Source organism: Chryseolinea sp. T2 (assembly GCF_037203685.1).
Classification (GTDB): Bacteria; Bacteroidota; Bacteroidia; order Cytophagales; family Cyclobacteriaceae; genus Chryseolinea.
In genome coordinates, this window is record NZ_JBBCAU010000005.1 from 288,358 (window position 1) to 519,043 (window position 230,686).

Below are 230,686 nucleotides of genomic sequence, written 5' to 3' on the forward strand. Positions count from 1 at the left end.
CGATAACTAAGAGTCCAGCCAAGACAAATGATAGTATAGAGGCCGCTTTTAGGTAAAAGAGATTCTGATCTGAAATGCCAAAGTACATCGCAGCCTGATAACCTTTTACGATCTCAATAGAGTTTGCCAAGTAGCCAACCAGATCTACTTTAAGCAAATAGAGGCTGGCTATGAAAGCACCGACATAAGCCACGAGCAAGAGCAACATGTAATTCCTCCAATGTTGAAAAAACGCGAGCACGTAAGCGGCGTAAAGTGAAAACATCAATATTGAGAAAAGCCCGAAATTTAACTTTACGAAAAAGATAACAAGTGACAAAAAAGCTGCTATTGCAATTTCCAGGGAATTCTGTTTCTCAAGATTGTTTATCAGGTAATACCCTAAAATCATATATACCGTGGGTGTCCAGTCGATTACGAAAAAATCAAGGAGGAATAGAGCACAGAAGACAATGAATATTTCAAGGGCACTTGCTTTCTTGAGTGGGCCAAGGAGTATATAAACGATGTTAGCCATCACAAACAAATCGCAACAGACCACAATAAGCCTCGGCATGTTGATCGGACAACGTGTCGAAAAGAATGCCAAAGGTCCGTAGGTAAAAACAATGTCGTCACCGAACACCATCCCTTTCTGAGTGGCCATCTGAAGCGCCATTTGCCACGAGTTATCAAGTCCACCGTTTAAATTGAAGAACAAAACGTCGGGGTGAATTGCATAGACAATGCAAATCATAAGGGCGAATGAGCCAAAGTATGATTTTATATTGCTAAAATACAACGGTGAAAGTGTCATAGGATCAGGTTAAGCATCACGAGTTGATGTGGCTTCTCAAAGTTTACAAAGAAAGGAATTAATTGTACGATTCAAAAGCCCCAATTGTAGCAGGGCGGAGCGGCAGTGACTTATGATTGAAGCATCAATTAATGAGTAGCGGGATGAGCAATATCCCAATCAAATGAATTGATTATTGCTATCTGGCAACGTGAAATTTAGAGCTGAGAATCTGGCCAGCCGAGGTATCGATCACGGGACAACTGGGGCTTTGTTTAGTGCACTACCCGGGCCGGGAAAATGCGAAATGAGGGAAGTGGTAAATTAGTGGGCCCAGCAGGGCACGATCCTGCGACCCCCTGATTATGAGTCAGGTGCTCTAACCAGCTGAGCTATGGGCCCAAAAAAGGGAGTGCAAGTTTAGCAAAATCATGTCACAATTTTTACCTGCCTCAAAGAATTTATGAATTCATTGAGGAAACGACCATCTTTGGCGCCTTGATTTATCTAAAGGAATTCGTGATGCCGGACTCAAGCATAAAAAATCTCATTTTCGACCTGGGCGGTGTAATCCTCGATCTCTCAATTGAGGATACGCTAAAGACCTTTACTGCACTCGCAGGTGTGGAACGGAGCATAATAGATAAGCTGTATGCCAGCGCTCCAGAGTTTCTTTCATACGAAACCGGCCACCTCAGCGACGTGGAATTCCGTTCCTTCATTAGCCGGCAGTGCACTGTGCCTGGAACGGATGAATCAATCGACAAATGCTGGAACGCCATGTTACGGGGTCTTCCAAAACAGAAACTTGATTTGATCCTGGCGCTCAAAGAGAAGTACAACGTATTTCTTCTTAGCAATACGAACGCGATACATTTGAAACATATTAACGAGGTGATGCTTCCGGCGGTACCCGGTGCGTTGTCATCTTTAGACGACTACTTTCATCGTGCGTATTACTCTCACATTATGGGGAAGCGTAAACCACATGCCGAAATATTCGAAGAGGTACTCGGTGAAAGCAGATTGAATGCGGCCGAAACATTATTTCTCGACGACAACTATGACAACATCGTAGGCGCCTCAAAAGTTGGAATCAATACAGCATTTGTAAATACGCCTGATTACATCCTTACTTATTTTAATGACGCGCGAAACTAGAACGCTGCTGATCCAGGCGGTGCTTTTTATAATGACCGTAGCCACAACTACGATCGCAGGCGCCGAATGGACTTACGGAAAATCAGTCTTCATGCCCGGTTACGGATGGTCGGACTTTGTTAGTGGGTTTTCTTTTTCTATCCCCTTCCTACTGATCCTGACAACACATGAGCTGGGTCACTACTTCACCGCACGCCATCACTCGGTAAGTGCCTCATTACCGTACTATATACCACTACCTCCCCTGCCCTTTTCTATTGGCACAATGGGCGCTCTTATACGATTGCGTCAGCGGGTTTACTCAAAGAAACAAAACTTCGATATCGGCATTTCCGGACCTTTGGCTGGTTTTGCTATGGCATTTGCTATCCTCATCTATGGATTTATTAATCTGCCAGAGCCGGAATACATATTTGAGATTCATCCAGAATACGAAGAATATGGAATGAATTATAAAGACCATGTCTACAATTCATCCTCAGACAAAATCATCGACGTCGTCGTTGGGCAAAACCTGTTGTTCCTGTTTTTTGAAAAGTATGTGGCTGATCCGGAGCGGATGCCAAATCCTCACGAGCTCATGCACTATCCACTTCTCTTCGCAGGCTTCCTTTCACTTGTATTTACGAGTATCAATCTATTCCCTATAGGTCAATTGGACGGTGGACACGTAGTGTATGGGTTGTTCGGATTTAAGGTGCATCGCATAATAGCGACCATCGCATTTATTGCTCTCATCTACTACGCAGGAATTGGACTTATTGATACCCATCAACCCACGGAGGATCTGATTCAATGGATTGCCGGTGGAGTATTGTTCCTGTACATGACGCTGCAGGGACTTGGGCTATCGCGAAGAGATACCCTGATGTACGCAGTTCTGATACTTGCTTCATTACTTTTGCTGGGCACGTTCTTTCCTCATGCACAGGGTGCACCTATTTTGATCTTGTTTCTCTTTGTACTGGGGCGCTTTATTGGAATTCAACATCCACCGTCTGAAATAGAGGAACCGCTGGATACGAAGCGCATTATTCTTGGATGGCTTGCACTGATCATATTAGTTATATGTTTCAGCCCGTCGCCACTGGAAATTGGAAGTTAACGGTTACTTGATCACATGAAGCCAGCTTTTGCAGGTTGCATGATCCTGAACAGTGATCTCGTAATAGTAAACCCCTCCCTCAATACCATCGCCGTCCCAATCGTTTTGGTAGTCGTCGGAATGGTACACTTTTACGCCCCATCTATTGTAAATGGTGACGCTGGTTTTGAAACCGTATTGAGCCGGTGAAACGCCAGCCACTGGGCCATATTGAATGACGAAGTTGTCGTTGGCCGCATCCTTTTTGCCGGGGGTGATCACATTTGGAATCTTCAACTGAAAGACCGGCACCGGAAGGATTTTTTCAGTTACACACTCATTCCGCACGAGCACCAGCTTGAAGTTGAACAGGCCATCCTTCTCGTAATTGTGCGTAACCTCGCCGTTGTCGGATGTTGTGCCATCTCCGAAATCGAAATAGATACGATCATCAGTCCATAAGCTGTCGGTAGTACTGACTGCATGTAAAGTCGGACGATTAAAACATTCAGCGGACTGATCCATATCGAACGTGGGAACAATTGTGGGTATTACTTTGAGTTGAACAGAATCCTCTTTAATGCATCCGCTGCGCTCTGTGACACGCACGATGTAAAGTGTAGTGTCATTGGGAAGTACTGTAGGGTTTTGTTCGTTCGATTGAAATGTGTTGTCCTGTGAGCGCCAGAAGTACGAAACGCCACCGCTTGCGTGCAATGTGTACGGTACGTTGAGACACATGTTGTCGTCCTCCTGAATCCTGATGTCGGCTATGTATACATTGAGCTTCACCGATGCGGAATCCTTAACCTTACACGTGCCTTTGTCGATCGCCTTTAACCATACTGTGTATAGTCCTGTAGTCTTGTATTGATGGACTACCATTGAAGTATCGGGCTTCACAAGTTTGGTTCCATCGCCGAGGTCCCATTCGAAAGTTTCACCACCTGTGCTGAAGTTTTGAAACACTATTGGATCTGGAATGCAGACCTTGCTCAGTCCGGGTTGATTCAGCTGAATAGAATTTGACTGAAGACGGGCTTTGAGAGAAGAAAGATCGAACTTGAAGGCTGCGTTGTTGCAGTTTCCGCTGCGGTTAACATTGGACCAGGCCCCCTGGGTGGTTGGGAAATCAGACGTAGCGTGACCTGAAGCATTGTATGCCTCACAACCTGCACAGACCGCCTGATATACAACGCCAGACTTATCAAACCGACTCGTGCCACCGTCAACATGGGTACGGGAAAGATTCCCCCCAAGGTAGGTACCGTATAGGAACTCCGTTGCATCGTCGGTGAGCACCATAAAGTAAAAATCAGAGCCACTGGTATGAGATTGATAGGCGTCTGATGTTGTTGGCATCCCAATTGTATTGTTTTTCCATGCGTATGGTTGTTGCATGTTCACAACACCGCCCCAGCCGGCGATATAAATATTGTTACAGTCATTGACGAGAAAGGCGGTTGGCGAAATGTCAGGGATGCCGCGACCTGAACCAATAACAGTTGAGAACGTTAGCTGTGTCAGGTTGTGATTGAACTTCTGAATAAACTGCCCGCTGTTTGGGTTGTTATATACGCCCGCCGTAACGGGAAACGCACCCGATGTTTGTCCAAAAACATAAACTTCATCGTCGGCGTTAAGGTCCACGAAAAACACTTCATCAAAAGATGCCGTGCCTGTAAAAGTTGACCTTTGCCATGTCGTTCCATCCGAAGTAAGGCTCGCAATCCAGCCATCAGCCACACCGTTGAATACAGATTGATAACTCCCTGCGGTGACCGGGAAGTTCGGGCTGGACGTTCCTCCTGCGACAAACAGGTCGCCATTCTTATCAAATTTTATCGTGTGACAAGCGTCTGCACCTGATCCGCCAATAAATGTAGACCAAATGATGCTGCTCAGGTCAGGATTCAATTTTACCAGGACTGCATCAGTAACACCGCCGCCGAAGGTATTGTGTAAACCATTAACTATGGGAAACTCGTCAGATTGCGTAACAGTTGCTACATAGACGTTACCGGCCGGGTCTGTAATAATATCACCGCGTTGCTGATCTCCGTAGTTTTTTACAAGAATGCCCTCATTGAGGCCGTCGTTGTCTGGCCCTCCTAACAACGTACTAGCTAGTAGCTGTCGACCGTCACTCGATAACTTACTGATCAAGATATCAGTCCCGTTGACATATTCAACAACACCGTCAGCCTCAGTTCCTCCGCTGAACTCACGATCATAAGCTGTCTCCGTTGTAGGATAGTCCAACGAGCTCGTTGTTCCGAGCACGAGAAGCTCATTACTACTATTAACGACAAGACTATGCGGCGAGTCCGTATCCTGCCCACCCAGGTAAGTTGCATAAAGTAACCGTGTGCCTGTCGAGTCATATTTAAGAATACCTATGTCAAAAACACCTCCCAAAGCAACCTGAAATGCTCCGGGCGTTGCAGGAAACACTCCTGCATTTTGAAGCCTTGGATTTTTCCATGTCACCCCTGCCGAGTATAAGGTTCCATGCTCACCCGGAGTAGCAGTGCTCCCCCAGTTGTCGGCGGTTGATCCCGAATAGGTCGAAAAGATTAGCAACGGATCTATCGTAAGCGGATGGCAGGCATCGTACCCCTCAGGAAATTGAAATGAAACCACTCCGTCCAGCAATTCATAATGGCAAGGAACAAGGACTCGCTTCCCATTGACATATTGATATGCCACAGGCTTCTTCTCGATAAATAGCGGCCATCCTGCGGAGACTTCAAGGTCTCCCAACGCATTCATTGAAACGTCGTCAATGCCCTTGTAGGAGAATCTTATTACCGATGGATCAGCCCCGGCTTCAACGACAAAATCATATTTAAGATTGTGATCTTCGGAATAGACCTTCATGTCAATTCCCGGATAAAGAGACTGATACAAAAGAGCCTGGTAGTTCCGAACATTACTTGCCCAGGTCTTTTCGTCAGCACCAATGAAGTAGTTCGCGTAATCACTATTCTGACTGATGGGCTTCACAGAGGCCGCATTGTTGGCGCCAAGGAAGTGAGTCATGATGCGCACGCCATCAACGAGATCACATCCTTCATTCGCTGCGTTTGAGTGATGGATTCTCTCGTGTCCTTGCTCGATCTGCTCTGCATTCAGGAACACAAACGTAAATGCACCAGGCTGTACAAAGAAAGATCCTCCGGGGATGGTAGCACCATAGTCATAGCTGACGTTCCATTGAGATTTGTTCTCAATGAATTTCAGACCCTTTCCGGGGTCCGCCACAGCAGCATGCCGTAATAGTGAAAAGCCAAACAGCAGGACAATTGCCATGCAATTCCTGAACACCAGATTCATACGCTACGAAAAAATAAAAGACAGGCTCCAGTGAGCAAGATAGGCAATTATGTGCTGAAAGGTCTAGTAACGAGTAGATTGCGCGGCCAGATGGGCTTAGCCGGCGATGAAACCAGCATAAGCATCTTATTTTCGGTTAGCCATTGCTCTCATTCTAATGGTTTTTCCTGGTGGATGCAGGTGTGCTCTCCTTCAAAAGTCTTTTAAGGACTTTCGTTGCCCTCGACCGAAATGCAGGACCCGAGTATGGAAGCTGATCCTCAATAACAATCCGTAATTCGCGGCAGAGCTCGTCACTGTACCGGACCAGGCACTCCGCGACGGACATGGAAAATACTTTTACGGCAATTGTTTCCCTTTTATCTAACAGGAAGCGAAAGCAAATATCCAACAATTTGCCATGGCTATTCTTTGGAATTGGTACGAATTGAAACATCCGGATCGTGCTTCTTTTCAGTGCCAGAGGTGCAGCGTTATCATTCAACGCTTTAAGCAGTAAAGCGAAGTAAGGCTTTAGCAGGAAGGGATGTCGGATACAGATTGACGTAACGGGACCTGAGAGCCGTTGGGTGATTCGATAGGGACCACCTATATACATGCTAATCAGCGCCTTAAAGTACTTTTCATTATCCCCCACATAATCAACAAGTTGAGCATGTCTACCTTCGTTGCTCAATATGTGGATTCTTTCAACAACCGTCATTCAAAGTCGTATTTGGGCAGTTATCGGTGTGAGCCGCAGGTAATCAAAAACCAAAGCATCGACCAGCAGGGATTGCGTTAGATTTGACAATACTTCAAAACGACACGCTATGGAAATCTTCATCACCATCTTCTGCACGGCCTTTGTTCAGCTGGGCTTGTGTGTGTTTTGTTTTGTAAAGAAGCGTTCAGAATTGTCCATTGGACGTTAACGCGAAGGCTACACCAAATGCGAGTATAGCAACCACAAATCCGTACATGAAAATACTGTACGCGATTCGCAGGTAATGATATTTTTTACCTAGCACTTTTCCCAGGTAGTAGACATCCTTGATCATACTACCATACAGGTATTCTGCGTCTTTCATCATCTCATTCATGCCCCAGTAGTAGTCGTCGAAATCCATCGCATGGAAGTTGCCGAAGAACAATAGGTTTGTCTTCTTGTTACGGATATCTTCCTTTGTAAACTTACCAGAGCTGACATTCGGGCGACTGGCAAGTATTGAGAAGACCATGGTAGCCAGGCAAACACTCACCAGCATCACCGTTGGAGCTACCAGTGCAGGATTTTGTTCCAGTTTCCTGATTAGTACTGACACTACCAGCGACAATATGATTGAATTGATGGTGATGAGAATGCTGGCCTTATTGTCCACCATCTGACTGAGCATAACATGGTTGTGAGAGGTCGTTCGAAACATTGTTTCAATTCCCCTATCAGGCCGCGTTCCCTTTGCCTTATCAAGCTTCCCTTTTAGCTTCTCATTCTCCTCCCGAAGCTTTTTATATTTCTTGTGCGATATGATCTCCGACTCCTCACCTTCCATTTTGTCGATACCTGATTTCTTGATTCGTTTTATATTTTTTCTCTTGCCTTCTTCCAATACGGTCTGGCCATACGGCGTATGGTAATGATGTTGCTGCATGAAGGTCAGATTGTAGGCCTTCCATTCATCGTCACCAAACGACTTGCCTTTTCCTTCGAGTTCCTCGCGAAGCAATATCGATTTAGGTTCGCACAACGGTCCGGCGAGATGAGCCAGATCGGCATCACACAGGACCTTGTCAACAATCGAACGTGGTTGCTGTGGCATGTGCGTCGAGAGAATTGCATTGTTCACCATGCTGATCATGCCGACGGGCGTCCCGAGACGTTGAAACAACTCAGTAGCCACTGCCACAGACTGCTTTTCATGATCCTTCATTCCCGAACGGTAACCGACGTCATGCAGCCATGCCGCAGCGATACATGCCTCCATCTCTTCCTCTGTTAACTCGGAATGCATGCCAATTTCTTTGACTGCGTCCACTACATCTTTCGTGTGATTGAGATTATGAAAGGGCAGATGAGCAAATTCAGGAGCTGAGAACACCTGCTCTGCCAGCAATCTTGACTCACGTACTAACTTGGTCTCCATCTTAAGAAGTATGCGCTATAAGTTAGTATAAATGCAGCGATATGCTGCAAATCCTTTTGTCCGGAGTTATTGCCTGTTTTACTTCGCAGAGGAAAGTTTAAGAATAAGATCTTCCGCGAGCTGGTGGTCTGCCGGGGCGGCGAGGTCGCGGTATTGAATAAGGCACTTAACGGCTTCATCGAATTCCTTATTCATGGCAAACGTCATGGCCAGGTTAAAGTGGCTGTTTGGAAATGAGGGCTCTATCTCAATCGAAATGCGGTAATGGGCCTTGGCCAAGGGGAAGTTTCCCAGTTCCCCATACAGGTTTGCCAGGTTGTAATGCGCCTCAAAGTGACGTGGGTCATTCTGGAGCGCCAGAGTAAAGTAGTCGATAGCTTTTGTTGAATCACCTTTCTGCCATTCGATGATTCCGAGATTACAGTAGGCGTCGCCCAGGGCATCACCATTCTTCACAGCTTTTAAGTAAAGTTTTACTGCGGCCTGCTTATCTCCCTGATCATCAAGAACTAATGCCTCTTCAAAATCAGATAATTTATGAAGTCGAATTATTCTGGCACCGGTGAACAGATTTAACTGGCCGTGCTTTTCCACCTCGCCCTCCTTCTTCTTGCGGACGCGTTCAGGCCCGAACTTTTCAGGTGTTTGAATTGGAAACTTGACGACCTTACCCATGAGCGTGCAAATTTAACAAGTTACAACGAACAGCCGCGAACAAAATCAACTCGCCTTCCGACGAGTAGTTTTCTGTTTTTCTGTCTTCTCGTTCTCTTTCTCCTTCTTCGCCTCTGTTCCCTTCGCTTTCTCCATTGGCTTCTTGGCAGCGTCGATGCTGGCTTTGAGGGCCGTCATGATATCGACAACCTTGGGTGCTTCTTCTTCAATAACAACCACTTCCTTGCCTTCGATCTTTGCATCGATGATGCCGCGAAGTTTTTCCGTGTAGTGGTCCTTCATTTCAATCTCACTAAACTTCCTGGTCATTGAGTCAACCAGCGTCTTAGCGAGCTTTAGCTGTTCCTTGTCTGCCTTAACTTCGAGCAATTGAGGAACCTCGGCCATGGCTCTCACTTCTTCAGGATAGCGCAGACGGTACATCACAATGCCACGATCCATCGGCGCCAGCAACAATGGTGTCTCGCGATCCCGAAGCACCACTTTTCCGACAGCAATGCGACCGGACTGTTTCAGAGTTTCACTCAGTAATCCATAGGTCTTTGCTGCAACATCACCGTCAGGTCCAATGTAATAGGGTGTTTCAAATAGCGTGGGATGAACTTCCGAGGAATCAACAAATCCTTCGATCTCGATGACCCGCTCACTTTTGAGCTTCACTTTAGCAAAGTCCTCGCTGTCGATGATGACGTATTGACCTGGCTCATACTGATAGCCCTTGACGATATCCTCCTGCCTTAGGGTTTCACCCGTAACCTTGTCCTTTTTTTCATAACTGACAGGATTATGTCCTTCTTTGGACAACAGGTTGAAACTGATTGATTGCCCCGTATCGATGGCGTTGTAGATCCGAACAGGGATCGTAACCAATGAAAATTGTATATGACCTTTCCAGATTGCTCTCATAACATCAAGTTAGATAAAAAATGAATCAGGATAGGTAAAGATAAAGAAAATACAGCACTGCAATGTTAAGAGCAGCAAAAAATGATTTATCCACCTTGCGAAGTTCTAGTGGGGACCGGTGACGATCTTCGCTTTCATATCATGCAGGATGGTATAAAGACCGAAGTAGGTCCTGTTGAGGTATACGGCATCACGCACTCCCCTCGCCTTCTTGCTGTCGCGTAACTCTTTCATAGTCGATAACTTCTCACCAAATGCATAGAGTTCGTCAAAGTATGAGCTATTGGCAAAGTCAAATTCACCATCACGAAAAGGACGGTTTAACATCTCGATGAGCTTCACGAACGTAGATGTAAAGAACTCCTTTTGCTTCGGCGTGTCGTCGGGATAAATGAAGCGCAGTTTTTGAAATAATTCTGTCTGATGTTCTTTATCTGTCAGCAGTCGACGATCCATCAATTGAAAATATGGATCATAGAAATCTGTTGGGATTTCCTTAACGCAGCCAAAGTCGATAATTCCAACCTTGTTGTCCGGCGTAATGATAAAGTTGCCAGGATGAGGATCGGCATGAACAGCCTTAAGCGTGTGCATCTGAAAGTGATAAAAGTCCCACATGGCCTGCCCCAGGAGGTTTGCCGTTGCGCGCGGCATTGGCGACTTCAACACTTCACCAAGGGGCCGCCCTTCAATCCAATCCATTGTCAGCACGCGCGGACAGGAATACTCAGGATAGTAGGTTGGGAAGACAACGTTCTTCAGATGTTTAGTACGCTGTGACAAATCCATCGAACGCTTTAATTCCAGCTCGTAGTCAGTTTCTTCCAGCATTCTGGATTCGACTTCCTGTATGAACTCGTCATACTCGCTCGGACTAAGCTTGAACATCGCGAGAGCAATTGGCTTTACCATGGCCAGATCTGACTTAATGCTGTCGCCGACACCCGGATATTGAATTTTGACGGCAAATTTCTTTTTGCCAATCGTCGCCTGGTGCACCTGCCCCATAGATGCCGCGTTCACGGCGCTCGTCGTAAAAGTGTCGAAAACCTGATCAGGCTTCTTGCCGAAATATTTCTGAAACGTACGAACGACCAAAGGATACGAAAGCGGAGGCGCGCTGTACTGCGCCATGACGAACTTCTGCTGGTAAGCCGTCGGCAAAAGATTCTTATCCATGCTCAGCATCTGAGCCACCTTCAACGCTCCACCTTTCAACTCACTCAGTGAGTTGTAAATGTCATTGGCATTATCTTCGTGTAGCCCTGCCGTAGTCGTATCAGGGTTGATCAATTTCTTTCCGTAATGCTTTAGATAATTGGCACCAATCTTTGCGCCAGTCGTAATGAACTTTGACGCACGTTGTACTTTCGTAACCGGAATGCTGTCCTGCTCTTTCACTTAACTTATGGGGTATGTGTACAATTGGTCTATCGCGCTGTCTGATACAAAAACTTGCCAAAGTCTATCGCTGAATCAACGGCCCCCTTCCCAAGAAGGTCGAAAGCGAGATTGACGGACTTCTCAACGGCGGCATCAGTTTTCTCAAAATCTGCACTGTTGTCGTTCTTCCAGAAAGTCAGAATAAATCCCATGTGCAGCCAGAATAGTTTAGGATATCGTTTGTCGATCAACGGACGTGTGGCAACTTCTCCACGGTCCTTTCCCAGGCTTAGCGTGTTATCAATAAAACGCTCAAACGATGCCTTAAAGCCCTTAAGATAAGAAGGAACCAACGTTGGCCTTTGCATATTACCAGCGTGAAGAAGTACGAAACTTCGATTCCGCTTCAATTCCTCAAGGAGTGCATAGTAGAATGTCAGGATTTTGTCCCTCGATGAAAAGCCTGAAAATTCAGCGTCCCCCTGCAAGCGGCCAATAACATGGTCCATGAAGCCTGTCCAGATGTGCTGCTCAAGGCCGTCGAAGGATCCTGCGTAAGAGTAAAATGCCTCTTCAGCGATACCCAGATCCTGACAGAACTTGTAAACTGAAGCGGGTCGCGCACCATGGGTGAGCAGATATTCAATGTAAGCCGTCCGCAGTGTTGCATCGGTCGCACCGGCAGCTTTTCTGGTTGTTTTCTTGGCGGTCTTCATAGTGTTTTAAACATTATTTACGGGAAAGAGTTTACACTTTGACGGAGAATATTTCGTTAATTTCAAGCCATATGAAAGTCGCATGGACTTTAACGATCTTACTTTGCTCAATGTATGCAGGTGCCCAGCAAAAACGATCGGATACGCGAAAAATTTGCGAGCAGGCCCGCACGGCATATGAAAGTGCTTCCTACGAAGAGGCACTTGCGCTGGCCAATAAATGCCTGGAGGAAGATCCGGGCAACATGGAAACCTACATCACTCGCGGATCAACCCGCGAGCAATTAAAAGATCTGCAGGGGGCTCTTACTGACTACGGCATCTACAACGACCGTTTTCCGGATCAGCCGGACGTTCTATACAGCCTTGCCACGCTGCGCTATACGCTGGGCTTTTATGAGCAGTCGAAGATGGATTTCATTAAGTTGCTTGGCCTCCAATCAGCGGAAACTAACACTGTTTTCTTCAGGATCGGTGCCTCCGGGTCAGGATCAAACCAGGTGACAAGCAAAGCCACAGGTATGGAGGCGATAATCTTCAACTACCTTGGACTTGTCGATACAAAATTAAAGCATTATCCGGAAGCGATAAAGTGGCTGGACTCTGCGATAGCGCTGCAAAAGAAAGAACCAGATTACTACGTTAACCGTGGCATTGCCCGACAGGCGATGGGCGATACAACGGCCATCGCCGATTTTAAGCAAGCGTTGGTCATAAACCCGCAGCATGTTGCCGCGAGAGCGAACATAGCAAATCTCCAGCATAGCAAAGGAGCTACTCAGGATTCAATGGATGAGATTGAAAAGGCGATTGAAAGTGACTCGAGCATGCTACACCCATATTTGGCACGGGCATTTCAGCGCATGGAGGGAGGGTATTATAAAGGGGCCCTCGAGGACTACGATCATGCCATAGAAATTGAGGCCCGTGACCCTGACATTTGGTTTAACCGCGGGTTGGTTAAAGAAAAACTAAACGATTACAAAGGGGCATTCACAGATTACACACAAGCGATAGAACTGAATGAAAAACATGACAAGGCCTGGTTGAACAGAGGCAATGTACTTCTAAAACTTGGGAGGTATAAGGAAGCAACAGAAGATTATACAGTCGCTTTGACTTTTCATCCGGACTACGCGGTTGCCTACTACAATCGCGCTGTTGCGTTTCAACGTTTGAAGCAACCCTCCCTGGCATGTACTGACTTAAAAAAGTCCGAGGAGCTTGGTTATAAGGTTGGTGAAAAAGTCAAAAAGGAAATTTGCAAATAGGTACTGCTTATCTCATATCGAGGTCCGGGCGCAATCTCATAAAGACCGGCTCACGGAAAATCTTATCGGGAGTCAGCTTGGCATAGCTGCACTCAACTACGAAAGGATGTGCAACCCACTTCGATTTGGGATCATCCAGTAGCTTCGGGACAAAGGATGGTTTCTTGATAAAATCGTGTTTCTTGATTATGGCATCAATCTCTTTCATTAATGCATCGTCGAAGCCGGTACCTACCTTTCCACGATATGCCCACGTATCGCCTATGCGTTCAGCAATATGTAACGCACCAAACAACGATCCCCGTGTACCTCGGCCAACAGTATAGCCAATAACAAAACATTCAGCCGTTTGCCTGAGTTTCACTTTGATCCAAAGATCACTACGACGGCCAGGCAGATAGCGGCCATCGCGTTTCTTTGCCATTATTCCTTCCAGATCATGCTCCTTTGCAGCTGTGTAGAGGGAAACACCGTCATCCACATGATCACTGACACGATAAGGCGTATCCGCTTTAATGGCATCGCGCACAAACTCCTTACGCTTGAGTAATGGTTCATTTATCAGCGTACGGCCGTCGAGATACAGACAATCAAACACATAACAATGAACTGGATTTTGTTTGGTTAGCTTTTGAATGTTCGACGCGCCGGTTGACATAAGCCGATTGATGACACGTTTGAAAACCGGTTTACCGGCCTCATCGAGACACACGATCTCAGCATCAAATAGCCCATTGGTCGCGCGAAACGACTTGGCTGCATTTAGCAGCTCTGGAAACTGAGCCGTTACAATGTTTTGGTTGCGTGTTTTGATAACCACGTTCTCGTCCTCAACAGATATCAGTGCACGAATACCATCCCATTTGAGTTCATAGATGTAGTCTTCATTCTTCTTTGGCATGTCGCCGGTCTCCGATAACATTGGAAGAACTTCCTGGTGCAAATAGTTTATCTGTGGACTATCGACACGCTCCAACAACCATTCCTTGTCCTTCATTTTGTGAATACGATATTCACCGGTCACTTCCTTGCTGTTAAGGCGAAAATAGAATCCGTCTTTTTTATCTTTAGTTATCTGGTATCTGCCAAGAGCGTAAATCCACATTTCGCCGGCACCATATTGACCTTTTGGAATTTTACCATCGAACTTCAGATATTCAATCGGGTGGTCTTCGGTTTGCACCGCCAACCGTTTCACACCGGGAAATGGAGGAATACCCTTGGGTACGGCCCACGATCTGAGAACGCCGTCCTGCTCCAAGCGGAGGTCATAGTGCAGGCGGGATGCATGATGACGATGAATTACGAACCGGTTTCCGCTTTCCTCAATATTAACCCCAACTGGTTCTGGCGTTCTTTCAAAGTCCCGTTTTTTAGCATAGGCCTCCAGTTGCTCAGGCGACTTATGTTTATTCCCTTTAGGATTGATATTCGGTTTAGGCGCATCCTTTGATCGTTTGGTATGAATAGCCACAGCATACGCATCAAACCCCTCCCACGCATCTCCATCCTCCATTACCTTTTCGACAGCGTTTTCAATATTGAAGACAGATGGATCACTAACGTTCTTGAGTTCATCCCATGTCAGTGGCATGGAGACAGGTGCCTTGTTTCTCCCGCGCAAGCTGTATGGAGAAACGATACTTTGTCCTGAACGAATACGAAAAATATCGACCAGCACTCTGCCCTTTCGTGCGTCCTTCTTAATGTGCAGCGTAACCTGGTCCGGTCTATTGTCGACAAAAGGTCTGGCGATGTCCTGTGCAGCTTCAAATACGGTATGAAAGTCCCATTTGGCTTCGATGGGACAGCAGATGTGAAGTCCCTTGCCACCAGTAGTTTTAACAAAGGGCGTATAGCCGTATTCCTCAAGAACGCTTTTCAATTCCAGAGCAATGGGCACCAGCTGACTGAAGTTATACCCTTCCGGAGGATCGAGGTCAAAGACCATGTAATCCGGGAAATCAAAATCAGGTTTACGGCTGTGCAGTTGATGGAGTTCCAACGAAGCAAGATTTGCCAGCCATACCAGTAAAGCCGGTTCCGTTGCCAGTATATAGTCCTTCTTTTCTTTTCCGAGAACCACGAATTCTATCCAGCTCGGCGCCCATTCGGGACGGTTCTTCTGATAGAAACTTTCACCTGTTATGCCATCGGGGAAGCGAATTAGAGTCAGTGCTCTGCCCTTCACATAATTCAGCAACGTAGGGGCTATTGCAAGGTAGTAGGCAATTACCTGGGCCTTGATAATATCATCCTCCGGAAACAGTACTTTGTCGAGGTTCGATAATTCTATCTCTCGCTTTCCTACCTGTGCCCACTGCGTTTTTTTCTTGGCCATCCCTATCGCTCCGCCCTCTTGACGGCATTGCTAAAATTAATCATTCCCGCTCCAATGGCTCCACAGCACAGGCCCGAGATAGCACTGACAATCACATTGCCCTCTTTTAGATCGGCGGGCCATAAGTAAAATCGTAAGGCAATAACGATCGTGGCAATAGCTGCCAGGACAAGCCAATAGAACATCGAAGGTCTGGTAACACTACCGGGCTCGGCGGGCAAACGAATCACGTAGACAGACAGGATTGTCAATCCAATGCCTGTGCTGATATGCTGAAGAGCATACCACAATGGATACTTCACGCCTTGATAGGGAACATAGGCCCCATGGTAGAATGACAAATTTCTGACAAAGAACGTATTGTTGTGTGTAAATCCATCCCAGAGCAAGTGGGACAAAGAACCCAACACTGCACTGCCGGCGAAGATGAACCAATGTTTAAGTATTGTATCGGTACTGAGAGCTGCCATTGGTCTTAGCCGACGCTGCAGGAAGGGAGGCAGATTCGCCACCAGATTTGATTTAACAAATGTTACAAACAACCATCCAAGCAGAAAGGTCACTGGTAAATCGAAATAGAATACACCCCCCAGGGTATGGCTGTGCACACTGCTAACCTTCATTTTAAAGAAATATTCAAAATCAGGTGCCATGCTTCCTATTACAAGGCCCAGAGCAGAGAGGCCACGCCTTTTAAGGAGCGGCAATACAAGTGCAGGATGCGCTGGAGTAAAAGGCATCCTTAAAATTAACAATTGAAAATGGATAATTGTTTATGCGCGGGGACATGACTGTCAAAAGACAAAGCAACTCTCGAAGTGTACTAATCATCGGATCCATGTTTCCGGAACATCTTCCGAAAGGCAAATGATCGAATGTTGCCACCTTAAAACTTACACAACGCTCACGCTGCACTTCAAGTCCAGGGCTTAAAGAGTTGTGTTAGACTCTGATTTGGAGACATCGTATCTCTTAGTATTGGGATGAAACGTTCGCCAGCTGTGCCAAAACTCCTGATACGCCTTGATAGCTGGCAGATGTCCCGTGAGACTAGACAGATCCCTGCCTGAGAAATCGTACTGTAATTTCTCAGCAGAAAGGGTGTCGCCGGAAACGGTAAACTGATGTCCGGAAGTCGGACGCTCGAATACCATAAAGCTCATATTATCAGAGGCGAGGGCCATCACAATCGGCACATTGCCAACGATGTCATTTATAATCCTTTGATCGCGAAGCTGGTTCCAGTCGTAAGCCTTGCTTTCCCCATTGATCGACACGCCCACTACCCAGGATTTGTCTTCCCACGAACTAGAATCGGTTCGTGTCAACGAGGACCTGCCCCTTCCCTTTTCGAAACGTCCGGTGGAATCGTAAACGCTCCTGAATGTAGGGTCGTATTGCATCACGACGCCACCAGGATTCAACTCAAACCACTTGCGTAAACTCATCTGTGCAGCGCCGACCTCAGGCAACGATTTGCCTTTTAACGGACCGGCTACAGCTTCGCCCGTCGCCTGTCGCCACCAGCTTTTTGTGGTTTCGTCTTCGAACATAGCGTTGAAATGGTCCATGCCAACCAGCCTGAAAGTTTCGCCCTTACCTTCTACCACAGGTTCGAAGACCCTGCCTGTCCTGCAGACATTACAGTAGGTAATGATCATCGCCTTCCCTCCAACGGTATCACGGACCTGATGATGATAACTCATATAACGTATGGGATACGCCTTCGCTTCTCCATTAAGTGATACTCCTATCACAATGCTGCTGTCTGTTAAGATATTTCCGGTCCTGTCTTTGAAGCTTAGATTCTTTGGCTGCTCGAACATTTTATCAGCCATCATTTTAAAATTGAAAGTATAAGCAACAAACAGCAGAGCAACGATAGGCAATACTGGTAACCATTTATGCTTTATCCGAAAAGCATCCTGGGCTCCAAAGACTATAAACGCGAGGAAGATCATCCTGAATACCCAACGATAACTGTGAAGAAAGTACGCAACATCCAGGGTATCGTGCTGCTGACTTCCTGGCATCGGCATGATGAAATATACTTTCAATATCTCAAAGAGGATGAGGAATACAACTCCGGAGTAGAACAGTGTTCTTTTCATAGTTAGAATAAACGATCAATGCGCTGGATTATAATTGGCGTATCCTTCGTGTGCACGCTGTTTTCCACGCTGAATATAGAAATTTCTGTCCTGCGGTGCCCATGTACCCAATCCATCAACATACCTATTGAACATACAAAAAGCCGCAGCGATCAGAACCGTATCGTGGATTTCCCTTTCGACTGCACCCGCAGAAACTGCGGCGTCGACCTGTTCCTGAGTGACTGCCTTGCCGCTTTGTTGCACGCTTGCTGCAATGGAAAGCAATGCTTTCATTTTCCCCGAAAGGTCTGTATGCTGGAAATCACTTTTCACACGATCGATAAATTCTGTATCACAGGAAAGCAGGTATTGAGCAATTCCGCCATGTGCTTGCTGACAAAAGTAGCAGTCATTCAGATACGAAACGTATGTTGCAATTAGTTCGCGCTCGCCCCTTGAAAGCGTGCCGTCTGCACACAACAGTACTTCTGCTAATTCATTTAGCGGTTGTGCGCACTCTGGACGGTATGCCATCAGCCCACGGATTCCCGGAAATTCGTTATTGAGAGTGATGTAAGCCATAAAACTGAATAAATATTGAACTAATTATTTAAACAGGCTTAGGGGGAACGTAGCCAACGCGTGCCATGCGTTGCCCCATCTCTGCGTAGGCCTGAGTATCCGTCGGCGTGAGTGTATCCAATCCATCGACATATCTGTTGAACATGCTAAAGCTCGCTGCTATCAGCACGGTATCATGGATATCGCGATCCGTAGCGCCTGCTTCGCGGGCAGCGAGAACATGCTCTGGCAAGACCAGATTACCACGTTCGCGCGTCTTGTCAGCGATTACCAGTAATGCTTTTAACTTTGCGCTTATCTGGGCCGTTGCAGGATCACTGAGAACCGCATTGACAATATGCTCCTGATCGCCATAATGTACCCGGGAGGCTGCAGCATGACTGCACGAACAGAACACACAATCATTGCGACGAGACACGTATGCTGCAATCAGTTCCCGCTCTGCGGATAGCAGCGGTGACTCTCCGCGAAGAAGGATCTCGGCCAATTCATAAAGCGGTTTACCAGTTTCGGGTCTGAACATTACCAAACTTCTTATTCCCGGAATATTGTCTGCAACATGTATGTGTGCCATAAGAAGAAACTTTATTTACGGTTGAAAAGTACGAACACAAGGCCTACCAGAAACACGAACGAGAAAGCGAAGAGTGAACCACCGTATCCACCAAATGTGCTAACAAGAGCACCAACGAAGAACACACTTGTGGCCGTAAAGAAACGACCTATGTTGAAACAGAAACCTGTAGCCATAGCGCGTATAGCAACAGGAAAAAGCTGCGGAATATAAACAGCCATAAGTCCCTGGCTGATTCCGAATGTAAACGACAGTAAACCTATTTCGACGAGTGTCAGAATGCTGAAAGATGAGTTGCCCAGAAAGAGCAGTGCTGAAATAGTAAAGCACAGACTAAAGCACATAATCATTGCCCGACGGACTCCCAGAAGGTTAGAAACCCATCCCGATAAGAATCCACCGCTTAGCCCTCCGATTCCGAGCAGCATCATACTCAATCCGCGCTCTCGCTGACCGTCTGACGTTGTAAGGAGACTTTGAACCCATGTAGGTACCCAGGAGAAGATCGCCCACAAACCAATAAGCATGGCGCTGAAGATAACTGCTCCTTCAAGAAGTTGTCTCCGATGCCGTCCAAGTTCTTCACGGGTGTGTCGATGATTACCTGAAGTTTTGGACTCTTTCCATCGTTCTGATTCATTTATCGAAACCCATATAGCCAATCCAAGCAAGAGTGGAACAACTCCCAGCACGACGCCATCCCGCCATCCGCTAACGAAGAAGTTCATGGCACCGGATGAAAAGATGCCAACTGGAAATCCTACGGAAAGTACTCCCAGAAATACAGCTTTTGATTTTTCTGGCCATACTTCAGAGAGCAGAGTTGTGTTTAAAACAAGCATCGCGCCGACACCGAATCCGGCAAGAAAGCGCAGAGCAATGATTACCGACCAGGAATGTGCGTACCTCATTAGAAGCGTGGCCGTACCGAATGTTATGATGGCAATGGCCAGTGATCGTACTCTGCCGATGCGATCGCCAACCACTCCCATGGTCAACCCTCCTATTGCCCAGCCTACAAAAAACAGCGCGCTCAAAAGAGCACTCAACTGTTCCATCTCTACCGAGCGATCGGAAGCAATATCACTTACGACGACGGGCAGATAAACCGACATTAAAGTGGAAACCGTTCCGCCCATCACATTGCCCACAAAACACAGGGCAAACAAGCCCCACAAATAGGGAGTTACGGCGCTGCGCACTGAAGGCGTTTCGGATACTGAAGACACTGTGCTCATAACATCGACTGATCGAATGTAATAGAAACGTAATACATCGCTCCAATTGAAGGAGAGCCATACGCCTGGTATACCTGCTTATTGAAGATGTTGTTTGCTCCAAGCTTAAAGATCGACTTGATCTTAGGCACTTTGTAGCTGAACTGAGCGTCCACGATGGAGTATGCGTCAATCGTACCGGGACGCATTTGATTGAACGTGCCGTACCAATCAAATGTATCCTGCCAACGCCATGCAACCTGGAATCCAGCGTTCTTTGTAATGGAACTGTTACCAAACGTCATGGTTGTTCTCCACTTCGGCGTGTTGAAACGGGGAATCTCGTTAGGATCAGCATTGCGCAGATTGAAGTCAGCCCACGTAGCATTTCCGCCGATGGTAAAGTCTCCGGGAAGAAGGTAGCTTAGCCCAAGCGTTGCACCTTGTGATGATACCCGATCCGTGGAGTTTGTGTAGAGTTGATACAGATGACTGGTTTGCTCACTCAACAGGTCGGCAGCCGCATCCGGATTGATCGAACCGTCAGAAAGCAGAATGTTGTGCTGCGGCTGCATTACCACCTGATTAAGGATGAAATTATTGTAAGAGCTGTAATAGTAATTCACGTCTACAAACAATGCATTGGCGAACAAACCTTTGTATCCTACCTCAAATGTCTGCACCTGCTCTGGCTTAATATATGGCACGTCAGATTTCACCAAAAGGTCTTTTGCCTGGTTTATTGCTGCTGCACTGGCTGCGTCGGGTGTTGCTCCGCCGGCAAGAGCACCGTAATACGCTGGATAATAGGCTTTGAAGAATGGGTCAAGAGAAGCTGCCGTGAAGGAATTTTCATAGACATTCATGCCCTTGCTGTTGTCGGGAACGCCACCCAGAATAGTGATCGGTCCGGCGTTCAATTTGATGTACTGATCTCCAGGTGTAGGATTTCTGAATCCCGTCTGATAGGACGTCCTGAAGTGATGCATACCATTGATAGCGTACACGCCGGAAATACGAGGAGTCAGACGTCCGTCAAAGTTCTGGTTTTTATCGTAGCGCAGAGAACCGGTAAGCTTCAGCTTTTCAGCCAGCAGCTTCTTCGATACCTGAACAAAAGCACCGCCTTCTTTGATCGTCACTTTGTTATTCACATCATCGTAAAGCGTACCGTTTGTAAACATGTCGTACATTCTAAAATTACCGCCAACCAGAATATCAACGGGCTTGAACATTCCGGTGAAATCATACTGGCCTTCAGCATGGTAGAACTTGCTCTGGCTCAAAATACCAGCGCCGCCCATTCCCTGTGTGGCGATCAGCTGCGACTTCGCTGCTTCAAACTCTGGTGATCCAGGGAGGAACCGGCCTTCATCGGCAAAGTTTCTTGCCGCATCGTGACTGTTGGCAGTTACGCCATTAATGTCACCGAGGAAGGCAGCCTGATAGCGTTGATACCACATAGCATCTGCATTCTGCGGACTCACGATGTTGCCATTAAAGTCCTGAACCCACGTACGATTGATCAATTGGCCAAGACCTTTACCGTTGTAAGAATCATTTGAATCTTCAAGATTGGCATAGGCACGAACAAAGTAGTTTGCACCCTTCATTTCGATCCGATGTTGCTGGAAGTTGAAGTTGTTTAACTGAAAGCGGTTGCTGCCGGTGTACGCAGCGCGACCCTGATTGTAGTTGTATTGATAAAGAACTTCGATGTTGTCGGTGATTCGATAGTGCAATGCGCCGTTAAGTTTTACGCTGTAAACATCGTAGTCCATGAGGAAGCGCTCCTCATAACCTGTTCTGGAAACTCTTCCGACACCAAGAAGCTCGGTAGCCGCATCATCACCATAAATGTTCAAGGCGTTTCGGGCAGGATTATTGTCCCCACGTTGATCAGCCGGAGTGCCTGGGTCTACATCTTCATAATTTGTTGCATACCAGTCGAGGCCCGTGAAATAAGATGCGTTAAGTTTGAACGCAAATTTATTGTTGATGACCTTTGCATAGCGAATTGACAGATCATACAATGGATGTGGATCCGCATAATCCTCATTGATGTGATTGACGCCAACACGAGTCTGAGCACTGAGTCCCTGATATAGCCATGGGTCCTTTGTCCTGAGCATCAGTACCCCATTGAATGCAACGGGACCGTACAGCGCTGATGCAGAACCAGGAATGAGTTCGGCACTTTCCATGTCGAGGTCAGATGATCCGAACAAATTGCCAACTGCAAAATTCAATCCTGGAGTCTGATTATCGACGCCATCCACGAGCTGGAGAAAACGCGCATTACCAGTATCGTTAAAGCCTCTGGTGTTGACTTGCTTATAGGTAAGGCCGCTGGTAACCATCTCGAGTCCTTTGAGATTCTGGAGGCCATCATAGAAATTCACCGATGGTGTTTCCCGAATGGTTCGAATGTCCATTTTCTCAATGCTGACGGGCGATTCAAGGATACTCTCCTCGACACGAGAAGCGGAGAATACCATTTCATCCATCAGAACTGCACTGGGAGTAAGCGCAATCTGGATCTCCGTAGCTGTTGTGATTTCGACCTCCTGTTTTTGGTAACCGATAACAGATACGACAAGCGTAAAGGGTGCTGTGGTATTCGTGTGCAGTTCGAAATTTCCCGAGCGATCGGTCATAGTGCCAGTGAGCTTACCTTTGATAACTATGGAAGCTCCCTCTATGCCGGATTTTGTATCGGCATCTGTCACGCTGCCCTTAACAGTGATCTGCTGGGCATAGATATTGTTGGCGATGATCAATATAAGAAGCAGTAAAAGTTTATTCATAGAGTGAGGGAAGGTTTTACAATTTGAATGTTTGATTTATCAGGCGACCAAAGTCTCGTCAGTGTGTATTCGTGTCCATTTCTTTTTTGAGCTGCTCATAAACTTGTGGCATGCGTTGATAGCCATGGTTTACGAGGCGATCTCCCAGTTGCTCATAATATGCAGGGTCAGCCGGCGCGACAGTTGCCAGACCATCAACATATCGGTTGTAGAGGCAAAACAAGGCGGCAATCAGAACTGTATCATGAATTTCCAGATCGGTTGCTCCAGCGTCGCGAGCACGCGAAACGGCATCACTGGTGACATGCTTTCCTCCCTGCTGAACAAGGGAAGCAATGGTTAGTAGGGCTTTCATTTTTTCCGATACGGGAGTCGCTTCGATGTCCAGCTTCGCTACGGAAGAGGTCTCGCATTCACCGTATAGGCGGTCGGCTGCTGCCGAGTGTGCAGTTGTACAGAAACGACATTGATTGCGATATGAAACTACAGTGGCGATCAATTCGCGTTCCCCCTCAGACATCGTTGAGGGTCCCCTTAATAACAACTGAGTTAAATCACGGATTGGTGCCGCGGTTTCTTTTCGGTATTCAAGCAGTCCGGTAATTCCGGGCAGATGCTTTTCAACAGTAATGTAAGGCATAAGAAGTTTAGTAGTTGGAAGGAAAATGCTCGGGGGTCCTGCCCATAAACCCAAAATATGGGCAGGATTGCCCCGGCATTGCCAGAGAGGGTCTAGTGATGACTGATGCGTATAACCCTTACGCTAGCCATCCCTGAACCAAAGTTTTGCCTTGTATGTGGATGGCCGCCAGCGAACCCAAAACGCCGACGGCCCTATCCAGGCATAGTTGGCGAATGAAGCAGTAGCAAGATGATGACAGGCATCTTGCAAGCCCATTCAATTTCTTTATTGCAGAATAATGGAAAGAAGAACTGACGGTATATAATGATCGTCCGAAGTCTACAGCTGACAGGAAGAGAATTCAGACAAAATTTTCCCCAGGATACCTGGGTTAATAAAAAGAACCGTCAGCGATTACGCTTCGGGAGGTGGAGAAATGACGAATGTCAATGGAGATGCGAAAAGCGAGAAATCATCGCGTGCAAAATCATTGGTAATAGACCAACCGCCACAGTGTGTGAGAGCAGTCAATTCATTGGGAATATAGTCTTTAACAATAGACCCCCAAATCTTCAAGGCCTGCTTGGAAGTTGCCGGCTGATCACTGGAGAATTTGATGTATTCAGTAAGCGAGTCAAACAGCTGCTTCTTGTCCTGGTTCTTTATGCACACCACATAAAGTGTATCGTTCTCTAATTTTTGCTTAACGAGTTTATAGAACTGACCTTGATATTCGAAATCTCCATCCACTCGTTCGAATTGTTCTTTGTCCGTCCAGTACGGCAGTGTGAAGGGGATCTTCAGTGTTAACGTCTGATCTACAGAGTAATCATGAGCGTCAATACGGGAAATCAGCGACTTATTTGCCTGAATTGATAGGCCGAAATACACAAAGTAGTACCCTACCAGTTGAAACAGGAAGACGGCTAGGAGCGTTATGGCAAGCGTTCGTCTCAAGGGGAGCTACTTGTTGAATTGCATATATAAAAAGAAAATTCTAAAGATTCAATACCTGCAAACGTTGTTGCCGGTGAATCAATCGGTTACGTCAGCTATTTTTCTATTTCTTAAGGTTATCATACCGATCAGAAAGCAGATTGCCGCCACCGCAATTGGATAGATCAGGCCCGCAAACGGATCACCCCCTGGATTTGCTGGCGTCTTGCTGCCTTCGTACAGAAAGGTTGCAATGAAAGGTACGAGTCCTCCAAAAATCCCATTGCCAATATGGTAAGGTAATGACATCGAAGTGTACCTTATCTTTGTCGGAAACAGTTCTACTAAAAACGCAGCTATCGGACCGTACACCATAGTCACCAATACAACCTGAACAAGCACGAGCCCCACCATTGTCCAAAAAGCCTCATTTCCCAGAGTTATATTTCGCTTGGTCTCTGCTTTATCCGCATGTTCAGCCGAAGTTGATCTCGTTTCAGTAATGGTGACGCGCGTATCATTGACGTAACCACGAGTTGTATTGACAGTTACAATAGTGTCGCCAGCGGCGGTCACATCTCTTGTTTTTTCGATGCGTTTGGATGCCTCGACCTCAGTCAGCGTAGAGACATCTGAAAGCGCGTACATCTGTTTATAAATCGGAACATAGAGTATGACAGCAGCGAGCATGCCGATCATCATGATCATCTTCCGTCCTATCCTGTCAGAAAGCCAGCCAAAGTAGATGAACAACGGTGTGCCTAATAGCAAGGCAACGGCGATGATGTTTCTGGTCTGTACAAATTCTACGTTACATGTCTTTTCGATAAAAGTCATAGCGTAGAATTGTCCAGTATACCATACGACACCCTGTCCGGCAGTTGCACCAAACAGCGCGATAAGGACGTACTTTAGGTTCTCCCAATTTCCAAAGCTTTCCTTAAGTGGATTCCTGGAGACCTTGCCTTCTGTTTTCAGCTTGGCAAAAAGCGGTGACTCATGCATTCTCATTCGGATAAAGACTGACACCGCCACGAGTAGTGCAGACAGGATGAAAGGAATTCGCCACCCCCAATCATTAAACGCAGCTACACCAACCGATTGCCTCACAGCCAGTATCACCCCAATGGAGACGAATAGCCCAAGCGTTGCAGTAGTTTGTATGAAGCTGGTATAAAAACCTCTCTTGGCAGCAGGAGCATGCTCGGCTACATAGGTTGCAGCTCCACCATATTCCCCACCTAATGCGAGCCCTTGTACCAGTCGGAGTGTGACCACGAGCCCTGGAGCAAGAATGCCTATCGTTTCATAACCTGGAACAAGACCGATTGCAAATGTTGATCCACCCATCAGAACCAGCGTGACGAGGAATGTGTATTTTCGACCAATCAGGTCCCCCAGTCTACCGAACACTATCGCACCAAACGGACGCACGATGAATCCGGCTGCAAATGTGGCGAGAGTCGAAAGAAACGCTGCCGTTGGATTTGATTGGGGAAAGAACTGCTCCGACAGTATTACCGCGAGGCTGCCAAATATGTAGAAGTCATACCATTCTATAAGTGTGCCCAGCGAAGAAGCAATGATAACAAACCACAGGGAAGATCTCTCCTGACTGGTTACAGAATGTGTTTGCATGAGTGTTGTCTATACCGATGTGAAATATAGGGAGAATTAGCACGCCTGCAAACGGTAGAGATCAATAGAGGACACATACTAAAGAGATCGGCGCAGCTTAGCGTTCAGTTCTGTCATTTCTCCTTAACGCGATACTTTCTCGAACCTTCAAGTCTTCTAACAATGCGTTTCAAAACATCGAGGTAAAGCGTTACGAGACATAGAGCAGTCATGCACCAGATTACTGTAAGATTGAACTGCAATGTTTTGAATCTTCCGCCAGCAAAGATTTTACTGGGCTCATAGAAGTTCGCTGGGAAGTCGAGCAGATGACGCGGTCTTCGACCTTCGGCATAAATCGGATAAATCTTTTGCACCAGTTCTCCATCATATTCGATGATGCGATCAGGTGATGATATATTCTCAACCGCATCGGCGACGGCTTTATTGACAAGGCGACTGCGATCTGCGTCAAATTTCGCCTGCAACGCGGGAGTTCGTGTCATTGATAACACCAGCTTCTCTTTGTCCGATGCTGCATTCTTCATTTGATCGGCGTAATAGCGGCGTAGGCGATTGAGGAAATTCTGCGCCTTTTCAAGTACCAGAGAATCCACTTTGCCAGTTTCAAGTCTGTTAATTTCTGGAAAAAAGCGATCATCAAACCGGTCAAGCTCGGCCCTTGTTCCATTTTGAAGGATCGAGAGGGCGCTTACTGTGCGGGTGGCATCGGGGTTTTGCCATTCATTACGGTGCTGTCGAATAAAGGCAAGCTTTGACTCCAGGGCCGGTATCAGATAGATCTTTTTATACTCTGACTCGCGGATGGTTTTATCAAGCTCGTAGAACTGCTCCTGAAAGGGATTGTCCTTGAATTGCGTGACCATAAAAGCCTCGAAGGCCCATCTTGAGGGCATTAGGTTCCCCATCAAAGGCACGCCTACCGGCTTGCCTACACGCGGATTAAACTTATCGAAACTGATCACCACGCCGCTTAGCAGGAGCTGTGGTATGATCAACAAAGGAATCAAAATATAGATAGTTACCGCAGAGTCAAATGACGCTGAGATATTCAGACCAACCATGTTTGCAGAACATGAACACGTGTAGAGAATGAGCCAATAGCGCATCTCGGTAAGCGGAATCTCGAGAATTGAGTTTCCAACTATAATGAACAGGAGCGTTTGGATTGCCGAGATAGTAAACATCACAAATACCTTAGATATCAGGTAACTGCTGCGACTCAGGTTTAGAAACTCTTCACGCTTCAAAATCTTCCGATCGCGGAAAATTTCTTCAGCACTCATGATCAGACCAAAGAACAACGCTACCACTACGCTCATGAAAAAGTAAGCAGGTATGTTGCTATTGTTAAAGAACGAATACTCCGCATCAGCGTTGTCTCCAGTCTTATAGTACTTCACCATGAACGCAATAAAGAATGCAAGAAGTGGGGCCGCTAATAAGTTTATGTAGAGGTATTGCTTGTTTGCAAGCTTTGCCAGAACATCACGCCTAACGAAAACATTGAACTGGCTTAGCCAATTTGGAATCTCCTGGGTAACAGGCAGTGATTCCTGAACATGATCTATTTTTGGAACTTTTATTTTCTGCTTAAAGTACTGGTACCATTGCCCCGGCGAGATTTTTCTGGTGTTTGTGAGGCGACCATACTCATTTACGACCCTTGTTTCAATGATACTGAAGATCTGCTCGGGATTTATATTTCCGCATTCAGGACAAGCCCCCTGGGTTTTATTCGCTGCGTTAATGATGTCTCTGAAATAGATCACAGCCTCAATGGGGTTACCGTAGTATATCTGAAAGCCCCCAACATCCATAATAATCAGTGTATCGAACATTTTATAAATGTCCGACGAAGGCTGGTGAATGACGACAAACACCATTTTGCCGCGGAGCGACAATTCTTTCAGGAGGTCCATGATGTTTTCGGAGTCTCTGGACGACAATCCTGATGTAGGTTCGTCGACGAACAGGATAGCAGGCTCCCTTAGCAATTCCAGGGCAATATTCAGTCGCTTTCTCTGCCCGCCGCTGATTGTCTTTTGCAACGGGGATCCTACCTTCAGATCTCTGATTTCTGTGAGCCCCAGGTTAACGAGCACGCGAATTACCAGTTCAATAATGTCCTTTTCACTATAGTGCGCAAAGCAAAGTTTAGCGGCATAATATAGGTTTTGAAATACACTCAGCTCCTCTATCAGAAGATCATCTTGTGGTACATATCCAATAACTCCCTGTACCTTTTCAGGATGTACATGGATATCTATTCCGTTCACGATCACTCTCCCACTGGAAGGCCGCTCCGATCCATTCAACACATTCAATAACGTTGACTTTCCGGAACCACTCGCTCCCATGAGTCCAATGAGCTTTCCTCCTTTTTCCGAAATGTTGATATTCTGCAAGCCCGCCCGTCCGGTGCGAAAATGGTAGAACAGGTGGTCCGCGGTAAAGGTGATTTTAGACTGGCTTTCGTCAGTGAGAAATTTGCTGACGATATCGCTGTAGTATATAGGTCCGACCTTGTCACCCCGTATCGTGCTTCCTGTTGGAAACACATCGATTTTCCGGCTTTTGAGAATGATGCTGTTAAGGTACAGGGTTGTAATGCCAAGGTATTTGATCAAATAAAGATCAGAGTGAGGCAGGTGAAGGATGGCTATCAAACCCGTGAGGTCCTTCTCTATTATCCGAGGGCCGGAATATTCACCAGAACCTTCGTCGATAACCAACACATTCTTCGAGGCAATCTCATCGATATCATACCCGGTAACGAATCTTTGAATTGTATGAACATCGTCCTTCTCGAGTTTCAACGCCTGCCCTATGTAAAATATCAGATTCCCCTGGCGCTCGGACATCTCGTCATCAGTATTAACGAGTTCGATAATTTTTGCAATCAATACGACCTTTTGCTGCATGGTGAGGGCCTGATTCACCTGCTTTACGATCTTCATGATCTTAGCCCAGTCGTCAACAAATTGCTGGGTGTCGACGTCGAGGTTTACCAACTCCTGACGAGAGTCGATCTCATGTGATTGGGAAAACTCGTCAAAAAGCTTCAGATAATAGTTTGTAGCCTCTCGGTTGAGATGGATACTTAAGAAGTCTTTAATATTGTTGCGCTCTACATCTGTTATTCGATCGCGGGATACGATAGCAAACAGCTGCAATATGGCTTTAAGCAGTTCTTCACTCATGGTTCAAGGCTGCCCTAAAATAGCGCTTAAATGAGGAATTATAAAAATGAAACTATATCACATATAAACGAAAAAAGCCACCGTGACGAATCAGGGTGGCTTTTAAATTTTCATGGCCGTTTAACCGAGTTTTGTTGCCAGCATATCGCCCAGGACAAAGAGTCCTTCTCTTAAGTATTCGTCGTCTACATCCAGCAGGTCAGTAGGCTCTCCTGATTCCTTTCGAACGATCTTAGTATCCAGCTTATCGTTAGCAGCTTTGCGTTTCTCGGCCTCCTCTATTTCTTTCTTGCGAGTGCCTTCATTAAGGGATATTTTTGTTTCCTGATAACTCTTTTTTGTTTCCGCTGTCTCAGTGACGAAGCGCTTCAACTGTGCGTCATCCTGCAAGCGCTGCTGATAAAGCTTATTGAGGTTTGCCAATGTACGGTCGTTGACCATAGGTGTTTTTTGATACAGCGTTCCTTTGATTTCATCCCATGGTAAGGCACTTTGGCTCGAACTTTCACCAAACTGCTCAGGGTTGAGCGCGGTCGGAAGGTTGATGTCCGGAGTAACACCCTTATGCTGGGTACTGCTTCCGGTTACACGATAGAATTTTTGAAAAGTGATTTTCAGTTCCCCAACCTCGTCGTCGGGAGCATTTATAAACCGCTTCAAATCAACAACAGTCTGTACCGTACCTTTACCATATGTTGATTCGCCGATGATCACCCCACGGTGATAGTCCTGAATAGCACCGGCAAAAATTTCTGATGCCGAAGCACTGAATCTGTTCGTAAGAACAACCAGGGGGCCGTTGTAAGCCACTGAAGGATCATCGTCTTTTCCAACTTCGATCTTGTTAGCTGAGTTTTTTACCTGAACCACAGGCCCGTCTTTTATAAAGAGTCCCGTTAACTCAATCGCTTCCGCTAGCGCTCCACCTCCATTATTACGAAGGTCAATCGCGAGACCATCGATTTTTTCCGCTTGCAGCTCAGAAATCAATCGCTGCACATCGCGTGTTGTGCTTGTATAGTTTGGATCACCTTTTTGATAGGCATCGAAATCCATATAAAAGCTAGGAAGAGTAATAACGCCAAGCTTTAACAGCTTGCCATTCTTCTCATAGTTGATGACACTTTTCTTCGCTTGCTGGTCCTCGAGTTTAATCTTGTCCCTTACAAGGCTAATAACTTTTGAAGCGCCGGTAACTCCTGTTTCCGCCGGAAGGATCTGAAGCTTTACAGTTGTTCCTTTTGGACCTTTTATGAGCTTTACCACGTCGTCTATACGCCAGCCGATCACGTCCACCATTTCGCCATCTGCACCCTGCGCTACACCTATGATGCGATCATTGACTCCAACCAGCTTCGACTTATCCGCAGGACCACCCGTAATTATTTCCGACACCTTTGTATAGTCATTATCGGTCTGCAGTCTGGCACCAATGCCTTCAAGAGATAGGCTCATCTGTTGCTTGAACACGTCAGCACTTTTTGGCGACATGTAGTTTGTATGCGGGTCGTATGATTCAGTTATCGTATTCATATACATGCTGAACACGTCCTCGCTATTGAACTGATGGATAGATTTTGAAAACCGCTGGTATCTATCGGTCAATGATTTCTCAATATCTGCCTGATTCTTACCCGCCAGCTTGAGGCTCAGCGCCTGACTCTTAATAATTTTTCGCCATACTTCGTTTAACGCTGCCTCATCCTTACACCAGGGCTCCTTGTCTCTGTCTGTCTCGTAGTATTCATCAACTGAATAGTCAAAGGTTTTCTTAACCAGATTATTCAGGATATAATCCATGCGCTGGTCGAAACGCTTTCTGAACACTGCATAGATTTCAAATGCTGCATCGACATTCTCGGCGCGGGTAAGGTCATCCAGTGTGCTACGATACTTATCGAACGCCGCACGATCCGATGCCAAAAAATAAGTCTTGTTGTTATCGAGGCTTTTGATGTATTCATCAAGAACCGCGCTCGATAACGAATCATTAAAGTGAACTTTGCGATAGTGATTATTATCTAATATGTAGGCTATGACCTTGGCCTCTCTGCCATATATGGGTTTGGCTTTAAGCCTGGTCGTATCTGCCGGAACAACATTCGCCAGCGCACTTATGGAGATGAGACTGATCGACAAAAAGCCTGCAACAAATAGTCTTCTCATGGAACTCAATTTAATTGTGGAATGGGCAAATCTTGTGCCTCATCTGATTCAAACGCAAATAGCCTATTGCAGGGTACCTCCAACGACGAAATAATTCACTGCGTGGATACCCTGATATAAAATAACGTCAAGCCGACTTCTCCGAGTCGTATTCATCGAGGAACTTCTGCGCCTGACCGATGTTTTGAAATTCAAAAAATTTCTTTCCGCCGGTGCTGGAATGTAGCTCAAGGCGAACCATGTCGATGTTCTTATTCTTCTTTATCGCCACACGTTGCAGATTCTTATAGTCGTCCCCCTGACGCGTGGAGATATTGAAGGCAGTCGCCCTCACCGACTTGCAGTAGTAACATTGGTAATGTTTAATTAATTCACCAGGCGCATCACTTGTAGCGGGTCTGATGATTTCTTCGCGGACCACCTTCATTGTGTAAAAGCCGCAGCTGTTACATTTCAGTGCCTGGAGATGTCCAGGATATTTTTCAATCTGAAGTTCACCGGTTTTCTCATCGATCCAAACGTCGTAATCGACTGAGAATACATTTTCTTCAGCGCGCATTCCTTCCTCCAAATGCACATCCTCCTCTTCCTCGCCCAGGAGACGAAGCTCGTTCCCTGACTTTCCGCGACGAGGCGTATAGCGCCACTTTTTGAGCTTCCGGTTAAGAATTGTAGGATAGTAATACTCCAGGATCAGAAATGCGACATAGGCGACAAGCGTGCCTCCTGCGATTGAAATAAACAGTCGCACAAAAAACCAAACGCCTATCTGCGTCAGCTTACCCATGCCGTACAAATTTATCACCAGCATTGCGGCGATACCCAGGCACAAGAAAACACGCTTGTAGTTTTTAATCTCTTGCGTATTGATGTAATCGTATTTTCCCTTGTAGGTGCCGATTGCTGAGATCCTGATGTTGTGTATGATGTAAACAGCAGCAGCAGCGACTACCATTACGCTTGCGCCTACGATCATCGCGTAGTGCCAATAATCCAGAAAAATTGAAGGAGCCTGTTGTTCCATAGGAGATATAAGTGCCAATAAAAAAGTTGTTAAAGATAGAATTTTCTATTGAATCTGGGCAGCCATTGCAAGACGGTATGCAAGTTCTTGCCGATGATTTACCGGTTACAACAGTTACAAGGCTGATTCAGCCAAATTTCCTATCGGCGGAATGCCGACTGCCTGAGCTTCGCTTTTGCACCCGAGAGCAGGGTAACAGAACAGTACCTAACAAAGCTTAAAACGTTCTTATTCAGCACATTATGTGTAAATATATGAAGCATTTGTAAAGATATGCAAGATGAAAATAATGTGCAATAATACACATAATAAGGTTGCATGTGATCATAATTTGAAATATAATTGTGTAACAATACACATGACCAAGTATGACTACAGCAACTAAGAAGCAAATTGAATCAGATGTAAAGTCTTTCGCATCAAGGAATTTTGTGCGTCCCGGAGAATGCCGGAATTTGGAACAGATTAGATTTTATGTAAAGGAGCTGTGCCTGTTGATAGAAGACCTTGAAGAGAAGTTCGACTACGTACCTGCGGATGCGTATACCCTTCTGGCTCAATACAATATGCGCCAAAACGACATTATTAACACGGATTTCCGGGACAGCTATTGCCGCTGATGACTGTATGCGCTACATCCCCTCCCCTATCCCACTGCAATTCAGCTACCTGTTCAGTGCGACGGCAAATGCATCAGGAAGGATGCAGTATCATAAGATTAAGCCGGGGCATAGCAAACTTAGAATAAGCCGCCAGGAATTTATTAAAGCCTACAATGACTCACAAATCCTGGCTATAAACCCTCTCCAATTGAAAGGCCAGGACGCCATATTTCAGTTTGAATTCTATTTATGATTGAATTCTGATTTCTATAATGAAAACGGGAAGAATTATCTCAGGCTAACTCCGGTCAATCTTTTCGGCTAACAATTGTATCAAGATCTGCTGGGCTATATCTGATAGATTTCAAAGTCTTATTGTCGCTTTTTCTATAGATCAGGAATTTCCCACCTTCCTCTTTATAGTAGCATTCTGTTCCATCCTTCCTCGCATAATGGGCCATTGTTTCTAACGCTTCAGCCTCTGAGTTGCAAGCCTTGCTCATGTTAGAGCGCTGAACTTCTTCAAACAGTTCCTTGAATTTTTCACCCAGTCCAAATTCGAGAATAGCTCCGCACAACACATACTGAATATCACACAACGCATCCGCTACTGCTACTATATCGTTTTCCAGAATTGCTACCTCGAACTCCTTCAACTCTTCAGCTATAAGGGCTACGCGCAGTTTGCATCGCTTTTCATCAGGGATAGCAGGTTGATCCAGTATCGGGTGTTTAAACGTTTGATGAAATTGCGCGACAAGGTTGAGAGTTTCCGGTTGTTTCATGTGAATTCTGTTCAGAATCTTTTTTTACAAAATTATTTCGAAGGGTTAAATCGGTTGACAATAAGCTAAAACCGACGTTTCGTCAGCATAACGGACCGCCGCCCGTCACAAACGTAAAACAATTACGAAAATTTGCCGTACTTTTATACCATGCAATTGGTAAGGTCCAATATTGTCAGCCGTCTCTTTGCCCTTGTCACGAGCATCGTGTTCTTCAATATGAGCATGATTCTCGTAGAAGTGAGCGCACTAAAGCTAGACAAGGATCGCGCTATGATCGAAAATATTGCTAAGCAGATTGCAGGATGCTCTTCTGAAGAAGAGACCGGGCACTCCGACGAAGACACTTCTGTCAAAGAAGTTGACTTAATAACCGCCAATCTGTTTTCTGTTAGTTTAAGTGAGCTACCCGCCAGCAATCGGATTGCTGAGCTGGAAAATCATGGTTCACCACGTTACGGCAACTACGAAATTTTCTGTCCCCCTCCCGAAGCCTAGCTTCGCAGATCATCCGTTCGGTGCCTTATGTCGCACCGGCATCAATTATTTATTTCTGTAGCCATTGTATTTGAACTGATCAAAAAGATCAGGCATCAATAGGCATTTCATTTATTCAACGCATTTGAAAACTGAAGAATCATTCTATGGATCTGTATAATTCATTATTGGAGGGTAACAAAGTATGGGTAAGGGAGAAGCTGGAGCAGGATCCTCAATTTTTTGAGCGGCTTTCGAAGGGTCAAAGCCCGCAATTTCTGTGGATCGGTTGCTCAGACAGTCGTGTTCCTGCAAATGAAATTACGAATACACAACCGGGCGACATATTCGTTCATCGCAATATTGCCAATATGGTTGTTCACTCAGACATGAACATGTTGAGTGTTCTTGATTACGCAGTTAATATTTTAAAAGTACGTCATGTGATTGTCTGCGGACATTACGGATGCGGCGGCGTGAAGGCAGCAATGACGAACGACCAATACGGACTTGTCGACAACTGGCTTCGATTTATAAAAGACGTATACAGAACGCACAGGCAAGAGCTTGACTCGATACGCGACGAGGAGCAGCGCTTCAACAGATTCGCCGAACTTAATGTGATTGAGCAGGTTTTTGACTTGGTTAAAACAACAATAATCCAGAATGCCTGGAAAGATCGCCGTGCGCCAATGGTACATGGCTGGATCTACGATATAAGAACCGGTCTCATCAAAGATCTCGGTGTGACATTTGACTCTACGTCGATACTGCCACCGATTTATAGGGTAATTGAGACCGAAACAGTCGAAACAAACGAACTAACAGAAAAGTAGCGGCAGGCCATGACAAAACGGGACGAAGAATTCAATCCTTTGAAGAATCTCCGCCATGATCTTCCGGCCAGTATAGTGGTTTTCCTGGTTGCTTTGCCACTTTGCCTAGGGGTGGCACTAGCATCCGGGGCACCACTTTTTTCCGGCATCATTGCTGGAATGGTTGGTGGAATTGTTGTGGGATTATTTACTGGTTCTGCTTTGAGTGTGAGCGGTCCGGCAGCAGGGTTGACTACAATCGTATTGGCTTCGATAGGTACTATGGGTGGGTTTGAATCATTTCTGGTTACAGTTGTGCTTGCAGGAATGATACAACTCACGCTCGGATTTCTACGGGCTGGAAGTATTGGCAACTACTTTCCATCGGCAGTGATCAAAGGGATGCTCGCGGCTATTGGTATTATACTTATACTCAAGCAGGTTCCTCATGCGGTCGGATATGATCATGATTTTGAAGGCGATGAAAGCTTCACTCAAAGCGATGGTGAAAACACCTTTAGTGAATTGCTGCACGCTACGGACTTCATACATCCTGGCGCTCTGATCATCTGTGCGCTTTCGCTCTTCATTCTTGTGATGTGGGACAAGCCCATAATGAAGCGCTTAAAATTTAGCGGATTCCTGCCGGCGCCCTTGATTGTTGTATTGTCTGGTCTCGGACTGAATGCAATCTTCAGGTCCAGTTTTCCCAATTGGGAAATTAAGCCTGAACACCTTGTTACACTTCCTGTGTCCAATGACATTGGAAGTTTCCTGGGGCAATTCACGCTTCCTGACTTCAGTGCAGTTACCAGACCAGAAACGTGGATGGTTGCGTTTACAATCGCCATCGTTGCAAGCCTTGAAAGTCTGTTAAGTATTGATGCTGTCGATAAGCTTGATCCTTTCAAGCGGACGTCACCATTGAATCGTGAACTTAAAGCGCAGGGACTGGCAAACATGATTAGCGGTCTTATTGGCGGACTTCCCGTCACTGCTGTCATTGTGAGAAGTACAGCCAATTTGTCTGCAGGAGCGAGGACAAAAACGTCGTCCATCGTCCACGGTGTGTTACTGCTTCTGACCGTTTTCTTTATTCCTTCTTTTCTAAACTTAATACCTCTGGCATCGCTCGCTGCGATCCTACTTGTTGTTGGATTCAAGCTTGCAAGCCCTTCGCTGATTAAGGGAATGTATAAAAAGGGATGGGATCAATTCATTCCGTTCGCAGTAACTATCATAGCCATTCTTCTAACGGATCTGCTGAAGGGTATTAGCATCGGCATTATGGTTGGGTTGTTGTTTGTTCTTAAGACAAATTTCAGACGTTCAATTATCAGTGCTAACGAGAAAGACAATTACCTGATACGTCTAACAGGAGACGTGACATTCTTGAACAAGGCCCTCCTGCGTCAGACGCTTCGTGACATTCCGAATGGAAGCAAAGTCGTTATTGATGGCACCCGTCCTTCATTCATTGATCAGGATATCGCCGAGACAATCTCAGATTTCTGTGATGCCGCATCAAACCGTCAGATAAAGGTGGAATTAAAACAATCGACGACAGCTCTAAATCCAATTTTCAAGGCATGAACATGCGCGAACGAATATTATTGGAGTCCCGACTCTGGAAGATTCAAAAAGAAAGCCTGGACAAGGACTACTTCAAAAGCCTTTCTGGTAACCATTTACCAAAACTTCTCTGGATTGAGTCATTTGGTAACGCTGCTTCGGTTTCCGAAATAACAAACACAGAGCCACACGAGGTTGTCGTTTATAGAAATCATGGCGGGCTATGCCGTGCCGATGATGCTAATTTCATGGCAGTTCTCGAATCGTTTATTGATAGCAGTGATGCACAGAACATAGTTGTCTGTGGTCACAGCAACTGCAATGCGGTTAGAAATACTGTCTCTGGCAAGGCCACCGGCGCCTATACGTCGCGTTGGCTGGAAGAAATTCATGAGATGCACGACCAGTATTCAATGGAGATGTCACCACTATCGCCACGGCAAAGGGAACGAAAGCTCACAGAATTGAACATACGCCGTCAACTTGACAACGTCCGTTCAATAGACGTTATCCAACGAGCCTGGGCGAACGGTCGTAGCGTACAACTTCTCGGTTGGTATCTGGACCTTAATCGGGGAGAAATTCAGGAAATTGACGCTGTATCATTGCGGGACTTTCATAAGGAAGTACCGGCACGTCATTGAACTCTTAAAGGTATTTTTCGCGCCCACTCATGTTGCCGAGCCCACACCGACAACAGAGTGGACCGCGAAAATATCATTCTATTTATATCTTTCGCCGCCCGCCCCACTCTACCTTGTACGCGAGTATGTGATCCTCACTTCTTTTCTATATTTGCGTGCAACTTGATCACGTAAATGAAGAATTTTGTAGAAGAAATGCGTTGGCGCGGCATGCTTCACGACCTGATGCCCGGCACGGAGGAGCAACTGTTAAAAGAGTCGACTTCCGGCTATATCGGTTTTGACCCTACAGCCGATTCGCTCCATATAGGCCATTTAACGCAAATCATGACGCTACTGAATTTTCAGCGAGCTGGCCATAAGCCGTTTGCGTTAGTCGGTGGTGCGACTGGAATGGTTGGAGATCCTTCGGGCAAATCAGCCGAACGAAATCTGTTGTCCGAAGAAATACTTCAGCACAACGTTGAGTGCGTCAGGGGACAATTAGAAAAGTTCTTGGACTTCTCCGGCAGCAACGCTGCTGAGATGGTGAACAACTACGATTGGTTCAAGGAATTTAGATTTCTCGATTTCATTCGCGACGTAGGAAAACATATCACGGTAAATTATATGATGGCCAAAGACTCGGTTCAAAAGCGGCTGGAGTCTGGCCTGTCCTTTACGGAGTTCACTTATCAACTTGTGCAGGGATACGACTTTTATTGGCTATATCAGAACAAAGGCTGCAAACTTCAGATGGGAGGCTCTGACCAGTGGGGAAACATTGTGACGGGAACCGAGCTCATCAGAAGAAAGGCTGACGGCAACGCGTTTGCTTTGACAACCAGGCTAATCACGAAGGCCGATGGCACAAAATTCGGAAAGACAGAAGGCGGAAACGTGTGGCTGGATCCGAAGCGCACTTCACCTTACAGCTTCTATCAGTACTGGATGAATACCTCAGACGAAGATGCTGCAAATTTCATTCGCATCTTCACGCAAAGGTCACGAGAGGAAATTGAAGCTCTGATAGCGGAGCATTCGAAAGCTGAACATGAGAGGAAACTGCAGCGTGCCCTTGCCGAAGACATAACGGTACGTGTTCACTCCAGACAAGATTACGATGGCGCAGTTAAGGCATCGACTATTCTTTTTGGGAACTCGACAGCAGATGATTTGCAGACCCTCGATGAATCCATCTTGTTGTCTGCTTTTGAAGGTGTTCCACAAAAGCGTATTTCCCGCTCCTCACTGGAATCATGCGCTTCGGTAATCGATCTTTTGTCAGTTACAACGGATGGTCTAGTATTTCCCTCCAAAGGTGAAGCACGCAAAATGATACAGGGCGGCGGCGTAAGCATTAACAAAACAAAGATATCAGATGGCAATGCAAAGCCAGAATACAGCCTGTTGCGTAACAAATACCTGATAGCACAAAAAGGTAAAACGAAATATTACCTCATCGTTGTGGAATAAGGCCGCAATGCGGCAGGTTCCAAAGCGATGCGGCTGACCATAATGGCCAGCCGCATCTGTGTGTAGTAAATACTTAGACTGATAATAATGCAGGTATCGTGTGGTCCAGTCGTTTATTTCGTATTACCAAATTTAAAGAGCTTAAACCCGGCAGACACCTGAAAAACCTGATTCTTAATGTCTGTTACTTTGGCTCCGCTTGCGGTGGTTAAACCATCGCTGTTGTCGCTGAGACCCAGGTTATACCTTGCGTCAATGGAGAGGCCAAATGGCAAATCCCATCCCACACCAAGTCCAAGACTGAAGTCTGTACTCTTGAGCTGACTCTTAACATCCTCGGTTGTATTGGGCTGCTCAAGCTTGGCAGAAGTTAGGAAACCTATTTGAGGGCCAACTTGCAAGTTTAGTCCTGCAATAGTATAGAGTTTGAAAATCAGTGGGACGTTTACGTAATTGAAATTGCTTTTTACATCGGGAGAGCCACTATAGTTGAACTTTGTACCCTGTTGTGAAAAGATTATTTCTGGCTGAAAGCCAACACGTTCTCCTCTGAACAAAACAAACGCACCTCCATGCCAACCGGTGCGATTAGAATAGTTTGCAGCAATTGACGAGTTAGCATCCAGCTTCGCAAAATTAGGACCTGCCTTGATACCAATAGCTATTTCCTGAGCCATCGCTCCAGACGTTAGCAGTGCAAAAGACAGGGCCACAAATAAGGTTGATTTCTTCATATGGTTTCTTACGTTAATATTGGTTCCGTGGTTGGCACCAATTCAAATTTCATTCCAAAATAACGTTGGAAAACACAAACAAGTATGCCCTATTTGCCGAAATGATACCGCACACCAAGCGATGGCGAAAACGTGTTTAATCCAAAAGTGATAGTACTTTCTTTATCATCATCACCGTCCTTGTCTGGATCATATGATGTGTACGTGAAAAGGTTTACTTTAAGATCTATTCCCCAGTGGCTGGTCGGGAACCAGGTGAAACCAGGTGTGATATAGAGGTTAAACCTGCTCGATTTTGAAGGATCGTTATCGTTATATCTTGATTTTGCCGCACCATAATTAACACCAAAATCTCCGACAAACGCAAACTGACTGTTCTTTGTAAACCGATAATATCGTAGAAAGGGTCCCACTCCAAATACGTTTTGCCGGTACTCATTGTTACCATTGTATTCGTCTTTAAGCACGGCCACGACAAGTTCTCCGCCCACTAATAAACCATCAGTAACAAAGTATCCAAGGGAGGGCATAAATGTAAAATTGGTCGATCGCTGCGGGTCCCCTGCTCCCGATCCCTGATCATGTGTGCCCGTATATGTAACATTTCCTCCAAGGGCAAAAGTACCCGCCGAGGTCTGCGCCATAGAAACTGAAATCGAACTGCATACCATCATGCAAACTGTGGCAATCTTCACTAAATTCTTCACGCTTATATTAGTTTGGTTAATAGTTACTCAACGGTCACCAAACTTGATTGCCGGGCGCGTTTACAACAATGCGTCGTCGACTGTAAAAGGGATTGTTACCCTTAGTTTATCGTTTGCGGAAAGCTCCTCTTTGACTGTCCACAATGCATTCTCATTACGCGCCCAGGCGCGCCTGGCAATGCCGTTGTTGACGTCAAAGTAAAGCATACTTTGAAGCCTTCTGTCGGCGTCCGCAGAGCCATCCAGTAACATACCGAATCCTCCGTTGATTACCTCTCCCCAACCCACACCGCCGCCATTGTGAATCGATACCCATGTGGCCCCACGAAAGCCATCACCAATTACATTGTGGATTGCCATATCAGCAGTAAAACGCGAGCCGTCATATATATTGGACGTTTCCCGATATGGGCTATCAGTGCCCGAAACATCGTGATGATCTCGTCCCAGCACAACAGGTGAAATCCTACCTGATCGGATAGCGTCATTGAAGGCCAGAGCAATTTTAATTCTTCCCTTGGCGTCAGCGTAGAGAATCCTAGCCTGTGATCCGACGACTAGTTGATTATTTCGTGCCTGAATTATCCAATCAAGGTTGTCCTGCAGCTGGGCCTTAATTTGTGCTGGAGCGGTTGTCAGTATTTCCTTTAACACTTCCGATGCAATTCTGTCAGTCTCTTCCAGATCAGATGTTTTTCCGGATGTACAAACCCACCTAAAAGGACCCAATCCGAAGTCAAAGCATAGAGGGCCCATAATATCCTGCACGTAAGACGGATATCTGAAGCTTTCACCATCCGAAGCCAAAATATCAGCTCCTGCCCTGCTGGCCTCAAGAAGAAATGCATTTCCGTAGTCGAAAAAATAGGTGCCTCTATCCGTATGCCGGTTAATAGCCGCAGCATGTCGCCGCAACGACTCCTGTACACGCACGCGGAATTGCCCAGGGTCATTTGACATCATCCGCTGAGCGTCGTCGAATGAAATTCCAACTGGATAATAGCCTCCTCCCCACGGATTGTGAAGGGACGTCTGATCAGAGCCAAGGTCTACTTTTATACCGGCGTCATAAAACGATTCCCAAACCTCAACAACGTTACCTGTATACGCAATCGAAACTACTTCGTTGTTCACAATTGCTTCCCGCACACGCAAAATCAATTTTGACATATCCGTAACAACCTCATCAACCCATCCTTGTGAATGTCGTTTTCTCGTTGCAAGATCATTAACTTCCGCAACGACGGTAACACATCCAGCGATATTCCCTGCTTTTGGTTGAGCGCCGCTCATGCCTCCGAGGCCCGAAGTGACAAACAATTTTCCTTTAAGTCCCTCCACTCCTGCTATCTTCCGCCCTGCGTTCAGAATTGTAATAGTAGTACCGTGGACAATTCCCTGTGGACCGATATACATGTAGGATCCGGCGGTCATTTGCCCGTATTGACTTACTCCCAGTGCGTTGAACCTTTCCCAGTCATCCTGAGTCGAATAGTTAGGAATCATCATCCCGTTGGTAACAACAACCCGTGGCGCATCTTTAGATGAGGGGAACAATCCCATGGGATGACCTGAATACATATGTAATGTCTGCTCATCTGTCATCATCGCCAGATACTGCATTGTAAGGAGATATTGCGCCCAGTTCTGAAACACCGCTCCATTGCCGCCATATGTTATGAGCTCGTGAGGGTGTTGAGCGAGTGCCGGATCAAGATTATTCTGAATCATCAACATAACCGCAGCCGCCTGCTGTGATTGATGCGGATACTCGTCCAATGGCCTTGCAAACATCGGATAGCGAGGACGAAACCGATGCATGTATATCCTTCCAAAGTCATGCAACTCCTTTGTGAATTCGGCAATCAAGACGGGATGATGCTTAGGATGAAAATAGCGAAGTGCATTTCGGAGGGCCAGCTTTCTCTCTACTTCGCTCAATATATTCTTCCTTCTGGGAGCATGACTCATACTTGTATCATATGGTTGCACCGCAGGCAAATCCACTGGAATACCCGCAAGAATTTGCTGGCGAAAGTCGTGATTGTCCATAGTTAGATGATGGCTGAAATATTTTGCTGCTCACGCGACTTTAGCCGGCCTGCGCATTTATCTATTAAGTCAGTTCGACGTCCGTGATATTTGGAAAGTTAGCGAATTGCAGAGGTAAACAAACAGGACGGTTCTCCTCTTTGAATTTATGATCGCAGCACGGAAACTCTTTCGTGGGTGAGAAATGCTTTTGTATACGCGTAGCCTATCTCTTCCAGTTCTCTTGCCCTTGTGACTTCAAAAGTGCTGAAGGCACCCAACTCTAAAGGCTCAACTATCAAATCACAATCAACCTTACTTCTCTCAGCATTGCAATTAATTGCAAGCAGCAACGTGCGTTCCAAAACATTCTTAAAATTGCGCGCAGGATTTGCCTGTATCACGGGATTACAATGCAGGCCCACAATATATTCGCAGTCTTTTCGAATTGCACGTACAGGGAAGTTGTCCGTTACGCCGCCATCAACATACGAGGTTCCATTAAGCACAACAGGGCTAAACATTCCCGGAACACAGCTGGAAGCCATCAGGGCCGGGATCAGTGGACCACTACGAAAGTAATATGGCTTACCTTTCTCGAGATCTGTAGCAGCAATTGTAAGGGGTAGCTTAAGCCCTTCAAATGTATTGTGAGGTACGAACTGCATCAGCAATGAATGAATACTTTCCATGCTGAGCAATCCGCGCAAAGTCCAGGCCGGACGCAGGTTCCTGAAAATTCTTGTTTGTATAATGGCATCCATTATTTCCGCCGGCCGCATGCCTTGCGCATACATGGCTCCGAGTATTGCACCAACACTGGTTCCGGAAATGCATGCAAACTTCACCTGGTGCTCTTCTAGTGCACGCAACATCCCGAGATGCGCGATACCTCTTGCACCTCCACCCGATAGAGCTAGTCCAATCCTCACAGTATGTTACTAAATTTCACTGAGCTTGAACGTACGGTCGAGACGGATGCCCTTCTCCGTATGCTTAACGGTGCAACATTCGTTATGGGGATCGTGCTCGAGAAACAGGACATATTCATTATCCGCAGCTTCCTTCAGAAACGAGGCCTTCTCCTCCATCGTTAACAATGGCCTGGTGTCGTAGGCCATTACGTATGGAAGCGGGATGTGCCCTACAGATGGAAGTAAATCAGCCATAAAACAAATGGTCCTCCCCTTATATCTTACCCTGGGAATCATCATCTTCTCTGTATGTCCCGATACGAAAAGAAAATCAATATCCTCGAAAGGTCTGGAATCATTTAAAAGAAATTGAAGATGGCCGCTATCCTGCATCGGCAGAATGTTCTCTGTCAGGAAACTCGCCCGCTCGCGAGGATTGGGTTTTGTTGCCCAAGCCCAATGGTCAGCATTTGACCAGTATTGAGCGTTTGGAAACGTCAGCTCAAATCCATCGCCCTTTCTTTCGACTCCACCCCCACAATGATCAAAATGCAAATGTGTTAGGAACATGTCCGTCACATCATTTGTGCTAAAGCCTGCACCATTCAACGATGATTTCAGACTTGCATCTCCGCTGAGAAAGTAGTGTCGAAGGAATTTTGAATCCTGCTTATCCCCGATCCCGTTATCTATCAGAATAAGCTTGTCACCGCACTCCACCAACAGACATCTCATCGCCCAGTTGCAGAGATTACGCTCGTCAGCTGGATTCGTTGTTTCCCAAATGGATTTTGGAACTACGCCAAACATGGCACCACCATCAAGCTTGAAAAAGCCGGTATCAATGACGTGGAGATTCACTTAAGTTGGAAAATTGTTTTTTTGATAAACAACGCCAGGGCTATTCGTTAACAACCCCCATGGCGCCGAATTTTTCAATTCGTTGATCGATACGTTTTTCTGCTTTGACTTTCTGCAGCTCTGCAGCGTGAGCGAGGATCGCCTTCTTAACTTCCTGCGACATCCACTTAACGTCGACATGAGCGCCGCCGAGAGGCTCCTTGATAATTCCGTCTATGAGCTTGTTAGCAAGCATATCTTTCGCGGTAAGTTTTAACACTTCTGCTGCCTGCTCCTTGTAGTCCCAGCTTCGCCACAAGATCGATGAACATGACTCCGGACTAATCACTGAATACCAGGTGTTCTCCAGCATGAGCACTCGGTCGCCAATGGCAATTCCCAATGCGCCGCCGGAAGCACCTTCTCCAATGATGATACATATCACAGGCACTTTCAGCATAAACATCTCCTTGATGTTTCGCGCAATGGCTTCACCTTGCCCTCGCTCTTCCGCTTCCAGTCCCGGAAAGGCACCTGGTGTATCAATGAACGTAACGATCGGTTTGTTGAATTTCTCCGCTATCTTCATCAGACGAAGAGCCTTCCGGTATCCTTCCGGATTAGCCATTCCAAAGTTTCTTAACTGACGCTGTTTGGTATTTCTTCCCTTTTGCTGACCAATCAGCATAAATGTCTGGCCTTCTATAGTACCGAATCCCCCGATCATTGCCTTGTCGTCGCCCACTGTTCTGTCGCCGTGTATCTCAATAAAATCGGTCGTAATCTCGTATATATAATCAAGTGTGTAAGGACGATCAGGATGACGTGACAACTGCACACGCTGCCATCCCGTGAGATTCTCAAAAGTCTCTTTCTTGAGATCCAGGATTTTCTTTTCAAGCGCCTTAACGGCAGCCTGTACCTCCTTGTCACTATCGCTGGCCAACTGATTCATATCAACAAGTTTCGCCTCCAGCTCTGCGATAGGTTTTTCAAAGTCCAATAGCATATGGTTGGTTTTGACGGCAAAGTTATAAGGATTAGGAACAATCGGTAATCAATGTGTCGGTTTGGAACCTTGTGGCAATGCCGGCCATTCACTGATTGGTGTGAGGTGTACCTTCCGGAATTCCACTTCAGATCCCTCGGCCTGAAGGGCTATTTGGCCACTTTTCGCTGTACAGTCGTATCCGAAGTTTACAAGGTCATTATTTAGCGTCACCTGAATGCTGTCTCCCCAGCACACGATTCTCATCACGTTCCAATCTCCCAATGGCTTTTCGGAGCCTTCAGTTAGATTCTGAACACGTCGCTCTTTACCTTCTGTTATGCCCCAGTTCTCCTTGAGCCCGCGACGCTTCTCCATGTCCGGCACCACTATATCTTCGACGATACACCAGAAGTCTCCGGCATTCTCGTGCATCATCTGCACCTCGATTGATTTAGGAAACATTTTATACAGAGCACGAGGGGTTGAGGCATGAACCAGCGCGCCACAGTTGCCAGGAGTTCCGGCGAAGCGATACTCTATATCAAGAATGTAGTTGGAATACGTTTTATCCGTAATAACATGTCCCTGAGGTGTGCCAAGGCTTACAAGCAGGCCATCACGGATTATGAATGGATTGACAGCAGAAGCATTACTGTCCATCTCAGGAACATCCACGTGCCATCCAGACAAGGACCTACCATCAAAAAGGTCAACCCCTATAGGTTCTTGGGTCTCCCCCGTCGAGCCGGGATTACGTGTTGTACAGGCCATCAAGACGATAAAAATAACTGATAAGTGGCGATAGCCTCCCAGAATGATGTGCTGATTCATTTAGTCGTGTTAAACAAGGTGTGCAACTTCTACCGGCTGGAATCTTTCGATAGCTTTCTAACCGAGCTCTTAGGCCTTGGTTTTGATTCTCGCAGCCGTCAGCACAATGAGCGAAGCTATGCAAAACGCACGCATTTGAGTTTGCAAGTCAATGATTTTTTTGGGATTGCAGCGATCCGATTTGGGAATTTTTAGATCGCAACAGGCTGGTAAACCACTACCAGAGTTCAAATTGGGCACTTCCCGGCAACGTGTGCAAAAATCTCCGACAATGATGACATTGGTCATCCACCTCATGCAGTTCAACGGCTATATTTGTTATGTTATCGTCAGCTGATGCTGTTGAAAGCTGGTAGCGGAAAGTCTACCGGTGCGGCAAAATGTCCACAAAGGGCGAAAGACGAAAGTCCCCGGACACCATTTTTTAGGCGGAATGCCACAGCTGGCACGTGTTTTCGATTCGAGGATGAAAAATGGATAAAACCACAAAGACTATGAAAGCTGTAATGTACAAAAGCCTGATCGCCGTGTGTTTGTTTGGTGCGTCGTTGACTGTGAAGGCCCAGGTACCTGCGGCATCTGCAGTGCTGGCCGGTCATGATGTCTCTATTAATTCTGTATCCGCATATCTTGAACTGGAACGTTCAATAAATACTTTAGGTACTTCACTTCACGATGCTTTTGTAGAACACCCTAACCTGCAATATCGCCCTGTCTATGGTGATGAAGGTCAAACACTTGGCTATATCGTTACAGGAGCCGGATCTGCTAAAGAAGCCAATGCGATATCCAGCCTGCTTATTGAGCTGGACGCTCTTTCCGCTATTGCATTATCTGTAGATCCACAGTTCTTGCCGTCAGCAAAAACAGATCGCGTCTCTAAGCGGGAAGCTCAAAACTAACTATTCACGCCGCTATTAAATAAGCTAAAAAGGCCACCCTACGGTGGCCTTTCTGCGTTATGTCCTGCCAGTCTCAGATCTTTATTTGAAGAATGGTTTGATAATTCGCGTTTCGATGAGGTAATTCATCCCCTCGACCAACCGCGCTTTGCTAATGAAGCACCTCTCCATTCTTCTATCCATTTTCGTTGCCTGTACTACCATGGCGCAACAGAAATCAAAATCAATGAATCTACTAGTCGGAACATATACCAAGCCGGGTAAAAGCGAGGGTATTTATGTCTACAGTTTTGATAGTTCTACTGGCGAATTGACTGAGAAGTCGAAAGTCACAGGAGTCAATAACCCATCGTTTCTGACAATTAGCAAAGATCGTAAACACGTCTATGCAGTAAACGAAACCTCAGAAGGAAACGTAAGTGCTTTTGGCTTTGACAGCCGCAGCGGTGTGCTCACGCCTGTTAACACGGCATCTTCTGGTGGAAATGGACCTTGCTATATTTCAACCGACAACCGTGGACGGTTTGTCTTTGTAGGAAATTATGGTGGCGGAAGTATCACAGCCATTCGGTTAAAGCCGGACGGCTCTTTGGATACCCAATCACAGACGATCCAACACGAAGGCAAAGGTGTTAAGAGTAATCAGGAAAAACCGCATGTACATGCAGCAGTGTTGTCGAAAGATGATAAGTTTCTTTTCGTTCCTGACCTTGGCACAGATAAGGTAAACATCTATCGCGTTGACTATGGGGCATCTCAACCTCTTACAAGCGGCACTTTTGCAACCGTTGAACCCGGCAATGGACCAAGGCATTTCACCTTCGACGCTTCTGGAAAAAATGCGTTCCTGATTCAGGAGATGACAGGTGTAGTTACGGCATATACTTACTCTGAAGGGAAACTAACATCCCGGCAATCACTATCACTTCCTCAATCAGGTTTCAGTGGAAAAATAGACGCAGCAGATATCCATCTCTCGCCCGATGGCAAGTTCCTCTATGCCTCTCTTCGAGGAGACCTTAACGAGATCGTGGTTCTTTCTATTGATTATACCGGCCTTATGAAATATGCTGGTCGAGTTTCTACAGAAGGAAAGACTCCCAGAAACTTCGCAATTGACCCGTCTGGAAAGTTTCTTTTGGTCGCTAATCAAAACAGCGACGAGATCGTCGTATTTTCTCGGGACCAAAAAACAGGGCTGCTCCATCCTACCGGTAAGAAATATTCTGTGGGCTCTCCTGTTTGCCTATTGTTCAGTCCTGAGTAAAAATGTAGCATTAATTCCACAGTTTCCCTCAGACCAAACTACTTTTTCGTCCAATTTTCGCAGAATACAATGCCGGGCACAAAACGTGTTGCCTGGAATTACTGTTAAGTATTAAATTCGGAGTCAAACTCAACGATCCGACGAGTGATTTTCTCTCTGCAGAGCAGTTCGTTACCGCATCGGACAACACCACCCCATCTGTTGACTCTTTTGTTTAGATGGGTATTGGCAGGACCAACCTGACGTCCGAAAGCAGTGTAAGAAACGTCTGAACGATTCATACGGAGTGATTGGATTTCAGCGTTGATATCCAACGTATTTTTTGTTGTATTAAAAATGGCCGTCAACAAATGAGGTTTGTATTATATGTACTGCTGATCACCGCGATTATCAACAATGCCTATTCACAAAAGGCTGATACGTTAAAGGAGGCTCCAACTGTGCCTCCCATCGCCGTTGAACCGCTGATTGCACCTATTGATACGGGCATACTCGAAACGCCTGCCTCTGTACCCGCCGGAAACATGCAGCTTTCCGCACCAGGTACTTATAACAAGCTTATCAAGCCGGGAGCCATAACACGCAACGGCATTTTTACTGTTCACAAGGTCGGCGACAAGTATTATTTCGAGATTCCGGACAGTCTTTTAGAACGAGACATTTTAATTGTGACAAGGATTGCCCAGGGTGCAGCAGGTATTCGTCCTGGGTATTCAGGATATGCAGGTGATCAGGTTGGTAATACCATTATCAGATTTGAAAAAGGTCCTGATCACAAATTGTTCCTTCGTCGCATCACGTTTGAAGAACAGCCGGGCGACAGCACTAATTCCATGTATAATTCGGTCGTACGATCAAACTTACAACCTCTTGTAGCTGCATTTGGCATTGGCGCCTATTCACTCAGCGGCAAGGGAAGTGTGATTGATGTTACGGACTATGTTAATGGCGATAATGACATTCTCTTTTTTAACACCACGACCAGAAAGTCGATGCAGGTTGGAAGTCTTGAGTCCAACATGAGTTACATCAAAGACATCAGCGCTTTTCCAATGAACCTCGAGGTGCGCACGATCAAGACTTATTCGCAAACCTCGTCAGACAATACATTTACTATTGAACTAAACACGTCGCTTGTATTGCTTCCAAAAGTGCCGATGAGAAAACGGTTTTCAGACCGGCGAGTGGGTTATTTCACGGAACGATATACAAGCTATGACGCCAATCCTCAAGGTGTAAAAGTTGTTAACTACATCAAGCGCTGGAGACTTGAACCTAAGCCTGAAGACGTCGAACGTTATAAAGCCGGCGAACTGGTAGAACCTCAGAAGCCTATTATATATTATATCGATCCGACGACTCCTAAAAAATGGGTGCCGTATCTTATGCAGGGTGTAATGGACTGGCAGGTGGCCTTTGAAAAGGCAGGGTTCAAGAATGCAATTATTGCCAAGGAAGCTCCCAGTGCTTCAGCCAACCCCAATTGGTCACTGCAGGACGCTCAACACTCAGCGATCGTCTATAAGCCATCGTCAATTGCAAATGCGGCAGGACCAATTATCACTGACCCCAGAAGTGGTGAGATTTTGGAGAGCCACATCAACTGGTATCATAACCTTATGTCAACACTTCATGACTGGTATATGATCCAGTGCGGAACAACTGATCCAAGAGCACGGAAGATGAAATTTGATGACGCGCTGATGGGTGAACTCATCCGTTCAGTATGTGCACACGAAGTTGGACATTCGTTAGGCCTGACTCACAATTTCGGAAGCAGTTCGAGCGTACCGGTAGATAAGCTTCGCGATAAAAAATGGGTGGAAGAACACGGCCATACACCATCGATAATGGATTATTCGCGCTTTAACTATGTGGCACAACCCGAAGACAGTATCTCTGAAAAAGGCCTGATCTCAAGAATTGGCGACTATGATCTCTGGGCCATTCAGTACGGATATCGATTGCTTCCTGAGATTACTTTGCCTGATAATGAAATTCCATTTCTGAATGGATGGATAATGGAGAAATCCAAAGATCGCAGGAATTGGTTTGGCTCAGAGTTCTCCAGTGAAGATCCGAGGATCCAAACAGAAGATCTCGGAGACAACGCAATGAAGGCAAGCGAGTACGGAATTAAGAATCTCCAGCGAATTGTGCCACAACTTGTACAGTGGACATACGAACCAAATGAGGGTTATAAGAATCTTCGTCAGGTTTACTCGGGGGTGATTACACAATTTCACTATTACCTCGGACATGTTGCAACATACATAGCAGGTACTTATGAGACTACCAAGTCTGCCGAGCAGATCGGCCCGGTGTTCTCACCCGTTCCGGCAAACCTTCAGCGGGATGCGTTGGGCTTTTTAAACCGACACGTCTTTCAGACTCCAAAGTGGTTACTTGATACAGCAGTTCTGTCTCGAACCGGGCAGTCGGCTGAGCAGATTGTAAACGATGCGCAACGGATGGTCATCAACGTCATCCTAAGCAATAGTAAGCTGAGCCGGCTCTCTGAGGCTGAAGCTATGTATGGAATAAAGGCCTACAGACTTGTGGAATACATGGATGAACTGGACAATATGATGTGGACAGAACTCGCTGACCACACTACTATAAACATATATCGCCGCTATCTTCAGCGTTTTTATGTGGAACGCTTAATGGAGCTAGGTAATCCTAAGTCGGGATGGGACAATCGCGACATTGGCCCAGTGACGAGAAACAAATTACTTGAGATCAGGGCACGCATTGAAAAGGCACTTCCTAAGACAAAGGATGCAATGACCGTGTATCACTTGCGCTACATCCTGGAGAAGCTTCCTGCCGCAAGCAAGATACCGGACTGAGCCTGGAGTACTCTACTACGAAAATTCGAAGTTTGATTTTGCTGCCTGTGCTTTGTCAGCCTCTGTTGGAGCGCGCCGTTGTGTTACAGTTTGCAGCACTGGCTTAAGCAAAGGATGGAAAACATAAAAAACTGCCCAGATCAGAAAGAATGAATAGTGTCTTCCAAATGACTTACGGCAATTCATAAAGTATTCACGCGGGAAATTTTTAGTTACAAGGAGAAGGATATAAACAAAGTGTTTGACCTTAAAAAGCTGATACAACGTTAATTCACGTAAAAGCTTCACCGGCTGTCCGGCGAACTCTTTCTTTCTATGCGTCCAACCCATGTCAAAAAGCATGACATTGAACCTCACGATATCATCTTCAAATTCCCAGGGCTGAAAACTCTTTACGGGGGTTTTGATTAAAGTATCGGCGCAATAATACGCATCATATGAATGCAATTGGTCCATCCAAAAATCCACGTCTGCATAGAAGCTGTATTCGGGCTTCAGGTAACCATACTTCTCAACCAGAGACTTTCTAACCATGGCCTCGCCGTACACAGGAGAATCAAAAGCGCTACGACGGAAATATTCGGCCAATAGTTGTTCCCTCTTAACTATGCCTTCTGGAAACTCCTGGCGGACATTAAAGATTTGATCCTCGCTGTCTGAATCGCCGAGAGCATTAAAAACCATGGCGACGTTTTCGTTGTTGACCATGGCATTGTACCATTGCTCAATCAGATCCTTTCGAAACCTGTCGCCATCATGCAAGATTGCTACATATTCAAATTGTGCCTGCTGAATTCCGAAGTTCAGATTCTCCGGCATTTGTTTGTTTTCAGCATGACGATAGTATTTAATGCGACTGTCCCGTAATTCAAAGTCGCGGCAAACGGATTCGGTGTTATCAGGGGAACAATCGTCGCATATAATCAACTCGAAATCCTGAAAAGTCTGTTTCAAAATATCGTCGATTGATAGCTTAAGTCTCTTTGCGCGGTTGTAGGTTACTAGGACAATACTGACCATGTCGTGGGCTTTTTCGGTGCTCAGTTAGAAACTAGCAGTCGTTTTCAAAAATCAAGCCGCGAAAATCTGCTTTTATGAGCAAAAGACCGTGTTTTTGAGGCAAATACTTTACTTAACCGGAGCTAACGGGATAGGCAGAAGTTAGTTGCGAAGTTCTTTTCGACTACTCCGAAGACACGAAACTTTTTTCTGTCCAAATCTCAATAAATTCCTCGATCGATTGCAGAATTTAGATGAGCAAAACCAGGCGTGTAAATTTTTCTACACATAGTAACTCTTGACCACACCCAGGGACAACCCAGATGGGAGCGAAATCACTCAGTGGCTATACGCAAGGAGAATGCGAGGGCAGGTGCCTGATATCATTTCTTCATTACCACGGTACCCATATACGAAATATAGTCTTTGTCAACCGGAGTAATTCTGATCGATGCTGAACCACTGGGCTGAAGGGTAATATTTATAACTGGATAGTTCCTTGTATCCTTAAGCTTTAGTTGAATCTCCCATGCACCCTTCTTTCCGGGTTTTGACTGATATTCGAAATCGCGTGACAGGAATTTGATACCGGCATCGTCTGTTCCCATCGGTGCCTGATAAGCACGGCCGGCGTATGGCAGGTCAGTAACTACTGTATCGGGAGTAACTGTAAACGTGTACAGCGTTGTCAACCTCCTGAAACCTCCACGGCGTGGACTCATAGATTCAACATTAATGGTGAATCGTTTATCCTTAACTGATTGATCAACACTGTCCTGCGCTTGTAAGTCAGTTCCTACAATTATTATAAACAGCATTGCTATGAGTGTTAACTTCATATAGGTGTCAGTTGGAGTGTAACCGAATATTGATGAACGACCAATATTTAGAATCCGAAAAATCACGCTTAAGCTACACATTAGCTGGCCTTGCCGCAAACGGCAGGAAAAATTGCAAGGTTATTTCTACATATGCGTTAGTACGGTGATTACTGAACACAATAATTAAGAACCCATGGAACGAAAACAATTTCTGAAAAGCCTCGGATGGTCAACTTTGGTTACCCCTGTACTTATGGGATGCAAGGATGAAAGTAACGATCCTTCACCGGTATCTGACACCGACAACTCAGATGAATCCTGCACGGTTACCCCTTCGGAAACAGCGGGACCATTTCCTACCAAGAGTCCATCAACTCTCATCATGGAAAATATAACCTCCGATCGTTCAGGAATTGCGATGAGTGTAAAGATAACTGTACAAAACTCGAATAATGGTTGCGAACCATTGAGCGGTGCCGTTGTCGATGTATGGCATTGCGACAAGGATGGTTACTACTCAGAATATGGTGGCACTGGAATGCAGCAGGCTAATTTCACTTCTTCACATTTTCTTCGGGGCAGGCAAACCACTAATGCCGATGGGCAAGTGGGGTTTACAACCATATTTCCAGGCTGGTATTCGGGAAGGGCACCGCACATCCACGTGCACATATACGATGCAAACGGAAAATCACTTTTGGTTACCCAGATTGCTTTCCCCACGTCGACTTGTGATACCGTTTATACATCAGCCGATCAGTTTTATACTAAGGGCAAACAGGACACTTCTAACATTAGTGACAATATCTTTGCTGATTCTCTCGATCAGGAAATGTCAACTGTCACAGGATCTGTCACTGATGGTTTCGAGCTGTCGCATCGCATAGTTGTAGCAGCATGATGCTTGAGTAAAAATTGTGCTTATCACTGCCAACATCGAACACCGGACCCCGTCAACCAATGTGATTTCAGCCATGACAATACGCGTTGCAACACTTGAACAAGGCTATTTGCATTTTTACTAGCGGTGTGTGTTTAAAGAGACGGCAGCCGTATATTTATCAATAAACACTGTCGTCCCATGCGCTCCTCTACCTTACTTGCCATAGCCTGTTTGCTGTTCGGTCAACTCAGCGCTCAATCCTTCAATGCTAGACCTGGTGGAACACAAAAGCCGGCACTTCATGGTCGTCACTGGATGGCAATTACCGGGAAGCCTTTGGCAGCCACAGCGGGAGCAACCGTATTTAACAAAGGTGGCAATGCCGTAGATGCCGCGTGCGCGATGCTGGCAGCCACCTGCACCATGTGGGACGTACTTAGCTGGGGCGGTGAAACACAAGCCCTTATTTATAATCCTAAGACTGGTAAAGTCATTGGAATCAACGCTCTTGGTGTAGCCCCCACCGGCGCAACTCCTGAATTTTTTAAGGGCAAGGGAATGAATTATCCTCCCGAGTATGGCCCGCTGGCAGCGGTAACCCCGGGCACGCCAGGTGGTCTCTGCACGATGCTGGCAGAGTACGGAACTCTTAGTCTTAAAGAAGTCCTGACGCCGGCAATGACACTTGCAGAAGGTTATCCTATTGAAGCACAAACGGCCAACGCAATGGAACGTGGAAAGGACAGAATAAAACAGTGGCCCTATTCCAAGGCAGTATTTCTTCCGCACTCTGGTGCACCTCGTGAAGCACCTGAGGCAGGAGAAATTTTTGTTCAAAAGGACTTGCTTGAGACGCTAAAGAAGATGGTTGAAACTGAACAGCAGGCGCTTAAGAAAGGAAAGAATCGCAAAGAGGCGATATACGCTGCAATGGATCGTTTCTACAAAGGAGACATTGCCCAGGAATTCGTTCGAGGTTCGCAAGAGCAGGGCGGCCTAATCACCACCAACGACCTGGCTACGTGGAAAGTAAAAATTGAAGAGCCCATGAAGGTGAACTACAAGGGAATTGATGTCTATAAACTCTCACAATGGACTCAGGGACCTGTAATGCTCCAGGCACTCAACCTGCTTGAGAACATCGATCTCAAGGCTATGGGTTATAACAGCGCAAGATATATACATACATTATACCAGGTGATGAATCTTAGCTTTGCTGATCGAGATTTCTACTATGGTGACCCTGCCGCTGCACCTGAAGAACCCATGAAGGGCTTACTATCAAAAGAATACGCGAAGGAACGGGTGAAATCTATCAATCCTGATCGGAATGATCCTGGCGTTGGCCCTGGAGATCCCTATCCTTACGAAGGTAAAGTGAATCCTTACATGGAGTACCTGAAACAATGGGGGCACGCTTCATTGCTGAAGCCCGGTACGCTCCCGCTCACGGAGGAAGCCTATCTTCATCAGTTCAGACTGGGAACCACTTCGGTTGAAGCGGCCGACAAAGAAGGATGGGTCGTTTCTATTACTCCAAGTGGAGGTTGGCTCCCTGCATGCATTGCAGGCAAGACAGGTGTGGGTATGAGTCAGCGTATGCAAAGCTTCGTGACTGATCCAAAGTTGAATCCGTTCAATGTAGTTGCTCCCGGAAAGCAACCTCGAGTAACCCTAACACCCACGCTGGCTCTTAAAGACGGCAAACCATATCTTGCGTTTGCAGTTCAGGGCGGTGACACACAGGATCAGAATCTTCTTCAATTCTTCTTAAATGTGGTAGAATTTGGAATGACGGTACAGGAGGCAACTGAAGCTGCAAACATTAACACCTATCAAATGTATTCCTCTCTTGGAGGCGAAGACAGGAAGCCAGTGCCTGGCGGAATATTGTTACAATCTTCCACGCCGGAATGGGTGAGAAAAGAGTTGTTCAATATGGGTTATAAATTGTCGTTTGATGATCGAACGTCCGGCCCGATCAACGCGATTTACTTTGACTGGCAGCACGGAAGCTTTTGGGGCGGATCGAGCAATCACGGTGAGGATTATGGTATCGGTTGGTAAGAATTCATCAGTAATAAAAAGAACCACCATGAAAATAAGCGACATCACAACGGCAGCACTATGCGCTTCGTTGCTGCTGGCAGAGGCAGCATTAGCTCAATCAACAACATACCCATCAAAAGAAGCGCAGATCAAAGCCGCAGTTTTAGCTGCACCAGAGGCAAAACGATCCGAAGCCAAGGTGTACGGCTACAGTGACAAGGGCGAATTTGTTGTGCTTAGGACGGGCACGAATGACATGGTTTGCCTAGCCGATGATCCGGCCCAGGCTGGTCTCAACGTGTCCTGTTATCACAAAGACCTTGAACCATTCATGCAGCGCGGACGAGACCTGAAGAAGGCTGGCAAGTCATTTCAGGAGATCTTCGATGCCCGCGAGGCCGAAGTTAAGTCCGGAAAGCTTTTGATGCCCAAACAGCCCTCAACGCTGTTCGTTTTTTCGGCTCCAGCTGAAGACTTTAACGCTGCCACCGGCGATGTAAAAGGCGGCAATCTTCGGTATGTGATATACATCCCGTACGCAACTGCGGAAAGTACGGGACTTCCATTAAAACCGGAAGCACCGGGCATGCCGTGGATTATGGATCCCGGGACACACCGGGCGCATATCATGATCACGCCGCCGGCGAAGAATTAAGAGTTGCGAGGTTGAAATTCAAGAATTTAGGAGGCTCCGGAACGGAGCCTTTTTTTGTCAACGCTAATGCTGCCTGACATTCATTACCTGCGGAACAATTGTCTACAAATCGGGAGTCGGCTATCCGGTATATATCCAACTCATATCCAATATGTATCCAATATGTATCCAATATATATCCAAGATGCACCCAGGACGTATCTGTATTAGATCATTATGATGTCCGTATGGAGATCTATGATTTCTGTATGAATGGACTGTGAAAGGATGGTTAATACGCTAGTTCTGAAAAAGCCGGGAAGCCACGGATGGAGATAGCGTCAATGAATAATACACAAAAAAACGGGCCCCAAAAGGCCCGTCTATTTCAATTTTCAAATATTTCAAATCTTACGTTGCCCATGTCTTGCCATTGCCAGCCTCAGACAGCGGTAAACAACCTTTGTAAGCACCGGGCACTGCCTCGTATTGAAGCACCTGTGTTGCGCCTGGCTGTGACGTAAAGAATCCCAGCATCGTGAGCTCCTTCATATTGAGAATGAACGGTCTTTCAGGCGCAGGCTTTGTTTCCTTCTGTTCCTTCACAGCAGCGTCGTGCTTTTCGGTCACAAACTCCAATTGCTTGGCGGCATCAAGCTCAGTGAATGGGTCACCATATTTCTTAGCAGCCTCATCGCTGAAAGCCTTCAAGCCATTGAGAAACTTGTCCTGATCCTCCTTTTTGTAAACTTCCTTGAGCATCTGGTCAATGAAACCTGGTACTCCAGCTTCTTTGGCACCAGGAGTATCAGTTTTAGGAATGATGATTTCCGAAACCTGGCTGATGAGCAGGCCCTGATCTTCAGAAAGAAATGTTGGCTTCCAGCCCTCGAGTGTGGGCTTTGCCTTGCAGCCCTTCATGATCCCTACGAGTACAGGTGCCGAAATGGCCCCTCCCATGATCAGTGCGGTACGTCTTAGTGCTTCTCTGCGATCCATATGTGTTGATCTTTGCGGATACTTAGATGTTATTCTTTTTCAATTCGTTCACAGCATGATCAGCTGCACGGGCAGTAAATGCCATGTAACCGAGTGAAGGGTTGTGGCAAGCTGCAGATGCCATAAATGATCCATCTGTAACAAACACGTTTTTGCAGGCATGCACCTGGTTGAACTTGTTCAATACAGAAGTCTTTGGATCCTTACCCATACGCGCAGTACCCATTTCGTGAATTCCAAGACCAACGCCAATCTCACGGTCAAATGTCGTTACGTTCTTATAGCCAGCCGCTTCCAGCATTTCTGCTGCATCGCTAGCCATATCCTTGCGCATTTTGAATTCGTTGTCACGTAACACTGCGTCAAACGTCAAAGTAGGCAGACCGTGTTTATCCTTCAGATCCTTGTTGATGACAACAAAGTTCTCGTGATAAGGAAGGATCTCTCCGAATCCACCCATGCCTATTGTCCACTTGCCGGGCTTCGTCACTGCATCTTTCAACGAAGCACCGATGTTAAGCTCGGCAACCATTGATCCCCATCCTTGGCGACTGGCGCCACCCTGATAACCGAATCCTCGCAAGTAATCGCGCTTATCGCTTCCCACATTACGATAACGTGGAATGTAGAAACCATTTGCACGACGTCCGCTATAGTACTTGTCTTCAAAACCTTCAACGTCGGCATTAGCACCCACGCTTAGATGATGGTCCATGATGTTGTGACCCAGCTCCCCGCTATCATTGCCAAACCCGTTGGGGAATCGTTTTGAGATCGAGTTCATCATGATGAAAGTAGAGCCAAATGTTGACGCGCAGAGGAAGATCACGCGAGCGTAGAACTCGAGTTGTTCTCCCGTCTCTGCATCAAGAACCTTGATACCAGTAGCCTTACCCTTTTGTTCATCATATATAAGCTCGTATGCGATAGAGTTGGGACGGAGCGTCATATTACCCGTCTTCTCCGCAGCAGGAAGCGTAGATGAAACGCTGCTGAAGTATCCTCCATAGGGACATCCCCGCATACACAAGTTTCTGAATTGACAAGTTCCACGCTGAGGACTGTGTGGCAGCGGCGCCGTAGCATGGGCCGTTCTACCAATAGTGAGCAGCCGGCTAAACTTATCTTTAACTGCTTTCTTTAAATCCTGCTCAACACAATTCAACTCCATTGGAGGAAGGAACTTTCCATCGGGAAGCATGGCGTAGTTCTCCGTCTGACCGCTAACTCCGATGTATTGTTCAACATAATCATACCAGGGAGCAATCTCCTTATAACGGACTGGCCAGTCGACGCCTATTCCGTCTTTTGCATTGGCTTCAAAGTCGTGATCACTGAGCCTGTAACTTTGACGTCCCCATGTAATCGAACGCCCGCCGACGTGATATCCACGCATCCAGTCAAATCGCTTGACTTCACTGTATGGGTTTTCAAGATCGTTAACAAACCAATGCTTGTGTCCCTGCTGTACAGTATAACCTGTCCTCGCCTGCTTGCCTTGTTGTTTCAGATCCTCTTGAGTTGGACGACCAGCATTTGGAAAATCCCATGGATCCTTGGTTGCAGTTGGATAGTCGGGATGCTTCACCATCCTGCCTCGCTCCAACACCAGGGTCTTCAGTCCTTTTTCCGTCAATTCCTTTGCTGCCCAACCACCACTGATGCCTGTGCCCACCACAATTGCATCGAAGGTGTTTTTCTTTTCAGCGTCGATATTAAGGTTCATGTTTAGAGAATAAAATTTGCTAAAAATAAGCTATTCAATCGATTTTGAATAGCGGCAGGAATGATACGAAAAATTAATTACTGTGTTTAGAAGGATTTTAAATACGGCCGAAACCAGTTATTGCGGCGATTGGAAATGGCTCAAATGGAAGAATAGGAACCTGCTGCGCTACTACCCTTCCAACTCTGACAACGTTATCCATCGCGCTGTCTTTTCATCGATCAATTGCGCGATCCGTTCGACCTCCTGCGCCCATTGCGTCAATTGCACGTGATCAGTAGCCGTATTCATATTTTTAGTCAGGCTCTCTTTGCTGGCCTCAAGAGTATCAATTTCACCCTGTAACTTTTCAAACTCAAGTTTCTCCTTGTAAGTCATCTTGCGTTTGCCGGAGGACTGATCTGCTGCAGGAACAACTTCAGTCTTTACAACGGTTGGCATAACATCCTTTGTATCAACCTCCTCCTGCTCGCTTAACCAGTCGCGGTAGTCTGTATAGTTTCCATTGAAAAGACGAATCGTTCCGTCGCCTTCAAACACAAACAACTGGTTCACGAGGTGATCCATAAAATATCGATCGTGCGATACAAGCATCAGACATCCCGTAAACTTGTCGAGGAAATCTTCAAGTACATTCAGCGTGTCAATATCAAAGTCGTTTGTTGGTTCATCGAGGATCAGAAAGTTGGGATTCGTGACCAGTAACTTTAGCAGTTGCAGTCGTTTCTTTTCCCCGCCGCTGAGCTTTTCAATAAACGTGTACTGCTTTTCGGGCGGGAATAGAAAATTATCCAGAAACTTAGATGCCGAAATCTGGGATCCATCGGAAAGTGTAATGAACTCGGCAATCTGCTTCACCTCTTCGATGAGCCGATTGGCAGGATTTAGCGAGATCGATTCCTGAGTGAAGTATCCGAATTTTGTCGTAACACCTGGTGTTATTTCTCCGGAATCCGGTTTCTCCTTTCCAACAAGCATGTCAAGGAAGGTAGATTTTCCAATGCCGTTCTTACCAACTACGCCAATCCTATCCTGCTTTTTAAAAACATAAGAGAAGTCATTTACGATTGGCAGCGATCCATACTTCTTCTTCAGGTGCTCCACCTCAAGTATCTTTCCGCCCTGACGAGCCTCCTTAATGTCAAGTTCAAGCTTGTCCTTCTTCAGATCCTGGGAGGCCTTCTTCTCCAACTCGTAATATGCCTCAACGCGGTACTTTGCCTTGGTGCCACGCGCTTTGGGTTGCCTGCGCATCCATTCCAACTCTTTCTTCAAGAGGTTGCGCGCCTTAGTCACTTCAATCTTTAACAACTCTTCACGAGCAGCTTTCTTCTCGAGGAAGTAAGCATAGTTACCTTTGTATCTAAAGAGCTGTCCTCTGTCGATCTCGAAGATTTCTGTAACAACATTGTCAAGAAAATATCGATCGTGGGTGACCATGATCAAAGTGATTTGCGTACCGCGCAAATAATTCTCCAGCCACTCAATTGCCTGGAGGTCTAAGTGGTTAGTAGGTTCATCGAGGATGATAAGATCAGCATCCTGAAGCAGAAGCTGTGCAAGGAAAATTCGCTTGCGCTGGCCACCGGAGAGCTCACCGAACTTCTTTTCCAAGCCAGGTACGCCAAGTTTTTCAATGACCTCGTGAACCTTGTTCTCATAATCCCATGCATTGAGTTCCTCCATCTTCTCCAACACCTTTTGCATGTGATCGGGGTCGACGTTCGGGTTCTGAAGGCAAGCTTCATACTCTCGTACCACGCGAGCGATTTCATTATCGTTGCTGAACAACACATCCTTTACCAGCCGCTCTCCATCAACACGAGGTTGCTGAGTAAGATAGGCGACGCGAATCCCGAGCTTGCGACTGACTTGCCCGGAATCAGGCTCGATCTCACCGGTAAGTATTCTCAACAATGTCGACTTGCCAACGCCATTGCTGCCCACAAGTGCATATTTCTCTCCCTGAGATATACCAATAGATATGTCTTTGAAAAGCCACCGGTCGTTGTAGGTTTTCGAAATCAGTTCCGCAGATAAGTAATTCAAAATATTTTGGTTTTGGCCCGCAAAAATAGGCTTATGAATTTCAAGCTACAAGCCCGGTTACCAATCACTGCTATGGGAGATTAATAATGTCCCCACTTTTCAGTCTCTACTTTGAATTGGTCAAAGCCCTGTCGTGCTGCAATCGCTAGCATAAGCAACGTCACATAAAGAATTAGAGTTACATGCATTGATAAAAGCGATCACTTAAACCAATACTTGAAGTACTACTTATACGAAATAAAAAAACGTTTGCGAATAATCTCTCTGAGACCACAATCGTGAAATAAATTTTTGTCAACTTTATGTTACTGTTTGATCTCATTGACATAACAAACACCATGTCCAGGCAACTTCGCATTGCATCCATCCTCTTACTCATACTCTCTCTCTCAGTTTCATATTCACACGCTCAAACTCCGCGCAGTGTAACCGTCACCGGATACTTCTTCGGTAAGGTTGCTGATGTTGATAGCATATCGATGACCAACGTGAATAAGTTCACGCATATCATTTTCAGTTTCTGTCACCTGAATGGAAACGTGCTACAAGTGGACAACGCTGATAATGCATCGACAATTAATGCTCTTGTAGGATTGAAGAAGAAGAATCCTTCGCTCAAGATTCTACTGTCATTGGGAGGCTGGGGCGGATGTGCTACGTGCTCAGATGTTTTCTCGACTCCTAAGGGCAGAAAAGATTTCGCAGCATCAGTACTTCAACTCAACCAATTCTTTAAGACTGATGGCATAGATATCGATTGGGAATATCCCGTTGTTGAAGGCTATCCTGGTCATAAGTTTTCGCCTGCCGATAAGAAGAATTTCACAGATCTGATCAGTGAGTTGAGAAGTACACTTGGTGCGAAATACGAGATCAGCTTTGCAGCAGGTGGTTTTCAGAAGTTCCTTGATGAAGCAGTTGACTGGAAAGCGGTGGCTCCGCTGGTTGACCGAATCAACCTCATGACGTATGATCTTGTAAATGGATATTCGACAACCACAGGGCATCACACTCCATTATATAGCAATCCTTCTCAAAAGGAGTCTACCGATAATGCGGTTAAGTATCTTATTAAGATTGGTGTACCGGCAAACAAACTCGTTATCGGCGCAGCCATGTACGGCAGGATGTGGGAAAACGTGGCGGCTGCACAGAATGGATTGTATCAGGCGGGCAAGTTTAAGCAGGGTCTCGACTACAACCGATTTGATCGCGAACTGACATCTGCGCAAGGATGGACTAAGTACTGGGATGATGTGTCGAAAGCTCCTTATGCATATAACGCTCAGAAGCAGCTTTACATTACCTATGACGACAGCAAATCAATGACACTGAAAACGCAATATGTCATTGATCAGAAACTTAACGGAATTATGTATTGGGAGATCACAAACGATAAGTATGTGGGAGGATTGCTGGATGCGATTGACCGTACAAGAAAAAGTTACCATCCTAAACCCTAGTCTACCTCAATTCTGCTTATGCATCGAATTTTAGTTACCGCTGCACTTCTTTTCGGGGTCTCGGTGGCCTCCTTTGGTCAAAGCGCAAAGGAATTTCTAAAAAAAGGAGAGACGCATTACGTAGCCAAGCAATACGCGCAGGCTCTTGAAGTTTATCAACAAGGACTTAAGAAACATCCAAAAGACGCGCGCCTGAATTTCAGGACCGGACTTACTTATTTATCATTGCCTGGCCGCTCTGAATCGTTAAGATATCTTCAGGCCGCCTATACCACTAACCCATCCGTTGACGAAAACATTTACTACTACCTGGGACTCTCCTATCAAAGCAATAAACAATTCCAAAAGGCGCTGGAGTTTTTCAACGAACACAAGAAACGCCACGCCAGCGCGAAAGACGATGTTGACAAGCGAATTAGTCAGGTGCTTTTTGCAGATTCGGCAATGCGCGCACCATCTGGCGCCGTTGTTGAGAATGTGGGCAAAGCTATCAACTCTTCATTTCACGAATACTCTCCGCTCGTTTCATCGGATGGAAATACCATGATCTTTACATCGAATCGTCCCAATGATGGAGTGCCGTCCGGTAAACTTTATGAAGACATCTATATTTCGAAGCGAGCAAATAATCAATGGTCCAAGCCACAAAAGATCAGTCCGAATATTAACATCAAGTTTAATGATGCTGCTGCCTCTCTTTCGCGGGATGGTAAGACACTTATCATATACTACGAGTACGGAGGTGGTGATATCTATATTTCTCAGCTGAAGGGAAATGAATGGTCGAAGCCGATTCCATTGAACCAAAATGTCAACTCTCCTGCTAGCTGGGAGACTTCGGCGTTTGTCACAGCGGATGGGCAAAAACTTTACTTTACCAGCAATCGCGCTGGTGGAATGGGAAGCCTTGATATCTATGTTAGCGAGATGGAGATCACAGGCGACTGGGGAAAGGCGAAGAATCTTGGCCCGACGATCAATACAGGTGGACGCGAAGACTCTCCGGCCGTTGACGCGGATGGAAAAACACTGTTCTTCTCATCAGATGGACATCGTGGTATGGGGGGAATGGATATCTTCAGAAGTGAATACAAGGATGGGAAGTGGCAAAAGCCGGTTAACCTGGGATATCCAATCAACTCAGTTGAGGATGACAGTTTTTTCGGGCTCACCGGCGATCGTCGACAGGCATTTTTTTCTTCTATGAGAGAGGAAGGAAATTCGGAGATCTATACGTTGACATTCAACGAGCCCTACATGGTTGTTGCCGAAGCACAGATCCCTCCGCCTGACGAGCTCCCTGCCAAGAATACCGGTTCACGTACTGTAAGGCAACCTACGTCTGAGGGACCTCAGCCAGTCGAAAAGCCAGCCCGGACCAGCAACAAGCCCGCTAGCGCAAACAATTATGGTCGTCCTGGACCAGTGCCTTCGGGACCTACACTTTCAAGGAAGCTGCTCTTCTTTGCTACCAACAGGGATGTACTTGACAAAGAGGGCGCACGTAAATTAGATGACATTGTTGCCTACCTTAAAGCCAATAAGGATGTAAGCAGTCTGATTGAAGGACACACTGATAATCAGGGCAACGCTGTGTTGAATAACGCATTGTCTATACGCAGGGCAAATTCCGTCGCCCGATATCTGACAGATAAAGGAGTTGATCCAAGAAGACTATCCGTGCGGGGTTATGGTGCCCGTCGTCCCCTCGTCTCCAACGATGATGAGATGGATGGCCGCCAGCTGAACCGGAGGATTGAAATCAGTCTGATTAAAGTAGTGTCTCCACGCGGCACCGTTGCAGAATAACTTATGATTCGCGCCGCAATACTTGTAGAGGTGGAGTTGTAATAACTTCCCGGGAATTAAACCATCCTATTACAACCGTGAGTGTTACCACTCCGGCTCCAATGATCATCAATTCGACTGCGTCAAACGCAAAAGTGATCTCGAAGAAGTAGGTCGTTAGCAGCCAGCCGCCAACGAGGGCCAAAAGCATTCCGGTAAGTGCTGAAAACAAGCCAAGCCAGGCATATTCAATTACTGTAATCTTAAAGATCTGACGGGTGCGGGCGCCAATGGTGCGCAATAGCACGTTCTCCTTCACTCGGGCAAACTTGCTGTTGATGACTGCACCGGCCAGCACGACCAGCCCCGTTATAATGCTGAATATTGCCAGGAAACGGATTACGAGTGCGAGCTTGTCGAACAATCCATTTACTGTGCTGAGTATGAGTCTTAAATCAATTAACGATACGTTCGGATATTGCATTACCAGCTGCTGTTGAAACGTGTTAGCACGGGACTGATCATCAATGCGTGTAGTCGTCACGTAGATCTGGGGAGCGTTTTCCAAAACTCCACGGGGAAAAACGAAGATAAAGTTAGGAGGATCTTTTGGCCAATCCACTTTTCTGATACCTGCAATCCGAACAGGTAAAGGCACTCCCTGAATATCGAAAACCAGTGAATCGCCAACAGTGACATCCAGTGATTCCTCCATTCCCTGTGAAATAGTTACCCACACCGAGTCGGGACCCGATTGCTTCCGTTGTAATTCCCCCTTTATGAGTTCTTCCGAGTGATGAAGACTGTCGCGATAGGTGACGCGGTATTCTCTTGACAATGCCCAATTGTGAATCTTCTTGGTCGTGTCTGCAAGAAGCTTTTCTACTGGCTTGCCTTTCAACTCACTTAGGCGACAGGTAATGATTGGAACAACCTGATTGACCTTAAGGTGGTTCGACTCCATAAGCTTGATCACGCCATCACGCTGCGATGGTTGGATGTCGAACAATATCGTATTGCTTTGGTTTTCCTGTCCGGTAAATTCAACCTGTCCAAGCATGCTTTCCTCGACTATGTTTAATGTCGAGATGATAAATGCGCCCAGCCCGATCGTTACGAGCAAGACTCTGGTTTGGTTATTTGGACGAAACAGACTGGAAAATGAGTGCCTGAGGATAAAACCAGCTCGCTCGGGAAAGAATCTGCGAACAAGAAAAAGCAACAACGACGCTACTACCGTAAGACAACCGAGGGCAGCTGCCAATCCAAGAAAGAAGAACGTCCCGGTCATCAGACTTTTTGTTTGCATTGCAGCAAACAAAAGAGGAAACAGAGCTATCAATATTACGGTTATCCACCGTGTTTTCGAACGGGGTGTTGCATTATCGTTTGTTGCCCGAAGTACGGTAAGCGGCGGAACAAATCGAACTGAGATCAATGGTAAAATCGAAAACAATACAGACACCAGTGCTCCTATCAGGACTCCCATGAGTAGTGAAGTCCATGAAATTGAAAACTCTACCCTAAAAGGAAGAATGCCCTTGAGAAAAATCGGAATCAATTGTTGAATACCAATTCCTAACACGGAGCCGATAACGCTCCCTGCCATGCCCAGGAAGAAGATCTGAATGAAATAAATATTGAATGCCTGCCACCCCGAGGAACCGATACATCTCAGTACGGCGACCTCTTCACGCTTCTCTCGGGCGTAAATATGGACGGAACTGGCAACTCCGATGCAGCCGAGTATCAACGCCACAAAGGCAAGAAGTGAAAAGAAACGGTAGATGGATAGGAAACCTTCCCCTAGTCCCTCCTTACGTTCCTGCACAGTATCATAACCATATCCATAACGCTTCAATTCTGGTTTGAGACGTTCGATCAGTTGTTGTGTTTGTTCATCTGAAGTGGTGCGGAAGAACCGTTTATAGTTAACGCGACTGCCGTATTGAACCAATCCAGTCTCGTTGAGCTCTTTCATTGAAATGTAAACCGACGGAGTGAACGACGCCATAATGCCGCCTCCGCCGGGAATGCTGGATACAACACCTGCCACTTTCAGTACGCGATTACCGATCCTGATAGAATCATCGGAGCTGACCTCAAACTGGCTGGCAAGCGTTTCATCAAGCATTGCATATCCCCCGCCTTTCATCTTCTGATAAGCATCAAGGGGAAGCGTTTCAATTTTTCCGTAAAAAGGAAATGGTCCTTCGAGGGCCACGAGCCGAATCAATCTTGACTGCTGACTGTGAAGAAATAAAACCATCGAAGCCATGTCTGCCTCACCTGCCTGCTCGGCACCAGTTGAATCAAAAACATTCTGGAGTGGTTTTCCAAATGGCTTGTCGCCGTTTGCTACAAAGTCGGCACCGATTAACTCCTTCGCATTTCGATCGATGTCGTTCTCCATCGAATGGCTGAAAGAGTCCAGAGCCACAACGGCTGCGATACCTGTAACGAGCGATGCCATGAACAGCAGCAACCGGGAGAAGTTCTTTCTCGCATCACGCCACGCCATTGACCAAACCCAGCGATCACGAAAAATTGATCTGGTGTTACGCTTTAACCTGATTACGTATTCGATCATTGTGGGTCAGGAGATATGTTGCAATTGGGCGATATCATCAACGAGCTTACCTCCACGCATTCTCAGGATCCGCTGTGTGCGCTGGGCCAATTCAAGATTGTGTGTTACGAGCACAAGCGTTGTGCCCTTTTCCTTATTCATTCCGAACAGAAGGTCCGTAATGTGTGTGGCATTCTCTTCATCAAGATTACCTGTCGGCTCATCTGCGAACAGAATGCGCGGACTGGTGATGAATGCCCTTGCCATGGCCACGCGCTGCTGTTCGCCTCCCGACAACTGCGAGGGATAATGATGTGAGCGACTGCCTAGTCCTACGCGTTCCAGGAGTTCCATCGCCGGGCCAGCGACATTCCGCTCGCCCCTCAGCTCCATTGGCACCATCACATTTTCAAGAGCAGTGAGCGTTGGTAGCAGCTGAAAGTTCTGAAATACGAAGCCGACGTACTGATTCCGCAAGTAGGCGCGATCGTCTTCACTCATCGCATTCAACTTGAATCCCATTAGTGACAGGACACCGGACGACGCCGTATCCAGGCCTGCGCATAACCCCAGCAAAGTAGTTTTTCCACTTCCCGACGGACCTATAATCGCCAGAGAATCACCCTGATTTACCGAAAATGAAACACTATCCAGCACCACGAGCTCTCTCCCTGCGGAGCGATAAATCTTAGTGAGGTTTTCTGCCTGCAGAACCGCCGTTGACATGATTTTTGCTTTTGTCTAGTGAGTTAAAGCGTTATTACGCTAAAATTGTTTCAGAATCCAAGAAAAGACAAATTTCCTGTATGCCCTTAGTCGCCAAATTGCTCCTGTTTATTTCAGTACTCGGTATATTTCAGACAACAAATAAGCCAAAGGTTATACTGTTCTATGGGGACAGTCTAACCGCCGGATACGGTTTGTCGACAGAGGAAGCATTCCCGGCTATAATCGACAAGACCCTGAACCAAAAGGGCAAGCCAGTTAAAGTGATAAACGCGGGCCTGAGCGGCGAAACGTCTGCCGGAGGGTTAAGCCGGCTGGATTGGGTGCTTCGGCAACCCGTTGATATTTTCGTACTTGAGCTTGGAGCCAACGATGGCCTGCGCGGCCTTCCGCTGGACGAAACGCGAAAGAATCTCCAGAGCATAATAGATGCGGTCAGGAAAAAATACCCCGGCGTCAACATTGTTATTGCAGGTATGATGGTTCCTCCGAACATGGGACCTGACTATACTGCGGCATTTCAAAAGATTTTTCCAGACCTGGCGAAAAAGAACAATGCACGTCTTATCCCCTTCCTGCTGCAGGGTGTCGCTGGTAACGAAAAACTGAACAATGCCGACGGCATTCACCCTAATGTTGAAGGACATAAGATCGTAGCCACCAACGTTCTTAAAGTGCTGGAGCCTTTGCTCTAGGCTGGTCGTTGCACGATGGGCCTGGCAGCATGGACCAGCAGGATAGTTCGTTCCTGATCACCCTCCATTTTTGAAACCGGTGACGGCGACTGCATTTGTCAGAATAGTTGCCGTTATTACGCATTCAATTAATACTTACCGCGCTACAGCGTGATTCACAGATGAAGGTTGCCCTGTTTGTACCGTGTTATGTCGATCAGTTTTATCCACAGGTTGGAATAGCGACGCTTCAGCTGTTAGAAAAGTTAGGCGTAACGGTATCTGTGCCGGAGAACCAAACATGTTGTGGCCAGCCTATGGCAAACTCGGGGTTCGCCTATCTTTCCCACGGTTGTGATGAAAACTTTGTTGATAGCTTCGCCAACTTTGACTATGTGGTGTGTCCTTCCGGGAGCTGCACGTTGCACATCAAAGACCATCTGCGTGCCGAGGGACGCGAGGATGAGTCCTCACAAATACGCGGGCACATCAAAGAGCTGACGGAGTTTATCACCGATGTTCTTCAGGTAAAAGAATTGAATGCAAAATTTCCTCATAAGGTAGGATTGCATCAAAGCTGTCACGGGCAACGCGGGCTCGGACTTTCTCAAATGTCTGAAGTCGTTGCTCCGCCATTTTCAAAACCTGAACAACTGCTGCGTATGGTAGAGGGAATTCAATTGATCGAATTGGATCGGCGTGATGAATGCTGCGGCTTTGGAGGAACTTTCTGTGTCACAGAAGAGGCCGTGTCTGTAAAGATGGGAATTGATCGTGTTGCCGATCATATCAAACACGGAGCTGAATACATCACTGCCGGAGATATGTCCTGCCTTATGCACCTCGAAGGAATACTCCGCCGGCAGAAGAGTAAGACGCAGGTTATACATATTGCTCAAATATTGAACGCTACAACGCGATGACGCAGCCGGGCTCACCACAAATTCCCCTCGACCACGCTTCACGTGCAGAGATGTTCAACAAGGACTCTTCGCGCGTGGACTGGCATGATGAAACGCTTTGGTTTGTCCGCGCCAAACGCGATCGCGCCGTCAAACAATTGCCCGAATGGGAATCATTGAGAGAGGCCGCGTCCACGATAAAGCTCAACGTCCTTGATAATCTGCATGACTATCTGCTTGAATTCGAACGTCAGGCGCAGGCCAACGGAGCCGTCGTACATTGGGCGGAAACTGCTGAGGACCACAATCGCATAGTCCATAAGATCATAGCCGATGCGGGAGTCACCAGAATTGTGAAAAGCAAATCTATGCTTACTGAAGAATGTCATCTTAATGACTTTCTGGAGCAGCAGGGAATTGACGTGGTCGATACGGATCTCGGTGAACGCATCGTACAACTGGCCGGCGAACCACCTTCCCATATTGTACTTCCATGTATTCATTGGAAAAAAGAAGAGATAGGAGAATTGTTTGCGAAACATTTAGGAACGACGCCTGGTTCAAGTGATCCCGGATACCTGACAGCATCGGCCCGTGTTCATCTCCGCACGCATTTCCTTACAAGTAAAGTTGCCTTGACGGGAGTGAATTTTGCAGTGGCCGAGACCGGAGAAGTCGTGGTATGTACTAACGAGGGCAACGCCGACCTGGGCGTTCAGCTGGCTGACGTGCACATCGCTTGCATGGGAATTGAAAAGATTATTCCCAAGCGCAGACATCTCGGAGTATTTCTAAGACTGCTGGCACGCAGTGCTACCGGACAACCTATTACTACCTACTCAAGCCATTTCCGGCGTCCGCGTCCAGGGCAACAGATGCATATAGTTTTGGTTGACAATGGCAGGACTAAAAGGTTGTCGCAACCAGATTTTCGCGGTGCGTTGAAGTGCATTCGGTGCGGCGCTTGTATGAATACCTGCCCTGTCTACCGACGAAGCGGAGGTCATAGTTATCATCATGCTGTGGCAGGTCCGATCGGGGCCATCCTTGCCCCTGGCCTCGACGCAAAAGAGTTTGGAGACCTTCCATTTGCCTCTACGCTGTGCGGGTCGTGTTCCTTTGTTTGTCCGGTGAAGATCGATATCCACAATCAGCTGTATAAGTGGCGTCAGGTGATTGTCAAGGAAGGGTATGTCACTAACTCCAAGAAGACTGGAATGAAGCTGATGGCAGGCGTGCTATCTCGGCCCTGGCTATACACCTCTGGTGGTAAAACAGGCAGATGGCTAATGCGCGTGTTTCCCTGGCTGGTCAACAACAAATTCAATCCCTGGTATAAGCAAAGAGAAATGCCGCCTCCGCCTTCAATCAGTTTTCAGAGGTGGTATAAAGAGAATAAGTCATGAACAGCCGCGATCGGATTCTGTCCAGGTTAAAGGAGGCGCGAGTTTCAAATAACAAGCTCCCTGAAATTGTGGAGTCAGTTTTACCTGATGATCTCAGGCAACAATTGACTTCTGTGCTACAGGGCATTGGGGGCACTGTTGTCACAACGTCATCACTCAAAGACATCACATCTTACCTGCTCGAGAAATTCAAACCGGCAGGCAGGTGGATAAGTATGGTCAAGGACCTGGACATTCCTGGGCCCTCTCTAAACGGGAATCCGCATGAACTGGAGAACGTACAGGTGTCAATCTTCCACGGGCATTTCGCTGTAGCTGAAAACGGCGCGGTATGGATTACCTCTGATCTGATGGGTGACCGAGCGCTACCATTTATTTGTGAGCATATTGCTGTCGTCGTCGGAAGCTCCGACATCGTCCCCACGATGCGACATGCTTACGACAGGATTGGAAATTCATCACAAGACTTCGGCACATTCATCGCGGGTCCGTCGAAGACGGCAGACATCGAACAGTCGCTTGTACTGGGAGCGCACGGTCCCAAAAGTCTGACTCTATTTCTCGTCTCTTAAAGTGTTAGTTTAAGCGGTCGCTTAAATTTCTTAAACGCTCCGATCTGCAAGACGTTTGAACAAGTGAAAGCATTTGTGATCACAACAACATTTTTTTTTAGAAATGTTGGCTTTGTGTTTACTAATTGCATTTCTTGAATGCTGGAAAATTTTAGCAGTGAAGTTGCTGCTATAATTCCTCCAAAGTCATCCTGCTAGTCAATGGAACTGCGCCTGTTCCGTTACAAAGCGGCGATAGCCCAGATCACCAGTTTTGTAATAACGTATGTGGAGTGCATTTAAGGATCCCGGTATCTACCTCGCTTTAGCGGCGGCATTGGCTGTTGTTGCCAGTGCTTTCTATCAGTTTAATGAGAAACAAAAGGCATCGGAACTTAATGATTCTACACGCAGTGCTTTGGCTAAGGCAAATGATAGGATTGAGACACTCACGCTTACACTCGACCAGGAGCGGCGGACTGTAAATAAGGCACGCGAAGATGCTGTTCAGGCAAGCAAGGAAGCAAGTTATGCCAATCGTCAGCTGCTGCAGCACACAACGGGCAGCCGTACACGCCCGATACTCAGCGCTTTCACCAATGAGCCTCATTACAATACGCTCTACGTTGTTATCGACAATCCCAGCGACTTCCCGATTTACGACGTGAAGGTGGAGCTGTCAGCGGGTCCGCATATTAGTAAACTCGGAGGCGACGATCATCGCTTCTTCAATGATAAGATGATTGAGACTTACCATCCTGGCACTCTTGTCCCGAATAGAAAAACTCAGGTGGCAAAACTCAAAATTGAGAATCCAATAGAAGGGTTGTCTTACAGCTATACTGTAATCTGGCGGTTCGGCTATTACAAGGGTCGGATTCAAAGCGTACGCAAAGTTGACGCGCAGGGTACGCAGTGGTTTGCTATTGACTACGCTCCCTATCCATCGACCACCGCTCCTTAGCCATATTTCTGGTTAACCGAAGGCAAGCATTCTGTAGCTTTCGCTGGTTCCGCAGACCGTCTGCACTCCATATAGTGCCATTCCACACACACACCAAAACGGCAGTGTATGCATTGCCTATCTTTCCTTCAAAGGAATCAATGATGTTCTCTGACGATTCATCATCGTAACACCACCATTTATGAAAGCAACGTACCCACAATTTATCACGCGCGCCCTAAGCGCAATTCTACTCATCACTTCTGCGCTATACGCCGAAGCACAAACCACATTAGACAGCAGCATTCCTGTACGCGGCTTCTGCGTGGCGGCGCCAAAGGCAAATAATGTTGATTCCTTTGTGAAGTTTATCAAAGAGGAACTTACAACCCGTGGCGTGAACACTCTCATTCTGCGAGTCGACTTCAACTATCAATACGAAAAGCATCCGGAGCTTCGTGACAGTATTGCTCTCTCGAAAGCGGACGTTAAAAAGATTGTGAGCGTTTGCAAGAGCAATAACATTCGTCTTATCCCGCAGATCAATTTGCTTGGCCATCAGTCGTGGGCACAAACTGTCTATGCACTGCTGCGTGTCTATCCTCAGTTCGACGAGACACCACATGTAAAGATGCCAGACAAATACGTGTGGCCTAATGCAGATGGTTTGTACTGCAAAAGCTATTGCCCATTGCATCCCGAAGTTCATGGTGTGGTTTTCGATCTGGTTGATGAGATCTGCGATGCATTTGAGTCGACTGCTTTCCATGCAGGAATGGATGAGGTATTCTATATAGGCGATGACAAGTGTCCGCGTTGCAGTGGCCGTGACAAGGCTGAGTTATTTGCAGGCGAAGTGACAACCATCAGAAATCACCTTGCGCAAAAGGGTCGCGAACTTTGGATATGGGGTGACCGTCTTATCGACGGAAAGACTACTGGTATCGGAACGTGGGAGGCGAGCATGAACAATACTTATCGCGCCGTTGATCTTATTCCTAAAGATGTGTTCATCTGCGACTGGCATTACGAACGCCCTGATAAGACTGCAGTTTACTTTGCCATGAAAGGTCTTCGCGTCGCCACTTGTCCCTGGAGAACTCCGCAGGTTGCAACACAACAGGTATCTGACATGTATAACTTCAGAAGCACAGCTACCGCGGCTATGCAACCATATTACCAGGGGATAATTCAGACCCATTGGTCAGGTGCTGAAAACTTCATGGATGGCTACTATGGAAAGATCAAGAATGATCAGGCCGGAAACAAAACGGCATGGGATACTTTCCGGGCAATATTTCCCAAGCAGTCAACGGCTGGCAAGAAGTAAAAACGAAGGAATAGCTCTGTGCTATTTCTGAGCAACCATTTGCGGGGTGGCCACGCATCTGAATCCGATGTGTGACATCCCGCTGTCATATGCTGAACCCTGTCGGGCACTGGGACGGAAATTCACACAATAATCGGAGGCGCAGAGAAAAGAACCACCGCGGGTAACATGTTTAATGCTGAACGGTTCCTGAGGATCGTTAGTTTTACCCGGCCCCTGAGGATTCACTGCCAGTCCGCTCTTGCTCAGGTCGGCGTAATAGTTAACATCGAAGAAATCAGAGGTCCATTCCCAGCAGTTGCCAATAATGTCATAGAGGCCGTAATCGTTCGGTGGGTATGACTTCACAGGAGATGCGCCTGCGAAACCATCTTCCGCTTCATTTTTGGAAGGAAACGTTCCCTGAAATGTGTTCGCCATGAACTTGCCGCCTGGCTTGAAATCGTCACCCCAGCTGTACCGTTGGTTATCTCGTCCGCCGCGTGAGGCAAATTCCCATTCCGCTTCTGTAGGAAGCCGCTTTCCTGCCCATTTGCTATAGGCGACGGCATCATCGAACGATACATGAACGACTGGAAAATTGTCTTTACCGTTGATGTTAGTTCCCGGGCCACCTGGATGCTTCCAGTCAGTACCCGTAGTCCAGGCCCACCACTGAGAATAATCGTCCAGAGAGACCGCATACGAAGGGGGCGAGAACGTAAGCGATCCTGCAGCCAGCATGGTTTCTGCGGGCTTGGGGGTACCGGGGGGTAGTGTTTTCTTTAACTCCTCCCAATCGGGCTTTTTCTCCGCCGTGGTAATGTATCCTGTTTCGTCGACAAACTTCTTGAATTGAGCGTTAGTGACCTCAGTAGCGTCCATCCAGAAGCCGTCTACTTTTACACGGTGAGCCGGACGCTCGGCGGCGTAGGATTCCGGATCATTTGTACCCATAGAAAATTCACCACCGGGAATCCACACCATTCCCTCCGGAGATGCTGCCTTCACAGAGGTTGTGCTCTCGGTCGCTTTTCCGGATTCGTTTGTTTTGCTGGTCGTGTCAGTTTTGTCTTTGCAGGCCGCAAAAACAATTACCACCATAGCTGCAATGCTTGCTCTCATATCTCTTGCTGTAAGAACTAAAATTAAGTGGACGTTGGTGGTCGCCCGTGAATTGAATCTTCAAAGCTACACACCTTTGTGAAAACGCCAAACTTCAATAATAACGATGAAAAGAGTACGCTCTCAATTATTCAACAGCTTTTGTATCTGTATGAAGTTCAATCCGCACCCTTTTTCCCAAAAGGCAGATAAGCGAAGAGCCAGTATTTTACACTGGCACCGTTGCGAATCCGCTAACGCATGAACCAGGTAAAATTCGCCTGCACCAATACATTCAACCTTGGCTGCCCGGCGATGTATTTAGAAATACGAAGAGACGCTGCTGTGCGATCTCCAAGCATTTTACCGAAGTCAGATCGGACAAAAAAGTAATCAGTCTTCTCAATAAGCGCATGGGAGTACATGAGATTAAGGGAAAACCAACCATTCCAGTCCTCAAGCTGTGCGACGAACGGCAGAGCTATAGAGAGATTCTGAAGTTTATCATCCTTTTCGGAATCATCAGGGTCAGGCGAACCATCTGAACCGCCCTGACTGTTGACATCCTCGGTGGAAAAAAGGTATCTCACTTCAGGATAAAAAGCCAGTGCCGGCCCGGGTCTATAGGTGAGTACAACCCCCGGCCTATACATCCAGGCGCCTGCTCCGCGTCCCAACTGATACTCCCCAGTTGGTGCACTCACATCTAATGTTGCCGTGACTCGTTCCAACCCTGAAAAGGTTTCCTTGAAATATGGAACGTAGTACGCTGTCATGCGCAGATCGCCCATTCCTGTCGTGTTTTCGAATCCCTGATAGTCTCCCTTGAAAACGTTGTGGACAACAGGGATGGACATCCCAATCAGAAAGCGTTCATTTTTGAGTCCATAGTAATACGCCGGTCTCAGCGCATAAAATTGAGACTCATCGAAATAGAAGTATGATTCGATGTCGGTCGTTATCCGCGATCGCATGCTTACCGGATCGGAAGCGTTCTTAAGGTAATCTACCTGCTGGCCCTGTGCGTTTAGCAGAGCAGCCATACAAAAACTGATTAAGATCCAGCATCTATTCATGTGATGTCTGTTTCAGCCACACTTAACTCCAACTTAATATAACCTAACAGCTACACGCTCATCTGACGGTAGCCCACGAGTGCAAACAGCAATATAACCACATAACAAATCACAGGTAACAGGTAGGCGGCAGCGACGTCGGAAGTTTCGGCAACCCATCCCATCAACGGTGGGAACAAAGCTCCTCCAACGACTCCCATTACTATGAACGACGAGGCCTGTTCGCGCAGGTCATCTAGATTCTTAAGCCCAAGTCCAAAAATTGTTGGAAACATGATTGAGAACGTGAACTGCAGGCCGATAAGAGCGGCGAAAGAAAGCCAACCCAACTTCAACCAAATGATAAAACAGAAAAAGATACTACCAGTAGTATAAATCGCCAGCAGTCTGTTAGGTGGCATATACTTCATGAGGAATGTTCCAAGCACTCTGCCTGCCAGCATCATTAACATGCTAAAGCTAAACCACTTTGCGGCCACGGCATCTGTCATTCCAGGCATGTATGCAACTGAATAGTTAATAAAGAACGCCCATGTTCCGCCCTGAGCAGCTACGTTAAAAAACTGGGCGACAACGGCCCATCGGAAATGGCTGTACCCAAACAATTCGCGGTACGAACGCTGATGAGCCTGATCGGGCTTCGACTCCTGCAATGGTGGTACTTTCAGAAAAGAAAATGCAATGCCTATAGCAAGCACTACTGCGCCAATTACCGCGTATAACACCTTTACCGACATCAAATCCGTTTGCGTATCGCCAGTCACCGCATGTCGCAAAATGAAATAACTACCGAGCAAAGGGCCAATGATAGTACCCACTGCGTTGAAGGTCTGTGAAAAGTTGATGCGTTGTTCCGACTTTCGTTCATCTCCGAGCGCAGCCGAGAATGGATGTGCTACTGCCTCAAGTGTGGAAAGGCCGCAGGCAAGTATAAACAACGCGATTCGAAAGAAGCCAAACGACTCCGCCCCTGCAGCCGGGATAAACAGGAAAGCACCTATGGCATACAAACCCAGTCCCAGCAAGACTCCATTCTTGTATCCAAAACGTTTCATGAACAGGCCTGCTGGAATCCCCATTACAGCATAAGCTCCAAAAATCGAAAACTGAACGAGACCCGACTGAGACAATGATACGTGTAGCACCTTCTGGAAATGCCGGTTCAATACATCACCCATGGAAATGGCTATTCCCCACAACATGAATAAGCTAGTGACAAATGTAAACGTAGGTATGTATCTTCGTTCTGTTAAGGATGCCTGCTGCATATTGGAAGTGTAGAATGTTAAAACGCAAACTGTGCTGCTTAAAGCTAAGATAAATTAGTGAATCAATAACGCGTCAGGGCGCCGCAGATGAATATTCATTCGGCCTCGTTTTATCCGATGTCGGAAGGGACTAAATTCGACGGGCCAGGCAGATCATCCGCTTCGTAAAAAAACTCCGCTGCTGGCGGTGATATTTTGGCCGGGCTCCGCACATAACAGAAAGGAATAACCAATGGAAACAATAAATGCCGTTTTACAACCAGTCCAGTTGGATGAGTCGCTGTATGCCGCTTTGTACGACGAGGTATTTCCGATCCTTGCCTCAATCATAAGCCGCCAGGGCGGCACCCGGACAGATGCTGAAGACATTTTTCAGGACGCCCTCATCGCTTATATAGAAATGCAGTCAAAGGCGAGTATAGATCATCCGGCGAAGTACATTGTGGGCATCGCGAAACACCTGTGGGTTCGAAAATCCAGAAGAAATGGCATGTTCCTGAAGCTGGACGATTACGAGCAGTCATTAACACTGCCGGAAGAAATTGCCTCCGAAATTCAGCCTTCAATTCTGCTGCGTTTTCTGCAACGCGCAGGATCAAAGTGCATGGACCTTTTGAGTGATTTCTATTTTGCCGGAATTACGGTCACTGAAATTGCTATTAACCATGGCTTCTCAGGTGCCCATTCGGCATCGGTTCAAAAGAACAAATGCCTTGAAAAAGTGCGCTCGATGGTGAAAGAAAAACAACTGCATCATGAAGACTTCATGGGATGAACTAGCTCTTATTGAAAGGTATCTTGACGGCGAGCTTAGCACGACTGAACTGACCGTCTTTGAGAATCGCCTGGACAAAGAGCCATTGCTGAAAGCTGATGTCAAGGTTCAAACGGCAGTTCGAACGCTTGTCAAAAGACATTACGTGCTCAAGATGAGAAGTCAGGCGAAGGAGTTGCACGCACATCTGTATAACGATCCCGCCAGGCGCAGTATGCGTCAGGCAATTGAAGCACTATTCAAATAATTAAACACTTATGACTTATTCTTCTCTGATCCCCATGGTTGTTGACAATCATGGAAGGGGCGAACGCGCCTATGATATTTATAGTCTCCTGCTGAAGGAGCGCATTGTCTTCCTGGGAACCGGCATCAACGACGAGGTGGCGAACGTTGTAGTAGCCCAGCTGCTCTACCTGAATAGTGCGGACCCGAAAGCAACGATCAGCCTGTACATCAACAGTCCGGGAGGAAGTGTATACGCGGGCCTGGCTATTTACGATGCCATGCAGATGATCTCTTCACCGGTATCAACGGTTGCGGTAGGCGTAACTGCCAGCATGGGAACTGCACTTCTTGCCGCTGGTGCAACGGGAAAGCGATACGCACTTCCACATGCAACCATTCATATGCATCCCACAGGAGGCGGCGCTAAAGGTTATACTGAAGACGTGCGCATAGCAATTCGCGAACAGGAACGAATTCAGGCCCAGCTCTTCCATCTGATTGGCAAGCACTCCGGTCACACGTGGAAAGAAATAGAAGAATTCTTCCTTCGTGACCGCTATATGTCAGCACTTGAGGCCAAGGACTTCGGATTAATTGACAGTGTTCTGGGCGATACCAGCAACATTGTTTCGCTCAGCAATCCTGAATCCACTCTTTCGTTCGCCGCTTCGTCGAAGCTTGTTGATCGGATAAGCTTGCCCGAATAGACTGGCGGTTATCTGAGCCAATCAGTTTACGGGAATAGACCAGTCGTCAGTTCGAAAACTTGATACAGGTAAGCCAGACTTGCCAAACAAATTCCCAATTGAAGCATTGGACCATGCATACCGTACAGCCACAGGCTCCTTCACCTCTTTTGAGGAAACAATAACGGTATTGCCATCAATCTTTGCCGTGGCCGGATAGAACTTATGATCGGCACCAGCAATGAGAAACTCTGTTGGAGAACCATTTTTGGCCAGTAACCCATCCGTTGCAAATTCAAACGTGAGGCGAACCTTTTGCTTCTCTACCTTCATTGAAGCATACTGGGGAGACTGATAAACAATTCCGCTCTTGCCATACGTCTTAACCAACGCTACATTGGCCAGGCGTTCTCCGACAGGCTTCTTAAATTTGGGATGAATATCAGTTACATCTTCGACGAGATCGGAGATCACAACCATGCCGGTCTTTGGTATGCTTTGCATCTGAACCTGTTGTTCCCTGATCAGAGTACCCTTTTCAACATCTCCATATCCTTTGTAGGGAGCAATTTGAACGTAGTAAAATGGAAAGTCCGTTGCAAACTCTTTTCTCCAGACTCCAATAAGAGTTTCCATCAGTTGCTTGTATGTCGCTGGTGCTGCGGTGTTCGTTTCTCCCTGATACCAAAGTGCTCCTGCCAATGTATACGGCAACAGTGGATTGATCATCGAATTAAAAGTAACTGCCGGCCTGGACGGACACCACGGACGGTCGTCCTTTTGTTTCATCGCAGCCTTCTTCAGCGCTTCATTACCATCGATAATTTCCGCAGGTACCCATGATTCAGCTGGCGTGCCACCCCAACTGGCATTGATCAATCCAACCGGAAGGTGAAGATTTTCATTAAGCTTCTTCCCGAAGAAATACCCTACTGCGCTGAATCCGGTTACGGAATTCCGATCGCAAATCTTCCATGTCCCCTCTCCTCTTGTTTGTCTTGAGTCGGCCGCAGAATTAGGAACGTCGAAGAGACGGATCTGCGGATCGTTGACCTGCTCCATGATTGTCTTTCCATCATTAGATGCCGCCATGCTCCATTCCATATTTGACTGGCCTGAGCATAACCAAACCTCTCCTGATAGAACATCCTGAATAACCTGCTTTTCATCGCCGGCCATCACCGTGATTGTATGAGGTCCGCCCGCCACTGGCGTCTTAACCGACGTCTTCCAGAACGCAGTATTTGCAGACTTCGTCCTGATCGTGACTGTGTCCCAGCTGACTTTTATGACCACATCCTGTGTCGGATTCGACCAGCCCCATATCGGCACCGTTGCATTCTGCTGTATCACCATATGATCAGAATACACACCTGGCAATCGAAGCTGGGCGTGGCCAACACCGAAGAGCGCACAGAAGGTGATCAACAGGCAATACCTAAATGCCTTTGGTATAGGAATATTTTGATTACCAGACCTCATAATATTAAAAGCAGATCTTAGAACTGTTACGATTTACTGAGTGGAAGTTATCAAACGGCCTTTAGCACCTCACCGTGTTTGGCAACAACGGCGTCCAGCTTTGCAACCAAACCTGAATACTCCTTCATGAGGCGTTTCCCTGTTGCAGTAATTTGTGTCCCCCCTCCTTTTGTTCCTCCCTTCTGTGTAATCACATACGGGCGCGACCCCCGGGTGTTCATCTCTTCTACCATTGCCCAGGCTTTCTTGTAAGACATACCCATTTCTTTGGCGGCACTGGCTATTGAACCTGTCTCTTCAATGTATTGCAATAGTTCGAGCCGACCCGGGCCAAAAAATTTGGTGCCATCGATATCGATCCAACACCGCATTCTGATTTGCTTCTTTGCCATATAAATAAATAATCCAGCTCTTAATATAAGATGCAAATAGAACTTAATGAAACCGATGGCAAAGTTCACTAACAAGGTTAACTTTAATGGTGTGATAGTCGTCGACTGCCAGCGATTTTACCGCCACTAACTTATTGACATGAGCAACCGAACATACTCTACCCTGCTTTTAGTTTTATTGGGAGCGTCACTAACGACTTTAGCTCAGCCTTCACTGCAATTTGAAAAACAATTTGTGGCTGCAGAGGCATTTGAAACAGTTGCAGTGCTTGATGTAGATGGTGATGGCAAGCCCGATCTGTTATCCGGCTCCTTTTGGTACAAAGGACCTGATTTTACGACGCGCAAGTTTATTGGCGCCATACCACGGCACAGTGAGTATTACGACGACTTCTCCGCGATCGTGCTGGACGTCAACGGAGACAAACGTCCTGATGTTGTAACCGGCGGTTGGTTCGGCGCTACATTGTTCTGGCGTGAAAACCCGGGAAACGAAGGTGAATGGAAACAACACGTGATCAGTCGGCCGGGAAACATCGAAACGACAAGGGCATGGGATATCAACGGAGATGGTACGGTCGAGATTGTACCTAATACACCAGGCAAACCTCTGCGGCTGTACCGGCTAACAAATGCAGCGGAAGCGCGCTTTGATTCAGTTCAAATTGTAAACGTACATGGCCATGGACTGGGTTTCGGGGACATCAACGGAGACGGTCGTGGAGACTTTGTAGTCGACAACGGCTGGATTGAGGCACCATCAAGCCCCTTCACTGAAAAGTGGAAAATGCACGAAGATTTTAAGTTTGAGCAGGCAAGCGTGCCATTAATTGTTGCAGATGTAAATGGCGACAAGTTATCGGATATTATTATTGGTCAGGGTCACAACTACGGCCTGCACTGGCTGGAGCAGGTTATGAGTAAAGACGGTAAGCGCACCTGGAAGCAACATGAGATTGATCCTAAGAACGCACAGTACCATACGATGGAATGGGTGGATCTCGACAAAGACGGTCGCCCCGAACTGATTACAGGAAAACGCTATCGCGCACACGACGACAAAGATCCCGGAGCTCATGACCCTCTGGGCCTTTACTACTTCCGCTGGAATGGAACCTCATTCGTAAAGAACGTGATCAGCTATGGCAAGCCGGGTGATGGAAAAGGGACGGGTCTTTACTTTCAGGTCGTAGATCTCAACAACGATGGATGGAAGGATATTGCAGTGGCGGGCAAGGATGGGTTATGTGTGTTCTTCAATAAAGGCGTGAAGAAGTAGGCCTCCGGAGAGAGTAACCAGAATAGTTCAATACGTCTGGCTAAAGCCGCTCAACCGTCATTCCGCCGCCAATGTCCAGCACTTGTCCGGTTGCGTAGCTCAGCCGTCCAGTTGCGAGCACAGCCACCGCATTGCCCACATCGGAAGCTTCACCCCATCGCGGTTCAAGGGTCAGACCATTCGAGATCAGCTGATCATATTTCTGCTGCACGCCGGAAGTCATATCAGTGTGAATAATTCCGGGACGTACTTCAAAAACGCTTATTCCATCGGAAGCCAGTCTTGCTGCGAATAACTTAGTCATCATTGCCAATCCGGCCTTCGAGATACAGTATTCTCCCCTGTTAATTGAAGCATGTGTAGCCGACACCGATGTTATTGTAATGATACGCCCGGGCTTTTGACGCGCTGCATTTGAATCTTTCATATGACGGGCTGCGGCCTGTGTAAGAAAGAACGTACCCTTGAGATTGATATCCAACAGCCGGTCAAAGTTGTCCTCATCCAACTCCAGCAGATCTTTGCGTACAAATGGAGCCACGCCGGCATTGTTCACCAGAACATCTATGTTGTTAAATCTGTCAAGCGCAGTCTTCAGTATGCGCGTACGATCATCGGCAGCACCAATGTTCCCCTGGCAGTAAACAACCTGGGCACCGAGCTTCCTTAATGATTCCAAGGCTGAGGCAGCATCGGCTTCAGGTCGCACGCCATTGATGGCAAGGTCGAAGCCCGCTGTGGCCAACGCCTGGGCTATGCCCAAACCAATTCCTCTGGTTCCACCGGTGATCAATGCAACTTCGCGCATCCTATTCTGCTTTTATTTCCTTCAACATTTTGGCTTCGGTCATCGATTTGTAATATGGATCCAGTGGGAAGCATCCCGATAGCATTCCATTGCGTGGTGCTGTCGTGCAATCTGAAAATGTTCTGCAAAGCTTTTCCCGTTTCAGCGGAAGGCGCTTCAGGATATCTTCAGGCATTTCCGGATATGATAATACCATCCGTCCCAGTCCTATGAAGTCAGCACCTCCGGTCCGTAACACGTTTTGACCCACATTCGGAAGCCACTCCTGCAGATAGGAATATGCTGAACCCACAACTGCAAGTTTGGGGAACTGCTTTTTAATCACGGCGGCTGCCTCCAACTGTCGGGCTACACCGACAAGCGGATCTTCAGGTGGCTGATAACCATCGGAAGGTGGAAACAGCGCGGGTCGCTGAATGTGCGGATTATAGTAAGGACTCCCTGCCGTGGTACACATGAGCTCGATATCAAGCGACTGAAGTAGTTCCAGGAACCTAAACGGCTCTTTATAATCGATACCCACTCCTGACTCGTCTCCTCCAAAAGCGTAGTGATAAGAACCAGTTTGTTCCGGTTCGCCCATTTGCTCGCTTCCGGGCTTGAATGGAACATAGTCAAAGGCGCTGAGTCGAACACCAATATCCAGACCTTGCGTGCTGGCGCGAATGCCCGCCACAATGTCTCTCAAAAAACGGGTACGATTCTCGAAGCTGCCGCCATACTTACCTTCCCTCCCGGTGGCACTAAGGAACTCATGCCCCAGGTATCCATGGCAATGCTTGATATCCACGAAATGATAGCCAGCATCAGCTGCAAGCTTTGATGCCTTAACAAAATCATCGATTAACCTGTCTATGTAATCATCCGTCATCAAAGGATAATCCGGAGCAAGACCAAACTTTCGATTCAAAACCGGATGGCGATAAAGTATCTGGGGCTCCATCCTCTTCTTGTCATTGGGTTTGCAGAATCGACCTGAATGAGTAAGTTGAAATCCAACTAACAGGTCATCGGCATTTCCAAACTTCCCGCGGTGATCTTCATAAACATTTTCGAACAGCGTTTTATAAACATCCGCATTCTTATCATTTATCAGCAACTGATTGGGATTGGCTCTGCCGTCGTGCCTGACGGCTACCGCCTCACAGCCCCACAATAACTTTGCACCTGAGATTGCGAAATGCTTCCACCTCCTTCTCGAATGATCGCTTGGAAGCCCCTCTGCAGTTCCGTCCCATCCCTCCATAGGGAGAATGCAAAATCTGTTGCCAATGACTTTTCCTGAGCGAAGAACATAGCGTTCTCCGAATGGAGACCCCGTGCTGTCATTCAGGTGCTCGTCTATCGGCAGCGTTGTATTAAGGCTCGAGAGATAAGATTGTAAATCGCCAAACGTCTTTAGTTGTGCGATGCGCTTATACTTTGGCTTGTGTTTGCCGCTCATGGGACAAAGAGATTTTTAAGTCGAATGTATCGTTCAAAGTCACTTCGCAGGATGCTTGCCGAGTGGAGTATAGAACGACAGATAAGGTTCTTTTTTAATTAGTCGTTGCAGATATAAAATCAATTCCCGTGCGTGGTAATCACCCCACATGCTTGATTCATCGCAAGGAACAGTGCGACCAGAAGGTATGTTATCCCAACCGTTGGGTCTGTGATAAACAGAGTGCAGCAGCAGCCCCTGGTGATTCTGCGTCAATGATAAATATGCGTCAGACAGCAAAGTTCGGGCGACTGTCAGCCCTGCCTGAACATAATGTTGGCCTTTCGCTGGATCGGCTATTTGCAGGAAACGTCCAAGCCTTAATAAACCCTGAGCCGCAATTGCTGCCGCTGAGCTATCCACAGGTTCAAAGTCATTATGGGGTTCAGCCGGTCGTTGTGTGTAGTCACCGAGTCTGTGCAATTGAGGAGCGCCAGTATCCCAATAAGGAATACCATCACTCGAAGAATGCTTTATGTAGAAGTCGCAGGTGGCGGTGGCTGCTTTTAAAAGCGCGAGTATCAGCTCATCGCCATCGGAAGCCAGCTCCGTCAGATAGTTTGTACTTCCAAGGAATTCGAGTTCCTCTGCAAATCCACACATGGCCCATGCCAGACCACGTGTCCACGTTGTGAACCCGCTAAATCCCTGTTGCGCATTAGGGCATCTGAAATTGCCATCATTAATATTAAATATACATTCATGAGCGGTGCGTCCCCAGGCGTCATAGCTATCCCGTCCCTCGCCATAATAAACAGAGAACCGTGCTGTCGCTCGCAAGTGTTGCACGGCGCGTTCAAGAAGATTTACCCTTACGTCGTTCTCACTATGAAGGTAATGACCCAATCCATGACTGACCATCAGGATGCGGCATGACCTGATCGTATCAACAAACAGTGATTGTGGACCGTTGAAAGAATAAAGATATCCACCTCCGGGAATAGGCGTCCAACGCATGGCCTGTACGGCGCCGCTTGCTTTCAGCGCCAGCTCATAGAAATCATTCTCCCAGGAAACGAATGGGATCTTTCCTTCGTGCATCATACGCCACAGGTTGCCGTATGTACTCAGGTTGTTAAAACCGTGGTCATGAACCCCTTCGTGAGTGAGGTGTGGCGCCATCTTGTTGCGGGTGTTATCCTTCCCTATCTGAAGAAATTGTTCGTCGCTAGTGGCGTCAAACTGCAACAGTGCAGAGCCAAATTGAAATCCCTGTGTCCATTCCGTCCATCCCCGAGTCGTATATCGCCCGTTAACGGTATAAACAGGAGTAGCGGAATCGCCGTTTTTTTCAATAGAAAGTATCTTGGTCGCAGACAATTTCCAGAATCGATCAATAGCGCTGGAAAGGTCGGACGGAGATAGTGTTTTATCAATAACCATAACAATCGGTTGCTCCGTGCCAATATAGCAGAAACCAGTCATCCCGCAATCTGATCAACAAAGCCTTCGCAAAGACCTTAGTCAATGTTGTTCATGACCCAGGCGTTGCTATACTGTGGTGATGTCCATTCCGAATTATTTTCCTTTCTTTGCAGCCTGAATTTTGTGAAGATCTCTGAAAAGTGAATTTTATGCGACATATCATTGCTCTCGTACTCCTCCTGTCAGCAACCGGCGCTATAGCCCAATCCAAGAAGGAATTGGCAGCCCAGGTTGAGTCTTTAAAAAAGGAAAACGAAAAGTTGAAATCTGACATCGTTGAATTGAAGAAACCTAAGGTACCTGCTTTGGCAGACACTGTTAGCAAGGTGAGTTATTCACTGGGAACTTTGATGGCGTCTAATCTGAAATCGCAAGGTGGAGATTCTCTCAAAGTTGATGCGCTGGCACTTGGGTTCAAGGATGTATATGCCGGCGATAGTCTTCGCATTCCACAACAGGCAGGTTACCAGCTTGTACAAGTCTATATGCAGAAAGTAGCGTACGAGAAAGCGGAACATGAGAAGGCTGCAAACGACGCGTTCCTGGCTGCCAACAAAAACGCCCAGGGAGTTGTAACAACGGCAAGCGGCCTTCAGTATAAAGTGGTTAGCGCAGGTAAAGGCAAAATGCCGAAGGCTTCAGATAATGTAACGGTGCACTATACTGGCCGATTGATCGATGGTACTGTCTTTGACAGCTCGCGTGACCGCGATCCTGCGACTTTCAAAGTTGACGGTGTTATCGAGGGTTGGACCGAGGCTCTTCAACTTATGCACGAAGGTGATAAATTTACAATCTTCATACCTTCAAGTCTTGGTTATGGAGAACAAGGTGCTGGTTCCCAGATTCCGCCATTTGCCACATTGATCTTCGACGTCGAGCTGATTAAAGTAAACTAACTGGAAGTTCATTCGTGGCAGGAGCGTGCCACGCCTAATATTGATACTTGGTATTACGACTGGTGATACCGTATCCGTATCGTGCATGTGAACGATTCTCCTCCATTAGTGTTAGCTTGTAACGGCAACCGATCAGATTGTAATTCGTTGTGAAGCGCATATTACTCATAGAGGACGATCCAACCATTAATCAAAACATCCGCGATGCGCTCGTCAGGGAAGGTTACGATGTGCACGTTGCATTCGATGGACTCCTGGGTGAACGTATCCTGCGCAAAGAACAACTAGACTGCGTTGTCATCGACCTCAATCTCCCGGGAAAGAACGGTTACGACATTTGCCGCGATTTCCGGAAGGTTAACACAACCACGCCTATACTTATCCTCACTGCATTCGATGAAATCGACGACAAAGTACAGGGATATGAAAGCGGGGCCGACGACTATCTCACCAAGCCATTCTACATGCAGGAGCTTGTCCTGCGCATACAGTCGCTCCTGCGACGAAATAACAATACAGCTGATTCCATTCAGGGGCCTGTGACGGCAGGCGACATAGTGGTGAATCCCATTACCAAGCGCGTCACCCGCGGAAACGTAGAGATCAGTCTTACACCAAGAGAATACCAAATACTTCTCAAGCTCATTTCGGCCCGCGGCGAGGTGGTTTCGAAGAAGGACTTGATCGAAGAAATCTGGGGGCGTAACTTTGACGCAAACACAAACACCGTGGAAGTTTACATTAACTTCCTTCGAAAGAAAGTCGACAAGCCCTTTGGCAAGGATTCCATACGCACGCGCGTCGGCTATGGATACTACCTGGAAGCGTAATGGACATTAAGAAAAAGATCGTTCTTTATTTCTCGTCGGGCACGATTATCCTGCTCGCCATTGCGCTCGTTTTTATCTACACTCTTTTCTCAAGATTCAGGGAGGAAGAATTTCAGCAACGACAGGTCGAAAAGATCAGAACAACGCTGAAGTTTCTTACTGAAATAAGGAACATCGATCAGGATCTTATCGAAGGAATGGACCGCATCACCATTCACGATATCTACGATGAAAAGCTTCTGATATTCGACAAATCAAAGAAGTTAGTCTACTCAAGCATTGACGACACCCCGGTGGCATTCTCATCGGATCTGCTTGAGGCCCTTTCCGCGGATAAACCGATCATCGAGCAAAAGGATGGTCTGTACGATGTTACTGGCATCTACCTTGAAAAAGATGACAAGGCATACTATGGCATCAGCAAGGCATATGATATCTCGGGATATTCAAAACTGAATTACCTCCGTTATGTGCTTTCATTTACACTCGCGGGCATTTGTCTCGCTGTAGTTCTTATCGCGTACTATTTGTCTTCAAAGATCACCCGGTCAATTGAAGACGTAACTCGACAGATAAATGATTTTGCGGTAGACGGGACCAACAACAAACTTGTAACCGCGGGCACAAGCGATGAAGTTTCTATTCTTGCACAGCGATTTAATGAACTCATGCAGCGAATGAACGAAGCCTTTGCTTTTCAGAAACACGCGGTTCATCACATCTCTCACGAACTCAAGACACCAATTGCTGTTCTGGTTTCTGATATCGAGCGTATGGAGCAGGAAAAGGATACGGAACGCCTGAAACAAATGATCAGCGTACAGAAGGAGAACACCAAGAGCCTGGGTGAGATTATCAATTCGCTGCTTGAAATTGCCAAGACAGAATCCGGAAATGCAGTCACGACTACGCAGGTGCGCGTAGATGAAATGATCTTCGATTTGATTGATTCATTCAGAGCGCTCTACCCTGAATTTCGCTTCTCAATTACATATTCGGATGCTCAGGTGAATGATGACAATCTATCGGTTCGTGTGAACGACCGGCTCTTCCGATCAGCTCTCAGCAATCTAATGCAGAACTGTATTAACTACAGCCAGGATGCCAAGGCAGGCATTTCAATTGCAACAACGGCGGAAAGTCTAAAGCTGGACTTTACTAATCGTGGAAAAGTAATCAGTGAATATGAGCAGGCATTTCTGTTCAGACATTTCTTTCGTGGTGCAAACAGTCGCGGAAAGCGCGGCTTTGGACTCGGACTCGTGTTCATCAGCAAAATCCTTTCACTCCACAAAGGCACAGTGACATACGCTGCTGGCGAAGGTGATCTCAATACGTTTTCCATATCGCTTCCCTTAAGCTAAAATTTATACGTTTTAAGGTCTTTTTAAGCCGGGCAGGATAACCTTTGCGAGCTAATTGAGAATTCATGGCTCGCCTACGCGGAACTTGTATCATACTTTTATTCTTTACACTATCAGCTTTTGCTCAGACTGACACGCTACGCGTAAATCTGCACGACGCTGATAGTTTGTTTGCTGTACGAAGCTTTTATCTTCTTGCTGCGGGGATGAATGTAGAAGCGAACAGGGCATTGATTGTGCAGGCAAGTCTGTTTCCAAACCCGATCGCCTCTGCAGACATCAACGCCTACGATCCTCAAAACGAAACGGCCTTCCATGTTGGAAGCACGGGTCAGAAAAGCTTCCAACTTGAACAGCTGATACTCCTGGGTGGCAAAAGGAAGAACGAAATCGAGCTTGCCAGGACAAACGCCAGAATAGCAGAGTTGGAGCTTCTCAATACTTCGCGAACCCTTAAGTTCAAACTACATACAGAGCTGGCAGAAATTGGTCAGCAACAGGTCTTGTTGCAGAAGTATAATTCCCAGCTGGCACTCCTCGATACGATTCTCCGGGCTTATGAGATGCCCGTGAAAAGAGGAAGCATAGCACTGAAAGACCTTGTTCGTCTTAAGGGTGTCTATTTGAATTTGAATAACGACCGCGCCGAACTAATGCAAAAATACTTCGAGGCGCAGGCTACAGTTCAGACATTGCTTCAGGCAAACGAACTGATCTACTTCCAGTTTTCCGACAATGACATCAACACCTACATCAAATCGATTCCTCTGGAGCAACTGAAAGATGAAGCGCTGCAAAGTCATCCCGAGTTGCTATTAATGCAGGAGAATCAACGTGGAGCCGAAGTGTTTCTCCGGTATCAAAAATCATTGTCAGTGCCGGACCTCAATCTGAATGCATCTTATGATCAGAGAGGCGGCGCCTTCCTTAATCAGATTAACACCGGACTTTCAATTCCATTGCCATTGTGGAATCGCAATCAGGGAAACATCAAGGCTTCAGCTTACAGGGCACGGGAAGCTCAGTACAACCTCCAGGCTACGCGACAAGAGAAGCTCGCAGCCCTACAGAATCATTATGCTTTATATACACAGACCGTAGCCGAATATCAAAAGGCAACAGCGCTGTATAACGACGACTTCGATCTGACCGTTCGCGGTATGGTGTTCAACTTTCAACGGCGCAATGTGTCACTGCTGGAGTTTGTAGATTTTTTTGAATCATATAATCAGGTTCTCGCCGAGATCGCCCGCATGAAGACCCAACTTGTGACTTCCGCAGAACTGCTCAATTTATCCATCGGCAAAGATGTTTTCTGATATGACAATCATTCGCTATATCCCCGCATTTGTTGTTTCGCTGATTCTTATAGCGTGCCACAAGGAAGAGCCGCATCAGGTTGAAACGGCATTCACTCTGAGTGATACGATGATGGCTCGCTCCGGATTTGAAAAGGTGACGATGATGCGGGTAAAAAATGAAGTGCGGCTGTTCGGAAAAATTGCTGCCGACAACAGCAAGACGGCGCAGGTATATCCGGTCGTGGGCGGCATTGTTACGTCTATTAACGTTGAACTCGGCGACTACCTCAAACAGGGCCAGGTAATGGCAACGATCCAGAGTTCAGAGGTCGCTCAGTTTCAGAAAGAGCGTCTTGATGCTTTAAGCGAAGTAGCCGTGGCCGAGAAAAATCTCGCCGTGGCCAATGATCTCTTTAAAGGAAAGCTGAATTCAGAGCGCGATGTTGCCGTTGCCGAAAAGGAGCTGGAAAATGCGAAAGCCGAACTGGCAAGAGTCAATGACATTCACAAGATCTACAACCTCAAAGGCGGTTCGGTTTACAGTGTTGTGGCGCCTATCAGTGGCTTCGTGATTTCAAAACGTATTAATCAAAACGAGCAGCTTCCCTCCGATCTGTCGGAGCCGTTGTTTTCCATCGCAGAGATCAATGAGGTTTGGGCCCTTGCAAACGTCAATGAAAGCGACATTGCCAACATCAAAGTCGGGGTAGATGCGTCGGTACGCACACTCGCCTTCCCCGACCGAATTTTCAATGGAAAAATAGACAAGGTCTTCAATGCAATAGATCCGGAAACAAGATCGATCAAAGCACGCGTTAAGTTACCCAATGCAGACTTTCAACTTAAGCCAGAGATGAATTGCACCGTTGCTGTTCACTACACTGAATCAGATTCACTGCCCGCAGTTAGTTCCTCGGCTGTGATTTTTGATAAGAGTAAGAACTGGGTGATGATTTTTAAGGACAAACACAACATAGAAACCAGGCAGGTAAGCGTATACCGTCAGCTTGGCGATGTTACCTACATCAAGTCAGGAATAGCACCTGGCGAGACCGTTGTTACAAAGAACAGTCTGCTCATTTACGACGCCATCAACGACTAAGGCATGAACAAGTTCGTTAAGAATATCATATCGTTCAGCCTTAAGAACAAGTTCTTCACCTTCTTTTGGGTGGGGCTTCTCATTATTGCGGGCACAGTCAGCTACATCAGAATACCGATCGAGGCATTCCCCGATGTAACGAACACTCAAATCATCATTGTTACAGAATGGAACGGCAGAAGTGCCGAAGAAGTTGAACGCTTTGTAACGACCCCTATCGAGATTGCCATGAACAGTGTGCAGCGCAAGACCAATGTGCGAAGCATCACTATGTTCGGTCTTTCTGTAATCAAAGTCATTTTTGAAGACGATGTTGAAGACTTCTTTGCGCGGCAACAGGTAAACAATCAATTGCGTACGGTACAGCTACCCGACGATGTTGATCCGGATGTTCAGCCTCCTTATGGCCCGACAGGTGAGATCTTCCGATACACGCTGAAAAGTGACAGTCGTGACTCCCGCGATCTTCTCACGATACAGAACTGGGTAATTGATCGTCAGTTACGCGCCGTGCCCGGAGTAGCAGACGTCGTAGCCTTTGGAGGACAGGAGAAGGTTTATGAGATCATGGTTGATCCATTGAAGCTTCAGCAATACAACCTTACGGCCCTTGAGTTATTTGACGCCGTCGGCAAATCGAACCTCAACGTTGGTGGCGATGTAATCGAAAAGAATGGCCAGGCATATGTGGTGCGGGGAATAGGTCTTATTGATTCCCGCGCAGATATAGAAAATACAATCGTCGATATTTTCAATGGCAATCCGCTGCTCGTTAAGAATGTTGCCAGTGTACAGGAAAGCAGCATGCCGAGAGTCGGTCAGGTCGGCCTCGATCATGAAGATGATGTTGTGGAAGGCATAGTTGTGATGAGGAAGGGCGAGAATCCCTCTGAAGTGCTTGCGCGCGTAAAAGAAAAGATCCAGGAACTGAACAGTGCTGTATTGCCTTCAGATGTCAAAATGGTAACATTTTACGACCGCGACAACCTGATGGCATATTGTACGCATACTGTACTGAGCAACCTGGCTGAGGGCATCGTGTTCGTGACGGTCATTGTATTTCTGTTCATGGCCGATTGGAGAACCACCCTGATCGTTGCCGTCATCATTCCGCTATCATTACTCTTTGCATTCTTCTGTCTTCGGATGAAGGGAATGAGTGCAAACTTATTGTCACTTGGCGCCATTGATTTTGGAATTATCATTGACGGTGCCGTCGTCATGGTTGAGGGAATATTTGTGGCTCTTGACCACCAGGCCCACCGGATGGGAATGGATCGCTTTAATCGCCTGGCCAAAGCGGGAATTATAAAGAACACGGGTGCGCAGTTAGGTATGGCCATCTTCTTTTCCAAGCTCATAATCATCTCTGCGCTGCTTCCCATCTTCTCCTTTGAAAAAGTTGAAGGGAAAATGTTCTCACCGCTGGCCTATACGCTCGGGTTTGCATTGTTGGGTGCACTGATATTTACTCTTACACTGGTACCCGTCTTATGTTCTCTTCTGCTGCGCAAGAACGTCGTTGAGAAAAACAATGCTTTCACACGGTTTGTGAATAAGGTAGTAGCGAACGGGTTCGACTGGACATTTTCTCGAAAGCGTCTTACCCTCGGACTTGCCACTCTTGCTTTCGTCCTCACGATACTTTCGGCGCGTTGGATCGGGACTGAATTCCTTCCAACATTGAATGAAGGTGCACTTTGGGTAGAAGCAAAGATGCCCATGAGCTATTCACTGAATAATACGGTTGACATGGTTGCCCGTCTTAGAGAAGAGATCCTTCCCTTTCCGGAAGTAAACGGCGTTCTCTCGCAGACCGGTAGAAGCAACGACGGTACGGATCCAAGCGGATTCTACTACGTTCAGATGCAGGTGAACCTGAAACCTAAAAAAGAATGGGGTCGCAAGATATCCCTCGACGAGCTGGTAGAAGAAATGGACACCAAGCTCAAAAAGTTTCAGGGTATCAACTACAATTACTCACAACCAATCATAGACAACGTTGCGGAAGCAGTGGCAGGAATGAACGCGAGCAACGCTGTAAAGATCTTTGGCCCTGACCTGGATGTGCTGAACGAATATGCTGATCAGGTTCTTGAACAAATTAAAGACGTACCAGGGATTAAAGATGTTGGCATACTGCGCAACATCGGCCAGCCTGAGATGAGTGTACTTCTTGACGAGGAAAAAATGGCCCTCTATGGAGTCACTAAAGCAGAGGCGCAGGCGGTGATTGAAATGGCAATAGGCGGAAAAACGGCCACCAACAAATATGAAGGTGACAGAAAGTTTGCTATTCGAATCCGCTACGATCGCGAATACAGGAAAAACGAGGATGACATCCTCATGCTGATGATCCCAACCATCAGCGGTACGCGGATTCCATTGAAAGAAATCGCAACTGTAAAAAAAATCACAGGTCCGGCATTCATCTATCGCAATGACACGAAGAGGTTCATCGGTGTTAAGTTTTCAGTAAGGGAACGAGATCTTGGAAGCACTATCGCTGATGCACAGGCACGTGTGAAAGCGCATGTTAAACTACCGCAGGGCTACTCGATTGGGTGGACAGGAGAATTTGAGAATCAGGTCAGGGCAACTTCCCGACTCGCACAGGTAGTACCTATTAGTCTCATCATGATCTTTACACTATTGTTCATCATGTTCGGCAATGTGCGTGATGCTGGCTACGTATTGATCAACGTACCATTCGCCTTAATTGGTGGAATACTGGCATTGCATATAACAGGTATCAACTTCGGAATTTCAGCCGGCGTAGGATTTATCGCACTGTTCGGAATATGCGTGCAAAACGGCGTGATCCTTATTTCAGAATTCCATAAACAAACGCTTCTTAATGGCAACCTCGACTCGGCCATAGCAAGTGCAGTGCGCATCCGTACGCGCCCGGTGGTTATGACGGCGATGATGGCGGCTATCGGATTGTTACCTGCAGCCATGAGTACAGGGATAGGTTCCGAGAGTCAAAAGCCGTTGGCCATAGTGATCATTGGCGGCCTTGTGACAGCTACCATCTTTACCCTGCTGGTCTTCCCGATAATTTATCACAAGGCCCTAAGACTTCGTGCAAAAGACAACTAAGGCCGGACTCAATCATGATGATGCAGGGGAACAATCTGCACTCGCTCTGAACATTGTCAGGAGAAGCGAACGACAAAGTTACTCGAGGATTGTAAACAGCCGGTTCCACCGGACTTTGTTAAGTAATCCCGCTTCGTCATCGAGTGACATCCAGATGAAAAGCGCTTTGCCTACAATGTGATCCTCGGGAACAAAACCCCAGTATCTTGAATCAAGGGAATTGTGCCGGTTATCACCCATCATGAAATAATAGTTTTGACCAAACGTGTACTGACTCAATTGTTTGCCATCAACGATCAGGCTACTCGCCGACACCTCGACTGACTCATGTCCTTCATATAGCTTAATCGTTTCGCCGTACAAAGCAAGCGTTGAATCATTCACCTCGAACGTCATTCCTTTGGCGGGAATTGTCAATGGTCCATAGTTATCACCGTTCCACGGCGCATAGGTAATTGATGGAAAAATATCCGCTTCTCCACTGCCCTGAACCTTAATCTGCTCTTTCAAATTCAACACAAATGGTGCTTCCTGCAATTCCTTTACCTGCGACCGTGTAAGGAACATATGGTAAGTCGAATGCCCTTGTTCATCTTTACCGAGATAATAGTAATCGTTAGTGCTCAACTCTAAGTGATTCAGCGTGCGATCGGTCATTTGGTTATCTGTGGTTACACGATAACTATATTTCATGTACTCCGGCCTGCCGAGCGGTTTACCGTTCACAAGTACCGTCTGATCATCAATCACCACTACGTCACCCGGCAAACCGATACAGCGCTTCACATAGTTGGTTTTCAATTGTACAGGATATTGGATTCCATCATTAAGACTCAACGGAGGTACGTTAAAAACGACGATATCCTCCCGCTTCACCTCGCTGAAACCAGGAAGCCGGTAAGAGGGCAATTCTATCCAGTCGAGATAAGATGGAATATTTGTTCCCCAGATTTTCTGATGTGTAAGCGGGATCTGCAGAGGAGTGGTCGTGGTACGCGTTCCGTAATGGAACTTGCTTACGAAGAGATAATCTCCCACAAGAATGGTGTTCTCCATCGACGGCGTGGGTACAACGTACGCTTCCACCGTGGACCAGCGAATTAGCGTAGCAGCCACAACGGCAAACACAACAGAGTTTAGCCATTCCCTGGCCGCAGACTTTGGGGCAATCATTTTCCCCGGTTGCTTCTTCCAGAATGCGAGTTTCATAGGATTCGAATTTTCCTAATCTGTCGCGGCCATTATGCGGGAATTACAAGGGACAAACTTTCGGCGCGAGAAACAGGGGCGTCGCATCTGGGGTAGAAGGCGGCGCAGGAAGGCTGGAGTCAGCAGCAAATATTACCCGTGAAGTCTGGGAAAGTCTGGTGACGTCTGAGAGAAGGCTGTGCGGGACTGGGAGATCACTGGGGCTCCACTGGGACTGCACTGGGGCTCCGCTGGGACTGCGCTATAACCAGGTTGGTAGAAGATTAAGTCCGTGGTGATGCGAATGCACAAAAAAAGGCAGGATGTGCTCCTGCCATTCTTTGTTACAATGTGCTGCCTCAATCAACCCACGGTACTTTCTTTGACCGGTAATAGTCGATTCCCAGGGCTTTCATTCTGGGACCGTGGTTAGCCAGCCGGTATTTATATTCGTCCCATCCTCTGTTCTCCTCAGGAGACCAGCCGATCTCTGCGAGACCAATAATACGGGGAAACATCATGTATTCGGCTTCATCCATATTGGTGATTGTCTCCGTCCACAAGGGTGCTTCAATACCAAGAATGTTCTCGCGCTTAATACCTTTTACGTATGTCGTAGGGTTCCACATGTACGAGCTATCTACTTCAATGTATGCGGCCCAATGCAGTCCTAACTTAGTAGTTGAATCGTACTGCATATCCAGATACATTTTTTTCGCTGGCGACATCACCAGTTTGGATCCGTTCGAAACAGCTTCGAGGGCGTGTGCCGGATTCGACCAGTATTGAGCGATTGCGCTTGCCGCACTTGCGCGCGTGGCAGCGTCGGTTTGAATGGTTTGCTCGGGGCGCTTCTCGTTCATGTTGATTTGCGCAGTTTCCTCCCAACCGATCACCTGCTTGTTGTGGTTTTTAACAATGTCACGAACCCGCGCCACAAACGGGATATAGTGCTCTCTTTTTGTTGCATGGCTCTCATCACCACCAATGTGCAGATAAGGACCAGGCGTCAGTGCCGCCATCTCTCGCACTACATCGTCAATAAACTTATAGGTAATCTCTTTGGTCGTGCACAAAGAGCTAAAGCCTACTTCCGTTCCGGTATATAGCTTTGTTGCTTTGCCATCGCAGTTCAATTCTGGGTAAGATGCAAGGGCTGCGTTGGTATGTCCAGGCATGTCGATTTCCGGAATGATTGTTACAAACCGGTCAGCAGCGTATTTCACCAGGTCTTTGTACTGCTCCTGTGTATAAAAGCCTCCCTCGCCACCGCCGACTTCTGTGCTTCCTCCAATTTCGGTAAGCTTCGGCCATGATTTGATTTCAATGCGCCATCCCTGATCATTTGACAAGGACAAATGCAAGACGTTCATCTTGTATAAAGTCATCAGGTCGATGTAGCGTTTTACATCCTCGACGCTGAAGAAATGGCGGGCAACGTCAAGCATCGATGCCCTGAAAGGGTAGGCAGGGAAATCGCGAATCGTACCAGTAGCAATCTCCCAGGGCCCCTGCTGAACGGAATCCTTTTCAATTCGGGCCGGCAGCAATTGTCTGATGGTTTGAACGCCATAAAAGAGTCCCGCCGGCTTGTTTGCCGAAACGTGCAACAAATCTTGTTGGATATCGATTGAATAGCCCTCGTCACCAAGTTCGTCATCGGTTACTATTTCAAGATAAACACCTTTGGCAGGTGCAGCAGAAGCTTCGCTAACGTCAAGCTTATAACCGGTAGCCGGCCGTAGCACGTCGGCCAGGTAGTTACCGACAAATTCGAGACCGTCTCCTTGCTTGAGAGCAATGGTCGTTGCGTCTGTGAGCTCGAAGACTTTTGTTGTTGCTGTTACAGTAACAGGTTTGGGGATAATGTTTTCCTTTGAAAGATCAGTGGGAGGATGCTGCTTGCATGCCGTCGCTACGATAGTGATCGCAGCGAATGTCAGGGCAATCCGTTGATGCATAGTTTATGAATTTGGTGCCGAAAGTATTATAAAATATTCACTTGGATTCTGGTTTTTATGTGAACCATTTAAACATCTTTCGGTTGTTCTAATTGTGTGCGATGCACACTTGGATGTGTACGAACGCACACCTGTTGACTAGTCGGTAATACGAAGCGAATATGAATTCAGGCACCTTACCTGGCCGCGATTTATACCGAAGACTGGGCGAGTTGGGAAAATGTTGGGAAACACTCTGGAAAAGACTGGGAAGACCTGGGAAAAAGTTGGGAAAAGGACTGGGAATGGTAGCCAACCAGCTGCGGAGCCGTAGCCTGGCAACAGGCAAAACGCTGCGGCCTTAGTGCCTGCTTAATGCCTACTACCCGCCGATTTGTCCTGCTTGAACCTACCGACCCAAAGCGGATCGACTAAGAGTTCGTTTGTATCGCGATCTGAAAGTTTTTATACTTTTCACATCGCCTTGAGGTTGCCGAAATTATTAAGACAAAAATATTGAACATGACGGACATAAAAGACAAAGTAATATTGATAACCGGCGGATCAAAGGGCATCGGTCTGGGCATAGCCACGAAGTTGCTGGAAGATGGCGCACGGGTTGCCATAACCGGGCGGGATGAAAAAGTGGTGCAACAAGCCACAAAAGACCTGAATTCAAAAAGACCTGACCATGCACTTGGCCTTGTAGCTGACGTGCGATCCCTGGAAGACCAGCAAAAGTCTGTAGCCACGATAACAGCAAAATGGGGACGACTGGATGTACTTGTTGCTAATGCCGGAGTCGGTCACTTTGGTCCCATTGAAACACTTACAGAAGAACAATGGCACGAAACCATTGACACAAATCTGACTGGTGTGTTCTTCGGTGTTAAAGCTGCCCTTGCTGAACTGAAGAAAACGAAAGGTTACGTTATAACAATCGCCAGTCTTGCCGGTACGAACTTCTTCGCCGGGGGTGCGGCGTACAATGCCAGCAAGTTTGGTCTGGTGGGCTTCTCGCAGGCGATGATGCTTGATGTGCGAAGCGCAGGAGTTAAAGTCACCACGATCATGCCTGGCTCTGTTGCCTCTTACTTTAACGGCCATGAGCCGTCGGAAGCTGATGGCTGGAAAATCCAGCCCGAAGACATTGGTCAAATCGTAGCAGACCTGCTTCGAATGAACCCCCGTACATTGCCGAGTAAAGTCGAAGTAAGGCCGACTATCCCGAAATGATTCAGCTTGGTCGAAAAGGTTATCCGCACTAATAGATTATCTGATTAAGTTTAAATAGTTGTTTTTCAAGACGTAATATCAATCTGATTAATTTAAATCAGAGGTGATTTTTGCTTTGAACGAACTGAATCATTGGCTACGTAATGATTGCTCCGATTCCGACACCCAGTATAAAAGGACGGTGGCAATTGAGATGGCAGCCACTCTAAATCAGCGCAACACACAATGAACTGAAAACCAGCGTTTGCAGTAGATTTTTTTGGCTGCCCGGTATTTTTTTAACCGACAGATTCAGCCCAATTCAGGAAAGTTGGAGGACAGAAAATCCCATTTAGGGAAATGGAGAGGCGCAAGATCATGTGCCTGGATTGCCTTTATCGCTCGAAATAAGTACAAAAGGGCATCCTTTCTTTTATGAAGATTGGATGGTATAACACTTGCCATCCAGAGGCAACTAGTTAGTGACCATGATCCTCTTTGCACCCCGGTTACATTGCATCGATTCTGGAAGACTTCGAAGCAATGGAAAGACGAAAAGAAGCCGCATAGGCTTAAAGACATTATTATTCAGTGTTGGCTATCTGTTCACCCTTGCCGGTATGGCAGACGTCCCAAACCTGGTTCTCGGGTCTGGGCCAGCTGCCTACCCCGAGGGCACTCCTTCGCTCGTGATTATTCCGACTATCACGGTGAACGATCTGGACAACTCTATCGCCAGCGCCACAGTTCAAATCTCGACAGGTTTTGTCGTTGGTGACATTCTCACTTTTACACCATCGGGTGGCATTACAGGTTCTTATGATAATGCTACGGGAATCCTGACGCTTACCGGCGTTGCTTCAAACACGAATTACAAAACAGTGCTTCAGACTGTGAGGTATGCAAATAGCTCGAGTCCCTTAAATGGCTCGAGGACGTTTAGCGGTACCGTTAATGATGGTACGACGTCGAGCAATACCATAACAAGAACAATAACGCTGAACGATGCACCCGTCCTTTCAGGCATTGAAGGAACGCCTGTTGCCTATACAGAAGATGATCCTGCAACCAACGTTACCAGTAGCCTGTCCGTGAACGATGTTGATAACCCAACCCTCGCCAGCGCAACGGTATCGATATCTGCGAATTTCAGCGCCGGCGATATCCTTGCCACGACAGACGCCTTTGGAATAACCAGTTCATTTGCCGGAGCAACACTAACGTTAACTGGTTCTGCTACGCTCGCTGAGTACCAGACTGTGCTACGATCAGTGACTTTCCGAAATTCGAACACACTCAATCCGCCCACCGCAACCAGGACTATAACTTTTCGGGTGCACGATGGTACGGTTCAGAGCAATGGTCCAACGCGACAAATTACTTTAACTCAAGTCAACGATGCGCCGGTTATATCAGCAGTTGCAGCAGCTATCCTACCCTATTCAGAAGGCAATGCTGCCACGACAATCAGCAGTGCACTTGCAATCACTGATGAAAGCATCGCCAGCGCAACGGTACAGATAACAGGAAACCCCGCACCCGACGACGTGCTCTCATTGAACGGCACGTACGGGCCAATTGTGAACAGCTATGACGCCGTTACCAATACGCTAACTCTTTCGGGTGTCACGACTGCTGCCAACTATCAGAATGCTCTGCGAAATGTCAAGTACAGGAATACCAACAACAACGATCCATCCAATCTTACCCGCACGGTGACATTTCTCGCAACAGACGCAAGCGGAGTGCAAAGTGCTGCAGTCACGACAAACATTCCTTTTACCGCTGTTAATGATGTGCCAGTCTTAAGTGGTCTTGAGGCGGCAGCAATCAGTTATACTGAAGAACAGCTGCCAGTCACCATAACTGATCTGATTAGCATCGCAGACGTTGATAACACGACATTGGCCTCTGCAAAGGTGGTAATATCAAGCGCCAATGCCAGCGATCGCCTGGCGTTCACCGACTTCGGAACGATCACGTCCACATACGCATCAGGAACTTTAACATTGACAGGCGTTGCCCCAATTTCCGATTATATCACTGCCCTCAGATCTGTTACTTATTATAATACCAATACACTAAATCCTGCGGCGGGTACACGAAACGTCACTTTCACTGTTAATGACGGTGCAGGAAACAGTGCTAATGCAGTCAGGGGCCTTACCATCGTTCCGGTGAACGATGCTCCTGTATTGGCCGGCATGCCATCGACCGATGTAGCGTTTACTGAAGGAGGAACTGCGCAGACCGTTCCGTCTGGCATTACTATAACTGACCTGGACGGCCCCAGCATTGCATCGGCACAGGTGGCCATTACCAAAAATTTCGTAGCCGGAGAAGACGTCCTTTCATTTGGATCGGTCACAGGTATCACCGCATCGTATGATGCAGCAACGGGCATAGCTACGTTCACAGGTGTTCGGATACGCACCGATTACGAGACAATGCTCCGCTCCATTAAATACTTTAATTCAAATACGGCAATGCCGTCGCCCCTGACGCGAACGTTATCCATAACAGTCAACGACGGCGCGTTAAACAGCAACACTTTAATGCGTAACGTCGTGGTTTCCACTAAAGAAACGGTGACGACAGTGGAGGAGACATCTTTCAATATCGCAGTGCAGGGATATGATCCTGCCGTTAACTCGGCGATAGATTTGTCGAGCATCGTTATCACGGCGGTGCCCGCTCACGGTACAGCTACTGTCGACAATTCTACCGGAATCATAACCTACACTCCCGATCCGGAATTCAGCTCAGGAGCCGGCAGTCCTGTAACGCCTGCCGACGTCGTTAAATTCACGATGAAGGATAACAGCGGAGTATTATCCGGTGTGGTCACCTATAATATCAACGTAAGTTTGATTAATGACGCGCCTTCGTTTGTCGCCGGACCTGATGTCGTTGTTCTTGAAGACGCCGCAACACAAACACTTGCATCATGGGCTACCAGCATAAGTGATGGCGATCCCTTCACTCCACAAACATTAACATTTAACATCACGACAGATAATCCGGGACTGTTTCAAAACCAACCCACAATCAATGCATCGGGGACGCTGTCTTTCAAACCTAAGAGCAACCTGTTCGGTACGGCTACGGTTACAGTAAGGCTGACAGACAACGGTCTGTCTACACTACCTCACGTAAATTCCAGCGATACAAAAACGTTTACAATCACCGTACAGTCGGTTAACGACACTCCGGTTGCTAATGGTGACACCTATAGCACAAGTTCGGTGGCCCCTCTAAGTGCCAGTGTGCGCACCAGTGATGTAGAGGGAGATGTTCGCATTCTTACAACTACTCCTGTTGTGGCACCTGCACACGGAACAGTTGTGTTGAATCCTTCGGGTACGTTCACCTACACCCCCGACGGAAGCTATACGGGTCCCGACAGCTTTACATATGAAGTTTGTGACAACGGTACAGACAACGGCACCCCGGCGCCAAGATGCGCTCAGGCGGTAATCAGCATAACGGTCAATCCAGTTAATGCAGACTGGAATATTGTGGGTAACAATTCTATCCAGCTTGCCTCTAACAGCTTTATCCTGACTCAGGATCTTGGCAATCAGCAGGGAGCGATCTGGAATAAAAATCCTCTGGATCTGCGCTACTCATTTGATCTGAATCTGAAAGCCATTTTCAGTGCCGAGGGTGTTGTGAAAGACACTGCAGGCGCAGATGGCATGGTGTTCGTCTTCCAGCGTGACTTCACTCCTCCCCCTCTTGATGTACCTGATCTTCCAATTTACGCGAGAGGAGTATACGGAGGAAATCTCGGCGTCGGCAATATTACGCCTTCATTCCACGTCGAAGTAGATACGTGGATGAATTCAGGTACTGGCGAAACCGATCCATGGTATGACCACATTTCCGTGAGCACGAATGGCAATGTATGGCAATATGTGGGAGCGCCGGTTCCCGCAGTTCTCGATGCGACCAATCATGCAGTCAATATTGAGGATGGTATATGGCATGATATAAGAATCAACTGGGATAATCCGACCAAGGTGCTTAAAGTTTACTTTGACGGAATTCAGAAACTCGTTGTTACCAACGACATCGCAAGCCAGGTATTCGGCAATGACCCAAGCAATGTGTTCTGGGGATTTACGGCCGCCACCGGAGGAAAAAGCAATTACCAGGCATTGAAAGACATCGTTATGACCGTTACCAACCTTCCTCCAACAGCAGTGACAGATCTTGTAAGCGTGGATGAAGACGCCGTATTGCAGGGCACATCTCTTCTTGTAAATGACAGTGATCCGGAGGGCGGCGTTTTAGCCATAACGCCAGAGACGAAAAACACTGCGCATGGCCAGGTCGTTATCAAGGCAGATGGCACTTTCACCTACACACCAAATCACAATTACAACGGCAGCGACACGTTCACCTACCAGGTTTGTGACAACTATTCCGCCTCCGCCTGCAGTACAGGCACAGTTACGATAACCATCAACCCGGTTCAGGACGCTCCTGTTGCTGGTCCAGATGTATTCTCGACCCTCGAAGATACCAAGCTGATTGTAACGTGTGACTGCGTGTTGATCAACGACTATGACGCAGACGGCGATCCCCTCACGGGAGCCGTCGTGGAAAATGTAAAGCATGGTACGATGGTGTTTCAACCCGATGGTACTTTCGAATACATGCCGGATCAGGACTTTTTCGGCACAGACACCTTTACCTATACAGCTACAGATGGAATTGACACGACCAGCCCTGTGTTGGTTACCATCAATGTGATTCCGGTAAATGATCCGCCGATTGCCGTGAATGACCAGGTAGAAGCCACTGAGGACATCCCTACGCCTCTTCCCATACTCGCAAACGATAAGGACGTTGACGACGTACTGTCTACGTCTATGGTTCAAATTACAACGCCCCCTCAGCATGGCACGTTGCAAATCACTCCCAATGAAGTAATCTACACGTCCAGTCCTGATTACTTTGGCCCTGATTCTTTTAACTACACGTTAAAAGATGCTGCGGGTGCCGTTTCAAATGTTGCCACTGTCACAATTAATGTAAAGCCTGTAAACGACGTTCCTATTGCTGTCAATGACGCGGCTGTCACTCCTGAAGACACTCCGGTATCAATCAACGTTCTGACTAACGACACGGATGTCGACAACGCTTTGGATCCGACGACCGTAACTACGACATCTCCGGCACATGGTTCGGTTACCATCAAAGCTGATGGCACCATCGAATATTCACCCGCGAAGGACTACTTCGGATCTGATTCATTTACCTACACCGTTAAAGATATCGCCGGAGGGCAATCGCTTCCCGCGACAGTTGCCATTACGGTCACTCCTGTCAACGACGCGCCCGTTGCTTCGAACGACGACGGAACAACTCTCGAGAATACACCGGTAGACATTCCGTTAACCAATAATGACACGGACGTTGACAATGATATCAACCCCGGGACAATTGTGATCACTACACCACCCGCCCACGGAACGGTTTCTGTTTCGCCCGACGGTGTTGCCACCTACGTTCCTGATACCGACTACCTGGGTGAAGATACGTTCTCCTATACAGTTGCAGATCCTGACGGTCTCATTAGCCAGCCTGCAACAGTTTCAATTACGATAACGCCACCGAATCGTGAACCGGTTGCAATGAACGACGGTCCAATAAAGCATCCGTTTCTGCTGGATTTACCTATCGATGTACTGGAAAATGACTACGATGTAGACAATGATCACAGCGACATTGTGATTCAATCCATAACACAACCCAATATGGGCTCTGTTACTATTGAAGACAACAAGGTCATTTACCATCCTCAAGGTTCAACGTCAGGGGTTGTAACATTTACCTATACAATATCAGATCCTGCAGGACTTACCGCTACTGCAACGGTAACCATAGAGTACGTTTACAATCCCCTTACTGTTTCTGAAGGTTTCTCTCCCAACAGCGACAACGCCAACGACACCTGGTATATTCTAAGCATTGAAAACTTCCCTGCTAACACGGTAAAAGTTTTTGACAGATGGGGATTATTGGTTTATCAGAAAGCCGGTTACGAGAACACACTCGCACCGTGGGACGGCCGGGCAAACGTTGGTCAGCAGTCAGGCAAGTTGCTTGACCAGGGCACGTACTACTACATGCTCGATGTGGGTACCGGCGAAATCAAGGTACTCAGTGGATTTGTGATGATCACCCGATAGTTAAAGCAAAGGAGTCAGACATGAAAACCTCTCGAAAACTGCTAATGATAATCTGTGCAACGGTTGCCATATCGGCAAACGCGCAACAGACCACTCTTTTTACGCAGTACATGTTCAATGGATTGGTGATCAATCCTGCCTACACGGGCAGTCATGGTAATATGACAACAACCGCGGCCTACCGCTCCCAATGGACCAAGCTCAAGGGTGCCCCACAGACCCAGGTGGCTTCATTTCATACGCCGATTAAATTCTCCCGTTCTGCGGCCGGAGCTCTGTTGCAACATGATCAGGCAGGTGTCACACATCAATACACGCTTTATGGAACGTATGCCTATCACATTCCCGTATCGAAGAACGGGCGAATCTCGGTGGGCGGCCAGGCGGGAATCAGTTACTATCAGGCAAATCGAACCGATGCAAACATTGTTACCAATGGCAATCAGCCAGACCCCACGTACATGACAAATGACAGCAGGTTCCTGCCCAACTTAGGTGTGGGTGCCTACTACTATTCGAAACGCACTTACGTGGGCTTTTCGTTGCCTACAATCATCAATAACAAGTGGAACCATGGCGACCTCAATGCTGCCCGTCAGACCCGTCACTACTACTTGTCAGCAGGCCACGTGATGGATCTTGGAGCTCATGTGAAATTTAAACCCAATGTTCTGCTTCGCTGGGAAGAAGGCGGTCCATTTCAATATGACATTAACGCCAATGTACTGTTCTCTGAAGTTGTTTGGATTGGCGTAAGCTATCGTATGAACGACTCTGTTGACGGGCTGCTTGAATTTGTGATCAACAACCAATTTAATATTGGCTATTCATACGGCTATCCAATCACTCCGCTGGCAAGCGCACAGTCAGGAACCCACGAGTTTGTATTGAACTACCGTATCAAGCGCAATAAGAACGTCGTCTTTTCACCACGATACTTCTGATAGAGAAATGCTCATCATGAAACACATCGCTATCTTCTTCGTGTTTGTGCTTTTAACAGGTACAATTGCTCTCGGACAACACAGCAGTAATGCATACCGTGACCTGGCCGACTCGTTGTATCGTCACCATCATTATCAGCACGCGGCAAACTATTACGAGAAGGCATTGAAGAAAGCAGGAAACCCCGGCTATCTTATGTTGCAACTCGGTAAGTGCTACGACAAAGTTAACAAGCCGCTTGACGCTGAGCAATGGTTCAGAATGGCATCACAAAAGCGTGCAAAGTTTACAGATGAAGACTATTATCTCTACGCAGAGTCACTCATTTCGCAACAAAAATACGAGCGGGCCGACTCGTTACTGGACCATATAACTACCGTTTACCCGGAAATGTTCATGGCCCAGATTGCACTGGACGATCTGCGGCATATGGATCGCTACTACGCTGATTCAGCATCGTACAAGGTACAGTATCTTCCTTTCAATACAGACGTTGCTGAATTCAGTCCGATACGGTATAAAACGGGAATCGTGTTTACCTCCGCCCGGCAGGAAGGTGCCATGAGAAAAAAGTATCATTGGGACAATTCACATTTTCTCAATCAATACCTGGCACGGAAGACAGAAAGTGGTTTTGCCGACATCGAACTCTTCGAGAAAGATCTGAACACAAAACATCACGACGGCCCTGCTGCTTTCTACAGCAACTACCAAAGGATGATTCTGAACAGAAACCAACGCGCTCCTGTCGCTGGTCGTGAAGACGTCTTCGAAATGTACCCAGGGTTGTACGATGCCCAGCTTGATACCAGAAAAGGTGATTGGGAGGTGACGGCACTTCCGTTCAATGATCCACGTTACAGCTATGCGCATCCTTCAATATCCGAGGACGGCAACACTCTTTACTTTGCTTCTGACATGCCCGGCGGCTATGGTGGAATGGACGTTTACAGGGTAACACGCAGAGATGGGACGTGGGGCGTACCTTTTAATCTTGGACCTGTGGTGAATTCGCCGGAAGACGACGTATTTCCCCACTTCATCGGTAATACACTATACTTTGCTTCCAACGGCCGCGGTGGTTTGGGTGGCCTTGACATCTTTAAAACTGATCAGACATCCAACGGATTTGCTCCTCCTGCGAACCTTGGATATCCAATCAACTCATTTGCCGATGACTTGTCGCTGCTGACAGACTCGTTACAACGGGACGGCTATTTCGCGTCGGCAAGAAAAGGGAATGATGACATCTATACTTATCACAAAGTTGACCCCCGGATCAGATTGCTGGCCCATATCTACGACGGAGAAACTCTTCAGCCACTTGGAGGTGCCAGTATTCAGATCATGACCAATGGAAGCGATGATCTGACGCTTGTTGCTGATCAGCAGGGCGATTTTACATTCGACGTGCCTAAAGACATGTCCTATATTATCATTGGCGCTAAAGGTGACCTTCTTGGAATGGTCGCAGATGTTGCAGACTCCAGCAAGACGCATCGCATACCCGCCTACCGCGATACTACGCGACTCGCGTGTATTGGCTTTATCAAGAACGAACTTGGTCTGCCTCAGGTCGCTGAGGTAATTAATATTGTCGACCAGACAACCGGGCAGGTGATCCCTCATCCAGGCGGGCAGACAATCATTTCCTTCAGAGGCGAAAAGGGACACCAATATCACATTGAAGCTGTCCACGCATTGGGTCACAAAGCGAGTCACGATCTCAACATTGCAAAAAGTGATCAGGGCACAAAAGAATTCACGATCATTCTGAATAACATCCCCGCGAGGCTGCCTATGGCCGCTCGTGTCTATAAAGCCGAAGACAACCAACCTGTGGGCAATGCAACTATCCGCATCCTTACATTTGGGGAAGACGATCAGGAACTGGTATCTAAAGACGATGGCATTGTCGATTTTCAGCTTACCCAGGGACAGGCTTACGTCGTTATCGCTTCCAAAGACGGCTTGTCAGGAATGCACTCAGGCATGGCGGAGATCAGCCAGCAAAAAGACTCGGTCATTCATCAAATACCAGTTCTTGGCGACAAACCAAACACCGTATTGGCTATGGGACTTGTAATAAACCGAAAAGGAGATGCTGTTGACAACTTCAGGGCTACTGTAACAAACAGCAAGACAGGCGAGACAGTCAAGCTACAGGCCAGCCGTGGATTGCTGACGTTCCTTGGTGATCGTGACGGTGCTTATGATATCAAGGTAGAGCATGACAATTTCGAGACAGCTGTTGCCAAAGTTGAAATTCCTTCTACCCAAACAGATGCGCATAAATTCTCAATCATCATGAAAGAGAAGAGCGGACAGAAATCCAACGCTAACCTGATTGCCCCGTTGATGATTGCCGCCAACATTCCTGCTTCACTCCTTTTCCTTGATACTGAAGATGGCCGATCAAAGGCTTTCATCTCATCCAATGACAAGGTTGATGAAATCAGGGAAAAGAATGGTGAACTAACGGTCAGACAGGGCACAAACAACAAGAGTCTCGGAAAGGGTACTATTGAAGAACTTAGAACCGATCCGGAGAAGGTCCTCGGCCGTCAGGGGCTGACGAGTGTGGAGCCCGTGTTATTGCGCACAGTCTATTTTGACTTTGACAAACATAACCTTGACGACGAAGATATCGCACGTCTGGGCGATGTGAAGAAAGTGCTGGATAACCAGCCCTCCTTCCTGATAACAGTATCAGGGCACGCGGACGACCGAGGAAAAGACAGTTACAATGAGCGACTGTCGCGTCGCCGGTCGAATGCCGTCGCCAAATACCTTATCGCTCAGGGAATAGACAAGGACCGAATCATTCTCAAGGCTTACGGTGAATCCCGTCCCGCTATTCCTTGTATGGGAGCTACCTGCACTGAAGATGATCATCGACTTAATCGCCGCGCTGAATTCCTGCTTGCCGGCTCAGGGGAAGCACCTGATCTGAATTCGACTCCTGATACACGTACCACGTCCGTGCCTAAATCTGTCCAGCAGCAAAACAATGAGCAGGCCGTTGAAGCCTTGCTTAAAGGCTATGGAAACAAGTCGGTAGACGGAGTATCCTTTACTGTAAACATAGGCGCTTACAGGAAGCGACATGACCTGAAGTTCCCGGAGCTTTCGGGTATTGGTATCGTAGAGTCTGTAACCAAGAAGGGAACAACATTCTATTACCTCACAGGTTTTAAAACCCTGGACGAAGCCAATAACGCGCGTCGTCAGGCTATCGCCAAAGGTATCCCGGATGCCACCATTTCGGTCTACAGAAACGGTGACAAAATCAGAATGGACGACTTCGCCGCGTTGGTACATTAAAGATCCGGGCCTTGGCTGGGTCTTTACCAAGCTGCCTTACCCACCCTTAGATTCACTGGCACCGAAAATGCAGGCCTGCTAATAACGCCTGGAATATTCCTGGAACGTTATGGTCGCATTCGTCGTGATTGAGCTTTCATTAGACCGGGTGCGCAATACCGCGAGAGTTGTGTGCAGCTTTCATTCCACAAAAATGAGGCGCCGTTACGCACCACCTCCAGGTGTTGGTTTCTGGTTAGTTTGTCTATATTCAAGGGAAGTATCCCTCTCTCGATCATGAAAGTCGCCAAGGTTCTGACAAAATGGATCGTCTATGCGCTATTGAGCCTCGTTGCCCTGCTGGGAGTTGGGGTCATAATGCTTAACGTATACAAACAGGAGATTCTGGCGAAAATCAACGCCAAACTTCAGGAAACAGTTGAAGGCGAAGTCAAGATCGGTGACTATCATGTCACCATGCTACACGCATTTCCTCACCTGTCCATTACCCTGAACGACATCTACCTTCACGGTCCCCAGTACGCACATTTTCATAAACCCTTCCTCACAGCAAAACGCCTGCATCTGAACATTGTGTCTCACAGGCTTTTCATCAAGGATATCGACATAAGTTCCGTTGATATCGAGGATGGTGAAATCTTCGTATTCCGGACCCGCGCAGGCTACACAAATACCGACGTATTTAAGGCGCGTAAGAACAGAACTTATGAAAGCCAGCGCGAACCCGCAGTTATCGACCTGCATAAGATTAATCTCAACAATATAAAGCTTGTATTCCACGACTCCCTCAAGTTGAAACATCTGGGTGTTGATTTCAGAAGAACGGAAAACGATATCAGCTCTGCCAATGGATCGACTCAACTTCATACCAGAGGTAACCTGACCTTTCATGGTCTGATGCTTAATGCAGAAAAGGGAAGCTTCTTAAGAGACATCGATGCACTCACCGAATTAAATATTGAAATAGACTCAACACTTTCCCACATCACAGTTCATCCGTCAAAGGTCATTTTTGACAAGGCTGCAGTTGATTTGAAAGGGAATTTTAATCTTCGCGAACAACGGAAATTTGATCTCTCGATAAGTTCAGACAACGTCGACCATCAGGAGGCTCTTCATATCGTGCATGACACACTGGCAAGCAAAATCAATCGCTTCAATATCAATGGACCGATCAGAATCAATGTGGAAGTGAAGGGCGTTATGCAGGCCGGCATCAAACCAGCTGTCGATGTCCTGTTCACTCTCCGGAATACCCAGGTCTCGTTCGGAAAGCTTAATGCGAACCATGTTGATCTTCATGGTACTTTCAATAATCACATCAATAAAGATGTTCCGAATGATGAGAACAACGCGCGCCTTCATTTCGAAAAGTTCAAGGGCATCGTTGACAATATTCCAGTAGAAGCTTCAGTCACTCTAACTGACATGAAAGATCCTCATCTTGACTTAAAGGCAGTGTTTGACACGCCACTACGGAACCTCAATGAGAATTTTGACTCCACTACCCTGCAATTCAGAAAGGGCCACTTCCGCTCTGCCTTTTCCTATTCGGGGAAACTAAGCGAATACATGGACGAAAACATTACAGAATATCATGGAAAGCTAACGGGTCAGGCAACGATAACCGATGGTGCTTTTAACTACCGGAAGAGGAACTATCGTGTAAGTAATGTTAATGCAGTATTTGACTTTACCGAAAACGTGTTTGCCATCAAGGCACTAAACCTGACGGTCAATAGTAATGATCTTTCGATTACCGGCGACATTTCCGACTTCATTCCATTCTTCATTCAACCCAAGGGAAATGCCAAATTGAAGCTGGCGATAGTCTCTCCAAAAATTGATATAACCGGTTTCTCAAAGCCCCGGATTGTTGTCAGCAAACAGCGGGCAAAGGCAAAAATTCAGAAGTCAAAAGAAAAGATGGTTGACATCGTGGATCGTCTCAACGAGCAACTGGATCTTGATGTCACTTTCAATATTGGCCAGTTCATCAACAGAAACTTTAAGGCATCACAACTAAAGGGACAACTGTTGCTTGCCAATAATCAATTTCTACTTAAGGATCTGTCAATGAATTTTGGAGGTGGTCACGTCGCGCTGAACACGCACATTCGGGAAGTCGATAAGAAGATCAGTCCGATTTCCATTCGTGCAAAGGCGAAAGACATCGCACTTAAGGATTTCTTCAATGGATTTAACAACTTCAATCAGAAAACATTCACACAGGAGAACATTGATGGGACGTTAACCCTTGATATAGATCTTAGCTCTGCAATTAATGAAAAACTTGATTTGCAAATGAGTATGCTTCAGGGAAAAGCGGACTTCAGCATCTATAAAATGCGGTTAACTGATTTTGAACCGATGCAACGTCTTAGTAATTTTTTGATGAAGGGGCGTGACTTTTCAGACGTGTCATTCAACGACATAAAGTCCAGCGTAGGGATGCAAAATACGAAGATGGTTGTGTCCCGCATGGAAGTTGAATCGACAGTGATCAGCATGTTTATAGAAGGCGTTTACGATCTTGGCGACAGTACGGATCTCGCCGTCCAGGTTCCGCTCAGTAATCTAAAGAAACGGGATCAGGACATTCCTCCTGAGAACATCGGTACCGACTCGCGCGTTGGGCCAAGTGTTTTCCTTCGGGTAAGGACAGGCAAGGATGGGAAAACGGCCATCTCTTATGATCCGTTTAAAAAATTCCGCAAGAACAAAAAGAACAAGAAGGACAATGCAGTGTGATGGCATGATAACGTAATACTTAATTTACGTTCGTATCATTTTGCTACATGGAATTTAAGGTTCATTTCGCGAGCTTTATGCCAAACATCGTCCATGGATACCAGAAGAGAATTCTTGAAGAAGGCAGCTATGCTCGGCGCCGGAGCAGGCCTTACCTCAGCACTGCCGGCGTCAATCGCCAAAGCGCTGTCCATTAACCCTGCCGTTGGCACAACCTTTCTGGATGCCGAACACGTGGTGATCTTAATGCAGGAGAACCGTTCGTTCGATCATTGCTATGGTACACTTCAGGGTGTCAGGGGTTTTAACGACCCACGGGCATTGAGGCTAGCCAATCAACTACCCGTGTGGTATCAAACAAACGAGGCCCACGAAACATTTGGTCCGTTCAGACTTAACATTAAAGATACTAATGCAACCTGGATGGGATCTCTCCCCCATTCATGGACTGATCAGGTTGATGCGTTGAACAAAGGACGAATGGATCAATGGCTTATTGCTAAGAAATCAGGAAACAAAGCCTATCGTCACATGCCCCTCACCATGGGACACTATACGCGTGAGGACATACCATTCTATTATTCGCTTGCGGATGCCTTTACTGTTTGTGATCAGCACTTCTGCTCATCGTTGACGGGCACAACTCCAAATCGCCTTTATCTCTGGAGCGGTACCATAAGGGAGAAACCCTCTTCAGATGCTTACGCTAACGTAAGGAATGAAAATGTTGACTATGACAAGCTTGCTCACTGGACAACTTTTCCTGAGCGTTTGGAAGCTGCCGGCGTTTCTTGGAAGATTTACCAGAACGAATTGAGCGTCGGTGTTGGCCTTGAAGGCGAAGAAGACGCATGGCTTTCAAACTTTACAGACAATCCGATTGAATGGTTTGAGCAGTATCACGTAAAGTTTCACAAGGCTTATCGCGATTCACTGCCTGCACAAATTGCCCGGCTTACAGAAGAAAGGAAGGCGCTCGAGTCAAAGCAAAATTCATCGGGGGCAAACGACTCCGACAAGAAGAAACTGCAATCTGTCATCGAAGAGCTTCAGACACTTGAAAGTGACCTTAAGAATTTTACAGAAGAGAACTACAAAAAGCTTTCAGCGCTCCATCGTTCAATTCATGAGAAGGCGTTTACTACAAATCGAAATGATCCTAAATATCACAAACTGGCAAGCATTCAGTATGATGATGCCGGTACATCACGGGAAGTTCAGGTTCCTGCTGGTGACACGCTCCATCAATTTCGCGACGATGTTAAGAACAATCGTCTGCCGGCCGTATCGTGGCTGGTAGCTCCTGAAAACTTTTCCGATCACCCGGGAGCTCCGTGGTATGGAGCCTGGTACGTGTCGGAAGTTATGGACATACTCACAAAGAATCCTGAAGTTTGGAGAAAGACCATCTTCATACTGACGTACGATGAGAACGATGGGTACTTTGATCATGTGCCACCGTTCACGCCTGTAAATCCTTTGCGCACTCATGGAGGAAAGATGTCGTCAAACATTGAGCGCGATACAGAATTTGTCACGCGCCAGCAGGACATGAAGAAAAAGGACGAGGCACACAGCAGAGAAAGTTCAATAGGTCTCGGATATCGGGTGCCTATGGTAATTGCGTCGCCCTGGAGCCGCGGGGGAAACGTATGCTCGCAGGTATTTGATCATACTTCGGTAGTTCAGTTCCTCGAAATTTTTACGAGTCATAAATCGAAGAAGGCGATCCGGGAAACTAACATCACCAACTGGCGACGTACAGTGTGTGGCAACCTGGTATCAGCATTTCAGCCTTATCAGGGAGAGGAAGTAAAGTTACCCATACGACTCGATCGCGATGAATTCGTGGAAGGAATTCACAGTGCTCAGTTCAAAAATGTACCGGGTGGATATCGTGCGTTGGGTGAAGAAGAGCTCAAGCGACTTGCTGCCAATGAAACGTCATCTTTATCGCTGCAGGAAAAAGGGACGCGCACATCCTGTCCGCTACCGTATGAGCTATACGCAACCGGCGCACTTTCCCGTGACCGGAAGACCTTTGAAATCTCTTTGCTGGCAGGAAAGAATCAGTTCGGAGCCAACTCTGCCGGAGCGCCCTTTCATGTATATGCCCCGGCACCTTATCAGGACGAAGGCTCAGCCCAGACTGGCAACGTGAACTGGCAATACGCCGTCTCGCCAGGTGACAAACTCATTGATCAGTGGCCACTTGCAAACTTTGAAGGACAGCGCTATGAACTGCAGGTGTACGGCCCAAATGGATTCTTCCGGCAATTTGCAGGCGACGCGACTGATCCAAAGATCAACGTTGCTTGCATGAATGAGTTGAAAAACAAGAAACCAACTGGTAACGTGGTTTTGCAAATAACAAATAGCGAGGCGAGCAAGGTATCAGTTGTGATCAGGGATCACTCTTATGGCCAGCAAGAGCAGAAGCAGGATATCGGCCCCGGTAAAACAGGCGAGGTGGTATTAAGCCTTGCGAGCAGCCATCACTGGTATGATTGCACCGTGACGGTCGACGGGCATGAGAAATTCTCCCAACGATTCAGTGGTAAAGTAGAAGACGGAATGCCAGGAAAGACGGATCCGGCCATGGCCGGATGACCATAGCGACCTCATTTTTACCGTTCTTCACAACCTTCTAACGTTTGCTACGTTAGAGCGAGCATTCCCTGCTCACATGAAATCAATTCCAGTCATTGACTTCAACGAGTTTGCCCAATTCGTTGTACAGAGAGAAACGATTGATGGTACTACCCAGGTGGTCTATGATCACCCTGATTTTGGTCGCTGGGAACAGCGCACATTTGATGTCGGAATGGGTCGCATCACTGAACAACGTGCAGAGCTGCAACGTCCTGTTGCGGTGAGAATAAAAGACGAAAGCTTGTCGAGGCATGTTCATCACTGCATGTCTATTGGCGGAACATTGGGCACGAGCTTCGAAGCTGGAGTAGATGCCGAACTGTCTCCTTCTACCTATCACTTTCTTCGGGTAAAAGGCAGTAACTACATGCTTTCACTCGGCGAGAGATTTCATAACATCCATATAGAAATATCAAACCAATACTACCTGGATCTTCTGAGCGACAGTGAACCCTGGTCTATGAAGTTAAAGGAACAGCTCGTTGGAGGAGACTTTTGCGTCGCTGGCGCTTATTCATTAACTCCGGCAATGATCAAAAACATCTATGAAATTTTTAACACGCCCATGAGCGGCCTGATAAAACGAATGATCATAGAGGCAAAGATCCTTGAACTGATCGCTCTTCAATGGGGAACGTCAATCAGCTCACCGGAGAAAAGCAAAAACTGCAAGTCCACGGTACTCTTTGAAGTTAAAACATTTCTTGATGAGACGTTCCTTCAGGAGCACTCTCTCCGAAAGATCTGTATGCGTTTTGGTATTAACGAATTTGCTTTGAAGAATGGTTTTAAGAACCAGTTCGGCACTACTGTTTTTGACTACCTTATCTCACGCCGTCTGGATCATGCACGTGAGTTATTGTCACAACCGAGCTACTCAATCCAGCAAGTGAGCGCGCTGGTCGGCTATAAGTACGCCAACCATTTTGCCACGGCCTTCAAGAATCGTTTTGGGAAAACACCACGCTCTTTCGCTAACCGTGTGGAGGCATAGGCCCGCCTAAACTTGTGCACAGGGATTCGTAACAAGTATTTATCTTTCGGGATATTACTGCGAACACTGTGAAGATTCTTATCATCGACGACGAACCTCTCGACTTGTTTATTGCCAGGACGGTTCTTCAAGGCGAATTTGAAGTAGAGGGATTTACCTCCCTGAAAGACTGTCTCATATGGGCACAAAACAATGACTTCGACGCCGTGTTAATTGATTACTACCTTGACACAGATCTGCACGCAACCGATGTTCTGGAGGCTTTACAGAAACTAAAATCCGGCACCATCAAGAATGCCTTTGTTCTCTCCAGTTTTGTAGACAGCACTCAACTGAAAAAGTTGAAAGACTTCGGCTTCGATGGCGTGATTAACAAACCGATATCACTTGCTGTTATTCGCGCGAGGCTCGGCGTTGTTCAGTAGTAAACACTTCTCAAGGGGAAATACGACCTCCGGTCGAGATAATTGCGACGGCTCTCTTGGATTGCCTGCATAATGTCTTAACTTTCGTTTACTTTTTAAGCTTAGTCGTTTTTTAACTTTTTCAACTGATGCATTTCAACTCCATCGCAGGGCGTATCAGCGCCGTAGTAGTTCTATCATTCATCGCCAGCTTCACATTCGCACAGGGACAATTTGCCGGCTCAATGAAAGCTATGGTTAATCAGAGCTATCGCAATACGCGGACTATTCCTGACCTTGAAGGCTTTGATTTTCAGGAAGGAAGTCTGGTGTCTACGGTAAATGATTCCAAAGCGATGCTTGTTGACGTCTTCAATAAAGGAAATACGTCGATTGTATTCTTCAGCGTAATGGAAGATACAACGGCGCATAAGTACACTATCATGGACGTTGTAGAAGTTAAAGACATTCAGCCAGGCTGGGAAGTACGCACTGGTTTCTGCCGTCAACGCGGTATTGGAAGCGCAGATATTGTGGCCGTTGTCAAGACCTCTAACCAGGCTTACCTCAAGACGGTGCGCGAAGCATGGCGCTTCAATCGTGATAAGCGCAAGTTTTATCCGGTAAATGCCAAGGAAGTAGATTGCCAGCAGGGCTGGTAGCCAGTTCTTCGGACTCTTGTTCCTTCTATAGCAGCCAACATCCCAAATTCACTGCTATATTTGACTGAGTAATTTTCTATGCTTGGCTTTATATCATGGGATGTTGATCCTGTCCTCATTGCTCTCCAAATCTCCGGTCACGATTGGTCGCTGCGGTACTACGGAGTTCTGTTCGCCATCGGATTTATCCTTTCTCAGCAAGTCTTGTATTACATCTTCACGAAAGATGGAATACAAAGACAATCTGTCGACACGCTGACAATTTATGTAGTTGCCGGGGCAATCGTCGGGGCACGACTCGGGCATTACCTGTTTTATGAATGGCCGTTGCTGGTTCAGTCTCCCGGCGACTGGGCACTTGAAATGATTACGCCGCCATTTGCCGGACTGGCCAGTCATGGAGGAACAATCATGATGCTCCTGGCAGTATACCTGTACACAAGAAAGTATCAGGAGCAATCCTATCTGTGGCTGCTGGACCGTTTGGCTATAGTGGTGGGTATTGGAGGCTGCATGATACGACTTGGCAATCTTTTCAATTCCGAGATCTACGGCACACCCACTGCGCTGCCCTGGGGTTTTATCTTTCTTCGGGAAACTGACCCGCGTTTACTGCCTCTGGTTCCACGTCATCCCACACAGCTGTACGAAGCATTCTTTTGCATAGCTCTTTTTCTGATCACATTTTATATGTGGAAGCAACGAAGGCACACTCTTCCTGACGGAGTGATCACAGGTACACTCATGATCCTGCTGTTCTCATTTCGCTTCCTCGTGGAGTTCTTTAAGAACAATCAGGTAGAATTTGAGAATGAGTATCTGATCAACATGGGGCAGTTGCTAAGTCTGCCCGTGGTGCTGGCTGGTGTGATCATACTGATCTACGCATTCCGACGGCGCGCCAATCCGCAAGTGCTTGGGTGATCTCTTGATTACTTTTTCAGCGCGTCCCACAGTATCTCTACCGGATGAAGGGCTTTCCTTCCTGTACCATCTTTGATCTGGTGGCGACAGCTGGTTCCTGGTGCGGCGATTAACACCTCGTCGGGTTGCTTCCTTACAAGAGGGAACAAAACCAATTCTCCGATCTTCATCGATATTTCGAAGTGTTCTCGTTCGTATCCAAATGAGCCAGCCATGCCGCAGCAGCCAGATTGGATCAGGTGAACCTCATGCTTGCCGAGGTGGGTAAGGATCTTTTTTGTTGGCGTAAGTGATGAAAGCGCCTTCTGCTGGCAGTGGCCATGGAGCTTGATAACTTGTTTCCTGCTCTCGAATCTGTTCGGTTCAATATTACCGGCATCTAATTCTGAAGCAAGAAACTCCTCTATCATAAACGTGTGACGGGCAATAGAACGCGCCTGTTCTTTTTCGCTTCCGCGAAGCAGATCCGGATACTCATCCCGAAAACTCAGGATCGCAGACGGCTCGACTCCGATGAGAGGCGTATCAGCGGAAACAAGCTCATAAAACGTCTTCACATTTCGTCTGGCAATTTCACGCGCCTCCTCCAGCAAACCCTTAGACAGGTAGCTTCTCCCCGACTCGTCATGGGCAACGACTTTGATGCCGTAGCCCAACTCATCCAATAGCCTTACCGTGGTAATACCGATCTCCGCCTCATTATAACTGAGCAACTCATCAACGAACAGGTAAACTGTTTTGACAGGCCGAGTGGTCTTAGGTTTAAACTTCTTATTGAACCAATCATGCCAGGTAATCTCCGATAATTTTGGCATGCTTCTGCCAGATGCAAAACCCACAACTCTTTTCACAAGGTTGCCAGTAATCTGATTACTGAACAACAGTTTATAACCCCAGGGCAAGGCGTGTGCAAGTTTCATCATCGCCGAAAAGCGACCTATCATCCGTGTTCTCAGCGGCACGCCCCTTGTTTTGTAGTACTGATATTGCCACTCCTGTTTCAGTTTGCCGACATCGACATTGGAGGGACACTCTGATTTACACCCCTTACAGCTTAAACAGAGATCCATTACTTCCTTGATCTCCTCTCTGGCAAATGGATTTGCTTCCGGATTCCTGCCAATCATTTCCCTCAACATATTGGCACGGGCACGCGTCGTTTCCTTCTCGTTGCGTGTAGCCATATAGCTGGGGCACATCGTGCCCCCACTCATCTCCGTCTTCCGGCAATCGCCCGACCCGTTGCATTGCTCTGCAGCGCGTACGATCCCCTGCGTATCTGAAAAGTCCAGTATAGTATCGTAGTGTGGCGTTGACTGATCGTGCTCATACCGAAGAAAGGTATCCATCGGCGGAGTCTGAACAATCTTTCCAGGATTAAACAAATTGTTCGGGTCCCACTCGCGCTTTAGTTCCTGAATAAGGCGATAGTTATGTTCGCCAATCATCTGAGGAATAAACTCACCGCGCAGGCGACCGTCGCCGTGTTCGCCCGAGAGCGAACCATTGTACTTCTTTACCAAAGTGGCAGTTTCTTCTGCCATCACACGGAACAACCTGACTCCATCCTTTTTCTTTAGATCGATAATTGGCCTGAGATGGAGTTCGCCGGAACCGGCATGAGCGTAGTGAACGCTATACAGGCTATTCTTTTTCAGGAGCTCATTCATGTCGGCGATATACGCCGGGAGGTCCGTCACATCGACCGCTGTGTCCTCTATAACGGGCACGGGCTTTTCATCACCAGGCACGTTTGACAATAGCCCCAGCCCTGCCTTACGAAGGTTCCAAACCTTCTTTATGTCGTCTCCTTTAACGATCGGATATGAGTAGCCAAGTCCCCCGGCCTTTAGTTCTTCGATCAATTTTTGAGTGTCCTGTTTGAGAGCATCCTCGGAGGAGCGCGTTAACTCCGCCACCAGAATAGCCATAGGATCGCCCTCGATGAAAAAGCGATTCTCCTGCTGGCCGCGATTACGCTTCGTAGCTTCAAACACATAGTGATCCATTAATTCGACCGCCGATGGATCGTGCTTTACAGCAACAAGATTAGCGTGCAACGACTCGTCTATGCTTTTGCAATGAATGCATACCAGCGCCTTATGTTGTGCCGGAAGCGGTGTGAGTCTGATTTTGGCACTGAGTATAAAGGCGAGCGTTCCCTCTGAACCAGCAATCAGGCTGCAGAAGTTGAAGTCCGGTCCTTCAGCATTGAATGGTCTCATGCGCGCAAGCATGTCGATTGCATAGCCCGTATTTCGACGAACTATGGTCGGCTTGGGGAACCCATCGCGAATCTGTTTCTGATTCTCTGAATCGCTGAGCATTTGTGCAATGTGCCGGTAAACCTGTCCTTCGAGTCCCGGAGATTGCTGATGATCATTGAACGCCTGCGTGTTTAACGTTCCAAACTTCACCCGACGACCATCCGCCATGAGCGCGTCTACCTCAAGCAAATGCTCACGAACGCTTCCGTAGACAATTGAATTGGATCCGCAGCTGTTGTTTCCAATCATGCCACCGATCATTGCCCGGTTAGCCGTAGACGTCTCAGGGGCAAAGAAGTGACCTGTTGGCTTCAGTATCTGATTGAGGTCGTCCCGAACGATTCCAGGTTCAACTATGGCCCATCCTTCGGCGGCGTTGACTTCTATTACCTTGTTAAAGTATTTGGACACATCGACGACGATACCAGCACCGACGACCTGTCCGGCCAGAGAAGTACCGGCAGTTCTTGGGATAAGTGATGTTTTATTTTGCTGAGCAAATCGTATCAGGGATTCTATGTCACGTGCAGACCGCGGCATGCATACAGCCACCGGCATCTCGCGATAGGCAGAGGCGTCAGTGGCATACAGCCGGCGGGTTGTTTCATCAGTGAAAAACTCACCTTCAAACTCTTTCAAAAGGGGGCCAAAATTCATGCGGCAAAACTAATTAAAAACCAGACGCTGCAGCAGGTACTGATGTCCTCCAAATTTGCCGTTTATGAAAAGGCTTCGTGCATTGTTTCCGAATACGATATTTTAGGGCCGAATTCACATTTTATGGCCCCGCTCAATCGTCGCTCAGCGTCCGGAAGTATCAAGGTTGTCATGCTGATATTGTTGGCATCGTGCACAAGACCTGCCAGCAAGGACCGGGTATGGTCGGTATATAAGGCTGACCCTCAAAGTAGTAGCTACGCCGATCTAAATTCAATCAACAAACAGAACGTTAAGAATCTTGAAGTGGCATGGACTTTTCATCCTGATGACGCCCGGAATAACAGAATCGGCAACAGCGAGTGCAATCCGATAGTTGTAGACGGAACGATGTATGTGACCTCAGCCCGCCACCGCTTATATGCTGTTAATGCAAATAGCGGAGAGCTGCTTTGGTCGCACGATGCCTTTGAAGGCGGTGAAGGCGGCGGTATCTACCGGGGCGTTACCTATTGGGAAGACGGAGACGAAAAGCGCATCCTTTATACCGCCGGAGATCAATTGTACGCTCTTGAGGCAGCAACCGGCAAACTGATATCAACCTTTGGTGCCCGTGGCAAGGTAAACCTGAATGTCGGGCTTCGCGGCGATTCTTCCATTATTTCAGTGAAGCCAACTTCGCCTGGTATCATCTACAAAGATCTGATCATAATGGGTGCAGAGGTATCTGAGCTTTATGGCGCAGAACCAGGATACATTCGGGCGTATGATGTGCGCAGCGGAAAGCTAGCATGGACGTTTCATACCATCCCCCACCCTGGTGAGCCAGGTTATGATACATGGCCAAAAGATGCCTGGAAATATGTAGGAGGAGTCAATGACTGGTCAGGTATGAGCATTGATCTGGACAGAGGCCTTGTGTTCCTGGCCCTGGGCTCGCCGTCGTACGACTTTTATGGGGCCGACCGGCATGGTCAAAATCTCTTTGGGAATTCCATCGTGGCTCTCGATGCCGCTTCAGGTCAATATCGCTGGCATTTTCAAACTGTTCATCACGACCTCTGGGACTATGACCTGCCCGCTCCTCCGAATCTCGTGACCATCGAGCGCGATGGAAAGAAGATTGATGCCGTGGCGCAAACTACAAAAACCGGGTTCCTGTTTGTTCTCGAGCGTGAGACGGGAAAACCTATTTTTCCTGTTGAAGAGCGACCAGTCCCTCCTTCCCACATTCCTGGTGAGAAGGCGTGGGCAACACAACCGTTTCCCCTGCAACCTCTGCCCTATGCGCGACAGAATATGACAGAGGAAGATCTCACAAACTATTCTCCTGCTGCGCATGATTCACTGGTGAAACGGTTTCGGTCTCTTCGTTACGAAGGCATGTTTACGCCCCCCGATACAAAGGGTACGTTAATGATTCCCGGCACCCGAGGCGGTTCTAACTGGGGAGGCGCCGCCTTTGACAAAGAAACCGGGCTGCTGTATATAAAATCTAATGACTCACCGGAGATTGATGTATTGCAGCGCGTGGAGAAATCGGAAAATGATAAAGCCGCCTCGCCATACTTCCGGGGCAAAGCAATCTTCAATACCTACTGTGCAACCTGTCATGGTAAAGACCGTCGTGGCGATCCGCCAAATTATCCTTCGCTTGTTGATCTAGCCTCCAGAATGCCTGCCGATGTTGCACGGACAATTGTTGAAAAAGGAAAAAGCAGAATGCCTGCCTTTGGAGGCATACTCAATGCGCGCGTTGAAGACGTGATCGCCTTCCTGTATGAAAACAAGGGAAGATCGTCACAAAAGGAGGCCGATATTTTTGAAATTCACACCAACATGGAAGGTCAGTCCGGCACTGTTAACGACACGGCTACTGTATATCTGAACATCACACCCTTTTCGCACTTCAACGACATCGATGGACATCCCGCTATCAAGCCACCGTGGGGCGCACTGAATGCAATCAACCTGAACACAGGTGAGTACGCCTGGAAGAAAGTGATCGGAAATATTCCCGAGTGGCAGCAGGATTCAACGACCATCACCGGTGCCGAAGGATATGGCGGTCCTATCGTTACATCGGGGGGATTGGTCTTCATAGCCGGGACACGCGATAAGATGTTCCGGGCTTTCGACAAAGACAATGGGGAGCTGTTGTGGGAAACCAGGCTTCCGGCTGTAGGCAATGCAACGCCCTGCACGTATTGGAGTGGTGGACGTCAGTTTGTCGCCCTTTCAGTAACCGGAACTGAGGATCACCCAGGTGGATATGTGATCAGTTACGCTTTGCCCGAAGCAAAATAAGTCAGGCCAGCGGAGTAGCCAGTTTTATCAGACTCCATATTACGATGACACCAAGTACTGCAAAAGCGGAGATTTTTAGTAGTACACGTCCATCGCGTTCACTCTTGCGCCATTGAACATCATCGATTTTTTGAGCGACATATCCGACTTTCTCTGCGTTGTTCATCATGAACCATCCCTTGTTGGTGAGGGAAACAATGTCCTCGTCCTCCTTTAGGGCCCTATCGCGTATCAAAAAGTCAATGTGTCGCTCTACCACTGTCCAATCTCCATCGATGTTTGAGTAGAAACTGTCAGAGCGCATTTTTTCCCTGGTGATGGACTTATGGCCATCAAACTTACGTAGAATATTATCGCAGATCAGGTTGTTGATACCGTCACGTGCCATCGATCAGTGTCTGGGGTTAAGAATCAATGGTAATAGCAATCTAATTTAACGATTAGGTGCAAGGCCGATGCTGCAGATGCGCCACTGAGGCGTTGTTATCGGTAACCGTCCGTATTGGACGTTATCCGGATGCCCGTATGAGAAATAAGTCCGATCAAAAAGTCCTTCCAAGGTTACCTTTTGTTGAAAAACGCATAGAGATAAAAAATCTGACCCCTATGGATTTCCGTGCCGTTAAAATCATCCTTGCGTTGTTCCTGCTGATTGCATTTGCAACACCCATATTCAGATTGTCGGCATCTATGCCCAGAAAAGCTAAAGATGCATTCCCTATGGCGTTGGCTGACTCAGAAGTCAGGACCGATAGCACTGCCTCAACGCCATTCAGGTTAATTGAAAACAGTGATCATTGAGCGGCCAGCCAACTTGCTGTGTCCTGAAAGTGTCCTGAAAAGCGATCACGTTGAGGTAGGTTACCTCAACGGGCGCCCTTCACCTTCATCTTTACCGTATAGACTGACTTTGAAGCAGTAACGAATAATGTCTTCAGGTCCTTTCCTCCAAAGCAGACATTCGCCGTCCAGGGCTCGTCGATATCAATGTGATCGATTTGTTTGCCCTGAGGATCAAATACCGTTACGCCCTTTCCCGTAAGATACAGGTTGCCATTCGAGTCGAGGGTCATTCCGTCTGAACCCATTTCTGTAAACAATTTGCGCTCTCCCAGTTTGCCATCTCCCTGAATCTCGAATACAAAAGTTTTCCTTCCACGGATGTCGGCCACGAACAACTTCTTTCCATCAGGAGAGCCGACAATTCCATTGGGCTGCATAAAGTCGGTGGCTGCAACGGTTACATTCTTACCGTCAGGACTCAAGTAGTATACATCCTGCTTTTCAATTTCCTGCTCCGTGCGTGTCCAGTAATCGCGCTTGTAGAAAGGATCCGTGAAGTACACGCCTCCTTTCGGATCAATCCAAAGATCGTTGGGGCCGTTAAACTTCTTACCCTGAAAATCCGACAGCACTACTGTATGCTGCTTGTCTTTGCTGATTTTCCAAAGCTCATTGTTTGCGTCAGCACAGCTCCAGATGTTTCCTGCTTTGTCGATATAAAGACCATTTGATCGCCCCGCCCCATCCATGAATGTTTCGATCTTTCCGTTGGTGGACCACTTAAGTATTTTGTCATTGGGCTGGTCGGTGAAGTAAACGTTTCCCTTTGAGTCAACGGCCGGCCCCTCGGTGAAAGCATAACCTGTTCCCGCTCTAACCGCTACCGCACCCTTTGCGACGACTGCACTCTCTGCCTTTACCTGTCCATAGGTTTGTCCATGAACTATAAATCCCAAAAGCATTGCCACTGCGTATTTTAAGTTCGAAGACAATTCAAATCGAAAAGGTAAAGTCAAAGTAGTCATATAAAGAGTTATAAAGTTTTACGCACCAATAAAACGAATATAGACCGCCGGACACTATCTACGCAACCATGCATGGAAAAGTCTACACACTTGGAGATCAAAAGCGGGTTGCGGTTAAAAAGAAGAACTATATTTATTGTCAAACATAAACGAACGATAATGAAAAAATTTCTTCTCACCGGTTTCCTGGCAATGGCACTTCTGTCGATGTCAAGCATGAAATCAAAGGACAATCCTGCCGAGGGGTGGGTAACCATTTTTGATGGCAAGTCACTTAACAACTGGAAAGTCGGCGAGCATGCGGAAACGTTCACCGTGAAGGACGGGTCTATCGCTGTCTTTGGCGAACGGGCACATCTGTTCTATGAGGGGCCTGTGGGAAATCACAACTTCAAGAACTTTGAGTTCAAGGCACAGGTCATGACTACACCAGGATCCAATTCCGGCATATTCGTACACACTGATTTTCAGGCTGACGGATGGCCTTCAAAGGGTTACGAGATTCAGGTCAATAACACACACACTGACTGGCGCAAGACAGGGAGTGTTTATGCATTGCAGGATGTGAAGGTTGCTCCCGCCAACGACAACGAATGGTTCACGGAGCATATCATTATAGTTGGTGATAAGGTTACCGTGAAAGTGAACGATAAGATCATCAACGAATACACTGAGAAAGATCCAGCCAGAATTCGCACCGGCACTGTTGCATTGCAGGGGCACGATCCCAAAAGCAAGGTGTTCTACAAGGACATTCAGGTGAAGATCCTTCCTGATTAATTCAGGTCCTCTGGCGAAACGGCAAACCCATCAACTTATAATCATCTAACGGTTACGTTGGTGAGACCCTTTCCAGTCAGCCAGTATCCACAAGGTTGAAAGCCCGCCCTGACAAGAGTGGCCTTTGAGATCAGGTTAGAAACACGACACCGGGCGACCGGCGTGCGACCTATCTCATAGGCCATTTTTTTTAGCTCCTGAACCACCATTGTCCCGTAGCCATTGCGCCGGTGGGCTTCCGGAACATCCATATAAACGTCGGCATATGGTGGGTTGTAGTTCAACATAAGCCCGCCGCTGGCAACAATCACACCTTGCTTTTGAAGTTCAAGCTTGTGTTCGCGCATTGAGTCAGTCGCCTCAGAACAATCAACCACTTTCAAGTCTTCGAGAGACCAATCAGTTTTGTTTGCGTCCTGATATACGATTGACTCGACGCTGATGTTAACAGCGTTCTCGAAAAATAGCCGGGATGTATTTGGATCGTTGGTCTGGCATTCAAGTGTAGTTGCTCCTGAGCTGCGGATCAATTCGCGCATAAAAAACGTGTCATGCCGGCGGTATTCGGGCAGCAGGTAGTATTCAAAAATAGTATCGCGATCTTTTCGTTCGTTGATTCCCCAGACACAGCCGTATCCGACCTTCTCGCCGTTGATGGCAAAAAAGTAATCGTCTGACCATCCGTACAAGTGGCACTTGTCGTGTATGAACTGTGCGTTCAATTCATTCAGAAACAACGCACGCATGCTCTGAATCTCGAACAGTTCGCATCTTGATACCGTCATTAACATGCGTATGAATCTAATTTCTTATCGGTAAATTTCAGAGATGTGGCTGTGACATTCTTAACCGCTCTACTCGTTCGCCACCTTACCCTCCTGTTCAAGTACCGAAACACCAAAGTGATCGACTATTCTGTTATAAGCTTCAGCGGCTGCACCATTGCCCCAGTCGTATATGGTGAATTCACCGATACCTAATCCTTCGGCATTTGTTTCTCCGCCATGGCCATAGTTCTCCATCATGAACCCATAGTCTTTTTCATTAAAAAAAGGATATACCTTTTCCCATTGTGCTTTTGTTTCGGGATTCTCAGGACAATACATCATTACAAAAGAAGCTTTCAATGCTGCAACACCGCGATCAACATATTCCCGGTTATGAAGTTCACGTCCGTAACGGATTAACAGCTCGGCAAAGAGGCACTGACGTGAATCATTCCATTCACCGTCGCCATTCATAACTCCAAAGCCGCCAAGCGCTCTGATCGGTATGAAAGGAGGTTGCCAGGTGGCCTGATACATCAGTAGCTCATCAAGCACTCGTTGCCCGACTTTTATATAAGATGAATCATTCGTCTCCTCATACATATTGAGCAGAGCTTCGGATGTCCAGTACATCGACAGCGTGTTTTGCTTAAAGGCATTGTTGCGTGCTATCTTTTTTCCGACGAGACTATCCAGCACGCGACTGCATGACCAGTATGTTTCAAAGTCTTCCCATTGATGTTCAGGAACTACGTGCTCAACTATTGCATCCATGCATTTCCTGGCGGCTGCCAGGTATCGGCCGTCGTCTGTGACCTGGTACATCTTCAACAGGAAGGTAACAGACATAGATGATTCCGGCGACTGCTCAAGAAATGGCAATACAGACAGGTCGCGTTGATCGAGCCATGCCGGAAAGAATCCGACGCTGTCCTGTAATGTGATCAGGCGGTCCGCATAACGCCTGGCATAGGCGACAAGGCGCGGGTCGTGCTCGAGCTCAGTATGCCACTGCAACATAAGCCAGGCCGTCCAGCTCATGTCGAGAATGTGATAAGGGGCGTCCTTTGCAGACCCCCAGCTTTTGGACGGATTGCGATTGGAATTCCCGAAGTACAACGTAGACCAACCCTTTGACCTGGACACCTTCTCACCGTTAACTTCAACCTGTTCCATTTCGGTTCCGGCTACCGAGGGAAACAGTCCTTTTGACTGAGGAAACGCTAATGCAAGTTCCTTTGTCATCAGGGCCTTCTTTCGCCATTCTTCGTTGTTTGTCCTGCGGGCATACCGGTAAAGGCCAGAGGCGGATCTCAACGAACTAAACCAGGCCTGGTTCCAGACCGATCGGAATTCTCTTTCATTCACAGTTCCCGGATAGTTCGGACTTTGAGTAATATTCACGATAAATACCGGGGCCCCTACACGCCGGCCCTTAACAGAGAACTCCTGCCAAACTTGTTTGTCCCAAGATTTAAATGCCCACTGATAGGCGTGTTCAACATAGGGCTTCAGATCGCCAGGCACAGGCTGCCCCTGTCGCGACAATGGACTGAACCATTTTGTGTACATAAATTCCAGAGGCGAACGCCATGGATCGGCAATCTCCTCTGTTTGATTCGATGTGATCAGATAGAAGCCAAAGTGAAAAGTTCCAGGTCCGATCTTCTGCCCTGAAGCCCTGCGAAATAGTACGTGTTCTTTTACCTGACTCAGACTAATGCCTAAAGTCAGCGTGTTCGCATTAGCATCGAGGTCCATGTACCATTGCGGTTGCCCGCTCTGCCCAACAATGTCGAGATCGGGAATAACACACAGATAGTGTGACGAATCGGTAACAATCATAGCAGGCGCACGGAACACATGCTGTGCTATTATGTGATCTGAAGTAGGTGTGAGATGAGGTGCCCAATAAAAAGACGGTTTGAAAGAGGGATGCAGAGTGATGTGCCAGTCATCAAGCGCCAGCGTGTCTTTGAGGTCAACTGTTACCGACACTTTACGGATACCGTTTTGAACGGGCTCTATCTTGAATTCAGGCTGCAGGGAGCCAAACTTTGTCATGTTGGTTTCGACAACGAATTCAGGAACAGTCAGGTCTGGGATTTCACTCTTCGCATTATCGGATGAGTGATTCCGACAACCGAGGATGCCGGCAAAAAGGAGGTAGAATAATGTTGTTGAAAGGAAGCGCACTGGCAGGATTTTTAGGAACAGTCAATTTTGGAATTTTTCAGCTACCCTGACAACAAAATTGGATAGTTTGTGAATACCGTTTCGTTGCCAGTAAACCGTTTTTCGTTGGTAGCACTACACAAAATTCAGCGTAGTTCGTTAACTTTAGTATATCGACTGTCGGTTCATAAGCCCCGCTCCTATGAAAAAATCGCTGATCGTTTTAGTTGCCTTCTGTGCCTGCGGAAGCTTATCGGCTCAAACTTCAGAAGAGTTCATGGTGCGCACCGGTCAAGAGGCGTCGGAAGTCATTCCTCGCGTGAAGCATTTTTATTACCCAACATTCCAGCAGGGCCAGGTGTTCTACCCACAGGGGAAGCGTTCAGACGTGATGCTGCTTAATTACAACACGCTGCTGGAGGTCATGCAGTACATTGATCAGAACGGGGACACGTTGTACATTCCTGAAGAGAGCAACATATTCCGGTATATCCGGATTGGCAAGGACCTCTTCTATCACCATTTCAGGGACGGATACTTCAATCTCCAGACACGCGAGGACAACTACAATCTGGCCACGCGCACCCGGTGGAAAATTGAGCGCCGTGACATCATGGTTTACAACGGATATGGCATGGCAACCGTGTCGCCTGGATCAACGGTTTCCACTCGACGTGTGGGAGAGAGTGTTGTCAACAATGAAGACATGGCGTATCGCACACAAACTGAATTTTACATCGTTGGGCCCCGGGATGCGGTTTTTCATGCAACACGCGCCGGAGTATTGAAAGCATTCAGCGAATATAAGAGCGAGATTCTTGAATATTTGCGCGATCACCAAACCAACTTCGAAGACCCTGAATCGTTGAGGGACCTTGTGCAATACAGCAACACTCTCGTCGCTGCACAAAACAGTTCAGCAACTTATAAGCCCAGCGGCAATTGATGGCCTTCGTCCATCGCCCCTTTTGCAGTATCAAGGTTTGACAAAGTAACACCAACAAGACGGACGCGTTTCTCGTCGAGATCCATCGTATTTACAATCTGACGAACTACTTCCTTTATCGTGTCTTCGTCATTGAATAATTCGTCCGAAGATTTTGCGCGTGTGATCACTTTGAAATCATTAAACTTGATTTTCACTGTGACCGTCTTGCCAGTTATGTTCTTCCTGCCCGCCCTGTCTGCCACCACTGCTGACATTCGGTTCAATTCCTCAATAATCTCATCAGTCGTTCTCAGGTCAACATCAAATGTATCTTCAGCGCCAATTGACTTCGCCTCGCGATAGGGAATTACAGGTCGTTCATCGATGCCCCTAACTATATTAAAAAAGAACGTACCTGACTTTCCAAAATGACGCTTGAGCTGATCGAGTGAAAGTTTCTTCAGATCGCTGCCTGTAAAAAGGCCGAGGCGTTTCATCTTCGAAGCCGTAACTTTTCCAACACCAAAGAATTTCTCGACCGGCAGCGATTCCATGAACGACTCTACCTTTGAAGGGCCGATAAAAGTGAGACCATCTGGCTTATTCATGTCGGAAGCAATCTTCGCTACAAATTTGCTCACGGAAACACCAGCAGATGCAGTGAGTTGCAGCTCGATCCGAATGGCGTCCTTGATGAGTCGCGCAATATCGAGGGCTGATCCGAGGCCGAGCTTATCTTCTGATACATCAAGATAGGCTTCATCAAGCGACAAGGGTTCCACGAGGTCTGTGAATCGGTGAAAGATCTCACGTACGTGAAGCGAAACACTTTTGTACACTTCGAATCGGGGACGAACAAAAATGAGATTCGGGCATCTTTCTTTTGCCTGTCTCGACGGCATCGCTGACCGAACGCCAAACTTTCGGGCCTCGTAACTTGCCGTAGCGACAACACCTCCCCTTCCAGTAGGCATGCCTCCAACGGCAATCGGTTTGTTCCTGTATTCAGGATTGTCGCGCTGTTCAACAGAGGCGTAAAAAGCATCCATGTCAATATGAATAATCTTGCGCCGTTTTGACATTTGACTTCTTTCTAAACCATCATCTGCCTCAAGCATAACTTTCCCCCTGGATGCACTGCCAATTTATTACCTTATCCATCAAATGCGAATCAATAGTTCAATCTAACCAACAATGATATGAAGCAGATGTTGCTCGGTCTCATGCTGTTGCCAATTGTCAGCCACGCGCAACTTCCCAGCCCTGACAAGGTTGAGGCCGGCAGTGGCCCTATTTCCATTCAGCCGATTACTCATGGAAGTCTAGTGCTCACCTGGAACAATGTGACAATCTATATTGACCCCTATGGCGGAGGGCAATTGTATAATGGCATTGCCCGGCCCGATCTGATATTGATTACTGACATTCATGGGGATCATCTTAATCCCGAGACTTTATCGGCAATTGATGTGGATCACGCGGCAATCGTCGCGCCTCAGGCCGTTGTCGACCAGCTCGCTCCGAACCTCAAAGACAAGGCGACGGTTCTTGCTAATGGCTCTTCAATCAGCAAGTCGGGAATCGACATTCAGGCAATTCCCATGTACAATATTCCTGACGACAAAGATGCCCGACATTCAAAGGGACGTGGCAATGGCTATGTTCTCACGCTGGGAGGAAAGCGTATTTATATTTCCGGCGACACAGAAGATATTCCCGAAATGCGAGGGCTCAAAAATATTGATGTGGCGTTTGTGTGCATGAATCTGCCTTACACAATGGATATCAATCAGGCGGCGAGTGCAGTTCTTGAATTCAAACCCAAAATAGTTTATCCATATCATTACCGGGGTCAGGGAGGACTGGCTGATGTAGAAGGATTCAAAAAGCTGGTGAACAAGGGAAGCAAGTCTATTGACGTGCGCCTGAGAAACTGGTATAGTGGCGGCTAAAAAGAGAACTACCCTTATATCCTTCTTCGAGAGGGCGCAAAGGGTAGTTCCTGGGTAAATGGTCACGGAAATCGTTTAGCGTTCCGTGGTGATGTATCCGCCTTTCGGCGGGAAGCATGCCGGGCTCGGTGCGAACGAGTATGCCCGGATGCTTTTAGTATACTTTCTTTTGTTCTATCGTAGTTCCGTTGATGATGCTGTGCATCATTCCAAACATGCCTATAATCATGATTAGAACTAGACCGACGGAGAAGGCGAGTGCGTTCTTTTCAACGAGGGGTTGGAAGTAGACATAGAGGCCTGCAAAAACTGTAGCCGATACAACCATGAGGAAGAAGAACATGAGGAAAGTTGGTTTCATAATCTCTTTTTTTGTTTTGGTTGTCAGGTGTATTGTAAATAGTGTGCCCTTCCATGAAAAGTGCGAAATCAGGGCAGTTTGGCGGTTTAGGGGATGCCAAAGTCCCGAAACGGGATGCCAGATTTGTGCATAATTCCCTTTTCCGGAGATTAAGGTAGAACATGAAGATTGCAGCAGGCCGTTCGACACCCGGTGCTTTCGCTGGCCTCTTTTAACGGAAGCCTGCGGCAAGCGATTAGGCAAGAGCTTTTAAGTTGGTATGTACTGCGGCCCCGGTATATGGGGACTCTAAAGGGACTATAGGCGGACTATAAACGGAGCCTACAGAAACATCTGTATAAGGACTCCATAATGTCCTTATATAGTCCTTATAAAGCCCGTATAAGGGATCAGTGTAGGTGATTAGTTCTTTTCAGTGCTGCCTGGCGGCGCACCCTGAATATAAAAAAATCCTGCCCTTTTCAGGGGGCAGGATTTTGCGACTAAGTTGAAAAAGTATGACTAATTAGTTGAAAAAATAAGGGGTTTCAGGTCGTCATTTAATTTGCCTTTATTTAGTTCCTTCCGCGTTAACGGGAGTCAGATGCTTAATCATTCCTCCAATTCCGACCATAACAGCTGACAGCATTCCAAGTGCAAGCAGAGTATGTTGCTCTATAGTTCTTTCGCCCAGCGCATAAAGCAGGGCACACAGCACTCCGGTGCATATCAGCATGCGGAAGTAGAATCCAAAATCAAATTTCATCTTGAGGGGTCTTTGATGGTGTATTAGTGAAGATTGTGCCAATGAAAGGAAACTCGCTATTTGGAGTAAAAACGAGGGTTACCATCACCAAATGGTCCCAATTCCGGAAGGTATTTTCCCGATGAGACTTTAGGCTCCCGGAGGCTTGATTGCAAAGAGACCCATTATCCCGGAAGCGGCGATCTGGAGTCCGACACAAAAGATGAGGAAGGCCATGATCCGATTGAATATCTGTTCCCCTGTGGAGCCCAGGTAACGTACAAACAACTTTGTGTTTGAATAAAAGATATAGATGAGGATGCACATCAGCAGCACTGCCAGCAATATCGCGCCGGAGTTGATCAGATAATGGGTGGCATCCTTCGTGGTGCTATGGGCACTTAAGGTGAATAAGACAGATATTGTCCCCGCGCCAGTCGTGATTGGGAAGGTTATAGGATAAAATAGTTTGTCGTCGATTTTGCCCGGAACGCTGGAGGCATTTGCCGCGTCGGAGGCAGCTTTTTGTTCGTCCTGTTTATCGGACAAAAACTCCCACCCCGTCTTGCAGATCATGATCCCTCCCGCGGTTCGTATCACGGGAATTGTTAGTCCGAAAAGCTCCAGGATCCAATGGCCTGCAAAGAGCGTAACTGTACAAAGGCAAAATGCATAAAGCGTGATTTTCTTGACAGCGCTTCTTCTCTCTGAATCGGTCAGATGATCGAAATAAGGCATTACTATGAATGCCGTACCGACCGGATTCACAACGGGAAACAGGGCGATGACGCCGATGAACAGAAGCTGAATGAATGTTTGAATATTATCTGGCATGCGCTGACAGGAGTGCTTGCAGCGGAGAGGGAGGGATTCGAACCCTCGGTACAGTTACCCGCACAACGGTTTTCGAGACCGTCCCATTCGACCGCTCTGGCACCTCTCCTGTAAAATGGCGGGCAAGCTAATCAACGAGTATGGAAGTTTCATTATGGTCACCCGAAATTCTGGACAAGGCAGGATTGCATCCTGACTACTGACATTCCCGGCGATCAGCGTTTTCGGATGAGGTGAACGAAGTATGTCGTTAACGTTTACCTGCTGATAGCAGATTATTCAAATCTAAGTGATTCTATAGGGTCTAGTTTTGACGCTTTGCGAGCGGGGTATGAACCGGCCAGTACACCGACCAATACGCATACCAGCAATCCGACAAACATCCACATCCAGGGCATTACGAAAATCTTGATATTCATTAGTCGTGACATGCCGTTGCCAATGGCTGTTCCCAGGAGGACACCGGCAATGCCACCGAGTAAACAAACTACGATTGCCTCAATCAGAAACTGCTGGCGTATTCGTTTAGGTGTAGCACCCAAAGCCTTTCTTACGCCAATTTCCCGGGTACGTTCCGTTACCGAAACCAGCATGATATTCATCAACGCAATGGAAGCTCCAAGCAAGGTGATGAATCCAATTCCAAAACCTCCGAACCGAAGGCCAGCTGTGATGGATTCCAGTTCCTGGGCAAGTGTTTCACTTTTCTCAAGCTCAAAGGAGTTTATTGCTCCCGGCCGGTCCCTGCGAATGGACCTCATTACTCCCGTGGCTTCTCCCATAGCATACTCCATCTGAGTAGGATCGCCTATGCCTACCGTTAGTTCATAATCAAGTCCCCTACCCTTAGCCATCTGGTTGCCTTTTATGATAGGAATAAATACCATGTTGTCGTAGTTGTTATCGGAGAGCTGTCCCTTTTCTTTGAGGACGCCGATTACGCGAAACTGCGCGCCAGAAAAGTTAATCTCTGTTCCTACCGGATTCTCCTTGTCACCATACAGTGTTGTGAATATTTTATAACCGATTACGGCCACCTGAGAGCCGTACTGAGTTTCAACCTGAGAAAAATTCCTGCCCTTTTCTACTTCAAGACCTTTAATGGCCATGTAGTCCTCATTGATACCTGCTACAAAAACATTCGGGTTTGTTTTCTTGGACAACCGCTTCACTTCTGCGATCTGGGTGATCTCCGCCGACAGGCTTATAGTGGATGGAATCTTGAACTGATCAATGAATCGAAACGCCTCATTCATTTTCAATGGAGGAAACACCTTCTCGGTGACGCCGCCACGATTCTGACCGCGATTCATCTTCGAACGGATATCGAAAGTATTTACGCCCAGAGACTGAAGACTTTCATTAACCGATGCCTCGATCCCGTCTATTGCCGTGAGAATCCCCACCAGAGACGTGATGCCGATAGCGACAATCAAGGCCGTCAATACCGATCGAAGCAGATTTGCCTGCACTGACCTCAGTCCTTCCCTAATGTTTTCGAGCAGATTCATCCTTTTAAATACAATTTACCGTTCATTATACGTTGAAACCGGGGGCGTTTTGTTACAGGAAATGCTGAAAATATTATCCTCAGGCGCGTTTTCTGCAATAATCCCGAAATTGCCTGATTTCTACGCGTGGGAGCATTAAATTTATACTACTTTTTAACGTAATGTGATGAAGCGTAACCTGTTAGTACTCTTCCTTTTGATCGCATCCGTGGTGGCAAGGGCCAATTCGATCCTCATCCCGATGGACGAAAAGCAGGCCAATCACCTGAAGGCTTATGGTATTGCCTATTGGATTCTCCGAAGTGAAATGGAGGTTGACTGGCTTCTCAATTATCGCGGGGGCAGTTTTATGTGCGATTTTCATCCTGCCATACAGAATGAACTTGTCGTGCGGGGTGTCAGCTATGAGATAATTTCATCAGCCCAGGCTAATCAGATCATTGCTGAAATTTCGAGTCCCAGCGCGAACTACGACATCATGAAGCTGGAGAAGTATCCTAAGATCGCGGTATATTCTCCGAAGTCAAAGCTGCCGTGGGACGATGCAGTAACTCTGGTCTTAACTTATGCCGAAATTCCGTACGATGTCATCTTCGACGATGAGGTAATGAATGGAGTGCTTCCGAAATACGACTGGTTGCATCTTCATCACGAGGATTTCACGGGCCAGTATGGCAAGTTCTATATACAGTATAATAACATGCCCTGGTATATCGAGCAGCAAAAAGAAGCTGAAGACCTTGCCCGAAAACATGGCTTTCATAAAGTGTCGCAGTTGAAGCTTGCTGTTGCCAAGAAAATGAAAGAGTTTGTAACGGGCGGAGGATTCATGTTTGCTATGTGCTCTGCGACGGACAGTTACGACATTGCTCTGGCCGCGGAAGGCATCGACATTTGCGAGCGTATGTATGACGGTGATCCTGCCGATCCCAACGCACAGTCTAAACTCAATTACAATAACACTCTTGCATTCACTGACTTTAAGCTGGTAACGGACCCGTTGCAGTACGAATTTTCCGACATTGATAATCAGCCCAATGAGCGGGGTCTAAGGCAGGACAATGACTATTTTACGCTATTTGAATTTTCGGCTAAATGGGACCCTATTCCGACCATGCTAACTCAGAACCACACGCGGGTTGTTAAGGGATTTTTCGGACAGACAACCGGTTTCAAAAGTCACCTGATTAAGCCCGACGTTCTGGTGATGGGAGAAAATAAGCAAATCAAGGAGACCAAGTATATTCATGGCATCATGGGAAAGGGATTCTGGACCTACTATGGTGGCCACGATCCCGAAGATTACCAGCATCAGGTTGGTGAAGAGCCAACGGATCTCAATCAACATCCAAACTCCCCCGGCTACAGGCTGATCTTAAACAACGTCCTGTTTCCGGCTGCCAAGAAGAAGAAGCAAAAGACCTGATCAGTGCATCCGGTCGCCGCGAACTGTAAGGTTCTTAACAATTTCCGCTTCGGCTGCCAGCCATTCTTTCCATCTCGCCATCACCTCTTCGGCCGGATGGTACGTCTTTGCCAGCTGCAAAAAGTTCTTGTAGTGGCCGGCTTCTGATACCATGAGCTCATAATAGAAATCCGAGAGATCCTTATCCTCAATACTTTTCCACAGTATTTTGAAACGCTCACAACTCCGCGCCTCAATCATGGCATTCATCAGTAGCTTTTCAACCAGATGCTGGCTGCGGCTTCCTCCCTTTCGCACAACACGTGAGAGCGCTTCAATGTATTCGTCCTTTCGCTGTGGCCCCAGACTAAACCCGCGCTTGCGCAACTCGGCGACTACACGCTCGAAGTGATTCCATTCTTCGGCCACAACGGGCGTAAGGACCTGGACCAGTTCATCAAGCTCGGGGTACTGCACTATGAGTGATATGCAGGATGTGGCTGCTTTCTGCTCACAGTAGGCGTGATCTACAAGAATGTCGCGAATGTTGTGCAGTGCGATGTCTACCCAGCGTGGATCCGTGGCCAACTCCAGGCCTAGTGTAAACTTGTCCTTGCCTTCTATGCGCTCTGCATCACTTAGTTCGGGCTCCATGGTATTAACTCTTTATCCGATTAACACTACTAGTCATAGAATGACCAATCGAATCCAAAATCCAGAATGTTACGCTGTCCGGGGTATCCGTAGGTGAGAAAATATCCTTCTTTCGTAAAGGCCTGCAGAATGTTATTGTACTTGAAAAACACCTTTCCTTTCTTAATCCGCGCGCTGACGAAGACATCAATAAGGGGAAACCCTTTTACAACATCTGTTTTTTGAACATAATACAATCCCATAGGCACGTCGTAGCCCAGGGCATTATAGTCTTTTTGATAGTGGAACTGAAGTCCCGTTTGAATGTCGAGGTTGCCGTTATAGTGCACGTTTTCATACGCCAGCTGGGCGTTGATGAAGACTTCGGGAATCTGAATGGCGTCGTCTTCACTGACGCGCGTTGTATAGATAACGTTGCCACGGAAATGAACATGCTTCAACATTTTAATTGCAAACTTCACCTCCGGTGAGGCGATGAATTGTTCATCGGTACTTTGTATTGGGTAAACCGTTTGAGTCGTAGTGTCGCTTCCCGCGCCGATATACTTCATAAAGACGTAGTTGCCGGCCCGCGTCAACGTTACTCCAGGCGACAATGAAAATATTCTTGATTTATAATGAATGAATCCACTTAGTTGTGTTGCATTAATCGCGTCGAAATCATTTTTCCAATTGTCATGCGCCCCTCTATATGATTGATATACCAGTGGAACGCTGTATTGCATCTGCTTCAATGAAGCCTCAAACCACTTACTTTTTAGCTCTCCCTCTATTCTGTAATTACGATTATCAGCCTGGAACTCGGCCCATGCAGATAATTCACCTAATGAATCAAGACGCAACGCCATACGTCCTCCGAGGTAATGCTCCAAACCCTTAACGTCTTCTGCTGCATACAAATTGTAATTTTTGTACCGTCGTACAGCATAGTATCCCTGATAAAACAGCTTTAACAAGTTGCCTTTGACACCTACTTCATCCCGAATCACTCTGAACTTTGACAACCCCTGAGTCGTGTCGGTAGGATTGATAAAAATTGATTTATCGGTGTAGTCATAATAATTCTCAGGCTCAGTCGATGGAATATCCCTGAATTCCGTACCCTGCCGGTAACGTTCGAAAATGTTGTAAAACTGTAACGGCCGGGCTATTTCATACTGCTGATAAATCCGAATGTTCATTCGCAGATCGTTACGCGCCGCATTCAGCAGAGTGGGCTGGGCGTTTGGAGAGAAGTAGCTGTCATAAGTCCAGGTGTCCGGGTTAACGATTCGTACTCCTCCATTTTCATCAACATCATAGTTGTTTCTTCTGAAGCTCGCGATGACCCGATAAGAACTATCTTTCGAGAGATAGCTTGTAAATAAGTCATAGTAAGTACTGCGCACGTTGCGATCACCTTTGCTCTGGCGCTGAATCTGTTTGTCGATCAGCAGGGCTCGATAAGTGAATCCGAAATTCCATCTAGGATTGATGTTACGACTAAATCTCACCCGCGTCATTGAACGGCCCTTACCACCCAGCATGACGTGCATGTTGGCATAGGGAGATTTGGTATCGTAGATTTTCATCTGCTCGACATCCCAGTACATGTCAAGCGAAGTAAATCCCGACGTCGCACCGATCTGTTCGGGCATCTGGAAAAAGATTGGCCTGATGGCAGTTCCAATATTACCCAGGTCCTGGTATTTGTATTCGCCACGCTGAACATAGGTGAACTGGTGAAAGTCGCGTATAGCCGTGTCGATAGCATGAAGATTGATCCGGTTCAGATATACATCCTTTTCGTAATAGTACTTTGATGTTTTGGGTCCGTATACCTGCTTGGTAGAATCGTCGATAATCTTCGAACCTCTCCTTCTGGGCTGATCCTGAGCAAGGACCATCTGAGAAAGCAGCAGCATACCCAGAACAGAAATCAGGGCAGCGATATTTACAAATGTACTTTTAGTTCTTCGAGAGCTCGGGGCCACGCTTCAGACTGTTTAGCACCAATTCATCAAAATCCTGACCATTTTTGTTAAACCGGACCTCAATGGGGATGTAAAATAACGACAAACGGTTCACCTGTTCTGCAAATTCCGGCGAAGCAAGCTTCACTTTGTCCTTTTCCGTTGTCAGAATGCTGGCTTGGGGATGCTGCTTGAGAAGGCGTTCAAGTTTATCGACATCTGCCTGCTGGTAATCATGATGATCGCCGAAGGTTAATTCGCGCACCACTGAAAAATTATTCCTGGCGAAGCCTAAAAATGGTTTTGGGTTAGAAATACCGCTCACAGCGATTACGTTGTCCCGCATAACTTTCTCCTGCCGGGAGTAAGGAACCGGGGGACCATACCTGATGTGCGTGAAGAACACAGGCTTGTCTACATACTTTCGGATTGAGTGCTCCATGTTCATCATCGCTTCGTCGGAGAGTTCTTCGGGGCACTTGGTGACGACCACTACATCGGCGCGGGCGGCACCGCTCCTGGACTCTCTCAATCGCCCTGCGGGCAACAGATAATCTTCGTAAAATGGCCTGTAACAATCGGTCAGCAGAATGCTTAGCGAAGGAGTTACCTGCCGATGCTGAAAGGCATCATCAAGGAGGATAACGTCTGTCTTTGGATGTTCTTCCAGTATCATTGGAATTGCCATGGCCCGCTCTTCTCCCACTGTGACGGTAACGCGATCGCCATACTTCGAAAAGAACTGAAATGGTTCATCTCCCACCGTTCGGGCACTATCTGTCGGGTTGGTGATTCTGAAACCCCTGGTGGTTCGTCCGTAGCCGCGGCTCAGGGTCGCCACGTTATGATCCCTGGTGCATAGCCGAATGAGGTATTCCGTAAGAGGTGTCTTACCGGTACCTCCGACGGCAAGATTTCCAATGCTTATGACCGGAAGGTCAAAGCGCGCGGAGGGCCTGGAACCTGTGTCGTACAGACGATTTCGGATCGAGGTAATTACGTGGTAAATAATTGAAAACGGGAAGAGCAGGAAGCGCAGAACACTCATGCAACGTAGAATAAATTTTTAAGCACTGCGCACATACCAGGCAAATAAGCGACAAATGTAATAGAGATGCGGCTAAGGCGGGTATAAAAACGGAAAATAAGCGCACCAGCTGTTTGCGTTTACGCTCCCGGCGTTTATATATTGACGCCTGCAACAACATGAGCGACCGCGCCAAGGTAAGAGACGTAATTCAGCATCTGGAATCAATTGCGCCGCCGGGCTATCAGGAATCATATGACAATTCCGGACTAATCGTCGGCGATTTTGGAGATCTGGTAAATGGCGTTCTGGTTACGCTTGACTGCACAGAGGCCGTCGTGGATGAAGCTATTGCTTCGGGCTGTAATCTGATAGTCGCACATCATCCGATCGTCTTCAAGGGACTGAAGCGTCTTAACGGGCATGGCTATGTTGAACGAGTGGTGATCAAAGCATTGCGCGCAAACGTGGCGATCTACGCCATTCATACCAACCTGGATAATGTGCTGGCCGGTGTTAATCGGAAAATCTGTGAGTTACTTGGCCTGACCAATCTTAAGGTATTACAGCCCCGTCGTGGTACGCTCAGCAAACTCGTCACCTTTGTGCCTTCCGAAAACAGCGATGTTGTCCTTAAGGCGCTGTATGCTGCCGGAGCCGGAAACATTGGAAACTATAGTGACTGCTCGTTCTCCAGTGTTGGCATCGGGTCGTTTACGCCAAATGAGCAGGCCAATCCGGCGCTGGGTTCGAAAGGGGTAAACGAAAAAGTTGAAGAAGTTAAGCTCGAAGTCATTTTCCCGTCACATCTTCAGGATCATATTGTGAGGGCCATGCGCAATGCGCATCCGTACGAGGAGGTTGCCCATTACATTACTTCACTATCTAACGAGAATCAGGAAGTTGGTGCTGGAATGGTGGGCGATTTACCGGTTCCACTGGAACCAATGGCCTTCCTGAAGGGTTTAAAAAATAGCCTCGACGTTCAAATAATCAGGGCGACACGAATTCTGGATAAGCCAGTTTCGCGTGTGGCAGTGTGCGGCGGTGCCGGCAGCTTCTTGTTGAAAAAAGCGATTCAATCGGGTGCGCAGGTGTTTGTATCTGCGGACTTCAAGTATCACGAATTTTTCGATGCTGACGACCGGATAATTATCGCTGATATTGGCCATTATGAAAGCGAAGTACATACCAAACAACTCCTACGGGATGTTTTAATGAAAAAATTTCCTACTTTTGCGATCATTTTTTCAAAAACCGTCACGAATCCAATAAGCTACATATAACTAATGGAAAATCAATCAGTTGCACAGAAGCTCGAAGCTCTCGTAAAACTTCAATCCATTGACACAAAACTCGACGAGCTCAAAAAGCTCAGAGGGGACCTCCCGGATGAGGTTCAGGATCTCGAAGACGAAATAGAAGGTTACCGGACCAGACAGAACAAGCACGAGGCAGCGCAAAAGGAGATTGAGGAAGGAATAAAGAAGCACAAGGAGGCGATCAAAGAGGCGGAAAAACTGATTAAGAAATATTCCGAGCAGCAAAAGAATGTGAGGAACAATCGCGAGTTCGACGCCATCACGAAGGAGATCGAACTTCAGGAACTGGAGATTCAGATTTGTGAGAAGAAGATAAAAGAGGGCAAGGAAAACATCCAGGAGAAAAAAGACGAGATAGAAAAAACTGAGGTATTTGTTAAGGAACGTGGGGACCACCTCGAAAATAAGAAGAAGGAGCTGGACGGAATCCTGGCAGAAAGCCATGAAGAAGAAAAGCGCCTGTTGGCCGAACGCGAAAAAGCATCTAAGAAGATCGAAGACAAGCTTTTAAAGTACTACGAGCGTCTTCGCGGAAGCTTAAGCAACGGACTTGCAGTGGTTCGCGTTGTGCGTGGTGCCGCGGAAGGTTGTAACATCGTGATACCTCCACAAAAAATTGCTGAGATCCGCGAAAAGAAAAAGATTGTAATCGACGAGCACTCCGGAAGAATCCTGGCAGATGTTGACATGGATTCACTCGATGAGGGAGACAAGCCGAAAACTGCAAAGGTGGCCACGCCGGCACCTGCACGCAGAAAGAAAGCCGAATAATCGAAATGAAGATATTGATAGGAAAGGCAGGCTTTGCAGTCTGCCTTTTTTTGTGCTTGTTGAAATTTGCTGATGCTGCTCCAGGGTCAACAGGACCCGGCATTAATGATCAATGGGCGTTTGGAGAGAAGTCCAGCCGGGCATACGATCTGATTTTCAATCTGGACCTTGATGCTGTTCACCGTCTTATACCCGAGCCAAAAACGGCCGATGAGATGTACGTAGTTTCTCTTGCCGAGTGTATTGAGCTAATGCTGGAGGAGGATGGTGAAAGATACACCGAATTCGAGAAGCGGTTTGACGAAAGGCGCGAACGAAAATCCAGGGGTAGCCAGGCGGCGGAAAGCTTCCTTCAGGCCGAAATGAATATCCAGTGGGCCTTTGTCCATTTTAAGTTCGGCCATGAGTTTGATGCCGCCCTGAATCTGAAAGATGCCTACACAATTACCTCGCAGGCGCGGAAACGTTTCCCTAACTATGACGCGCTAAAGAAAACAGCTGCGCTTCTTCAGGTAATCATTGGATCGGTTCCTGAAAAATATAATTGGGTGCTTTCTTTACTTGGGATAGAAGGCTCTGTCGACACGGGCCTGATGCTTTTCGACGAGCTGCACAATTCATCAAGTCCGTTGCGATTTGAGGCCGACATGCTGCAGGGCATGGCCAGGTGTTACGTTCTGCAACAAACATCGGAGGCGTCGGCAGTTTACGATGCGGTACTAAAAGATCGGCCGTCGCGGCTGGCAGCTTTTCTGGCTGCATCGGTGGCAATAAAAAATTCTGAATCAACCAAGGCTCTGAAACTGCTTGTGGAGCTCGACTCGCTGAAAACAATGCAATTGGATTACGCCAGTTATCTACTTGGTGAAGTCTACCTTTTCAAGGCAGAATATCTGAATTCGATTACAGCGTATCGGAAGTTTCTCAACCATTACAAGGGCCAGAACAATATTAAAGACGCACAGTATAAGATAGGGCTTTGCTATTGGCTTAACGGTAATTTGAATGATGCTAAAGAGTCGTTTCGTGCAGCGCGGAATGCCGGTCGTGAATTAACAGAGGCGGATAAATACGCCGCACGAAGTCTTGCTGAAGATGAACTCCCCCATCGGAAGCTCACGCAGGCAAGATACTTTACGGATGGCGGTTTCTACGAACAGGCCCAACAAACACTTGACAATGTTACTCAGGCAGAACTCATTACTGACAGAGACCGGATTGAGTTTCATTACAGGAAGGCGCGGCTTAACCATAAGACCAACAAGGTCGCTGCTGCCAAGGAAGATTATCAAAAGGTTATAGAACTAAACGGAAACGGCAACTGGTACTATGCACCTAACGCCTGCCTTCAGATGGGCTATCTGCTTGTTTATGAAAAGAACAATGAACTTGCAGAAGAATACTTTGAAATGGCATTGTCATACAAGAAGCACGAATACAAGAACAGCATCGACACCAAGGCTCGTTCTGCCCTTTCTCAGCTTAAGCGTAAATGAGTCGTGTCATTGTATCGGTCTAATGTGAAGAAGGATCCGTTGTGGTCCAGCAGATAGAGGCAAAGATTCTGATGCTCAAATGTATCCATGCAACGGAGAGGGTACTGTAGCAGCATACAAAGGAGAATTCTGATCGCCCGACCATGCATGCATACCAGTACTGTTTTTTCTTCAGGCCTCGACATAATGTGGTCGACGGCGGGCTGCATACGCTTCACAACGTCGTCGGGACTTTCTCCTCCTTCAATTCGCAGTGAGGTATCACCCGCTTGCCATTGTTTTAGCATGTAGTGATAATACTCGTCCTCATCGGGCGTAATCCTGTGCCCTTCCTTTGTACCCCAACTTATCTCATTCAATCCGGCCAGTGATTCAACCGGTACACCGTCGTCAATAAACATCTGGACCGATTGACGGGTGCGCCGCAATGCGGACGTGTAGACTTTATCGAATCTGACGTCTTTGTACACGTTGTAGAAAGCCGTTGCCTGTTCACGGCCCCGGGCATTCAAATCGCTATCTACCCCACTTCCCTGAACAATGTTCTGAAGGTTGTAATCGGTCTGCCCATGGCGAACGACGTAAATTTTTTTGCTGGTCAATTTTGAGCTAATTTTGGCTCGCAAAAATATGAAAATAGTTCTGTCAGAGTGTCTTCCGGTAATTAATGGGAATCTTTAACAGCACAGTCACCGTTGCCGATTTGAACGCTCTTTCGGCGAACACGATTGCTCAGCAGCTGGGCATTGTTTTTACCCTCATTGGCGACGACCGGCTTGAAGCCACAATGCCTGTAGATCACAGAACTCACCAGCCCATGGGAATGCTCCATGGTGGAGCATCCGTGACTCTTGCCGAAACATTGGGAAGTGTCGCTGCTATGCTGTGCATCGATACCAGTAAACAGTACTGTGTCGGGCTTGAGATTAACGCGAATCACGTCAAAGGTGTAACGAAGGGTTTGGTAAGGGGTGTAACGACATCAATCCACATAGGAAAGAAAACGCAGGTCTGGGACATCAGGATATATACAGAATCGAATGAACTCGTTTGTATTAGCCGGATCACCATGGCCGTCATTGATAAGAAGGTTTAGCTGTGCAGCAGGAAAAGGTATCTACATCAACGCTTTTTGATATATCTGAAGGCAAGTGTTTGTCGTTCTTGATTCAATGGGCATTCGACAATCAATATGCTGTTGCAGTCTGGAGACTGCCTTTCGCACCCACCCACCACGTGGTGCTCAGCAGAAAAGAAACATTGCTTCCGCCCGACGCATCGCTTGAAGACCTTGCAAAGGGATTTGTAATTGCTCCGTTCGATTCGTCACGCGACCGATTATATCTGAAAGCGGATCTGGCATTTTCATTTGCAAACGGGCTACTGGAACCTCCTAAAAGCAATCTCGAAACGACGTCGATTGCGTGGTTATCGAATCAACCTTTGGAGGCAGTTGTCGGGCGTCCTTCGTTCTATGCGAGGCCCGGATTCCGGAGCCGCACAAGCCGTGAATCTTATTTGAGCCTTGTAGAGCAGTCGGTTAGTGAGATCGCTAAAGGCACCTTTGAGAAGGTTGTTCCCTCCAGGACCGAAACGGTCGACCTGGATCCGTCGTTCGACATTGTTTCCGCCTTTCACAGGATATGCAGTCAAAATCCTGATGCGCTTATCAGTTTTGTGAGTTCGCCGACAACCGGATCATGGTTGGGTGCAACTCCTGAGATACTTGTTGAAGTTGAGAATCGCCGCGTATTTAAGACAGTCGCTCTTGCCGGCACTCAGCCCTACCGTGGTCAGCTTCTGAAGGATGTGGCCTGGACCCAGAAAGATATTGAAGAGCAGGCACTCGTTGAAAGGTATATCATCAGTTGCTTCAAGAAGATCCGACTGCGGGAATATGACGAACACGGACCCCGCACAGTTGTGGCCGGACACTTGCTACACCTTAAATCGGAGTTCAGGGTTGACATGCTGGAAACAAATTTTCCTCAGCTGGGAACCGTAATGCTGAGCCTGCTCCATCCAACGGCAGCGGTATGTGGTACACCACTGCAGGCCGCGCAGCACTTTCTCGCCTCTCATGAAGGCTATGACCGTCAGTATTACTCAGGCTACCTAGGCCCTGTGAACTTTGATGACAGCATTCACATTTTCGTGAATCTGCGTTGCGCGCAGTTGTCTGATCGTGAAGGCATACTTTATGCAGGTGCCGGGGTCACCATTGACTCTGTACCAGAGGAAGAGCTGGCCGAAACGGATATCAAGCTGAACACACTTCGAAATATACTTGTGGCTCCTGGCCTGAGTCCGCAGCAGCCATGACAAACAGATTGCAACCTATCTATGACATTGCTGCGTTGTGCTCATCCAGACAGCTAAGGCACGCCGTACTTTGCCCGGGATCGCGAAATGCGCCGCTGATTCTAGCTTTCTCAAGACATCCCGATATTCATTGCCTCTCGATCAGTGATGAACGCAGCGCTGCATTCATAGCACTCGGAATAAGTCAGCAAGTTGATGTTCCTGCAGTAATTGTGAGCACGTCGGGAAGTGCTGCTTTTAACTTCGCACCGGCTGTGGCGGAGGCGTACTTTGCGCAAATACCGTTGTTGGTGTTAACTGCAGATCGTCCGACTGAATGGGTTGGACAACAGGATGGGCAAACGATTCATCAGCAGGATATATTCGGAAAGCACGTGAAGCGGTCGTTTCAACTTCCTCAGGAGTATGATCATGCTGATAACTACTGGGCCATAAACAGAATGGTTAACGAAGCCATCAGTCTGACACAGCAGGAACCAAGAGGACCGGTGCACATAAACGTACCGTTGCGTGAGCCGCTGTATCCAGGCAATGAGAAAACAGAGTACAGCTCTTCAATCCGGGTAATGTCCGAAGTTTCCGGGAGCTCCGGAATCGACAGTAATGTTGCTGCGAAAGTATTTAAGAAATTGTCAGAGGCAAAATCGATACTTCTTGTATCGGGCCAACAAACCAGCGGCGAACTTAGAACGACGGTTTTCGAAGTTTCGCGAAGGTTCCACATCCCGCTTATCGGTGATGCACTTTCCAATCTTCATGGTGCGGATGCAACTATTCAGCACGCTGACCTTTTTCTGGGTGCTGCATCGCCTGACGTTCTCCGTTCACTGCAGCCCGACTTGCTGATCACTATTGGAGAAGGTACATTGTCCAAGAACCTTAAGTTATTTCTGCGCTCTCACAAAGCCGCGGAGCACTGGCACATTCAGGAAGCAGGTAATGTCGCAGATACCTTTCAGTCTGTCACCGACGTTTTGAGAGTAAGTGCAGGCTCATTCTTCCGGTTCCTCTCGGAAATGACACTGCCTCCCCTATTTGATCTCAACAGCCAGATAGCTTATGAAAAGCGCTGGACAAATGAAGAACAAAGAACTGTTCAGCTGTTGAATAGCTTTTTTCCACAGTCGGAACTCGGCGAGGCAGAAGTAGTATTGAACCTGCTCCGGGGACTTCCTCCATCCTGCAATGTACATCTGGCAAACAGCATGAGTGTGCGATACGCTGCACATGCGGGACTGATTTCATCGCAGCCTGGTGTTCGCGTGTACAGCAATCGTGGCACAAGCGGCATTGATGGCTGTACCAGCACAGCAGTGGGCCATGCGCTAACCAGCAATGTGCCGAACATTTTGATAACGGGTGACATGGCGTTCTTTTACGACCGCAATGCCTTCTGGCATAATTATCCTCTCCCCAACCTTCATATTCTGTTGCTTAACAATCATGGAGGGGGAATCTTCAAAATGATTGACGGTCCGGGAAACATTGCTGAGCTGGACGAATTTCTCGTAACCCGACAACCCCTTACAGCAAAAAAGCTCTGTGAAGAATTTGGATTCGAATATTCGGAACTTGATTCGAGACGCAAAATGTCCAACGCTATCAAAGACCTGTTGGAACCTTCAACGAAAACAAAGGTGCTGGAGTTTAGCTCCGGAATTGACACTAATAAAAGTATACTGCTATCGTTAAAACGACTTATCAAAGACAGCTATGAGCACTAAATTTTCCTGGCAATCCATCAAGACATACAGCGATATCCTCTTTCAAAAATATGAAGGCATTGCCCGAATAAGCATAAACCGCCCGCAGGTCCACAATGCGTTTACGCCGGTCACAGTAAGTGAAATGATTGATGCCATGAATTACTGCCGCGAAGATGCTGACATCCGTGTCATCATACTTACGGGTGAGGGAGGAAAAGCATTTTGCAGCGGTGGAGATCAAAGTGTCCGTGGACATGGTGGTTATGTTGGACCGGACGCAACGCCCAGGCTAAACGTCCTCGATCTTCAAAAAATCATAAGATCAATTCCGAAGCCGGTTATCGCTGCGGTCGCTGGCTGGGCCATTGGTGGTGGACACGTCTTACATGTAGTGTGTGATCTTACAATCGCGGCGGAGAATGCACGATTTGGTCAGACAGGCCCTAAGGTGGGAAGTTTCGATGGTGGCTTTGGGGCATCCTACCTTGCGCGAATTGTAGGTCAGAAGAAGGCCCGTGAAATATGGTACCTGTGCGATCAATACGACGCTCAGGAGGCACTGTCTATGGGGCTTGTCAACAAAGTTGTTCCCCTTGAAATGCTTGAGGCAACTGCCGTAGAATGGGCAAAAAAGATCATTTCGAAAAGTCCGCTCGCCATACGAATGCTAAAAAGCTCCTTCAATGCAGAACTCGACGGGCAGGCAGGTATACAGGAGCTCGCCGGCAATGCGACACTGCTTTACTATCTAAGTGAGGAAGCTAAAGAAGGGAAAAATGCCTTTCTGGAGAAGCGTGATCCAGACTGGTCTAAATATCCAAAGTTCCCTTAAACTTCGGCCGCGGGGTTTTATCTTTCCTGCACTTAACCTTTAGATATGAGCGGGGCAAATATTGAACGCAGGGAGATATTCCGGGCAATTGGAGAGCTGGCGTATGTGGTCGCAAAGTCTGACCGCGGCCTCACCCCTGCTGAACGGCAGGTATTCTTTCAAATCGCCCAGGAAGAGTTGGACTATGATTCATGGGCAGCTCAAAGCCGGTTTGAACTTCTTGATGAGGTAATTCAGCCTTCTATTGATCGTGCTTACAACGACGCGCTTCACGAATTAAGGAAATACAGTGCGTATCTGACAGAGGACATTAAGGAAAAGGTAATGACAGTGCTCCAGCGTGTCGCAGTTTGCTGCGAAGGTCTAAGCGCTAATGAAACTTTTGTTCTTGATAGGGTTAGAAAGGATCTTCAGTCACTGGGCTGATGTGATGCAAGAATATCCTTACAAAACCATTTCATGCAATGGTCGGATCGTACTGATCGACGACATCGTCCAGGCTAAAGTTCGAGGAGAAAGCAATTTTGAGAATTCACTGTTCACATTCATGCATCAGTGGATAAACAACAAGCAGCAATTTATTTTGAGTACCAGCGGGTCGACAGGCCCGCCAAAAAGCATCACAGTCACACGTGAGCAGATGCTCACCAGCGCTGATCTCACGGCGCAGGCGCTGAACCTTAGCAACGGTCAGACAGCATTGATATGTCTCAATGCGGAATACATTGCCGGGAAAATGATGATCGTGAGAAGTCTCAGATCGGGACTCAAAATAATTGCCGTCGACCCATCTTCAAATCCATTGGAACATGTTCATGAGCAAATCGACTTCACAGCGATGGTTCCACTGCAGGTTCATGAACTGATACGGACTCATCATCATACATTTCATAATATCAGGACTGTAATCGTGGGTGGCGGAAATATGGCAACTGAGGATATTGCCCATATCTCTGCTTTGCCGTGTAGGTTTTACGCAACCTATGGAATGACCGAAACAGTCTCCCACGTTGCGCTTCGCAGACTGAATGGTCCAGACGCTCCGGGTTACTACACAGCGCTGCCAGGAATTTCGTTTACATCAGATGGCCGCGGCTGCCTGGTGATTAATTGGCCTGCGTTCGAAAAGCCTGTCATAACAAACGATCTTGTAGAATTGTTGGACCGGCAGCGCTTCATTTGGATGGGTCGATGGGATAACATAATTAATTCGGGTGGCCACAAGATTATCCCTGAAAGGGTGGAGAACACAATTGCTGAATTGTTGGAAAGAAGGCACCTCAACATGCGGTTCTTCATTACAAGCATACCTGATCCAAGATTGGGAAATAAGGTTGTGCTCATCATGGAATGTGAACGTATTGATCAGATTAACAACGACCTGATTATTGCACTTAAATCATCGCTTCAAGCATTTGAGGTTCCTAAGGCAATACTGTCCTGCGCATGCTTTGTTGAGACCCAAACTGGGAAGATAAATAGAAACGCTACACTTGAGTTAGCAATTTCGAACAACCGCTCACCGGAATGAATCGACACTTTGTCGACTGTGCCATAAAATGCAAATCGCTTAATTCAGGTTCAAAATTGCAGTTTATGTCCCGATTCGAGCTTTACGAATATTTTTTTTCAAAAAGCACGGTTACATCACTCGCGATATTTTAATTAAATTTGGCTGTCTATTTGATTGTTGGCTTTAAAGATCCCATCCTAAGTTCACTGCAGATCTTTCTAGCTCATTTTGGGAGTTCATTAAACTAGGTAAATGAGGAAAGTATTACTCATAGAAGACGACACCTTACTGTCATGGCTCTTAGAAAAAATTCTTAAGAACACCTACGACGTAACAGTGATGACAGACGGACTGGAAGCATGGTCCTGGTTGACTTCGGCAAATCAACCGCCTGATCTTATTGTGTCTGATCTGAAGATGCCTTCACTTGGAGGCATTGAATTACTTCAATACATCAGTGAGCACGAAACGCTTCGAACAGTACCGGTGATCATTCACTCTGGTTATGAAGATACAGGCCGAAAGAAGCAATGCATGGATCTCGGTGCGTGGGCTTATCTTGTAAAACCTTTTGAGCCGGAGTATCTCGTCACTGAAGTAGGTCGCGCTATTGAAGCCCGTCATGTTGCACTGGCTAACAGACTGGGTTAAGTCTAAAGCTCCCTTATCAAATTTTTGTAACAACATAGCTGGGCTGGTTCAAAAAAAATGAACGCAACGCTCAGGTTATGCGCATTGCGTTCACTTTCGATCCTCGTCTCTGCTCCTTTATCTCTGCTGAGTTTCCGTTGTTAGCCTGTCGATGAACTGCACATAGCCTTCGACGTCTTTTAGCTCCACTCCAATCATGGCCTCAAGCTCGATACGTTGCTGATTGAACGCGGACCTGGCCTGAATGATTTCTTCTTCTTTCAGATAGTAAGCCTGTGATGTCGCGCGATAAGCTTCAAGCGTTACCTCACCAGCCTTGAACTTCTTTTCTGTGCTTTGAAACATCAGAAAATAATCCTCCTGAATGCGCTCGCGCAGCTTGACAATCTTGAATCGTTCCTTCAAACGCTCAACAGAAAGCATTACGTCCTGACGAACCTGCAGCTTCGTGGCATTCACATTATATTCGCTCATCAATACTTCATCATTGGCTGCACGCGCACTAAGAGGCGTTTGTACAAACGTGCCCAGAGGTAAGCGAATACCAACGTTATATTGCGGATAGATCGCACGAGCAACGGCGTCAACCTCTTCCTTGCCGGTGAACTCGTTGTAGTTGCCCTGAATGAAGATATCGTTTAACCACGACCATCGCGCTTTGGAGCGAAGTGTCTGGGCCTGTTCCACCTTCTGGGTCACAACCTTGTTGCTGGGATGATTACGCCAGGCCAGCTGCACCAGTTTCTCCTCAAAGGAAATCGCGGTAACCTGCTCCGTCACAATTATCTTGTTATAGTCGATACTTTGCGCGACAACACAAGCCGGTGCCAGAGCGGCGAAAAGTAAAAGTGTCTTTCTCATAAGTTGGGATTTATTTGCTCAGAATCATTCAGATAAAGTTATCGAATCAAAGAATGGCGGCAATGCCGGATCACACTCCAATTCAATCATGTTGAAAAAATAACAATTTCCGGATAAACAATGAACTCGGTTAGACTTGTATGCAGGTCGGGTTATACGATGTTCTCCCGATGCTTCGTCAACAGGCAGTTGTTTCTTTTTGACGTAATTTGTCCAAAAGTCAACTAATGAAGAGTGTAGAAATTCAGGACGCGATTGTGGGCGAAGAGGCAATAATCAAAGATCTCGCGTGGGGTACCTGGTGGACCGCGTACCGAAACATTGTAAGCGATGAACAAATTCGCTACATGCTTGACACTTTATACAGGGAGGAAATCCTACGACAGCAAATAACGAATAGCGAACAGCAGTTTATCATATTGAGGGAAGATGGGATTCCGCGCGGTTTCGCAGCCTACTCGGCCCGTGCTGACGATCCTTCCATTTTTAAGCTTCACAAATTGTACGTACTCCCTGATTGTCAGGGCAAAGGATTCGGGCGGCGTCTGCTGGAGGAAATAACTTCCAGGCTTAGGGCAAAGGCCATTCAAAAACTGGATCTGAATGTGAACCGCCAGAACCCGGCCTTTAACTTCTACCGGGGACTCGGGTTCGAAGTTCTTCGGCAGGAGGACGTCCCCATTGGTCCATACTGGATGAACGACTATGTAATGCGCCTTGACATACCGTCACATCCTGTTGCATAAGATCCCGCTGGATTGCAAATTGCCAGTTGATAAGGAAATAAACAGCTCGTATCGTGCTTTGGTATAGAGGAATCGGATTAACAGAGATTATTTTCATTGCTGGCTTCATCGCGCTGTACGCCTTTTACCTCGTGCGCGTAATCCGCATTGCTAAGACATTGCGGACACCCTACAGCAATGTGTTTGCAAAACTGCTATTCCGGACTTTGTACTTCGCGCTTTTCATTGTTGCTGTTCTCGGTCCCTCGTTTGGGGGATCCAAAAAAGAGGTCAAGTCGATGGGCAAGGACATTGTTATTTGTGTCGACCTGAGCAAATCGATGGATGCATTCGACATTCAGCCTTCGCGATTGGAAAAGGTGAAATTTGAACTAAAGAAGGTCGTTGCAGCGTTTAACTCTGACCGCATTGGTATTGTCATCTTTTCGTCGGAGGCTTTCATGCAATGCCCGCTGACTTATGATCAGAATGCGCTTAACCTTTTTATTGAAACCATGAATACAGGCCTGGTGCCAGCTTCTGGTACGGATTTTGGCCCACCTCTTAAGCTCGCACTGCAAAAGCTTGAGGACGGAAGTAAAGAGAACAGCACCGAACGTTCAAAGTCAAAAGTTATTATACTGATAAGCGACGGTGAAGACTTCGGAGAAGCTACCAAAGATGTGGCCCAGGAAATTGAAAAACAGGATATTAAACTTTTCACTCTTGGCGTTGGAACAGAAAAAGGCGGCAACATCTACAATGGCAATACACTGAAGACTAACCGGCAGGGGCTGATCGTTCTTACTAAACTTAACCCAGACGGCCTGATCTCCCTTGCAAACAATACAGGTGGCCAATATTTTGAAATCAATGAAAGCAAAAACGATATTTCACGCTTGATTAACACAATCGATAAGATCGAAGGAGAAATGCGCGATGCGCGTTTCGTGGATGTTACTGCCAACAAGTACTTCTATTTTTTGATGGCGGCCGCCTTCCTGTTTTTGCTGGATATCTTGATCAATATACCAACCGTTAGGATATGAAACTTGCCGCTATAGTCATTTTAACTGTTGCTGCGATTGTTGATCCGGTGACCATTGGAAAGATCAATTCACTGAAACGTGAAGCACGCGAGGCATATGTGGCCGGTGATTATAAAACAGCGATTTCCAAGTACCGTATCCTGATCGATTCACTTCATGCAAATGAGGATGAAATCAGGCTCAACCTGGCCAATGCCTATTTCAATGCCAGCGACACCACACAGGCTCTTTCAAGCTATCAGTCTGTTATGGGCAGCCCTAAAGCTGACATAAGGTCTAAGGCACAGCAGCAGTTGGGAGTAATGAATCATCGTGCCGGCAAATTGGAAGAGGCATTGGACAATTTTAAACAAGCGATAAAGGCCGACCCCAACAACCGCGACGCCAGGTACAACTACGAAATGCTGAAGAAGAAACTCGAAGAGGAGAAGAAGAAGCAAGAGCAGCAGCAAAACCGAGATAAGCAGAATAAGGAGAACCAGAAAGACGATCAGCAGAAAGATCAGAAGCAGGAAGACCAGAAAAAGAACGAGGAGCAAAAGAAGAAAGAGCAGGAACAAAAAGACCAGCAGCAGAAGGACCAGCAGAAAAAGGAGCAGGAGGAAAAAGAGAAGGAGAAAAAAGAGCAGGAACAAAAGGAGGATGCCGAGAAGAAGGATCAGAAGGATTCCGAAGAAAAGCAGGAGAAAAACGACAAGCAGCCTCCTCCAGATTGGTCTAAGAAATTGCAGGACATGAAAATGACAGAGGAAAAAGCTCGTATGATCCTGGAGGCAATGAAGAATCAGGAGAAACAGTATTTGCAACAAAACCAGCGCAAGGCGACCAAACCACGAGACAAGGGCAAGCCTGACTGGTAATAGCAGGTAATGTTAATAACGTATGGTATTGCCGAGGCCATCCTGGGGAATAGAGCTACTTCCATTTGCATTCAGCATAAATAAGACTACACATGAAAGACGTTGTCATCGTTTCAGTAGCGCGCACGCCTATTGGCAGTTTTGGAGGTTCTCTCGCCTCGTTGTCTGCGACGGAGCTGGCGGGAGTCGCATTTAAGGCCGCGGTATCACGGGCAGGCATAGATGCCAGTCAGATAGATGAACTGTTTGTGGGTAACGTAATCTCTTCGGGGCTTGGACAGGCCCCGGCAACACAGGTGGCTGCTGCGGCAGGGTTGGGTTTCCAGATTCCCAGTACATTGATCAACAAAGTCTGCGCGTCGGGGATGAAGGCGATGATGCATGGTGCTCAATCAATCATGTTAGGAACGCAGGAAGTTGTTTTGGCAGGCGGCATGGAGAGTATGAGTAACATCCCGTACTACCTCATGAAGGCACGTACGGGCTACCGGTATGGTCACGGTGAACTGACAGACGGCCTTCAGCACGATGGACTGACGGATGTATACAACCACTGCGCTATGGGCGTTTGTGCGGACAATACTGCGAAAGAGATGAACATCAGCCGCGCTGATCAGGATGCTTATGCTATAGCTTCATACGAACGCGCAGCAGGTGCCTGGGCTTCCGGAAAGTTCACCGATGAAGTTGTTCCCGTTGAGGTGAAGGACCGAAAGGGTAAGGTCACAACAGTAAGCGAAGATGAAGAGTACAGGAATGTCGCCTTTGAAAAGATCGCAGGGTTAAAGCCGGCTTTTACAAAAGACGGTACTGTTACAGCCGCAAACGCCTCGACGCTAAACGATGGTGCTGCTGCAACGGTATTGATGAGCGCAGAGCGTGCAAAGTCACTAGGCGTAAAACCTCTCGCGCGGATTCGCGGGTTCGCCGACGCCGCGCAAGATCCAATGTGGTTCACCACTACTCCGTCTTTGGCCATACCCAAAGCCATGAAGCTGGCTGGCATATCGCCGAAGAATGTAGGTCTATATGAAATCAATGAAGCTTTTTCAGCCGTAGCGCTGGCCAATAATCAAAAGCTGGGCCTTGACGGCAATAAAGTAAACGTAAATGGCGGAGCTGTTGCTCTCGGTCATCCACTGGGTGCATCTGGATGCCGCATTGTTATTACGTTGCTGAGTGCGATGCGACAAAACAATCAGGCTATCGGTGTGGCCGGTATATGCAATGGTGGCGGTGGCGCATCTGCGATGGTTATCGAACTTCTGTAATGCCGATGGCATACATTAAAGAAATCTTAACAGCTTCAATTCCGGGAATCTATTCCGACAGTCGGTTTGAAACCCTGTCATCCCGAATCGTTATTCAAATTTGTCTGTTGTTTGTCATGCTTTTTGCCCCTGTTGCTGTTCTTGCGCAACGGGAGACCCGCACCTACTACGACAAGGAGAAGCACCATGTTCAGGAGGTTTACTTTACTTCGCCTGCGGATGCAGAAACTTATGTAGGTGCGTACAAGCGCTACTATGAAAACGGGAACCTCATGGTAGAGGGAAACTTTGACGAAGGAAAGAAATCCGGCCTGTTCAAAGAGTACCACGAGAACGGCAAGCTGGCACGCACCCTCACGTTTGTTAACGGAATGCGGCATGGCGTCGTCCAGGTGTTCAATGAAGATGGCGTGCCCTACGAAAAGGCGTACTTTCAAAACGACATACTTACCGACAGCATCCAGATCTATTTCGATAATGGTACCATTAAGCGCGAAAGCTATTTCGTAAAGGGGAAGCCTGACGGTCTCGTAAAAGAGTACTATCCTAATGGCATGCTCAGGAAGGAGATCACATATGCCAACGGTAAGCCTAATGGTATTACAAGAAGTTACTACAGCAACGGCAAAGTAGAAACAGAGGCAAACAGTAAGGATGGAATACTAACCGGTTTCTATAAGACCTATTACGACAATGGGCAACTTGAAACTGCCTCGACAATGGACGAGGGTACGAAGAACGGACAGTTCAAATCCTATGACCGCGAAGGGCACATTATCACGGAAGGAGGCTTCCTTAAGGGCAAACTGCATGGTCCGAATACCGGTTATTATCCAACTGGCGCAATAAGCCACAAGTATCAATATGCCGAAGGCAAAAAAGTAGGCACCAACACGGACTATTATGTCTCCGGACAGACTAAAGCAAAGGAGGTGGTTGCCGGAAATGGAATCGATGCCTCTGTCACTGAATATTCCGAGCAGGGCATTGTGAAGTCTGAGAAAAAGCTCAGAAACGGACTGCCCAACGGAGCCTCAATACTCTACGACGACAGCGGCAAGATTGTACTTGAAAGGCACAACTATGTAAACGGAAAGCTGGAGGGAGTGCAATACACCTATGGCAGCACGGGAAAGGTTGCTCGCGAAGAGACCTACCAGGCAAATCTGCTCACTGGTGTCACCAAAATCTACAACAGCAACGGTACGCTGCAATCGGTCACGACCTTTAAAACCGGCCGACGGAACGGCCCCTTCACTGCCTACTACGAGAATGGCAAGATAAGCGAACAGGGCACTTACGCGGGCGACAAAAAGCACGGGGTATGGAAGACCTTTGATCAAAATGGCGCTGTCAGTCAGACAATTCAGTATAAAGCGGGCACTCCCGTGCCCATCGAAACTCCAAAACAATAGTCAATAGGGAGAAAAAGGTTTTGCGTTCCCTCCTTTCGCTTTATCTTACGACCTGATTTTGGACACATGGAAGCCATCAAGGAAACGCACTTCAAGTTCCCCGGTCAGACGGGATTTTATAGTGGAAAAGTGCGCGATGTATACTATTTCGGTGACCTCATGGCTATGGTGGCCACCGATCGCATTTCGGCATTTGATGTCATTCTGCCAAGAGCAATTCCTGACAAGGGAAGGGTACTTAATCAGATTGCGGCTTTCAACTTGCAGGCGACCAAAGACCTTGTTCCGAATTGGGTTGTATCGACACCTGATCAAAATGTAACTATTGGATTCCGGTGCGAGCCGTTCAAGGTTGAAATGGTTATCCGGGGATACCTGGCCGGGCATGCAGCGCGCGAATACAAAGCCGGGAAGCGATTGCTTTGTGGTGTCCCATTGCCCGAAGGATTGAAAGAGAATGACAAACTCCCCCAGCCTATCATCACTCCAACAACCAAGGCGTCAGTTGGCCATGATGAGGATATCTCCAGGGATGAAATATTGCGACGTGGAATAGTGTCACGCGAGGACTATGCCGTGCTGGAAGATTACACCCGAAAGCTTTTTCAGCGTGGTACCGAACTGGCCGCCGCCAGAGGGCTTATCCTTGTTGATACGAAATACGAGTTCGGGAAACACAATGGCCAGATCTACCTGATCGACGAGGTGCACACGCCTGATTCGTCGAGATATTTCTACGCCGACGGCTATGCCCAAAGACAGCAGGCCGGCGAAGCACAGAAGCAGCTAAGCAAGGAGTTTGTGCGGCAGTGGCTGATCGAAAACGGTTTTCAGGGGAAGGATGGACAGACGGTTCCTCAAATGACTGATGAAGTGGTGGCCAACATTTCGGGGCGATATAAAGAGCTCTATGAAAAGGTCAGAGGCGAAGGTTTGCCCCCTGTTGACTATCAACACATCAGCCAAAGAATCGAGCAAAAAATCATAGATTCCATAAATTCCGCTAACTTAGAAACCAAGAAAAACTGAGGATATGAAGTATACGATTGACAAGCAGGAGAAATACAGCTTATTGCGCTTGCACGAGGAGAAGCTGGATTCCAGTGTTGCTCCTGGACTTAAGTCAGAGCTGATCACATTGCATGCGGAAGGGGTTAAGAATATCGTTCTCGACCTTGCTGAAGTGAAGTATACCGATTCATCAGGACTCAGCGCGTTGCTAGTTGGCAATAGAATTGTTCAGGAGGAAGGAGGAATTTTCATTCTGACCACCCTCTCCGATCATACCATGAAACTGATTAAGATCTCTCAACTCGACAGCGTACTGAATATTTTGCCTAAAGTTGAAGAAGCCATCGACGCCGTATTCATGCACGAGATCGAGAAGGATTTGAAGAATTCTGATCGGAACTAGCATTCGATTGATGCTGGGCGTTAGTCATCGCACAAACAATTACCTCGGTTGAGTTTCAAAATCACCATCCTGGGTTCCAGCGGTGCGCTACCGGCATATGGTCGCCATCCTTCTGCTCAGCTTGTAGAAATTCAAAGCCGGCATTTTCTTGTCGACTGCGGAGAGGCAACTCAGATGCAGTTGATGAAAGTGCAGGCAAATTTCCATCGCATCAATCATATCTTCATCAGCCATCTTCATGGTGATCATTATCTCGGATTGATGGGATTGATCTTTACCATGCATCTGCAGAAACGAACAAATGATCTGCACGTGTATGGGCACCGTGGCCTCGATGAAATCATTACGACTCAGCTTCGCTACTCCCGATCCGCCCCTTCTTTTCGGATTCATTTTCATCGTCTCACGAAAGGCTTGCGCGAAACGCTCTATGAAGATGATGCGCTTTCTATAGAGACGATTCCGTTATCACATAAGATTCGTTGCTCCGGGTTCTACTTCAGGGAAAAATTGAAGCCCCGTCGCATTGACAAGACGCGCCTTCCTGAAGGACTTCAGTTACAGCAGATTGCCGGACTAAAGAATGGCCACGACATTATAGATGAGTCTGGCAATGTGATGTTTAAGAACTCGGAACTTACTTTTGATCCCCGTCGGTCACGTACTTATGCCTACTGTTCTGACACGGCATTTGACCGCCAGATCGCACAGCAGATTGCCCAGGTTGATCTGTTGTATCACGAGGCTACGTTTGTAAATGCGGACGAAAACAAGGCTCTTGAAACTCTGCATAGCACAGCGCGGCAGGCGGCCGAAATTGCACAGCTTTCAAAGGCCGGCGCGCTGCTGATTGGCCACTTCAGCGCCCGTTATAAAGACCTGAACATGCTGCTTGATGAGGCGCGCGCAGTGTTTCCCAATACGAAGCTTGCGCTGGAAGCTGAGGAACATACGATTGAGGAATAGACGGCTATGGATAAAACTTTTGAACAAAAGCGTAACCAGCTCTTCGTCATACTGGCTGGCATATTTATAACGAACGCCCTACTTGCCGAACTGATCGGCGTCAAGATCTTTTCAATCGAATCAACCCTCGGGCTAAGCCCAGCCAATCTTAACATCCTTGGCTTCGAGATGGATTTCAATCTTACAGCCGGAGCCGTGATATGGCCTATGGTTTTTATTACGACAGACCTTGTCAACGAATATTTTGGCAAGCCCGGAGTAAAACAGCTGAGCTACTTTACCGCGGCATTGATAGCTTACGCTTTCCTGGTGATCTTTCTCACAATGCAGCTTGCACCTGCCGGGTTTTGGATGGAGACCAACTCCCACGATGCCGCAGGAAATGTTTTCGATATGGACTTTGCCTACAACAAAATATTCGGGCAAGGGCAGCGCATCATCGTTGCTTCACTTATTGCATTTCTTATCGGGCAGCTCGTCGATGTCTTCGTATTTCAACAACTTAGAAAGGCCACAGGCTCCAAATATCTGTGGTTGAGGGCAACAGGCTCAACGCTTATTTCTCAATTCGTTGACAGCTTTGTTGTTTTGTACATAGCGTTTTCCGGAATATTTACCAATCGCCAGATCCTGGCAATCGGCATCACCAACTACATCTATAAGTTTCTGGTAGCGCTACTGTTGACGCCGCTGATTTATCTGGGGCACGCAATGATCGACCGCTATCTTGGGAAGGAAAATGCGGAAAGGATTTCCGACAACGCCGCCACTCAGAGCAAAGGTTTCTTTTGATAGTGCCGGCGGGCATTGTCGCATATCACTGCCGTGGCAATGGCAGCATTAAGAGATTCAGCTTGTCCATAGCGCGGAATAGTAACTCTGTTCGTTATCAGGGCAGACACTTCTGATGATATTCCCCGGGCTTCATTACCTATTACTATTACGCCACCACCGCCAAAGTCCGTTTGGTGAACATCAGTCCCTTCCAGATAGGCACCGAACAGTTTTACTGATATTGTTGACAAATAGCTGGTTAGGTCCGTATAGAAGATCCTGACACGAGTAAAAGACCCCATCGTTGAGGTGATCACTTTTGAGTTGTAAAGATCGGCCGTCTCATTCGACGCCACTATCCGGTTTATTCCATACCAATCGGCCGTTCGAATAATTGTTCCAAGGTTGCCCGGATCGCGAAGGTCATCCAGTGCCAGCAACAGTTCTCCGGTTGTCGGCTTAAAAGCCTCATTCGGCTTCATGCGAGCCACCGCCAGGGCCGACTCATTCGATTGAAAAAGTCCCATTGACTCCAGGTCTTCTTTTTTGACCTCTGACAACAAGCTGGATGGTGCCTCGATCGTTGACAGGTACTCACCTGTTCCCGCAATCAGTTCAATATGGAAGTCAGATTTCAACAGCTCAGCCACACTCTTCGCACCCTCCACGACAAACAATTGTTCCTGTTGGCGGTATTTCTTTATTTGCAACGAGCGGATTAACTTGATCTTTGCTTTTGATAGCATTTTACCGGGCGCTTGACTACCTCGAAAAGTAAATATTTTCTCTCGATAATATGGCTGGCGATGATACTATCGGGGTGTCTTGGTACAAGACATCTTAAGGATGGCGAGAAGCTATTGTATTCGCAGGCCATAGATGCCCCACGTCACATCAACGAAGATGAGATGCGCGGCCTCTATACCCAGCACGCCAATCGTCGCATATTGGGACTGCCATTGGCGCCGCTTGTGAGCATCTACTACATGGGCTACCGAAAGTATGACCAGGAGAAGTTCATCCGCAAGCGGGAGGCCTTCGAAAAGAAATACGACCAAAAGATCGCGGAAGCTACGTCGCAAAAGAAGATCGACCGATACCTCTTCAGAAAACAGAAGAAAGTAACGAAGATGAATTCTTTCATCGAAAATGGAAACCTCTTTATGCAGTGGGGTGAGCCCTTATCCATTTACGACAGCGCTCAGGTACGCCTTACCCGCGAACGTTTTCAAAGTTACCTGTTCTCCAAGGGTTACTTCAAGAATCAGGTAGTGGATCGGACTTTTGACAAGAGTCGATTCGTCAGGGTTCGATACGTGGTTACTCCCGGGAAAGCTTACTTCATCGACTCCCTGTTCTATGACGTTGAAGACACGGCCATATTCAGGATTATCAATAACAACGTTGATAAAAGTTATCTTAAAAAAGGCGCCCGCTACGATCAGGACAATTTCACGAAAGAACGTGAGCGTATTGACTTGCTGCTTAAGGATCATGGATACTTTGACTTTAGCCGGCAGTATATCGACTACACTATGGACACTACGTTCAGATCACCTGACAGACGGGTGGCTGTGATCATAAGCATCCGCGACCCGGCAAAACGCGGCTATCATAAGAAGTTTCAGATCGACACGGTGACGTTCACCACCGATGTCGGCAAAACTATTCCTGGTGTTGCAAGACATTCAAGGACATATCGTGATGTTCATTACAAGTATTATGACGACAACTTCAAACTAAAGATCCTCAATCAACGCGTATTTATCAGACCGGAAGAGTTATACAGCAGGACGAGAACGCTGGACACCCAACGGCAGTTGAGTAACGTTGATGCGTTCAAGTTTGTCAACATCAATTACGACACGTCGGATGGAAAATTCATTGCGAACATATTTGCCAGCCCGGCTTCGAGATATGAATGGACCAATGAAGCGGGTGTTAACGTTACACAGGGATTTCCAGGACCCTTCTATGGTATTTCGTTTAAGAAGCGAAATATATTCAAGGGGATGGAGACCTTCGACATGTCGGGAAGGTTTGGATTTGAAGGTGTTGCCTCGGCAACAGAGACCCAGAATATCTACAAAAGTACGGCCGCTACTCTGAATGCATCTCTCAGTTTTCCGCAATTCATCTGGTTCTTCAAGGAACGAAGACGCATCAAATTTGCCGAGTACAACCCTAAGACGCGTCTTACGACCGGCTATACATTTAATGACCGGCCTGAATACAGGCGGACGTATGTTTCGACCAATGCTGCCTACACCTGGCAAACCAAAAACAGAACTTCCTACTCGTTAACGCCTCTTAGTGTTGTTGTCATTTCCACTGCAAATCTCTCTAAAGAGTTCCAAAAACTATTAAAGACGCAGGACTCGCTTGGCAATAACGCGCTCATCAACTCGTTCAGGCCATCGTTCGTAAACAGCATCATGTTCGGCATCACCTGGAACCTGCACGATTATGGTAACAATGAATTTACATCAAGCTTCATAAGAATGCAGTTTGAAAGCGGTGGCACGCTTTGGAACTTCTTTACGCCGAATTTTCTCACGGATTGGGGACTGCAACATTATCAATACCTCAGGTTAGGCCTCGACGTCAGACGGGTAAACCCGGTCGATAAGAATACGGTAATAGCCTATCGTTTCAACTCGGGAGTGGTTTATTCATATGGTGACGAAAAAGGAGTTCCTTATGAAAAGTTCTTCTTTGCCGGCGGTAGTAATAGTATAAGAGCCTGGCGACCGCGACGACTTGGGCCAGGATCCCTGCCACCCAACGAAAGTACAAATCCAAAGGGCGACGGCCTCTTTGACTACAGTATAGAAAAGCCATCGGAGATTTTGCTCGAAGGGAGTGTCGAGCTGAGGCAGAAGTTGTTCGGCTTTGTTAACGGAGCAGTTTTCGTTGACGCTGGTAACGTCTGGAATTTCAATCCTCAAAATGTACAAGCCGAAGACGGCAGCGTAATAAAGGATAACAGCTCGCAGTTCAGCCTGAAGCGATTTTATAAAGAGTTTGGTGTGGGTACCGGATTTGGTCTTCGATTTGATTTCAGCTTCCTCATTCTTCGCTTCGATGTGGGGATGAAGGTTTATGATCCTGCACGCGAGTCTGGTGACAGGTTTGTTTTGAATAAAGTACGATTCTGGAAACCTTACGCGACCGAGGTAAGTGAGGGTGTGTTTGTGAACTACAAGGAGCCCGTGATCTATAATGTGGGGATAAATTATCCGTTTTAAGTCAACCGTGATGATTGAAAAAGAACAAATTGGTGATTGGTTCAAAGGCCTGCAGGCGGACATATGCCGATCGCTTGAAGGTGCTGACGGCGTCGGAGCGTTTGTTTCAGATGAGTGGGAACGTCCCGGTGGCGGTGGTGGTATTTCACGGGTACTTACGAACGGACGCGTAATTGAAAAAGGTGGTGTAAACTTTTCCGCCGTATGGGGAAAGGCACCTGTGCCCGTTCTCAAATCGCTTCACCTTGATCCAAACTCAGATCTCTCGTTCTACGCTACAGGCGTATCGATCGTCATCCATCCGAACAATCCTTTTGTTCCCATTATTCATATGAATGTGCGTTACTTCGAAATGACTGATGGCTCCTGGTGGTTCGGTGGTGGAATAGATCTTACGCCGCACTATGTTGTCGAGGATGATGCACGTTTCTTTCACCAACAGCTTAAGTCAGTCTGTGATCGTCACGATGCCGGGTTCTATACCGCCTTTAAGAAATGGGCAGATGATTACTTTTACATCAGGCATCGAAAGGAGACCAGAGGTATTGGAGGAATCTTTTTCGATTATCTGAAGGGCACTGATGGCTTTACTAAAGACTCTCGCTTTGCTTTTGTAAAGGATGTGGGACTTGCGTTCGCTCCCACCTATGTGAATTTAATGAAGAAGAACGCCGACGTTCCTTTCAATGATCAAAATAAGGCGTGGCAGGCGATTCGGCGCGGACGATACGTGGAGTTCAATCTGGTGTGGGACCGCGGCACGAAGTTCGGTCTGGATACCGATGGAAGGACGGAATCTATTTTGATGAGTCTTCCGCCAATAGCCTCCTGGTTGTACATGCATCAGCCTGAACCCGGATCGCAAGAAGAAAGAACGATAAGTTACCTGAAACAGAATGTGAATTGGATAGAGAACAACTCCAATTGATGATCGCTATTTCCTCAATTTGTTCTGGTATGAGTCCTCATCAAAGCCAAGCAGGATTACCTTTCCCTTTTCTTCCAACAGCGGACGCTTGATGATGCTGGTCTTTTCTATCATCAACTTAATGGCGTCGTCTTCGGTTTTGATTTTAGCTCTGTCCACCTCTGGCAATTGTTTCCAGGTGAGGCCCTTCCTGTTTAACAGTGACTCCCATCCTACTTGCTTCGACCACGACTTAAGAATATCGGCAGTAATGCCCTTTTTCTTGTAGTCATGAAACTCGTACGCAACCTTGTGCTCATCAAGCCAGGTCAGTGCATTTTTAACCGTGTTGCAATTCTTTATTCCGTAAACAAGCATAGATCATTTGTTGATTTGTGGATCTGTTGATTGGTTGATTTAATGCATGAAGGGGATGAGTGCTAATTAAGGAGGCTGCCAACGAAAGTTTGAATATCCTTTTCTTTGTCTTTGCTGTCGCGAAGCATATTAACAAACGCGCTGCCGACGATTGCACCTGAGCTGTATTTACTGGCCTCTGAAAAGGTCTCGTGATTCGAAATGCCAAATCCGATGAGATATGGGTTTTTCAATTTCATTCCCTGAAGACGCTTGAAGTACGTACGCTGTTCATCGGCGAAAGCGCCCCGTGCTCCGGTTATGCTAGATGCTGAGACAGCGTAGATAAACCCATCAGTTTCCTGATCGATCTTGCGGATCCTTGCCTCAGATGTGGTCGGTGATATCAGAAACGCATTGCTGATATTGACTTCGCTAAACAGCTGCTTGTAATCTTCCAGATAAGCGTCCATAGGAAGGTCGGGCAGAATGACGCCGTCAACACCTGCAGCCGCGGCGTCGCGGGCAAATCTTTCGATACCATACTGCATAACAGGGTTGACATATCCCATGAGTATGATGGGAATGTTGACTGTCTTCCTGAGTTCCTTTACCTGCTCGAGGATGATCGAGAGCCTGATACCATTTTCGAGTGCAACCTTATTGCTCTCCTGTATGGTTGGGCCGTCGGCAATTGGATCCGAGTATGGAATGCCAATTTCAATAATATCAGCTCCGGCCTTTTGCAACGCCTGTCCTACCCGCACCGTGCTATCCAGCTGTGGAAAACCTGCGGTATAAAATACCGAAAGGACATTGCTGTTCTTTCGAGAGAACAATTCTTTGATTCTGTTTTTCATAGTTGATTAGTATTTGCCCCAGCGGATATAAGTTTCCAGGTCTTTGTCGCCGCGGCCGGAAAGATTCACCACAACCACGTCGTCTTTGTCAAACTGAAATTGAGACAATGCTGCTATTGCGTGTGCCGATTCGATTGCCGGAATAATTCCCTCCATCCTGCTCAGTTCCACTCCAGCTTTCATAGCCTCATCATCAGTGATGCTTACAAACTTTACACGGCCCGTGTCGAACAGGTGGGCATGAATAGGACCAATACCGGGATAATCCAAGCCAGCTGATATGGAATACGGTTCAACTACCTGGCCGTCATCGGTTTGCATGAGCAGTGTCTTGCTCCCGTGCAACACACCGGGTTTACCAAGTGCCGTTGTAGCGGCCGACTCGCCTGAGTCTACGCCGTGACCCGCTGCCTCAACGCCCACGAGTGTGACGTGCTCTTCATCGAGGAAATGATAAAATGCCCCCGCTGCATTGCTGCCACCCCCAACGCATGCAAATACGTAGTCAGGAAATGGATTACCTGTTTTTGAAGTAAGCTGTGCTTTCATCTCCTCGCTGATGATGGCCTGAAAACGCGTTACCATATCAGGATACGGATGCGGACCAACTACTGAGCCAATGATATAGTGCGTGTCGGTTGGATGATTGATCCAATGCCGCAGCGCTTCGTTCGTGGCATCCTTAAGTGTCATACTTCCGCTGACGGCGGGAACAACTTTGGTTCCAAGGATGCGCATACGCTCTACGTTGGGCCTCTGACGCTCCATGTCAACCTTTCCCATGTACACGGTACATTCCATTCCCATCAATGCGCAAACAGTAGCCGTAGCCACACCGTGCTGACCTGCTCCTGTCTCCGCGATGATTTTCTGTTTCCCCAGACGTTTGGCAAGGAGAATTTGTCCTATGGTGTTATTGATCTTGTGGGCTCCGGTATGACACAAATCCTCACGTTTAAGGAAAATCTGTGCGCCATACTTCTCCGATAATCGGTTTGCCTCGTAAAGCGGCGTAGGCCGTCCCACATAGTCCCGAAGCAGCAACGCAAACTCCTCTTTGAACCCTGGATCATTGATGATTTCCAGGTAGCGGGTGCGCAGCTCTTCAACGTTTGGATAAAGCATTTCGGGAATGTATGCTCCCCCGAACTTGCCGTAGTATCCTTTTTCGTTAACTCCGTATTTCATGTGCTAATATTTTTAATTACTCAATATCGCGGTCAAATCTTTGGTCGGCTATGCATGCAATAAGAGAATACTGATATGTCAATTTCATCTCATTGTGTTTTTACCTCCAGCCTTCATCGGTTCTTCCGCAGGTCATTAATGTGGTTAATTGATGTCTGAACCCGGAAGGCATCTTTAAGGCCAGGCGCAGTTTCAACGCCACTGTTTAAATCGACGCCGTATAGATTCATCTCACTTAGCTCGGCTATATTTTCCTTTAGTGTTTCCGGCTGAAGTCCCCCACTGAGAAAGAACGGCACTTCCTGATCATAACGACGTAGAATCATGGGATTAAATCGAATGCCGTTTCCTCCCGGCTGCTTGCCTCTCGCATCGAACAGCAACTGATCAACTCTCCCGACAAATGGTTTAGTCTCGTTAAAATCAAAGTTATCGTCAACTCTAAATACTTTTATCACCTTAACTCCATCATCCCGCATTTTCGAGGCAAAGTCAGGTGATTCATCACCATGGAGCTGCACTGCGTCGTACCCAACAACCTTGATACGGTTCCGAACATTTTCCAGCGTCTCGCTTACAAAGACACCGACGCGTTCGATCGCTGAGGGCAACGCAGGCATCCGAAATTTGTACCCAACGAATCTGGGAGACAAAGGGTATTCAATGAATCCAAGATAATCGGGACGCATAGAGGCAACGGTCACGATATTCGCCGCTTCACGCATGCCACAAATTTTTATCCTGATTGTCTTTTCCACAAGCTTAGATCTATTGCCTTGCGCTCTCTTCATAAGCACAAGCCCTTTAATTCTATTTTGATGTTACCTGCGCTGCTCTAAGTTCTTCAATAAACTCCTTACAGGCAGCTCCGGGTTCTTCCCGCTGCATAAAGTTTTGTCCCATGAGAAATCCCTGGTATCCATAGGTTTTCAAATCGATGATTGTGTTCACCGCTTCAATCCCGCTCTCGGAAACCTTCACCACATGGTTTGGTATCATCGGAGCAAGTCGCTTTGACACTTCGATGCTTAATTCGAATGTCTTGAGGTTACGGTTATTAACGCCTATGAGATCAGCGTCTGCATCAATGTTGTCGCGAAGCTCTGCCTCGTCGTGAACCTCCAGTAGTACCTGCAGCTCTAGCCCATGGGCAAACTTACAAAACGCCTTCACTTCATTTGGCTGCAACGCGGCGGCGATAAGAAGGATCGTATCCGCTCCCATTGACTTCGCCTCTACAATCTGATATTCATCGATGGTAAAGTCCTTGCGCAAAATGGGAATCTGATTAAGTCCCCGGGCCATAATCAAATCGTCGCTTGCTCCTCCAAAAAATTCTGTATCTGTCAACACTGAGAGTGCGGACGCCCCAGCCGTTGAATAGCCAACGGTAACATCTTCAACCTTCACCTTCGTGTTGATGTTTCCCTTAGATGGAGATCGCCTCTTGAATTCAGCTATGATTCCCGACTTTCCCGGGTTGCGTATAAACTCCGTCATTGAAAGTGGACGTCTTTCAAACAAGGGTCCCTTTTCAAGCACGACGAAGGGGGTAGCCACCTTCCTCTGCGCAACTTCTATGCGTTTATGCGCGATTATCTTATCGAGTATGTTCATAGAATTTTTTGACTAATTCTCCATAAGTGCCTTAAACGCCCGCAGTGCTTTTCCGCTTTGCAATGCCTCGCGTGCCCGTTCCATGGCCTTCAGCAATCCGCCTTCCTGTTGTGCTGCATAAAGAGCCATTCCGGCATTAGCCACGACCGCTGACTGCTGAGCAGGCGTACCCTGACCTTCCAAAATACGCATGAATACTTTCGCAGACTCTTCAACCGTATTACCACCGCGAATGTCGTTGTAAGTAAGAAGTGGTAACTGCAGGTCAGCAGGTTCAAGTACTTTTTCCCCACCGTTGTAGAAATATTTGAAACCACCGGTCAGTGATACTTCATCATATCCATCAAGGGAATGGAGAACAACAAAACGTTTATCCGTGTTCTGGTACAAATATCCGTATTGTCGTGCAAGCTCAAGGCTGAACACTCCGACAAGCTGCCTTGTTGGGAGCGCAGGATTAGCCATTGGCCCTATCATGTTAAAGAAAGTTTTTACACCCAGCTCCTTGCGGATAGGCGCCACGTTTCGCATCGCAGGGTGAAACAATGGGGCATGCATAAAGCATATGTTGGCGCGATCCAGACTGCGACGTAACTGGTCCAAATCGTTCGTGAACTTATAACCAAAATACTCCAGAAGGTTCGATGACCCGCATGCTGATGATACTCCGTAGTTGCCATGCTTGGCTACAGGCTGTCCTGCGGAGGCAACTACAAACGACGACAATGTTGAAATATTGAAAGTATTCTTCCCATCGCCACCAGTACCGCATACATCCATTACCGGCTGATCAAATTTTGCCGGCACACAGAGTTCGAGCATGGCGTCGCGGAAGCCCTGAAGCTCATCAACGGTAATGCTGCGCATCATGTACACCGTCATGAATGCTGCCATCTGACTTGGATTATACTTGCCGGACGCCAACTCAATCAGCACATTACGTGCAGTGTCTTTTGTCAATGACCTGTGATCGATTAATTCATTGAATATTTCTTTCATAGCATTCGCTCTTATTCCCTGCATTTATTACTTCCATTTTTGCACCGCGATATCTTAAGCCAGCACATTACTCCTGATTCAAACTCGGATCATAAGGGAACATTCCGGCTACGGACGTCCGATCGGTTAGTTGTTAAGCCAGTTCCTGATCATTTTCGGTCCCTCCGGCGTCATTACCGATTCAGGATGGAATTGCAGTCCCTTCACATCGAATCGCACATGACTTAATCCCATCACCAGTCCCTCATCATTCACTGCCGTTACCCTTAATTCTGACGGAATGCTGTCGGCACGTACAGCCCAGGAGTGATAGTGTGTAGCCTGGAACGTCGGCGTTACGTCGCGGAACAGGTACTCGCCTGAATCCTGAACAGTTGCTGTCGATGTTACACCGTGCAGTACCTTCGGGATGTTGAAGAGACTGGCGCCATACACTTCTCCTATGCCCTGATGCCCCAGGCAAATGCCGAGAATACTTTTCGTAGCACCATACTCGCGCACGGCATCTTTCATGATTCCTGCTTCGTCTGGTATACCCGGGCCCGGAGACAAAAGGATCTTGTCATATTGTGCGACGTCCTCAACTGCAATTTTATCGTTTCGAAAAATGGCAGGTACATGACCAAGGGCTCTAATAATGTGTACCAGGTTATAGGTAAAGGAATCGTAATTGTCAATCACCAGAATTTTCATTGCTTCCTACTTTATTCTTTTCTTCACTAGCATCAATTTCTTAAATGGACTCTGCCATCAGCACCGCTTTCCGCAGAGCGGTAAGCTTGTTGTTAACTTCCTGCAACTCGCTTTGGGCATCAGACTTGGAGACTACGCCCGCGCCAGCCTGATATACCAATCTATTTTCGTGACTTAGGAAAGTTCGAATCATAATAGCATGATTATATGAATCATCGAAGCCCATGAAGCCAATAGCCCCACCGTAGAATCCGCGATTGATATTTTCATAGCGATCGATGAGTGTCATCGCCATGTGCTTGGGAGCACCTGAAAGCGTGCCTGCCGGGAATGTATCCGCTGCCATTCCAACTACAGAGGTCTCATCGCGCAATGTGCCTGTTACCTTCGACACCAGGTGAATTACGTGAGAGTAGAACTGTATTTCTTTGAATACCTCGACGGTAACGCGCTCTGCATTACGGCTCATATCATTGCGTGCAAGATCTACCAGCATGACATGTTCCGCGTTTTCCTTTTCATCGGCAGCAAGTCGTGCAGCAATTGCTGCATCTTCCTGGTCGTTGCCTGAACGACGGAACGTTCCGGCAATTGGAAAGATGTGCGCCTTCCCTTTGCTTATCTGCAGTTGTGCCTCCGGGGAGGAACCAAAGAGCTTGAAGCTTCCATAATCAAAATAGAACAGGTAGGGCGATGGATTAATAGATCTAAGGGAACGGTAAACATTGAATTCATCACCCTTAAATCCGGTGGCAAAACGGCGTGAGAGCACGATCTGAAAAACGTCGCCACGATAACAGTGCTCTTTCCCTTTTTCTACCATCTCGACAAAAGTCTTATCATCGACGTTCGACGTCTCTTTGTCGGTGAGACTGAAACGATAAGTGGCGAAGCGGTTACTCAGTATGATTTGCTCAACGCGGTCGATAGTACTTCTGCACTCGTGGTTTCCCTCCCAGCAGTGCTCGAAGAGGTTCAGCTCGTTTGAAAAGTGATCGATGATGATTACGTAACGGTAGAGCTTGTACATGATCTCCGGAATGAGGTTCTCTTTCACGGAAATGTCAACGTCTTCAAAGTACCTTATGGAATCATAGGCCATGTATCCAAACAAGCCGCAGCTCGTGTACTTCGTTGTATTTTTTTCAGGGACAATGCTCTTTCGGAAGGACTCGAGGTATTCCGCAACCTGGCCCCTACGTGTCAGTTGCTGAACATCAACCGATCCGTCGGGATACCGGCGTTCTACGTCGCCGCCTTTAACGGTGAACGAGGCAATAGGATCGCAACAAATGAGTGAGAGGCTATTTTCATGACTGTGATAATCGGAGCTCTCCAGCAGGATGCTGCCGGCGAAGACATCCCGCAGCTTTAGGTAAATGTTTACAGGAGTGAGCGTATCGGCAAGCAGTCTTTTATTGAAGGTTCGAAGCTTATATTCCATGATGGTGTTTTGTCTTTTTGAAAGGTTATAAAACAACAAGGCCCGCTGTGAGCAGCAGGCCTTGGCTTTAGGGTCAGGTCATATCAGGGCTGTTCACAGATCGTAATCGACGCTGTGCCACCACCAAGATATGTTTGTATGTTTCTTCATGTATTATTCTGCCTTCTTCTTAGGAGCAGCTGCTCTCTTAGGTTTTGCCGCTGCGCTTTCAGCTGCTGCTGGCGTTGCTTTTTTAGATGCTGTTCTTCTCAGCTTTGCCTTTAACAATTTCTTACGTCTGGAATTGCCATAAGAATCCCTCCAGATCTTACCTTTTTTCGATTTCTTGTCGCCTTTTCCCATACCGGTATTTTGCTATTGCGACGGCAAGTATAAGAAAGTATTGATGTATTCCAAAGTGAAGATCAAAAAAATGACTCAGCTTTTATGCCTATTCGTCTTTCAAAACGACCGACGGATTTAGCCTTGTTGCACGTAAAGACAGATACCCGACGCAAACGAGTGCCAGAACAAGTTCGATCACTCCGGCAAGTATGAACGTAGACGCAGAAATATTTGTGGAATAGGCAAAAGAATCGAGCCATTGCTGCATCAGGTACCAGGTGAGCGGAGTTGCCACGGTCAGCGACACCGCCAGCAACACAACATAAGGTCTGTTAATCAATACATAAATACCTCCTCGTGTTGCTCCGAAAACCTTTCGAATGCCGATCTCCTTTTTCCGTTGCTCTGCTGAATAAGCAACAAGACCTACCAGACCGATAACGGCAATAACAATTGACAGAACCGTAAAGATACTGAAGAGGGAAACGATCCGTTCCTCCTGACGATATTGAGCCCGAAGGTGATCATTATAGACAGTATAGGAAAACGGAGCTGGTGAAAGTTGCTTCCAGCGCGACTCAATAGAAGATACCAATGACCGGAATGAAGAAGTCTCGTATCGAACCAGCGCAATTCGATTGTTACCCCAGTACTTTGAGTCGATGTGTAGAAACATGACCGGCTGAATGCTCTGCCGGAGCGATTGAATGTTGAAGTCCTTAGCAATACCGATCACCTCCAATGGACCAAGTTCATCACCGAGATAAAGAATTCGTTTGCCTATCGCCTCTTCTCCAATCCAGCCCAACGCCCGGGCTGTTGTTTCTGTTATCACAACAGCATTTGTATCGGACGGTCGGTTAGCATCGAACCCGCGGCCAACCTTCAGTACTATCCCCGAAGTACTCAGAAAATGTTCATCGGCTTTGAATGCGGAAATGCTCACCTTTTGATTGTCGCCCTCCCGAGTGTAGATGTCTTCAAAACTAGAACGTATGTCCATCGACAATGCTGCGTCGTTAACTCCAGGCATATTCACCAGTTCATTTCTGAATGACTTAAGCTGCTCGCCCAGCTTGTCGGCATAATTCACTATGAGCAGATTGTCACTTTTGATCCCGGTATCGCGTGATTGAAAATATGAGAGCTGCTGAAATACGATCAGCGTTGATGACATCAGCGCGATGGATATCGTAAACTGAAATACCACCAGCGCATTTCTCAATCGGGAGGAACCAAATCCTGTAGCAAGCTTTCCCTTCAGCACTTGCGCAGGTCTGAACGACGTGAGGTAGAATGCCGGATAAAGGCCACCCAGAAATCCCACAACCAGGGGAACGCCAATGATGACTGTGGCAATCGTTGGTACACTCCAAATGTCCAACGGGATGGCTATGCCCAGCATCGGTTGAATCACAAAGCGCAGTATTTCCATCACTCCGAGTCCAAGGAGCATCGCTACGGATGTTAGCAGGATGTTTTCAACCTGAAACTGGGTTATCAGCATGGACTTCGTTACTCCAAGAGTCTTCTTCACCCCTACTTCTTTTGCGCGCTTCGATCCTCGTGCAGTTGACAGATTCACAAAGTTTACAACGGCCAGCGCCAGAATGATAGCTGCTATGCTGCCGAGGATATAAACATTCATGATGTCATTTACCGGACCAATGCGATTCCCAATCTCTGCCGAGCGAAGGTGTACATCACGAACTGGTTGAAGCGCAAGGAACCATCCGCCGCGTTGCCCAATGAATTCCTTGTAATCCATACCCAGCCTCTGAAAGCACGCCGGTGCATACCGGTCCGCGAGAGTCTTTACTTTTGCATCAACGGCTTTTATGTCGGCCCCCGGCACCAGTTTCACATACGTCACCATCTGCGTCCATATCCAACTCCATTCAAACTGGCGGACAGCAGCATTGGTGTACATGGAGAATAAGTAGTCGAAATGGAAGTGTATGTTTTCGGGCTGCTTCTCCGTTACACCGGTTACTTCTACGCTAATATTGTTATCACCCAGTTGAATGATCTTGCCTAATGCAGGCTCATCTCCAAACAATCTTTTCGCTGCATCTTCTGATAACACAACCTTACCAATTCCTGTCAAAGCAGTATTGGGATTACCCTGCTTCAATTTGAAATCGAAGAAAGAAAAGAAGTTTGAGTCAGCAGCCAATACATTCTCCTCCTGATAGGCAATAATCGACTGACCAGATGATGGTTGATACTTTATCAACTGAGATCCGGGAGTGTTAATGCGCATCACAGACTCAATCTCAGGAATGGCATCGCTCAATGCAGCACTCACTGCGGGGCCTGTTGAATGAAACATGCCACCAGTGGCATTCCAGATGTTGGTCATCACTACCCGGTACTCACGATCCACATCGCGATGCATCTCATCGTAGCTGAGCTGAAGCGATATATAAAGCATCAGCACCAGGCTCGTCCCCAATCCCAGCGATAGCCCGGCGATCTTTATTAAGGCGTACTGTTTTTCCCGGAGAAGACTTCTGATTGCTGTATTTAGAAAGTTCGTAAACATGAAAGATAGTTTCAATCAGTTTGACAAAGGATGTGCCACTTGAAAAGTGCCTGATAACCAATATGATGAAGTCGCTTCCATTAGAACTACAGGTGTTTATGTATCATTTTCGATACACATATTTGTTTGATAATGATACAGGAATTTACCATGTTTAGTGCTATGCAGCAGGCAAAAGTACTGATCATTGACGATGACCGCGATGTCCTTGAGACGGCGAAGATGTTTTTAAAGCAGGAGTTCTCACTGGTGACCATAGAAAGTGATCCAGCGATGATTCCGACTCTGCTTCGGGCAAACGACTATGATGTAATCCTTCTGGACATGAATTTCAAGAAGGGAGTGAATGATGGAGAGGAAGGCTTTCACTGGCTGCAGCAAATTCTGCGTATCGATCCGGAGGCGGTGGTGATATTAATAACGGCATACGGCGAAGTTGACCTTGCCGTTAAGGCAATGAAAAACGGTGCCGTGGATTTCATCCTGAAGCCATGGAAGAATCAAAAGCTACTCGCCACTATCCTGTCGGCGATACAACTGAGGGCTACACGCAAGGAGGTACAGAAACTGAAGACGAGTCGCGATAAGCTTCGCGACGACATCGATCATCCTTATACAGACTTTATAGGGGAATCGGAGGCCATACAACGCGTTCACGAACTGATCGACCGTGTCGCAGCAACCGATGCCAATGTTCTGATCCTTGGTGAGAACGGTACGGGTAAAGAACTCGTGGCCAGGGCCATTCACAAAAGGTCTAATCGCGTTAACAATGACTTCATCACGGTTGACCTGGGCGCAATCACAGAAACCCTGTTCGAGAGTGAGTTGTTCGGCCATGTTAAAGGTGCTTTTACAGATGCGCGCCAGGACAAAGCGGGCCGGTTTGAGATCGCATCGGAAGGAACGCTATTCCTCGATGAAATTGGAAACCTGTCATTGCCCTTACAGTCCAAACTTCTTACGGTATTGCAGCGACGAAAAGTGCAACGCGTTGGATCAAACAAAGAGATCCCGATTGATTTCCGACTCATCTGTGCTACTAACCTTCCTCTACATGAAATGGTTTTCGAAAAGAAATTCCGCCAGGATCTTTTGTACAGGATCAACACGGTGGAAATCCGGATGCCGTCACTCAGAGAGCGGGAAGATGATATCCCTCTCCTACTGACACATTTTCTGCAGCGCTTCTCTCAGAAGTACAAACGCCCTGAAATGAAAATCGACAAGCGTGTTGTGTCAAAGCTGAAGCGATATGGGTGGCCCGGCAACATCCGGGAGCTTCAGCACGCTGTGGAGCGGGCAGTAATTCTGAATGAAGGTCGGGTGATCGAAAGCGCGGAAGTACTGATAGGAACACCGGTAACTCCTGTGGCGAGCGGTGATGAACCTCAAACACTCGACGAAATGGAGAAGCGCTTTATTCAGCAATCACTCTCCGAGCAGGAAGGGAACGTGAGCAATACTGCGCGTAAATTGGGAATGACACGCACCGCGTTGTATCGACGAATGAAGAAACACGGACTACAGTAAATCCGCATTATGCTTACTCAACGTTTCACATGGCTGATCGTCATACGTGTGCTGATCCTTACTGCCGTGCTTGGCATTCTGTTGTGGATCTGGGGTGACGTTCGTCTGTTCTTTACACAAATAATTCTGGTCATCGTCATCATTGCTATCCTTGCTGAGCTTATTCGGTTTGTCAATACCTCAAACCGTGAAATGGCCAGGTTCCTGTTTGCTATTCGTCACGGTGATCTTTCTGTTAACTTCAAATACCGTCCCCTGGGGTCCTCATTTCTGTTGCTTCAACAACAAATGACCGAGCTGGCCGATGCTTATCGAAACGTAAAGATCGAAAAGGAGGCGCAATACCAACTCCTGCAGGCGCTGGTCGATAGAATTTCCGTCGGAATCATAATATTAACTGAAGACAACGTGACGCTGATCAATGGTACTGCGCAACGACTTCTCAATGTTGGCACGAGCCAGGACTGGAAACTCATTCGTCAGCAAAATCCTGCGTTCACTGAACAACTTATTGAGCTCGGTGACGAGGGACGAAAGTTAATTGAGGTACAGGCGCCAACGGGAAACCGGATGATATCGACCGATGTTGCCACCATGTTAATCTTAGGCAGGCCAAGCAAACTCATCACGTTACAGGATATCAACGCCGAGATTGAACAAAAGGAGCTCGAAGCATGGCACAAACTAATCAGAATCCTTACTCACGAGATCATGAACTCCATCACACCGATCGCATCGCTCACCGAAACGATGCAGGGCATGCTGACCAACGGTGATGGTACACGTAAACTGGCATCGAAGCTTAACGATGAAACTGTTGCTGACATCCTTTTTTCGTTAAACACGATTCATGTCCGCAGTGAAGGATTGCTCGACTTCGTCGAGAACTATCGTAAGCTCACCCGGGTGCCCAAGCCAAACTTCGCTCCCGTTGACCTGAACGGTTTTGTAGCGTCGGTACACAAGCTGATGGAAGACACCGCCCAACGCAGCGGTGTCACTTTTAACGCCAGGTATACACGCACCGATATAAAACCTTCGTTTGACGCGGCGTTAATTCAGCAAGTGCTTATAAACCTTATTTCCAATGCCGTCTATGCAACGGAAGAAGTGACTCTTCGCAGGGTTCAACTGTCGGCATTCGTACAGGATAAGCAACTGATATTTGAAGTGACTGATACCGGCAAGGGTATTCCCGTGCACCTCCTTCGGGAGATCTTCGTCCCATTTTATTCGACCCGTACAGATGGCTCTGGCATCGGGTTGAGCCTTTCCAAACAGATCGTATCTTCACACAGAGGTAACATCACTGTGCACTCAACTCCCGGCGAGGGCACCACCTTCACAGTTGCACTGCCTGTGGCGCGTTAGTATTCAATAAGACTTATTGGCGATCATATGTGGCAAACGCAGGCATCGTGAAAATAACTGTGATCAGAAAATGGGTTCTTCTTCAATACTGAATCCTGCGGGAGGCGCTGAGTTATAGATCCTTCTAAATTTGTTTTATGAATCGTCGCAGTGCAATTCGAAATCTGACAGCGGCCGGTCTGGCGCCCTTCATTAACACCCTCGGTGCCAGTGCTGCTCACGTTGTAATGCGAACGATACCGTCAAGTGGTGAGAAGCTGCCAGCTGTTGGCCTTGGTACCTGGCGAACCTTCGATGTTGGTGATCAACAGGAAGCACTTGAGAGGCGCACCCAGGTGTTAAAAGTACTTGTCTCGACGGGTGGTTCTGTCGTAGACAGTTCCCCGATGTATGGCCGATCTGAGAGCGTTGTCGGTAAACTTTCTTCGGACCTTTCACTAAATGACAAGCTGTTTATCGCGACCAAAGTTTGGACGTCAGGGGAAACAGAAGGCAGGGAGCAAATGGAAAAATCGTTTTCTCTCCTCAGGCGTCAGCAACTTGACCTAATGCAGGTGCACAATCTCGTGGACTGGAAAACGCACCTCCCCACTCTGCATCGTATGAAAGATGAGCAACGCATCAGGTATGTGGGAATTACTCATTATTTGGAAAGCGCTTATGATCAGTTGGAAAGCATTATGCGTAATGAGTCAATTGACTTCCTGGCAGTAAACTATTCTGCTGGAAGCCGCGAAGCCGAGCGGAGATTGTTGCCGCTGGCAGGTGACAAAGGCATTGCCGTGATCATCAACCGACCCTTTGAAGAAGGCGCACTATTCAATCGTGTTGCCGGTAGAAAGCTGCCAGTCTGGGCAGATACAATCCATTGCTACAGCTGGGCGCAATTGTTTCTTAAGTATATACTGTCTAACCCTGCCGTAACTTGCGTGATACCGGGTACGACCAACCCTTCGCACATGCAGGAGAATATTAATGCCGCTGATGGCATATTTCCCGACGCACAAATGCGCGCGGAAATAATAAAACTCCTTGCGGCCTGATTTTTTTCGCTAACTTGGTGATAGGCCAACAGCCTGATGCGTTGACAACGACACCGCTAAAATGTGATTAAGGGATGATGGGACGCGCTAGTGGACGAGCTGAAGACAATCAGGGGTTGGCAAATTCCCGGAGCCATAGCCTTAATATTTCCAGGCTACAAAATTATTCTTTCGCAGTGCGTGTATCTGGCTATCTCTTAGCGAGTGCCAGGATACGTATTCGGGAGGTCGCGATTGCCAGAACTCAGTTTATTGGGTGGTATCTGAAATGCTCCGTTTCCGCATTGGAAAATTTCATTGTATCTCCTTTAACTATCCCGAGCGTTGCGGTTTATTGTTTAATATTTAATTTTAGAACAACTGTCGAAGAACCTGTGCTATGGGAAGACCTTTACTGGTAGTATTCATCATACTGTCATTTACGTTAACGGCCGCCGCACAAACGGTGAACGGACGCATATCATCCGCCAGCGAAACCGGGGGCTTACCCGGTGTTAACGTGGTGGTGAAAGGCACTGCGCGCGGTGCCATCAGTGATGCTGATGGACGCTTTACGGTCGAGGCGCAGCCCAACGACGTGCTCATATTTTCATTTGTCGGATACAATACGCAGGAAGTAATTTATACGGGACAGCCTGTGCTTGAGGTACTGATGATTGAAGAATCCCGCGAACTAGACGAAGTCGTGGTCGTCGGTTATTCTTCAGTTCAAAAACGCGACATCACGGGTTCGGTGGCCTCTGTCAAATCCTCTGCTTACAAAGATATTGCCATCACCGGCATTGACCAGGCACTGCAGGGACAGGCTCCCGGCGTGCAAGTCACGAATTCATCCGGTACCCCCGGCGGAGGCGTTTCAGTTCGGATTCGGGGTGTAACTTCTATCAGTGCCAGCAATCGCCCACTATTCATTGTTGACGGCATTCCGGTAGAAACCGCTGAACTCACCGGCCGGGATTTCGGAGGGCAGCAGGACAACGCACTCTCTTTGATCAATCCGAATGACATCGAGTCTATGGAAATCCTTAAGGATGCATCGACGAAGGCAACCTATGGATCGCGGGCATCGAATGGTGTCGTTGTGATCAGAACAAAACGGGGCAAGTCGGGCAAACCCAAGATTACTTTTGATGCGCAGCGGGGACTAATTGAACCCACACATAAACTTGACCTTCTCAATGCAAGTGAACTTCTGGATCTGCAGCGCGAGGCCGTTACTAATGCAGATAAGAACCCATCTGCTTTTGGCCTTAATCCCGGCGTAACGGATGCAGTAAGTACCGATTGGCAGGATGAGGTACTGCGCAGAGCAGTGTTGCAGCAATACCAACTCAGCGTCAATGGTGGCGACGACAATACAAAGTACTATATCAGTGGAGCGTATCGGGACGAGGAAGGTGTGCAACTAAATAATAAGTTCACCAGGCTCAGCGCAACTATTAATATTGATCAGAAGATGACTGATAAGCTTGCGTTTGGAACAAACATGGTCATATCGAGAACTCTTAATAAAAGGGTGAAGAGCGACAACTTTCTTGATGGTGTTTATTCCGGAGCAATTAAGAGTCTTCCCTATGATGTTCCCTATGACGAAGACGGTAACATCGTCGGTCCATCTTCGCCGCTTTACGCAGGTTTTCCAAACTTCAACCCGGTAGGCCAGGCGTTGTTGCCTCGTTTCAATTCAGTAACTGCAAAGCTTTTGGGTGGCCTCAATGCGACTTATTCTTTTTCAAAAGATTTGAGTGTGAAGGCTCAGGTAAGCGTAGACTACAACGATGTGACTGAAGACGACTACGAGTCATCACAAACTGCCATAGGAGGCTTTTTGACAAGTGTGGGTGGCCAGGGCTATGGTACTTTCACGGCAAGCACACTGACTACGGTTAACTCATTTGCCACAGTTAACTATGCTAAAACTATCAATGAACGCCACAATTTTACCGGCCTCCTGGGTACCGAGATCCTGCGACGCTATGAAATGAGTGGAAGCGTTCAGGGCCGGCTGTTTCCGAGTGATGACTTTACGTATATCCAATCTGCAGGCATTGTAGACCAGGGAAGTTCCTCCAAGGTACCTCCATCATCATTAATTTCTTTTTTTGGAGAGGTTGCTTATGATCTGGATGATCGGATACTGGCGAAGATCAGCTTCCGTGCGGATGGCTCTTCCAATTTTGGCCCGAACAATAAGTTCGGATACTTCCCCGCGATTTCAGCTGGATGGCGTATTTCACAGGAAAAGTTTTTCAGGTCCAGTGTGATCTCAGATCTCAAGCTTCGCGGAAGTTTTGGATTCACGGGTAATGAACGTATCGGTGCGTTTCAATATCTGGCGCTCTGGCAGGCATCGACTTACGATGGTACGGGCGGATCCAGCCCGGCAAACGTCGACAATCCCAACATCAAATGGGAGACAACGCAGGAGACCAATGTGGGTGTAGACGTTGCGTTGTGGGAAGGTCGTTTGCAGGCAACCGCCGATGCTTATTACAACAAAACTTCGGATCTTCTTTTGAACCGTCCCTATCCTACTACCACTGGTTTTTCAGGGGTACTGGATAACATCGGCGACATGCAGAACAAAGGTATAGAGTTCAGTGTCACCAGCGTGAATATTGAAGGCGCAATTCGATGGACAACCAATCTTAATCTGTCTAAGAACTTAAACAAAGTTCTCTTCCTCGCCGATAGCATTCCACTTTTCCGGGGATATTCAGGTGAAGGCGTTACTGCGACAAATGTGATCAAAGAAGGATATCCAATGGGATCGTTCTGGGGAATGAATTTCCTGGGAGTAGACCCTGCAACCGGCGATGCTATCTATGAGGACCTCAATAATGATGGTGTTATCAATAATTCGGATGCCACGGTAATCGGTAATTCACAACCCAAACTCATAGGCGGTATGACCAACACGGTGAGCTATCGTGGTTTTGACCTTTCATTTCTCTTCCAGTTCTCGTACGGAAATAAAGTATTAAACTACACCAAGGCAACGCTGGTGAACATGGGCGCCGAACTCGAGAGCAATCAGTCGGTCGAAGCCCTCCGGCGATGGCGTAAAGAAGGTGACATCACTGATGTGCCGCGTTACGAGTTCGAATCAAGTACAAACAATCTCCACAGTAATCGCCTGCTCGAAGACGGTTCCTATCTCAGACTGAAGAATGTGAGTCTGGGCTATAACATACCATCAAGAATCTCACGGAAGTTTATGTTCGATCAGTTCAGAGTCTATTGCTCTGCCACAAATATCTGGACCTACACAAAATACACCGGTTCAGATCCGGAAGTCAGCACGCTCGACGGTTCCGTATCTGCGCAGGGCATTGACTTTTTTACATTACCACAAGTGAAGACAGTAACAGTTGGAATAACAGCGACACTGCGATGACGAAAAGACATTACAAAGGCATGCTTCTCTCACTGTTGTTATTGGCTGGAACAGCGTGTGAGGATGTATTGAAACCCAAACCCATTGACCTCCTCACCAATGACGTGGTGTTAAACGAGCCACGCGATGTCGCGAACGTGGAACTAGGACTGTACTCTGCTGTTCGCAACGTAATACCCGCGGCGGTTATCGCCGGTGACTTCACTGCTGACCATCTCATTCACAACGGTACGTTTCCACAATACCGTGAGCTGGGCACTAAACATATTACCTCGTCCAACACTTCTGTGCAGATACTGTGGCAATACATTTACAATACAATCTACATTGCTAATTTCATCCTTGAACGACTTCCGCAGGTGGAAGGTGTTCCTTCTGCTCAGCGAAATCAGGTTATGGGAACGGCATACTTCCTGCGGGGATACGCTTTCTTTGTAGCCTTGTACACGTATGGAGGTGTGCCTTTAGTTACCACCAGTGACATCGAGACGAATCGCAATATACCGCGGAGCAGTGCTGCGGAAGTGCTGGCGCAAATCAACAGCGATTATACGGCAGCCCTTGGCCTTGTTCCTGAAGATGCCTCTACCGCCGCTTACATCAGCAAGTCAGCCGTTCAGGCCGGCCTGGCTCGTCTAAATCTGTATCTCGGAAACTGGTCACAGGCGGAGAGCTATGCGTCCGCCGTAATTGACTCCAAAAAGTATACCCTGGAGTCTGACTTCGCGACCGTGGTAACAACGGACCTTACCTCAGAGGCCATATTTGAAGTTAGCTATTTAGTCTCCGACGATCCAGGCACCGATGGTAACATTGGATTGAATAACCTTTTCGCAGGGCGCAGGGAAATTATTCCTTCCAACGAAGTGGTTCTGGCTTTGTCTGCTCCCGAATCGGGAAGTCGCTTCTCATCCATCAAATTTGATGCAACCAAATTAGGAGGCGTCGACAACGGTTGGTCTGTAGCAAAGTATGGAACTGCCGATGAAAACAACAATAACGTTGTGGCCTTCAGGTTACCTGAAATGTATCTGATCCGCGCCGAAGCCCGCGCCCAGCAGGAAAAGACAACAGGAGATAACAGTGCCCAAAGCGATATCAATGTCTTGCGCGCACGGGCCAATGCCCCGACCGTTGGCGCCGTCACCAAATCACAGATGCTCCGGCTCCTTGAAGAAGAACGAAGATATGAGCTGGCATTTGAAGGACACCGGTGGTACGACCTTGTGAGGACGGGACGCGCTAATGCTGTTATGTCGGCATTCTCGCCAAACTGGCGCGAGGACTATAACCTCTGGCCTATCCCACAGCGGGAGCTGCAGAACAATCCGGCTATCGCCGACGACCAAAACCCAGGCTACTGATGAGCTCTCAACGATACATAAGCAGCTTAGTGTGGTTAGCCCTGATGATCGCTTCCTTCTCGTGTGAGACGGAAAGAATCTTATTCAATGGTCCCTATCATGTGCGATTCACTGAATCGGCCGCATTTGAAAAAGAGAGTTATAGTAAAGTGATCAAGATTGAGGTTCATAATGTTGGACCGGCGATCGATCAGGACATGGCAATCAGTTATGATATCGGAGGAACCGCGAGGGAGAACGTAGATTACGTCATTCTTGATGAGCGTAAAAAGCTCGTCATTCCTGCCGGTGAATACTTCGGCTATATCCGTATTCAGTTAATCAACAATGCCAATAACATTCTGCGATCACAAGACGTGGTCTTCACACTTCAGGCGACCGATCAGGATGACATCGGGATTGGCCAGGGCGCCAGTGCAATCGGAAGTACTTTCACCTACACGATATACGATGATTGTATTTTGGGAGGCAGTTACAATGGCAACCGCTTAAATGGTGGTAATGTTTACTCTGATCTGACGGTGACCAGCCAGGACTGTGAAACATATACATTATCAAACTGGAACCTCGATGTATTCAATAGTTCAACGGAAATGGACCTGGTGTTCATTGATAATGGAGATAATACTATTACAATTCCTCAGCAGGAAGAAGATGCCCTTGACGACGAACTGGCTACCATAGAAGGCGAAGGAGTTGTTGACCCCACGACGCGCGAGATTCTGCTGAACATAACGCTCGTCGATTTTGAGGACAAGCCCACGGTATCCATAGTGTTAAAACCTGAGTAAGAATGCGAGCACTTATCTTATACATTGTGGTTGCAGTTGCTGCCTGTGTGGTGGCCGGATGCTCTGAAGAGCTGACGCCCACTCCTTATACGTTGTCCAAACTGGTGAGCGGAGAGACGAGCAAGACGTGGAAGATTTCATTATTTGAGTATGCGCTGAATGACACCGTTCGAACTAAGTTTATGGAGGCCTGCCTCACGGACGATCGATTTAAATTTTACGCGAACACTGAGCGGTTGTATGAAACGACGGCTGGCAGACAGTTGTGTTTTGAGGGCGAACAAGCCCTGACCTCCAGCACCTGGACTTTTACAAATTCAAACGCTACACTCACGATGGTGATGCCAATATTTGATGAAGGCGTCCTTCCATTCTTTGTACGGGAACTGAAAGAAAATAAGATGGTGTTGGAACTGTTCCTCGATCAGGAGAACACCGAAAGCTACAGGATACATTTTGAGAAGACCGATGAGGAGTAATCGCATAACGATGAAGTGGCTTACGCTTGTGGCCGCCCTGCTATTAGCGACCCCGTTGCTTGCACAATCCGTGCGTCAGCCGGAACAATGCTCGACCATGGAGCGCGATAGCATTCTGAGAGCGCGCTTTCCGGAACGTGGTACGCTGGATGATTTCGAGAACGCCCTTCTCCGAAAGGTTGAGTCGATGCGGGCTGAGCAACGGGCAGGACGAACAATGGCTGAGGTTCTCACCATTCCGATTATCTTTCACATCGTACACAACGGTGAGGCTGTAGGCACTGGGACAAATATAAGTCAGGCACAAGTACAATCGCAGCTCGATGTATTGAACGAGGATTTCCGAAAGCTGGCTGGCTCTCCTGGTTTCAACAACAATCCGGTTGGTGCGGATATTGAAGTGGAGTTCTGCTTATCTCCGCTGGATGAAAACGGACGTAACCTGACCGAGCCGGGCATCGTGCGATTGAACGGCAACCGGGCCGACTGGACGCAGGACCAAATCGACAATCAGCTTAAGCCGACAACCATCTGGAACCCAAACCTTTTTTACAACGTATGGACGGTCAAGTTCGCAGCCTCAGAAGGTGGCCTGCTGGGTTACGCCCAGTTTCCGGACCAGACAGGACTCCAGGGAATCCCGGCAAACAGTCCTGCGTCTACCGACGGCGTTGTGATCGCTTATAATACCTGCGGATCCAGCAAGAAGGGGAACTTCCCCATACTAGTGGATCCATACGATATGGGACGCACCCTAACTCACGAGACCGGCCATTGGCTTGGGCTTCGGCATATCTGGGGCGATGGCAGATGTGCGGATGACTTCGTAGCCGACACACCTCCCCAGATTGGACCAAGCTCGGGATGTCCCAATCCGGTTACGCAAAGTTGCCCCGGGGGTTCTCCTGCCATGGTGCAGAACTATATGGATTACAGCAACGATCCCTGTAAGAACATATTTACCGTCGGTCAGAAGAACAGGATACGGGCAGCTATCGAGCTTAGCCCGCGCCGGAAAAGCGTCGTGCAAGGTAATTTGTGTAGCCCTACCGTTAATGATGTGCCCGTCGCGAATTTCACGGCCGCCAACAAGGGATGCGTATTACTGGGTAGCACCGTTGAATTCACTGATCTTTCTACAAATTTTCCGACAGAGTGGTCATGGACATTTGAGGGAGGCGATCCCGGCAGCTCAACTGACCGAAATCCCAAAGTCACCTATAACACACCAGGCTCATTCAAGGTTACCCTTACGGCCACTAACTCCGTCGGACCATCTGAACCATTCACGATTGAGAGTTACATCAACGTATCGGAAGAAGGACTATGTAACGAGCTGAGCAATTTCGAAGATTCATTCACTCCGTCACTCATCAAGATTTCAAACTATAACACCAATACTGGATATCTCACCGGGCACAACAGTGCCGGAAGCCTCGGTTATTCCGAATTCTATGAGAATGCGTGCGGATATCAGTATGTAAGTGGGGCTACCGTGAACTTTGCCAAAGCGAAATCTCTAAATGAAGAGGCGACCGTTGATATAGTCGTGTGGTCTGCCCGTGGTGTTCAAGGCGGACCGAACCCTGTAATTGAAAGGAAGACCGTACTGTACAAACAGATTATGGACGACATTGCCAACAGTCGTCCCACAACAATTACGTTCGACAGAGTGACGCCCGTATTCAGCAGACCGTTCCATATTGGTTTTGAAATCACGTATGCCTCCGGTGACACTGTGGCGGTTTATTCTTCGAAAGATGGCGAAGCCACAAACGCAACGTCGTGGGTAAAGCATGCAAACGGCCAGTGGCAATTGATCACCACGGCCTACGGGGCCAACATCGCGATGGATATCAGCCCTATCGTCGGTGCTAATCCCTCGGTGCAGGTTTCAGCATCCAAGGTGCTCGTGTATCCAGGTGAACAAGTGGTGTTAAACGGACAGGGTGCGAGCATCTTCGTCTGGAATGCAGACGATGGCAGCGTAAATAATCATACAGGACCTCAGCTGATCGTGAATCCTCAAGAGGAAGTTACATACACGACAACCGGGTCCGGTCTTGATCTTTGCAATAACACTGCAACGACGACGATTTACATCAGGCAGGATGTCGTTGCTGTAGAGGAAACAGATCCGGACAATGGCGTTTCGCTTTATCCCAACCCCGGTACTAAGCCACCTCATGTTCAGATTAACAATGATTACGTTGGTGAGGTCTCCGTCTGGCTGAATGATGTCACGGGGCACGCTCTGGGCACGCTGACGGCAACAAAAGATTTTCCCTCGCTGGCCATTGATCTTCCTTCAGAAGCATCCGCCGCGCGGTCCGGTGTTTACTATGTCGTAGTTGAAATGGGTAAAACGAGGGTGGTCAGAAAGTGGATCAAGATCGACCCATAGATTAAGATCCCTCCCTGGAATTAAGATCGACCCTGGGCAATAAAGTCGGAACTTCTGACCTTTTGAAGCGTTCCGGTCGACGCTCCCAAAGGTGTAAAATGTCGTTTCAAATTATCGGAATTAAGTTAAATTTATAAGTAACTCTAACCCTTTGAAAATGCGTAAGTACTCGAAATTGTTGAAGTCGGGCTGTGTGCTGTTTGCCGTTGCGCTGACGATTGCTGCTTGTAAAGATGATGATCCGCCGGTACCCCCTACGGTCGCCTTTGAAGCAAAGACTAAAACAGTAAAAGAATCGGATGGCACAGTTCAGGTAAAAGTGGTCCTGGACAAAGCAGCCCCGGAGGATATCACAGTTACTTATAGTCTCTCAGGAACGGCGTGGGAAGACGTAGCCGCGGCGGGTCAGCACAATTCTGATTACGCGATCGCCAGCGACTACAAGGAGGTAAAGATTCTCAAAGGCGAGAGCGAAGGTATCATAGAGCTTGACTTGTATTCCGACACCGATCTGGAAGAAGACGAAACTATCATATTCTCCATTGACGCCGTCGAGCCTGCTGAGGTGACACCAGTAGTTCCGGATGACATTACTATTACCGTGCAGCAGGAAGATGGGTTATTTGTTCTGCTTGGCTGGGGCGAAACCGGCGTTACCTATCCCGATGTTGACATGGACTTGATCTTTTGGGGAGCGAATACCAGTGGAGCTTTGATTCCGGCATATGACCAGTTCCGTGGTTTCGCCGGAGATTATCCAACTAACCTGCTCCCGTCCACCACGCCGAATTATGAGTACTTCTTCCTTCCTGGTGTGATATCCGACGGCACCTATGGTATCAGCGCCAACTATTATTCTGGTACAAAAGAGCCGATGAAATTCAAGGTTGCTTATGCTACCGTTGTGAACGGCGTACAAGGAACGCCGGTAGTAAAAGACGGAGAATATGCGCTGGCTAATATCAATGCATGGGATACAGAAACTGGCACCGAGGTGGTTCTGGCAAGCACGTTCAAGAAAGCCGGTGCGACGTTCAGCGATTTCAGTGATATTACAAAACAAGCTACAGGCAGCCGTTCGCCAATGCTTGAGAATGGCCTGAGACTTGGCGCCCAGCGTGTAAGCCGTCCAGTGATCGGCCTTCCGATGCAATATTTCAAGAAAAACTAAAAAACGCATTCAGCAAGAATAGAAAGGGCAGACTTTGTCTGCCCTTTGCATTTAATTTGAGAGCAACTTTATATTCCGATGAAAGAAGTAACCGTACAAGAACTAAAGGCGCTGAAGGATTCAGGCGCCGACTTCCAATTAATTGATGTGCGTGAACCGCATGAATTTGACATCTGCGATCTCGGAGGTGAGCTGATACCGCAGGGTGATATCCCTTCAAGTGTCGACAAGATCGATCGCACGAAGCAGGTAATCATTCATTGCCGAAGTGGTGCCAGGAGCGGAAATATGGTTCAATGGCTGGAGAAGAACCACGGCTTTACTAACCTATACAATCTCAAGGGTGGAATACTGGCCTGGGCACGGGAGGTTGATCCGGAGATGCCAACCTATTAAAACGATCATGGCCGGACGACAATCCGGCCATGTTTTTTATGACTGATGCTTTAAATACTAAAGCAGACTTTTTGGCGAACTGGCCTTCAGCGCCTGTTGAACATCGGCGATAATGTCCTTCATATCTTCAAGTCCTACTGAAATGCGAATGAGGCCGGGCATTATGCCAACCGCCGCTCTTTCTGCATCTGTAAGTTTAGAGTGCGTAGTCGATGCAGGGTGAATTGCGATCGTGCGTGTATCCCCCAGGTTAGGCGTATGAGAGATCATCTTCAGCGAGTTGAGGAACTGGCGTCCCTGTTCAATCCCACCTTTTACTTCGAATGTAACCAGGCCACCACCCAGACGCATCTGCTTCTTTGCCAGGCGATGCTGGGGATGCGATGCAAGGAATGGATACTTTACCAATGAAACGTCCTGATTAGACTCCAGCCACGTAGCCAGTGCCAGTGCATTGGAGCAGTGACGTTCCATTCGTACGGCAAGAGTCTCCAGACTTTTCGATAAGAGCCATGCGTTGAACGGTGACAACGTAGGGCCTGTATGCCGCGCGAAGAAACGCACCTGTTTAATCAACTCCTTTGTTCCGAGAACGGCTCCACCAATCACGCGACCCTGTCCGTCCATAAATTTGGTAGCGGAATGCGTTACGAGGTGTGCGCCAAAACGCGCGGGGTTTTGCAGATAAGGTGTTGCAAAACAGTTGTCAACGTTCAGAATCAGATTGTGCTTCTTCGCCAGCTTTCCAAGCCACTCCAGATCAATGATGTCGAGGGCAGGGTTCGAGGGTGTTTCCACAAAGATCATCCTCGTATTGGGCAGGATCTTGCTTTCCCATTCTTCCGGAGCGGCAACATCGGCGTAGCTATGCGAAATGCCAAATCTCGGGAATATCGTATTCAGGATCTGGTGCGTTGATCCAAAAACAGAACGACAGGCAAGAACGTGGTCACCACTGCTAAGAATGCCAGCCATGCTGCAATACATGGCAGCCATTCCCGACGAGGTGGCGATACCGTCTTCAGTTCCTTCCAGCGCACAGAGTTTTGAAATAAACTCATCCGGATTAGGATTCGAATAGCGGCTGTATATGTTGCCGGGAATCTCATCTGCGAACATGGCGCGCGCCTGCTCCGCATCGTCAAAGACGAAGCTTGACGTCAGATACAGCGGCACTGAGTGCTCGCGGTGCTCGGTGCGTTCGTACTGCCCCCTGATAGCAAGGGTTTCAAAATTGTTGTCTTCCATGAACCTGTGTGCAAATCAGTCGCAAAGATAATCGTCAGCGAATGATCTCAAAGCTGTGGGTAATGGTAGCCTTTGGGCTCATTGTTTTGGCGACTGAGCAGTATTTATCAACGCCCAGGTCGATTGCTTTTCGCGCCTTTTCTTCATCCACATCACCATATATCCTGAAATGCAGATGCGCTTCGACGAACACCGAAGGAACGACATCCTTTTCGCGCTCGCCGGTTATTGTCACCTTAACGTCCTTTAACGGCTGTTTTTGTTTCTTCAGGATATTGATGACGTCAATAGAGCTGCATCCGCCCAGTGCCGACAGCAACAACTGCATGGGGCGCATGCCCTGGTTGGTACCACCGATATCAGGCGACGCATCGATATGTACCGTCCTGCCATCCTCGTTTACGGCTTCCAAATGAAAGCCATCATTCAATCGATTTAGTTCTATTTTCATTTCGTTTGTCCTGATTTCTTTGGCCATATCAGGCTTCCTGCAATCATCGCTACAAGACTTATTAACGTAGCAGGCACCAGTGTCGGCCAATCTATTTCCAGAAACTCAAAGATAATCCATGACATCATTCCTGCTATCATCGAAATCATCGCCCCCGTATTACTTGCCTTCGACCAGTAGAGCCCAAACGTTAGCGGTACGAAGAGCGACACCAGGCTTAAAATGGAGGACTCTCCTACCAGCTCGTAAATGTCGGACCTGAGACATGCCATTATCGTGGCGCATACGCTAAAAGCAAGCACCGAAATTCTCGTTGCAGTAAGCAGCTGCTTGTCATTTAGGCGGTTGCCTGCCAGAGGCTTAATAAGATTCTCGGAAAAGATCGCTGCCGGAGCCAGTATCGCTGAGCTTGCCGTGCTTAAGATGGCCGATAGCAACGATCCAAAGAACATAATCTGGATTGGCATCGACGTATGAGCAAGCACCATTGCGGGCAGTGCCATTTGAGTATCGCTGGAAAGACTGCCAGCATACAGATGCTTGATGCAAAGACTGATGAACAAAGGGATTATTGCAACAGTAAGATACAACCCTGCGCCTATGTAACACGACCAGACGGCTGTCTTCGCGGAACCAGACGACATCGCTCTTTGAAAAACGTCCTGTGAGGGGATTGAACCAAGGCCAAGCACTGACCAGGCGGCGAGATACGCAACGACTTCCTTGAAATTGCGATCAGGAAGAAACTTCATACTGCCGGGCTCGATCTCGCTCATGATCTTGCCGATGCCTCCACCCTGCTCCATCAACACAAAAGCGAGAACAACAAGGCCAAGGATTATAATAATGCTTTGAAAGAAGTCGGTTATAGAAATTGCCCACATGCCACCGACATACGTGTACATGGTGACGACTACCGCACTTAACGTAACAGCGACCCATAAGTCAAGGCCAGTCACAACACTTAAAACCAACCCCATGGCTACCAGCTGCGCAGCAATGTACCCGAGATATGGTGGCGCCAGAAACAACGAGGCCACCAGTTCAACCTTACGGCTATAGCGCACTTTGAAAAAGTCGCCCAGTGTCATCAGGTTCATCTGATACAATCTTCGGGCAAAGAACATTCCGAACAGCACCAGGCACAGCGCTGCTCCAAACGGGTCCTCGATCACACTATACAGGCCGCCTTCCAGGAAGCGCGAGGTTGCACCAAACACAGTTTCAGAACCGAACCAGGTGGCGAACAATGCGGCCGAACTGATCATCAAAGGCAGGCTTCGGCCTGCGAGCATAAAATCGCCCGACGTTTGTACGCGTCGCGATGCGTACATTCCGACTAGTACAGTTAAAACGAGATAGAGAATTATTGACGCGAGGAGCAATTGCGGGCAGTTGATTTAGCCCGAACAAGATAGGCCCCAGATCAACAATAGTCAATGAGACCTTAATTACTTGTCCTGCTCTTCTTTGTCAACTGAAAGTTTCGCGTCACGTTGAAGCCGAGGTGAATGGCACCATCAAAGAAATCGTCGTGAGTTTCCGTAATGAATGCCCGCTCAGTGAGTCCGATAGCATTGGTAAGGAGTATCTGAAACACGTGACCACCCGTTTCTATATCAAGACCAATCGACATAGCGTCATAATACGGCGCAACGCCGTCGGGCAAAGTGCTGGTATCCGGCCGGTTCATGTTGAAGTAGTACTCTGCTGTCAGTGCCATGCTCTTGGAAATCTTTACGCGTCCGCCAAATCCAAGTGCAAACTGATTATTCTCTTCATATGACTCCACGTAATTCTTATGGATGAGCGTAGGCATGAGCTGCAATGATAGCGCAGGAGAAAACTTGCGCGCGATCAGCGCCTGCCCTGTATAAGACAAACGATCAACGTACTCGTACTCGGGAGATATGTCGGCGTTATTTTTTGGATAACCTCTATAGGCCATTCCTCCGAGCAAGGTTATGGACACTGGAAAATTTTTCGCGCCCTTGCTCTGACGCACTGCTCTGTACTTGAGATAGCCGTCGATCGTTTTATCGGTTGAGGTGCGTCCAATGCTCACTGCCAGCCGGTCGGTGATTCCATAGTCAAGTCCAAGTCGCACGTATGCCTGGTCGAGTCCGTAGAGCTCATAAGCTCCTCCATTGATGGGACCGAACCGGTGGCCAAAGATGAATTCCATCGACCCACCGCTCTTCGTTTCAATGGTGTGACCGTTCCCCAGTCTGGTGCCTTTAAAGGTTGCAAATGCGTACTCCGTTTCCGGCGGCGTGTCTTTCTCCAGTTGTTGCAGGAGGTCTTGCTGCGCCTTTACAACGCATGGGCTAAGCAAAATAAGCGAGAGGATAAAACGCTTCATATTAGTGGGATTAGGTCTGATCAATAAGTACGTGTAATAAGATTCTAAACTGCCTGTAATTGATTCTTACAGCGGCCGATAAGCAAAATCAAGTGTGACTTCAACCTGCTGTGCAATTTTGTCCCACACTACCTGAGGGACGACAATCTTGTAATCTTCAAGCTTCACCAGAAATTTTGCCTTTAACTTCAATTTGCCACCGTTGACTTCGATCGTTCCAGGCACATCAATTTCACGGGTGACGCCATGAATAGTTAGCTTACCCACAGCTTTAACCTGTTGGGTCCCGGAAGAATTGGCATTGAAGCCCGTTACCTTTCCCTGAAAAGACGACTTTGGATACGTTTCTGATTCCATGTACTTCTCATTGAAATGCGTTTGCATAAGCTTGTTAGCAAACTGAAAGTCCTTCACGTTCATGAGAAAGGCGATCTCACCGTTAAGCGCATCAAAGATACTGGTGACCTTTTGATTGGCAGCCGTGATATCTTCCACAAGTCCATCAGAAAAGAAACTGATCGATGGCTTTTCAGCAAAGTACCGTTGCTGGCCACTGGCTTTGATCGTGAAAAACAAGAAACCTATTGCCACCGGAATGCGCAGCAGTAGACCAAGATTTAGAACCATGGGACTTAGCTTAATTATTCTTTGCCCCCTGATCCACCCAGCAACTGATCAACCTGATCTGCTCATCCGATATTGATCCGATCTTCGGCATAAATCCGGAGCTTCCCGGCGTGAGATGTATGCGGGTCTTTATCTCCTGAGCATGTGACTGTACAATATTAAAGTTTCTCCAGTCGCGGGATGCGCCGTTGCCGCCGTTGTGACACCCACCGTCGCCCACAATTGCGCAGTGCGTATCCAGGATAGGTTTGACCTGGTCGGCATAGCTAACCGGCTCAGGACAGGTAGCATCGACGGGATTTTCCGGTGGTGCCTTGTGGTCCACGCACGACAATGCGATAAACATGCAGACTAAGCCTGATAACAGGGTTCCCCAACAGGAACGTTGATTTAATTTCATACTGCGGAGTTAGCGAAAAAATATGGTCAAACAACTGCTTCGCCGCCCAGACGAGGAAAAAGCTGGCTTGGTTGCCTTGGCAGGAAATGAAAATCCCCCGAAGTCCTGGACCCCGGGGGATAATCTGTCTATAGTTGGCTTTAATCTTGAGATAAAGGTAATGTGGTCGTTGGTGCTAAAAAATTGTGCAACGACCACCTGCAGCATGGGCAGACAAACATCACCATCACACGATGCCTGCCCCCCGGCATAATGGTCTAAAAATTGAAAATCCCCCGAAGTACACGACTAAGGGGGATTTTCATGTCTATAGTTGGCTTTAATCTGTATCAAAGCTAAAAAGAAAATATCGCCGAATCAACCGATTGCAAAAGAAAGTGATATTTTTTTCCTTCGGTTTACGCTATCAGCACATTGAAATCCAGCTGCATAAGGTCCCTTCAATGAGTTAAGTTAAGGACCAATTGAAACGTATCATCTGACTGAATCCCGACTACTAAGTGTATCAGTCTTAGCCGAGTCGCGATCTAAAAAGTTTCTTTCAATCCGCTCCTTAAGCTGCGGCTTTGATCCGGGAAACGTGGTGCGACGGCCGATATCATAACTGGCGTAAGCCAGCAGGATCGCGAATCCTATCGCGACTATTCTGAACCAATTCTTTTGTTTCGCCATGAAGTTACAGCAGCCCCTGACTGCGATTCAAAGCAACGCATGTTTGTGGATGAAGTCAAATGAATTCGAGTACCCGGTCAGCCAGCTGGATGTTGTCTGACAGCAACTCATAGAACTGGTCTTTATCGAAGCGCAGAAGGACTACATCAGTAGAAGCCGTGATTACGTTCGCACTGACTGTGCCCGTTGCCCCGAGCATCTCGCCAATGAACTGCATCCTCCTGAATGTGGATACTTTCTGGCCGCGCTGAAAATAGCCAACGGTGCCATCCACGACGACATAGAAGAAGTTATTCTGCTTTTCATCCAGCACCATTGAATCGCCGTTCTTCATATGAAGCTCATCACTGATGTCGGCGAGGAATGATAAAGTGATTCCCTGAACGTTAGCGAATGACTGCAGCTCACGGTAAAACAATACTGTGTCAAACTTCGACATCTTCCTGCGATGCACGACAACTGCATCGAGCTCTTTTCTCGTTTCTTCACCCAGCCGCTGCACATTCTCCTCGTAATTCGCCTTACCATAACGCGCTAGTGCCCATGCTGCTACTTCACGTATTAACAAGTCAGGATTAAACAACTGTGCAATAAGATCCAGTTCAAACCCAGGAAGGCCCAGCATTCCAATCTGGTGCAATACACACGCTTTTGTCCAGCGGTTCGACTGAGCGAAGTCCCGATTAATGAGGAACTTCAATACCAGTTTGTTGTCAAGCTTTACGCGGGGATAAAACTCGTTGAGCTGATAGATGCGCTCGGAGTTGGCAATGTCATCGAGGATAGGAATAACGCGTTGCTTCAATTGTTCGGAAAGGAAGACGTCAAGCAATTCGATGGCATAGGTTACGCCTTCGGCCGTGCCGCTTTCAATGTTCTCCTTTACCAGCTGGATCGATCTCGTGTCGTAGAGCATGGTGAGCAGCATGTATATGTGCTCGATGTCGTGCTGTATCTCTTCCTGAAGTGCAGTTCTGATGAGGTTGCTGATGCCGCCCTCTCCAACTTCCTCCATCGCGCTGAGGTTCCAGCTGATGTCTGCAATATCTGATTCAATGGCGTACTTGATGCGCGTGATTTGGGATATTCCCGCCTTGAATCCGCATTCACCAAGCGACAACAGAATCTGCGACACGATGATTTTGTTGGGGAAGTCGATCTTACCCCATAACACTTCGCGTGCGCGCTGGCCGCCGATACGACCAATCACCTGGATGATTCTCAGCATGACCTGAGAGCCCTGGCCCGTACGATAAAAAGCTCCATCGAGTGCATTAAGTGTATCCTGACCAATGAGCAACAAAGCATTCATCGCCTGGTTTCCGAACACGGGACTTCCCAGGTTGTCGATTACCGCATTGATGATCTCAGGGTTGTTTTTCTTAATGGAAGTCTTGATCGCACTGATGCGTACAGCCGGATCGTTGTCGTTCAGCAATTCCATCAGGAACGATGTGCACTCGTCACGGGAAGTGTGCAATAATAGCTCGGCAGCATAGTGACGATCATGTGAATTTGGAGAGCGCGTGAGCTTTTGGATACGCGCCTTCGTAATATCACCATCGTTTTCAATGATGAACTTAAGTTCATTTTTACTCAATATGCTCTTGGATCCGCTTCCTGGCACCTTCGATTCATCCATGCGAATGACGTACTGATCCGATACGGACAGTCCCTTCAACTCATTCATTCGAGCCTGGGCATATGAACGTGTTGACTCATCGCTATTCTTCATGAGGCTGTTTGCCCAATGAGGAATCTGCGCAGCATTGATCTTCTCCAGTAACTTATAACTGAAGACGGCCTTCCCACCGTCGGGTACCGACAGATTGTTCTCCAACTGTTGGGTCACCTGCACGAAACCGGTTTCCAGACGATCGAGCTTACGTTCACCAGATTCTTTGTTCACATCTTCCAACCGCTGATGAATCTTGTTCCTGTAACCGGTATATATCCTGGAGACAATCAGGAAATATCCTCCGGACAGCAAAATGATGGCGGTGAGGACGTATAAGATGTTAAAGAAGGGAAACATGGCCAGACCAAAGATGATCAGGCCGCCGACGAAGCGGGCGCTTTCGTTCACCAACCCTTCCACTTTAGACTGGATGCTGAATCTCAACCGGCTATCGAGTGGTATAAAGAATAATTTGAAAACCGGATTCTCCAGCGATTCGCGCAGGGTCCAGTTGAACAACCTTGTTACTGCAACGAAAAGGAAGAAGTACACAAAACCAGCTGGCGAAATACTTTTTTCAAAGCCGAAGACCATTCCCATGGCTATTGCGCCAACAGAGAATATGATCATCACTATCGGAAGTATGAACAATGAGATACGTAACCCATAGTTATTGATGATGCGCTGGTTCACAAAAGTCTGCATCACAAGGCTGACCACATACACGAAGCCAACGAAGAACGAGTTGAAGTTTGTCAGGTCACGTACATCGGGATACATTTCCGTGAGTAGCTTCTGAAACGAAAACTGACTTAACACGAACATGACCATAGACACCAGTAGGAACACTGAGAGCAGTACAATGAAATTGTCCCCGAAGATCCTCGTCAGTCTTGACTCGCGCCGAACGGTTACGCTAACATCGCGCGGGTCGTTCTTGGAGATGTGAAAGCGGCTTGATATTACGAACATCAATCCCATCACGATCGCCATACTCAAGGCGCAAACGAAAAGGTAGTTGGACGTGTCCTTGACGTATTGGTTCGAGATAGGAATTACAACAATGGTCGCAAGGATGGCGGCGATGAGCTGCCCTGTGTCGATCCATCCGATGATGCGCTTTGACTGTCGGAAATTGAAAAGACGACCAAATATTCCCCAGAAGCTCAGAAGTAGGACGGCAGTCATGGGACCAGTCATGCAATAGATCGCAAAGACATAGTAATCCCCGTAGTCGCGGTTGCCAAAATGCATGAGCCAATACATGCTCAGCGTGAAGCAGAAGATCGCCACCACGCTGCCGATTGCCAGGGTGGTGTACTTTATGAAATTCTGGGCGGTAGAAAACAGTGCGGTAGTGACAATACCGAGAATACCTGCTATGACAAAGGCTTCGTCGAGGTAATCGCCGAGCTGGTTCAGGAAGAGGGAATCGGCTGTTACCTGGTAGGTTGCTATAAAAATCCCCATGAAGAAACCCGTACAGAGCATCAGCACTATCTGCTTCTGCTCCTGGCTCTTAATCCTCAGGGCTTCAATGAAACGGTTCGCCATGTCTACCAAAGGTAGCAACAAAAAAACCACGCATGGCGTGGTTTAACTGTGCGGGTGTACACTCACCTATTTTTTCGCAGATGTCGTGTCCTTGCTGGTTGCAGGGCCACCTTTTTCAGCCTTGAACTCCGTGTTCAGGCCTTCGGTGACTTCCTTCGAAATATCCAGACCATCAACTGCAAACAGTACGTCGCTGGTAGGGTCAAGTTTCAGAACAACCTGAAGTCCTTTTTCAACACCATACTTCTTGAGGTAAACAGTGATACGGTCATAAAGCTCCTTGTTCAGTTTAGATTCCTCTTCCATGAGTTGCTGGCTCAGAGTCTGCTGATACATCTGGAGATTTTGCTGCTTTTTGCCCAGGTCTTCTTCAGTTGCGCGTACCTGGCCAAGTGTCATGCTTGACACGTTGCGCTGGTATGCCGCGATTTCATTCTGAAGGCCCATTGCGCGATTGCGGTAGTCCTGGTCCATTTTCTTGGTTTTCGCCTCCAAGGCTTCGCGCTGTACCTTGAGGTAATCATAGTTTTTCAGAACACTATCTGAACGGATATACGCAATTTTAGCGTCTCCAAGGCTGGCAGGCTCCGAAGATGCGGCAGATGCGGGTTTTCCAGATGAAAAATGCAGATAAAACAGGACTAGAACAGCCACCAACAGGACTGCATTCAGGATCAGGGACAAATTCTTCATTTAGCTGAGATGTTTTGAGGGGGCAAATATGATAAGAATCTTGAGAGTTGCCAATTCCCCTGTCAACCTCAGTTGCCCCACGCCTATTCAGCTTCCTGGTCCTGGGTTTGGAACGAATAAAGATTTTCGTCCAGCTTCAGATTGTCGTCGTTGAAATCACGCACGAACCTGGATATGATTTCGGGCGTCACCTGCTCAACGTGTAATCCGACATCGAGGCTTATGCCGAACTCAACATGAACATCCTGATCGACATGCTCACGAACTTTGACCGACTCTTCCTCTTCCAGTTCCATGATCACCTCGGCCATGAACAAACCAATCTCTTCCTCGAGTGCGTCGAGAGATTGAAGATTGCCATCATCATCTTCATCGTAGGAGATCTTCTTATACTCAGGGAAGTGCTGCGCGGCCCTGTGTTCCGCTACTTCAAAAAGTTCACTTTCATGATGGAGGCGCAAGGTATAGATCACCGCGTCATAGATCACCTCGCGGCCTTCGTATAGCCCGATGAAATAGAAGTGGGCATATTCTTCCGACTGCTCATCTTCGCTGTCCAGCACGTAATTACGTCCTGCAGACAAAATGCGTTTTCGATAAGAAGCAATCGTATCCTGATCAAATCCTTTGTTCTTCAACGCGTCCATGTAATTAAGTTAATTAAAGATGCTCACAAAAAAAACGTGCAAGACGAGAAAACACAATAGCTAAACAACAAATCATCTTAAATACTGATGACTTTATTAAGAAAAAAATCAACAACGACTTCCGCCTTCGGCGGACCGACAGATCACCATATCAACCTATCAACAAATCATTAAATGGATTTGTACCAGGTAGCGTACATCGGGTAATTCTTTGCTGTACGCTGAATCACTTGCTTCAGTTCATCGCTTGTATTCGTGAGGAACTTCGCAGGAGTGCCACCGTAGACGCTACCCGCCGGAACCCGGGTTCCTGCGAGCACCACCGCGCCGGCTGCAATAACGGAATTAGATTCAATGACAGCATCGTCCATTACGATGGCGCCCATTCCTATTAACACATCATCATGAATAGTACAACCATGTACGATGGCGTTATGAGCAACCGACACGTTACTTCCTATTGTTGTCTTTGCCCGCTGATACGTGCAATGGATGACAGCGCCATCCTGAATGTTGGTATTGTTTCCAATGGTAATGGTGTGAACATCACCACGCACTACCGCGTTGAACCATACCGTACAATAATCTCCCATGATGACCTCTCCCACTACCGTAGCGTTATCCGCAAGGAAGCACTCTTTGCCAAACTGCGGTGTGAAGCCGCGCACCGTCCTGATTAATGCCATGCCTGTTGTTTTTCCAAGATTATCGGATTGTAAATCTACATGACAAGATGTCACGACAAAGGAGAAATCTATTATTTTTGCCAATTCAAAAATATCTCTGGAATGCAGCAATTGATCAGTGACATAGGAATATTGGGCGGGGCGGAAAGCGAAAGCTGTGAGACGGTAAAGGTTTCGGAAGACAAGCATCTGGGAAACAGCCGGAAGCTCTATATCGAAAGTTACGGATGCCAGATGAATTTCTCTGACAGTGAGATTGTTGCATCGATCCTCGGCGAGAACGGCTTTGACACAACATCCGATATACAACAGGCGGATCTCATTTTTCTGAACACGTGTTCCATTCGTGAGAAGGCGGAGACAACGGTCCGGAACCGGCTAGTGCATCTCAATGGATTGAAACGGGGCCGACCCGGATTACTGATTGGCGTTCTGGGATGCATGGCCGAACGTGTTAAAGCAAAGCTTCTTGATGAGGAGCAGATCGTAGACCTCGTGGCCGGGCCGGATTCCTATCGCGATTTGCCGAAGATGATCGAACGGGTTGACGATGGGCAAAAGGCAGTGAACACATTTCTGTCGCGCGAGGAGACTTATGCAGACATCAGTCCGGTAAGGCTCAACTCCAATGGGGTAACTGCATTCGTCTCAATCATGAGGGGATGCGACAACATGTGCACGTTTTGCGTGGTGCCTTTTACGAGGGGTCGGGAGCGCAGCAGAGATCCCGAATCGATCGTGGCAGAAGCCCGCGATCTTTTTATGAGAGGTTTTCGGGAAGTGACGCTGCTGGGCCAGAATGTTGATTCGTATAAGTGGAGCGCTCAGGAAAACAACAAGGCATGGCTTGAAAAACAGGGAATCACAGAGGTAGTAACCTTTGCTCATCTGCTTGAAGCCGTAGCTCAGGTAAGCCCTGAACTAAGGATCAGATTTTCCACTTCGCATCCCAAGGACATCACAGACGAGGTATTGCACGTGATGGCGCGATACGAGAATATCTGCAAGTATATCCATCTGCCACTTCAGAGCGGCAATACACGTATTCTCGAACTGATGAACCGGGGCTATTCGCACGAATGGTATCACAACAAGGTTCTGAGAATCAAAGAGATACTTGGTGATGATTGTGGTATCTCTTCAGATATGATCACTGGTTTTTGTTCGGAAACTGAAGCTGAACATCAGGACACGTTGCTGATGATGGACAAGGTGAAATTCGATTTCGCCTACATGTTCTGTTATTCGGAACGCCCCGGCACGCTCGCTGAAAAGCGGTTTAAGGACGACATCGCTGAAGATGTGAAAAAGAGACGACTTGAAGAGGTCATAGAACGACAGCGCCTTCACTCGCTCGAGCGGAACCAGCGCGATGTCGGCAAAATACACAGGGTACTTATCGAGGGTTTTTCCAAGCGTTCGGACAATCACTACCAGGGGCGAACCAGTGCCAACAAAGTAGTTGTGTTTCCGAAATCGAATTTTAACAAGGGACAATATGTTAATGTACTGGTAGAGGAATGCACAGGCGGAACGCTGATAGGTCGTGCCGTGTAGCTCTGCAATGATTTAGTTAACTCACTTTATCTACGGCAACGTAGAAAGGAAAACAACATGGCGATCACAGACTCAGATATACAAACAGTAAAACAACGTTTTGGGATTATCGGAAACTCTACCCTGCTGAACAATGCAGTAAGCGTAGCGATGCAGGTGGCCCCCACCGACATGTCGGTGCTTATTACCGGCGAAAGCGGGAGCGGTAAAGAATCCTTTTCAAAAATCATTCATCACTTAAGCTCCAGAAAGCACGGACAATTCATTGCTATCAACTGTGGTTCCATACCTGAAGGTACCATTGATTCGGAACTGTTCGGACATGAAAAGGGCTCATTCACAGGAGCCCACGAGGCTCGCAAAGGTTACTTCGAAGTGACCAACGGCGGTACGATCTTCCTCGACGAGATCGGCGAAATGCCGCTCGGCACGCAAGCTCGTTTGTTGCGCGTGCTGGAAAACGGAGAGTTCATCAAGGTGGGTTCTTCAAAGGTTCAAAAGACTGATGTGCGCGTAGTTGCTGCCACCAACGTGAACCTTATGCGCAACGTTGAGGAAGGCAAATTCAGAGAAGACCTTTACTATCGACTCAGCACGGTACCCATATACGTTCCGCCGCTGCGTGAACGGGGAAAGGACATTGAATTGCTGTTCAGGAAATTCGCATCTGACTTTGCAGAGAAGTACAAGGTGAAACCGATCGGGCTGACTGATGACGCAAAAGAGGTATTGCTTCAATACAGGTTCCCCGGCAACATCCGCCAGTTGAAGAACCTCGTGGAGCAGATCTCTGTGCTATCCAATGATAACAAAGAGATCTCGGTGGAGCGCCTTCGGCAATACCTGCCAAAAGAGAATACGCTTCCTGCTTTGTATAAGTCGGCTGCCGGCGATGGCGATGGGCTTTCGGAGAGGGACATTCTGTATAAGGTCCTCTTTGACATGAAGAAAGACTTTAACGAATTGAAGAAGCTTGTATTGGATTCTTATGGTAATCCAGGCAAGGCTTCACAACTTGTTAAAGACCACGCATCATTGTTTGAAGGGGTGGACGATGTGAACGAGGAGGAACAGTCGCCGGTGGTGCTGAACCTTTCGCCGAATGATGCGCGGCACCATGAGCATGCCGAAGAGGTACATGATATCTCGCACGAGGCTGAGGACGATTCACTTTCGATAGAGAAAAAAGAGAAAGAACTCATCATTCGCGCCTTACGGAAGAACAGCAACAAGCGCAAATATGCGGCACGGGATTTGGGTATTTCGGAGCGCACGCTTTATCGGAAGATAAAGCAGTATGATCTGGAGGACTAAAAAATTAAGAATTAAGAATTAAGAGTTAAGAATTAGCAGTCACGACCTGCGGTCGTGGCGTGCAATCAGCCGCAGGCTGGCGGCTAATTCTTAACTCTTAATTCTTAATTCTTAATTGTCACTGTCGTTTTAATAACTTTGCCCTTGATGAACCAAATGCCCCGGACAGCGATCAAGAGATTAAGCCGCCTGACAGCACCAGGTGTCTGGTCTTTCTCCATAGTCCTGCTGCTTTCACTGTTCTGTGGTGGATGTGGCGTCGGTATCAAGTACGGGATGTCTGGCCAGACGACGACGGCTTCCACAATTACCATCTCCGAGTTCTACAACAATACCGATCTGGGCCAGGCTAATATCGGTCAAACCTTCACCAATCAGTTGAAGAACTACGTCATTCAGAACTCCAACGTATCAGTGGTTGCAGAAAACGGAGAATTGTTGCTTGAAGGGGAGATCTCCAATTATCAGATTACGCCGATCGCTCCCGTTGCCACCAGCAACCCAAACCAGGCCAACCTTGCGTCATCCACGCGCTTAACCATTACAGTTAAAGCCAGTTACGTGAATACACTCGATGAAAGCATGAGCTTTTCGGACAAGACATTTTCCTTCTACAAGGACTTCCCCAACACGCAAAATATCACTGATGTTGAGGAACAATACACACGTCAGATTTTCGAACGGATCGTCAACGACATCTTCAACGCCTCTGTGGCCAATTGGTAAAATTTCCTAATTTTACTATTCATCCTTTTTCGAACCCTGGTGGAAAAGCAACAATTCGCCGAACTTCTTGGCCGATTTTCTAAGAGCTCTGAAAATGAAGCGCTTAACGTGATGGCCTTGAAAGAATATTTTCCTTACTGCCAGGTGTTCCATGCGCTTTCTGCACGCACCACAAAAGATCATCGCTTCTATGAACAGAAGGAGGCGTTGCAGCTTGCTGCAGTCTATGCCGCGGATCGTGCAGTGCTCAAACAGGCTATGGCCGACGACTATTTGCCAGTTGGGAAAAGTACTCCACCCTTTCTTAATATTACTCCTGCTAATACAATTGATTCTGAGCATCTTATTGATTCCAGAAGCGGTATAACCGAGGCTGATATGGACCTTCCGGCCGAGATTGCGGAGCCGGCTGCTGAGCCGACAGCAACTTTGCCGGACCTTACCAGGGCGAGGCATACCGATGCCGGAACGCTCAACTTTCAGCAAAAGGCACAAGCGCTTCAGGCAGAGGCTGCTGCGGCTGCCGACGTGCAGGCTGCACAGGCGACGGCACCTGAAGCCAACGAGGACAGAGGGGTTGTAGAATTAAGGAATGATAAATCATCTGCGACCCCTGATGGATCGTCAGCATCCGATTCAGTACCGGAAGTAGTCTCCGAGGCTGCCCAAATATCTATTCCGCAGTCGGCAGCGGCAACGACCAGGGAGGTTGCTGTGGTCCCTGAAGTAGCGGAAACGAACGTCGCCGATCAGGTTCTCAGTGACCTGGAAAGGCTAAATCAGTTAAAGCATAACTTCGAAGCGCTGTTTGAGGCGAATAAGGCCAGCATCCTTCTTCGCGATGCAGCGAGAACCGTTGGCGCCACGCCTGCAGATGAAACAAGCAAATTGCAGCAGGCCCGCCAAAAGCGCATTGCTGAGCTTGTGAGCTCGCTGGATCCGGAATTGAATGGCCAGGTCGGTGAACTGGATTATGCTGTGGGAAGTACCAAGAACATCCTCGAGGAAATCAAGAATAACAAACAGGAGCTGGAACCGGAAAGCCAAAAGCAGAAAGACCAGCTTCAGATGATCGACGATTTCATCAATACACAGCCCAATCTGGCAGGCAAGGACAAGTCAGTCCCGGCGCCGGAAGATCTGTCTACCATCAAAACCGGGGAGTTCAGCGACAAGATCGTGTCTGAAACTCTTGTCGATATATTGATTAAGCAGGGAAAGAAAGACAAGGCCGTTGAAGTGTTGAAAAAGCTGATTTGGAAGTTTCCACAAAAAAAGGCTTACTTTGCGGCTCAAATTGAAGACCTGAAAAAGTAGCCGGGGTATGTACACGCTGATCATTTCACTAATTATTCTATTCGCAGTTCTCCTTGTGTTGGTAATTCTTGCCCAGAATTCTAAGGGCGGCGGGTTGACCAGCCAGTTTGGTGGTTCATCTGCCTCTAATATCATCGGTGTTAAAAAGACCGGAGATTTGCTGGAGAAGCTTACCTGGGGCTTTATCGTGGCGATCGTCGTGTTGATCCTTTCGACAAACTTTGTTGACAACAACGTGACTGGCCCAACGAACGATGCGCTTGAGCGCGCGGGCGAACAGGCACCTGTACAGCAGCCTAATCTGAATCTTCCCGGCGCAACTGATGAAACGCCTGCTGCAGATTCCACTCCAAAATAATCTGATTAAAAAAACACGTAAACGTGCTTATCTTCACGAGGTAAGCACGTTTTTCTTTTATGGGCATTTTCGGTTTCTTCATCCTCGCCGCAGCAGGCTATTTTCTCTACAGGAACTACTTTACCACCAACACTTACGAGACCAAAGACGAGCGCTATAACGCAGCACGGGCACAACGGCAGAAGGAACTTGACGGCCTGCTGGACAAGATCAACCGGCGCGGAATGAGCAGCCTGAGTGAGCGGGAAAGGCAGCGCCTTGATGAGCTGTCGGGGAAATAGAACCAGAGTGAGGAACAGTGTGAGAGTGAGGAACAGTGTGAGAGCGAGGAAGGGGTTTAGAGTGAGGAGGCGTTTTGGGTTGTTAGCCAGGTAAGGAATAGTAAAAAGTCCGATGAAGTCTGGACGAGTCCGATCAAAGTCCGATTCGACTCCGATGAAAGTCCGATGCGACTCCGATGAAAGTCCGATGGAAGGCCGATGACAGTCCGATCCAAGGCCGATGAGAGAAACAGAGTGAGGAACAGTGTGAGAGTGAGGAACCGAACGACCTCCGCTCTCACACTGTTCCTCACTCTGAACTATTTAGGGTGTTTGGGAAATGTGTTTTACAAATAGTCTCTTTGCTACTGGCATGAGAGTTTCTGTGAAAGGGAATTTCATTCGGGCCAGGATCAGGTAAGCTGCCGGATTTGGCAGGTCCTTAAATTTCTTCACCAGATCGAGTTTAAGGCGTTCATACGTATTGGCCGGGTTCTTCTCAACCCGTTCAATAAACTTCGTATTAAGGCTCCTCAGCTGCTCCTGGCTGCCCTCATAGATGCTCATCTGATACCGGTAGATCGTCGTCTCCTTTTCCGGCGGTTCGGTAACGAACAGGTATCCCTCCTTGGCATATAACGGCGTCACCCCTACCGGTGAGATCTGACATTGCGACTCGACGTATTCATAGATCACAGAACCCTCCTGAAGAGAGTCTTTGATCTGAGGGAGCGCAAAGCTGATGATAGATTCCAGTTCTGACATTACCGTGTCGTCGTTGATCATTTCCCGATACCGAAGCTCCAGCGTCTTGATCTCTTCCAGGGACAGTTCTTTGGGGAACGATTCCCGGAGCAGCGCCTTGTTGTCGCGCAGCGCCTGCAGATTCCGGTAATGGAAAACCAGGTCTGCGAGAAACGGATAGAGCTCCACCCTGCCGAACGATTTGCGAACCGTCTGCAGGTAAGCCATCAATACATACTTCTTATACTCGAAATCAATGAGGCCCTGAGTGAGCCAGTCCTGCGACAACTTTTCCATGGAAGAAGCAAAAAATAGTTATGTACAATTTAACAATTCCTTCATTGGAGAACAAGGAGAACCCAGCGTGAGGAACAGGGTGAGGAACAGTGTGAGAGTGAAGGGAATGCAGGCTGGGAGGCTGGGAAAGTGCGATGCGACTGCGGGAAAAGTGCGGTGAGGGACTGGGAAAGTATGGGAGGAGAGCGTTGCGAGTGCGGTAAAAGAGCGGTGAGAGAGCGTTGAAAGAGCGTCAAAAGAGCGTTGCAGGCAGGGAAAAGTCTTACCTCTGGTAAGTCTCTGGTAAGTCTCTGGCTGGGCGGCGGTTCAGCAAGTACGCCGTTGCGGGGTAAAGTTGCGGATGTGGTGATTTGGAAAGGAACTGCCATCCTGGCGCATCGTCCGATTCAATCGGTGTCAGGTTCAAATAATTAAGTGTCAGTTTCTGTCAGATTTCGAAGAATTTGTCAGTTATTCGCGCTTCCAATCGCGCTGGCACAATAGCTGATAGGCGGTTGTCATCATTTTTTGTAAACCTTAAAAACACGTAATACAAATGGCGAAGATCAACTTCAAACCAAATGAGGACCGGGTGCTCGTTGAACCCGCTGAAGCTGAAACCAAGACTGCATCAGGCATCATCATCCCTGACACAGCAAAAGAAAAACCACAAAAAGGTAAAATCATAGCTGTAGGCGAAGGCTTGAAGGATAAGCCAGTCACTGTTAAAGTTGGTGACAATGTTCTTTACGGCAAGTATTCCGGAACCGAGATCAATATCGACGGCAAGGAGTATCTCATCATGCGGAACTCTGACATCTTCGGAATCATCTAATTGTCTAACCTTAATAAATAAAATAACATGGCTAAAGAAATAACCTTTGAGACCGCTGCGCGCGATAAGATAAAAAAGGGTGTTGATAAGCTGGCTGACGCGGTGAAGGTCACTCTTGGACCTAAGGGCCGTAACGTTATCCTCGACAAGAAATTTGGTGCTCCTACCGTAACTAAAGACGGTGTTTCCGTTGCCAAGGAAATCGAACTGAAGGACGCAATTGAAAATATGGGCGCACAGCTCGTTAAGGAAGTTGCTTCCAAGACTGCTGACGCTGCCGGTGACGGTACTACTACTGCTACTGTTCTTGCACAGGCTATCTACGCTCACGGCATTAAGAACGTAGCTGCAGGTGCTAACCCTATGGATCTCAAGCGCGGTATCGACAAAGCTGTTGATGCTGTTGTTGAGCACCTCAAAAAGCAATCAAAGAAAATCAAAGATTCGAGCGAAATCGCTCAGGTAGCTACAATCTCTTCCAACAGCGACGAGACCATCGGTAAGATGATCGCTGACGCTATGGATAAAGTTGGAAAAGACGGTGTTATCACTGTTGAAGAAGCTAAAGGAACAGAGACTGAAGTGAAGACTGTAGAAGGTATGCAGTTCGATCGCGGTTACCTCTCTCCTTACTTCGTAACCAACACTGAGAAGATGGAGGCTGACCTCGATCAGGCTTACATCCTTATCTACGACAAGAAGATCAGCAGCATGAAGGAACTCCTTCCTGTTCTCGAGCAAACAGCTCAGACTGGCAAGCCTCTCGTGATCATCGCTGAGGAAGTTGAAGGCGAAGCTCTTGCTACCCTCGTGGTAAACAAGATCCGTGGCGCACTCCGCGTTGCTGCTGTTAAGGCTCCTGGCTTTGGCGACCGCAGAAAGGCTATGCTCGAAGATATCGCTATCCTCACAGGAGGTAAAGTGATCGCAGAAGAGCAAGGCTTCAAACTGGAGAATGCTACTTTGGACATGCTCGGTCGTGCTGAAAAAGTAAACATCGACAAAGACAACACAACGATTGTCAACGGTGCCGGCAAGAAGGCAGAAATCCAGGGTCGTGTTGCCCAGATCAAAGCGCAAATCGAAACCACTACTTCTGACTACGATAAAGAAAAACTTCAGGAGCGTCTCGCGAAGCTTTCTGGCGGTGTAGCAATCCTTTACGTAGGTGCTGCTACTGAAGTAGAAATGAAAGAGAAGAAAGACCGCGTAGACGATGCGTTGCACGCAACACGCGCTGCTGTTCAGGAAGGTATCGTCCCAGGTGGTGGTGTAGCTTACATCCGCGCAGTAGAATCTTTGAAGAATACTGCTGACCTCGGCTTGAACAACGAAGATCAGGCTACTGGTGTAAACATCGTTCGCCTTGCTCTCGAAGCACCTCTCCGCACGATCGCTGAAAACGCTGGTCAGGAAGGTTCTGTGATCGTGAACAAAGTTCGCGATGCCAAGAAAGACTACGGCTACAACGCACGCGACAACAAATTCGAAAACTTCTTCGACGCAGGTATCATCGACCCTACAAAGGTGACACGCCTTGCGCTTGAGAACGCAGCTTCAATCGCAGGTCTGCTCCTCACTACTGAGGCAGTTGTATCTGAGATCCCTGAAGAAAACCCTGCACCTGCTATGCCACACGGCGGCGGCGGAATGGGCGGCATGATGTAAGAATCATTATCTATCCAATACTTGAAGGGCTCTACGGAAGTGGGGCCTTTCTCGTTTTGTGCCGGGGCCAGAGAAATTAAGAATTAAGAATTAAGAGTTAAGAATTAGCCGCCAGCCTGCGGCTGATTGCATGGCACGACCAAGGTCGTGGACCCTAATTCTTAACTCTTAATTTTGTCAGGTTCTTTGAACGTCTTGTTAATTCCGGTGATCCGGTGTTCTCATTAATTTGCTTTGGAAATTATTTCACAATGAAGGAGAACGTCATCAAGATCAAGTCTTTTGAGTTTGCCGTCGAGATAACCAAGGTTTGTCGTGAATTAATGAATCAAAAGGAATTTACCTTAAGCAGACAACTACTTCGGGCGGGCACATCTATTGGCGCGAACGTGAACGAAGCATTGTTTGCAGACAGTAAGCGTGACTTTGCTTATCGATTGGGGGTTGCTTTGAGAGAATGCAGCGAAACGATGTTCTGGCTTCAGCTCTTAAACGCCACTGACTACCTCTCATACCAAACCTTTAAGAAACTACATGATCGTGCGGGCGAGCTACGGAGAATTCTTAGCAGTATTGTGAAGACAACAAGGGAGAAATTAATTAAGAATTAAGAATTAGCCGCCAGCCTACGGCTGATTGCACGGCACGACCGAAGGTCGTGTTAGCGAATTCATAATTCTTAATTCTTAATTCTTAATTTTCGGCACGTCTTAATTAGAAACAGATGAACTCTATCGGAAACTCCCCTCTTCTTAAACTCGAGCGAATCATTACGCCCGACAGTGCCGATGTTTATGTGAAATACGAGGCGACGAATCCAACGATGAGTATGAAGGATAGGATGGCGCTTTCTATGATCGAAGGAGCTGAGCGACGCGGCGCGTTGAAGCCGGGCGGCACGGTGATCGAGTTTACCGGAGGAAGTACGGGAAGTTCCTTAGCCATGGTGTGCGCGATCAAAGGATACAAGGCGCACCTCGTCAGCTCGGATGCCTTTTCAGAGGAGAAATTGCAGACGATGCGTGTATTCGGCGCACAGGTCGAAGTGATTCCAAGTGAAGGAGGAAAGATCAACGTTGGCCTGTTTCAACGAATGAACGCACGTATTCAGGAGCTGCGCCAGCAACCTAACACCTTCTGGACAGACCAGTTCAACAATGTCGACAACAAAACCGCCTACCATCAGATGGCGTTTGAGATATTAAATCAGACGAACAATAACATCGACGAGTTCATCACCGGCGTGGGGACCGGTGGTTCCTTTTCCGGAACTGCAGAAGTCCTTAAAGAGAAGCTGCCCAATATCAGGTGTATTGCTGTCGAGCCGGATAAGGTTCGCGCGATTTCCGGAGGCGACACCACCGGCGCGCATAAACTCGAAGGGATCGGGACTGGAATTCTCCCCCCTACCCTGCGGAGAGATCTCATCGATCAGGTAATCGCGGTAACCGATGAAGACGCATACGACACAGCGCGAAAGCTTGCGCGGATCGAAGGCATCTGGGGCGGCACAACTTCAGGTGCCAACGTATGGGCTGCACTACAACGCGCACGCGTGCTGGGACCTGGCAAGAAGGTCGTCACGATCATCGTTGATTCCGGAATGAAATACCTGCGCGGAGACCTGTACAGATCCATATAGTGATCTCGTGATTGGATGATTTGGTGATTTTGAAATGCGGCGACGAGCCGGATGTGAATTGGAATCTAAGGTGCAGCCTCGGATATTAGTCGCAGAGATTGCTTCTGATTGAGGTTACTCTATTTAGAGATTACTCCAGTCAGAGATTACTCTATGAAGGTCTGTGGCTGAATTGAAAGTGCAGCGGAGTAGTAGTAGTCGAAAGTGGTAGGGTCGCCGAGGGAAGAAAATGCAGGGTCGGGAGTTTGGGGAGCTTTAGAGTTTTCGGGAGTTCGTTGATTTGAACGTTCGGTACTTTTGTCAGGGATTGTTTTGGACGGTTTGTGCTTCGTAGGCTGTTTAATTCCGAGACAGGGGAGACTGCTGCTTTGCTTTCCCACATTTTAAATTCGTTGATGTGTGTAGTCGGTCATATGCAGGGTCGCCGAGGGAAGAAAATGCAGGGTCGGGAGTTTTAGAGTTTTCGGGAGTTCGTTGATTTGAACGTTCGGTACTTTTGTCAGGGATTGTTTTGGACGGTTTGTGCTTCGTAGGCTGTTTAATTCCGAGACAGGGGAGACTGCTGCTTTGCTTTCCCACATTTTAAATTCGTTGATGTGTGTTGTCGGTCATATGCAGGGTCGCCGAGGGAAGAAAATGCAGGGTCGGGAGTTTTAGAGTTTTCGGGAGGTTCGTTGATTTGAACGTTCGGTGCTTTTGTCAGCGATTGTTTTGGACGGTTTGTGCTTCGTAGGCTCTTTAATTCCGAGACAGCGCGGAGCGCCACAGGCAGGGGAGACTGCTGCTTTGCTTTCCCACATTTTAATTTCGTTTGATGTGTGTTGTCGGTCATATGTAGGGTCGCCGAGGGAAGAAAATCCAGGGTTGCTGGTAAAGTGTCGGTTCGGCTGCTCCGGAAGTTTCGCTATGTTAGTCGGATTCCTGAATCAATCATTCAGATAGAGAACACTCAATTGGAAAGTGCATACTGAAATGCAAGCGCGGCTGAAGTATCGAGTCCATTAGACGGCAAGGTAACTGTTACGGTATCGCCAGTGATCTTGTAGCGCACGGACCTTCCTGTTGATAGCATCGTCATCTTTCCCCTCGGAATGTTTCCCTTCCACTCCACCGTAGCCGTACTCCTTTTATTTCCGACCGGCACTTTGTTTCCGTCAGTAACCTTTTCACTTTCGTCCATCAGTACAATTGCGTTTATCGTTCCGTCTTTATTTCCCGTGAACCAGGTATTGCCGGAAACATAATGCACGACAGGCCTCGTGTTATAAATACATTTGCCATTAACAGAAAGCCATTGCCCGATGGCATTCAGCCTGGAAGTCTGATCTTCAGTTAACAACCCTTCGGGAGAAGGTCCAACGCCCAGCAGCATACTGCCGCCCTTTGCAACTACTTCCACGAGCATGTGTATTACAGTAGTCGGCGATTTGAACTTATCGTTGGGTGCATAGCCCCACGTATCTCCCAGCGTGATGCAACTCTCCCACGGTGCCTGCAACTGATAATCGGGAATGCGTTGCTCAGGCGTCTGATAGTTTTCGTATGGGCCGTGGACGGTGCGGTCCACTACGAGAATTCCGGGCTGTGCCTTGCGGGCGTCGGCGGCGATCGCGTCCATGTCAACGGACTGGCTAAACGGTGGAATGGCCGCGCCCCAGCTGCGTACTTCTTCTGTCACCGTTTCGAGGGGACGAACCCATCCTCCGTCGAGCCACAGGATGTCCATCTTCCCGTATTCCGTCATCAGTTCGTGGATCTGATTGAATGTATACTGTCTGAATTGATTCCATCGCCATGGATACTTACGGATGTCGTAGTTCACGTTTCGATCGGATGTAGCATAGTACGGCCACCAGAAGTATTCAGAATGCCAGTCTGGTTTGGAGAAATAAGCACCGATCATGAAGTTTTGTTTGCGGAAGGAGTCAAACACATGCAATGCAACATTGGATTTGGGATGACTGCGGAAAGGACCACTGCTAATCTTGTAGTCCGAATACTTCGTATCAAACATATTGAAGCCATCGTGGTGCTTGGTAGTGAACACTACGTAACGCATACCCGCAGACTTTGCTGCTGATGCCCATTGATCAGGATCGAATTTTACAGGATTAAACTCTTTGCTCAGGTCCCAATACCACTTCTTGAATTCCTCGTAAGACTTTGTCGTGTCGCGCTTCACCCACGGCTCGCCACTTAATGCCCAGGACTCGATCATTCCCGGAACTGCATAAACACCCCAATGTATGATCATTCCAAATTTCTGATCACGCCACTGTTCGAGCCGCTCTTTCACCAGCGGATCTTCCGGCCAAACATATTCAGTTGATTGTGGATGCACATTTTCCTGTGACCATGCATTAACGCAGCAAGTCAGTACTATGGCCAGTGATGCCATCGACCTGGCAAATGAACGAATGATCATATCAATACAGTTTATTAACAGCTCTTAACAAGCTGTGCTGAATTACAGTTTTTGCATTAAAACCAATCTCCGCGTAATACATCTTTACCAAGTTGTTCCAACAATCTGGCATTCACTTTAAGTTTTGGTTGTGATGGCTCATCGGAATGCGGCTGCAAGTCATCTTCCTTAATACTACGATCTGCATGTTGAAATACCTCAAGAAAGGTTTTGACATTTCTACTCATTCTCGAATGGTCTGCATCGACCCGGTTAGTCACATAAAAGTAGAAGTACTTTTCTCTCAGATCATGTATTAAAACAACTTTTCTCTGTCCGTGGTAATTCTTATAAATTACCTCGACCCAATTCCTGTCATAATTTACGGCAGGTTCAACGAATCCAAAATCAGCAACGAGAAAATCAAAACTGGTGGTTATTATTGCTATTTTCTCCTTAATAAAGTCGCTTGGCTCCGACATGAAATAGACTTGTTTTTTGTTCGCTACTCGTTCTGCGAATTTCCCACAAACATACCGGGAAGTGAATGAGTTGTCTGGTGATTCATGTAAACAATCCTGCCATTGACCCACACGATCTCGATGCCTGTCGACAGCGCGGAAGGATCTTTCATCGTCGCGTTGTCCTTAACGATTGCCGGGTTGAACAGCACCATATCGGCATAGTTGAACTGCGCCAGCACACCGCGGTCGCTGATGCCCAAATGTTCAGCTGAGAGGCCTGTCATCTTGTAGATTGCTGTTTCGAGTGGAAACAGTTTCTTTTCGCGACCGTAGTAGCCGAGCACGCGTGGGAACGAGCCATAGCCGCGAGGGTGCCCTCCTGCGTAGCCATCCGAACACACATTGCTGTGCTCCCACTTCAGGAAATTAGAGATGTCTTCCTCCGACATCGACGCGCCGGCCATCGTTGCTCCGTCTGACTCACTTTCTCTGATGATGCGCATCAACGTTGCTGACTCTGATTCGTTGTTCATCGTGGCAATCTGTTTGAAGGTCTTGCCCACATAGGCGGGCTTGCCATCAAAAGCAAGAATCACAGATTGAGATGGATCGAATAGCTCGTCCGTTGCGTACCGGGCGCTGACCTCATTGGTGAAATCCTTTTTCGGAAAGAGTACCCGGGGAGTTGAAACCCAGAGACTATAGGGATACACGTCGGCGGTGATGTCGATGCCTTCTGCGCGGGCACGTTCGAGGCGGGCGATGATATCGCGTGAGTCGCCCCACTTGCTGCGCATTGCGATCTTCAGGTGCGAAATCTGAACCGGGATCTTCGCCGTCTTACCGATGTCGATAATTTCTTCAACAGCCCGCTCAATATTTATGTCCTCGCTTCGCATGTGGCTGATGTACCGGCCATGATTAGCCGCTGCAACCTTTGCCAGGTCGATTACCTCATCACGCGTCGCATAGAATCCCTCTTCGTACTCGAGGCCGGTGGACAGTCCCAGTGAGCCCTCCTTCATCTCGTCAGCGAGCAGGCGTTTCATTTTGCCTATCTCGGTGGTGTCGGCCTTGCGATATACATTGTCCATCGCCATTTCACGCAGAGAAGCATGACCTGTGTAGGTTGCTATGTTGACGCTTGCCGGTCGCCTTGAGATCCTTGCTTTAAGCGAATCGATGGGATCCGATCCGCCGTCCTGACCGATGACGATAGTTGTAATTCCCTGGCTGATGGCCGCGATCCCTTCGGGGTTCTTCGAAAGGTCGCGTTCGTGATGACTATGGCTGTCGATAAATCCCGGAGCAAGGACATATCCCTTGCCATCTACGACGGACTCTCGTTTAAAAGGATGAAGATCGCCAATATCGCCAATGCGATCGTCGACAATTCTAACGGCACCCTTATACGCCGCAAGACCGGTACCATCCATGATTTCAACATCCTTAATAAGCTGCGTGACAGGAAGTCCGTACGGTTTGCTGTCCAATAGCCTATCAAGCAATGATATGGCCCGAAAGTTCGAAGAGTTGTCGAGAATGATAAAAGTCTGCCTTGATGCGACCTTGCGTTCTATTAGAGCCCGGAAGCCTTTGTATCCACCGCTGTGCGAAAAGGATTTCTCAACCTCGTCGATGTTCCATCCGAATCCGTAAGCAGAAGTAGTGCCGTCATTCAATGTGGCTGGTTTGAACGCTTCGGCAAGAGTTGACTGGCTCACGAGCTTTGAACCATAGAGTGCCAGGTCCCATTTGAGCAGATCTTCCACCGACGAATAAACATTGCCATCGCCGACGATGCCATCGAAGGCAACGAGGTCATCCAGCACCGGCTTTCCACCTTTAAATCGGAATCCCCACACGCGGGAGGCCGGATAAGTTTTCATGGTAAGATCGTAAATGAAGCTGTTGTTCATGCCCAGCGGCTTCGCGATACGCTGTGAAAAGAACTTATCACACGTTGTGCCCGAGACCTTCTCGATTACGGATGCAAGTGTTGTATAGTTGGTATTGCAGTATTGAAAGCGTTCACCTGTCTTGAATTCAACCGCCGGCTTTCTACTTGCAAGAATGGCAAGCATTTCCTCGTTGGTGAGTGTATCCATCAGGTTCATCTGACGATCGGCAATAGTTAAATACTCGGGAAGACCGGACGTGTGATTCATCAGGTTGCGCAGGGTGATTCCCGTATACGGGAAGCCGGGCAGGTGCTTTTGAACATCATCGTCGAATGATAACTTCTTTTCTTCCTTCAGCATCATCACCATCATCGCATAGAACTGCTTGGACACAGACGCCAGGTTGAAGGATGATGTTGTGGTCAGTGGCTTGCCGGCCGGTCTGTTTATTCCGAATGCTTTTGTGTAAATGACCTTTCCTTTTTCCGCCAGTAGTACCGTTCCATTGAACAGCTGACGTTCGTGCAGATAGGTCAGCACTGAGTCGACCTCCCTGATCTTGTCTTTCCATTGGGCCTCCGCCGAGAGGGCGAAAATCATCATCGCACAGAAGAGCCATATCCTGGTGGTGCCGGTTGTGACGTGCATGGTCATTGTGTGATTGGTGAGCCCGTTGAGGGCAGGACAATATACGGAAGACGGGCGATCCTGCGCCAGAGGCGCTGATTCAAACGGGCTACATCTGTTCATTGGACCGAAATTTTGATGTTTCGTCTACCTCTGCGGATTCCCCCGCGCTGCGACTGTGGGAGATTGCTATCTTTGTTAAAATCAAAACTTTACCCAGGTATATGGTCATCCACAAAACCCTCCAGGATTTTATTGTTTTCCTGTACGTCCATATCTCTCAGGCCGACAATTCATACGACCCCAACGAGATGGCGCTCATCAAAGCAAAGATGAAAAAGCTGTACCCCGCGGCGACTGACATTGAGCAGAAACTGTATACGACTATTCGTGAGTATAACACGTACGACAGGGCTAAGCTGAACGATTTATTTAAACAGTCAATCGAGCATTTTGGAAAGGAAGGCGCCCTTGAGTCGACTGTTCACGCCGACCTCAACGATATCATCCTTGCAGATGGAAAGGTGAAGGCAGATGAGACGCGTTCACTGGATCGTCTGCGTAGCATCATTGATCAACATGCCGTGGCATGAGGCGACTTCAATGGATCGTGCTGATCTTTGGGATCGCCTGCCTTTACTGCGGATGCTCTAAGCCTCCCCATATACACGCCGGAGGAGTCATAGATGAATCGAGCGCTGTGGTCCGGGAGGTAAGGCTTATCGATACCATTTCGCCCACCTTTGTAAGGGAACTGCACCTTGAGCAAGTCAAAGGAAGTGCGTTCCAGTATATCTCAGGCAACCAGGTTAGTTACTTTGCCTACATGGCCGATATCGACAGTACGCTGTCTGCCTTGAGCAAACTTGCATTTCCGTTGCGCGACCATACGGCTGATGTCAGCTATCACGCCATCAGTATTGATGAATGGCTCGCGCTCAGGCGTACCGTAGGAATTGCGGAGCAATCCGGCGCCGATTACTTTTGGGACATCGACCCTGAGTCGTATGAGCTCTACGCCAGCACGAAAGTTGAGCAGCACCTTCTGGTGGTGAACAGGCGCAGCAGGCAGGTCATGCACAGAATAGAGTGAACAGTGTGAGGAACTGAATCCAGAGTGAGGAACAGTGTGAGAGTGAGGAATAAAAACAGAGTGAGGAACAGTGTGAGAGCGATGGTATTATCACTCTCACACTGTTCCTCACTCTGTTTTTACTGCGAGTCTGTACAGCATCAGTGCCATGGCCACAAAGAAGCCCGTGCCTACGATGAAGTAGACACCTTCGCCCAGGGCGCCCGTTATGGTGTGCTCCAGGTTCATACTTGTCATGAAATCGGGTACTCCTACTGAAAGTATGGCAACGACTACTCCGGTTATGGCACCACCTGCGATGAGTCCGGTAGCGAATAAGCTTCCGCGACTAAGATCATCGTCGGCGGTCTTTTCGTTCCTGCGTTCTGCTCTCCAATCAACATAGCCTTTCACTGCACCGCCGGCGAATATCGGTAGTGTTGTAGCGAGCGGTAAATACAGACCGATGGCAAAGGCCAGCGCCTTTATGCCGCATAGCTCCAGCGTTATAGCGATGAAGACGCCGACAATAACAAACTGCCAGTCGAGGTTGAAGGAAAGTATTCCCTTGGCAAGCGTGGCCATAAGGGTTGCCTGCGCTGCCGGATACTTATCGCTGCCTATAGCGTGCGTGATTCCCTGCTTCAGCATGTCGGGTGTAGGTGTATCCAGAATGTGGACGACGAATCCGATGGCAATAGAAGATACAATGGCCCCAATAAAAAGGGCGAGCTGCTGATAGCGTGGGGTAGCTCCGATGAGATAGCCCGTCTTCAGATCCTGTGAGGTACCCCCTGCGTTAGCAGCGGCGATGCATATCATGCCACCTACTACCAATGCCAATGGTTCATATACTTTACCTGACCAGCCAACGCTCGTGAAGATGAGGCATGTTCCCATCAGGGTGGCAATCGTCATTCCGGAGATAGGGTTATTGCTGGTACCCACGAGTCCAACGATACGGCTGGACACCGTAACGAAGAAAAATCCGAATACGACGATCAGGATACCAATAATCAGCTTCTGCAGGAAGCTATCGCCGGGAATAATGCTGCTTGGCAGAAAAGCCACAATGAGAATCAATGCTGCGCTTCCTATAAGGACGATTTTAAAGGACAGGTCTCTTTCCGTGCGCGATACACCGCCGTCGGTGCGCTCTTTCATTGACTGAAGACTCTCGCGAAATGAAGAGATGATCGTTGGAATAGTCTTGATCAGCGTGATGAAGCCGCCTGCTGCCACAGAACCCGCACCAATTTGTCGGATGTATGCGCGATATATGGCGTCTGCATAGCTGCCGAAGGAATGCGTTTGAGGATCCCACCCACCCGGACCACCGGCAGTGTTCAGGTCGGCGAGATAGCCGAGCTTAACCAACTGCTGGGCAATGGTTGCCGGGTCTACAAGACTTGTCAACAAAGGAATCAGGGCCCACCAGGCCAGTACCGAGCCCGCGACCAATACACCGGAGATGCGTGGGCCGATGATGTATCCGACGCCAAGATATTCAGGGGTGATCTCGCCGCGCGTGGCGCCGGCCGGCCAGTATTTATTCAGATGTGAAGTGGCAATTGCAGGCGTCTCGGCAATGATGTGAAATACCTTCTGGAGGATGGCGTAACAGAAGGCAATACCCATTCCGACGAAGGCCGTCTGAGCAAACATGCCGCCCTTCTCTCCTGCCTGCAATACGGACGCGCAGGCTGTGCCTTCAGGATACGGAAGGTTGGCGTGTTCTTTAACGATGAGAGACCGTCGTAAGGGAACCATCATCAATGTACCGAGCATGCCTCCAAAAGCGGCGAGTATAAGGATGGTCAGGTAATCGAAATAGGCATCGCCGATACTGACGCCGTTCTCGCCAGGCGAGAGAAAGAGAAAGCCCGGCAACGTGAAGGCTACACCTGCGGCAATGGATTCTCCCGCCGAGCCAGTGGTTTGGATGATGTTGTTTTCAAGAATGGTAGTGTTCAGAAACTTGCGCCCCAGGGTAATGGCAATCACGGCGATGGGAATGGACGCAGTGACGGTTAGGCCGGCGCGCAACGCCAGGTATACTGTCGATGCGCCGAAGAGGATTCCAAAGAGCGATCCGAAGAAGACAGACTTGATCGTAAACTCGGCCATTGAAACCTCAGGAGCCACATAGGGGCGGAATATTGGATCATTTGTTGACCCCGCCGGCTGCGGGACAGGCCCCGCCGGCTGCGGGACAGGCTTGTTAATCCCGCCTGCGGCTGGACGAGTCTGTTGATTGGAGTGCTCGCTCATAATCAATTTTCAGTTTAGAGGTGGTCAGGTGTTGATGTTCAATCACAAATTCCTTCGGCCAGTTTGTAGTGTGTCAGGTAGTCGATTCTTTCATGGCAACGGCGTTGTAAATCACCATCAGCAGGGTGCATACGAGTCCAATGCCCGTGAGGATGTACCACATCATGGATGGATTGGATTGCATGTAGGTGGCGCGGAGCCAGTCGGAAACCGGGCCCGCACCGAATGATCCCAGGGCTACCGGAAGAAACGCAAACCCCATAAAAGTGCCGACCTGTCCTTTCGGTGCCAGGCTGCTCACGTACTCATAAAAGCGCGGTGTCTGCATTGCCTCTCCTACTGCCCAGATTGCTACTCCGATGATGGCGGCTGCGAGACTTGCAAAAAGGCCAATGATCGACCAGGAAAGGGCCGACACCAATAGCCCAGCCGTGATAGCCGTGATGGGCTTCCAGTTTCTCACAAGTGCTGTCATGGGTATTGTCAGAAAAATGATACAGGCCGCATCGACGGTTTCAAGCAATTCGAAGTTTTCGAAATGCAGCACGTCGGTGCCGTACAAAGGCAGGAGATAAAACACGTGCCAGAACATCAGCCAGTATCCAGACATAATCAAGATAAGTGACATGAATTTGAGATTGCCAAATACGACAAGCATGTCGGCGAATACTTTTCCAAATGTTTTCTTTGGTGTTCCTGCGGGCACTGGTGGCTCCTTGAAGAAAATGATGGTGCCAATCAGCAACAGGAATGTAGTGAACGACGACATGATCAGGACGTATTCAATTCCCCACTCCTTCCGGACCTGCAGGGCAAGAATAGGTCCCAATGCTCCCCCAAAGTTCACGAGGGTATAATAGATAGAAAAGCCGAGGCCCTTGGTCTCCTCACGCGACGTCATCGCTACTGTGCCGACAATGCAAGGTTTGATTAACGATCCCCCTACTGCTGTCAACAACAATACGGCAATAATGTATGGCTTCTTTCCAACGGCGTTGACGATCGCTTCGCCGTAGGCCATACCTGCGAGTCCGATGAGGAAGTATCCGATGGTGAAAATGAAGAAGCAGGCGATCAGCGTTTTCTTAAACCCATATTTATCGACCAGTACACCCGCGAGCACAGGGAGCAAATAGATAACACCACTAAAGAGTCCAGCTAAGGTTCCGGCCTCTTCGACGAGTCCTACCTTATGAGCCAGGTAGACGGTGAGTACGGCTTTCATGCCGTAGAAGGCAAGGCGTTCGAAGAGCTCCAGCGTGTTGGCGATCCAGAAAGTGGGTGAAAATCCATCACGGAGTTTCTGGAATCGTTGGGCGATTACCATGTAAAAAGGGTTTAGGTCAGTTGGAGAGAAGGTCCTGCGCACGGCCCATCCAAAAGGAAAGGGCGATGTCAACAAATCGCCGTCAAAGTATGGTAAGCACTTCACATTCGCAAGAGACGCCATGCAAACGGTTGCTTACCCTGAAGTATGGAAATCTGGCCAAAAGCGCTATCTTTGAGGCTTTTAACTTAGTCTATAGATGCGGCTTGTTCTTTCGGGGGTGCTTTTTGCACTCCTCGCCACGCGAAGCGTACTCGCGCAGGTAAACCCTTTGTTTGCACCTTTCGATTGCAGAAAGCATACTGAGTCATTCGATGTTATAGCGCCTTCGCCATTTGCTGTGGAGATCAGTGATTTTGAAGACTCCGTCCGATTTATGGACGATGTCGCGGAGATCGAAGAGGTTGGCGACAACTGGAAAGAGTGGGCATATGTCGAGAACTTTGCATTTGGTAAAGACCGCGGCGCGATGACCATGATCACCGATCTTAATGCGCTGCATCCATACTTCAGGGATCAGATATCAACGCTGATACGAAACTGTAAGGCGAAGGGAATAGAGATTGCTGTTGTCGAAACATACCGGACGCACGCGAAGCAACATGAATACAAGACCATGGGTAAAGGTTATACCAACTCAGGTGCCGGTAAATCGAAACACCAGTACGGACTGGCCGTAGATGTTGTCCCGATTATCAAGGGCGTACCCGTGTGGAACAATACATCGTTGTGGCGCAAAGTAGGAATGCAGGGTGAAAGGCTCGGACTGCGCTGGGGCGGCAGGTGGAGAAGGCCATACGATCCGGGACATTTTGAATGGACAGGTGGTGTTGCAACGGGTAGCCTGCACGCAGGCATATTTCCCGAAGTACCCGATGCACTAAAACGCTATCCCTGCCTCGACGACGACCTGGAACTTTTGAAGAAAAGCTGGGCCGCCTGGGAAACTGAACAAAGCTCCTTAACCAGGAAATAATGCGCATCGCCTTTCCGGATCACTTTATATTCGGAACAAGCACTGCCGCTCCCCAGATCGAGACGGCATTTGAGCACGATTGGCAGGGCTTCAAGGCCCGCGACAACTTCGTGTTTGACCGCACAACGGACCACGAAAAGCATTTAAAGGAAGACGCCGATCTTATTGCCTCTCTGGCGCCCGGTTATCGCATGAGTTTGCAGTGGAGTAAGCTGCAACGTGAGGCCTATGGGAATTTCGACAGAGACACCGCGGAGACCTATCACACCTTCCTCAGGGACCTTCGCGAGCGGGGCATCAGCATCATGATGGTGCTTCATCACTTCACCAACCCGCTTTGGTTTTCGAGAACAGGTGGCTGGGAGAAACCAGAAAACATTGCGTTGTGGGTGGACTATGCAAAAAAGGTTGTCGACGAATTTGGCCAATACGTTACGTCGTGGAATACGTTTAACGAGCCTAATGTTTACGCCAGCTACGGATGGATTACAGGGTTCTTTCCACCGTTCAAGATCAGTCCGTTCCTCGCCGGAAAGGTTGTTAAGAACATGTCGCAGGCCCACGGCGCCGTGTATCAATACATCAAGAGCAAATATCCCGACTCGCCCGTTGGCATCTCTCATAATGCAACTCTCTTTCATGCTGAGAATATATTAGGCTGGTTTCCAGCGCGTCTCGCCGACTGGTGGTTTATGGACTATGTTCCCAATCATTTTAAAGACGTAGACTTCTTCGGCATGAGTTATTACGGAAGGATTCCACATGATCCTATGCCGATAACTTATCTGGACACGCCACGCAAGATGAAGGACCTTGGTCGCCGTCATGATGATATCTGGGAATACCACCCAGAGGGTATGCGCACGTGTCTCGACCGCTACTGGAATCTCTATAAGAAGCCTATCATCATCACGGAGAACGGTGTATGTGATGAAAGTGATTTCTTAAGAATGCAGGCCATACAGGACTACGCGGGAATAGTGCACAAAGCTATTTCAGATGGTATCGATATCCGCGGCTACTATTTCTGGAGCACGTGGGACAACTTCGAATGGCACCTTGGTCCGTCGATGCGATTCGGGCTGTATGAGTGTGACCCAAAGACGATGAGAAGAACGCCCCGCCCCAGTGCGCGGTTGTATGCTTCGCTCGCGCATACAAAGAAGATCGTGCTTCGGAATGAGAGCATTCCTGTTTAGAAATTCCCCCACAAAATCTATGATGCTGATTAACATGATGCTGCAATAGTCCAACTGCAACGTCTCGGAAAGTTAGTAGCTTTGTTCCATGAGGAAATGCATTGGTTTGTTGTTGATTTTGCTCTGGGCAAGCACCCCATTGCTGGCACAGAAGAGTATAATTTATGTAGGCACGTTTTCACAGCGGGGGAGTCAGGGCATTTACGTGTTTCAGTTTGACCGTGCGAAGGCGACATTAAAGCAGCTTCAAACTGTTCCCGGACTGGAAAGTCCTACATTCCTCACTGTCGACAAGAGCGGCCGCTTTCTTTACTCCGTTAACCGGGGACGGGCCGATGTTAACGACAAGGGGGGCTCCGTGAGTGCGTACGCCATCAATGCAAAGACAGGTCAGCTTAGCGGGCTCAATACCCGATCGTCCTATGGTGATGCGCCATGCTTTATCTCGCTGGACAGGACTGGCAAGCACGCGTTTATTTGCAACTACCTGGGAGCAAACATGCTGGTGCTGCCCGTGTTCACGGATGGGCTACTGGGCGTTCCCTCCGATTCGAAGAAGTATTTTGGCAGCGGCGTAAATGCTGATCGTCAGACGGAGCCTCACATACATTCCTCTTATCCGTCGCCTGATAATCGCTTTCTCTATGTGTGCGACCTGGGTACTGATAAAGTTTATGTGTACCGTTTTGATGGGGCAACGGGACGGCTAAGCGATGCAGAACCGGCCTTCACCAGTGTGACGCCCGGAAGCGGTCCACGCCATCTTGCCTTTCATCCAAATGGTAAGACCGCCTATCTCGTGGAAGAACTGACTTCGACCGTTTGCGTCTTTGGAGTGAATACAGAAACCGGAGCTCTTCGAGTGATGCAGGACACCGTGCGCGCTCTTCCCTCCTCTTTCACGGGCACCAATACCAGCGCCGACATACACTTTCATCCCAATGGCAAGTTTCTGTACATGTCTAATCGCGGACATAACTCTATCAGCATGTTCAGCGTAGGTCCCGATGGGATGATCAAGCTTATCGGCACGCAACCCATCGACGGCAAAACTCCGAGGAACTTCATGATAGAGCCTAAGGGCGAATTCATGTTTGTAGCCAACCAGGATTCAGATACCATTGTGCTGTTCCGGATTGATGGAAAGACGGGCAAACTTAAGCCAGTAGGAAAGCCGGTATCCGTGCCAGCGCCTTCGTGCGTCGTGCATCTCGCCCTGGCGTCAAAGTAGCAGTCCAAATCCGCGATTGGCTCCTGGCCGGGCTGTGGCCGCCGGAAGTGGGCCCCTTAGGCAGAGGCTTATCGTACAACGAATAAACATGGTACGGACTTTATCCGTCTATCTGTATAAGGTCTTTAAAGTCCGTGTATTGTCTCTGTAAGATCTGGATATAGATTTCCAAAATCGACGGAGCAAGTTGCATTATACTGTCAATCAGATATTTACGAATATTACAAAATTCCAGAATAGGCCCGTTTAAAACGGCGCCTGCGAATATTGCGTATCTCTGCCCCGTAAAAACTCCGTTGCCCATTCGGGCAGTCAAGATGCTGACCCAAAATAACTTACACCTTATTTAGAATTTTTCTACGAATTGATAACCTTGAATTGGTTTGAGTCGTACATTTGATACGGAAATTTCAGCCTTGGAAAGCCAAATCACAGAAACGCTCGTACTAACGCTTAGCCGGACTTCCGGAAGCTTCAAACTCGTTGTCGGCGATCAGTCTTTTACCCAAACTACCTGCGAATTCCTTCTGACTTTTTCCTGTGTACAGGGAAAGGACATGAATGAGTATATGACCAATCTGGCTTCTGAATACGACAATGTCCGGGTTCCCCTATCGGGTTGTGGTAAGTCGGTGACACTTGGTCTTTCGGATTTTGCAAGGCTCCGCAGTCTGTACAGCCAGCGCATGTTCGAGTTAAAGCTCGAAGATCTTCTCATGCGAAACGGCATTTGCTCTGTTGAGCAGTTCTCACGCCAGTCGGCCTAGAAGTAGACTTCTTCTAAATTACTTTGATTTCGCACCTTTTGTGCAAACGTTGCGTTGCTACAATGTATTTTTGTTTCATCAACGGCGATCAATTTGCCTTTCAAACTCATCGAACATGAAAACTACCTCTGTACTTCGACAAAAGACATCGCTTCAGGACAGCGTACTGGATATTCTGAATAAGCAAATGGCAGTGGAAGCCCACTCGTCAGCGACATATCTTTCAATGTCGGCATGGTGTTATTCACAGGGTCTCAGAGGCTGCGGCGAATTCTTTCGCAAGCAGGCCGCTGAAGAGCGTGAGCACATGATGAAGATCTTTAACTATATCGCAGACTCAGGTGCACTCGCTATCTCTCCGGAGATCTCAAAGGTTGAGCGCGGCTTCGAAGACCTTCGATCAATTCTGGTGATGGCTCTTGATCAGGAGATCATGATTACGGAAAACTTCAACAAGATGTCTGAGCATTGCCAGAAGGTTCGCGATTACCAGACTGCACGATTCCTGCAGTGGTACCTCGACGAGCAGTTCGAAGAAGAGCAGCAGGCACGTCGTTGCATCGAAATCTTCGACCTCATGAATGCCAAGGATGCATTGTTTGATATCGACAGAGAGATACACGACCTCAAGAAGAAAGATTAGTCGGAGCCCAACAAAGTATAATCTGAGGACGCGATGCCGATGCATCGCGTCTTTTTTTATGTCCACTCTTTCCCCGTGCGAATGAGTGGCTGTAGCACTCAACATCGCCGGATGCATGCTTTCGTCGACGAATAGCACATGTTACCAGTCGATTCTTGCGTTAAGGTATAGTCTTTGTTATCTTGCTTGTTATGAAATACACCCTTCTCATTTTTTCAACGCTCATTTGCGTCTTCTCCGCCAATGCACAAAGTGATATTATCGCGCTGGGAAAAATATCAGACGCCCGCACAGGCAAAGGTGTCAAAGCCACCATACGATATAGCAGCATTCCTACTGGTGGCATCAGCGGTCGCTTTAATGACAGCACTTTCCAGTTTCCAATTTTCGGTACGGCTAAGTATCAGATAACAGCAGAAGCCAAGGATTACAATCCCAGAACAGTGATCGTCGATCCGAAAGATATCGACGCGCAGCGCAGAGTTTTGCGCGACATCTCGCTGACGCCGTCGGGGCAGACAATGACGTTGACAAACCTCATCTTCCCTCAGGGAAAATCCACCATAGATCCCAAGTCATTTGGCGAGCTGGATGAAGTGGGACAGATGATGAAGGAGAACTCGAAGATGGTCATACAACTGGAGGGCCATACGGACAATCAGGGTAGTTCGAAAGCAAACATGGAATTATCTGAAGCCAGGGTTGAATCCGTTAAGAAGTACCTTGTAGGCAAGGGCATCAATAAGGACCGGATCAAGACAAAGGCTTTCGGCGGCTCACAGCCTCTGAAGAACGAAATGACGCCTGAAGCACGCAAGATGAATCGCCGTGTCGAAATGCGCATTCTAAAAGCGTAGAAGGAAGCTTATTTTCTTTTTTTTGCTACAGACAGAAGATGCCTCCGGCATCTAATGCAAAAGCACAGACAGGAGATCCTCCGGGATCAATTGCATAGGCATCGAAGTTCCTCCGGCATCAAAGTATATTAAAAATGCAAAAGCCAGGTTTCCCTGGCTTTTGATGTTTAGATATCAAACTCTATTGTATCGCCTACGCCGAACGACTTATCGTCCTTTGGTTTCGTGCCGTCTACTTTTTCTTCTTTACTTTTTTCCGGACTTCCGAAGAGGCTTTGCTGGTTTTCGGCTTGCTGACTTGCCGGGTGCTTTTGGTGCTTTGCCTGCTGACTTTCCGGTTGTCTTGCTTGCTGGTTTTCCTGCTGTCTTGGCTGCTGGCTTTCCGGTTGTCTTGTTTGCTGGCTTGCTTGCTGACTTTCCGGCCTTGGTTGCTGACTGCTTTCGGGCTGGCTTTGGGGTTGACTTTTTGGCTGCCCCCTGAGGAGCCTTTGCTGATCCTCGCTGAGGTGGCTTGGCTTGCTTTGGAAGAGCTCCGTTGGTTCGCTGCTGTGCTGCTCCGGCTGCTCTTTTTTTTTTGCCTGATCCCCTTCGGAACCGGCACCGCCATCTTCATCTTCACCAGCGTCGTCGCCGGCGCTGGCCTCTTCCTGGTCTGAGACCAGTGTTACTTTCGTAACCCGATCAAGCGACAGGCGATTGCCGACTGCCTTCCATCCCTTCACATCGATGAGCTCATCGAGATTCATGACGTCAGTCTTCTTATCCTTGTTCTTACCTGAGATGAAGTCCACTTCAATCTCGGCTGACTCGGCGGTAGTGGCCAGTATTAATCTTGAGCCAATCGCTTCGGATATGAAATTGAATTCCTTATCGAGTGTCGTCGTTTCGATCATGAAGCGCTTCACCATGTAAAGCTTCGACTCGCCATCGACATAAATCGCCGATACCGGACGTGCAGGATTAAACTTCTGTACCAGCAACGTCTTCTCCGGATCGAAACGGTTCGAGAGGTCGTAGTTCGTGATCTTGTAATTACCGTTGCGGGTAAAAGTAATCAGCTTGTCGTCGGCGTCGAACTTGCCAAGGTACTTGCCCCGCTCCTCGCGGTTAAGTCTGCCTGCGGCATCGTCGTACCAGAGGCTCAGCTTGCTCAGGGTTGAGGCACCAGCCTGCAGCAGCTTAACCTTTCGGATCGGATACTTTGTAATAGTATTACCCCGCGCGGCGCGGCCCTTCACCTCCAGTTCAGCGAAGTCGTACTCAAATACCTTCTTCCGTGCCGTGCTGGACTGAGACAACGTTACCTCTACTGTCTCAGCTTCTCCATTAGGATTGCCCGAAACATAATGGATACGTGAGTTCTTATCATCGGTCGCGATCGGATATTCCTTATCGCGCGTCATGCCGGGCATGTTGAACCGCTTCGAGAAACCCTTTCCCGACTTGCCATCGGTGTAGACCACGTTATAAACCATGCGGTCATCATTCTTCTTCCATATGCCGACATACAGGATGTCTTTGCCCATGAAGACTTTGTCCGCGATGCGCGAAACCTTCGCTTTGCCATCCTTTCTCACGACGATAACATCATCGAGATCGGAGCAATCTGTTACAAACTCGTTATTCTCGTCGCGCTTCAATCCGTATCCGATGAAGCCATCAACGCGGTTAACGTAGAGCTTTTGGTTATTAGCGATAACATCTGTTGCTGCCACTGACTGAAATCCTTTGATCTCCGTACGGCGCTCGCGACCCTTTCCATACTTCTCGAGAAGGTTCTGGAAATAAGCTATGGCGTAGTCAGTAAGATGTTTGAGGTGATGTTCTGTCTCCTTCAACTCCTTCTCCTGATCACGCATCAATTCATCGGCCTTGAAAGAGTCGTATTTAGAAATGCGCTTGATGCGGATCTCTGTAAGGCGGACGATGTCATCGCGGGTGATCTCGCGATAGAATTTCTTCTTATATGGCTTCAGTCCCTTGTCGATCGTCTCGATGACTTCCTCCCAGCTTTCGGCTTCTTCGATATCGCGATAGATACGCTTCTCGATGAATATCTTTTCAAGGGAGGAGAACAGGATCTTTTCCAGCAACTCGGATTTCTTGATTTCGAGCTCCTGGCGGAGCAGTTCCATTGTTTGCCCCGTGTTGACCTTGAGGATCTGGTTCACCGGCATGAACTGTGGTTTGTCATCGACAATCACGCAGGCGTTGGGCGAGATGCTGATCTCGCAATCGGTGAATGCGTAGAGCGCGTCCATGGCTATCTCCGGCGACTGACCTGGCTGCAAATGGATCTGGATCTCAATATCCTGCGCAGTCTTATCGATAACCTGCTTTACCTTGATCTGACCCTTCTCGCTGGCCTTCACGATGGATTCCATCAGCGACGTCGTTGTCGTGCTGAATGGAATCTCCCGGATAATCAGGGTCTTCTTGTCGACGATCTCAATCCGAGCACGAACCTTGATCTTGCCACCGCGCAAACCCTGATTGTAGTCCGTGAAGTCGGCAATACCACCTGTGAGGAAGTCGGGGAATATCTTCGGGTTCTTGCCTTTCAGAACATCGATAGATGCTTTGATCAGTTCAGAGAAGTTGTGGGGCAATATTTTGGTTGACAACCCTACGGCTATGCCTTCTACACCCTGAGAAAGAAGTAACGGAAACTTTACGGGCAGCGTAACCGGTTCGCGTTTGCGTCCATCGTATGACAGCTGCCATTCAGTAGTCTGGGCGTTGTAAGCAATGTCGAGAGCGAACTTCGACAGGCGCACTTCAATATAACGGGGCGCCGCGGCACCATCGCCGGTGCGAACATCACCCCAGTTTCCCTGCTTGTCAAAAAGAAGATCCTTCTGACCTATGTTAACGATGGCCTCTCCTATGGATGCGTCGCCGTGCGGGTGATACTGCATCGTATTACCGATCACGTTGGCAACCTTGTTCAGCCGGCCGTCGTCCATTTCCTTGAGCGCGTGCATAATACGACGCTGCACCGGCTTGAAGCCGTCTTCAATCCGCGGCACCGCTCTTTCCAGGATAACGTATGAGGCATAATCCAGAAACCAGTTCTGATAAAGGCCATCGATAGCTATAGAATGAATGACATCCTCAGACTTACCATTACCATTGGTGGGCTGTGTCAATTCGTTTTCCTCGCTTTCGTCGTCAGACTTTTTCTTCTTACTCATGGTTGGCTCAAAAAATCAATATTGGTTATACGACACTTTTGCAGACCTATCGTTGGCAACAGTTATCGTTTTTAAAATCCTTCTATAAAGAACCGGTTTATTCGATTGACCGGCTCTAAATGTTTACGATTAACAGACTTACTTATGTGATCAACCGGCTTCCACTTCAGTTTCTGCCTCCGCTTCGATCGCCGCTTTCTTTTCAACTTTATCCATCTCAATACGGAGGTTGCCGATGATAAACTCCTGGCGATCCATGGTGTTCTTGCCCATGTAAAACTCAAGTATCTTTGCCAGGTGGCCATCGCCGAGCAATACAGGCTGAAGTCTGATATCGTCGCCAATGAAATTACCGAACTCGTCGGGCGAGATCTCTCCTAGTCCTTTGAATCGTGTGATCTCCGCCTTCGCTCCTATCTTGTTGATGGCCGCGACTCGCTCTTCGTCGGTATAACAATAAATCGTCTCCTTCTTGTTTCGTACACGGAACAGCGGCGTCTCCAGGATGAAAACGTGTCCAGCCTTCACCAACTCGGGGAAGAACTGAAGAAAGAATGTCATGAGCAACAACCGGATGTGCATTCCATCAACGTCGGCATCGGTGGCAATGATCACCTTATTATAACGGAGTGATTCGATGCCATCTTCAATATTGAGAGCGTGCTGCAACAGGTTGAATTCTTCATTCTCGTAAACCACTTTCTTTGTTAGTCCAAAGCTGTTCAGTGGTTTACCCCGCAAGCTGAATACGGCCTGAGTGTCTACATCGCGAGACTTTGTGATGGATCCGCTGGCAGAGTCACCCTCAGTAATGAAGATCATTGAGTCCACACCCTTCTCGTTCTTCTCATCGAAGTGGTAGGTGCAATCGCGAAGTTTCTTGTTGTGCAGGTTGGCTTTCTTCGCGCGCTCGTTGGCCAGTTTTTTAATGCCCGCGATTTCTTTACGCTCGCGTTCGGACTGAAGTATCCGCTTTAACAGCGCTTCTCTGGTTGCCTCATTCTTATGCAGATAGATCTCCAGCTCGCGTGCTACAAAGTCGCCAACATAGTTTCGTACAGAAGCGCCCTCGGGAGCCATGTTGGTAGAACCAAGCTTCGTTTTTGTCTGGGATTCGAAGACCGGTTCCTGTACCCGTACTGCAATCGACCCGATCACGCTGGCACGGATATCGGCAGCATCGAAATCCTTTTTGAAGAAGTCGCGCACACCCTTCACAAGACCTTCCCGGAATGCAGCAAGGTGCGTTCCACCCTGTGTTGTGTTCTGGCCATTGACGAATGAATAGTATTCCTCGCCGTACTGGTTGCCGTGAGTTATTGCTACCTCGATATCCTCACCTTTGAAGTGAATGATCGGATAGCGCATCTCCTCATTATTGGTCTTCTGTCTAAGCAGATCGAGCAGACCATCCTTAGAGAAATATTTCTGGCCGTTGTAATTGATGGTAAGGCCCGCATTGAGGAATGCGTAGTTCCACATCAGGTCCTCCAGATATTCAGGAATGAAGTGATAGTGCTTGAACATTGTGTTGTCTGGCTCGAACTCCACGAACGTTCCGTTCTTTTCTTCGGTCTTTGAAAGTCTGCCGTCGGTGATCAACTCTCCTTTCTTGAATTCGGCAGTCTTAGTCTGACCATCGCGAAAGGCCTGCACCTTGAAGTAGTTGGATAAGGCGTTTACTGCCTTGGTACCCACGCCGTTAAGACCTACTGACTTTTGAAATGCTCCGCTGTCGTATTTAGCACCGGTATTGATCTTCGATACAACGTCCACGACCTTACCGAGGGGAATTCCGCGGCCGTAGTCGCGCACGGTTACACGCTGCTCAGTGATCTTGACGTCGATGGTTTTACCGTACCCCATCATGTGTTCGTCGATCGAGTTATCCACGACTTCCTTTACAAGGACATAAATACCGTCGTCTTTGGAGGACCCGTCGCCGAGTTTTCCGATGTACATACCCGGTCTGAGTCTTATGTGTTCGCGCCAGTCAAGTGACCTGATGCTCGATTCATTGTACTCAAACATGTTGGGAGACTTCTCGTTTTTTGCCATAAGGTTTCAGAAATAAAGATGAAACAGTGACCGGGACGTTAAAAAACTGCGATCGTTAGTCCTTCGAAAAAATCCAATCTGAAGGTGTGCTGGTCCATCTAATTTGGGTCAATAAAGTGAATTTTGAAAAGAGTTCAATCAAAAGCGACCTGCGGCGAACTACAAAGATTCATGAAGTAATTAACCGTAAAGTACTGTCTGTTAACAGATAGCACATCCAATTGTAAACAGTCAATTCAGCTCGCGAATCTTTTATAAACCAGGTAAATTGGCCATGAGATTGTCCAGGCAATGAAGAGGCCGACGCTGAAGTATACAATGTACCGGATCTGATTATAGTCAAACTTTTCGCCGCTGTTAAACAAGCCGACGAAGTTCATGGAAACGATGAAGAAGAAATTGAGGGCGATCACGAGGCCGTAAAACCAGGTTCTGAACTCGGGCTT

At 47.6% G+C, this 230,686-nt stretch carries 190 protein-coding genes and 2 tRNA genes (2 of these 192 running past the window's edge); 98 read left to right on the forward strand and 94 right to left on the reverse strand.

Going from position 1 to position 230,686, the window contains the following annotated elements; translation table 11 throughout:
• Window positions 1-796: the start of a hypothetical protein gene (locus tag WBG78_RS17960; RefSeq protein ID WP_337327845.1), read on the reverse strand. 1,508 nt of this gene lie to the left of the window's left edge; only the first 796 of its 2,304 coding nucleotides appear in the window; it begins with the start codon at window positions 794-796; its stop codon lies off the left edge, out of view.
• Window positions 797-1,103: 307 nt separating this feature from the next.
• A tRNA-Ile gene (locus tag WBG78_RS17965) sits at window positions 1,104-1,177 on the reverse strand.
• Between the two features lie 120 nt (window positions 1,178-1,297).
• Between WBG78_RS17965 and WBG78_RS17970 the strand changes: the two genes are divergently transcribed.
• Entirely contained in the window at window positions 1,298-1,936 is a 639-nt protein-coding gene (locus WBG78_RS17970) for an HAD family hydrolase (protein WP_337327846.1), read from the forward strand.
• Window positions 1,920-3,041 carry a site-2 protease family protein gene (locus WBG78_RS17975; protein WP_337327847.1) on the forward strand — a complete coding sequence of 374 codons (1,122 nt, stop codon included), beginning with the start codon at window positions 1,920-1,922 and terminating at the stop codon, window positions 3,039-3,041. Before WBG78_RS17970 ends, WBG78_RS17975 begins: the two co-directional genes overlap by 17 nt.
• A gap of 3 nt (window positions 3,042-3,044) precedes the next feature.
• Here WBG78_RS17975 and WBG78_RS17980 read toward each other — a convergent pair whose 3' ends face one another.
• The 7 genes from WBG78_RS17980 to WBG78_RS18010 form a co-directional block, all read right to left on the reverse strand.
• Window positions 3,045-6,356, reverse strand: a complete 3,312-nt coding sequence (locus tag WBG78_RS17980; protein ID WP_337327848.1) for a DUF7948 domain-containing protein — start codon at window positions 6,354-6,356, stop codon at window positions 3,045-3,047.
• A 154-nt stretch (window positions 6,357-6,510) separates the two neighbouring features.
• Window positions 6,511-7,059: a hypothetical protein gene (locus WBG78_RS17985; protein ID WP_337327849.1), complete on the reverse strand. Its 549-nt coding sequence runs from the start codon at window positions 7,057-7,059 to the stop codon at window positions 6,511-6,513.
• Window positions 7,060-7,246: 187 nt separating this feature from the next.
• A complete protein-coding gene (locus WBG78_RS17990) occupies window positions 7,247-8,479 on the reverse strand; it encodes a Pycsar system effector family protein (RefSeq protein WP_337327850.1) in 1,233 nt (410 codons plus the stop codon).
• A 78-nt stretch (window positions 8,480-8,557) separates the two neighbouring features.
• The gene (locus WBG78_RS17995) at window positions 8,558-9,154 is read right to left on the reverse strand and encodes a tetratricopeptide repeat protein (RefSeq protein ID WP_337327851.1); all 597 of its coding nucleotides are present in this window, start codon (window positions 9,152-9,154) and stop codon (window positions 8,558-8,560) included.
• Between the two features lie 45 nt (window positions 9,155-9,199).
• On the reverse strand, window positions 9,200-10,060 hold the full coding sequence (ku, locus tag WBG78_RS18000; RefSeq protein ID WP_337327852.1) for a non-homologous end joining protein Ku: 861 nt from the start codon (window positions 10,058-10,060) through the stop codon (window positions 9,200-9,202).
• Between the two features lie 105 nt (window positions 10,061-10,165).
• The gene (locus WBG78_RS18005) at window positions 10,166-11,461 is read right to left on the reverse strand and encodes an ABC1 kinase family protein (protein WP_337327853.1); all 1,296 of its coding nucleotides are present in this window, start codon (window positions 11,459-11,461) and stop codon (window positions 10,166-10,168) included.
• Between the two features lie 29 nt (window positions 11,462-11,490).
• A complete protein-coding gene (locus tag WBG78_RS18010; protein ID WP_337327854.1) occupies window positions 11,491-12,159 on the reverse strand; it encodes a TetR/AcrR family transcriptional regulator in 669 nt (222 codons plus the stop codon).
• A gap of 71 nt (window positions 12,160-12,230) precedes the next feature.
• On the opposite strand from WBG78_RS18010, the gene WBG78_RS18015 reads away from it, so the two are divergent.
• Window positions 12,231-13,430 (forward strand): tetratricopeptide repeat protein, encoded by a 1,200-nt coding sequence (locus WBG78_RS18015; protein WP_337327855.1) that lies wholly within the window; start codon window positions 12,231-12,233, stop codon window positions 13,428-13,430.
• A gap of 7 nt (window positions 13,431-13,437) precedes the next feature.
• On the opposite strand, the gene ligD is transcribed toward WBG78_RS18015, so the two are convergent.
• The 13 genes from ligD to WBG78_RS18080 all read right to left on the reverse strand — a co-directional run bounded on the left by ligD (window position 13,438) and on the right by WBG78_RS18080 (window position 32,651).
• Window positions 13,438-15,771 (reverse strand): non-homologous end-joining DNA ligase, encoded by a 2,334-nt coding sequence (gene ligD, locus WBG78_RS18020; protein ID WP_337327856.1) that lies wholly within the window; start codon window positions 15,769-15,771, stop codon window positions 13,438-13,440.
• A gap of 2 nt (window positions 15,772-15,773) precedes the next feature.
• Window positions 15,774-16,511 carry a DUF4184 family protein gene (locus WBG78_RS18025; protein WP_337327857.1) on the reverse strand — a complete coding sequence of 246 codons (738 nt, stop codon included), beginning with the start codon at window positions 16,509-16,511 and terminating at the stop codon, window positions 15,774-15,776.
• A gap of 189 nt (window positions 16,512-16,700) precedes the next feature.
• A complete protein-coding gene (locus WBG78_RS18030) occupies window positions 16,701-17,882 on the reverse strand; it encodes a DUF3179 domain-containing (seleno)protein (RefSeq protein ID WP_337327858.1) in 1,182 nt (393 codons plus the stop codon).
• A 15-nt stretch (window positions 17,883-17,897) separates the two neighbouring features.
• Window positions 17,898-18,446 (reverse strand): carboxymuconolactone decarboxylase family protein, encoded by a 549-nt coding sequence (locus WBG78_RS18035; protein ID WP_337327859.1) that lies wholly within the window; start codon window positions 18,444-18,446, stop codon window positions 17,898-17,900.
• 28 nt (window positions 18,447-18,474) lie between these two features.
• Window positions 18,475-19,020: a carboxymuconolactone decarboxylase family protein gene (locus WBG78_RS18040; protein WP_337327860.1), complete on the reverse strand. Its 546-nt coding sequence runs from the start codon at window positions 19,018-19,020 to the stop codon at window positions 18,475-18,477.
• 11 nt (window positions 19,021-19,031) lie between these two features.
• Complete coding sequence (locus WBG78_RS18045; protein ID WP_337327861.1) at window positions 19,032-20,258, reverse strand: MFS transporter; 1,227 nt, start codon at window positions 20,256-20,258, stop codon at window positions 19,032-19,034.
• Entirely contained in the window at window positions 20,255-23,044 is a 2,790-nt protein-coding gene (locus tag WBG78_RS18050; RefSeq protein WP_337327862.1) for a TonB-dependent receptor, read from the reverse strand. The genes WBG78_RS18045 and WBG78_RS18050 overlap by 4 nt, the downstream gene beginning before the upstream one ends.
• Before the next feature lie 58 nt (window positions 23,045-23,102).
• Entirely contained in the window at window positions 23,103-23,684 is a 582-nt protein-coding gene (locus WBG78_RS18055; protein WP_337327863.1) for a carboxymuconolactone decarboxylase family protein, read from the reverse strand.
• Window positions 23,685-24,080: 396 nt separating this feature from the next.
• A complete protein-coding gene (locus WBG78_RS18060) occupies window positions 24,081-24,623 on the reverse strand; it encodes a hypothetical protein (protein ID WP_337327864.1) in 543 nt (180 codons plus the stop codon).
• 78 nt (window positions 24,624-24,701) lie between these two features.
• Entirely contained in the window at window positions 24,702-26,240 is a 1,539-nt protein-coding gene (locus tag WBG78_RS18065) for an MFS transporter (RefSeq protein ID WP_337327865.1), read from the reverse strand.
• 113 nt (window positions 26,241-26,353) lie between these two features.
• Window positions 26,354-29,443, reverse strand: a complete 3,090-nt coding sequence (locus WBG78_RS18070; protein WP_337327866.1) for an ATP-binding cassette domain-containing protein — start codon at window positions 29,441-29,443, stop codon at window positions 26,354-26,356.
• 120 nt (window positions 29,444-29,563) lie between these two features.
• On the reverse strand, window positions 29,564-31,609 hold the full coding sequence (locus WBG78_RS18075) for a carboxy terminal-processing peptidase (protein ID WP_337327867.1): 2,046 nt from the start codon (window positions 31,607-31,609) through the stop codon (window positions 29,564-29,566).
• A 127-nt stretch (window positions 31,610-31,736) separates the two neighbouring features.
• Window positions 31,737-32,651 (reverse strand): hypothetical protein, encoded by a 915-nt coding sequence (locus WBG78_RS18080; RefSeq protein WP_337327868.1) that lies wholly within the window; start codon window positions 32,649-32,651, stop codon window positions 31,737-31,739.
• A 350-nt stretch (window positions 32,652-33,001) separates the two neighbouring features.
• On the opposite strand from WBG78_RS18080, the gene WBG78_RS18085 reads away from it, so the two are divergent.
• On the forward strand, window positions 33,002-33,253 hold the full coding sequence (locus WBG78_RS18085) for a hypothetical protein (protein WP_337327869.1): 252 nt from the start codon (window positions 33,002-33,004) through the stop codon (window positions 33,251-33,253).
• Window positions 33,254-33,543: 290 nt separating this feature from the next.
• Here the strand turns inward: WBG78_RS18085 and WBG78_RS18090 are convergent, their stop codons facing one another.
• A complete protein-coding gene (locus tag WBG78_RS18090; protein WP_337327870.1) occupies window positions 33,544-34,020 on the reverse strand; it encodes a nucleoside triphosphate pyrophosphohydrolase family protein in 477 nt (158 codons plus the stop codon).
• Between the two features lie 150 nt (window positions 34,021-34,170).
• Here WBG78_RS18090 and WBG78_RS18095 point away from each other — a divergent pair, with 150 nt between their 5' ends.
• The 5 genes from WBG78_RS18095 to tyrS all read left to right on the forward strand — a co-directional run bounded on the left by WBG78_RS18095 (window position 34,171) and on the right by tyrS (window position 38,983).
• On the forward strand, window positions 34,171-34,518 hold the full coding sequence (locus WBG78_RS18095) for a hypothetical protein (protein WP_337327871.1): 348 nt from the start codon (window positions 34,171-34,173) through the stop codon (window positions 34,516-34,518).
• A 146-nt stretch (window positions 34,519-34,664) separates the two neighbouring features.
• The gene (gene can / locus WBG78_RS18100) at window positions 34,665-35,333 is read left to right on the forward strand and encodes a carbonate dehydratase (RefSeq protein ID WP_337327872.1); all 669 of its coding nucleotides are present in this window, start codon (window positions 34,665-34,667) and stop codon (window positions 35,331-35,333) included.
• A gap of 9 nt (window positions 35,334-35,342) precedes the next feature.
• A complete protein-coding gene (locus WBG78_RS18105) occupies window positions 35,343-36,905 on the forward strand; it encodes a SulP family inorganic anion transporter (RefSeq protein ID WP_337327873.1) in 1,563 nt (520 codons plus the stop codon).
• Complete coding sequence (locus WBG78_RS18110; protein WP_337327874.1) at window positions 36,902-37,528, forward strand: carbonic anhydrase; 627 nt, start codon at window positions 36,902-36,904, stop codon at window positions 37,526-37,528. The genes WBG78_RS18105 and WBG78_RS18110 overlap by 4 nt, the downstream gene beginning before the upstream one ends.
• Window positions 37,529-37,702: 174 nt before the next feature.
• Entirely contained in the window at window positions 37,703-38,983 is a 1,281-nt protein-coding gene (tyrS, locus tag WBG78_RS18115) for a tyrosine--tRNA ligase (RefSeq protein WP_337327875.1), read from the forward strand.
• A 113-nt stretch (window positions 38,984-39,096) separates the two neighbouring features.
• On the opposite strand, the gene WBG78_RS18120 is transcribed toward tyrS, so the two are convergent.
• The 7 genes from WBG78_RS18120 to WBG78_RS18150 all read right to left on the reverse strand — a co-directional run bounded on the left by WBG78_RS18120 (window position 39,097) and on the right by WBG78_RS18150 (window position 46,031).
• The gene (locus WBG78_RS18120) at window positions 39,097-39,717 is read right to left on the reverse strand and encodes a porin family protein (protein ID WP_337327876.1); all 621 of its coding nucleotides are present in this window, start codon (window positions 39,715-39,717) and stop codon (window positions 39,097-39,099) included.
• 89 nt (window positions 39,718-39,806) lie between these two features.
• Window positions 39,807-40,424, reverse strand: coding sequence for an outer membrane beta-barrel protein (locus WBG78_RS18125; RefSeq protein WP_337327877.1), 618 nt, complete (start codon window positions 40,422-40,424; stop codon window positions 39,807-39,809).
• A gap of 60 nt (window positions 40,425-40,484) precedes the next feature.
• Complete coding sequence (locus WBG78_RS18130) at window positions 40,485-42,476, reverse strand: urocanate hydratase (RefSeq protein ID WP_337327878.1); 1,992 nt, start codon at window positions 42,474-42,476, stop codon at window positions 40,485-40,487.
• 146 nt (window positions 42,477-42,622) lie between these two features.
• A complete protein-coding gene (locus WBG78_RS18135; protein WP_337327879.1) occupies window positions 42,623-43,387 on the reverse strand; it encodes a patatin-like phospholipase family protein in 765 nt (254 codons plus the stop codon).
• Between the two features lie 9 nt (window positions 43,388-43,396).
• On the reverse strand, window positions 43,397-44,230 hold the full coding sequence (locus tag WBG78_RS18140; RefSeq protein ID WP_337327880.1) for an MBL fold metallo-hydrolase: 834 nt from the start codon (window positions 44,228-44,230) through the stop codon (window positions 43,397-43,399).
• A gap of 40 nt (window positions 44,231-44,270) precedes the next feature.
• Window positions 44,271-45,218 carry an acetyl-CoA carboxylase carboxyltransferase subunit alpha gene (locus WBG78_RS18145; RefSeq protein ID WP_337327881.1) on the reverse strand — a complete coding sequence of 316 codons (948 nt, stop codon included), beginning with the start codon at window positions 45,216-45,218 and terminating at the stop codon, window positions 44,271-44,273.
• Window positions 45,219-45,266: 48 nt separating this feature from the next.
• Window positions 45,267-46,031: a 3-keto-disaccharide hydrolase gene (locus WBG78_RS18150; RefSeq protein WP_443092789.1), complete on the reverse strand. Its 765-nt coding sequence runs from the start codon at window positions 46,029-46,031 to the stop codon at window positions 45,267-45,269.
• Window positions 46,032-46,525: 494 nt separating this feature from the next.
• Here WBG78_RS18150 and WBG78_RS18155 point away from each other — a divergent pair, with 494 nt between their 5' ends.
• The 3 genes from WBG78_RS18155 (at window position 46,526) to WBG78_RS18165 (ending at window position 51,052) form a co-directional block, all read left to right on the forward strand.
• A complete protein-coding gene (locus WBG78_RS18155; RefSeq protein WP_337327882.1) occupies window positions 46,526-46,933 on the forward strand; it encodes a hypothetical protein in 408 nt (135 codons plus the stop codon).
• Window positions 46,934-47,159: 226 nt separating this feature from the next.
• The gene (locus tag WBG78_RS18160) at window positions 47,160-48,200 is read left to right on the forward strand and encodes a lactonase family protein (protein ID WP_337327883.1); all 1,041 of its coding nucleotides are present in this window, start codon (window positions 47,160-47,162) and stop codon (window positions 48,198-48,200) included.
• 350 nt (window positions 48,201-48,550) lie between these two features.
• Window positions 48,551-51,052, forward strand: coding sequence for a zinc-dependent metalloprotease (locus tag WBG78_RS18165; RefSeq protein WP_337327884.1), 2,502 nt, complete (start codon window positions 48,551-48,553; stop codon window positions 51,050-51,052).
• A gap of 15 nt (window positions 51,053-51,067) precedes the next feature.
• On the opposite strand, the gene WBG78_RS18170 is transcribed toward WBG78_RS18165, so the two are convergent.
• Together WBG78_RS18170 and WBG78_RS18175 are read right to left on the reverse strand one after the other, a co-directional pair.
• On the reverse strand, window positions 51,068-52,072 hold the full coding sequence (locus WBG78_RS18170) for a glycosyltransferase family 2 protein (RefSeq protein WP_337327885.1): 1,005 nt from the start codon (window positions 52,070-52,072) through the stop codon (window positions 51,068-51,070).
• Window positions 52,073-52,434: 362 nt separating this feature from the next.
• Entirely contained in the window at window positions 52,435-52,890 is a 456-nt protein-coding gene (locus WBG78_RS18175) for a DUF4251 domain-containing protein (protein ID WP_337327886.1), read from the reverse strand.
• 175 nt (window positions 52,891-53,065) lie between these two features.
• Here WBG78_RS18175 and WBG78_RS18180 point away from each other — a divergent pair, with 175 nt between their 5' ends.
• The 3 genes from WBG78_RS18180 (at window position 53,066) to WBG78_RS18190 (ending at window position 56,459) form a co-directional block, all read left to right on the forward strand.
• Complete coding sequence (locus WBG78_RS18180) at window positions 53,066-53,773, forward strand: dioxygenase family protein (RefSeq protein WP_337327887.1); 708 nt, start codon at window positions 53,066-53,068, stop codon at window positions 53,771-53,773.
• 180 nt (window positions 53,774-53,953) lie between these two features.
• Window positions 53,954-55,822, forward strand: coding sequence for a gamma-glutamyltransferase family protein (locus WBG78_RS18185; protein WP_337327888.1), 1,869 nt, complete (start codon window positions 53,954-53,956; stop codon window positions 55,820-55,822).
• 28 nt (window positions 55,823-55,850) lie between these two features.
• Window positions 55,851-56,459, forward strand: a complete 609-nt coding sequence (locus WBG78_RS18190; RefSeq protein WP_337327889.1) for a hypothetical protein — start codon at window positions 55,851-55,853, stop codon at window positions 56,457-56,459.
• A gap of 390 nt (window positions 56,460-56,849) precedes the next feature.
• On the opposite strand, the gene WBG78_RS18195 is transcribed toward WBG78_RS18190, so the two are convergent.
• The 3 genes from WBG78_RS18195 to WBG78_RS18205 all read right to left on the reverse strand — a co-directional run bounded on the left by WBG78_RS18195 (window position 56,850) and on the right by WBG78_RS18205 (window position 61,212).
• Window positions 56,850-57,437: a gluconate 2-dehydrogenase subunit 3 family protein gene (locus tag WBG78_RS18195; protein WP_337327890.1), complete on the reverse strand. Its 588-nt coding sequence runs from the start codon at window positions 57,435-57,437 to the stop codon at window positions 56,850-56,852.
• A 22-nt stretch (window positions 57,438-57,459) separates the two neighbouring features.
• Window positions 57,460-59,163: a GMC family oxidoreductase gene (locus tag WBG78_RS18200; RefSeq protein ID WP_337327891.1), complete on the reverse strand. Its 1,704-nt coding sequence runs from the start codon at window positions 59,161-59,163 to the stop codon at window positions 57,460-57,462.
• Window positions 59,164-59,334: 171 nt separating this feature from the next.
• Window positions 59,335-61,212: an ABC-F family ATP-binding cassette domain-containing protein gene (locus tag WBG78_RS18205; RefSeq protein WP_337327892.1), complete on the reverse strand. Its 1,878-nt coding sequence runs from the start codon at window positions 61,210-61,212 to the stop codon at window positions 59,335-59,337.
• Between the two features lie 338 nt (window positions 61,213-61,550).
• Here WBG78_RS18205 and WBG78_RS18210 point away from each other — a divergent pair, with 338 nt between their 5' ends.
• Window positions 61,551-62,675: a glycoside hydrolase family 18 protein gene (locus tag WBG78_RS18210; protein WP_337327893.1), complete on the forward strand. Its 1,125-nt coding sequence runs from the start codon at window positions 61,551-61,553 to the stop codon at window positions 62,673-62,675.
• 18 nt (window positions 62,676-62,693) lie between these two features.
• Complete coding sequence (locus WBG78_RS18215; RefSeq protein WP_337327894.1) at window positions 62,694-64,484, forward strand: OmpA family protein; 1,791 nt, start codon at window positions 62,694-62,696, stop codon at window positions 64,482-64,484.
• 1 nt (window position 64,485) lies between these two features.
• On the opposite strand, the gene WBG78_RS18220 is transcribed toward WBG78_RS18215, so the two are convergent.
• Both WBG78_RS18220 and WBG78_RS18225 read right to left on the reverse strand, forming a co-directional pair.
• Window positions 64,486-67,053: an ABC transporter permease gene (locus tag WBG78_RS18220; protein WP_337327895.1), complete on the reverse strand. Its 2,568-nt coding sequence runs from the start codon at window positions 67,051-67,053 to the stop codon at window positions 64,486-64,488.
• A gap of 6 nt (window positions 67,054-67,059) precedes the next feature.
• Window positions 67,060-67,758 (reverse strand): ABC transporter ATP-binding protein, encoded by a 699-nt coding sequence (locus tag WBG78_RS18225; protein ID WP_337327896.1) that lies wholly within the window; start codon window positions 67,756-67,758, stop codon window positions 67,060-67,062.
• Between the two features lie 80 nt (window positions 67,759-67,838).
• Here WBG78_RS18225 and WBG78_RS18230 point away from each other — a divergent pair, with 80 nt between their 5' ends.
• The 6 genes from WBG78_RS18230 (at window position 67,839) to WBG78_RS18255 (ending at window position 73,564) form a co-directional block, all read left to right on the forward strand.
• Complete coding sequence (locus WBG78_RS18230) at window positions 67,839-68,453, forward strand: arylesterase (RefSeq protein ID WP_337327897.1); 615 nt, start codon at window positions 67,839-67,841, stop codon at window positions 68,451-68,453.
• Between the two features lie 161 nt (window positions 68,454-68,614).
• Window positions 68,615-69,355 (forward strand): (Fe-S)-binding protein, encoded by a 741-nt coding sequence (locus WBG78_RS18235; protein ID WP_337327898.1) that lies wholly within the window; start codon window positions 68,615-68,617, stop codon window positions 69,353-69,355.
• Window positions 69,352-70,740, forward strand: coding sequence for a lactate utilization protein B (locus WBG78_RS18240; protein WP_337327899.1), 1,389 nt, complete (start codon window positions 69,352-69,354; stop codon window positions 70,738-70,740). Before WBG78_RS18235 ends, WBG78_RS18240 begins: the two co-directional genes overlap by 4 nt.
• Entirely contained in the window at window positions 70,737-71,312 is a 576-nt protein-coding gene (locus WBG78_RS18245) for a LutC/YkgG family protein (protein ID WP_337327900.1), read from the forward strand. Before WBG78_RS18240 ends, WBG78_RS18245 begins: the two co-directional genes overlap by 4 nt.
• Before the next feature lie 265 nt (window positions 71,313-71,577).
• Complete coding sequence (locus tag WBG78_RS18250) at window positions 71,578-72,255, forward strand: hypothetical protein (protein ID WP_337327901.1); 678 nt, start codon at window positions 71,578-71,580, stop codon at window positions 72,253-72,255.
• A 181-nt stretch (window positions 72,256-72,436) separates the two neighbouring features.
• The gene (locus WBG78_RS18255; protein WP_337327902.1) at window positions 72,437-73,564 is read left to right on the forward strand and encodes a family 20 glycosylhydrolase; all 1,128 of its coding nucleotides are present in this window, start codon (window positions 72,437-72,439) and stop codon (window positions 73,562-73,564) included.
• A 21-nt stretch (window positions 73,565-73,585) separates the two neighbouring features.
• On the opposite strand, the gene WBG78_RS18260 is transcribed toward WBG78_RS18255, so the two are convergent.
• From WBG78_RS18260 to fucP, 3 genes are all read right to left on the reverse strand, one after another.
• Window positions 73,586-74,668 carry a formylglycine-generating enzyme family protein gene (locus WBG78_RS18260; protein WP_337327903.1) on the reverse strand — a complete coding sequence of 361 codons (1,083 nt, stop codon included), beginning with the start codon at window positions 74,666-74,668 and terminating at the stop codon, window positions 73,586-73,588.
• A gap of 233 nt (window positions 74,669-74,901) precedes the next feature.
• Window positions 74,902-75,690, reverse strand: coding sequence for a transporter (locus tag WBG78_RS18265; RefSeq protein WP_337327904.1), 789 nt, complete (start codon window positions 75,688-75,690; stop codon window positions 74,902-74,904).
• A gap of 83 nt (window positions 75,691-75,773) precedes the next feature.
• A complete protein-coding gene (fucP, locus tag WBG78_RS18270) occupies window positions 75,774-76,991 on the reverse strand; it encodes an L-fucose:H+ symporter permease (RefSeq protein WP_337327905.1) in 1,218 nt (405 codons plus the stop codon).
• 232 nt (window positions 76,992-77,223) lie between these two features.
• Here fucP and WBG78_RS18275 point away from each other — a divergent pair, with 232 nt between their 5' ends.
• The 3 genes from WBG78_RS18275 to WBG78_RS18285 are packed head-to-tail and all read left to right on the forward strand — an operon-like array spanning window position 77,224 to window position 78,701.
• Window positions 77,224-77,766 carry an RNA polymerase sigma factor gene (locus WBG78_RS18275; RefSeq protein ID WP_337327906.1) on the forward strand — a complete coding sequence of 181 codons (543 nt, stop codon included), beginning with the start codon at window positions 77,224-77,226 and terminating at the stop codon, window positions 77,764-77,766.
• Window positions 77,747-78,013, forward strand: a complete 267-nt coding sequence (locus WBG78_RS18280; protein WP_337327907.1) for a hypothetical protein — start codon at window positions 77,747-77,749, stop codon at window positions 78,011-78,013. Before WBG78_RS18275 ends, WBG78_RS18280 begins: the two co-directional genes overlap by 20 nt.
• Window positions 78,014-78,023: 10 nt before the next feature.
• On the forward strand, window positions 78,024-78,701 hold the full coding sequence (locus tag WBG78_RS18285; protein ID WP_337327908.1) for a ClpP family protease: 678 nt from the start codon (window positions 78,024-78,026) through the stop codon (window positions 78,699-78,701).
• Window positions 78,702-78,722: 21 nt separating this feature from the next.
• Here WBG78_RS18285 and WBG78_RS18290 read toward each other — a convergent pair whose 3' ends face one another.
• Window positions 78,723-80,162, reverse strand: a complete 1,440-nt coding sequence (locus tag WBG78_RS18290) for a sialate O-acetylesterase (RefSeq protein WP_337327909.1) — start codon at window positions 80,160-80,162, stop codon at window positions 78,723-78,725.
• Window positions 80,163-80,212: 50 nt separating this feature from the next.
• On the reverse strand, window positions 80,213-80,554 hold the full coding sequence (locus WBG78_RS18295) for a winged helix-turn-helix domain-containing protein (RefSeq protein ID WP_337327910.1): 342 nt from the start codon (window positions 80,552-80,554) through the stop codon (window positions 80,213-80,215).
• Window positions 80,555-80,693: 139 nt separating this feature from the next.
• Between WBG78_RS18295 and WBG78_RS18300 the strand changes: the two genes are divergently transcribed.
• Entirely contained in the window at window positions 80,694-81,833 is a 1,140-nt protein-coding gene (locus WBG78_RS18300) for an FG-GAP repeat domain-containing protein (protein WP_337327911.1), read from the forward strand.
• Window positions 81,834-81,873: 40 nt separating this feature from the next.
• On the opposite strand, the gene WBG78_RS18305 is transcribed toward WBG78_RS18300, so the two are convergent.
• Genes WBG78_RS18305 through WBG78_RS18315 form a run of 3 tightly spaced genes read right to left on the reverse strand, consistent with a single transcriptional unit; the run spans window position 81,874 to window position 85,507 of the window.
• Entirely contained in the window at window positions 81,874-82,641 is a 768-nt protein-coding gene (locus tag WBG78_RS18305) for a 3-ketoacyl-ACP reductase (protein WP_337327912.1), read from the reverse strand.
• Window position 82,642: 1 nt separating this feature from the next.
• Window positions 82,643-84,085 carry an oxidoreductase gene (locus WBG78_RS18310; RefSeq protein ID WP_337327913.1) on the reverse strand — a complete coding sequence of 481 codons (1,443 nt, stop codon included), beginning with the start codon at window positions 84,083-84,085 and terminating at the stop codon, window positions 82,643-82,645.
• Window positions 84,086-84,124: 39 nt separating this feature from the next.
• Window positions 84,125-85,507, reverse strand: coding sequence for a glycosyl hydrolase (locus WBG78_RS18315; RefSeq protein WP_337327914.1), 1,383 nt, complete (start codon window positions 85,505-85,507; stop codon window positions 84,125-84,127).
• 191 nt (window positions 85,508-85,698) lie between these two features.
• On the opposite strand from WBG78_RS18315, the gene WBG78_RS18320 reads away from it, so the two are divergent.
• The 6 genes from WBG78_RS18320 (at window position 85,699) to WBG78_RS18345 (ending at window position 94,147) form a co-directional block, all read left to right on the forward strand.
• Complete coding sequence (locus tag WBG78_RS18320; protein ID WP_337327915.1) at window positions 85,699-86,448, forward strand: FKBP-type peptidyl-prolyl cis-trans isomerase; 750 nt, start codon at window positions 85,699-85,701, stop codon at window positions 86,446-86,448.
• Window positions 86,449-86,597: 149 nt separating this feature from the next.
• Complete coding sequence (locus tag WBG78_RS18325; protein ID WP_337327916.1) at window positions 86,598-87,278, forward strand: response regulator transcription factor; 681 nt, start codon at window positions 86,598-86,600, stop codon at window positions 87,276-87,278.
• Complete coding sequence (locus WBG78_RS18330) at window positions 87,278-88,642, forward strand: HAMP domain-containing sensor histidine kinase (protein WP_337327917.1); 1,365 nt, start codon at window positions 87,278-87,280, stop codon at window positions 88,640-88,642. Before WBG78_RS18325 ends, WBG78_RS18330 begins: the two co-directional genes overlap by 1 nt.
• 65 nt (window positions 88,643-88,707) lie before the next feature.
• Window positions 88,708-89,961 carry a TolC family protein gene (locus WBG78_RS18335; protein ID WP_337327918.1) on the forward strand — a complete coding sequence of 418 codons (1,254 nt, stop codon included), beginning with the start codon at window positions 88,708-88,710 and terminating at the stop codon, window positions 89,959-89,961.
• 1 nt (window position 89,962) lies between these two features.
• Window positions 89,963-91,045, forward strand: coding sequence for an efflux RND transporter periplasmic adaptor subunit (locus tag WBG78_RS18340; protein WP_337327920.1), 1,083 nt, complete (start codon window positions 89,963-89,965; stop codon window positions 91,043-91,045).
• A gap of 3 nt (window positions 91,046-91,048) precedes the next feature.
• Window positions 91,049-94,147: an efflux RND transporter permease subunit gene (locus WBG78_RS18345; RefSeq protein WP_337327921.1), complete on the forward strand. Its 3,099-nt coding sequence runs from the start codon at window positions 91,049-91,051 to the stop codon at window positions 94,145-94,147.
• Between the two features lie 78 nt (window positions 94,148-94,225).
• Here the strand turns inward: WBG78_RS18345 and lepB are convergent, their stop codons facing one another.
• Window positions 94,226-95,356 (reverse strand): signal peptidase I, encoded by a 1,131-nt coding sequence (lepB, locus tag WBG78_RS18350; protein ID WP_337327922.1) that lies wholly within the window; start codon window positions 95,354-95,356, stop codon window positions 94,226-94,228.
• A gap of 338 nt (window positions 95,357-95,694) precedes the next feature.
• On the reverse strand, window positions 95,695-97,296 hold the full coding sequence (locus WBG78_RS18355) for a beta-N-acetylhexosaminidase (RefSeq protein WP_337327923.1): 1,602 nt from the start codon (window positions 97,294-97,296) through the stop codon (window positions 95,695-95,697).
• A gap of 501 nt (window positions 97,297-97,797) precedes the next feature.
• Here WBG78_RS18355 and WBG78_RS18360 point away from each other — a divergent pair.
• The 10 genes from WBG78_RS18360 (at window position 97,798) to lgt (ending at window position 117,346) form a co-directional block, all read left to right on the forward strand.
• Window positions 97,798-98,511 (forward strand): SDR family oxidoreductase, encoded by a 714-nt coding sequence (locus WBG78_RS18360; RefSeq protein WP_337327924.1) that lies wholly within the window; start codon window positions 97,798-97,800, stop codon window positions 98,509-98,511.
• 467 nt (window positions 98,512-98,978) lie between these two features.
• Window positions 98,979-104,690: a tandem-95 repeat protein gene (locus tag WBG78_RS18365; RefSeq protein ID WP_337327925.1), complete on the forward strand. Its 5,712-nt coding sequence runs from the start codon at window positions 98,979-98,981 to the stop codon at window positions 104,688-104,690.
• A 20-nt stretch (window positions 104,691-104,710) separates the two neighbouring features.
• Entirely contained in the window at window positions 104,711-105,634 is a 924-nt protein-coding gene (locus tag WBG78_RS18370) for a PorP/SprF family type IX secretion system membrane protein (RefSeq protein ID WP_337327926.1), read from the forward strand.
• A 16-nt stretch (window positions 105,635-105,650) separates the two neighbouring features.
• Complete coding sequence (locus tag WBG78_RS18375) at window positions 105,651-108,959, forward strand: OmpA family protein (protein ID WP_337327927.1); 3,309 nt, start codon at window positions 105,651-105,653, stop codon at window positions 108,957-108,959.
• Between the two features lie 276 nt (window positions 108,960-109,235).
• The gene (locus tag WBG78_RS18380) at window positions 109,236-111,710 is read left to right on the forward strand and encodes an AsmA family protein (protein ID WP_337327928.1); all 2,475 of its coding nucleotides are present in this window, start codon (window positions 109,236-109,238) and stop codon (window positions 111,708-111,710) included.
• Between the two features lie 93 nt (window positions 111,711-111,803).
• Window positions 111,804-114,320 (forward strand): phosphocholine-specific phospholipase C, encoded by a 2,517-nt coding sequence (locus WBG78_RS18385; protein ID WP_337327929.1) that lies wholly within the window; start codon window positions 111,804-111,806, stop codon window positions 114,318-114,320.
• A 76-nt stretch (window positions 114,321-114,396) separates the two neighbouring features.
• On the forward strand, window positions 114,397-115,356 hold the full coding sequence (locus WBG78_RS18390) for a helix-turn-helix transcriptional regulator (RefSeq protein ID WP_337327930.1): 960 nt from the start codon (window positions 114,397-114,399) through the stop codon (window positions 115,354-115,356).
• Between the two features lie 68 nt (window positions 115,357-115,424).
• Window positions 115,425-115,781, forward strand: a complete 357-nt coding sequence (locus WBG78_RS18395; RefSeq protein WP_337327931.1) for a response regulator — start codon at window positions 115,425-115,427, stop codon at window positions 115,779-115,781.
• Between the two features lie 128 nt (window positions 115,782-115,909).
• The gene (locus WBG78_RS18400; protein ID WP_337327932.1) at window positions 115,910-116,422 is read left to right on the forward strand and encodes a hypothetical protein; all 513 of its coding nucleotides are present in this window, start codon (window positions 115,910-115,912) and stop codon (window positions 116,420-116,422) included.
• A 78-nt stretch (window positions 116,423-116,500) separates the two neighbouring features.
• Window positions 116,501-117,346 (forward strand): prolipoprotein diacylglyceryl transferase, encoded by an 846-nt coding sequence (lgt, locus tag WBG78_RS18405; RefSeq protein WP_337327933.1) that lies wholly within the window; start codon window positions 116,501-116,503, stop codon window positions 117,344-117,346.
• A gap of 8 nt (window positions 117,347-117,354) precedes the next feature.
• Here the strand turns inward: lgt and WBG78_RS18410 are convergent, their stop codons facing one another.
• The gene (locus tag WBG78_RS18410) at window positions 117,355-120,270 is read right to left on the reverse strand and encodes an FAD-binding and (Fe-S)-binding domain-containing protein (protein ID WP_337327934.1); all 2,916 of its coding nucleotides are present in this window, start codon (window positions 120,268-120,270) and stop codon (window positions 117,355-117,357) included.
• A 123-nt stretch (window positions 120,271-120,393) separates the two neighbouring features.
• Here WBG78_RS18410 and WBG78_RS18415 point away from each other — a divergent pair, with 123 nt between their 5' ends.
• On the forward strand, window positions 120,394-122,577 hold the full coding sequence (locus WBG78_RS18415; RefSeq protein ID WP_337327935.1) for an outer membrane protein assembly factor BamB family protein: 2,184 nt from the start codon (window positions 120,394-120,396) through the stop codon (window positions 122,575-122,577).
• A gap of 1 nt (window position 122,578) precedes the next feature.
• On the opposite strand, the gene WBG78_RS18420 is transcribed toward WBG78_RS18415, so the two are convergent.
• A complete protein-coding gene (locus WBG78_RS18420) occupies window positions 122,579-122,965 on the reverse strand; it encodes a hypothetical protein (RefSeq protein WP_337327936.1) in 387 nt (128 codons plus the stop codon).
• Window positions 122,966-123,183: 218 nt separating this feature from the next.
• On the opposite strand from WBG78_RS18420, the gene WBG78_RS18425 reads away from it, so the two are divergent.
• A complete protein-coding gene (locus tag WBG78_RS18425) occupies window positions 123,184-123,378 on the forward strand; it encodes a hypothetical protein (protein ID WP_337327937.1) in 195 nt (64 codons plus the stop codon).
• A 65-nt stretch (window positions 123,379-123,443) separates the two neighbouring features.
• Here WBG78_RS18425 and WBG78_RS18430 read toward each other — a convergent pair whose 3' ends face one another.
• Window positions 123,444-124,322, reverse strand: a complete 879-nt coding sequence (locus WBG78_RS18430) for an SMP-30/gluconolactonase/LRE family protein (RefSeq protein ID WP_337327938.1) — start codon at window positions 124,320-124,322, stop codon at window positions 123,444-123,446.
• 222 nt (window positions 124,323-124,544) lie between these two features.
• On the opposite strand from WBG78_RS18430, the gene WBG78_RS18435 reads away from it, so the two are divergent.
• Complete coding sequence (locus WBG78_RS18435; protein WP_337327939.1) at window positions 124,545-125,165, forward strand: 3-keto-disaccharide hydrolase; 621 nt, start codon at window positions 124,545-124,547, stop codon at window positions 125,163-125,165.
• A 41-nt stretch (window positions 125,166-125,206) separates the two neighbouring features.
• Here the strand turns inward: WBG78_RS18435 and WBG78_RS18440 are convergent, their stop codons facing one another.
• Window positions 125,207-125,950, reverse strand: coding sequence for a GNAT family N-acetyltransferase (locus tag WBG78_RS18440; protein ID WP_337327940.1), 744 nt, complete (start codon window positions 125,948-125,950; stop codon window positions 125,207-125,209).
• 69 nt (window positions 125,951-126,019) lie between these two features.
• On the reverse strand, window positions 126,020-128,128 hold the full coding sequence (locus WBG78_RS18445; RefSeq protein ID WP_337327941.1) for a hypothetical protein: 2,109 nt from the start codon (window positions 128,126-128,128) through the stop codon (window positions 126,020-126,022).
• A 181-nt stretch (window positions 128,129-128,309) separates the two neighbouring features.
• Here WBG78_RS18445 and WBG78_RS18450 point away from each other — a divergent pair, with 181 nt between their 5' ends.
• Window positions 128,310-129,053, forward strand: coding sequence for a hypothetical protein (locus tag WBG78_RS18450; RefSeq protein ID WP_337327942.1), 744 nt, complete (start codon window positions 128,310-128,312; stop codon window positions 129,051-129,053).
• Here the strand turns inward: WBG78_RS18450 and dinB are convergent.
• Window positions 129,032-130,117, reverse strand: a complete 1,086-nt coding sequence (dinB, locus tag WBG78_RS18455; protein ID WP_337327943.1) for a DNA polymerase IV — start codon at window positions 130,115-130,117, stop codon at window positions 129,032-129,034. The two genes, WBG78_RS18450 and dinB, sit on opposite strands and share 22 nt — an antisense overlap.
• Window positions 130,118-130,234: 117 nt before the next feature.
• Between dinB and WBG78_RS18460 the strand changes: the two genes are divergently transcribed.
• Window positions 130,235-130,987, forward strand: a complete 753-nt coding sequence (locus WBG78_RS18460; protein ID WP_337327944.1) for an MBL fold metallo-hydrolase — start codon at window positions 130,235-130,237, stop codon at window positions 130,985-130,987.
• Between the two features lie 154 nt (window positions 130,988-131,141).
• On the opposite strand, the gene WBG78_RS18465 is transcribed toward WBG78_RS18460, so the two are convergent.
• From WBG78_RS18465 to WBG78_RS18485, 5 genes are all read right to left on the reverse strand, one after another.
• Complete coding sequence (locus WBG78_RS18465; RefSeq protein ID WP_337327945.1) at window positions 131,142-131,348, reverse strand: hypothetical protein; 207 nt, start codon at window positions 131,346-131,348, stop codon at window positions 131,142-131,144.
• Between the two features lie 550 nt (window positions 131,349-131,898).
• Window positions 131,899-132,093: a hypothetical protein gene (locus WBG78_RS18470; RefSeq protein ID WP_337327946.1), complete on the reverse strand. Its 195-nt coding sequence runs from the start codon at window positions 132,091-132,093 to the stop codon at window positions 131,899-131,901.
• 129 nt (window positions 132,094-132,222) lie between these two features.
• A complete protein-coding gene (locus tag WBG78_RS18475; RefSeq protein ID WP_337327947.1) occupies window positions 132,223-132,906 on the reverse strand; it encodes a MarC family protein in 684 nt (227 codons plus the stop codon).
• Window positions 132,907-132,928: 22 nt separating this feature from the next.
• Window positions 132,929-133,015: transfer RNA gene (locus WBG78_RS18480), tRNA-Ser, on the reverse strand.
• A 166-nt stretch (window positions 133,016-133,181) separates the two neighbouring features.
• Window positions 133,182-134,417 (reverse strand): ABC transporter permease, encoded by a 1,236-nt coding sequence (locus WBG78_RS18485; RefSeq protein WP_337327948.1) that lies wholly within the window; start codon window positions 134,415-134,417, stop codon window positions 133,182-133,184.
• A gap of 166 nt (window positions 134,418-134,583) precedes the next feature.
• Here WBG78_RS18485 and WBG78_RS18490 point away from each other — a divergent pair, with 166 nt between their 5' ends.
• Window positions 134,584-135,843 carry an asparagine synthetase B gene (locus WBG78_RS18490; RefSeq protein ID WP_337327949.1) on the forward strand — a complete coding sequence of 420 codons (1,260 nt, stop codon included), beginning with the start codon at window positions 134,584-134,586 and terminating at the stop codon, window positions 135,841-135,843.
• On the opposite strand, the gene WBG78_RS18495 is transcribed toward WBG78_RS18490, so the two are convergent.
• From WBG78_RS18495 to lpxK, 3 genes are read right to left on the reverse strand one after another with little or no spacing between them, the layout of a single operon-like run.
• Complete coding sequence (locus tag WBG78_RS18495) at window positions 135,844-136,476, reverse strand: tRNA-(ms[2]io[6]A)-hydroxylase (protein WP_337327950.1); 633 nt, start codon at window positions 136,474-136,476, stop codon at window positions 135,844-135,846.
• 29 nt (window positions 136,477-136,505) lie between these two features.
• Complete coding sequence (locus WBG78_RS18500) at window positions 136,506-138,449, reverse strand: putative porin (RefSeq protein ID WP_337327951.1); 1,944 nt, start codon at window positions 138,447-138,449, stop codon at window positions 136,506-136,508.
• The gene (gene lpxK / locus WBG78_RS18505) at window positions 138,424-139,476 is read right to left on the reverse strand and encodes a tetraacyldisaccharide 4'-kinase (RefSeq protein WP_337327952.1); all 1,053 of its coding nucleotides are present in this window, start codon (window positions 139,474-139,476) and stop codon (window positions 138,424-138,426) included. The genes WBG78_RS18500 and lpxK overlap by 26 nt, the downstream gene beginning before the upstream one ends.
• A gap of 158 nt (window positions 139,477-139,634) precedes the next feature.
• Between lpxK and WBG78_RS18510 the strand changes: the two genes are divergently transcribed.
• The 3 genes from WBG78_RS18510 to WBG78_RS18520 are packed head-to-tail and all read left to right on the forward strand — an operon-like array spanning window position 139,635 to window position 143,044.
• Window positions 139,635-140,741: a Nif3-like dinuclear metal center hexameric protein gene (locus WBG78_RS18510; RefSeq protein ID WP_337327953.1), complete on the forward strand. Its 1,107-nt coding sequence runs from the start codon at window positions 139,635-139,637 to the stop codon at window positions 140,739-140,741.
• A gap of 3 nt (window positions 140,742-140,744) precedes the next feature.
• Window positions 140,745-141,548 carry a zinc ribbon domain-containing protein gene (locus WBG78_RS18515; RefSeq protein ID WP_337327954.1) on the forward strand — a complete coding sequence of 268 codons (804 nt, stop codon included), beginning with the start codon at window positions 140,745-140,747 and terminating at the stop codon, window positions 141,546-141,548.
• 5 nt (window positions 141,549-141,553) lie between these two features.
• A complete protein-coding gene (locus tag WBG78_RS18520; RefSeq protein WP_337327955.1) occupies window positions 141,554-143,044 on the forward strand; it encodes a tetratricopeptide repeat protein in 1,491 nt (496 codons plus the stop codon).
• On the opposite strand, the gene WBG78_RS18525 is transcribed toward WBG78_RS18520, so the two are convergent.
• On the reverse strand, window positions 143,026-143,646 hold the full coding sequence (locus WBG78_RS18525; RefSeq protein ID WP_337327956.1) for a histidine phosphatase family protein: 621 nt from the start codon (window positions 143,644-143,646) through the stop codon (window positions 143,026-143,028). The two genes, WBG78_RS18520 and WBG78_RS18525, sit on opposite strands and share 19 nt — an antisense overlap.
• 65 nt (window positions 143,647-143,711) lie before the next feature.
• Here WBG78_RS18525 and WBG78_RS18530 point away from each other — a divergent pair, with 65 nt between their 5' ends.
• From WBG78_RS18530 to WBG78_RS18560, 7 genes are all read left to right on the forward strand, one after another.
• Window positions 143,712-144,140 carry a hotdog fold thioesterase gene (locus WBG78_RS18530; protein WP_337327957.1) on the forward strand — a complete coding sequence of 143 codons (429 nt, stop codon included), beginning with the start codon at window positions 143,712-143,714 and terminating at the stop codon, window positions 144,138-144,140.
• A 2-nt stretch (window positions 144,141-144,142) separates the two neighbouring features.
• Window positions 144,143-145,366 (forward strand): chorismate-binding protein, encoded by a 1,224-nt coding sequence (locus WBG78_RS18535; protein ID WP_337327958.1) that lies wholly within the window; start codon window positions 144,143-144,145, stop codon window positions 145,364-145,366.
• Window positions 145,363-147,090, forward strand: a complete 1,728-nt coding sequence (gene menD / locus WBG78_RS18540) for a 2-succinyl-5-enolpyruvyl-6-hydroxy-3-cyclohexene-1-carboxylic-acid synthase (RefSeq protein WP_337327959.1) — start codon at window positions 145,363-145,365, stop codon at window positions 147,088-147,090. Before WBG78_RS18535 ends, menD begins: the two co-directional genes overlap by 4 nt.
• A complete protein-coding gene (gene menB, locus WBG78_RS18545) occupies window positions 147,080-147,904 on the forward strand; it encodes a 1,4-dihydroxy-2-naphthoyl-CoA synthase (RefSeq protein ID WP_337327960.1) in 825 nt (274 codons plus the stop codon). Before menD ends, menB begins: the two co-directional genes overlap by 11 nt.
• A gap of 45 nt (window positions 147,905-147,949) precedes the next feature.
• Window positions 147,950-148,330 carry a hypothetical protein gene (locus WBG78_RS18550; RefSeq protein ID WP_337327961.1) on the forward strand — a complete coding sequence of 127 codons (381 nt, stop codon included), beginning with the start codon at window positions 147,950-147,952 and terminating at the stop codon, window positions 148,328-148,330.
• 4 nt (window positions 148,331-148,334) lie between these two features.
• Window positions 148,335-149,435: an AMP-binding protein gene (locus WBG78_RS18555; protein ID WP_337327962.1), complete on the forward strand. Its 1,101-nt coding sequence runs from the start codon at window positions 148,335-148,337 to the stop codon at window positions 149,433-149,435.
• Between the two features lie 234 nt (window positions 149,436-149,669).
• Window positions 149,670-150,068, forward strand: a complete 399-nt coding sequence (locus WBG78_RS18560; protein WP_337327963.1) for a response regulator — start codon at window positions 149,670-149,672, stop codon at window positions 150,066-150,068.
• A 117-nt stretch (window positions 150,069-150,185) separates the two neighbouring features.
• Here the strand turns inward: WBG78_RS18560 and WBG78_RS18565 are convergent, their stop codons facing one another.
• Entirely contained in the window at window positions 150,186-150,929 is a 744-nt protein-coding gene (locus WBG78_RS18565) for a TolC family protein (protein WP_337327964.1), read from the reverse strand.
• A 227-nt stretch (window positions 150,930-151,156) separates the two neighbouring features.
• On the opposite strand from WBG78_RS18565, the gene WBG78_RS18570 reads away from it, so the two are divergent.
• The 9 genes from WBG78_RS18570 to WBG78_RS18610 all read left to right on the forward strand — a co-directional run bounded on the left by WBG78_RS18570 (window position 151,157) and on the right by WBG78_RS18610 (window position 159,421).
• Window positions 151,157-151,675: a GNAT family N-acetyltransferase gene (locus WBG78_RS18570; protein ID WP_337327965.1), complete on the forward strand. Its 519-nt coding sequence runs from the start codon at window positions 151,157-151,159 to the stop codon at window positions 151,673-151,675.
• A 53-nt stretch (window positions 151,676-151,728) separates the two neighbouring features.
• Complete coding sequence (locus tag WBG78_RS18575; protein ID WP_337327966.1) at window positions 151,729-152,703, forward strand: vWA domain-containing protein; 975 nt, start codon at window positions 151,729-151,731, stop codon at window positions 152,701-152,703.
• Window positions 152,700-153,563, forward strand: a complete 864-nt coding sequence (locus WBG78_RS18580) for a tetratricopeptide repeat protein (protein WP_337327967.1) — start codon at window positions 152,700-152,702, stop codon at window positions 153,561-153,563. The genes WBG78_RS18575 and WBG78_RS18580 overlap by 4 nt, the downstream gene beginning before the upstream one ends.
• 92 nt (window positions 153,564-153,655) lie before the next feature.
• Window positions 153,656-154,834: an acetyl-CoA C-acyltransferase gene (locus WBG78_RS18585; RefSeq protein ID WP_337327968.1), complete on the forward strand. Its 1,179-nt coding sequence runs from the start codon at window positions 153,656-153,658 to the stop codon at window positions 154,832-154,834.
• A 5-nt stretch (window positions 154,835-154,839) separates the two neighbouring features.
• Window positions 154,840-156,249, forward strand: coding sequence for a toxin-antitoxin system YwqK family antitoxin (locus WBG78_RS18590; protein ID WP_337327969.1), 1,410 nt, complete (start codon window positions 154,840-154,842; stop codon window positions 156,247-156,249).
• A gap of 66 nt (window positions 156,250-156,315) precedes the next feature.
• On the forward strand, window positions 156,316-157,278 hold the full coding sequence (locus WBG78_RS18595) for a phosphoribosylaminoimidazolesuccinocarboxamide synthase (protein ID WP_337327970.1): 963 nt from the start codon (window positions 156,316-156,318) through the stop codon (window positions 157,276-157,278).
• A 4-nt stretch (window positions 157,279-157,282) separates the two neighbouring features.
• Window positions 157,283-157,663 carry an STAS domain-containing protein gene (locus tag WBG78_RS18600; RefSeq protein ID WP_337327971.1) on the forward strand — a complete coding sequence of 127 codons (381 nt, stop codon included), beginning with the start codon at window positions 157,283-157,285 and terminating at the stop codon, window positions 157,661-157,663.
• Between the two features lie 48 nt (window positions 157,664-157,711).
• Window positions 157,712-158,629 (forward strand): ribonuclease Z, encoded by a 918-nt coding sequence (locus WBG78_RS18605; RefSeq protein WP_337327972.1) that lies wholly within the window; start codon window positions 157,712-157,714, stop codon window positions 158,627-158,629.
• 6 nt (window positions 158,630-158,635) lie between these two features.
• The gene (locus tag WBG78_RS18610; protein ID WP_337327973.1) at window positions 158,636-159,421 is read left to right on the forward strand and encodes a queuosine precursor transporter; all 786 of its coding nucleotides are present in this window, start codon (window positions 158,636-158,638) and stop codon (window positions 159,419-159,421) included.
• Here WBG78_RS18610 and WBG78_RS18615 read toward each other — a convergent pair.
• A complete protein-coding gene (locus WBG78_RS18615; protein ID WP_337327974.1) occupies window positions 159,400-160,149 on the reverse strand; it encodes an RNA methyltransferase in 750 nt (249 codons plus the stop codon). The genes WBG78_RS18610 and WBG78_RS18615 overlap by 22 nt on opposite strands.
• Before the next feature lie 60 nt (window positions 160,150-160,209).
• Here WBG78_RS18615 and tamL point away from each other — a divergent pair, with 60 nt between their 5' ends.
• Together tamL and hemF are read left to right on the forward strand one after the other, a co-directional pair.
• Window positions 160,210-162,651 (forward strand): translocation and assembly module lipoprotein TamL, encoded by a 2,442-nt coding sequence (tamL, locus tag WBG78_RS18620; protein ID WP_337327975.1) that lies wholly within the window; start codon window positions 160,210-160,212, stop codon window positions 162,649-162,651.
• A gap of 10 nt (window positions 162,652-162,661) precedes the next feature.
• The gene (gene hemF / locus WBG78_RS18625; RefSeq protein ID WP_337327976.1) at window positions 162,662-163,579 is read left to right on the forward strand and encodes an oxygen-dependent coproporphyrinogen oxidase; all 918 of its coding nucleotides are present in this window, start codon (window positions 162,662-162,664) and stop codon (window positions 163,577-163,579) included.
• 6 nt (window positions 163,580-163,585) lie between these two features.
• On the opposite strand, the gene WBG78_RS18630 is transcribed toward hemF, so the two are convergent.
• The 10 genes from WBG78_RS18630 to WBG78_RS18675 form a co-directional block, all read right to left on the reverse strand.
• A complete protein-coding gene (locus tag WBG78_RS18630) occupies window positions 163,586-163,936 on the reverse strand; it encodes an ArsC family reductase (RefSeq protein ID WP_337327977.1) in 351 nt (116 codons plus the stop codon).
• Window positions 163,937-163,998: 62 nt separating this feature from the next.
• A complete protein-coding gene (gene trpA, locus WBG78_RS18635) occupies window positions 163,999-164,775 on the reverse strand; it encodes a tryptophan synthase subunit alpha (RefSeq protein WP_337327978.1) in 777 nt (258 codons plus the stop codon).
• 6 nt (window positions 164,776-164,781) lie between these two features.
• On the reverse strand, window positions 164,782-165,963 hold the full coding sequence (gene trpB / locus WBG78_RS18640) for a tryptophan synthase subunit beta (protein ID WP_337327979.1): 1,182 nt from the start codon (window positions 165,961-165,963) through the stop codon (window positions 164,782-164,784).
• A 113-nt stretch (window positions 165,964-166,076) separates the two neighbouring features.
• Window positions 166,077-166,754 (reverse strand): phosphoribosylanthranilate isomerase, encoded by a 678-nt coding sequence (locus WBG78_RS18645; protein ID WP_337327980.1) that lies wholly within the window; start codon window positions 166,752-166,754, stop codon window positions 166,077-166,079.
• A 19-nt stretch (window positions 166,755-166,773) separates the two neighbouring features.
• Entirely contained in the window at window positions 166,774-167,580 is an 807-nt protein-coding gene (gene trpC, locus WBG78_RS18650; protein WP_337327981.1) for an indole-3-glycerol phosphate synthase TrpC, read from the reverse strand.
• Between the two features lie 12 nt (window positions 167,581-167,592).
• The gene (gene trpD, locus WBG78_RS18655; RefSeq protein ID WP_337327982.1) at window positions 167,593-168,579 is read right to left on the reverse strand and encodes an anthranilate phosphoribosyltransferase; all 987 of its coding nucleotides are present in this window, start codon (window positions 168,577-168,579) and stop codon (window positions 167,593-167,595) included.
• 126 nt (window positions 168,580-168,705) lie between these two features.
• Window positions 168,706-169,272 (reverse strand): anthranilate synthase component II, encoded by a 567-nt coding sequence (locus tag WBG78_RS18660; RefSeq protein WP_337327983.1) that lies wholly within the window; start codon window positions 169,270-169,272, stop codon window positions 168,706-168,708.
• Between the two features lie 40 nt (window positions 169,273-169,312).
• Window positions 169,313-170,716, reverse strand: coding sequence for an anthranilate synthase component I family protein (locus tag WBG78_RS18665; protein ID WP_337327984.1), 1,404 nt, complete (start codon window positions 170,714-170,716; stop codon window positions 169,313-169,315).
• A gap of 153 nt (window positions 170,717-170,869) precedes the next feature.
• Window positions 170,870-171,058: a 30S ribosomal protein THX gene (locus WBG78_RS18670; RefSeq protein ID WP_337327985.1), complete on the reverse strand. Its 189-nt coding sequence runs from the start codon at window positions 171,056-171,058 to the stop codon at window positions 170,870-170,872.
• Window positions 171,059-171,146: 88 nt separating this feature from the next.
• Window positions 171,147-173,585: an ABC transporter permease gene (locus tag WBG78_RS18675; protein WP_337327986.1), complete on the reverse strand. Its 2,439-nt coding sequence runs from the start codon at window positions 173,583-173,585 to the stop codon at window positions 171,147-171,149.
• A gap of 132 nt (window positions 173,586-173,717) precedes the next feature.
• On the opposite strand from WBG78_RS18675, the gene WBG78_RS18680 reads away from it, so the two are divergent.
• The 10 genes from WBG78_RS18680 to WBG78_RS18725 all read left to right on the forward strand — a co-directional run bounded on the left by WBG78_RS18680 (window position 173,718) and on the right by WBG78_RS18725 (window position 187,534).
• Window positions 173,718-175,118 (forward strand): sigma-54-dependent transcriptional regulator, encoded by a 1,401-nt coding sequence (locus tag WBG78_RS18680; RefSeq protein ID WP_337327987.1) that lies wholly within the window; start codon window positions 173,718-173,720, stop codon window positions 175,116-175,118.
• Between the two features lie 9 nt (window positions 175,119-175,127).
• Window positions 175,128-176,489, forward strand: coding sequence for a sensor histidine kinase (locus tag WBG78_RS18685; RefSeq protein ID WP_337327988.1), 1,362 nt, complete (start codon window positions 175,128-175,130; stop codon window positions 176,487-176,489).
• A gap of 137 nt (window positions 176,490-176,626) precedes the next feature.
• Entirely contained in the window at window positions 176,627-177,532 is a 906-nt protein-coding gene (locus WBG78_RS18690) for an aldo/keto reductase (protein WP_337327989.1), read from the forward strand.
• Between the two features lie 379 nt (window positions 177,533-177,911).
• Window positions 177,912-180,929, forward strand: coding sequence for a SusC/RagA family TonB-linked outer membrane protein (locus WBG78_RS18695; protein WP_337327990.1), 3,018 nt, complete (start codon window positions 177,912-177,914; stop codon window positions 180,927-180,929).
• Window positions 180,926-182,293 carry a RagB/SusD family nutrient uptake outer membrane protein gene (locus WBG78_RS18700; RefSeq protein ID WP_337327991.1) on the forward strand — a complete coding sequence of 456 codons (1,368 nt, stop codon included), beginning with the start codon at window positions 180,926-180,928 and terminating at the stop codon, window positions 182,291-182,293. The genes WBG78_RS18695 and WBG78_RS18700 overlap by 4 nt, the downstream gene beginning before the upstream one ends.
• Entirely contained in the window at window positions 182,293-183,084 is a 792-nt protein-coding gene (locus WBG78_RS18705) for a hypothetical protein (protein ID WP_337327992.1), read from the forward strand. Before WBG78_RS18700 ends, WBG78_RS18705 begins: the two co-directional genes overlap by 1 nt.
• Before the next feature lie 2 nt (window positions 183,085-183,086).
• On the forward strand, window positions 183,087-183,563 hold the full coding sequence (locus WBG78_RS18710) for a lipocalin family protein (RefSeq protein WP_337327993.1): 477 nt from the start codon (window positions 183,087-183,089) through the stop codon (window positions 183,561-183,563).
• A gap of 10 nt (window positions 183,564-183,573) precedes the next feature.
• Window positions 183,574-185,967 carry a M43 family zinc metalloprotease gene (locus tag WBG78_RS18715; RefSeq protein ID WP_337327994.1) on the forward strand — a complete coding sequence of 798 codons (2,394 nt, stop codon included), beginning with the start codon at window positions 183,574-183,576 and terminating at the stop codon, window positions 185,965-185,967.
• 157 nt (window positions 185,968-186,124) lie between these two features.
• Window positions 186,125-187,138: a Calx-beta domain-containing protein gene (locus WBG78_RS18720; protein WP_337327995.1), complete on the forward strand. Its 1,014-nt coding sequence runs from the start codon at window positions 186,125-186,127 to the stop codon at window positions 187,136-187,138.
• A gap of 78 nt (window positions 187,139-187,216) precedes the next feature.
• Window positions 187,217-187,534: a rhodanese-like domain-containing protein gene (locus WBG78_RS18725; RefSeq protein WP_337327996.1), complete on the forward strand. Its 318-nt coding sequence runs from the start codon at window positions 187,217-187,219 to the stop codon at window positions 187,532-187,534.
• Between the two features lie 57 nt (window positions 187,535-187,591).
• On the opposite strand, the gene WBG78_RS18730 is transcribed toward WBG78_RS18725, so the two are convergent.
• The 11 genes from WBG78_RS18730 to WBG78_RS18780 all read right to left on the reverse strand — a co-directional run bounded on the left by WBG78_RS18730 (window position 187,592) and on the right by WBG78_RS18780 (window position 198,552).
• The gene (locus WBG78_RS18730; RefSeq protein WP_337327997.1) at window positions 187,592-188,782 is read right to left on the reverse strand and encodes a trans-sulfuration enzyme family protein; all 1,191 of its coding nucleotides are present in this window, start codon (window positions 188,780-188,782) and stop codon (window positions 187,592-187,594) included.
• A 34-nt stretch (window positions 188,783-188,816) separates the two neighbouring features.
• Window positions 188,817-189,233 carry an OsmC family protein gene (locus WBG78_RS18735; protein WP_337327998.1) on the reverse strand — a complete coding sequence of 139 codons (417 nt, stop codon included), beginning with the start codon at window positions 189,231-189,233 and terminating at the stop codon, window positions 188,817-188,819.
• On the reverse strand, window positions 189,230-190,567 hold the full coding sequence (locus tag WBG78_RS18740) for a sodium:solute symporter family protein (RefSeq protein ID WP_337327999.1): 1,338 nt from the start codon (window positions 190,565-190,567) through the stop codon (window positions 189,230-189,232). Before WBG78_RS18740 ends, WBG78_RS18735 begins: the two co-directional genes overlap by 4 nt.
• Window positions 190,568-190,680: 113 nt before the next feature.
• On the reverse strand, window positions 190,681-191,595 hold the full coding sequence (locus WBG78_RS18745; protein ID WP_337328000.1) for a DUF5777 family beta-barrel protein: 915 nt from the start codon (window positions 191,593-191,595) through the stop codon (window positions 190,681-190,683).
• Between the two features lie 66 nt (window positions 191,596-191,661).
• Window positions 191,662-192,222 (reverse strand): YceI family protein, encoded by a 561-nt coding sequence (locus WBG78_RS18750; protein WP_337328001.1) that lies wholly within the window; start codon window positions 192,220-192,222, stop codon window positions 191,662-191,664.
• Between the two features lie 10 nt (window positions 192,223-192,232).
• Window positions 192,233-192,568, reverse strand: a complete 336-nt coding sequence (locus WBG78_RS18755) for a hypothetical protein (protein ID WP_337328002.1) — start codon at window positions 192,566-192,568, stop codon at window positions 192,233-192,235.
• Between the two features lie 528 nt (window positions 192,569-193,096).
• Window positions 193,097-193,294 (reverse strand): hypothetical protein, encoded by a 198-nt coding sequence (locus WBG78_RS18760; RefSeq protein ID WP_337328003.1) that lies wholly within the window; start codon window positions 193,292-193,294, stop codon window positions 193,097-193,099.
• Window positions 193,295-193,349: 55 nt separating this feature from the next.
• Complete coding sequence (locus WBG78_RS18765; protein WP_337328004.1) at window positions 193,350-196,526, reverse strand: cyclic nucleotide-binding domain-containing protein; 3,177 nt, start codon at window positions 196,524-196,526, stop codon at window positions 193,350-193,352.
• A gap of 66 nt (window positions 196,527-196,592) precedes the next feature.
• The gene (locus tag WBG78_RS18770) at window positions 196,593-197,219 is read right to left on the reverse strand and encodes an OmpH family outer membrane protein (protein WP_337328005.1); all 627 of its coding nucleotides are present in this window, start codon (window positions 197,217-197,219) and stop codon (window positions 196,593-196,595) included.
• Window positions 197,220-197,302: 83 nt separating this feature from the next.
• On the reverse strand, window positions 197,303-197,866 hold the full coding sequence (locus tag WBG78_RS18775) for a hypothetical protein (protein ID WP_337328006.1): 564 nt from the start codon (window positions 197,864-197,866) through the stop codon (window positions 197,303-197,305).
• 170 nt (window positions 197,867-198,036) lie between these two features.
• Complete coding sequence (locus WBG78_RS18780) at window positions 198,037-198,552, reverse strand: gamma carbonic anhydrase family protein (RefSeq protein ID WP_337328007.1); 516 nt, start codon at window positions 198,550-198,552, stop codon at window positions 198,037-198,039.
• 102 nt (window positions 198,553-198,654) lie between these two features.
• Between WBG78_RS18780 and miaB the strand changes: the two genes are divergently transcribed.
• The 6 genes from miaB to WBG78_RS18810 all read left to right on the forward strand — a co-directional run bounded on the left by miaB (window position 198,655) and on the right by WBG78_RS18810 (window position 204,105).
• The gene (miaB, locus tag WBG78_RS18785) at window positions 198,655-200,109 is read left to right on the forward strand and encodes a tRNA (N6-isopentenyl adenosine(37)-C2)-methylthiotransferase MiaB (RefSeq protein ID WP_337328008.1); all 1,455 of its coding nucleotides are present in this window, start codon (window positions 198,655-198,657) and stop codon (window positions 200,107-200,109) included.
• A gap of 57 nt (window positions 200,110-200,166) precedes the next feature.
• Window positions 200,167-201,423, forward strand: coding sequence for a sigma-54 interaction domain-containing protein (locus WBG78_RS18790; protein ID WP_337328009.1), 1,257 nt, complete (start codon window positions 200,167-200,169; stop codon window positions 201,421-201,423).
• Between the two features lie 147 nt (window positions 201,424-201,570).
• Entirely contained in the window at window positions 201,571-202,149 is a 579-nt protein-coding gene (gene lptE, locus WBG78_RS18795; protein WP_337328010.1) for an LptE family protein, read from the forward strand.
• 39 nt (window positions 202,150-202,188) lie between these two features.
• Window positions 202,189-203,466 carry a hypothetical protein gene (locus WBG78_RS18800; protein WP_337328011.1) on the forward strand — a complete coding sequence of 426 codons (1,278 nt, stop codon included), beginning with the start codon at window positions 202,189-202,191 and terminating at the stop codon, window positions 203,464-203,466.
• 7 nt (window positions 203,467-203,473) lie between these two features.
• Window positions 203,474-203,824, forward strand: coding sequence for a preprotein translocase subunit SecG (gene secG, locus WBG78_RS18805; RefSeq protein ID WP_337328012.1), 351 nt, complete (start codon window positions 203,474-203,476; stop codon window positions 203,822-203,824).
• Window positions 203,825-203,883: 59 nt separating this feature from the next.
• Window positions 203,884-204,105: a DUF6576 domain-containing protein gene (locus WBG78_RS18810; protein ID WP_337328013.1), complete on the forward strand. Its 222-nt coding sequence runs from the start codon at window positions 203,884-203,886 to the stop codon at window positions 204,103-204,105.
• Window positions 204,106-204,408: 303 nt separating this feature from the next.
• Here WBG78_RS18810 and WBG78_RS18815 read toward each other — a convergent pair whose 3' ends face one another.
• Window positions 204,409-205,125, reverse strand: coding sequence for a hypothetical protein (locus WBG78_RS18815; protein WP_337328014.1), 717 nt, complete (start codon window positions 205,123-205,125; stop codon window positions 204,409-204,411).
• Window positions 205,126-205,660: 535 nt separating this feature from the next.
• Here WBG78_RS18815 and groES point away from each other — a divergent pair.
• From groES to WBG78_RS18835, 4 genes are all read left to right on the forward strand, one after another.
• A complete protein-coding gene (gene groES / locus WBG78_RS18820) occupies window positions 205,661-205,939 on the forward strand; it encodes a co-chaperone GroES (protein WP_025537493.1) in 279 nt (92 codons plus the stop codon).
• A gap of 27 nt (window positions 205,940-205,966) precedes the next feature.
• The gene (gene groL / locus WBG78_RS18825) at window positions 205,967-207,607 is read left to right on the forward strand and encodes a chaperonin GroEL (protein WP_337328015.1); all 1,641 of its coding nucleotides are present in this window, start codon (window positions 205,967-205,969) and stop codon (window positions 207,605-207,607) included.
• 251 nt (window positions 207,608-207,858) lie between these two features.
• Window positions 207,859-208,218, forward strand: a complete 360-nt coding sequence (locus WBG78_RS18830) for a four helix bundle protein (RefSeq protein ID WP_337328016.1) — start codon at window positions 207,859-207,861, stop codon at window positions 208,216-208,218.
• A 113-nt stretch (window positions 208,219-208,331) separates the two neighbouring features.
• A complete protein-coding gene (locus WBG78_RS18835; protein ID WP_337328017.1) occupies window positions 208,332-209,249 on the forward strand; it encodes a PLP-dependent cysteine synthase family protein in 918 nt (305 codons plus the stop codon).
• A gap of 949 nt (window positions 209,250-210,198) precedes the next feature.
• On the opposite strand, the gene WBG78_RS18840 is transcribed toward WBG78_RS18835, so the two are convergent.
• From WBG78_RS18840 to WBG78_RS18850, 3 genes are read right to left on the reverse strand one after another with little or no spacing between them, the layout of a single operon-like run.
• A complete protein-coding gene (locus tag WBG78_RS18840; protein ID WP_337328018.1) occupies window positions 210,199-211,674 on the reverse strand; it encodes an alpha-L-fucosidase in 1,476 nt (491 codons plus the stop codon).
• Between the two features lie 56 nt (window positions 211,675-211,730).
• Window positions 211,731-212,135 carry a hypothetical protein gene (locus WBG78_RS18845; RefSeq protein WP_337328019.1) on the reverse strand — a complete coding sequence of 135 codons (405 nt, stop codon included), beginning with the start codon at window positions 212,133-212,135 and terminating at the stop codon, window positions 211,731-211,733.
• 23 nt (window positions 212,136-212,158) lie between these two features.
• Window positions 212,159-214,768, reverse strand: a complete 2,610-nt coding sequence (locus tag WBG78_RS18850) for a serine hydrolase (protein WP_337328020.1) — start codon at window positions 214,766-214,768, stop codon at window positions 212,159-212,161.
• A 101-nt stretch (window positions 214,769-214,869) separates the two neighbouring features.
• Between WBG78_RS18850 and WBG78_RS18855 the strand changes: the two genes are divergently transcribed.
• Window positions 214,870-215,238, forward strand: a complete 369-nt coding sequence (locus WBG78_RS18855) for a tellurite resistance TerB family protein (RefSeq protein ID WP_337328021.1) — start codon at window positions 214,870-214,872, stop codon at window positions 215,236-215,238.
• Complete coding sequence (locus WBG78_RS18860) at window positions 215,235-215,738, forward strand: hypothetical protein (protein WP_337328022.1); 504 nt, start codon at window positions 215,235-215,237, stop codon at window positions 215,736-215,738. Before WBG78_RS18855 ends, WBG78_RS18860 begins: the two co-directional genes overlap by 4 nt.
• 108 nt (window positions 215,739-215,846) lie before the next feature.
• Here WBG78_RS18860 and WBG78_RS18865 read toward each other — a convergent pair whose 3' ends face one another.
• Window positions 215,847-217,844, reverse strand: coding sequence for an OPT family oligopeptide transporter (locus WBG78_RS18865; RefSeq protein WP_337328052.1), 1,998 nt, complete (start codon window positions 217,842-217,844; stop codon window positions 215,847-215,849).
• A gap of 217 nt (window positions 217,845-218,061) precedes the next feature.
• The gene (locus WBG78_RS18870; protein WP_337328023.1) at window positions 218,062-219,315 is read right to left on the reverse strand and encodes an MFS transporter; all 1,254 of its coding nucleotides are present in this window, start codon (window positions 219,313-219,315) and stop codon (window positions 218,062-218,064) included.
• A 199-nt stretch (window positions 219,316-219,514) separates the two neighbouring features.
• Here WBG78_RS18870 and WBG78_RS18875 point away from each other — a divergent pair, with 199 nt between their 5' ends.
• The 6 genes from WBG78_RS18875 to WBG78_RS18900 all read left to right on the forward strand — a co-directional run bounded on the left by WBG78_RS18875 (window position 219,515) and on the right by WBG78_RS18900 (window position 224,988).
• Complete coding sequence (locus WBG78_RS18875; RefSeq protein WP_337328024.1) at window positions 219,515-220,291, forward strand: M15 family metallopeptidase; 777 nt, start codon at window positions 219,515-219,517, stop codon at window positions 220,289-220,291.
• Window positions 220,291-221,490: a glycoside hydrolase family 1 protein gene (locus WBG78_RS18880; protein ID WP_337328025.1), complete on the forward strand. Its 1,200-nt coding sequence runs from the start codon at window positions 220,291-220,293 to the stop codon at window positions 221,488-221,490. Before WBG78_RS18875 ends, WBG78_RS18880 begins: the two co-directional genes overlap by 1 nt.
• Before the next feature lie 88 nt (window positions 221,491-221,578).
• On the forward strand, window positions 221,579-222,721 hold the full coding sequence (locus WBG78_RS18885) for a lactonase family protein (protein WP_337328026.1): 1,143 nt from the start codon (window positions 221,579-221,581) through the stop codon (window positions 222,719-222,721).
• A gap of 416 nt (window positions 222,722-223,137) precedes the next feature.
• Window positions 223,138-223,488, forward strand: coding sequence for a hypothetical protein (locus WBG78_RS18890; protein WP_337328027.1), 351 nt, complete (start codon window positions 223,138-223,140; stop codon window positions 223,486-223,488).
• A gap of 115 nt (window positions 223,489-223,603) precedes the next feature.
• The gene (locus tag WBG78_RS18895; protein ID WP_337328028.1) at window positions 223,604-224,131 is read left to right on the forward strand and encodes a ferritin; all 528 of its coding nucleotides are present in this window, start codon (window positions 223,604-223,606) and stop codon (window positions 224,129-224,131) included.
• Window positions 224,132-224,322: 191 nt separating this feature from the next.
• Window positions 224,323-224,988, forward strand: coding sequence for an OmpA family protein (locus tag WBG78_RS18900; protein ID WP_337328029.1), 666 nt, complete (start codon window positions 224,323-224,325; stop codon window positions 224,986-224,988).
• Between the two features lie 167 nt (window positions 224,989-225,155).
• Here WBG78_RS18900 and WBG78_RS18905 read toward each other — a convergent pair whose 3' ends face one another.
• From WBG78_RS18905 to WBG78_RS18915, 3 genes are all read right to left on the reverse strand, one after another.
• Window positions 225,156-228,182: a DNA gyrase/topoisomerase IV subunit A gene (locus WBG78_RS18905; RefSeq protein WP_337328030.1), complete on the reverse strand. Its 3,027-nt coding sequence runs from the start codon at window positions 228,180-228,182 to the stop codon at window positions 225,156-225,158.
• 150 nt (window positions 228,183-228,332) lie between these two features.
• Window positions 228,333-230,240 carry a DNA topoisomerase IV subunit B gene (locus WBG78_RS18910; protein ID WP_337328031.1) on the reverse strand — a complete coding sequence of 636 codons (1,908 nt, stop codon included), beginning with the start codon at window positions 230,238-230,240 and terminating at the stop codon, window positions 228,333-228,335.
• 236 nt (window positions 230,241-230,476) lie between these two features.
• Window positions 230,477-230,686: the 3' portion of a hypothetical protein gene (locus WBG78_RS18915; RefSeq protein ID WP_337328032.1), read on the reverse strand. Its footprint extends 219 nt past the window's final position; the window shows 210 of its 429 coding nt (coding positions 220-429); its start codon lies off the right edge, out of view; its stop codon occupies window positions 230,477-230,479.

Excerpts from the sequence above, each read along its gene's own strand:
- WBG78_RS17970 (WP_337327846.1), top strand. The coding sequence starts at position 1,298 with ATGCCGGACTCAAGCATAAAAAATCTCATTTTCGACCTGGGCGGTGTA.
- WBG78_RS17975 (WP_337327847.1), top strand. The coding sequence starts at position 1,920 with ATGACGCGCGAAACTAGAACGCTGCTGATCCAGGCGGTGCTTTTTATA.
- WBG78_RS17980 (WP_337327848.1), bottom strand. The coding sequence starts at position 6,356 with ATGAATCTGGTGTTCAGGAATTGCATGGCAATTGTCCTGCTGTTTGGC.
- WBG78_RS17985 (WP_337327849.1), bottom strand. The coding sequence starts at position 7,059 with ATGACGGTTGTTGAAAGAATCCACATATTGAGCAACGAAGGTAGACAT.
- WBG78_RS17990 (WP_337327850.1), bottom strand. The coding sequence starts at position 8,479 with ATGGAGACCAAGTTAGTACGTGAGTCAAGATTGCTGGCAGAGCAGGTG.
- WBG78_RS17995 (WP_337327851.1), bottom strand. The coding sequence starts at position 9,154 with ATGGGTAAGGTCGTCAAGTTTCCAATTCAAACACCTGAAAAGTTCGGG.
- ku (WP_337327852.1), bottom strand. The coding sequence starts at position 10,060 with ATGAGAGCAATCTGGAAAGGTCATATACAATTTTCATTGGTTACGATC.
- WBG78_RS18010 (WP_337327854.1), bottom strand. The coding sequence starts at position 12,159 with ATGAAGACCGCCAAGAAAACAACCAGAAAAGCTGCCGGTGCGACCGAT.
- WBG78_RS18015 (WP_337327855.1), top strand. The coding sequence starts at position 12,231 with ATGAAAGTCGCATGGACTTTAACGATCTTACTTTGCTCAATGTATGCA.
- ligD (WP_337327856.1), bottom strand. The coding sequence starts at position 15,771 with ATGGCCAAGAAAAAAACGCAGTGGGCACAGGTAGGAAAGCGAGAGATA.
- WBG78_RS18025 (WP_337327857.1), bottom strand. The coding sequence starts at position 16,511 with ATGCCTTTTACTCCAGCGCATCCTGCACTTGTATTGCCGCTCCTTAAA.
- WBG78_RS18030 (WP_337327858.1), bottom strand. The coding sequence starts at position 17,882 with ATGAAAAGAACACTGTTCTACTCCGGAGTTGTATTCCTCATCCTCTTT.
- WBG78_RS18035 (WP_337327859.1), bottom strand. The coding sequence starts at position 18,446 with ATGGCTTACATCACTCTCAATAACGAATTTCCGGGAATCCGTGGGCTG.
- WBG78_RS18040 (WP_337327860.1), bottom strand. The coding sequence starts at position 19,020 with ATGGCACACATACATGTTGCAGACAATATTCCGGGAATAAGAAGTTTG.
- WBG78_RS18045 (WP_337327861.1), bottom strand. The coding sequence starts at position 20,258 with ATGAGCACAGTGTCTTCAGTATCCGAAACGCCTTCAGTGCGCAGCGCC.
- WBG78_RS18050 (WP_337327862.1), bottom strand. The coding sequence starts at position 23,044 with ATGAATAAACTTTTACTGCTTCTTATATTGATCATCGCCAACAATATC.
- WBG78_RS18055 (WP_337327863.1), bottom strand. The coding sequence starts at position 23,684 with ATGCCTTACATTACTGTTGAAAAGCATCTGCCCGGAATTACCGGACTG.
- WBG78_RS18065 (WP_337327865.1), bottom strand. The coding sequence starts at position 26,240 with ATGCAAACACATTCTGTAACCAGTCAGGAGAGATCTTCCCTGTGGTTT.
- WBG78_RS18070 (WP_337327866.1), bottom strand. The coding sequence starts at position 29,443 with ATGAGTGAAGAACTGCTTAAAGCCATATTGCAGCTGTTTGCTATCGTA.
- WBG78_RS18075 (WP_337327867.1), bottom strand. The coding sequence starts at position 31,609 with ATGAGAAGACTATTTGTTGCAGGCTTTTTGTCGATCAGTCTCATCTCC.
- WBG78_RS18085 (WP_337327869.1), top strand. The coding sequence starts at position 33,002 with ATGACTACAGCAACTAAGAAGCAAATTGAATCAGATGTAAAGTCTTTC.
- WBG78_RS18090 (WP_337327870.1), bottom strand. The coding sequence starts at position 34,020 with ATGAAACAACCGGAAACTCTCAACCTTGTCGCGCAATTTCATCAAACG.
- WBG78_RS18095 (WP_337327871.1), top strand. The coding sequence starts at position 34,171 with ATGCAATTGGTAAGGTCCAATATTGTCAGCCGTCTCTTTGCCCTTGTC.
- can (WP_337327872.1), top strand. The coding sequence starts at position 34,665 with ATGGATCTGTATAATTCATTATTGGAGGGTAACAAAGTATGGGTAAGG.
- WBG78_RS18105 (WP_337327873.1), top strand. The coding sequence starts at position 35,343 with ATGACAAAACGGGACGAAGAATTCAATCCTTTGAAGAATCTCCGCCAT.
- WBG78_RS18110 (WP_337327874.1), top strand. The coding sequence starts at position 36,902 with ATGAACATGCGCGAACGAATATTATTGGAGTCCCGACTCTGGAAGATT.
- tyrS (WP_337327875.1), top strand. The coding sequence starts at position 37,703 with ATGAAGAATTTTGTAGAAGAAATGCGTTGGCGCGGCATGCTTCACGAC.
- WBG78_RS18120 (WP_337327876.1), bottom strand. The coding sequence starts at position 39,717 with ATGAAGAAATCAACCTTATTTGTGGCCCTGTCTTTTGCACTGCTAACG.
- WBG78_RS18130 (WP_337327878.1), bottom strand. The coding sequence starts at position 42,476 with ATGGACAATCACGACTTTCGCCAGCAAATTCTTGCGGGTATTCCAGTG.
- WBG78_RS18145 (WP_337327881.1), bottom strand. The coding sequence starts at position 45,218 with ATGCTATTGGACTTTGAAAAACCTATCGCAGAGCTGGAGGCGAAACTT.
- WBG78_RS18150 (WP_443092789.1), bottom strand. The coding sequence starts at position 46,031 with ATGAATCAGCACATCATTCTGGGAGGCTATCGCCACTTATCAGTTATT.
- WBG78_RS18155 (WP_337327882.1), top strand. The coding sequence starts at position 46,526 with ATGAAAGCTGTAATGTACAAAAGCCTGATCGCCGTGTGTTTGTTTGGT.
- WBG78_RS18160 (WP_337327883.1), top strand. The coding sequence starts at position 47,160 with ATGAATCTACTAGTCGGAACATATACCAAGCCGGGTAAAAGCGAGGGT.
- WBG78_RS18165 (WP_337327884.1), top strand. The coding sequence starts at position 48,551 with ATGAGGTTTGTATTATATGTACTGCTGATCACCGCGATTATCAACAAT.
- WBG78_RS18170 (WP_337327885.1), bottom strand. The coding sequence starts at position 52,072 with ATGGTCAGTATTGTCCTAGTAACCTACAACCGCGCAAAGAGACTTAAG.
- WBG78_RS18175 (WP_337327886.1), bottom strand. The coding sequence starts at position 52,890 with ATGAAGTTAACACTCATAGCAATGCTGTTTATAATAATTGTAGGAACT.
- WBG78_RS18180 (WP_337327887.1), top strand. The coding sequence starts at position 53,066 with ATGGAACGAAAACAATTTCTGAAAAGCCTCGGATGGTCAACTTTGGTT.
- WBG78_RS18185 (WP_337327888.1), top strand. The coding sequence starts at position 53,954 with ATGCGCTCCTCTACCTTACTTGCCATAGCCTGTTTGCTGTTCGGTCAA.
- WBG78_RS18190 (WP_337327889.1), top strand. The coding sequence starts at position 55,851 with ATGAAAATAAGCGACATCACAACGGCAGCACTATGCGCTTCGTTGCTG.
- WBG78_RS18195 (WP_337327890.1), bottom strand. The coding sequence starts at position 57,437 with ATGGATCGCAGAGAAGCACTAAGACGTACCGCACTGATCATGGGAGGG.
- WBG78_RS18200 (WP_337327891.1), bottom strand. The coding sequence starts at position 59,163 with ATGAACCTTAATATCGACGCTGAAAAGAAAAACACCTTCGATGCAATT.
- WBG78_RS18210 (WP_337327893.1), top strand. The coding sequence starts at position 61,551 with ATGTCCAGGCAACTTCGCATTGCATCCATCCTCTTACTCATACTCTCT.
- WBG78_RS18215 (WP_337327894.1), top strand. The coding sequence starts at position 62,694 with ATGCATCGAATTTTAGTTACCGCTGCACTTCTTTTCGGGGTCTCGGTG.
- WBG78_RS18220 (WP_337327895.1), bottom strand. The coding sequence starts at position 67,053 with ATGATCGAATACGTAATCAGGTTAAAGCGTAACACCAGATCAATTTTT.
- WBG78_RS18225 (WP_337327896.1), bottom strand. The coding sequence starts at position 67,758 with ATGTCAACGGCGGTTCTGCAGGCAGAAAACCTCACTAAGATTTATCGC.
- WBG78_RS18230 (WP_337327897.1), top strand. The coding sequence starts at position 67,839 with ATGCCCTTAGTCGCCAAATTGCTCCTGTTTATTTCAGTACTCGGTATA.
- WBG78_RS18235 (WP_337327898.1), top strand. The coding sequence starts at position 68,615 with ATGAAGGTTGCCCTGTTTGTACCGTGTTATGTCGATCAGTTTTATCCA.
- WBG78_RS18240 (WP_337327899.1), top strand. The coding sequence starts at position 69,352 with ATGACGCAGCCGGGCTCACCACAAATTCCCCTCGACCACGCTTCACGT.
- WBG78_RS18245 (WP_337327900.1), top strand. The coding sequence starts at position 70,737 with ATGAACAGCCGCGATCGGATTCTGTCCAGGTTAAAGGAGGCGCGAGTT.
- WBG78_RS18250 (WP_337327901.1), top strand. The coding sequence starts at position 71,578 with ATGTGGAGTGCATTTAAGGATCCCGGTATCTACCTCGCTTTAGCGGCG.
- WBG78_RS18255 (WP_337327902.1), top strand. The coding sequence starts at position 72,437 with ATGAAAGCAACGTACCCACAATTTATCACGCGCGCCCTAAGCGCAATT.
- WBG78_RS18260 (WP_337327903.1), bottom strand. The coding sequence starts at position 74,668 with ATGAGAGCAAGCATTGCAGCTATGGTGGTAATTGTTTTTGCGGCCTGC.
- WBG78_RS18265 (WP_337327904.1), bottom strand. The coding sequence starts at position 75,690 with ATGGCTGCTCTGCTAAACGCACAGGGCCAGCAGGTAGATTACCTTAAG.
- fucP (WP_337327905.1), bottom strand. The coding sequence starts at position 76,991 with ATGCAGCAGGCATCCTTAACAGAACGAAGATACATACCTACGTTTACA.
- WBG78_RS18275 (WP_337327906.1), top strand. The coding sequence starts at position 77,224 with ATGGAAACAATAAATGCCGTTTTACAACCAGTCCAGTTGGATGAGTCG.
- WBG78_RS18280 (WP_337327907.1), top strand. The coding sequence starts at position 77,747 with ATGAAGACTTCATGGGATGAACTAGCTCTTATTGAAAGGTATCTTGAC.
- WBG78_RS18285 (WP_337327908.1), top strand. The coding sequence starts at position 78,024 with ATGACTTATTCTTCTCTGATCCCCATGGTTGTTGACAATCATGGAAGG.
- WBG78_RS18290 (WP_337327909.1), bottom strand. The coding sequence starts at position 80,162 with ATGAGGTCTGGTAATCAAAATATTCCTATACCAAAGGCATTTAGGTAT.
- WBG78_RS18295 (WP_337327910.1), bottom strand. The coding sequence starts at position 80,554 with ATGGCAAAGAAGCAAATCAGAATGCGGTGTTGGATCGATATCGATGGC.
- WBG78_RS18300 (WP_337327911.1), top strand. The coding sequence starts at position 80,694 with ATGAGCAACCGAACATACTCTACCCTGCTTTTAGTTTTATTGGGAGCG.
- WBG78_RS18305 (WP_337327912.1), bottom strand. The coding sequence starts at position 82,641 with ATGCGCGAAGTTGCATTGATCACCGGTGGAACCAGAGGAATTGGTTTG.
- WBG78_RS18310 (WP_337327913.1), bottom strand. The coding sequence starts at position 84,085 with ATGAGCGGCAAACACAAGCCAAAGTATAAGCGCATCGCACAACTAAAG.
- WBG78_RS18315 (WP_337327914.1), bottom strand. The coding sequence starts at position 85,507 with ATGGTTATTGATAAAACACTATCTCCGTCCGACCTTTCCAGCGCTATT.
- WBG78_RS18320 (WP_337327915.1), top strand. The coding sequence starts at position 85,699 with ATGCGACATATCATTGCTCTCGTACTCCTCCTGTCAGCAACCGGCGCT.
- WBG78_RS18330 (WP_337327917.1), top strand. The coding sequence starts at position 87,278 with ATGGACATTAAGAAAAAGATCGTTCTTTATTTCTCGTCGGGCACGATT.
- WBG78_RS18335 (WP_337327918.1), top strand. The coding sequence starts at position 88,708 with ATGGCTCGCCTACGCGGAACTTGTATCATACTTTTATTCTTTACACTA.
- WBG78_RS18340 (WP_337327920.1), top strand. The coding sequence starts at position 89,963 with ATGACAATCATTCGCTATATCCCCGCATTTGTTGTTTCGCTGATTCTT.
- WBG78_RS18345 (WP_337327921.1), top strand. The coding sequence starts at position 91,049 with ATGAACAAGTTCGTTAAGAATATCATATCGTTCAGCCTTAAGAACAAG.
- lepB (WP_337327922.1), bottom strand. The coding sequence starts at position 95,356 with ATGAAACTCGCATTCTGGAAGAAGCAACCGGGGAAAATGATTGCCCCA.
- WBG78_RS18355 (WP_337327923.1), bottom strand. The coding sequence starts at position 97,296 with ATGCATCAACGGATTGCCCTGACATTCGCTGCGATCACTATCGTAGCG.
- WBG78_RS18360 (WP_337327924.1), top strand. The coding sequence starts at position 97,798 with ATGACGGACATAAAAGACAAAGTAATATTGATAACCGGCGGATCAAAG.
- WBG78_RS18365 (WP_337327925.1), top strand. The coding sequence starts at position 98,979 with ATGATCCTCTTTGCACCCCGGTTACATTGCATCGATTCTGGAAGACTT.
- WBG78_RS18370 (WP_337327926.1), top strand. The coding sequence starts at position 104,711 with ATGAAAACCTCTCGAAAACTGCTAATGATAATCTGTGCAACGGTTGCC.
- WBG78_RS18375 (WP_337327927.1), top strand. The coding sequence starts at position 105,651 with ATGAAACACATCGCTATCTTCTTCGTGTTTGTGCTTTTAACAGGTACA.
- WBG78_RS18380 (WP_337327928.1), top strand. The coding sequence starts at position 109,236 with ATGAAAGTCGCCAAGGTTCTGACAAAATGGATCGTCTATGCGCTATTG.
- WBG78_RS18385 (WP_337327929.1), top strand. The coding sequence starts at position 111,804 with ATGGATACCAGAAGAGAATTCTTGAAGAAGGCAGCTATGCTCGGCGCC.
- WBG78_RS18390 (WP_337327930.1), top strand. The coding sequence starts at position 114,397 with ATGAAATCAATTCCAGTCATTGACTTCAACGAGTTTGCCCAATTCGTT.
- WBG78_RS18400 (WP_337327932.1), top strand. The coding sequence starts at position 115,910 with ATGCATTTCAACTCCATCGCAGGGCGTATCAGCGCCGTAGTAGTTCTA.
- lgt (WP_337327933.1), top strand. The coding sequence starts at position 116,501 with ATGCTTGGCTTTATATCATGGGATGTTGATCCTGTCCTCATTGCTCTC.
- WBG78_RS18410 (WP_337327934.1), bottom strand. The coding sequence starts at position 120,270 with ATGAATTTTGGCCCCCTTTTGAAAGAGTTTGAAGGTGAGTTTTTCACT.
- WBG78_RS18415 (WP_337327935.1), top strand. The coding sequence starts at position 120,394 with ATGGCCCCGCTCAATCGTCGCTCAGCGTCCGGAAGTATCAAGGTTGTC.
- WBG78_RS18420 (WP_337327936.1), bottom strand. The coding sequence starts at position 122,965 with ATGGCACGTGACGGTATCAACAACCTGATCTGCGATAATATTCTACGT.
- WBG78_RS18425 (WP_337327937.1), top strand. The coding sequence starts at position 123,184 with ATGGATTTCCGTGCCGTTAAAATCATCCTTGCGTTGTTCCTGCTGATT.
- WBG78_RS18430 (WP_337327938.1), bottom strand. The coding sequence starts at position 124,322 with ATGCTTTTGGGATTTATAGTTCATGGACAAACCTATGGACAGGTAAAG.
- WBG78_RS18435 (WP_337327939.1), top strand. The coding sequence starts at position 124,545 with ATGAAAAAATTTCTTCTCACCGGTTTCCTGGCAATGGCACTTCTGTCG.
- WBG78_RS18440 (WP_337327940.1), bottom strand. The coding sequence starts at position 125,950 with ATGACGGTATCAAGATGCGAACTGTTCGAGATTCAGAGCATGCGTGCG.
- WBG78_RS18450 (WP_337327942.1), top strand. The coding sequence starts at position 128,310 with ATGAAAAAATCGCTGATCGTTTTAGTTGCCTTCTGTGCCTGCGGAAGC.
- dinB (WP_337327943.1), bottom strand. The coding sequence starts at position 130,117 with ATGTCAAAACGGCGCAAGATTATTCATATTGACATGGATGCTTTTTAC.
- WBG78_RS18460 (WP_337327944.1), top strand. The coding sequence starts at position 130,235 with ATGAAGCAGATGTTGCTCGGTCTCATGCTGTTGCCAATTGTCAGCCAC.
- WBG78_RS18465 (WP_337327945.1), bottom strand. The coding sequence starts at position 131,348 with ATGAAACCAACTTTCCTCATGTTCTTCTTCCTCATGGTTGTATCGGCT.
- WBG78_RS18470 (WP_337327946.1), bottom strand. The coding sequence starts at position 132,093 with ATGAAATTTGATTTTGGATTCTACTTCCGCATGCTGATATGCACCGGA.
- WBG78_RS18475 (WP_337327947.1), bottom strand. The coding sequence starts at position 132,906 with ATGCCAGATAATATTCAAACATTCATTCAGCTTCTGTTCATCGGCGTC.
- WBG78_RS18485 (WP_337327948.1), bottom strand. The coding sequence starts at position 134,417 with ATGAATCTGCTCGAAAACATTAGGGAAGGACTGAGGTCAGTGCAGGCA.
- WBG78_RS18490 (WP_337327949.1), top strand. The coding sequence starts at position 134,584 with ATGAAGCGTAACCTGTTAGTACTCTTCCTTTTGATCGCATCCGTGGTG.
- WBG78_RS18495 (WP_337327950.1), bottom strand. The coding sequence starts at position 136,476 with ATGGAGCCCGAACTAAGTGATGCAGAGCGCATAGAAGGCAAGGACAAG.
- lpxK (WP_337327952.1), bottom strand. The coding sequence starts at position 139,476 with ATGAGTGTTCTGCGCTTCCTGCTCTTCCCGTTTTCAATTATTTACCAC.
- WBG78_RS18510 (WP_337327953.1), top strand. The coding sequence starts at position 139,635 with ATGAGCGACCGCGCCAAGGTAAGAGACGTAATTCAGCATCTGGAATCA.
- WBG78_RS18515 (WP_337327954.1), top strand. The coding sequence starts at position 140,745 with ATGGAAAATCAATCAGTTGCACAGAAGCTCGAAGCTCTCGTAAAACTT.
- WBG78_RS18520 (WP_337327955.1), top strand. The coding sequence starts at position 141,554 with ATGAAGATATTGATAGGAAAGGCAGGCTTTGCAGTCTGCCTTTTTTTG.
- WBG78_RS18530 (WP_337327957.1), top strand. The coding sequence starts at position 143,712 with ATGGGAATCTTTAACAGCACAGTCACCGTTGCCGATTTGAACGCTCTT.
- menD (WP_337327959.1), top strand. The coding sequence starts at position 145,363 with ATGACAAACAGATTGCAACCTATCTATGACATTGCTGCGTTGTGCTCA.
- menB (WP_337327960.1), top strand. The coding sequence starts at position 147,080 with ATGAGCACTAAATTTTCCTGGCAATCCATCAAGACATACAGCGATATC.
- WBG78_RS18550 (WP_337327961.1), top strand. The coding sequence starts at position 147,950 with ATGAGCGGGGCAAATATTGAACGCAGGGAGATATTCCGGGCAATTGGA.
- WBG78_RS18555 (WP_337327962.1), top strand. The coding sequence starts at position 148,335 with ATGCAAGAATATCCTTACAAAACCATTTCATGCAATGGTCGGATCGTA.
- WBG78_RS18560 (WP_337327963.1), top strand. The coding sequence starts at position 149,670 with ATGAGGAAAGTATTACTCATAGAAGACGACACCTTACTGTCATGGCTC.
- WBG78_RS18565 (WP_337327964.1), bottom strand. The coding sequence starts at position 150,929 with ATGAGAAAGACACTTTTACTTTTCGCCGCTCTGGCACCGGCTTGTGTT.
- WBG78_RS18570 (WP_337327965.1), top strand. The coding sequence starts at position 151,157 with ATGAAGAGTGTAGAAATTCAGGACGCGATTGTGGGCGAAGAGGCAATA.
- WBG78_RS18580 (WP_337327967.1), top strand. The coding sequence starts at position 152,700 with ATGAAACTTGCCGCTATAGTCATTTTAACTGTTGCTGCGATTGTTGAT.
- WBG78_RS18585 (WP_337327968.1), top strand. The coding sequence starts at position 153,656 with ATGAAAGACGTTGTCATCGTTTCAGTAGCGCGCACGCCTATTGGCAGT.
- WBG78_RS18590 (WP_337327969.1), top strand. The coding sequence starts at position 154,840 with ATGGCATACATTAAAGAAATCTTAACAGCTTCAATTCCGGGAATCTAT.
- WBG78_RS18595 (WP_337327970.1), top strand. The coding sequence starts at position 156,316 with ATGGAAGCCATCAAGGAAACGCACTTCAAGTTCCCCGGTCAGACGGGA.
- WBG78_RS18600 (WP_337327971.1), top strand. The coding sequence starts at position 157,283 with ATGAAGTATACGATTGACAAGCAGGAGAAATACAGCTTATTGCGCTTG.
- WBG78_RS18610 (WP_337327973.1), top strand. The coding sequence starts at position 158,636 with ATGGATAAAACTTTTGAACAAAAGCGTAACCAGCTCTTCGTCATACTG.
- WBG78_RS18615 (WP_337327974.1), bottom strand. The coding sequence starts at position 160,149 with ATGCTATCAAAAGCAAAGATCAAGTTAATCCGCTCGTTGCAAATAAAG.
- tamL (WP_337327975.1), top strand. The coding sequence starts at position 160,210 with ATGATACTATCGGGGTGTCTTGGTACAAGACATCTTAAGGATGGCGAG.
- hemF (WP_337327976.1), top strand. The coding sequence starts at position 162,662 with ATGATTGAAAAAGAACAAATTGGTGATTGGTTCAAAGGCCTGCAGGCG.
- WBG78_RS18630 (WP_337327977.1), bottom strand. The coding sequence starts at position 163,936 with ATGCTTGTTTACGGAATAAAGAATTGCAACACGGTTAAAAATGCACTG.
- trpA (WP_337327978.1), bottom strand. The coding sequence starts at position 164,775 with ATGAAAAACAGAATCAAAGAATTGTTCTCTCGAAAGAACAGCAATGTC.
- trpB (WP_337327979.1), bottom strand. The coding sequence starts at position 165,963 with ATGAAATACGGAGTTAACGAAAAAGGATACTACGGCAAGTTCGGGGGA.
- WBG78_RS18645 (WP_337327980.1), bottom strand. The coding sequence starts at position 166,754 with ATGAAGAGAGCGCAAGGCAATAGATCTAAGCTTGTGGAAAAGACAATC.
- trpC (WP_337327981.1), bottom strand. The coding sequence starts at position 167,580 with ATGAACATACTCGATAAGATAATCGCGCATAAACGCATAGAAGTTGCG.
- trpD (WP_337327982.1), bottom strand. The coding sequence starts at position 168,579 with ATGAAAGAAATATTCAATGAATTAATCGATCACAGGTCATTGACAAAA.
- WBG78_RS18660 (WP_337327983.1), bottom strand. The coding sequence starts at position 169,272 with ATGAAAATTCTGGTGATTGACAATTACGATTCCTTTACCTATAACCTG.
- WBG78_RS18665 (WP_337327984.1), bottom strand. The coding sequence starts at position 170,716 with ATGGAATATAAGCTTCGAACCTTCAATAAAAGACTGCTTGCCGATACG.
- WBG78_RS18670 (WP_337327985.1), bottom strand. The coding sequence starts at position 171,058 with ATGGGAAAAGGCGACAAGAAATCGAAAAAAGGTAAGATCTGGAGGGAT.
- WBG78_RS18675 (WP_337327986.1), bottom strand. The coding sequence starts at position 173,585 with ATGTTTACGAACTTTCTAAATACAGCAATCAGAAGTCTTCTCCGGGAA.
- WBG78_RS18680 (WP_337327987.1), top strand. The coding sequence starts at position 173,718 with ATGATACAGGAATTTACCATGTTTAGTGCTATGCAGCAGGCAAAAGTA.
- WBG78_RS18685 (WP_337327988.1), top strand. The coding sequence starts at position 175,128 with ATGCTTACTCAACGTTTCACATGGCTGATCGTCATACGTGTGCTGATC.
- WBG78_RS18690 (WP_337327989.1), top strand. The coding sequence starts at position 176,627 with ATGAATCGTCGCAGTGCAATTCGAAATCTGACAGCGGCCGGTCTGGCG.
- WBG78_RS18695 (WP_337327990.1), top strand. The coding sequence starts at position 177,912 with ATGGGAAGACCTTTACTGGTAGTATTCATCATACTGTCATTTACGTTA.
- WBG78_RS18700 (WP_337327991.1), top strand. The coding sequence starts at position 180,926 with ATGACGAAAAGACATTACAAAGGCATGCTTCTCTCACTGTTGTTATTG.
- WBG78_RS18705 (WP_337327992.1), top strand. The coding sequence starts at position 182,293 with ATGAGCTCTCAACGATACATAAGCAGCTTAGTGTGGTTAGCCCTGATG.
- WBG78_RS18710 (WP_337327993.1), top strand. The coding sequence starts at position 183,087 with ATGCGAGCACTTATCTTATACATTGTGGTTGCAGTTGCTGCCTGTGTG.
- WBG78_RS18715 (WP_337327994.1), top strand. The coding sequence starts at position 183,574 with ATGAAGTGGCTTACGCTTGTGGCCGCCCTGCTATTAGCGACCCCGTTG.
- WBG78_RS18720 (WP_337327995.1), top strand. The coding sequence starts at position 186,125 with ATGCGTAAGTACTCGAAATTGTTGAAGTCGGGCTGTGTGCTGTTTGCC.
- WBG78_RS18725 (WP_337327996.1), top strand. The coding sequence starts at position 187,217 with ATGAAAGAAGTAACCGTACAAGAACTAAAGGCGCTGAAGGATTCAGGC.
- WBG78_RS18730 (WP_337327997.1), bottom strand. The coding sequence starts at position 188,782 with ATGGAAGACAACAATTTTGAAACCCTTGCTATCAGGGGGCAGTACGAA.
- WBG78_RS18735 (WP_337327998.1), bottom strand. The coding sequence starts at position 189,233 with ATGAAAATAGAACTAAATCGATTGAATGATGGCTTTCATTTGGAAGCC.
- WBG78_RS18740 (WP_337327999.1), bottom strand. The coding sequence starts at position 190,567 with ATGTACGCATCGCGACGCGTACAAACGTCGGGCGATTTTATGCTCGCA.
- WBG78_RS18745 (WP_337328000.1), bottom strand. The coding sequence starts at position 191,595 with ATGAAGCGTTTTATCCTCTCGCTTATTTTGCTTAGCCCATGCGTTGTA.
- WBG78_RS18750 (WP_337328001.1), bottom strand. The coding sequence starts at position 192,222 with ATGGTTCTAAATCTTGGTCTACTGCTGCGCATTCCGGTGGCAATAGGT.
- WBG78_RS18755 (WP_337328002.1), bottom strand. The coding sequence starts at position 192,568 with ATGTTTATCGCATTGTCGTGCGTGGACCACAAGGCACCACCGGAAAAT.
- WBG78_RS18760 (WP_337328003.1), bottom strand. The coding sequence starts at position 193,294 with ATGGCGAAACAAAAGAATTGGTTCAGAATAGTCGCGATAGGATTCGCG.
- WBG78_RS18765 (WP_337328004.1), bottom strand. The coding sequence starts at position 196,526 with ATGGCGAACCGTTTCATTGAAGCCCTGAGGATTAAGAGCCAGGAGCAG.
- WBG78_RS18770 (WP_337328005.1), bottom strand. The coding sequence starts at position 197,219 with ATGAAGAATTTGTCCCTGATCCTGAATGCAGTCCTGTTGGTGGCTGTT.
- WBG78_RS18775 (WP_337328006.1), bottom strand. The coding sequence starts at position 197,866 with ATGGACGCGTTGAAGAACAAAGGATTTGATCAGGATACGATTGCTTCT.
- WBG78_RS18780 (WP_337328007.1), bottom strand. The coding sequence starts at position 198,552 with ATGGCATTAATCAGGACGGTGCGCGGCTTCACACCGCAGTTTGGCAAA.
- miaB (WP_337328008.1), top strand. The coding sequence starts at position 198,655 with ATGCAGCAATTGATCAGTGACATAGGAATATTGGGCGGGGCGGAAAGC.
- WBG78_RS18790 (WP_337328009.1), top strand. The coding sequence starts at position 200,167 with ATGGCGATCACAGACTCAGATATACAAACAGTAAAACAACGTTTTGGG.
- lptE (WP_337328010.1), top strand. The coding sequence starts at position 201,571 with ATGAACCAAATGCCCCGGACAGCGATCAAGAGATTAAGCCGCCTGACA.
- secG (WP_337328012.1), top strand. The coding sequence starts at position 203,474 with ATGTACACGCTGATCATTTCACTAATTATTCTATTCGCAGTTCTCCTT.
- WBG78_RS18810 (WP_337328013.1), top strand. The coding sequence starts at position 203,884 with ATGGGCATTTTCGGTTTCTTCATCCTCGCCGCAGCAGGCTATTTTCTC.
- WBG78_RS18815 (WP_337328014.1), bottom strand. The coding sequence starts at position 205,125 with ATGGAAAAGTTGTCGCAGGACTGGCTCACTCAGGGCCTCATTGATTTC.
- groES (WP_025537493.1), top strand. The coding sequence starts at position 205,661 with ATGGCGAAGATCAACTTCAAACCAAATGAGGACCGGGTGCTCGTTGAA.
- groL (WP_337328015.1), top strand. The coding sequence starts at position 205,967 with ATGGCTAAAGAAATAACCTTTGAGACCGCTGCGCGCGATAAGATAAAA.
- WBG78_RS18830 (WP_337328016.1), top strand. The coding sequence starts at position 207,859 with ATGAAGGAGAACGTCATCAAGATCAAGTCTTTTGAGTTTGCCGTCGAG.
- WBG78_RS18835 (WP_337328017.1), top strand. The coding sequence starts at position 208,332 with ATGAACTCTATCGGAAACTCCCCTCTTCTTAAACTCGAGCGAATCATT.
- WBG78_RS18840 (WP_337328018.1), bottom strand. The coding sequence starts at position 211,674 with ATGATCATTCGTTCATTTGCCAGGTCGATGGCATCACTGGCCATAGTA.
- WBG78_RS18845 (WP_337328019.1), bottom strand. The coding sequence starts at position 212,135 with ATGTCGGAGCCAAGCGACTTTATTAAGGAGAAAATAGCAATAATAACC.
- WBG78_RS18850 (WP_337328020.1), bottom strand. The coding sequence starts at position 214,768 with ATGAACAGATGTAGCCCGTTTGAATCAGCGCCTCTGGCGCAGGATCGC.
- WBG78_RS18855 (WP_337328021.1), top strand. The coding sequence starts at position 214,870 with ATGGTCATCCACAAAACCCTCCAGGATTTTATTGTTTTCCTGTACGTC.
- WBG78_RS18860 (WP_337328022.1), top strand. The coding sequence starts at position 215,235 with ATGAGGCGACTTCAATGGATCGTGCTGATCTTTGGGATCGCCTGCCTT.
- WBG78_RS18865 (WP_337328052.1), bottom strand. The coding sequence starts at position 217,844 with ATGGCCGAGTTTACGATCAAGTCTGTCTTCTTCGGATCGCTCTTTGGA.
- WBG78_RS18870 (WP_337328023.1), bottom strand. The coding sequence starts at position 219,315 with ATGGTAATCGCCCAACGATTCCAGAAACTCCGTGATGGATTTTCACCC.
- WBG78_RS18875 (WP_337328024.1), top strand. The coding sequence starts at position 219,515 with ATGCGGCTTGTTCTTTCGGGGGTGCTTTTTGCACTCCTCGCCACGCGA.
- WBG78_RS18880 (WP_337328025.1), top strand. The coding sequence starts at position 220,291 with ATGCGCATCGCCTTTCCGGATCACTTTATATTCGGAACAAGCACTGCC.
- WBG78_RS18885 (WP_337328026.1), top strand. The coding sequence starts at position 221,579 with ATGAGGAAATGCATTGGTTTGTTGTTGATTTTGCTCTGGGCAAGCACC.
- WBG78_RS18895 (WP_337328028.1), top strand. The coding sequence starts at position 223,604 with ATGAAAACTACCTCTGTACTTCGACAAAAGACATCGCTTCAGGACAGC.
- WBG78_RS18900 (WP_337328029.1), top strand. The coding sequence starts at position 224,323 with ATGAAATACACCCTTCTCATTTTTTCAACGCTCATTTGCGTCTTCTCC.
- WBG78_RS18905 (WP_337328030.1), bottom strand. The coding sequence starts at position 228,182 with ATGAGTAAGAAGAAAAAGTCTGACGACGAAAGCGAGGAAAACGAATTG.
- WBG78_RS18910 (WP_337328031.1), bottom strand. The coding sequence starts at position 230,240 with ATGGCAAAAAACGAGAAGTCTCCCAACATGTTTGAGTACAATGAATCG.